Source organism: Sphingomonas sp. BRN-1R (assembly GCF_057748035.1).
The window spans coordinates 465,172-693,166 of sequence record NZ_CM173236.1 but is presented as its reverse complement, the minus strand read 5'-3'; the positions used below and the strand labels follow the sequence as shown (position 1 = coordinate 693,166).

Sequence of the window (227,995 nt, the reverse complement as noted above, 5' to 3'; positions counted from 1 at the left end):
CAACGTGCTGATCGCCGATCACCCCGCAATCGCCGACCATCTCGCCACGCGCGCGCCGCGTTCAAAGACGGTGGTGATCCCCTATGGCGGCGACCGGCTGGTGAACGTGCCGACCGCGCCGCTCGCGCCGCTCGGCGTCGAGCCGGACCGCTATTTCACACTGATCGCGCGGCCGGAGCCCGAGAACTCGGTGCTGGAGATCGTGCGCGCCTTCTCGCGCAAACCCCGCGGCGTGAAGCTGATGCTGCTCGGCAAATACGATCCCGATAATGCGTATCATGCCGCCGTGCTGGAAGCGGCTGGGCCTGAGGTCATCATGCCGGGCGCGATCTACGAGCGGCGTACGGTCGACGCCTTGCGGGCGCACAGCATCGCCTATCTGCACGGCCATCAGGTCGGCGGCACCAACCCGTCTTTGGTCGAGGCGCTTGGCGCTGGCAACGCGATCATCGCGCACGACAACCGCTTCAACCGCTGGGTGGCGGGTGCGTCCGGGCTGTATTTCGCCAGCGAGGACCAGATTTCGGAGCATCTCGACCGGCTGACGGACTCGCCCGCGCTGCGCACGGAGTTGCGCGCGGCGGCGGTGGCGCGCTGGCAGGAGGAGTTCACCTGGGAAATGATCCTGTCGAAATACGAAGCGCTGATCGCGGAGTGGTCGCGCTAGCACCATCCCTACCCGTTCGTGCCGAGTAGGCGCATAGCGCCGTATCGAGAGCCCGTATCCAAGCGCGTCGCGTCCTTCGTTACGCTACCTCGATACGCCGTAAGCGGCTACTCGGCAGCTACTCGGGACGAACGGCGTGTTCTGAACCGGCGATAGGGACGGCGGAACCGCTCAGTCCAGCGCCACGCCCGCGACCTGCGCCACCAGCGCGATCTGGCTGGCGATGCCGACGTCGCCGAACAGCCGCCGCACCTCGGCGCGACCCGCCGGTGGGCGCAGATCGGCGAGCGCGGCGATCACCGCGTCGGCGAACCCGGCGGCATCGTCCTGCACCGCGAACTGCCCGGCAATCTCGGGCCCGAAACCCTGCGCGCCGATGCTGGTGGTGACGATCGGCGCATCGTACCGCAGCATATCGATCGACTTCACGTTGACGCCGCTGCCCGACAGGATCGGATTGATCAGCACGCGCCCGTTGGCGAGAATTTCATCGGCGGTCGGCGCATTGGGCACCAGCTCGATATCGGGCGCGTGCGCGAACATCGCGCGCGCTTCCTCGCTCGGGTTCGCACCGGCGAACACCGCGCGAAGGCCCGGGCGAGCGGCGCGCAGCAGCGGCATCACCTCGTCGATGAACCACGCTATCCCGCGCAGATTGTTGGGCAGGCGCAGATTGCCGATGTAGGCGATGTCCCAGCGCTTCTCCGCCGGGGACAGCAACGTCACCGCGCCCGCCTCGGGGAACACGGTCGGCGCCCACGAGATCCGCTCGACACCGCGCGTCCGCCAGAAGGCGACATCATCGGCGGAGATGTCGAAGGTCCATGCCGCGCGGCGGATCAGGCCCTCCTCATAGCGTTCGAGGCCGAACCGCGCGATGTTCCACGCCACCTTGGAACGCAGATCGGTGGTCGCCGCTGCCTGCTGCGCGAAGTAGCGATGCTCGATATTGTGGCCGCGCACGATCGCCGGCACGCCGCACGCGGTCGCGAGCGCCTCGCCGAGCACGCCGCCATAGATGTTGTCGATGATGATCGCGGCCGGCCCGAACGCCTGCGCGTCGGCGGTGAGCCGCGCCAGCGTCGCGGCATCGGGGATGCGCGAGGCGACGTGGCTCGGGTAGCGCCCCAGCCGCAGCATCCGCACCGCGAGCGCGCGCGGGCTGTGCGGGATTTCCAGACGGTCGATCGTCTCGAACGTGTCGCGCAAAGCGCCCTGATCGGCGGCGGAGACCGGCGGGTCCTTGGGCGAGTGCCAGTAGATCAGCCGCAGCCGCCAGCCTGCCGCCGCGAAGGCACGCCAGCGGTGATATTGATCGACCTTGTGCCCGTGGTTGGGCGGGAACGGCAGATCGTTGGTGAGGACGATCAGGCGCTTCTCCGCGGCCATCTCAGTTCGTTTCCTTTGCAAGTGGCGCAGGTGCACGGCCAGCCAGCATCGTCGCGGCGACGTCGGCGATCTTGCGCATGTAGATGCGCTCGTCGAAACATTCGGCGAAGCGCGCCTCGCCCGCCTGCCCCTGCACAACCGCGCGGCGCGGATCGGCGAGATAGCCCCGGATCGCCGCAGCAAGCGCGGGTGCATCGCCCGGCGTCACCTGACTGCCGGTCACGCCGTCGACCACGATCTCGGCGAGCCCGCCATGCCCCGCCGCGATCACCGCGCAGCCGGCCGCCATCGCCTCGATCGCGACGAGGCCGAACGGCTCGGGCTCGATCGAGGGCACCGCGACCACATCGGCCCAGCGGTAGTGTTCGGTCGGATCGGGGGTGAAGGGCATCACCGTCACGCACTCGTGCAGCTTGAGCCGGTCGATCCGCTCGGCGATTGCCTCGGCAAAATGCTCCTGCCCCTCATATACGCTGCCGACCAGCCGGACGGCCAGCCGCGCGCGTTCGTCAGTCGTCAGCAACGCCAGCGCGTCGAGCAGGACGGGCTGCCCCTTCCATGCATTGAAGCGCCCGATCAGCAGCAGATGCAGCGGCCGGCCGCCGATCGCCTTGAGCACCGCCGGCATCGCGCGGGTGCCGTTCCACACGATCACCGCCGGCTTGGCGCCCAGCCAGCGATAGCCGCGCCGCGTCGCCTCGGAGATATAAACGAGCACACCTCGGGCCATCCACAGCAGCGCCGAAAACGCGACGCGCGTCACGCCCGTCGGCAGTTCGTGGACGTGGGTGAAGACGCGCTTGCGCTGCAACCGGCTCGCCAGCAGGTAATCGAGCACCACCACCGTGTTGATATAGGTGAGATCGTGCGCGACGATTGCGCGGCGCGCGCGCCGCACCGCCTTGAACAGCGCCGGCAGCCGCAGCAGGAATTGCGGACCGAACTCGCTCCGCCGCAGCACGAAGATATCCTCATAGCGGATATCCTCGACGATTCGGCCCATATGTTCGGAGAGCGGCCCCGGCCCCGGCAACACCACCGTGATCCGCGCCGCCGGCCAGCGCTCGCGCAAGGCGCGCACCGACTGGAGGAAGGTGCGGTCCGAACCGTAGAGTTCGCGATTGGGGTGGACGCACAGGATCGCCGGTGCGTCCGGGGCCGTGGCGCTCACAGCTTGGCGCGGTCGAGCAGCGGCCGCCACCAGTCCTCGCGCGCGAGATACCAGGCGAGCGTCTCGGCGAAGCCTTGCGGGAAGTCGCGCTTGGGTTCGTAGCCGAGTTCGCCGCGGATCTTGGTCTCGTCGATCGCGTAGCGGCGGTCATGCCCCTTGCGATCGGTGACATAGGTCTTGAGCTCGAGGCTCGATCCGCCGTTGGCAGCGGGGGCATTGGGGAAGCGCTTCGCCAGATCTGGGTTCGCCGCGAACGCCGCGTCGACACCCCGGCAGATCTCCTCGATCACCGCGACATTGGGCAGTTCCTGCCCGCCGCCGACGTTATACACCTCGCCGACGCGGCCTTTGCGCAGGATCAGCTCGATGCCGTAGCAATGATCCTCGACATGCAGCCAGTCGCGCACGTTCATGCCGTCGCCGTAGATCGGCAGGTTCCTGCCCGACAGTGCGTTGAGCGTGAACAGCGGGATCAGCTTTTCGGGAAACTGGAACGGCCCGTAATTGTTCGAACAGTTCGAGGTGGTCGTCTCCAGCCCATAGGTGTGGTGGTAGGCGCGCACGAGATGGTCCGAGCCGGCCTTGGACGCCGAATAGGGGGAGTTGGGCGCGTACGCCGTCGCCTCGCTGAACGCCGCGTCGTCGGGGCCGAGCGAGCCGTACACCTCGTCGGTCGAGACGTGGTGGAAGCGGTGCGGGCGGCCGCTGCCCTTGTCGAGCCACGCGGTCTTGGCGGCCTTGAGCAGGCTGTGCGTGCCGACCACGTTGGTGGTGACGAACGCATCCGGCCCCGTGATCGAGCGGTCGACATGGCTTTCGGCGGCGAAGTGGACGATCGTGTCGATCTCGCGCTCGGCGAGCAGTTTGCCGACCAGTTCGGTGTCGCAGATATCGCCCTCGACCAATTCGACCTGATCGAGCCCGTCGAGATTGGCGCGGTTGCCCGCATAGGTGAGCGCATCGAGCACGACGATGCTGTCGTCGGGGCTGACCTTGCGCCAATGGTGCACGAAGTTCGCGCCGATGAAGCCGGCGCCGCCGGTGACGATCAGATTAGCCATTGCGGTGAAGTTCTCCTTGGGTCGGCATGGCGCGCACGCGATCGAACGTGGCGCGGAAATCGGGGTAGAGCAGATCGTTCGCGTAACCGCTGAGATGGTGCGCGTCGAAATAGAGCGGCTTGCCGTCGCGGTAGCCGGTGCAGCGCGCAGGCCCGCACAACAGCGGCGTGGGATCCCAGATCGTCACGCCGGGTTCAGCCGCCGCGACCTTGCGCAAAGCGGCGAGCGGCGCGGCACGGCGCGCCTCCATGTCGGCGCGGCTGACGTCGGTGCCGGCGCGGCAATAGCCGCTATCGCGGTTGTACCAGTCGGCGCAGCGGAACAGCGCGGCGGGCAGCGTCGGCTTGGGCGCTTCGAGGATCACCTTCAGCCCGTGCGCGCGGATGCGGGCGAGCGTCGCCTCGGCCGCCGCGAACTGCTCGGGCCGCTCCACCGTGGCCGGATTGCGCAAGCCCGCATTGGCGGCGATGCGCGCGTCCCACAGGTTACGGTATAGCGGCACGGTGAGGCCGGGCAGGAACAGCACGTCGCCCGGCCTTGCATCGGCGAGCACCTGCGAGAGCGCAGCTTCGCGGAAAGCGGGGCAGCTTGCCGGTTCGTCGTCGTCATCGAGCGGCAGCAGATGACAACTGCCCATCCAGTAGAGCCGCGCCTCGGTGCGCTCGCCCGCCGCGATCCGATGGGTCATGCGCTGGTACGCGCCGGCGTGCGAATCGCCGATCACGAACAGCCGCGACGCGGCGGGTGCTTCCGCGCATTTGGGCATGAAGTCGATACGAATGCCCGCGCCGACGGGGGTATTGCTCTCCGCCACTGCGCAGGTGCCGGGTGCATCGTCAGGCGTAAAGTAGGGGCTCCACACCACCGGATCGTTCGAAGCGGCGAGCCCGATGCGCGGTTTCTCGTGCAGCAGTGCAAGACAGGCGACCGCGATCGCCACGCCTGCCACCGCATAGGCTGCGAAGAAGCCCGGCGTCTCCAGCGCGAGCAGGCGTGGGCTGTAGCGCAGCGGCTTCTCGAACGTGTAATAGCTCGCCGCCGACAGCGCGAGCATCAGCGCGAGCGCGAGCAGTTGCAGCGGCAGCGTGTCGAGCCCGATCGTCCAGCGCATCAACACGACGACGCCCCAATGCCACAGGTACAGCGAATAGCTGATCGTGCCGAAGAAGTGCAGCACGCGGACTTGCAGCAACCGATCGACCCAACCGCCCGGCCGCAACCACACGATCCCGATCAACACCGCCGTCGCGAGGCACGGCAGCAGCGCGCCGGGGAAGGGAAAGCGATCGGCCGGCGTCACCACGAAGCTCAGCGTGAGCAGCCCGAGCGCGAGCGCGGACAGCACCGCGATCGCCGCGCCGCGCGCCGCCGGAAACCGCCGCGCGAGCCCCTCGCCCTGCACGCGCAGCAGGAAGCCGATGCCGAGTTCCCACAGCCGCGTCGGCAGCATGTAGAAAGCGAACGCGCGCCAATGTTCGGTCGCATAGGCGGCGCAGGCGAGCGACAGCAGGCACGCCAGCCACGCCGCGCGCAGCCCCCAGCGCCGCACCGCCGGCGTCTGCCACTCGCGCACGATGAGCAGGTAGGAAAAGAACGGGAAAAGCAGATAATATTGCTCCTCCACCGCCAGCGACCAGGTGTGCGTGAAGGTGTTGTATTCGCTCGACGCGGCGAAATAGTCGCCAGCCTTCCACAGCAGAGTGAAATTGCTCATACCCAGCATGGCCGAGATGCCGGTAGTCTCGATATAATAGGTCGCCTCGGTGATCGGCAGCAGCACGATACCGATCGCGGCGACCACCAGCACATAGAGGAAGATCGCCGGCAGGATGCGCAGGAAACGCCGGCGGTAGAACCACAGGAAATATTGGCTGAGGCTCTTGCCGCGGACGTGCCACACCGAATGGGCGACGACGAAGCCCGAGATCACGAAGAACACGTCGACGCCGACGAAGCCGCCCGGCAGCCACGCGGCGTTGATGTGGAACAGCACCACCGACAGCACCGCGAGCGCGCGCAAGCCCCCGATGCCATTGATGAAATGTTCGCCCGGTGCCTTCGCGGCCACGGGGCTGACGCCCTCGACAGGCCGCGTCGACACGCGCGTTTCAGCCATGCGCGACGATAGACGCCATCATCGTGCGCAGGTTCGCCCGCCAGTGCGGGGTCGGGCCGCCGAGCGCGGCGAAGGTCGAGGCCTTGTCGAGCACCGAGTAGCTCGGCCGCTTGGCCGGCGTCGGGAAGTCGGCGGTCGCGATCGGGATCACCGGCACCTGCGCCGAGAGCAGCCCGGCGGCGAGTGCCTCCTCCTGGATCGCGACGGCGAAGTCGTACCAGCTCGCCGCGCCCGCGTCGGTGTAGTGGTGCGTGCCGGTGACGCGCTTGTCCGCCATCGTCCACAAAGCGGCGGCGAGGCCGGGCGCATAGGTCGGCGTACCGATCTGGTCGGCGACGACGCGCACTTCGGGGCGCTCGCCCATCAGCCGGATCATCGTACGCACGAAATTGCCCCCGGTCGGCGCATAGACCCACGCGGTGCGCACAATCAGCGCATCCTTGCCCGCGAGGTGCTCGCCGGCGAGCTTGGTGCGGCCGTATGCGCCGAGCGGGTTGGTCGCGGCATCAGGCGCGTAAGGCGTGCCCGCGTGCCCGTCGAACACGAAGTCGGTCGAGACGTGCACCAGCCGCGCATTGTGCCTGGCGGCCGCGTCGGCGAGCAGCCCGACCGCGGTCGCGTTGACAGCATAAGCCGCGTCCTCGTCGCTCTCCGCCTTGTCGACCGCCGTGTAAGCAGCGGCGTTAAGGATCAGGTCGGGCTTCTCCGCCGCGACCGCTGCATCGACGCTGGCGGCATCGGTGATGTCGAGCGTGTCGATATCATGCCCGACGATCTCGACGCCCTCGGGCGCGGTCGCGGCGAGGCCGCGACCGAGCTGGCCGCCCGCACCGACGATCAGCGCCTTCATGCGAACGTCTCGATCTCGGCGAGCGGCTTGGCGACCGCGTCCTTGCCCGACAGCTTCGGCTCGATGCCCTCCAGCGGCCAATCGATGCCGAGCGCAGGGTCGTTCCACAGCAGCGAATGCTCGCTGGCGGGCTCGTACAACTCGGTGCATTTGTAGAGAAAGTCGGTGCCGTCCTCGAGCGTGACGAAGCCGTGCGCGAAGCCCGGCGGCACCCAGAACATCCGCTTGTTCGCCGCCGACAGCTCGAACCCGACCCACTTGCCGAAATGCGGCGACGAACGGCGGATATCGACCGCGACATCCCACACCGCACCCGCCGTCACGCGCACCAGCTTGCCTTGGGGCCTGGGGTTCTGGAAGTGCAGGCCCCGCAACACACCTTTGGCCGAGCGGCTGTGGTTGTCCTGCACGAACGTCAGGTCGAGCCCGCCGTCGCGGAACTTGGCGGCGTTCCAGCTTTCCAGGAAGAAGCCGCGCTCGTCGCCGAACACCGCCGGCTCGATGATGATCGGCCCCGGGATCCCAGTCTCGATGAAGTTCATGCGAAAATCTTCCCTTCGAGCAGATCGAGCAGATACTGGCCGTAGCCGCTTTTGCGTAAGGGACCCGCGATGCGCTCGAGCTGGGCATCGTCGATGAAGCCCTGCCGCCAGGCGATCTCCTCGGGGCAGGCGATCTTGAGGCCCTGCCGCTCCTCGGTGATGCGCACGTACAGCGCCGCATCGAGCAGCGAGCCGTGCGTGCCGGTGTCGAGCCAGGCATAGCCGCGCCCCATGATCTCGACCGAGAGCTTGCCCGCTTCGAGATAGAGGCGATTGAGATCGGTGATCTCGAGTTCGCCGCGCGGGGACGGCTTGAGGTCGCGCGCCAGCGCGACCGCGTCGTTGTCGTAGAAGTAGAGGCCGGTCACCGCATAGTTCGACTTGGGAACGGCGGGCTTCTCCTCGATCGTCTCGGCACGGCCGTGCTTGTCGAACGAGACGACGCCGTAGGCGGTTGCGTCCTTGACGTAATAGCCGAATACGGTTGCACCTTCGTCGCGATCGGATGCGCGGTTCAGCAACTCGGGCAGTCCGTGGCCATAGAAGATGTTGTCGCCCAGCACGAGCGCCGAGGGCTTGTCGCCGACGAAGTCCGCCCCGATGTGATACGCCTGCGCCAGCCCGGCGGGCTCGGGCTGCACGGCATATTCGATCACCATGCCAAGATCGCTGCCGTCGCCGAGCAGCGCCTTGAACGACGCCTGATCGTGCGGGGTGGTGATGATCATCACCTCCCGGATGCCGGCGCTCATCAGTGTCGACAGCGGATAATAGATCATCGGCTTGTCGTACACGGGCATGAGTTGCTTCGACACGCCCTTGGTCAGCGGATAAAGCCGCGTGCCCGAGCCGCCCGCGAGAATGATACCTTTACGCACAGTCGTGACCCCTTTTACCGCCGCGTGTCTAGCCCGGTGCGCCCGACGCTGACAAGCGCCATGCTGCAACGCGGCAAAGACTGACAGCGCAATTTTCGGTGATTAACGCGTTGCTTCCAATGCTTATGGCACCACCGTGACAGCGGGCGGGATGCACGCAGGGCGCTATAGTCAGCTTAACCTTGGGCGAAAAGACCGATTTGGGTCATCTCGTCACCGATTCGGCACCATCCATGTCGGCGGGCCGATCAACCGCCATCCGGTCGGCAGATAGTCGAGCGACATATAGAAATAGAACGCGCAACTACCGTCCTTGCGATAGCTGCCGCCCTTGAGGATGCCGAAGGCGGTGGTGCCGCTGAACACCGGCGCGCCGCTGTCGCCGCCTTTGCAGGTCGGACCCGCCACCGTCACCCAGTTCGGCACGCACGCGCCGCCGCACAGATCGCCGGCCGGCGCGAAGTCGGTCAGTTCGACGGTTGCGCAGCTATAGCCGGTGCGCTCGCCGCGGTGACAGACGAAGTCGCCGCTGCGGGTCGCGGTGCGGGAGCGTTGCGCGCTGACCGGGCGCTCTATCGTGCGCGCCGCATCGGTGAAGAACAGCGCGCCGAGCGGCTGCGCGCTGAGGTTGATCTGCACATCCTGATACCCCCAGCCCCATTGGCCGAGAAAATCGAGCGGCACCGTGCCGCCCCGCGGATCATGATAGCGCAGCGTGTCGGGGCAATGCGCCGCGGTGGTGACGCCGGAGCGCGCGCCATCGGTAACGGTGAAGCCGGTCGTGCAATAGTAACGCCGGCCATCGGCAGGATCGATCCCGTCGACCCGCCCGCCGCCTTCGGCGACAAGATCCACATCGCGGTCCTCGATCGCGCGGATCCGCACCGGCACCCCGGCGATCGCCGCGACGCGCGCGCGGATCGCGGCGCGCTCGGCGCGCGCGGCGTTGCCGATCGTCACCACCAGTTCGCCGGTGCGCGGATCAAGCCCCATGCTTGGGGGCGAGGGCAGAGCGGCGCGGATCGCCGCCTGATGGTTGGTCATCGCCCACAGCACCTGCTCGCGCGTCGCCGCCGCGCGGGTGCGGAACACGACCGGCACGCGCATTCCGCCCACGTCGACGACGTGGGCCGCGACGGGAGCGGTGCCGGTCAGCGCGACGACGATGCGATATGCGGGCCGGTGTTCGATGGCGATGCCGGCGAGACGCGCACGATAGCGCTCGGCCAGCGTATCGGTGAACGGTACGCTCGCTGCCTGCGCGCGCAAGCGTCGGATCGCCTCCTCGACCGGTACGTCATACTGCCGCGCATATTCGGTGCCGTCCTGGAGCAGCGCCTCGCTGTCGGTCTGCGGGCCCGGCGTCGGCAGCATTGCCGGGATCGACGCGACTGGCGGTGGCGCGACCTGCGCCTGCACAGCGGAGATGGTGCCCGACAGGACGAACAGCAAAGCGAGAATCAAGCGGTACACGGTACGACCGCGTTAGCAGACCGTGGCGCGACGCATAGTCTCAACCGCCGCCGCTCGCGTTGCACCGGCGGCGACCGGCGCTTGACCGATCCCGCGCGCTGCGCTCCAACCGGCACGGGGCCGGGGGAGTCAAACGGGATGGATGATCGGGTGCGCGATTCGGCCGGAGCGAAGGCGTTCGCCTTCTCCGGCGACTGGCGCGAGTTCGCGCCGATCGCCTTCACCAACCTGCTGCTCAGCATCGTCACGCTCGGCGTCTATCTGTTCTGGGCGCGCACGCGCGAGCGGCGCTATCTGTGGAGCCGGACGCGATTCATCGACGATCGGCTCGAATGGACCGGCACCGGGCGCGAGCTGATGATCGGCTACGGCCTTGCCGTGCTGATCTTCGCCATGCCGATCGCGGTGTTCAACTTCATCGCCTTCAACGCGGCGCTGCTGCGCGGGCACGAGGGGGTGGCGGGGCTGCTCGGCTTCGCCACCTATCTGCTGTTCTTCTTCCTGTCCGGCGTCGCGATCTTCCGCGCCTTGCGCTACCGGCTCAGCCGCACACTCTGGCACGGCATCCGCGGCGGCAGCGATTCGTTCGGGCTGGCGTTCGGCTGGAGCTATCTGTGGAAGTCGCTGCTCGGCTCGTTCTCGCTCGGGCTGCTCACCCCCTGGGCGATGACGCGGCTGTGGAACGAGCGCTTCGGCGAGATGAGCTTCGGCCCATATCGCTTCCACGCGGATGCTCATGCCGGGCCGATCTTCCTGCGCTTCCTGCTGTTCTATCTGGTGCCGGTGTTCTTCGTTTTTGCGGTGTTGGGCGTGATCGTGCTCGGCGCGATGAGCGGCGCGTTCGCGCGGTTCCCCGCCACGCCGAGCCCGGCCAGTCTGCCGGTGCTGCTGTTCGTGGCGCTCGGGCTGTTCTACCTGCTGTTCTTCGTCGTGCTGGGCGTGATCGCGCTGACCTTCTACGCCGCCTATTTCCGCGAGGCGGTCGGCGCGCTGCGGCTGGGTGAGCTGGAGTTCGCCTTCACCGCGACCACTATCGACTGGATCAAGCTGGTCCTCGGCAACTTCGCGCTGACGATCACCACGCTCGGCATCGGCTATATTTTCGTCGGCTATCGCAACTGGACCTTCTTCATCCGCCACATGCACGCCTTCGGCGAGGTCGATCTCGCCGGCTTCACCCAATCCACCACGCGCCCGCCGGGCCAAGGCGAGGGGCTGCTCGATGCTTTCGACATCGGCGCGATCTGAGCCCGTGCCCGTCTGGCATTACGACGGCGTCAGCGCGCTGCGGCGCACGCCGCTGTTCGTGGCGGAGGGGGGTGCGTTCCGGCTGATCGACGGCGACGTGGTGGAAGGACCCTACCCGCTCGCCGATCTCGTCGCGGGCGACGTGGTGGCGGGGGATGCGAGCTATGGCCTCGCCGGACGCGCCGGTTGGCGGATCGTGTTCCCCGGCGGCGTGCCGGCGGACCTCGCGGCCGTGCTCCCGTCACCGGCGCGCTACGGCAGGCTGATCGACCGGATCGGGTTGTGGCGCGCCGCCGCGCTGTCGGCGGTGGTCGCGGTGGCGGTGGTGACGGTGTTCCTGATGTCGCCCGCCTTGATCGCGCGCGCGGTGCCGCGCTCGGTCGAACGCCAGCTCGGCGACATGATGGCGGGCGATTTCGGCAACCAGATCTGCGCGGGCAAAGGCGGGCCGCAGGCGCTCGCCGCATTGGTGTCGCGGGTCGACCCGGACGATCCCGATATCCGCGTAGGCGTGGTCAACCTGCCGATCGTCAACGCCGTTACGCTGCCGGGGGGGCGCATCGTGCTGTTCGACGGACTTGTCCAGGCAGCGGCGTCACCCGACGAGGTGGCGGGCGTGCTCGCGCACGAGATCGGCCATGTCCGCCACCGCGACGTGCTCGAATCGCTGTTGCGCCAGCTTGGGCTGAGCGTGCTGCTCGGCGGGCTCGACGGGCATGTCGGCGGCTATACCAACGCTTTGCTCGCCTCGGCCTATTCGCGCGGGGCCGAGGCGCGCGCGGACGGCTATGCGATCGACGCGCTTGCCGCCGCGCATATCTCCCCGCTGCCGACCGCGCGCTTCTTCAAGCGGCTGTCTACGCAAGAGGATGGCGGGATCGGCCGTTTCACCGCCTATCTATCGACCCACCCGATGTCGCAGACGCGCGCGGCGCGCTTCATCGCGGCGGCGAAGACGCACGGCGCCGACCGGCCGGTGCTCGACGTGGATCAATGGGGTGCGCTGCGGGGCATCTGCTCGGGCGACACGAAGGCGGCCAAGCCGGGCTTCCGTTTCTGACGGCGGCCTCACGTTGCCGCGCGCGCGGGGCTGGCGTAAAGCCCGCGCCATGACCGATCCCCGTCCCGCGCTCGCTTATCACTTCACTCCCGGCACCGGCCCGGCGATCGTGTTCCTGCCCGGCTATGCGTCCGACATGACGGGGGCCAAGGCGCTCGCCATCGAGGCCTGGGCGAAGGCGCACGGCCGCGCCTGCCTGCGCTTCGACTATGGCGGCTGCGGCGCGAGCGAGGGCGCGTTCGAGGAGCAGACGCTCGCCGGCTGGCGCGACGACGCGCTCGCGCTGCTCGATCAGGTCGTGGCAGGCCCGGCGGTGCTGGTCGGCTCGTCGATGGGCGGTTGGCTGATGCTGCTGATCGCACGCGATCACCCGGAGAAGGTCGCCGCGCTGGTCGGCATCGCCCCCGCGCCCGACTTCACCGACTGGGGCTTCACCATCGAGGAGAAGCTGGCGATCCTGTCCGACGGCCGGTTGGAGCGCGCCTCCGCCTATTCGGATACGCCGACCGTCTTTACCCGCGCCTTCTGGCAATCGGGCGAGGCCAACCGGCTGATGTTCGGACCGATCGCGATCGACGTGCCGGTGCGGCTGATCCAGGGCATGCTCGACCGCGACGTACCGTGGAACCGCAGCCAGCGGCTCGCGGAACTGATCCGTTCACCCGACGTGCAGCTTACCCTGGTCAAGGACGGCGACCACCGATTGTCGCGCGAGTCCGATATCGCCGCGATCCTCGGCATGATCGAACAGGTGACGCCCGCCGCATGATGCTTGCCCTGCTCCTCGCCGCCGCCACGCAAGGCCCGGCCCCCGCCGCGCCGCTGCCCGATATCTCCACCGCGACCCAGCGCTACAACCGCTGCCTCGATCTTGCCGCGCGCGATCCCAAGTCCGCCGAGACCGAGGCGAGCACCTGGCTGCTCGCGGGTGGCACCTTCCTCGCGCATCAATGTCTCGGCATCGCGTACGTCAACGAGACGAAGTGGGCGGCCGGCGCGGCCGAATTCGAGGTCGCCGCGCGCCGCGCCGATGTCGTGCATGACGATCGCGCCGCCTATTTCTGGGCACAGGCGGGCAACGCGTGGCTCGGCGGCAAGGATGCGGTGAAGGCGCGCGCCGCGCTCGATGCCGCGCTGTCCCCGCACACGCTGGTCGGGCTGCAAAGCGGCGAGGCCTATCTCGACCGCGCGCGCGCCTATGTCGCGACCGGCGACGTGAAAGCGGCACGCGCCGATCTCGACCATGCCGTGGTCGAGGCGGAGCGTGACCCGCTGGCATGGCTGCTCTCCGCCACGCTGGCACGGCGGATGGGCGACCTGCCGCGCGCGCAGAAGGACATCGCCGAGGCGCTCAAACGCTCATCCGACGATGCTTCGGTGCAACTCGAAGCGGGCAACATCGCCGCCACCGCGGGCGACGAGGCGGGCGCAAAGGCCGCCTGGGGCCGCGCCGCCGCGCTCCAGCCGGGCAGCGTCGCCAACAAGTCCGCCATCGCCGCACTCGCGCAATTCAACATGCCCGCCAAACCCTGAAGGCTGGCGCGCGGGCCGCTGCGTGCCTATCTGCGGCCGGCACACAACAGGAGCGCCTGCGTGAAGTATCTCCACACCATGATCCGCGTCACCGATCCGCAGGCGACGGTGGCGTTCTTCGAACTGCTCGGCCTCAAGGAAGTCCGCCGCATCGACAGCGAGAAGGGTCGCTTCACGCTGATCTTCCTCGCCCCACCCGGGCAGGAGGGCGTCGCCGAGGTCGAGTTGACCCACAATTGGGACCCGGAGGACTATACCGGCGGGCGCAATTTTGGGCACCTCGCCTATCAGGTCGATAACATCTATGAGACGTGCCAGCGGCTGATGGACGCGGGCGTGACGATCAACCGCCCGCCCCGCGATGGCCACATGGCGTTCGTGCGCACCCCCGACAACATCTCGGTCGAGCTGTTGCAGGACGGGCATCTCGAGCCAGCCGAGCCGTGGGCGTCGATGCCCAACACCGGGGTCTGGTAAAAAGTGTTCGGAGTGCGCGCCTTTCTCGACCTGTCGGGCGCGCGCTTCCCGCTGATCCAGGCGCCGATGGCGGGGTTCGCGGGCGCGGAACTGGCGGGCGCCGCGATCGGGGCGGGCGCGGTCGGCTCGCTCGCCTGCGCGACGCTCTCGCCCGAGGCGGTGATCGAGACCGTCGCGACGATCCGCGCAAGCGCGGCCGGGCCGCTCAACCTCAACGTGTTCTGCCACCGGCTCGGCCCCGTCCCCGACACGACCGCATGGGAAGCGCAACTCGCATCCTGCTACGTCGCCGAAGGTATCTCTCGCCCGACCACCGCGCCCGCGCTGCGCCGACCATTCGACGATGCGATGGCCAAGGCCATCGAGGTGGCGCGGCCCGAGTTCGTCAGCTTCCACTTCGGTCTGCCCGAAGCGCCGCTGCTGGAGCGCATGCGCGCGACCGGGGCGAAACTGATCGGCAACGCCACCACCGTTGCCGAGGCGCGCTTCCTCGCTGATCAGGGCTGCGATGCGATCATCGCGCAAGGGTTCGAGGCGGGTGGCCACGCCGGACATTTCCGCGAAGGCCATCACCCGGTCGGGCTGTTCGCGCTGATCCCGCAAATCGCCGATGCAGTTTCGGTGCCGGTGATCGCGGCGGGCGGCGTCGCCGACGAACGCGGCGTGCGTGCCGCCATCGCGCTTGGCGCGGGCGCGGTGCAGGTCGGCACTGCCTATCTCGCCACGCCCGAAAGCAAGGCGAGCACGCCGCACCGCGCCGCGATGGCGCGAGCCGGCGCGGACGACAGCGTGTTCACCAACCTGTTCTCGGGCGGGCTCGCACGCGGCCTGCGCAACCGGCTGATCGAGGCGATCGGCCCCGTCAGCACCGCCGCGCCGCCCTTCCCATATGCGAGCGCTGCGCTCGCCCCTTTGCGCGCGCATGCCGAGAGCGAGGGGCGCGGCGACTATTCACCGCTATGGGCCGGGCAAGGCGTCGCGCTCGCCCGCAGCGAACCTGCCGCCGCCCTTACCCGCCGGCTCGGCGAAGCGGCGCTTGCGATGGAGTTTGCATGACCGACCTCGAGATCGTCCGCATTCCCGCCTTCACCGACAATTACATCTGGCTGATCCACGATCCCGTCTCCAACGAGACGGTGGTGGTCGATCCCGGCGATGCCGCCCCCGCCCTTGCCGAGGCCGAGCGGCGCGGCTGGACGATCGATCAGGTGTGGAACACGCACTGGCACGCCGATCACACCGGCGGCAACGCCGCGGTGAAGGCCGCCACCGGCGCCACGATCAGCGGCCCCGCCGCCGAAGCCGCGAAGATCCCGACGCTCGACGTGCAGCTTGCCGAGGGCGACACCGTGCGGATCGGCGCGCACGTCGCGCAGGTGATCGCAGCCCCGGGGCACACCGCCGGGCATATCCTGTTCCATCTTGCCGACGATGCGACGATCTTCGTCGGCGATACTTTATTCGCGATGGGCTGCGGCCGGCTGTTCGAAGGCACGCCTGCGCAGATGTTCGCCAATATGCAGCGCCTCGCCACGTTACCGGACGCAACGCAGGTGTTCTGCGCGCACGAATATACGCAAAGCAACGGTCGCTACGCGCTGGTCGCCGAGCCCGATAACGCCGCCATCGTCACCCGCATGGCTACGGTCGATGCCGCGCGCACCGCCGGCGAGGCGACCGTGCCCACCACGATCGCGCTGGAACGCGCCACCAATCCGTTCCTGCGCGCCCGGTCGGCGGACGAACTCGCCGAGCGACGCGCGGCCAAGGATAATTTCAAGGGGTAAGCGCGTTATACCCGCGATCCAGCCGAGGAATCGCGATGTACCGCTTCATCCTGCCCGCCATGCTCCTCCTCGCGGGCACCGCCGCGCTGTCGGCCGATCACGGCCGCGCCGCGCGCGAGGCAGCCAGGCATCAGGCCGAAATCGACAAGGCACTCGCCGGGCTGGTGCCGGGCAAGCCGCAGCAATGCCTCGACAGCCACGACCGCTACGAGACCCAGCGGATCGGCGACACGATCCTCTACAAACAGGGCCGCGGGCTGATCTACCGCGCCGACACCAACGGCGGCTGCCACGGGCTCGACCGCGGCGACGCGATCGTGTCGCAGCAGTTCGGTTCGCAATTGTGCGCTGGCGATCCAATCCGCACGGTCGATCTGACCAGCCACATTCCGAGCGGCGTCTGCACGATCCGGTCGTTCGTGCCGTACCGCGCGCCGAAACGCTGAACCCCCGTTAGCGTGTCGCCGCCGGCAACCCGTGCACCGGCTCCGACGCCGGGGCCGGCTCGGCGAGCAGCGGCGCGATGATGTCGGCATATTCCCTGGCGGTCAGCGCGTTCGCCTTGGCATAGCGCACGATACCCTGCCGATCGATGATGTAGTTGGTCGGGATCGCATTGCCCACCGCCACATAATCACCGCTGATCGAGGCGACGAGCGGATAGTGCAAAACTTTGGCCAGCGGTTTCAGCGCAGACAGCGGCGTCGGATCCATCGCCAGCACCCCGAACACGTGCAGGCCATAGCGCGCGCCGTTCGCCTGAATGCGGTCGAGTTCGGGCATCTCCTGCTTGCATGGGCCACACCATGTCGCCCACAGGTTGAGGATGACCACCTGCCCCCGCAGGTCAGCCAGCGATACCTTTCCGCCACCAGCGAGGCGCAGCTTGAAATCGGGCGCGGGCTGCCCGACGACGATCTTCTTCGCGACCGCTGGTGCCGTCGTCATCGCCCAGCTGGCGATACCGAGCAGCGCCCCCGCTATTAGCCTCCGCATCGTCTGTCCTCCCCCGTGCCCAAGTCTTGGACGCGGGGGCGGAACAGTCAAGCAGCCTGCTTACAAGACGAACCGGCTGAGATCGGTGTTGCGCGCGATGCTCGACAACTGCTTTTCGACATAGCCGGCGTCGACCACGACGGTTTCGCCCTGCCGATCCTCGGCCTCGAAGCTGACTTCCTCCAAGAGCTTCTCCATCACCGTCTGCAACCGGCGTGCGCCGATATTCTCGACCTCGCCGTTCACCTCTGCGGCGATCTTCGCGACCGCGCGGATGCCGTCTTCGGTGAACTCGACGCCGACGCCTTCGGTGCCGATCAGCGCGACATATTGCTGGGTCAGCGACGCCTTGGTGTCGGACAGGATCGCGACGAAATCGTCCTCGGTCAGCGCCTTCAGCTCGACACGGATCGGCAAGCGGCCCTGAAGTTCGGGGAGCAGGTCGCTTGGCTTGGCGACATGGAACGCGCCCGAGGCGATGAACAGCACATGGTCGGTCTTCATCGGTCCATATTTCGTCGCGACCGTGGTGCCCTCGATCAACGGCAGCAGATCGCGCTGCACGCCCTCGCGGCTCACCGAGCCGCCGCGCACATCGCTGACCGCGATCTTGTCGATCTCGTCGAGGAAGACGATGCCATTCTCCTCCGCGTCGGCCAGCGCGATGCGGTTCAGTTCATCCTGGTCGAGACGTTTGTCGGCCTCCTCCTCGACCAGCTTCTCCCAGGCGGCGGGCACGGTGAGCTTGCGGCGCTTCAACTGCTGGCCGCCGAACGCCTTGCCCATCATCTCGGAAATGTTGATCATCTGCGGCGCGCCGCCGGGGATCTCGAACGGCATCTGCGGCGCCTGTTCGAGCTCGATCTCGATCTCGGTGGTGTCGAGATGGCCGTCGCGGAAGCGCTGGCGGAACGCCTCGCGCGTCGCCTCACTCGCACCCTTGCCGGTGAGCGCATCGAGCAGACGGCTGAGCGCGGCCTCCTCGGCTTTGTCCTTGACCGCGATGCGACGGCGTTCCTTCTCGAGCCGGATCGCCTCCTCGACCAAGTCGCGCGCGATCTGCTCGACATCGCGGCCGACATAGCCGACCTCGGTGAACTTGGTCGCCTCGACCTTGATGAACGGGGCGTCCGCGAGCTTGGCAAGGCGGCGGCTGATCTCGGTCTTGCCGCAGCCCGTCGGCCCGATCATCAGGATGTTCTTGGGGCTGACCTCGTCGCGCAGATCCGCGCCGAGCCGCTGACGCCGCCAGCGGTTGCGCAGCGCCACCGCGACCGCCTTCTTGGCGTCGGACTGGCCGATGATGTGCGCGTCGAGCGCGCGGACGATAGCCTTGGGGGTAAGTTGGTCGTTCATGAAACTCTTCTTTGTTCGTCATCCCAGCGAAAGCTGGGATCTTGTGCCGCAGGGGCGCGCTTCGTAACGAGGAGACCCCAGCTTTTGCTGGGGTGACGGATCGGGATCAGGCGTCGGCTGCGCCTTCGATCGCTTCGACGGTCAGTCGTTCGTTGGTATAGACGCACACGTCGGCGGCGATCTTCATCGCCTTGCGGCAGATCGTCTCGGCATCGCCCTCGTACTCGACCAACGCGCGCGCGGCGGCGAGCGCGTAGTTGCCGCCCGACCCGATCGCGGCGATGCCCGCCTCCGGCTCGAGCACGTCGCCGTTGCCGGTGAGGATCAGCGTCACGTCCTTGTCGGCGACGATCATCATCGCTTCGAGATTGCGGAGATATTTGTCGGTGCGCCAGTCCTTGGCGAGTTCGACCGCCGCGCGCAGCAACTGGCCGTGATGCTGTTCGAGCTTGCGTTCGAGCCGCTCGAACAGGGTGAAGGCATCGGCGGTCGCGCCGGCGAAACCGCCGATCACCGATCCGTCACCCAGGCGGCGCACCTTGCGGGCGTTGGGCTTCATCACGGTCTGGCCCTGCGTCACCTGGCCGTCACCAGCGACTACAACGCGACCGTTCTTGCGCACGGAGAGAATCGTGGTGCCGTGCCACACCACTCGATTGGATTGTTCGCTCATGGCGGCGGATATGGGAGGCTCCGCCGCCATGCGCAATCCGGCCGCGAAACGAAGCGGCCGGCGGCGTCAGTGAACCGCTTCGGTATGCCGGTCGGGCGTGCCGCCGATCGGGACGGTGGCGGGGCGGAAGGCGTCGCGCTCGGCGGCGGAGACGGGCGCGGTCGGATCGGGACGGAACGCTTCAGGCGCACGCGCACTGCCGTCGTTGTGCGGCTTGTCCGTCGCGAGATCGGGCACGGCGTGTTCTGCGCCGCTCCCAGTGGCCGCCGCCGCGATCCGGTCGAACACGCCGAAGCGCAGCGCCGCCGCCAAGCCGCCGATCACCGCGAGCGCACCCGCCGCGATGCCGATCGACGCGCCGCGACCCGTCTGCCCCGTTTTGGGACGCTCGGTCGCGCGGGTGGCGGGTTTGGCGGTGCTTTTGGCCTTGGCTGCCATCGTCTCGGTCCTTTGTGTTGAAAGCCTTACCCCTTCAACCGCGCGAGCGGCGGGTCCGTTCCCCATCGCCTGCACGCCGCATTGCCGGAACGGGCCGGCGTGGTAATGGTTAACGCGAGAGACGATGCCCGAGTCTGCCCGCCCGTGCGGCGGGCCGTGTAGCTGAGGAGGTTCGATGATCCGCCTGTCCACCCTGTCCGCCGCCGCGCTTGCCGCCGGCTTTGCGTTGGTCTCCGCCTTGCCCGCCGCCGCGCAGAATTTCGAGCGCGACGACATCGTCGTCTATGGCCACCAGCCGATCCCCGATCATGTCGACTCGGTGTCGCAGCGGGTGAGCTACCGCGACCTCCACCTCGAATATCCCGAAGACCGCCGCGAGCTGCGCCGCCGCGTGAGCGTGACGGCGCAGGAGCTGTGCGACTCGCTCGGCGACCGAGGCTATGCGTCGAGCTACGCCCCCTCCTGCACCGAGACCGCGACGCGCGACGCGATGCGCCAAGTCCGCATCGTCGAGGCACGCTACACCGCGCGGCCGCGCTATTATGCCGACACCGCGCATGTGTGGCTGCCCGAGCGGCAATGGTCGGTGGAGGATGAGTACAACACGGGGCGGTGAGGCGCGGCGGCGACGGGATTAGCGCAAGCTCATCCCGAGCGGACTAGCCGCGCCCGGCCGGCGGCGCTCCAGCGCCGACCGACGGCGTGGGATTCACTCCCACGCCGCGCCCCCGGGAGCGCCACCCTCACCCCATCATCGCAAACATCGCCCACCCAAGCCACGCGCCGCGTCCGCGCGCGCGCCACCAAATCCAACACCGCCCCGCTCAGCCACCGCGCCGCCCGCCACCGACGCCGAGCCCCTCTTCCCACGCCGCGATCCCGGCGAGCGCCTCGGCCGAGAGTGGCTGGGCAGTGCCGATCAACCGCGCATCGACCAGCGCCTCCCACCGCGCGCGCGCCTCGCGCTCGGCACCGGCATAGCTGCCCGCGATCTCGCTACGCCGCGATAGCGGGACCGACTGCGGGTGACGGATGGTGGACATGTGGGTTCCTTTCGGTTGTGGCGCGAAAGGGTAGCGAGATCGGGGTGTGTAGGACAGCCGCCAGTATCCGAAGGGGCATAGTAGCACTTTGCGACGTGCAGCTTGACTCTTCACGCCCCAGCAAAATCTGATGTGGAGCACACCCCGCCGCTACTGAATGAGTGGAATACGACGTTGTAAGCGCCAATTTTTTCAGGCAGAAAGCTCTAGAGCGGTTTTCGATCAGTCTGCATCGTAGCCGCAAGCGGCGAAGTAGTTGGCACATTCCTGGGGCGAGTAGAGATCGAGGATGCGACCGATGGCGTTCCATAGGCCATGGACGGTCCGCTCGGCCGCTTTTCGCAGGTGCGCCTTCAGCTTGGAGAAGGCCTGCTCGATCGGGTTGAAGTCTGGGCTGTAGGGCGGGAGGAAGAGGAGCGTTGCGCCAACGCTTTCGATGGCGGCTCGCACGGCCGGCGCCTTGTGGCTCGACAGGTTGTCCATCACGACCACGTCACCGCGGCCGAGTTCCGGCACGAGCACGCGCGTGACGTAGGTGAGGAACGCATCGGCGTTCATTGGTCCGTCGAGCACCCAGGGTGCTACCATGCCCGTGCGGCGCAGGCCGGCGACGAAGGTCGTGGTCTTCCAATGTCCGAAGGGGATGCCGGCGCGCAAGCGCTGGCCCGCCGGCAGCGACCATGGCGCCGCGCCATGTTGGTAGACGCCCAGGTCTCGTCGATGAAGACCAGCTTGTCGGGGTCGAGATCGAGCTGGCCCTCGAACCACTCCTCGCGACGCTTCAGGACGTCGGGACGATCTTGCTCCGTCGCGTGGCCGGTCTTTTTTTGCGCGTGATCCCGTGGCGGGCGAAGAAGCGCCAGAGCGTGGCGATGCTGACGCTCACGCCACGCTCGGCCAGCATCCCACGAAGCTCTGCCAGCGTCGGATCCGGCTGCTGCTCGATCGCCTCCAGAATGAAGGCGGCATGGTCCTCAATCTTGGGACTTCGGCGATCACCGCCCTGCGGCTTGGCCGCCGGCGTGCCATGAGCGAGCACCAGCTGTCGCCAGCGGATCGCGCTTGCCGCGCTGACGCCGAACCGCTCTGCCGCCTGCCGGCAAGACACCCCGCTTTCGACAGCAGCGATGACACGATCCCGAAGATCACGCGATAACGCTCGGCCCATCCATCCCGGCCTCCTTCGCCAGCACGGATCGTGAATCAGAAAACGGGTGCCGTGTGAATCCCCAACGATTCAGCCCCGACGAAAACCGCTCTAGTGAGGCAGGACTCCCCACTATAAGTCCAAAGGTAGAATTTTCGCCTGAAGGCATTGAAAAAATTGCCGATATGAGAATTGCCGCAGAAGATGCATTTGTTTTACTTAATAGCGTGATGCAATCTTCGGATATTAGAGCTTGGATCACGTTTGATAGGCTTGATGAGGCTTTTCAGGGCCATGCGGAGGTCGAGGTTGTAGCACTGCGCGCCTTGCTAAGAACCTATCTTGACTTGACTGAATTCTCCAACATCAAAATGAAACTATTCCTGAGACGGGACCTATTCCGTCGAATAACATCGTCGGGCTTTGTTAATCTTACTCATATCAATGCAAAGAAGTTAGAAATCATTTGGGACGAGGAAGATCTGTTGAATCTTCTAGCTCGACGGGTCCGCGAGAACAAATATTTTGTTAACGATATTTCAACAGCGGAACTTACCGATCAACAAATGTTCGATAAGATATTTCCAGACCAAGTTGACTTCGGCCTCAGAAAACCACGGACATGAGTGTGGATGATGCGCCGGATCCGCGACGGAAATGATGTAAAACCTCCACGAAACCTTATTGACTTAATTAATTTCACTCGAGAAGCTCAGCTTCGTAAAGAAGATAGAGATCCTCGTGAATATGACAACGTGGCGATCGTAGAACCAGAGGCACTTAGAAAAGGACTTTCGTAACTTAGTAAAAGCCAGGTTAACGAATACTCTCTTGGCGGAAGCAGGATCCCTTTCCCCTATCATTAGTAAATTTAGAAACGGCAAGGCAGAACATAACTTAGATTCTTTAGTGGACGTCTTGCTAATTTCCGTAAATGAAGTTCGTTCGACGATAAAACCGCTTTTAGAACTTGGCTTCTTAGAAGATGTCAAAGGAACCTATAAGATTCCGACGCTTTACCGAGAGGGCCTCGGTATAACTCAAGGAAAAGCGTTCCAATTGACCGGCGACGACGAGGAGGCATAGTACTGCTTCCTCTCACCCCAACAACGGCGCCAGATACCGCCCCGTAAAGCTCCCCTCGGCCTTCGCCACCTTCTCCGGCACGCCTTCCGCCACGATCTCCCCGCCCTTCACGCCGCCCTCCGGCCCGAGGTCGATGATCCAGTCGGCGGTCTTGATGACGTCGAGATTGTGTTCGATCACCACCACGGTATTGCCCTGCTCGACCAGCGCGTGGAGCACTTCGAGCAGTTTGCGCACGTCCTCGAAGTGCAGCCCCGTGGTCGGCTCGTCGAGTATGTACAGCGTCTGCCCCGTCGCGCGGCGCGACAGTTCCTTGGCGAGCTTCACCCGCTGCGCCTCGCCGCCCGATAGCGTCGTCGCCTGCTGGCCGACCTTGACGTAGCCGAGCCCGACTTCGGCGAGCATCGCCATCTTGTCGCGGATCGGCGGCACCGCCTTGAAGAACTCGACCGCATCCTCGACCGTCATGTCGAGCACGTCGGCGATGCTCAGTCCCTTGAACTTCACCTCGAGCGTTTCGCGATTGTAGCGCTGGCCGTGGCAGACGTCGCACGTCACGTACACGTCGGGGAGGAAGTGCATCTCGATCTTGAGCAGGCCGTCACCCTGGCATGCCTCGCAGCGGCCGCCCTTGACGTTGAAGCTGAACCGCCCGGCCTTGTAGCCGCGCGCCTGCGCTTCGGGCAGCCCGGCGAACCAGTCGCGGATCTGGGTGAAGGCGCCGGTATAGGTGGCCGGGTTCGAGCGCGGGGTGCGGCCGATCGGCGACTGGTCGATGTCGATCACCTTGTCGAGATATTGCAGGCCGGTGATCTTGTCGTGCTTGCCCTGCACGATGCGCGCGCCGTTGAGCGACCGCGCCGCCGCCGCATAGAGCGTGTCGATGGTGAAGCTCGACTTGCCCGAGCCGGACACGCCGGTGATGCAGGTGAAGGTGCCGAGCGGGATGCTCGCCGTCACGCCGCGCAGATTGTTGGCGGTGGCGTTGTGGACGGTGAGCTTCTTGCCGTTGCCCTTGCGGCGCTTGTCCGGCACCGGCACCTTGCGGCGGCCGGCGAGGTAATCGGCGGTGATGCTGCCTTCAGTGGCGAGCACTTCCTCGAACGTGCCCTGCGCGATCACGCTGCCGCCGTGGACGCCGGCGCCCGGCCCCATGTCGATCACGTAATCGGCGGTGCGGATCGCATCCTCGTCATGCTCGACCACCAGCACGGTGTTGCCGAGGTCGCGCAGGCGGCGCAGCGTCGCCAGCAGCATGTCGTTGTCGCGCTGGTGCAGGCCGATCGAGGGTTCGTCGAGCACGTAGAGCACGCCCGACAGCCCCGAGCCGATCTGCGAGGCGAGGCGGATGCGCTGGCTCTCGCCGCCCGACAGCGTGCCCGAGGTGCGATCGAGGTTGAGGTAATCGAGCCCGACGTTGTTGAGGAAGCCGAGCCGTTCGAGGATTTCCTTGAGGATCCGCTCGGCGATGGCGTTCTGCTGTGGCGTCAGGTCGTTCGGGATGGCGGTGAACCACGCGAGCGCATCGACCACCGACAATCGCGTGATCGACGAGACGTCGCGCATGCCGATCTTGACCGCGAGCGCCTCGGGCTTGAGGCGCGCGCCGCCGCACACTTCGCAGGGGGCGGAGGATTGGTATTTGGACAGTTCCTCACGCATCCACGCGCTTTCGGTGGAGAGCATGCGGCGGTTGAGGTTGCCGATCACGCCCTCGAACGGCTTCTTCACGTCGTAGCTCTTGCGGCCATCGATGAAGGTGAGCGTGACCGGCTTGCCCTCGGTGCCGTGGAGGATGACGCGCTGCACCTCGGGCGGCAGTTCCTGCCACGCCGTGTCGAGGTTGAAATCGTATTCGCGCGCGAGGCTGCCGAGCACCTGCATGTAATAGGGCGACGGCGGGTTGGACTTGGCCCAGGGCACGACCGCGCCCTTCTTGATCGACAGCGCGTGGTTGGGGACGACGAGGTCTTCGTCGAACAGCAGTTTCTCGCCGAGGCCGTCGCAGGCCGGGCACGCGCCCTGGGGTGCGTTGAACGAGAACAGCCGCGGCTCGATCTCGGCAATGGTGAAGCCGCTGACCGGGCAGGCGAATTTTTCGGAGAAGACGATGCGGTTGTCCGGGATGCCGGTGCCCTTCATCTTCTTGGCGGTCTTGCCCTTGGCGATCGTCTCGCCTTCGGCTTGGCCCTGGCCGACCGGCATCGGCGCGTCACCGGCCAGGCCCGCGACGGTCGCGTCGACCAGATCGACATAGGCGAGCCCCTCGGCCAGTTTGAGCGCGGTCTCGAAACTCTCGGCGAGGCGGGTAGCGCTGTCGGGGTTCACGACGAGGCGGTCGACCACCACTTCGATGTCGTGCTTGAGCTTCTTGTCGAGCGCGGGCGCTTCCTCGATCTCATGGAGTTCGCCGTCGATGCGCACGCGGGTGAAGCCCGCCTTCTGCCATTCGAGCATCTCCTTCTTGTATTCGCCCTTGCGGCCGCGGATGACCGGCGCGAGCAGGTACAGCCGCGTGCCCTCGGGCAGCGCCATCACGCGATCGACCATCTGCGACACGGTCTGCGCGGCGATCGGCAGGCCGGTGGCGGACGAATAGGGGATGCCGACGCGCGCCCACAGCAGGCGCATATAGTCGTAGATCTCGGTGACGGTCGCCACCGTCGAGCGGGGGTTGCGCGAGGTGGTCTTCTGCTCAATCGAGATGGCGGGGGACAGGCCCTCGATGTGATCGACATCGGGCTTCTGCATCATTTCGAGGAACTGGCGCGCATAGGCGCTCAGCGACTCGACGTAGCGGCGCTGCCCCTCGGCATAGATCGTATCGAACGCGAGGCTCGACTTGCCCGAGCCCGACAGGCCGGTGATGACCGTCAGCGTGTCGCGCGGGATGTCGACCGAGACGTTCTTGAGGTTGTGCTCACGCGCGCCGCGCACGGAAATGGTGGTAAGGGCCATGCCGATGGTTCTAGCTTTGTTCTAAAGGGGTTTCCAGAGCCGAGATAGGAACGCGTATCGCTGCGTGCGAGAGGCGATATTCGGTTCGCGGGCGGAACAGAATTGTGTACCGGCGATTATGCGGTCAACCGCGCCTGCGCTTCGCAGCTTTCGCGCCCAAGGATTTGATTCGATTATGATCGCCAAGACGACCCGCCGCCTCGCCCCGCTGCTGGGCGCGGCCTGGTTGCTGACCGGCGCGAGCGCGTTCGCGCAGGTCGCCCCCGCCGATGCCGACAAGGCGGGCGCAGCGGGACCGGACGCCAAGAAGCCCGACCCCGCCCCCGCCCAGCCGGTCGATATCGGCGCCCCCGCGCCCGAGGCGGCGAAGGACACCTCCGCCACCAACACGCAGAAGCCGACCAACGACGCGCCGCCGACCGCCGCCACGCCCGCCGCGCGGCGCCGCTTCACCCATGCCGCGCACCCGTACGACACCTCGCCCAATGCGCCGATCGGCGACACGCGCTATCAGGCGCCGCCCGGGTTGTTCGGCGACTGGCGCAAGACGCGGACATATCTTGGCCAACGTGGCATCGAAGTGTCGGCGCGCTATGCTTCGGAAAGCGGCTGGAATTTCACCGGCGGCAAGAAGGAGAAAGTCACCGAGACCGGCCAGTTCGATTTCGGCGCGAAGTTCGATCTCGACAAACTCGCCGGGATCGACGGCGGCACCTTCCAGGCGACGGTGACGTGGCGGCGCGGACGCAATCTGTCCGACGATGCGGGCTTGGGCACGCTGCAACAGGTGCAGGAAGTCTATGGCCGCGGCCAGACCGTGCGCGTGACGGAGCTATGGTATCAGCAGAAGCTCGGCGATCAGGTCGAGGTGAAGCTTGGCCGCACCAATCCCGGTGCGGATTTCGCGGTGTTCTCCTGCCATTTCGAAAACCTCAGCTTCTGCGGCGCGCAGCCGGGCAACCTCGTCGGCGATTATTGGTACAACTGGCCGATCGCCGAGTGGGCGGGCGTGCTCCATGTCGATGTGGCGAAGGGCGTGTACGTGCAGGCCGGCGCCTATGTCGAAAACCCCAACGAGCTGAAGAACAATTTCTTCATCGCGCGCTTCGGCGGTGCGACCGGAGTGCTGGTGCCGTTCGAGGCGGGCTGGACGCGCGGCCTCGATGGCGGGCATGTCGGATCGTACAAGGTCGGCGGCTGGTATTCGACCACAAACGGCGACGACGTGCTGCTCGACATCGATCGCCGGCCGATCGTGGTGACGGGGCTCGCCCCGCTCCAGCATTCGGGGCGCTACGGCGTGTTCGCCAGCGTGCAGCAGCAGATCACCGGCGCGTCGAAAGACGGCAAGGCGCTGACCGGGCTCGGCGTGTTCGCCAACGTCACGCAGGCCGATCGCGCGACCAGCGTGACCGACAATCAGGTCGCGCTCGGGCTGTTCTACAAGGGGCTGGTGCCGGGGCTGAAGGGCGACGTACTCGGCCTGGCGGTCGGGCGCACCAACGTCAACGGGCGGGCGGCGCAGGCCGACACGCTGATCCCCGGCACGCCGGTGCGCGATGCGGAATATGCCGCCGAACTCTATTACAGCCTGACGCCGGTGTCGTGGCTCGAGCTGCAACCCAATGTGCAGCTCATCCACCATCCCGGCGGGGTGAAGACGCTCAGCGATGTCGGCGTGCTGGGGCTGAAGGCGGCGATCACGCTATAGCGAAGCGATCGTCGCCTTCCGAATTCAAAAGCCCCGCGACATGCTAGCGTCATGCCGGACTTGTTCCGGCATTCACGGTTCCGCGAATGCTTCAGCCGTTGATATCGTCGAGACGTGGATCCCGGAACAAGTCCGGGATGACGGCGCTGCTGGTAATGCCCCTCCGCGCCGCGAAGCGCGAAGGGGCTCGCCCTCACTCGCTGTTGCGTACCGCCGTGTCGCCGGCTTCGGCGGTCTGGCTCATCGGCAGGCGCAGCACGCCGATCAGCCCGCCGGTGATCGTGCCGAGGCCAAACGCCTCGATCTTGCCGATGACGTGCTCGCTCGCCATCCCGGCGAGGATCGCGACGGTGAAGATCAGCGCCAGCGTGGCAAGCGTGGCGAGATAGGCGATGAGATGGTCGTGCTGGCGCATGGCCCCTCCCCCTATTGGCCGGCGAGCGGCTGCATCAGCGCGCCCGCGTTGATGCCGCTCGCTGACAGGATCGCGCCGCGCGTGCCGGGATGCACGCCGTTCCAGCCCGGTGCATCGCTGATTCGGTAGGTACTGGTCGCGTCAGGCACCGTCACCCACGGGTCGGCGATCAACAACTGCGTCGCACCGTTGCCACCGATGCCGCGATACTGGCCGGCCCCGGTGCCGCTGACGATCTGCAACTCCGCACCGCGATACTGGCCCGCCGTCCACGCCTTGGCGGTATCGTTGAAGGTGTTGCTGGCGTTGCTGCCCGAGGAGGTGCCGGTCGCGTACACCGTCGTCGCAGTGGGCGCATAGCCGCCGTCGAGCGTCGGTACCCCCGCTGCATTCACCTCGATGCCGATGCACGGATCGACCACGCGCGCTTGCCCCGCGTTTGCGACGCCCGCCACCTGCGCATTGGCCTGCGCGACGAAGCCGCCGGGGCCGGGATCGCGCAGCCACTGGTTGAACAGCACACGTCCGCCCTCGAACACGTCCTTGCTCTCGCCCGCGAGTGTCATGAAGCCGTCGTTCGAACTCGGCGCGGGCAGGATGGTCGCGGCGAGGAACACCTGCCCCGGCGCGCCGTTGCCGCGCGGCATCATGTACGTCCTGGCGGCGACCAGCCGGTTGGCCTTCATCGTGGCGACCGCCTGCGCCGCGCTCTGCCCCGCCGTGCCCATGTAGTAGCTGAGGTCGTTGCGGCCATAGGCCCACAGCACGTGCGTGGCGTATTGGCTGGCGGCGAAGCGGCTGGCGATGTTCCACGGCACCACCGCGTCGAGCTCGCGTTCGCCCGGCAAGCTCAGCAGCATGTGCGGGTACGCGGCGAACGCGCGCAATGCCCAGCCGCCGGTCATATAGCCATAGCCGGCATCGTCGACCTTGGTGACGATGCTGTCGCCCATGATCGCGACCGAGGGCGCGACCGTCCCGTCCGCGCAGGTGCCGAGCACCGCCGTCGCCGACCAGCCCGGCACGAACTGGCCCGAGCCGACGCCCACGTCCGCACTCGGGTTGCCGTCCCAGATCCGCTCCACCGCCGAACCGAGCGTGAAGCCCTCGCCCGTGTCCGCGCCGAAGCCGGCGGTGCCGCCGCGCAGCGACAGCGCCGAATAGAAGCGCTGGCCGTCGGCGGGAACGAGCACCGCCGAGCGTTCGTAGAACACGCCCCCCGGTGCGACGCTGCCCGACACCGGATCGGATAGCAGCAGGTTGGGAAAGGCGAACACCGCACTCGACGGGGTGAGCGTGCCGCTCGCCTGACCGTTCCACAGCACCGGGGTGCGCGGCTGGCTCTGGTCGGTCTTGCCACCGGTGAACTCGATCGAGGCGTGGACGGTGATCGCATTGCCGTTCTGCCGCTCCTTGGACGCGGGCGTGGCATTGGCAGGCAGGCTGCCGTTGTTGGTGGTGGCGTTGGCGTAATTGGCGGCGAGCAGCCGCAGCCCGGTCGCGGTGCAGGGCGCGAGGTTGCGATGGAGCACGCGCACCGCCGGCTGGAGCGACGCGGTCGGCACGACGGTAGCGACCCCGCTCCACTGCTCGGCGCCGGAGATGATCGACAGGCGCGGCGTGCGTGCCGTGGCGGTGGCGCGCGCCTTCAAAGCGAGGCTGCGCGCGGCGGGATCGCCCTGCGCGAAGGCGGGCGTGGCGAGCAGCGTGAGCGCCGCGAAGGTGAGACGCGCGCTCATTGCGCCACCACATAGTTGAGCGTGCCCGAGGTGACGGTACACAGCAGATAGACTTGCGAGGCGGCGATGCTCTCGCTGGTGATGACGCTGTTGACCGGCACGTTGTACGGCCCGCCGATCGCGGTGTCGAAGACCGTCAGCGGCAGCTTGGTCGCGCCGCCGTCGATGCTGTCGAGCATCTGGCACGAGAAAGCCGCATTGTTGGCGCTCCACAGCTTGAGGCCGATGTCGCGGCCGAGCTGCGGCGTCATCGGGCCGACCGTGGCGGTGCCGGCGGCGAAGCTCGCCGCGCCCGAGCTTGGCGTGACGGCGGCGTTGGTGATGGTGCCGGCGAGTGGGGTCGAGATGGCGGCGGCGAGCGGGCCTTGCGTGGTCGGCAGCGGCGCGGTCGGGCTGATCGGCACGCAACTGCTGTCGCTCTGCCGCACGCACGGTGCCTGCATCGGCGCATAGCCGGCGGGTGCGCGCACCGATGCGGCCGATTGCGCCGACGCGGCGGCCGGCGTGAAAGCGAGCGCGGCCGCGAGGAGGAGAAGTCTCATATCAGTCGAATCCTTCTGTGCCAGAGGTGCCGGCTCGCTACAGCGATCGGTTCGCTGTAGGACAGAGGTTTTTACCGATATGGTTCGCTAGCGAGCGCCGGGCTTCAGGCGGAGATGTCGATCGTGGCGTGGATACCGGTCGCGGTGTTCACCACCGAGACGTGGGCACCGTACGTAAGGCCGGCGATCTGCTGAACGACCTGCCGCACCGCATGAACTTTGGTGGCGGCGTCGAAGCGGGGATCGCGTGCCGCATCGGCGATCGCGATCGGCTGCCCGCGTGTCGGCTGCCCCGCCGCGGGCGCCGTCGGCGGCCGGTCGACGGGCGCGACCGGCGCGATCGCGGATCGCGACAGCTTCGTCCCGGTCGCGGAGGTGATGCTTGCGATTGGTGACATGACACGGCTCCCTGCCATGCCATGTCAGCATGCGGTGGTTTAAGGCGCAGCCTACGGGTGTGGTTTAAGCACCCGCAACCACATCAATCCGCCACCGGGCCGTGATCCGCCGGCGCAGGGCGCTTGGCCAGCCATACCACGCCGATCAGCACGATCGAGATCCAGCCGCAGAGCCAGAAGATCTCCAGCGACGACAGCAGATACGCCTGCCCGACGATCTGCCGCATCACCGCACCCACCGCCTGCCCCTGGGTCGCGCCGACCGCCTGAAGCTGTTCGAGCGCCTGACGATAGACCGGCGACCAGTCGTTGCCCGCCTCGGTCAGCCGCGCCTGGTGGAGCGCTTCACGCCGATCCCAGACGGTGGTGGTGAGCGAGGCCGCGAACCCGCCCGCTGTAATGCGCGCGAAGTTGGAGATGCCCGAGGCCGACGGCACCTTTTCAGCCGGCACCCCGTCGAGCAGGATGGTGATGAGCGGCACGAAGAACGCCGCCATCGCCACGCCCTGCAACAGGAGCGGCGTCGCCAGCACGAGGAAGCTCGCATCGGGCGTGTACCACGACCGCATGAAGAACGAGAGCGCATAGCAGACGAACGAGAACGACGCGATCCAGCGCACATCGATCTTCAGACGCTGGATGATCGGCGTCATGATGACCGCCATGATCCCCGCCGGTGCGGCGACGAGCCCGGCCCAGGTCGCGGTATATCCCATCTGTTCCTGCAACCAGAGCGGGAGCAGCAGGTTGTTGGCGAACAGCACCGCATAGCCGAGGCAGATCGCCAGCGTGCCGAGCGCGAAGTTGCGCCGCGCGAACAGCGTCAGGTCGACAGCGGGCTGGCCCTCCGTCAATTCCCAGATGACCCACGCGACGAAGCCGACCACCGCGCAGATCGTCAGCACCACGATGAGCGGATTGTTGAACCAGTCGCGGTCCTTGCCGAGATCGAGCATCGTCTGGAGGCTGAACACCCAGAAGGCGAGCAGGACCAGACCGACCGTGTCGATCCGCACCTTCCGCGTCGGCGTCTCGCGCGACTTGAGCGACTGCCAGGCGACGAACCCCGCGCCCAGACCGATCGGCACGTTGATGAGGAAGATCCAGCTCCAGTGGTAATTGTCGGAGATGTAGCCCCCCAGCACCGGCCCCAGCACGGGTGCGGCGAGCGTCGTCATCGACCAGATGCTGAGCGCGGTGCCACGCTTGTGCGCCGGAAAGATCGCGATCAGCAGCGCCTGACTGCCGGGAATCATCGGCCCGGACACGCCGCCTTGCAGAATGCGGAAGACGATCAGCGACGGCAGGCTCCACGCGATGCCGCACAGGAGCGACGCGACCGAGAAGGCCAGCACCGATACGGTGAAGGTCTTCACCACGCCGAAACGCTGCATGAACCAGCCGGTCAGCGGCACCGTCACCCCGTTCGCCACCGCAAACGAGGTGATGACCCAGGTGCCGTTGTCCGAACTGACGCCGAGGCTGCCCGCGATCGTCGGCAGCGAGACGTTGGCGATGGTGGTGTCGAGCACCTGCATGAAGGTGCCGAGCGCCAGCGCGACCGCGGTGACCGCAAGCGCGATCCCCGCCAGCGGCGGCGGCCCGGCGGCCGCTCCGGGCTGGTTGCTCACCGCGCGCGTCCAAGGTTCTGGTTGATGATCTGGCGGACGCGCGCATCCACCTCAGCGCCGCCATCGAGGCTCTGTTGCGTGCCGCCGGCGGGCGGTGCGGCGGAGGCGACGAGCGGCTTGGACTGATCGGCGGTATCCACCGTCACGTTCGCCGACAGGCCGACGCGCAAGGGGTGCTGGCGAAGCTCATTGGGATCAAGCGCGATGCGCACCGGCACGCGCTGAACGATCTTGATCCAGTTGCCCGAGGCGTTCTGCGCCGGCAACAGCGAGAAGGCGCTGCCGCTCCCCGCGCCGAGGCCGAGCACGCGACCGTGATAGACGATCTTGCCGCCATAGACGTCGGCGGTGATCTTCGCCGGCTGGCCGACGCGGATCTGGCCGAGCTGCGTCTCGCGGAAATTGGCGTCGAGCCACAAACTGTCCAGCGGCACCACCGCCATCAGCGGCGTGCCGGGCGCTATGCGCTGGCCGAGCTGGACGGTGCGCTGCGCGACCACGCCGTCCATCGGCGCGACGATGTGCATGTGGCTCGAATTGATCGCCGCCTGCCGCACGTTGGCGATCGCCGCCAGCACGCGCGGATTCGAATAGACGTCGGTGCCCGCCACCGCGCTCGCCGCCTGCGCGCGCTTGGCGAGCGCGAGGTTGAGCGTGGCGTTGGCGGTCGTCACCGCATCGGCGGCGTGGCTAACCTCCTCGCCCGAGACAGCACCATCGGCGGCCGCGCCCTTGCGGCGGGCGAGATCGCTCCGCGCCTTGGCGAGATCGGCACGCGCCTGCGCGATCTCCGCGCCCGCCTCGTCGACCGAGGCGGTGTCGGCGCGCACGGCGCGCACCGCTTGGCCGAGCGCGGCCTCGGCGGCTTGCAGCGACACATCGGTGGTGGCGGGATCGAGGTCGATCAGCGGCTGGCCACGCTTCACACCCTGCGTGTTGTCGGCGTGGATGGCGAGCACGGTGCCACCGTCGCGCGCGGTCACGCTCACCACGTTGCCGCCGACATAGGCGTCGTCGGTCTCCTCGGTCGGCGGCGCGGTGAACACGCGAATCGCATAGACGATCGCGACGATCAGCAGGATCGCCCCGAAGATCATGAAGGCGATGCGCCGCGCGCGCGGCTTGCCCGCCGGGGTTGCCGGGGGCGCGGGCGGCGGCGGAGGCGCGGTGGCGGCGACGGGCGCGGGCGTGTCGTCGTACGATTCGTTATGGACGTCACGGTCACGGTCGATGCGGATGGATTCTTCGGTCATAGTCCAGACCCCCTGGTGTTGGCTGCCATCGCGGTGCGGGCGTCGAAGCCCCCGCCCAGCGCGGCCATAAGTTTGATTCGCTGGCTGATCGCATTGGCCTGCGCGTCGATGCGCTGCTGCTCGGCTTCGAGCAGGCGGAAGCCCGAGTCGACCGCATCGAGCCGCGAGCCCAATCCGGTCGAGGTGCGCACCGCATCGAGCCGCACCGTCTCACGCAAGCCGCCGACCACCTTCTCCTGCTGGACGAGCGAGGCGTCGGCAGCCCGCACGTTGGTGATCGCGTCCGCCGTGTCGCGCACCGCCGTCACCACGCTGCCGTTGTAATCGGCGACCGCACGGTCGAGATCGGCGGTGACGACGCGATATTGCGCGCGCAACCGGCCGCCTTCGAAGATCGGCAGGTGCAACGCAGCACCACCCGCCACCTGCGCCGAACCGGCGGTGAAGAACGAGCCGAGCCCCAGCGAGGTCAGCCCGGCCAACGCCGAGATGTTGACGTTGGGCAGGAAATCGGTGCGCGCGACCTTCTGACCCGACACCGCCGCGTCGATCCGCGCTTGGCCCGCGAGCAGATCGGGCCGCCGGCCGAGCAGATCGGCGGGCAGCACCGCCGGAACCTCGGGCGGATGGTCGAGCGACAGCGTCGGCGTGGCGATCTGCGGGTAGAAGTCCGCACCCCGCCCGACCAGCGCCGCGATCGCGTGGATCGCCAACTCGCGTTGCTGGGCGGCGCGGACCTTGGCCTGTTGCGCCTCGGCCAGCAACGTCTCGGCGGTGCGCGCCTCGAACTGCGTGGCGAGCTGATGCCGGATGCGCGACTGGACATAGCCGACCGCCTGCTGGCGGGTCGTCACGAAGCGATCGGCGATCTCGATCTGGCGCTCGGCTTGGACGAGGCTCGCGTAGCTCTGCGCGACGGCGGTGGCGATCATCAGCCGTGCGGCGGCCGCGTCGAGCCCTGCGGCGCGTTCGTTCGAGCGTGCCTGCGCGACCAGCGCGCGCTGGCGCCCGAACAGGTCGAGATCCCAAGCGAGATTGCCCTGAAGCGTCGGCGCCGAATAGACCGCGCCACCGAAGGGCGGCGGGTAGATGTAATTGTTGCTGAAGCGCTGGACCTGAAGCCCGGCGTCCGCGCTGATCTGCGGCAACTGGCCGGCATGCTGCACCTCGACCGTGGCCTGTGCCGCCCGCACGCGGGCGAGCGCGCTTTCGAGGTCGGGGTTGCCGGTGAGCGCAAGATCGACCAACCGGCCAAGCTGCGCATCGCCGAACGCATCCCACCAGCGATCCGGCACCACCGGCGCGGCGGCGTCGAGGCCGAGCGCGGCCGGCTGGATCTGCGCCACCTGCGCGCCATCATGCGGGATGCTTGCGCAGCCTGCGAGCAGCAGCGCCGCCGCCGCCGCCAGTCCCTTGCGGATCATGCTTCTTCCCCTGCGAACATCGGACTGTCCTTGCCGAGCATCCGTTCGGCCGAGACGAGCAGCCGCTTGAGCATCGACGAAAATTGCGTCACCTCGTCATCGTCGAAATCGGCGATCAGCTCGTTCCAGCCCGCCACCACCATCGGCGCGACCGCCTGCACCATCGCCTCGCCCGCATCGGTGACGTGCAGGCCCACCACGCGCCGATCCTCCGCGCTGCGGTCCCGCGCCATCAGCCCGCGCTCCTCGAGCGTGTCGATCAGCCGCGTGGTCGCACCGCTGGTGATGTTGAGTTCGCGCGCGAGTTCGCCGGGATTGGACACCGCGCCATCGCGCACGACCTTGAGCGCCACCCATTGTGTGAACGTCACGTCCTCCGCCGCGAAGCGCCGTTCGAGCAGCGTCTTCACATCCTGTTCGAGCCGCCGGAGCATGCGCCCGGGTGACCGTTGCGTTCCGCAATCCTCGATAGTGAGTCGCGCCAAGATGCTGCCTCCGAAATAACTGCATGCGCAGATAGTGCATGCGCACGAACATGCAAGTGCAAATGCTGCGGTGCGGCGAACGCATGGCGGAGTTGCGAGAACATCACCCGGGATGCGACGGCGACTTGCGGCGGGGAAAAATCGCGCTAAGACGCGTTTTCCCGCGCGGGGGCGATTAGCTCAGTTGGTAGAGCGTCTCGTTTACACCGAGAATGTCGGCGGTTCGAGCCCGTCATCGCCCACCAGCGCAGGTTTCAAGACGGCGGAGGCAGGACCCGAATCGCGCCACTGACGGCGCGTCCTCCAGCACGCAGCCGCCCGCGCACAGTCCTGAAACCAAAGGTGTGTGGAAGATCTTGGTCGGGGCGACAGGATTCGAACCTGCGACCCCCACACCCCCAGTGTGATGCGCTACCAGGCTGCGCTACGCCCCGACCGAGGGACGCGCCTGTAAGCGCAGCCGCGCCGCGATGCAAGCGCCATCGCTATCCGCGCCGTCACAAAGCGGCGCACCCGCCACATTCGGCAGACTTGCCTAACGCCGAAGCGCTTATATGATGCCGCATGATTTCCGCACCCACCGCGCGCGCCGCGCTCCGCGACGCGACGGCGGCGTACCATGATCGCGTCGACGCCGCGTTCTCGCACGTCGACCTCTCCACCCCCGACGGATACGCCCGGTTCCTGCAAGCGCAGGCGGGCGCGTACCTTCCGGTCGAGGCCGCGCTGGATGGCGCCGGCGCCGGGCGGATCGTGCCGGACTGGGATGCGCGCCGCCGCGCGCCCGCACTCGCCGCAGACCTCGCCGCGCTCGGCCTCACCGCCCCTCCCGCCACGGCGGAGATCGCTTTCGAAGACGATGCCGCCGTGCTGGGCGGCATCTACGTGCTGGAAGGATCGCGGCTCGGCGGGGCCTTGCTGGGGCGCGACGTACCGGCGGATCTGCCCCGGACATTTCTTGCTCCAGGTGATTCCGCACGGTGGCGCAGCCTGCTAGGAATTCTCGAACATAGGTTAATTTCGGCTGGCGAACGAGCGTCGGCGATCGAATCGGCGCTTCGCGTGTTCATGCTCTTTGAAAGCAGCGGGCGCCGGTATCTGAGGGCAGAGTGAGTGGAAGAATTCGAAAAGGTCGATCTGACCAATTGCGATCGTGAGCCTATTCACATCCTGGGCGCGATCCAGCCGATCGGCTTCCTGCTCGCGCTGACAGCGGACTGGATGGTCGCCCGCGCATCGACCAACACCGCCGATTTCATCGGCTTCACGCCCGACTTTCTGATCGGCAAGCCGCTCGCCGAGATTTTCGACGCCGAGGTCATCCACGGTCTGCGCAACCGCACCGCGATGCTGCGCGGCGTCGACTCGGTCGAGCGGATGTTCGATTGCGAGATCATCAAGGGCGGCAAATGCTTCGACGTCGCCATCCATCTGTCGGGCGGCCAGATCGTGATCGAGGCCGAACCCGCCTCCAGCGAGCATGGCGACGCCACCGGCATGGTCCGGTCGATGATTACCCGGCTCGACCAGTGCGCCGACATGGCCACCTTTTTCCGCGAAGGCGCGCGCCAGATCCGCGCGCTGATCGGCTTCGACCGGGTGATGGTGTACCGCTTCGCCGCCGACGGATCGGGCGAGGTCGTGGCGGAAGCGGTGCGCGCGGGGATCGGCAAGTTCCTCGGGCTGCACTATCCCGCCAGCGACATTCCGCAGCAGGCGCGCGAACTCTACAAGCGCAACCTGCTGCGCATCATCACCGATGTGAACGCGACGCCCGTGCCGATCGTGCCGCAACGTGACGAGACGGGCAAGCCGCTCGACCTGTCGCTGTCGGTGCTGCGCTCGGTCTCGCCGATCCATATCGAATATCTCAAGAACATGGGCGTCGAGGCGTCCATGTCGATCTCGATCATCGTCGAGGGCCGGTTGTGGGGGCTGTTCGCCTGTCACCATTATGCGCCGCGCTGCCCCTCGTTCGAGCGGCGTTCGGTGAGCGAACTATTCGCGCAGATGTTCTCGATGCGGCTCGAAAGCCGCGAGCGTCAGGCCACCGTCGATTTCGAACGCCGCGCGCGCGACATCTCGGACCAGTTGCTCGGCGCGGTCGCGTCCGACGAGACCTTGCTCAAGGATCCGGACTGGCTCGGCGACATCCTGACGCATGCGATTCCCGCCGACGGGGTCGGCGTGTGGATCGCGGGCAACCACGCCTTTTCGGGCACGACGCCCTCCACCGACGAATTCCGCAAGATCATCCGCGCGCTCAACGGCACCGCCGCCGGCAAGGTGTTCGCGACCGATCACATCGCCGGGCTGGTGCCGGGTGCGGAGTCGTTCGCCTCGCAGGCGGCGGGGCTGCTCGCCATCCCGATCTCGCGCGCGCCGCGCGACTATGTGGTGCTGTTCCGCTCGGAACTGGTCCATTCGGTGCGCTGGGGCGGCGATCCGCACAAGCCCGTCGAATACGGCCCCAACGGCCCGCGCCTGACCCCGCGCGAGAGTTTCCAGGAATGGAAGGAACTGGTCGAGGGCCGCTCGCGCCCCTTCACCTCGTCGGAACTGCGCGTCGCCGAGACGCTGCGCGCGACGCTGATCGAGGTGGTGCTGCGGCTCGCCGACGAAGCGTCCGCCGAACGCCAGCAGGCGAGCGCGCGGCAGGAACTGCTGATCGCCGAGCTCAACCACCGCGTCCGCAACATCCTCGGCGTGATCCGCGGGCTGATCCGCCAGTCGCAACCGTCCGAGGATGCGGTGCGCGATTTCGTGCAGGTGGTCGACGGGCGCATCCATGCGCTGGCGCGCGCGCACAACCAGATCACCGACGATCATTGGGGGCCTGCGCCGATGCAGGCGCTGATCGACGCGGAGGCCGCCGCCTTCGTGGACGAGCGCGAACGCGTGGTGTCCGAAGGCATGCCGGTGCTGCTCAATCCGCAGGCCTATTCGACCATGGCGCTGGTGATCCACGAACTCGTCACCAACTCGACCAAATACGGCAGTCTGTCGGTGCCCGAAGGGCGGGTGCGGATCAGCTGGAAGCGCAACGAGAGCGAAGACCTCGTCATCAGTTGGTGCGAAAGCGGCGGCCCCAGGGTGCAGAAGCCCACGCGCCGGGGGTTCGGCACGACCATTATCGACCGCTCCGTGCCCTATGATCTCGGCGGGGCGGCGCAGATCGATTATCATCCGACCGGTGTCGAAGCGCACTTCCGCATCCCCGCGCGCCACGTCTCCGAGGCCAAGAGCGTGGCGGGGCCGGCGATCCGCTATCCGCGCGCCTCGCTCGGCCATCCGCAGGCCGCGCCGCACAAGATGCTCGCCGGGCTCGACGTGCTGCTGGTCGAGGACAGCCTCATCATCGCGCTCGATGCGGAGGATATCGCGACGCGGCTCGGCGCGAACACCGTCACCACCGCCGCCACGGTCGAGGGTGCGCTCGATGCGATCGACGCGCATCGGCCGGACGTCGCGATGCTCGACATCAACCTGGGCGACCGCAACAGCTTCCCGATCGCGGACCGGCTGATGGACCTGAAGGTGCCGTTCGTGTTCGCCACCGGCTACGGCGAGCAGGCGCTGCTGCCGATGGACCATCGTGGCCGCACGGTGGTGCAGAAGCCGTACACGCTGGAGAACATCGCGCGGGCGATGGACGACGTGCTCGGCCAGCATCGCGGGGTCGACGCCTAGCCGCCGCTTCGCGATGCACGCTTCGCGGATCACGCCCGGTGCGGCTTGCCGACACCGGGCCGCATCCCCACCTGTGCCCCACGTCGACGGGCGAACCCTGCGGCGGGACCAGAAAAGGAAATGCTCTTGCCCAGCCTCTATGCCGTCACCGTGCCTGTCTTCGTGCGCGGGCTGAAGAACCTCGATCATCTGCTCGCCAAGGCGATCGACTGCGGCATAGACGAGCAATCCCTGGTCGAGGCGCGACTGATCGAGGATATGCTGCCGCTCACCCGGCAGGTGCAGATCGCCTGCGACACCGCCAAGTTCGCCGCGATCCGCGTCGGCCAGACCGCACCACTGTCGGTCCCCGACGAAGAGAAGACGCTTGCCGAGCTGCGCGCGCGCATCACCACCACCGTCGGGTATCTTGAGGCGGCGGACCCGGCCGGTTTCGACAATCGCGAAGATGCCGAGGTCATCCTCAAACTGCCCAAGGGCGACCTCACCTTCACCGGCGCGCGCTACGTCACCGACTTCGCGCTGCCGAACTTCTTCTTTCATCTCACCATCGCCTATGCGCTGCTGCGCATGAAGGGCGTCGGCATCGGCAAGATGGACTTCCTCGCCGGCTCGGGGGGCGTCGCCTGACGCGTCAGCCTTCGGGCGCGCGCTGATAGGCGGGGAGCGCGATCCGCCAGTGGATCGCGGCGGCGCGAAGCGCGAAACCTGCCGCTGCCGCGATCGGCGCGGCAAGGTTCGGCGGCATGCCCGCCGCCGTCAGCGCGACATGCGATCCCGCCGCCAGCGCCGCCGCCGTTACGTACAGCTCGGGGCGCATCAGGATCGACGGCTCCCCCGCCAGCACGTCGCGGATGATGCCGCCGACGCAGGCGGTGACGACCCCCATCAGCGCCGCCGGGATCGGCGGTATGCCGAAGGCGAGCGCCTTGGCCGCGCCGAATACCGCATAGGCGGCGAGGCCCACCGCATCGAGCCACGCAAGCTGGCTGCCGCGCCACCACCGCGCCGGCGTCCACCACACCAGCGCGGCGACGCCGAGGCACACGCCCGCGACGAGCGGATCGTGGACCCAGAACACCGGCGCCCCGATCAACAGGTCACGCACCGATCCGCCCCCGACCCCCGTCACCAGCGCGAAAAACGCGGCAGTGACGAACGTCTGCCCGCGTCGCGTCGCCGCCAGCGCGCCGGTGCAGGCGAACACGGCGATGCCGAACAGGTCGAGCCACGGGAGGATCGTCCCGAACTGCCAGAGGAGGGTCGCGTGCATCGCCCGGGTGTAGCGCGGGCGGGCGCGGAAATGAACGGGTGGAAGATGGGGGTGCCCATCCGCTTGCGCGCCCTGTTGCCCGGCGAAGACCGGGGTCGAGGTAGGGACGGAAGGTATAGCGGGCGACGCTTCGTTACGCCGCTCTCGGTGACTGAACTGCTGCCTTCGCTGGAGAGGGCAAGGGAGCCGCTCCTGTCGGGCCGACAAGCAAATGGCGGGCGTGAGATAGCCTCACACCCGCCACCGATCTTCTTACCAGCCCGACATGGGCGGAGCCCATGTCGTCGGACGGCGCTGGAGCGCCGCCGGCCGGGCAAGCCCTCCGGATCACATCTAGCCGGCGGCTAGATGTGAATGGGCTTGCCTTGCACCGCCATCGCAGCTTCCTTGATCGCTTCCGAATGCGTCGGATGCGCATGGCAGGTGTAGGCGATGTCCTCGCTGGTCGCGCCGAACTCCATCGCCTGCGCAGCCTGCGCGATCATCGTGCCCGCCACGCTCGCGATGCACCACACGCCGAGCACGCGGTCGCTCTTGGCGTCGGCGATGATCTTCACGAAGCCATCGGGCTCGTGATTGGTCTTGGCGCGGCTGTTGCCGAGCATCGGGAACTTGCCGACCTTCACCTCGCCACGTTCCTTGGCGGCTTCCTCGGTCAGGCCGACACCGGCGATCTCGGGCCAAGTGTAAACGACCGAAGGGATCACGTCGTGGTTCACGATGCCGGTCTGCCCGGCGATATTCTCGGCAACCGCAATCCCCTCGTCCTCGGCCTTGTGCGCGAGCATCGGGCCGGGCACCACGTCGCCGATCGCCCAGATGCCCGCGACCGAGGTCTTGAAGCTATGGTCGATCTCGATCTGGCCACGCTGGTTGGTGGCGAGACCCGCCTTCTCGAGCGCGAGGCCATCGGTGTTGGGCCGGCGGCCGATCGACACCAGCACCACATCCGCCTCGATCGTCTCGGGCGTACCACCGGCAGCCGGCTCGACCGTTAATGTCGCCTTGCCGCCGTTCACCGCGACCGCCGTCACCTTGGTCGACAGCTTGAACTCGAGACCCTGCTTCTTGAAGATCTTGTTGGCTTCCTTGCGCACGTCGCCATCGAAGCCGGGCAGGATTTGATCGAGATACTCGACCACCGTCACCTTCGCGCCGAGCCGCCGCCACACCGAGCCCAATTCGAGTCCGATGACGCCGCCGCCGATCACGACGAGATGCTCGGGCACCTTGGCGAGTTCGAGCGCGCCGGTCGAATCGACGACCACCTGCTGGTCGATCGTCACGCCGGGCAGCGCCGTCACCGACGAGCCGGTTGCGATCACCACGTCCTTGGCGGTGACGGTCTGCTCGCCGACCTGAACGGTGTGCGCGTCGACAAACGCGCCGCGCCCCTTCAGCCACGTCACCTTGTTCTTCTTGAACAGATATTCGATGCCGCCGGTCAGTTGCTTGACCGCATCGACGCGCTGCGCGTGCATCGCGGGCAGATCGAGTTCGGGCGTCACCTTGATGCCCATCTTCGCCATCGCGCCGTTCGCGGCCGCATCGAAATATTCCGACGCGTGCAGCATCGCCTTCGAGGGAATGCAGCCGACGTTGAGGCAGGTGCCGCCCAACGTCTCGCGGCTCTCGACGCAAGCGGTGCGAAGCCCGAGCTGCGCCGCGCGGATCGCCGCGACGTACCCGCCCGGGCCGGAGCCGATCACCAGAACGTCATAGTCGTATTCAGCCATTTCAATCTCCGCTCCCGGGCGTCTCCGGGGCTCAGTTGTCAGGCAATATCTGGTGATCGCCCGGTCGAATTACACCCGCCGCGTCGCGTCCTCGCGACGTGGCGGCGATGTTGGTCAGAGGTCGATCAGGATGCGCGTCGGATCCTCGATCGCGTTCTTGAGCGCAACGAGGAAGGTGACCGCCTCGCGGCCGTCGATCAGGCGGTGATCGTAGCTGAGCGCGAGATACATCATCGGGCGCACCACGACCTGACCGTCGCGCACCACCGGACGCTCCTCGATACGGTGCAGGCCAAGCACGGCCGACTGCGGCGGGTTAATGATCGGGGTCGACATCAGCGAACCGAACACGCCGCCGTTCGAGATGGTGAAGGTGCCGCCCTTCATCTCGTCCATCTTGAGCGTGCCGTCCTTGGCGCGCTTGCCGAAATCGCCGATCGTCTTCTCGATCTGCGCGACCGACATCTGGTCGGCATCGCGGATCACCGGCACGACGAGGCCACCCGGACCCGACACCGCCACCGAAATGTCGGCGTAGTCGTGATAGACGATCTCGTCGCCCTCGATCGACGCATTGACCGAAGGAATGTCCTTCAGCGCCATCGTCGCGGCCTTGGTGAAGAAGCCCATGAAGCCCAGGCGGACGCCGTGCTTCTTCTCGAACAGATCCTTGTACTTGGCGCGCGCCTCGATCACCGCCGTCATGTCGACGTCGTTGAAGGTGGTGAGCATCGCCGCGGTGTTCTGCGCATCCTTGAGGCGCTTGGCGATGGTCTGGCGCAGGCGCGTCATGCGCACGCGCTCCTCCTTGCGGCCGGTGGCGGCGGCGACGGAAGGCGCAACCGGCAGCGGCGCGGCGGCAGCAGCCGGCGCAGGCTTGGCGGCAAGCACGTCGTCCTTGGTCAGGCGACCGTCCTTGCCGGTGCCCTGCACGGTCGAGGGATCGACCCCGGTCTCCAGCACCGCCCGGCGCACCGACGGCGACAGCGCGGCGGGCGCATTGTTCGAAGCGGGGCTGGGCTGAGCAGGCGCCTGCTGGCCGGCGGTCGCAGCGGGCGACGCCGCAGCGGGCTTCGGGGCAGCGGCGGCGCCGTCACCGGCTTCGATTGTCGCAATCATCGCGCCGACTTCCACCGTGTCGCCGACCTTGACCGCCCACTCGCCCATCACGCCCGCGACGGGTGCGGGCACTTCGACCGAGACCTTGTCGGTTTCGAGGCTGGCGATCGGCTCGTCGGCCTTGACCGCCTCGCCCGGCTTCTTGAGCCACTCGCCCAGCGTCGCCTCGGTGATCGATTCGCCCAGAACGGGAACTTTGACTTCGGTTGCCATGCTATCTTCCTCGTTCCCGGCGCCGCCGGGGATATCGTGCATCAAACGTCCGCCGCGCGATCGGGCGCGGCGGATCGGGTCAGTTCTTGCGGGTGCGACGGATCTCGTCACGCACGTTGTGGCCGAGCGCCTCGGCGACCAGCGCGCCCTGTTCGACCAGGTGGCGCTTCATCAGCCCGGTCGCGGGCGATGCGGCGGCGGCGCGGCCGGCATAACGCGGACGCTGCGCCTTGCTGCCCGCCTCGATCAGGCACTGCTCGATGAACGGCTCGACGAAGAACCATGCGCCGTTGTTCTTCGGCTCCTCCTGCGCCCACACCACCGTTTCGAGGTTCGGCATCGCCTTCAGCCGCGCGGTCAGCGGCTCGCTCGGGAACGGATAGATCTGCTCGACGCGGACGATCGCGGTGGTCTTGTCACCGGCGGCGTCGCGCGCCTCGATCAGGTCATAGGCGACCTTACCGGTGCACAGCACCAGCCGCGTCACGTCCGTATCCGCCGGCGCCGACGGATCGGACAACAGCCGGTGGAAATGGCTGTCGCCGAGGAAGTCCGCGGTCTGCGACACCGCCATCTTGTGGCGCAGCAGCGACTTGGGCGTAAACACCACCAGCGGTTTGCGGAACGGACGGTGCATCTGCCGGCGCAGCAGGTGGTAGTAATTGGCCGGCGTGGTGCAGTTGGCGACCTGGATATTGTCCTGCGCGCAAAGCTGGAGGAACCGCTCCATGCGCGCCGAGCTATGCTCCGGCCCCTGCCCTTCGTAACCGTGCGGCAGCAGCATGACGAGACCGTTGGCGCGCAGCCACTTGCTCTCGCCCGAAGCAATGAACTGGTCGATCATGATCTGCGCGCCGTTGGCGAAATCGCCGAACTGCGCTTCCCACAGCACCAGCGTCTTCGGGTCGGCGAGCGCATAGCCATATTCGAAGCCGAGCACGCCATATTCGCTAAGCGGCGAGTCGAGCACTTCGAAGCGGCCATGCGGGATCGTTTCGAGCGGGCGGTACTTATGCTCGTCGGTTTGGTCGGTCCACACCGCGTGACGCTGGCTGAACGTGCCGCGGCCTGAGTCCTGACCCGACAGACGCACGCCATAGCCTTCGGACAGCAGCGAGCCGAACGCGAGCGCTTCGCCGGTCGCCCAGTCGAAGCCGGCGCCGTTCCTGAACATCTCGCGCTTGGCATCGAGCACGCGCGCGAGCGTCTTGTGGACGGTGAGATCCTCGGGGATCGTCGTCAGCGTGCGGCCGAGCGAGTCGAACAGTTTCTGCTCGATGCCGGTCTCGACGCTGCGGCGCGCGGTCTCCGCATCGGCCGGCGCGTGCAGGCCCGACCAGCGACCGGCGAACCAGTCCGCCTTGTTAGGCTTGTACGAGGCGCCCGCCTCGAACTCGCCTTCGAGCAGCGTGGTGAACTCGCTCACCGCGCCGTCGATCCAGGCGCGGTCGATCACCTTCTGCCCGATCAGCTTCTCGCCGTAGATCTCGCTGACCGGCGGGTGCTGGCGGATCTTGGCGTACATCAAAGGCTGGGTGAAGCCCGGCTCGTCGCCTTCGTTGTGGCCGAAGCGGCGATAACACCACATGTCGATCACCACGTCGCGGTGGAAGCGCTGGCGGAACTCGATCGCCATCTTGGTGGCGAAGGTCACCGCCTCGGGATCGTCACCGTTGACGTGGAAGATCGGTGCCTGCACGCCCTTGGCGACGTCGCTCGGGTAGGGCGACGACCGCGCGAACTGCGGGCTGGTGGTGAAGCCGATCTGGTTGTTGATGATGAAGTGCAGGCAACCGCCGGTGTTGTAGCCGCGAATGCCGGAGAAGCCGAGCGTCTCCCACACGATGCCCTGCCCGGCGAACGCCGCGTCGCCGTGGATCAGCACGGGCAGCGAGGCGGTGTGCGTCTCGAGATCGTTGGCGATCGTCTGGATCGCGCGGGTCTTGCCGAGCACGACCGGGTCTTCCGCCTCGAGATGCGAGGGGTTGGCGACCAGCGACATGTGGACGCTGATCCCGTCGAACTCGCGGTCCGTCGAGGTGCCGAGGTGATACTTCACGTCGCCCGAGCCGGCCACGTCGTCGGGATTATCCGAACCGCCGCCGAATTCATGGAAGATGATGCGGAACGGCTTGGCCATCACGTTGGACAGCACGTTGAGCCGGCCGCGATGCGCCATGCCGAACACGATCTCGCGCACGCCGAGCGCGCCGCCGTATTTAATGACGCTTTCGAGCGCCGGGATCATGCTCTCGCCGCCATCGAGCCCGAAGCGCTTGGTGCCGACGTATTTCTTGCCGCAGAAGCGTTCCCACTGCTCGGCTTCGATCACCTTGTTGAGGATCGCCTTCTTGCCGGCGTCGGTGAACTCGATCGCCTTGTCCTGGCCTTCCATGCGCTCCTGCAAGAAGCGGCGCTCCTCGACATCGGCGATGTGCATATACTCGAGGCCGACGTTGCCGCAGTAGTTCGCGCGCAGCGTAGTGACGATTTCGCGCACCGTCGCCCATTCGAGCCCGAGCGTGCCGCCCATATAGACCTTGCGGTCGAGATCAGCGCCCGAGAAGCCGTGGTATTCGGGCGTCAGATCGGCGGGCAGTTCGCGCGACGACAGGCCGAGCGGATCGAGCGTCGCGGCGAGGTGACCGCGCACGCGGTATGTGCGCACCAGCAGCATCGCGCGGATCGAATCGGCGGCGGCGCGGACGATATCGGCTTCGGAGGCAGGTGCGGCGGCGGGGGCCGGCGCGGGCTTGCCACCCTTGGCGGGCTTGGGCGCGGGCTCCATCTGCGTCGGGTCGAGCGCGGCGGTGAGATCGTCGGTGTTGGTCAGCGGCCAGCTCGACCGCTCCCAGCTCGGGCTCTGCGCGACACCGTCGAGGCCGTCGAACAGAGTGCGCCACGCGGGCTCGACACTGTCGGGAGACGTCTTGTAGCGCGCATAGAGCGTCTCGATGAATGCCGGGCTCACCCCGGCTGCGATGTCACCGAAATCCTGGCCTTCGAAGCCCATCGGACCTGTCCTTCATTCACCCGGCGACTCTGCCGGGACCGTCAGCAGAAATACTCGAACGCCCTGCCACGCCCCGCACCGCAGCAGCCCCGGCGTTCCCGCCGGGGCGACGTCTTCAACCCTTCAGCACCGAAACCAGCGTCTCGCCGAGCAGCGAAGGGCTGTCGGCGACCTTGATGCCGGCCGCTTCCATCGCCGCGATCTTGTCCTCGGCGCCGCCCTGGCCGCCCGAGACGATCGCGCCGGCATGGCCCATGCGGCGGCCCGGAGGCGCGGTGCGGCCCGCGATGAAGCCGGCCATCGGCTTCTTGCGGCCACGCTTGGCCTCGTCACGCAGGAACTGCGCGGCCTCTTCTTCCGCCGAACCGCCGATCTCGCCGATCATGATGATCGACTGGGTGGCATCGTCGGCGAGGAACAGCTCGAGCACGTCGATGAAGTTGGTGCCGTTGACGGGATCGCCGCCGATGCCGACTGCGGTGGTCTGGCCGAGGCCCGCGTTGGTGGTCTGGAACACCGCCTCATAGGTGAGCGTGCCCGAACGCGAGACGACGCCGACCGAACCCTTGGAGAAGATGTTGCCCGGCATGATGCCGATCTTGCACTCGTTCGGGGTCAGCACGCCGGGGCAGTTCGGCCCGATCAGCCGCGACTTCGAACCCGACAGCGCGCGCTTCACCTTGACCATGTCGAGCACCGGAATGCCTTCCGTGATGCAGACGATCAGCGGGATCTCCGCATCGATCGCCTCGAGGATCGAATCGGCCGCGAAGGGGGGCGGCACGTAGATGACCGAGGCGTCGGCGCCAGTCTTGGTCTTCGCCTCGAGAACGGTGTTGAACACCGGCAGGTCGAGGTGGGTGGTGCCGCCCTTGCCCGGCGTCACGCCGCCGACCATCTGCGTGCCGTAGGCAAGCGCGGTCTGCGTGTGGAAGCTGCCGGTCTCACCGGTCATGCCTTGGGTGATGACCTTGGTATTCTTGTCGACGAGAATGCTCATGCGGCACGGTTCCTTGAATCGAGGCAGGCGCGGGCGTCACCGCCCGCGTGCGGAAATCAGTTCAGCGAGGAGTCGATGCCCTTGCACGCGACCAACAGCTCCTTGACCGCGTCGACCGACACGTCGAGGTTCTTCTTGGCTTCGTCGCTGAGCGCGATCTCGACCACCTGCTCGACACCGCCCGCGCCGATCACGCAGGGCACGCCGACATAGAGGTTGTCGATGCCGTACTGGCCGGTGAGGTGCACCGCCGCCGGCAGCACGCGCTTCTGGTCGTAGAGGTAGCTCTCCGCCATCGAGATCGCGCTGGTCGCGGGCGCATAGAAAGCCGAACCGGTCTTCAGGAGCGCGACGATCTCGCCGCCGCCGCCGCGCGTGCGCTTGACGATCGCGTCGATCTTCTCCTGCGTCGAGCGGCCCATCTTGATGAGATCGGGGATCGGGATGCCCGACACGGTCGAATATTCGATCACCGGCACCATCGTGTCGCCGTGGCCGCCGAGCACGAAGCTGGTCACATCCTTGATCGAGACCTGGAATTCCTCGGCGAGGAATGCCGAGAAACGCGACGAGTCGAGCACGCCGGCCATGCCGACCACCTTCTCGTGCGGCAGCCCCGAGAACTCGCGCAGCGCCCACACCATCGCGTCAAGCGGGTTGGTGATGCAGATCACGAACGCGTCGGGCGCGTTGGCCTTGATGCCCTCGCCCACGGCCTTCATCACCTTGAGGTTGATGCCGAGCAGATCGTCACGGCTCATGCCCGGCTTGCGCGCGACACCGGCGGTGACGATGATGACGTCCGCGCCCGCGATGTCGGCATAATCGTTGGTGCCGGTGATCTTGGCGTCGAAACCCTCGACCGGCGCGCACTGGGTAAGATCGAGCGCCTTGCCCTGCGGAACGCCCTCGACCACATCGAACAGCACGATATCCCCGAGAGCCTTCAGCGCGGCGAGGTGAGCGAGCGTGCCACCGATATTGCCTGCGCCGATAAGCGCGATCTTCTTGCGAGCCATTCTCATCCTTTCCGGATCGGCCGCGCGCGCGGCCTGCTACTATGACGGGCGCGGCTTAGGCCCGTTTGCGGATGAGGGCAACACCTAAAGGCTTGCTCAAATAGCTTATTATTGCAATTCATTCGCAGGATCAATAACGCGTTTGTCCGCATCGACGTAGCGCCGCGCACCGGTCGCCGGGTCGTACCACACCACCATCGTGCGTCCGGTCACGTCGTCGATGAAGCGTTCCGGCGTCTCCTGCCATGTGCCGCCAAGCGGCCGTGCCTGCGCCGCGCCATAACGGGCGCGTTCGAACAGGATGCCGGCGAGCGGCACGCCGGCCCAGATCAGCAGCGGCCATTGCAACGGCACCAGCATCACCACGATCAGCGCTGCGGTGAACGCCACCATCGCCGCGACCAGCACCAGGACGCGCAGCACGGCGTGTTCACTCCGGCGCGGGATCGAGGATGACGGCGGTGCCATAGGCGACCACCTCGTTCATCGACTGCGCGATCTCGCCCGAGTCGAAACGCATCATCACCACCGCATTCGCGCCCATCAGCGCGGCGTTCTGCACCATCCGGTCGATCGCGTGGCGGCGGGTATCCTCGATCAGCCGGGTATATTCGGGGATCTCGCCACCGACGATCGAGCGCAGGCTCGCGGTGATGTTGCCACCCAGCCCCCGGCTGCGCACGACGACGCCAAACACCGGCCCGAGCGTAGCGCGAACGGTGTGGCCGGGGACGTTTTCCGTCGTGGCGACGAGCATGCTGACCTCTCCTTAGCGTCGAGCGAACGTAGCATCGCAGTCCGGTCGCGCCAATCCGATCCGGCGGGCGTCGATATTTCCACGGGCGGCGTCAGATCGCGCCCGCCGAGCCATGCCCCTGCGCGAGATAGTCGTCGGACTGCATTTCCTCGAGCCGGCTCACCGTGCGCTCGAACTCGAAGCGGCCATCGCCCTTCTCGTAAAGCTGATCGGGCGCGGCATCGGCGGCGGCGAGCAGCTTGACCTTATGCTCGTACAACGCGTCGATCAGCGCGACGAAGCGCGCCGCCTCGTTGCGGTTCTCCGGCCCGAGCTTTGGGATGCCGACGAGGATGACGGTATGGTAGCGCCGCGCGATCGCGAGGTAATCGGCCGCCCCCCGCGCCTCGCCGCACAGCCGCTTGAACGAGAACACCGCGACGCCCTTGATGCTCTTGGGCACATGCAGCGTGCGGCCACCCTCGACGGGGATATCCTCGGCGGGCACGTGCGCGCGATCCTCGACCGGGAAGTCGGTGAGGCGGAAGAAATCGCCCGACAGCAATTCGGTCGCACGCGCGCCGTTTGGCACCAGCCAGGCGTCGATCGCGCCGAGCCGGTCGCGGCGGTAATCGACCGGGCCGTTGAGCGTCAGCACGTCCATCTGCGTTTCGATCAGATCGATGAACGGCAGGAAATGCTCGCGGTTGAGCCCGTCCTTGTAGAGATCGCTCGGGCGCCGGTTCGAGGTCGTCACCACCGTGACGCCTTCGGCAAGCAACTGCGTGAACAGCCGCGACAGGATCATCGCGTCGGGACTGTTCGTCACCATGATCTCGTCAAAGGCAAGCACGCGCGTCTCTTCCGCGATCGCGCGCGCGGCGGGGACGATCGGATCGCCGACCTCCTTCCTGCGCTCGGCGGCGATGCGCTGGTGGACCTCCAGCATGAACTCGGAGAAGTGGACGCGCCGTTTGCGCCGAATGTCGAGCGTGTTGAAGAACAGGTCCATCAACATCGACTTGCCGCGCCCGACGCCGCCCCAAATGTAGAGGCCCCGCACCGGATCGGGTTTGCGCCCCAACAGCTTCCACAGGGTCGAGCCCTTGCGCGGCACCGCCTCCAGTGCGGTCGCGAGCGTATCGAGCCGCGCCGCCACCGCCGCCTGTTCGGCATCGACGCGCAACTCGCCCGAGGCGACCAGCGCGTTATAACGGGCAAGGACGCCGGTCATTCGCGCGTCTTACAGGACGCGCTCGGCTTCCATCTTCTTGATCTCGGCGATCGCCTTGGCGGGGTTGAGCCCCTTGGGGCAGACGTTCGCGCAGTTCATGATCGTGTGGCAGCGATACAGGCGGAACGGATCCTCCAGTTCATCGAGCCGCTCGCCCGTCATCTCGTCACGGCTGTCGGCGAGCCAGCGATAGGCCTGCAACAGGATCGCCGGGCCGAGGAACTTGTCGCTGTTCCACCAGTAGCTCGGGCACGAGGTCGAGCAGCAGGCGCACAGGATGCATTCGTACAGGCCGTCGAGCTTCTCGCGATCCTCCGGGCTCTGGAGCCGCTCCTTGCCGGCGGGCGGCGGCGTGACGGTTTGCAGCCACGGCTTGATCGACGAATATTGCGCGTAGAAGTGCGTGAAATCGGGGACGAGATCCTTGATGACCTCCATGTGCGGCAGCGGCGTGATGCGGATGTCGCCGCGAATGTCCTCGATCGCGGTGGTGCAGGCGAGGCCGTTCTTGCCGTCCATGTTCATCGCGCACGAACCGCAGATGCCCTCGCGGCACGAGCGGCGGAAGGTGAGCGACGAATCCTGCTCCGACTTCATCTTGATGAGCGCGTCGAGCACCATCGGCCCGCACGAATCGAGATCGATCTCGAACGTGTCGTAGCGCGGGTTCTCGCCCGTATCCGGATCGTAGCGGTAGATCTTGAATTTCTTGACGCGTTTCGCCTCCGCGCCCGCCTTGTGAACATGGCCGTTCGCCTTGGGCTTGCTGTTCGCGGGGAGGAAGAATTCGGCCATTGCTGTCGGTGTCCCGTGGCTGGTGGGCGACGGATCGCCCGGTCTTTGCAGATGCCGTTACACAAGCGCGGGCGCTGTCGCAAACATTCCCTGCCCCGTCGCGCCGCGCCTGCGATGACAAAGCGATTTTGTTTCGGATGCGGTAGAGATTCTTGCCCCCTGCCTCAACCACCTGATTTCGCGGGCCATTGCGCCCGGATGGCCGCCGCGGCTGCGGGTCGGGCCGCTTGACCGTCCCGCCGCCACGCCCATCTTCGCCGCAGCGCGGAAAGGCCCGCTTCAATCGAGCCTGCGCCGGGAATTGCGACATGAGCACGAGATTCGAAGGCAAGAAGGCGATCGTCACAGGCGGTTCGCGCGGTATCGGCGCGGCGATCGCCAAACGGCTGGCGGCCGAAGGCGCGGATGTCGCCATCACCTACGGCGGCAATCAGGAGGCGGCCAACGTCGTCGTCGGCGCAATCATCGCCGCCGGGCGCAAGGGCCATGCGATCCGAGCGAACGCCGCCGACGCCGCCGCACAGGCGACAGCGATCGGCGCGGCGATCGACACGCTCGGCGGGCTCGACATCCTCGTCCACAATGCCGGCGTGTTCGAGATGGCACCGGTCGACCAGACCGACAATGCCGCCTATGATCGGATCTTCGCGGTCAACGTGGGCGGCGTGCAGGCCGGCACCGCCGCCGCCGCGCCGCGCATCGCCGACGGCGGGCGGATCATCATCATCGGCAGCATCAACGCGCACCATTCCTTCGCGCCCGGCCTCGCGCCTTATGGTGCCTCCAAGGCGGCGGTGGCGGGGCTGGCGCGCGGCTGGGCGCGCGATCTCGCCGCCCGCAGGATCCTCGTCAACGTGGTGCAGCCCGGTCCGATCGACACCGACATGAACCCCGCCGACGGCGCGATCGCGGACATGTTCAAGCCGCTGATCCCGCTCGGCCGCTATGGCCGGCCCGAGGAGATCGCCGCGCTCACCGCCTTCCTCGCCAGCGACGAAGCGGCGTTCATCACCGGCACGACCATCGATATCGACGGCGGCCTTTCGAGCTGACGTCGCCACCGTTCGTACCGCGCGCCACGCGCGCGCGCGGTACGGACGACCCGTCAGATCACGTCGAGCACCAGCCCGAGATCGCGCGCCTCCTCCGCCTCGATATACCAGTTGGAGGGCGCCTTCTCGCGCAGGTCCTCGAAATCGACGCGGCTGCCGCGCACCAGATCGCGGAAGCCCTCCTCCTCGATCAGGATCGAATGCTCGATCTCGTGCAGCGTCGCCTTGATCGAGGCGATGCACATGCGCAGCGGGCCGTTGATGTTGAGTTGCTTGCTGATGCTGCGCTCGTGGATCATCAGCCGGGTATGGCGGGTGAGGAAGCGCCGCTCGACCGGGAACGCCGACATGAAGGTCGCGCCCGCCGAATAGACCGCCACCTTGCCGAGGAACAGGATCTCGCGGCCGGTATGCTCCTCGAGCAGGCGGATATCGTCCGCCATCGTGCGCGCCACTTCGGGATCGCCGCCCAGCGTCGTCATCGCGATGACGATCGTGCCCTCAGCCGGGCACGCGTCGAGCATCTGGCGGAAGTTCGCATACATCACCTGATCCACCACGCCGGACAGGCGGATGTGCGGGCGGGCGAGCAAAGGATAGCGGACATCAGGCATGCCGCGCCAAATGCCCGGCACCCCGCGCTTGTTCCCGCGACGGCGCATGTCGCGCGGCACCGGCATGGCCGATGCACAGCGCACCCAATGCCACTACCGCGCACGCGCCGAGGCGATAGGCGCTCAACCGCTCATGCAGGAAGATCCGGCCGATCAGCGCGGCGAACACCACGCTCGTCTCGCGCAGCGCCGACACCGGCCCCAGCGGCCCGAGCGCCATCGCGAAGATGACGATGCCGTAGGCGGCAAGCGAGACCAGCCCGCCCGCCGCCGGCACCCACATCTCGCGCATCGGCCGCACGAGGCTGCGCGCGTCCCGCATCACGACATAGGTGACCGGCATCAGCACGCCCCACATCGCGCACATCCACACCGTGTACGACACCGGCGCGCCCGACAGCCGCGCGCCGATCCCGTCGGTCACGCTATATGCGCCGATGAAGCAACCGGTGCCGATCGCATACGGCAGGCTGTCGGACGCGATGCCGCGCCCCTGGAACGCCAGCGCGATGATCCCGCCCGACACCAGCAGCACGCCGGCGAGGCTGATCGCATCGGGCAGCTCGCCCGCGAACACCGCCGCGCCGAGCGCCACCAGCAGCGGCGAGGAGCCGCGCGCGATCGGATAGGTCTGGCCGAGATCGCCGCTGCGATAGGTGCGCACCAGAAACAGATTGTAGCCGACGTGGAGCACCGCCGACAGGATCGCGCAGCCCCAACTCGCCCGCGCCGGTGCGGGCAGCGCCAGCGCGATCGCTCCACTGGCGAGCGCGACCGCGACGCACATGATCGTCATCGACCACAAGCGGTCCGCGCCCGCGCGCAACAGCGCGTTCCAACTCGCGTGCAGCACCGCCGCGACCAGGACGAGAAGCACGATGCCGATCGACATGCGTCGCGTCAGCCGGCCTTGCGTGCGAACAGGCTGGTCGCGGGGCGGCCGACCGGCTGGGTCGCCGCCCTCGGGCTGCGGCGTTCGAGCGCCGCCAGCCAGCGATCCGCCCGCGCGCCGATCGCGAGTTGCGGGTTGGAGGCGCGCAATTTGCCCTGCGCTTCCCATTTGGCGATCAGTCCGGTCGCCTCCTTCGCGGCGGCGGCGAACGGCTGGTCCTTGCGCAGGGCGTGGTTGACGAGCGCGTCGCCGAAGAACGTCCAGTCGCTGTCCGCCTCACACCCGAACGAGGAACGGTCCGCCGCCGCCGCCGTCATCACCACGCCGTCGGGCTCGCTGAGCGCGGGCACGAACACGCCTGCGAAGCACGCGCTGACGATCACCAGCCGCCGCCTCAGCTCCAACCCGTCGAGCATCGCCGCCAGCCGCGCCGGCGCGACCGTGCCGACACCCGCGTCGCCGTCCTGATAGACGATGCCATAGGATGCGCCGTGGCTGGTGGTGTAGAGGACCAGCACGTCCTCCTTCCTGTCCATTACCTCGGCGATCCGCGCGAGCGCTGTGGCGATATTGTCGGGCGATCCACGCGGCAGCGTATCCGCGCCACGTCCGTCGGGGCCGGCCAGCACGATCGTCCGCCCGGCGGCGTCGTAACGGCGCGACAGCACCTTGCCCGCCTCGCGCGCCTCGCGCCCGAACACCGCATCGCTGTCGAGCCCGACCGCGAGCACATAGGCATCGACCACGCCCTTGCGCTGCGGCGCGAGTCCCGCCAGCGCGCGGTCGAGCCGGCGATGCTCGGCGAGTTGCCAGCCGGGATCGCGGCCATGTTCGAACTGGAAGCCCTGCGCTGCATAGTCGGCGAACTGATCGTCTTCCTTCGGCGCGGGCGGCGCCGGGGGCGCGGGCGGGCGCGTCTTTGCGGAAGCCGCGACCGACAGCAGCAGCGCCACCGCCAGGAGCGACCGGATCGAACGCAGCACACGCATCGCAAATATCCCGTCGAGAGGTGCGGCGATGCTCACCCGCAGACCGCCGCCAAGTCAATCCCGCACGCCAGCGCATGATGACGGGATGATCGCACTTGAAACCAACCGGTCGCGCGCTCTACGCCTGCGCATCCGAAACTCCCGAAAGGTCGCCCCGTCCGATGCGCGCAAAGTCGCTCCTGCTGCTCGCCACCGCTCTCGCCATCAGCCCCGCGCATGCGCAGGACGACAAGGCTTCCGCACCGCGCAACCCGGCCGTCTCGCCGGCGCAACCCGCCGCCGGCGGCGACATCCCGGCCAAGTTCACCCAGCCCGAGGCGTCGCGCGATTACGTCAAGCGCGAGGTGATGATCCCGATGCGCGACGGCACCAAGCTCTACACCGTCATCGTCTATGCCAAGGGGCTGACTAACGCGCCGATCGTGCTGACCCGCACGCCGTACAACGCCAAGGGTCGCGCCAACCGGATGGACAGCCCGAACGAACTCTCCACGCTGCCGCTCGCCGACGAGATGTTCGTGAAGGCGGGCTATATCCGCGTTTATCAGGACATTCGTGGAAAGTACGGCTCGGAGGGCGACTACATCGTCACGCGCCCGCCGATCGGCCCGCTCAACCCGACCAAGGTCGATCACACGACGGACGCCTACGACACGATCGACTGGCTGGTGAACAAGGCGAACCTGCCGCAGTCGAACGGCAAAGTCGGCATGATCGGCTCGTCCTACGAAGGCTTCACCGTGGTCATGGCGCTGCTTCACCCGCACCCCGCGCTCAAGGTCGCCGCGCCCCAGAGCCCGATGGTCGACGGCTGGATGGGCGACGACTGGTTCCACTACGGCGCGTTCCGGCTCGCCAACATCGGCTGGATCGGCTCGCAGACCGGCTACAAGGGCGAGGGCAAGGTGCCGCGCTCGGGCGGGTACGACGATTACGAGAATTTCCGCAATGTCTCTGCCGGGGACTGGGCGAAGATGTCGGGTTACGACCAGTTGCCCGCGTGGCAGCGGATGGTGTCGCACCCCGCCTATGATGCGTTCTGGCAGGGTCAGGCGCTCGACAAGCTGCTGGCGCAAAGCCCCTCCGACGTGCCGACCTTGTGGGAACAGGGGCTGTGGGATCAGGAGGATATGTGGGGCGCGATCCACAGCTACGAATCGCTGGTGAAGGCGGGCAAGAGCGCGAACAATTATATCGTGATGGGGCCGTGGCGGCACAGCCAGGTCAACCGCGAGGGCCGCAGCCTCGGCGCGTTCCAGTGGAACGGCGACACCGCGCAGCAGTACCGCGAGGATATGGTGCTGCCGTTCTTCGACCAGTATCTCAAGGACGGCCCGGCGGTGACGCTGCCGGCGGCGGCGATCTACAATACGGCTGAGAACCACTGGGACAGGTTCTCGCGCTGGCCGCTGTCGTGCGACAAGGATTGCGCGACGCCGCTGACGCCGATGTACCTTCAGGCCGACAAGGGGCTGGGCTTCGAAAAGGCGGCCTCGGGCGGCGACTCCTACGTGTCCGATCCGTCGAACCCGGTGCCGCACCTGCCGCGCCCGGTGAACTTCAAGGACGGCCGCTGGGGCGACTGGCTGGTGTCCGACCAGCGCTCGGTCGACGGCCGCACCGACGTGATGACCTACACCACGCCCGCGCTAACGCAGACGGTGCGGGTGTCGGGGGTGCCATGGGCGGACATCTTCGCCAGGACGACCGGCACCGATGGCGATTTCGTGGTGAAAATCATCGACGTCTTCCCGGAGGAGAATGCGAGCGACCCATCCAAGGGCGGCTACGAACTGCCGATCAGCCTCGACATCTTCCGCGGCCGCTACCGCGACAGCTTCGCGCACCCGACCGCGATTCCCGCCGGCAAGGTGCAGGAATACAAGTTCCGCCTGCCCGCCGTGAACCACGAGTTCCTGCCGGGCCACAAGATCATGGTGCAGGTTCAGTCCTCGCTGTTCCCGCTCTACGATCGCAACCCGCAGACCTTCGTGCCCAACATCTTCCTCGCCAAGCCCGGCGACTACAAGAAGGCGACCGTGACGATCGAGCATGGTGCGGCAGGGGCGAGCGCGGTACTGCTTCCGGTGGTGCCAGTCGATCAGTCGGCGGCGATGGCGAAGTAAAGGATCGGCAGCGGAGGCGGCTTGATGCCTCCGCTGCCGCGACTGTGCTAATCCGCTGCCTCAGTTGACATGCGAGTCGTGCAGACTTCACCATCTGGTCTTGGGGGAGAATGCTATGCGCGCACGTTTCGTAATGATCTTACTGGCCGCCGTGGCCACGCCGTTCGGCCCGGCCATCGCCGAAAATCGCGGCGTCGTTTACGACTGCGACACGGCCGCCAATCACTTTTCGGATCTCGCGCTGCCTGCCCCCGGCAAGACCTTCACCGTCACCGGCAAAGTCGCGTTGAAAACCGCAGCCGATAGCAAGCAATACGTGCCACTCACGCGGCTTTCGATCAGCGAAGCACAAACCAAACCCGGGCTTCCCGACATCGGCTGGGCAGGATTTGAATATTCCGTCGTCCCGAAAATGAAGGGCAGTCCCGCACCCCTGCCAATACTGGCGTTCAGCGCTCGCGATATCGGCAAAGACAATCACATCGACGTTGCTGGAAAACCAAACGCGAGCGAGGTTGCCTTTTCCCTGAGCTATGACGGTTCGGTCGTGGTCGTGAATATCGATGGACACGAGCAACGTCTTCCCTTCGTTACGGCGGATCCCGTCGTCAGGATCACCTGCTCGACCGGCGAGTTTCTCTATAAGGACCTGTCGATCACTGCCCGTTGAGCGGCGGGCGGATCAACGGCCGTTCTTGCCGCTTGCCCTTGGTGCGGCTCGTCAGGTGAAACTGCCCGCAGCGATCGCAAACGTAGGGCAGCAGCAGGAACGGCGCGCGCGCCGCCGCCAGCTCGGCATCGGCGCGCGAGGCGAAGCGCGCCTTGCGGCGGCAGATGCTCAGCCGGGTTCGCATCGCGCGACCCTGCGCCGCCAGACTTGCAAGCGCAACGCCGATCAGCGGCGCTGGGCGACCCGGACTGCGAGCGCATCGATCAGGGCGTCGAACCCGCCACCCATCACGCTTTCCGTGATGGCGAGTTTGCCGCCAACGTGGCGGATGTGCAGCGTGCGATGTCGTTTGACCGTGACGATACGCAGATCGGTGATGGTCGCATAACCCACGCGCGCCGTCTCGGTCGTGAAGATGGTGCGGGGTGCGCTGAGGCCGGTCGCATCAAGGATCACCATGCGCGGCGGGCTGACCGCGAGCACCAGCGAGTAGAGCGCGAACAGAAACGCGCCACCGGCCAGCAGCGCCATTGCCCACCAGAACACCGTCGCCTGACCGGTATCGAGCCGAATGACATGGTCGATGAGCAGCCCGCGATCGTTATCGCGCGCGGTATACGCGGCGAACACCGCGAATCCACCCATCAGGATGGTGAGCAGCAGCGACTTCATCGCGTTTGGCCGGTATTCGAACTCCTGTGCGGGTTCGCGCTCGATGACCGGTGCGCTCGCGCGCGCCGTCGCGCCGGGATGCGGCGCGCCGAAGCCGGCGGTGCGTTTGCCGAAGGTACCCGCCATTCACGATGCTCCCGTTCTTCGCGGGCGTGAGGCTAAGCGGCGCGGGTTAACGAAAGGTCAGCGGCGTCGCATTGCTGACGTGACGGTCTGGGACGTGTCATGGCGCTTGGACGTGAGAGACGCGCCGCTCTCGTCGTCTCGCTAGGGTGCGACGGCATTGCGTTTAGGGCGTGGGCAAAGCCCGCGCTGTCGGTCGCGGCTATAGCCGCGCCGGCCAAGCGCGCCGCGAACCGCGCGCCGGAGCTTCGCTCCGGCTTGCGCGGCGCGCCTTAGTACACCCGCTTCTTCGGCTTGATGTACTCCGCATCGTCGGTCAGCGTATAGTCGTGCACGGGGCGGTAGCCGATCTCGACCTTGCCGCCGATGCCGCCCCAGCCGGTAAAGGTCGCGGTGGTGTGCTTCATCCACTCGGCGTCATTGCGGTCTGGAAAGTCCTCGTTGACGTGGGCGCCGCGCGATTCCTTGCGGTTGGCGGCGCTCTCCATCGTGACCACCGCCTGCGCGATGAGGTTGTCGAGTTCGAGCGTCTCGACCAGATCGGTGTTCCAGATCAGCGAGCGATCGGTGACGTGGACGTCCTGCATCCGCTTGTACGTTTCCGCGATCTTCTGCTGGCCTTCGCCGAGCAGCGCGTTGTCGCGGAACACCGCGCAATGCTTCTGCATGGTGCGCTGCATCTCGGTGCGGATCTGCGCGGTCGGCGAACCGCCGCTGGCGTTGCGGAACTTGTCCAGACGCGTGAGAGCCATCTCCTCCGAGCCCTTGGGCAGCGGATTGTGCGGCGTGTTGGGCTTCAAGGTCTCCTTGAGCCGCAGGCCCGTCGCGCGGCCGAACACCACGAGATCGATCAGCGAGTTCGAGCCCAGGCGGTTCGCGCCGTGCACCGAAACGCATGCCGCCTCGCCGACTGCGAACAGGCCGGGCACGACCGCATCGGGGTTGCCGTCGCGCAGGTGGACGACTTCGCCGTGATAGTTGGTGGGGATGCCGCCCATGTTATAGTGGACGGTCGGCGTCACCGGCAGCGGCTGGCGCGTCAGATCGACGTTGGCGAAGATCTTACCGGTCTCGGTGATGCCGGGCAGCCGCTCGGCCAGCACCTTGGGGTCGATATGGTCGAGGTGCAGGAAGATGTGGTCCTTGTGCTCGCCGACACCGCGACCTTCACGCATCTCCATCGCCATCGAGCGCGACACGACGTCACGCGAGGCGAGATCCTTCGCCGAGGGCGCATAACGCTCCATGAAGCGCTCGCCCTCGGAGTTGGTGAGGTAACCGCCCTCGCCGCGCGCGCCCTCGGTGATGAGCACGCCGGCACCATAGATGCCGGTCGGGTGGAACTGGACGAACTCCATGTCCTGGAGCGGCAGGCCGGCGCGCAGAACCATTGCGTTGCCGTCGCCGGTGCAGGTGTGCGCCGAAGTGGCGGAGAAGTAGGTGCGGCCGTAGCCGCCGGTCGCCAGCACCACGTTGTGCGCGCGGAAACGGTGGATCGCACCGGTTTCCATGCACAAGGCGATCACGCCCCGGCACGCCCCGTTTTCCATGATGAGATCGAGCGCGAAATATTCGATGTAGAAGTCCGCGTCATACTTCAGGCTCTGCTGGTAGAGCGCGTGGAGCATGGCGTGGCCGGTGCGGTCGGCGGCGGCGCAGGTGCGCTGCACCGGCGGGCCGTCGCCCATGTTCTGCATGTGGCCGCCGAACGGACGCTGGTAGATCGTGCCGTTCTCGTTGCGGCTGAACGGCACGCCGGCATGCTCGAGCTCGTACACGGCGGCAGGCGCCTCGCGCACCATATATTCGATCGCATCCTGGTCGCCGAGCCAGTCGGAGCCCTTGACGGTATCGTACATGTGCCACGACCAATGGTCGGGCGTGTTGTTGCCGAGACTCGCCGCGATGCCGCCCTGCGCCGCGACCGTGTGGCTGCGCGTCGGGAACACCTTGGTGATGCACGCGGTCTTCAGACCCGTCTCGGCGATGCCCATCGTCGCGCGCAGGCCCGAACCACCCGCGCCCACGACGACGGCGTCATAGGTGTGGTCGATGATCTTATAGGCTTCGGCCATCAGAGCGGCATCCCGGCGGTAAAGGCGATCTTGAGGATCGAGAAGATCGCGATCGAAGCGACCACGACCACGAAGAAGTTGAGCGCGAACATCAGCGCGACGCGCGTCTCGGCATGGACGTAATCCTCGATCACGACCTGAAGCCCCAGACGAAAATGCCAGAACACCGAGATGACGAGCAGGATCATCGGCACCGCCACCCAGGCGGAGGACAGCCACGGCCGCACCGTCGCATAGTCATAACCCGGCAGCCGCGCGACCGCGATGACGAACCACAGCATCAGGAACAGGTTGGAGGCGGCGGTCAGCCGCTGGTTCCACCAGTGGTGCGCGCCATGCTTGGCGCTACCGAGGCCGCGAACCCGGCCCAATTCAGTCCCGCGACCCATTATTTGGCCCCCAACAGAAATGCCCAGAAGATGATCGTCGCGAGGATCGAGAAGACGAAGGTCGCCATCGCGCCCTTCTTGTTGCCCTTCAGCTCGTAGCCGGCGCCGGTATCGAGGATGAAGTGGCGCACGCCGCTCGCCATATGCTGGAAGAAAGACAGCGTCAGCCCGACGCCGAAGATGTAGCCGAGCGCGCCGCCCAGCGCCTCGCCGAACACGAAGTGGAACAGCGCGTAGCTGTCGCGCCCGCCCGCGATCGCCGCGAGCCACCACACCAGCAGCACCGAGCCGACGGTCGCCATGCCGCTGCCGGTCACGCGGTGGAGGATCGAGACCGTCATGTGCGGCCCCCATTTCCAGATGCTGAGGTGCGGGCTTAACGGGCGGGCGGCGGGGCGTTGGCTGGCCAAGGGCGGAATCCTCTTGCGGGCTGTCGGCGTCGTATTAGTCCGCATGAGGCGCGATGCAAGCGCTGCGACGCAATATGCCGGGCGGCGGCGTCGATCCGCCGGGCGCGTTGCCGTCCTAACCCCGCCTTAACCAGCCTCACGTAGAGAGGGGCGACAAGGACCGCGCCGTGGCGGTCTGCCCGATGCACGACCCCGGAGGCGTACTTGAACCTTGACACCCTGCCCGCACCCGGCACGCTCGCGGCGGCGTTCGATATCGGCGCGCGGCTGCGCGCGTTCGATATGGACGCGGCGATGCTGGCGACCTGCCGCGAGCTGTGGACGATCCTGGAACCGGACGCCCGTGCGATCTCGCAGGGCTATTGGGACCAATGGCTGCGCGCCTTCTCCGACGAGCGCGTGTGGGCGGCCGGCGAAACCGAGCGGATGATCGACATCGGCTGCACGTTCCTGCGCAACCGCTTCCTCGATCCCGCCGGCCGCGCGTGGCTCGAATCGATCGAGCGTTCGGCCGCCGCCGCGTTCAGGGGCGATCTTCAGCCGATGGCGCTGCGCTCGATGATCTGCGCGAGCGATCAGGTCGCGCTCAATATCCTGCTCAGCCGAGTCGCGGGTGACAATCCGCGCTTGCCAGCACTGCTCAACGCGCTGATGCGGCTATCGGCGCTGGAGGCCGACATCACCGGCGCGCTGTTCCGCGCGCATGGCGAACATGCCGCGATGGTCGCGCGCGACCGGCTCGCCGCGCAGTTCCGCGAAGGGATCGCGCGCGTCGTCGAAGGCGCGACCGAGGACAGCGCGACCCTGCGCGCCAATTCGGTCCGCACCTCCGCCGCGACGCGCGGCATGCTCGGCAAGACCAGCGAAGTCGCCGCCGCTGCCGAACAGTCGGCGATGGCGATGCGCGAGGCCGCGCACACCGCCGCCGGGCTGATCCGCGCGATCGAGGATGCCCGCACCGAAGTCGAGGCCGCAGCCGAGATCGCCACGCGCGCCTCCGGGCAGGCCAGCCAGGCGGTCGGCATGTCCGAGACGCTGAGCGACCATGCGAAGTCGATCGAGTCGATCCTAGGCCTCATTCGCGACATTGCCGGGCAGACCAATCTGCTTGCGCTCAACGCCACGATCGAAGCGGCACGCGCGGGCGATGCCGGGCGCGGCTTCGCGGTGGTCGCGCAGGAGGTGAAATCTCTGGCCAGCCAGACCGCGCGCGCGACCGACGACATCGCCGCCAAGATCGCCGCGATCCAGTCCGCCACCCGCTCCACGGTCGACACCAACGCCAACATCAAGGCGACCGTGGCCGAAGTGCAGGAAAGCGCCAATCGCATTCGTTACGCGATGGAGGCGCAGGCGCAGACCGTCACCGCCATCACCGCCGCCGTCGACGAGACCGCGCTTGCCGCCGATTCGATGTCGCACACCATCGCCACCATCCGCGAGGATACCGAGAACGTCGCCTCCGAGATCGATCATGTCGGGCGCGGGTTCGACACGCTCGACGGCAAGCTCGGCAGCCTGAAGACCAGCGCCGCCGATTTCGTCGCGCGCGTCGCCGCCTAGACCGGCCAAGGGAGGAGGATGTCTGATGGAAATATCCGCAGATCCCCGCGATGCCCGGCCGAACCCGGCCGATCGCCTGCGCGATTATGACTGGGACGGCGCGATCTCCGATGGAGCCGCGCCGCTCGCGGCAGTTTTCGATGGCGCCTATCCGCGTCTCGCCGCGGCGTTCTGGGATCACTACATGCGCCTCCCCGCGCTCCGGCCGCACCGCGACACGTTCGTCGGCGCGCGCCTCGCCGAGGTGGTCGATGCCACCGCCCGGTATTTCGAACTGAAGTTCGCGCACGCGCCCGATGGCCGTTGGCTGAGGTCCGCGGCAACCCACGCCGACGTCACCTACCGCTCCGGCATCCCGCTGCGCGCGGTGCTGGCCGCACTCGCCTACGCGCAGAGCGTAGCGCTCGAGATCATCGACACCAGGCATGGCAACAACGCGGCGGAGCGGCGCAGGCTGAGCGACGTGGTGATGCGGCTTGGGCTGATCGAGGCGGACGTAATGGCCGAACACCTCGGCGTTCTCGAGGCGGAGCGCGCGCGTACCCGCCGGCAGGAACGGTCGCGCGCGTTCGGCGACACGATCGGCCGCGAAATCGAGCAGGCCGTCGTGCTGGGCGACGCCATCCGCCACCAGGCGAACGGCGCATCGTCCGCCGCGCGCGGCATGCTCGGCAAGACCAGCGAAGTCGCCGCCGCCGCCGAACAGTCGGCGATGGCGATGCGCGAGGCCGCGCACACCGCCGCCGGGCTGATCCGCGCGATCGAGGACGCCCGCACCGAGGTCGAGGCCGCAGCCGAGATCGCCACGCGCGCCTCCGGGCAGGCCAGCCAGGCGGTTGGCATGTCCGAGACGCTGAGCGACCATGCCAAGTCGATCGAATCGATCCTCGGCCTGATTCGCGATATCGCCGGACAGACCAATCTGCTCGCGCTCAACGCCACGATCGAGGCGGCACGCGCGGGCGATGCGGGGCGCGGCTTCGCGGTGGTCGCGCAGGAGGTGAAATCTCTGGCCAGCCAGACCGCGCGCGCGACCGACGATATCGCCGCCAAGATCGCCGCAATCCAGTCCGCCACCCGCTCGACGGTCGACACCAACGCCAACATCAAGGCGACCGTCGCCGAAGTGCAGGAAAGCGCCAACCGCATCCGTTACGCGATGGAGGCACAGGCGCAGACCGTCACCGCCATCACCGCCGCTGTCGATGAAACCGCGCTCGCCGCCGATTCGATGTCACACACCATCGCCACCATCCGCGAAGATACCGAAAACGTCGCTTCCGAGATCGACCGGCTCGAAGGGGAGATGGGCGCGATCGACAAGCGACTGACCGGGTTCAAGGTCGCGGCGGGCAGCTTTTCGGCCAGCATGGCTGCCTGACGGTCGCCCCGGCGCAGGCCGGCGCGCTGTGCTTCGCGCGATCGGCTCGCACGATCACGCGACGGGTCCGGTCTGCACCGGGCGACATTGTGGCTGGTCTCTCGACTTGGGCGCGATCGGCTCTAAAAAGCCGCATGACCAACATCCTCCTCACCGGATCGTCGCGCGGCATCGGCGCGGCGATCGTCACCGCGCTCGACCAGCCGGGCATCGCGCTTGCCAAGCAGGCGACGCGCGGCGACGCCGATACGCTCGCCGCCGACTTCGCCGATCCGCGCGCCCCGCAGGCGCTGTGGGACGCAGCGCTCGCGCGGCTCGGCACGATCGACGTGCTCATCAACAATGCCGGCGTGTTCGAGGCCAATCCGCTCGGGCATGACGACTGGAGCGCCGAATGGGAGCGCACCATGCGCATCAACCTCACCGCCTCGGCCGAACTGTCTCGGCTGGCGGTGCTGCACTGGCAGGCGCGCGGGGGCGGCGGCCGCATCGTCAACGTCGCCAGCCGCGCCGCCTATCGCGGCGACAGCCCCGCGCACTGGCATTACGCCGCCTCCAAGGCCGGCATGGTCGCGATGACCAAGACGATCGCGCGCGGCTATGCGCGCGAGGACATCCTCGCCTTCGCGGTGTGCCCGGGCTTCACCATGACCGGCATGGCGGAGGACTATCTGGCGAGCCGGGGCGGCGACAAACTGCTCGCCGACATTCCGCTCGGCCGCGTCGCCGATCCGCAGGAGGTGGCGACGACGGTGAGGTTCCTCGCGCTCGATGCGCCGCCGTCGATGACCGGCGCGGTGATCGACGTGAACGGGGCCAGCTATGTCCGTTGATCCCACCGAAAGCTGGAAGCTGTCGATCCCCTGCACCCGCGAAGAGGCCGAGGCGATCGATATGGGCGAGGGGCTGGAGGGCTTCGACCCCTCACCCGTCATCCTCACCAGCGAGGAGATCGAGGACGATCCGAAGAGCTGGCGACTGGACGCGTTCTTCAGCGGCAAGCCCGACCGCGCGGTGATCGCGGCGGTACGCGCGCTCGCGCCCAGTTCGGCGAGCGTCAAGGCCAAGGCCGAGCGCGTGCCCGACGAGGACTGGATCACGCTCAGCCAGGCAGGGATCGAGCCGGTGCAGGCGGCGCGCTTCTACGTCCACACCAGCGCCAACAAGGGCGACGTGCCAGAGGGCGCGCACGCCTTCCACATCGAGGCGAGCCGCGCGTTCGGCACTGGCCACCACCAGACGACCACCGGCTGCCTGCTCGCGCTCGATGCGATGAAGGTGGCGGGCAAGCGCTTCCGCAACGTGCTCGATATCGGCACCGGCACCGGGCTGCTCGCCTTCGCGGCGTTGCATCTGTGGCCGCGCGCCTACGCCACCGCCTCGGATATCGACGCCGCAGCCGTCGCCATCACCGAGGAGAACGCCGCCGTGAACGGCATCGCGCTCGGCACCGGGCCGGGCGCGCTCGCGCTGGCGACCGCGCCGGGGCTCGAACATCCGCTGCTGATCGCGCGCGCGCCCTATGACCTGATCGTTGCAAATATCCTCGCCGGGCCGCTGATCGGCCTTGCCCCGACGATCGCGATGGCGCTGGCCGAAGGTGGTACGCTGGTGCTGGCCGGGCTGCTCGACTGGCAGGCCGCGCCCGTCACCGCCGCGTACCGCCGGCAGGGGCTGATGCCGGTTTCCGCCAACGCGATCGGCGACTGGCCGACGCTCACCTTGCGCAAGCGCGCGCGCTACGGCGCGTCGCGGGTGACGCGGCTCGGGCCGGGCGGCGCCAACGATGCGCCGGGGTTCGGGAGCTGGTAGCTCAGTCGACCCAGTCGAGCCCCATGTCGCGATAGACCTCGCGCTCGTCGTCCCAGCCGGGACGAACCTTGACGTGTAGGTACAGGTGGACCGGGCGGCCCATGATCCCGCTCAATTCGGCGCGCGCCCGCGCGCCGATCTCCTTGATGCGTGCGCCGCCCTTGCCGAGCACGATCGCCCTTTGCGTCGGCCGCTCGACCATGATCTGCTGGTGGATCTCGACCGAACCGTCCTCGCGCTCGTTATACTGCTCGGTCTCGATCGCGCTCGCATAAGGCAGCTCGGCGTGGAGCTGGAGATAGAGCTGCTCGCGCGTCACTTCGGCGGCAAGCGCGCGCTCGGTTGCGTCCGACACCTGATCTTCCGGATAGTGCCACGGGCCGGCGGGCATTGCCTTCGCCAGATGTGCCTTCAGCTCGGGCAGGCCGTCGCCGGTCGATGCGCTGACGAAGAACGTCTCCGCGAACGGGGCGAGGCCGTTGAGGCGCTCGGCATGGAGCAGCAGCTTGGCCTTGTCGGCGAGATCGACCTTGTTGAGGATCAGGTACTTAGGCTCCGGCCGGCCGGCGATCGCCTCGGCGATCTCGGTCACCTTGTCCTTGAGCCCGCCCTTGGCATCGACCACCAAAGCGAGGATGTCCGCGCCCTCGGTGCCGCCCCATGCCGCCTGCACCATCGCGCGATCGAGCCGGCGCTTGGGCTCGAAGATGCCGGGCGTGTCGACCAGCAGGATCTGCGCATCGCCCTCGATCGCCACGCCCATCAGCCGGGTGCGCGTGGTCTGCGCCTTGGGGCTGACGATCGCGACCTTCTGCCCGACCAGCGCATTGACGAGCGTGGACTTGCCCGCATTGGGCGCGCCGAGCACGGCGACGAGGCCGCAGGTTTGATTGGTCATGATGTTGGCTTTCTGAACATTACCGCCCTGACCCATCTACGCCGAGCGTGTTTAAGTAGGCAGCGGTCCTAACCCACTCCGTTCGTCCTGAGTAGCTGCCGAGTAGGGCCGCAGGCCCGTATCGAGGTAGCGTATCGAAGGACAGGCCGCGCGCGGCAACCTGTGCTTCGATACGGGTTCTCGATACGCCTTCGGCTACTCGATCCCTACTCAGCACGAACGGTGGTGGAGGGTTCCGCCTGCTACAGTGCGCCCCACATCCGTTCGTGTCGAGCGAAGTCGAGACACCTGCGCGCCGGGTGCATGTCCCTCGACTTCGCTCGGGACGAACGGGGTTACGGCAACGCGCGTTACTTCGGCGACGCCAGCGTCACGATCGAAACCCCCGGCGACAGCGGCACGCGTCCGACGAGGTGGCGTTCCCAGCGGAAGATCGTCTCGAACACCGCGTTGACCAGCTTGGGCGGCGGCGAATCGTCGCTGTCGTCCTTGCCGCGCAGCCGCCCGGCGATGCGCGAGGCGGCGGCGAGCGGGAACAGCAAGGAGTTGAAATAGCCGAGCTTGGCGGGCTTTAACCCCGCCGCAGCGATCGCCTTGGCCAGCGTCGCCTTCGAATAGCGGCGGTGGTGGTGGTTGACGGTATCGTGCGCGCTCCACATCCATTGATGCGCTGGCACGGTGATGAGGATCTTGCCGCCGGGCTTGAGGCACTCGGCCATCGCCTTCAGTGCAGCCACATCGTCCTCGATATGCTCGACCACGTCGAGCACCGCGATCAGATCATAGGCGCCGCGCTCCACCCCGGTCAGCGCGGGCAGTGGTGCGCTGCCGACCGGCTTGCCCAGTCGCGCGCTCGCGATCTCACGCGCGGCGGGGTCGATCTCGATCGCCTCGACGGTGCCGAACTTGGCGAGCATCGGCAGGTTGTGCCCGGTGCCGCAGCCGATCTCAAGGATGCGCGCGCCTGCCGGCAGATGCCCCTCGCGCGCGAGGAAATCGGCGAGGATGTCGCGGCGCGCGCGATACCACCAATGGGTGGAATCATGTGCCGCCATGCGGTCGTAAACGATGCGGTCCATTATCCGAATACCAGCCAGCGATTGAGGATGAAGGTAAAGATCGTAGCGCAGGCCACCGCAGGCAGCAGCGGCACCCACGCAGGAAAGCCGAGCACCGCCGTGCCGATCCACGTGATGAGCGCGTTGAGCAGCACGCCCGAGCCCTGCACCATCACGAACTTGACCTGCTGCGCGCCGCCGCTTTCGCGCGTGCCATGGCCCTTGAAGCTCCAGCGGCTGTGGAGGAAATAGCCCGCCGTCACCGCCACCGCGAAGGCGAACGGCACCGCGTACACGGCATGCTGGCGCGCGAACACGAAGATGGTCAGCGGCAGGTACACCGCCGAATAGAGCAACGTCGACAGTCCCCCGGCGATGCCGAAGCGGATGAGCTGCCCGAACATCGGGTTCGCCCGCACGCTATCCACCCGTTGCATCAATGCCATCACGTCGCCTTGCCCTTTGCGAAACGTCCGATAGAGCGCGTCCATGCACGTGGAAAGCTTTTTGCATGGTTAGCGCCCGCACCGAAAACCCGATCGACCGCTATTGGGTGCGGCTCACGCTGATCGCGTGGGTGATGGTCGCGGTCTATTTCCTGCACGATCGCTGGGCGCAGATGCACTTCCTGTCGCTGCCCGACACCGATGACAACATGCGGCTGATGCAGGTGCGCGCTCTGCTGAACGGGCAAGGCTGGTACGATCTGCGCCAATACCGGATGAACCCGCCCGAGGGATTCAACATCCACTGGAGCCGCATCGTCGATCTGCCGATCGCGGGGATGATCCTGCTGTTCCGCCAGTTCACCAGCCCCGCCTGGGCCGAGCGGCTGGCGTGCGGAATCGCGCCGCTGCTGCCGCTGTCGATCGCGATGCTGGGGCTTGCCGCGACGGTGCGGCGACTGGTGAGCCCGCTCGCGTGGCCGCTCGCGATCGTGTTCCTGCTGTGCTGCACCGCGACGATGCTGATGTTCATGCCCGAGCGGATCGACCATCACGGCTGGCAGCTTGCTATGCTGAGCCTGACGGTGGCGGGACTGTCCGACCCCAAGGGGCCGCGCGGCGGGCTGATCGTCGGGCTCGCCAGCGCGGTGTCGCTGACGATCGGGCTGGAAATGCTGCCGTTCTGCGCGGGCGCGGGCGGGATCATTGCGCTACGCTGGGTGTGGGAGCGCAGCGAGGCGCCGCGGCTTGCCACCTATGCCTTGTGCCTCGCGGGTGGGTCGGCGGGGGGCTACGCCGGATTCGCCTCCTACGCCAACAGCGTGCTGCGCTGCGACGCGCTGACGCCGGTGTGGCTGAGTGTGATGATCGCCGCGGGCGCGCTGCTGTTCGGGCTTGCGTGGATCAACCCTCGGGCTCGCGCGCTGCGGCTGGCGCTGGCGGTGATTGCTGGCGTAGCGATCGTGGTCGGCTTCGCGCTCGTCTTCCCGCAATGCCTCGGGCGGCCCGAACAGGTCTCCCCCGAACTCGCGCGCACCTGGCTCGCCAACGTGCGCGAGGCCAAGCCGATCTACCAGCATCCCTTCCGCAATGCGATCACCGTCGTCACGCTGCCGATCATCGGCGTGATCGGCGCCGCTATCGCGACGTGGCGCGCCCGGCGGGACCGCCGCTTCGTCCATTGGGTGACGGTGCTGTTGTTCACCACCATCGCCGCGCTGCTGCTGCTGTGGCAGGCGCGCGCCGGACCGGGCGCGCAGTTGCTCGCGGTGCCGGGCGCGGTGGCGCTCGGCTGGCTGGTGTTCCCGCATCTGCTCGGCAGCCGCTGGGTGCTGGTGCGCGTGCTCGGTACGGTAGCGGCGTTCCTGATCGTATCGGGGTTGTTCGCAGGCTACGCCATTCAATATCTGCCGATCGACCGGCCGAGCGCGCGGGTGAAGACGGTGATGCACGCCAGCGGATCGTGCAACACCAACTCCGCGCTCCGCCCGCTCGACCGATATCCGGCGCAGACGATCTTCACCTTCGTCGATCTGGGGCCGCGCCTCATTACCTTGACCCACCATGATGCCATCGCCGGGCCGTACCACCGTAACGGCGATGCGATCCTCGACGTGCAGCACGCCTTCTCGCGCAGCCCCGCCGAGTTCCGAGCGATCGCGAAGCGGCATGGCGCGACGCTGCTGCTGGTGTGCCCGAACATGGCCGAATCGACCGTGTACCGCGCGCAGCATCCCGGCGGCTTCTACGACCAGCTTGCCCACAACAAGGTCCCGGATTGGCTCGAGCAACTGCCGCTGCCGGCCAAATCGCCGCTGCGGCTGTGGCGGATCAAGGACTGAGCCCGTGCCCTGCCTCAACCCGTTCGTCCTGAGCGAAGTCGAAGGACGTGCCCGATGCGAAAGCGCCTGCGGCGCGGGCTTCGACTACGCTCAGCCCGAACGGGAGTTGTGGTGAGCGTTGCACCTTTTCCGACCGTTCGTGTCGAGCGAAGTCGAGACACCTGCGCTCTTGGTCGTCCCTCGACTTCGCTCGGGACGAACGGGTCCAGGCGCTTCGTTCAACCTCAGCGGGTAACGCGTAACCACTAAGTTTCGCCGCTAACCGCGCTCCCTTCGACACGGTGAGAGCGTCAAGCGCCCCTCACCCCAGGCTGATCTTCACTCCGTCGATCACGAACTGCACCGCCAGCGCCGCCAGCAGCACGCCGAGGATACGCGTCACCACCGCCTCGATCTTCGCGCCGAGCACGCGCATCAGCGGCCCCGCCGCCAGCAGCGCGGCCAGCGTCAGCAGCAGGATCGTGCCGAGTGCGGCGAGGATCACCAGCGTGCGCTCGATCCCCTCGTTGCGGCTCATCAGCAGCATCACCGATGCGATCGAGCCCGGCCCCGCGATCATCGGCATCGCCATCGGGAAGATCGACACGTCTTCCACCTCGGGCGTCGCGGCGACCTTGGCGGCGCGATCCTCGCGGCGCTCGGTGCGCTTTTCGAACACCATTTCCAGCGCGATCAGGAACAGCATGATACCGCCGGCGATGCGGAACGAAGCTAGGCTGATGCCCAGTCCGCGCAGCAGATCCTCACCGAACAGCGCGAAGGTGACGAGGATCGCCGCCGCCACCAGCACCGCGCGGATCGCCATCGCGCGGGCATGCTCCGCCGTCGCATTGGCGGTGAGGCCGGCGTAGATCGGCGCGCAGCCGGGCGGATCGATCACCACGAACAGCGTGATGAGTGTGGAGACGAACAGCTCGATCATCGCGGCGCCGCCACGATATCGTTGATGACCTGATTGTAGCGTACGCCGTCCCACAGCTCGACCACCAGCGTGCGGTCGTTGTCGGGGGTAACGTGCCAGCGCCAGCGCAGAGTCGCATCGCCCGACACTCCAGAGCCGCCGTTCGCGTCCTTGCCGAAATTGTTGCCCTGCTTGCCCCCGCAGGCGGCATGCTGCACGCGCGGCGTCTTGGGGACGATGCGTGGCGCGAGCAACGTGTCGCCGTGGTCGAACAGCCATTGCCAGCCGCGCCCGTCGCGCCGCCAGATCGTGGTGAAATACCCCGTGCGCCCATCCGCGCCCTGCCACGCGCCGGTGTTGACCGCCCATTTGCCGTCGCACGCGACATAGCTGACGGCCGGCTGCCAGTGCATCGTCTTGGGCGGATCCTCGCGCACGCGCAGCCAGTCGAGCGCGTTGACCGGGTGCGGCGTGAACATCACCGCATCGGGCGCGGCATAGCGGCGGAATGCGGTCCACTGCCCGGCGGTCTGCGCGGCGCGGGCGAAGGTGCGCTCGGCATCGATCGCCGTCTGCGGCCCCGGCGCGGCGAGCAGCAGCGCCAGGATCACAGCGCCGCCTCGTCGATCGCGACGCCCTCACGCCGCGCTGCGGAGACGAGCGTGTTGCGGAGCAGCACCGCGATCGTCATCGGCCCAACGCCACCGGGCACCGGCGTGATCGCGCCCGCCACGCTCGCCGCGCCGGCGAAGTCGACATCGCCGACCAGGCCGCCCTCGGTACGGTTGATGCCGACGTCGATCACGGTCGCGCCGGGCTTGATCCACGCGCCCTTGACCATCTCCGCGCGCCCCACCGCCGCCACGACGACGTCGGCGCGCTTGACCACGCTCGACAGATCACGCGTGCGCGAATGCGCAATGGTGACGGTGCAGCTTTCCTTGAGCAGCAGTTGCGCCATCGGCTTGCCGACGATGTTCGACCGGCCGATAACCACCGCGTCGAGCCCGCTAAGATCGCCGAGCTGATCCTTGAGCAGCATCACGCAGCCGAGCGGCGTGCACGGCACGAACCCCGCCAGCCCGGTGGCGAGCCGTCCGGCGTTGACGGGATGGAAGCCATCGACGTCCTTGTCGGGGTCGATCCGCGTCGTCACCGCCAGTTCGTTGAGATGGCTCGGCAGCGGCAATTGCACGAGGATGCCGTCGATCGCCGGATCGGCGTTGAGTTGATCGACCAGCGCCAGCAATGCGTCCTGCGACACGTCCGCCGCGAGCCGGTGCTCGAAGCTCGCCATCCCCGCCGCGACCGTCGCCTTGCCCTTGGACCGGACATAGACCGCCGAGGCCGGGTCTTCGCCGACCAGCACCACCGCGAGACCCGGCTTGCGCCCGGCGGTTGCCACGAAATCCGCCACCTGCACCGCGATCCGCTCGCGTAGGGCAAGCGCGAAGGCTTTGCCGTCGATGATGTTCGCGCTCATGGCCTTACCTCACTCGCTACCGTCAGCCCGCCTGCGCCGCGAGCTGGTACAGCCACGGCAGCACCGCCAGATCGAGAATGCGGATGATGACCAGCACCACCAGCGGTGCGAAGTCGATCGCGCCGGTGTTGGGCAGCATCCGGCGGATCGGGCGATACATCGGCTCGGTGACGACGGTCAGCCCGCGATCGAGCGAGCGCACGAACTCGTTATGCGTGTTGACCACGTTGAACGAGATCAGGATCGACAGGATGAACTGCACGACGATGATGAAGCTCGCCACGTCCAGCAGAATCTGGACGATGTTGAGCAGCATGATGAAAAACGAGGCCAAGGAAATCTCCCGATGCTGATCGCGCGATACTAGCTCAGCCTGCGTGCGTGCGCGAGCCGGCTTATGCGTGGACGAGCGTGCCCGCGCCGCGCTTGGTAAAGATTTCGAGCAGCATCGCATGCGGCACACGCCCGTCGAGGATCACAGCCGCTTCCACGCCCTGTTCCACCGCCATCACGCAGGTTTCGAGCTTGGGGATCATGCCGCCGGTGATCGTGCCGTCGGCGCGCAAGGCGGCGACCCCGGCGGGATCGAGATCGGTGACGAGTTCCTTGTTCTTGTCGAGCACGCCGGGCACGTCGGTCAGCAGGAAGAAGCGTTCCGCGCCGAGCGCGGCGGCGATCGCGCCGGCCATCGTGTCGGCGTTGATGTTGTAGGTCTGCCCGTCCGTGCCGTGCGCGATCGGCGCGATCACCGGGATCACGCCCGCGTCCGACAGCGTGTCGATGATGCGCCGGTCGACCGCGACGGGCTCGCCGACGAAGCCAAGATCGACGTGCCGCTCGATGCCCTGCAATTTGTCCGGCTGCGAGCGGCCGACCTTCTCGGCCGTGACGAAGTTGGCGTCACGCCCCGAAATGCCGACCGCGCGGCCGCCGGCCTGATCGATCCAGCCGACGATTTCCTTGTTGATCGATCCCGCCAGCACCATTTCCGCGATCCGCGCGGTCTCGGCATCGGTGACGCGCAGGCCATCGACGAAGCGCGATTCGACGCCGAGCCGCTTGAGCATCGCACCGATCTGCGGGCCGCCGCCGTGGACGACGACCGGATTGATGCCGACCGCCTTCATCAGCACCACGTCCTCGGCGAAATCGCGCGCCGCCTCGGGATCGCCCATCGCGTGGCCGCCGTATTTCACGACAAAGGTCGCGCCGGCGTGAAGCTGCATATAGGGCAGCGCCTCGACAAGCGTTTCAGCCTTGGCGAGCAGCGCGGCGATGGGCGAAGTGTCGGTCATGCGCGCCGCTTAGCGCCTAACGCGGGCGGGCGGTAGTCTTTCGCGTTCAGGAAGTGCGCACCGTGCGTAGGCGCGCAAGGCGCGGCTGCTGGCGCAGGAAGGCGGCGGCGCGCACCCCGGCATTCTCGCGCAGGTTCATGTACGCAAGGTTGTAGTCGACCTTATGGTAGTTGCCGACCGGAATCATCATGTCGACGAACGGCTTGCTGGGCGGGGTGACGTATAGCGCGCCATCGTCGCAGCGTGCCGCGACCAGCCCCGGCTCGATCGCGCGCGGCAGCGCGGCCGTGCCGTGCAACCACCCGCCCCGGTTGAGCCGCGCCGGCGCCCACGCCGCGCCGGTCGACCAGTCGAGCGGGTTGATGCAATATTGCGGGCGGCGCAGGGCCTCGATCGGCAAGCCGGACTGTTCCGCGACATACACGCGCTGGCGAGTGGCGTTGCGCCCCTCGGCATAGCTCGACCAGGCGACCACGCAGCCGGTATCGTCGGCGCGCTGGCAGGCACGGGTGGTGCGCAGGGTCCGGAACCAGTCGCGCTCGATCCACGCGCCGATCAGATAGGCCGCGATCATCTGCCGCGCCGCGGGCCGCCCGTCGATCTCGCGCTCGATCAGCAGCCGCCCCTGTCGCGACCCCTGGCTGTGCCCGGCGAGGATGAACGGCCGCCCCCGGTTCCACACCAGGAACTGGCGGAACGCGCGCGCCACGTCCGAATAGGCGACTTCGGTCGCGCGCACGCTGCTCTCGCTCCACTTCACATAGCCGCCGAGCGTCATCTGACGGTAGCGCGGCGCGAAGATCGCACAGCAGCCGTTGAACACGCTCGCCTGATCGCGGATCGAGGTGCCCGCCACGCGCGCGTTGAGATCCGCGTCGCGCGTGTCGGCGTTCCACTGTTCGCCGCTGGTGAACGAGGTGGGGTAGAGGAAGAACACCGCGATCTTGGCCTGCCGCTGGTCGATCGTGCGCACGCCGGGCGGCGCATCGTCCGCGGGATCGCGCATGTCGGGCAGCGACACCCATTCGGAGCGCTCGCCATAATCGGGCGCGGGCGGGGTGCGCTGCGGGTCGAACGGCACGCTCGGCGGCTGGCTGTCGGTCGAACTGCCGAAAGCGCGGAAGAATTGCGGGCGCGCCTCGCTCGTAGCCAGCAGCGCGGCGGTGATCGCCGCCAATCCGAGTCCCAGCCTCACCCGCATCCGCACCCCGTTCGCCTGCCCATCCCAATCACCGTTCGGGCCGAGCGAAGTCGAGGCCTCAAGCGCAACGCTTGCCCCTCGACTTCGCTCGGGGCGAACGGGCGGTGTGGCCCGTGAACACTCTAGCATGCCACGCCGCCCGCATGGAACCTCGCAATATGCGGGGGTAGCGCTCCCGGCCGTCCGGCCATAGAGAGCGGCGATGGAACGGCATCACGGCATGGACTGGCTGCGGATCGGCGCATTCGCGCTGCTGATCCTCTACCATATCGGCATGGTGTTCGTGCCGTGGGACTTCCACGTGAAGACCGCGCACCCGCTTCCTTGGGTAGCAATCCCGATGATGGCGGCGAACAGTTGGCGGCTGATGCTGCTGTTCGTGATCTCCGGCTATGCCAGCCGCGCCCTGTTGTCGAAGGGCGCGCCGCTCGGCAGCTTCATCGCGCAGAGGAGCACGCGGCTGTTGATCCCGCTGCTGTTCGGGGTGATCGCGGTGGTTCCGGTGCAGCCGTGGATCGAGCTGGCCGTCAAATACCATTACCCTCATGATTTCGGCTGGTTCTGGCTGCACGACTATTTCCGCTTTCACCGGCTGCACGGCATCGCGCTGCCGACGTGGCAGCATCTGTGGTTCGTCGGTTATCTGTGGTTCTATACGCTCGCGCTGACGGTGTTGATCGCGCTGTTCGGGCGGCTGAACGGGCAGACGGCGTTCGACCGGCTGTTCGGCACGGCGTTGGTGGTGATCGTGCCGATCGTCTGGCTGCTCGCCGCCGATACGTTGCTGCCCGGCGCGCGCGAGACGCACGATCCGCTCCACGACGAGATCGCGCACCTCCATTATTTCCCGGGCTTCCTGTTCGGCTTCGCGCTTGCCCGTTCGGAGCCGGCGATGGTGGCGATCGCGCGGTGGTGGAAGGCGGCGGGAGTGGTGGCGCTGCTTGCCTACGCGGTGGTCGCCGGGATCGAATGGCAATGGCCGGGCAACACCATGCCCGCGCACCCGTGGGGCGTCACCTTCGCGACCGCGCGCGTCGTGCAGGGCTGGTGCTCGGTGGTCGCGCTGATCGGGCTGGCCGACCGCTATTGGAACGCCGACACGCGCTGGCGCCGCACGCTGACCGAGGCGGTGTTCCCCTTCTACATCGTCCATCAGACCGTGATCGTGCTGGTGGAATACTGGCTGCTGCCGCTGCACGGCACCCCGCTGGTCGAGTTCGCTGTGCTGCTGCCGGCGACGGTCGGCGGGTGCTGGGCCTTTTATCTGATCGGGCGTGAGATTGGCTGGCTGCGCCCGTTGATCGGATTGAAGCGACGGACGGCGCGGCCACAGCCGTTGACGGAGGTTCCGGTATGACCTGGGCATTGGCGATCCACGGTGGCGCAGGCGGCATGACGCGCACACGCCTCTCCCCCGCCGCCGATGCCGGCGCGCGCGCGGCTCTGCGCCAAGCGCTCTCGGCGGGCGAAGCGGTGCTGTCGGGCGGCGGCGCAGCGCTCGATGCGGTCGAGGCGGCGGTCAAGGTGCTGGAGGACGATCCCCACTTCAACGCCGGGCGCGGCGCGGCGCTGAGCTACGAGGGCGTCGCCGAACTCGACGCCGCGATCATGGACGGCGTGGACCGCAAGGCCGGCGCGGTCGCGGGGGTCACGTCGGTGCGTCACCCTGTCAGCCTCGCACGCGCGGTGATGGCGGAGAGCCCGCACGTCCTGCTCGGCGGCGCGGGCGCTGAGGCGTTCGCGAGCGAACACGGCGTGGAGGCCGCCACGCAGGACTGGCTGATCCTGCCCGAACGGCGTGAGCAACTCGCGATCATGCGCGCGCAGAAGGGCGGCGCGTTCGACGTCGAGATGAAGTTCGGCACGGTCGGGGCGGTCGCGCGCGATACCGCCGGCCACCTTGCCGCCGCGACCTCGACCGGCGGCGTGACGGGCAAACGCTGGGGCCGGATCGGCGATTCGCCGCTGATCGGTGCCGGCACCTATGCCGACGACCGCGCCTGCGCGGTCTCCGCGACCGGATCGGGCGAATTCTTCATCCGCACGGCTTGCGCACACGAGATCGCCGCGCGCATCCGGCTGGCGGGCGAAGATGCGCGCGGCGCAACGGAGCGCGTGCTCGCGGAGATCGTCGCGATGGGCGGGACCGGCGGCGTGATCGTGATGCCGCTGGACGGGGTGCCGTTCTGGCACTTCGCCACGCGGGGCATGTACCGGGGCCGGGTCGCGCCGGGGCTGGCGGCGGACGTGGCGATCTACGACGACGAGTGAACCACTCGGCCCGTCACCCCAGCGAAAGCTGGGGTCTTTATGGGGCGGGTGTTACGCTTCACCACGGGGAGACCCCAGCTTTCGCTGGGGTGACGATCGTGGCGAGGGGACAGACGGCTCTGCAAACGAAACGCATCGCTCGCCCCATAGCGGCCCCGGCCTCCTCCCGGGGCGACGGGGGACACGCCAGGCGCGCGCTTTCGCAGGCGAGCGCCAGGCTCTATGGGAACGGCATGATTCGTCCTCTCGCGTTCCTCGCCGCCGCCGCGCTCGTCAGCGCCGCCGCTCCTGCCAGTGCCTATTGGGAGTTCGGCCACGAGACGATCGCGAAGATCGGCTATGCCAACGCGTCCCCACGCGCCCGCGCCGCCGTGCGCCGGCTGCTCGCGCACGCCGATCTGCTCGATACGCCCGAGTGCAAGGCCTCGACGATCGAGGGCGCCAGCACCTGGCCCGATTGCGTCAAGCCGCTGAAGGATGCGAGCGGCAAACCGCGCTTCGGTTATGCCTATACCTGGCACTTCCAGGACGTGAACGTCTGCGAACCGTTCACTCTCACGGTCGCCTGCAAGGACGGCAATTGCGTGTCCGCGCAGATCGAGCGCGACGTGAAGGCGCTGCGTGATCGCCATACGCCGCTCAAGGACAAGGTGCAGGCGCTGGTGTTCCTGATCCACTTCACCGGCGATCTCCACCAGCCGCTCCATGCCGGCGAGAAGAACGACAAGGGCGGCAACGACGTGCACGCGACCTACGGCACGCTCGACAGCGCGCGGCTCAACCTTCATTCGATCTGGGACGGCTATCTGGCCGAGCGTGCGATCACCACCGGCCCGTCGCTGGTGCGCCGCTACCTCGCCGCCGTGCGTGCGAAGATCGCGGCGGGCACCGTCACCGACTGGAGCCGCGAAAGCTGGCAGGTCGCGCACGACACGGTCTATGCCAGCGCCCTGCACGGCGACGCCTGCGCGCCGACGCCCGAGCGTGTCACGCTGAGCGAGGGCGATATCGAGCAACTCGTGCCGGTTGCACGGCTCCAGGTAGAGCGTGGCGGATTGCGGCTCGCGAAGCTGCTCGACCGGGCGTTCGGCTGAGCCGCGCTACCGCCTGCCCCATCGCCAGCCAAGTCGCCCATCGGTCTTGTGCGCCGCCAGCGCGCAAAAGCCGAGCGTCAACACGATCACGGCAGCGACGCGCTCGCCGCCCGGCGGCAACAGCCGCATCGCCGCGGCAACCACGCCGACGAATACGGCCGTCACCGCCCAACCCTGCCATGTCGCCGGAGTCACGCCCCAGCCGAAGCGCCTGGGCCTAAACCAATAGCCTTCGCGCACCCGGAACCTCGCGTCGTCGCCGCGCATCACCGCCTCCGCATCGAACACCTGCCGGCGCGATCCCACGACGCTACGGCTGACACGAGATAAGCATGGCTCTCCGCGATTGCATCTGCCGGTTTGTCGGCCACAAAAAAGGCGCGGGGATCGCTCCCCGCGCCTTTCGCTCAGCCGTCAGCGGCGATCAGTTGAGGACGATCGTCACCGCGCGGCGGTTCTGCGCCCAGCTCGACTCGTCCGAACCGAGCGCGATCGGGCGTTCCTTGCCGTAGCTGATCGTCGAGATGCGCGACGGATTCACCCCGCGCGACGCCAGATAGTTCTTGGCCGAATTGGCGCGACGATCGCCGAGCGCGAGGTTGTACTCGCGCGTGCCGCGCTCGTCGCAATGCCCTTCGAGGCTGATCGGCACGTTGGGGTACTTGGTCAGCCACGCCGCCTGGCTGTCGAGCGTCGCGCGTGCCTCGCCGTTGATGTCGTATTTGTCGAGATCGAAGTGGATCGTGTTGCTCGTCACCGACCGTTCGAAATCGGCACGCGAGCCGGGCACGACGTTGCCGCCTTCGCCACCCTGCGACATCGGGCCGGTCTCGCCCGGCGGCGGCGGCAACTGGGCGGGCGGCTTCTTCGCGCAACCGGCGATCGTCATCATCGAAGCGGCGATCAGCAGCGTCGTCATGGATTTTTTCATATGGCGTCTCCCAGTCGTATAATCGAGGCGGGCTCGGTTCAGGGGCGTAACGAACCCCAGGCCGGATCGGATCCATCGAGCGGCGTCGGCAGGCGGCGTTCGTTGACGCCGGTGAGATCGACCGACCACAGATCGGCGGTGCCGCCGCCGCCACGCCCGGAGCGGAAGAACATCAGCACGCGGCCGTTGGGCGACCAGGTCGGCCCTTCGTCCTGCCAGTCGTTGGTGAGCAGCTTCTCGTCGCCGCCAGCCGGACTCATCACGCCGATGCGGAAATTGCCCGCCATGCGCGTGAAGGCGATCAGATTGCCGCGCGGGCTCCACACCGGCGTCGCGTAGCGGCCACCGCCGAAGCTGATGCGGCGCGGGTTCGATCCGTCCGCGTTCATCACATAGAGCTGCTGCGATCCCGAACGGTCGCTTTCGAACACGATGCGGCTGCCGTCGGGCGAATAGCTGCCGCCGGTGTCGATGCCGGGCGTATCGGTCAGCCGCTGCGCCTGTCCGCCGCTGATCGGCACGCGGTAGATGTTGGTGCTGCCCGCGACCGCCTTGGAGAACAACACCCAATGGCCATCGGGCGAGACCCTCGGCGCGAACGTCAGGTTGCTGGCGGGCACCAGCAGGCGCTGCGTGGCGTTGGCGATGTTATAGACGTAGATCGCCGGCTTGTCGCCGATGTAGCTCATATACACGATCGAGCGCTGATCGGGCGTGAAGCGCGGCGTCAGCACGATCGACTGGCCGTTGGTGAGGAAGCGGTGGCTCTGCCCGTCCTGATCCATGATCGCGAGCCGCTTGATGCGCCGCCCCTTGGGACCGCTTTCCGCGACATAGACGACGCGGCTGTCGAAATACGGGCCTTCGCCGGTCAGCTTCGAATAAACCATGTCGGCGCATTTATGCCCGGCGCGCCGCCATTCCCCCGGCGAGACGACGAAGCCCTGCCGCGCCAGTTCGGTGCGCGCGAACACGTCGTACAGGTAGCAGCCGACCGTCAGCGTGCCGTCGCCATTGGCGCGCACGAAGCCCTGCACCAGCGCCGAAGCCCCTGCCCCGCCCCAGTAATCGAACGTCGGTGCGGTCACTTCCGGGTAGGCGACGCTTTTCAGCGCATTGGCGGGGGCGGGCTTGAACAGCCCGGAGTTCCTGAGATCGTTCGTGACGATCTGCGAGAGCTGCTGGCCGAGCACGTCGGTGCGCCCGGCCGCCGTGTCGACCGACTGCGCGGTCGGCATGACGGGGATGGCGATGCCGAGCGGCGCACCCTGCCCGCCGGTCACATCGACCACCAGCTCGCCCGAGGGCTGACCCGCCGGCTGGCCCGGCGCCTGCGACGCAGGCGCGGGCGCGGGCGCGGGCGGCGTCTGTGCAACCGCGCCGGCACCAATCAGGCCGGCCGCCAACGTCAGGATGGTCTTGTGAAACATGGTCCTGTCCTCAACCGGGAAGATGAAAACGCAGTGTAAAGCTCTTCCACCCGCGTGGCACGTCGTAAAGCTCAGGCGGCAGCCCGCGCAGCGGCGAACACCCCTTGAACGAGGCGATTGCGGCGCGGTCGACCGCGTCGACATAGCGTTCGTTCTCGCCATCGACACCGCCATGATCTTCGTCGATCACCGGCGTTCCGGCAAGCGAACCGTCGCGGTTCATCTGGAGCCGCACCTTGACGATGATCCGCGACACGCCGGGGCCGCTGACATGCTGCTGCGCCGCGCACGGCTGCACCTGCCGCTGGATCGCGGAGCCGATATCGGCGGCGGCCTGCGCGTTCATCACCGCGCCCGGTGCGGCCGCCGAGGGTTTTGCGGTCGACGGGCTCTGGGTTAGCCCTTTGCGGAAATCATCGTCGAGCAGCGAGCCGCGCGGGCGCTTGAGCGTCGACTTGGCATCTCCGCCGGTGCCCGTCGCCTTGGCGGGCGGGGCCTTCGCCTTAGCAGGCGCTGCGGCGGCGTGCTTTGGCTCGGCCTTGGCGGTGCTCGGCTTCGCCTCGCTCTTCTTCGTGTCGGCTTTGCTTTGCGTCTTCGTCGCCGCCGGCTTGGCCTCGGCCTTCGATTCCTTGGCCTCGACCGGCTTCTTTTCGGGCTTGGGCTTCTCGGGCTTGGGCACCGGTTTGGGTTTGGGCGCGGGCGCGGGTTCGGGCTTGGGTTCCGGCTTCGGCTTTGGTTTCGGCGCGGGCGCGGGTTCCGGCTTGGGCGCCGGCTTCGGCTTGGGCGCGGGGGCAGGTTCGGGCGCGGGCTTGGGCGGCGCAGGCGCTTTCTCGGGCTGCGGCTCGGGTTCGGGCTGCGGCGCGGGCGGCGCGGCATCCTCGGGCTTACCCTCGTCGGGTGCCTTCGACTGTGCGGGCGGCTCGACCGCCTTGGGCGCCTGCGCCTCGAGCGCGACGTCCTCCGCAAGCGACACGTCGATCGGCTTGGGCTTGTACAGGTCCGGATCGACCGGCGGGTGGAAGCCGACCGACAGGATCGCGAACAGCAGGATGTGTCCGGCGACGGCGATGCCGAGGCCGATCTTCTCCGTGCGCTGCATCAGCGTGCGCCTGCCACGTCGGCGACTGCCCTCACCGCCAGTGTCACCGATCGTCCTGCGGAGTCGTCAGCAGCGCGACGCGGTTGAGCCCGGCGCGGTTGAGCTCGCCCATCACCCGCATCACCTTGCCGTAATCGAGCGCGCGGTCGGCGCGCAGGAAGATCTGCGGCGGCTTGCCGGTGGCATCGGTCTTCTGCGCGACCTGCGCGAGCACGTCGGGCAGCAGATCGTCGGTGACGAGCGCCTTGTCGACATGCAGCGTGCCGTCGCGCTCGACCGAGATCTCGACCGGCTGCTGCTCCTGTTCGAGCGCCTTCGCGCGGCTGTCGGGCAGATCGACCGGCACGCCCGCCGTCATCAGCGGCGCGGTCACCATGAAGATGATGAGCAGCACCAGCATCACGTCGACCATCGGCGTGACGTTGATCTCCGCCATCGGCGCGCGCCGGCCGCGCCCGGCTCGCGAGGGAAGGTTCATCGACACGGGTCAGCGCTTCCCTTCGGCTTCCAACTGCCGACTGAGCGTAGCGTGGAACCCGTCGGCGAAGCGGTTGAGCCGCGCCTCGATCTTGTTGATGCCGTGGCCGAAGCGGTTGTACGCGATGACGGCGGGAATCGCGGCGAACAGACCGATCGCGGTCGCGAACAGCGCCTCGGCGATGCCGGGGCCGACAGCGGCGAGCGAGGAGTTCTGCTTGGCGGCAATCTCGGTGAAGCTGTGCATGATGCCCCACACCGTACCGAACAGCCCGACGAACGGAGCGACCGAGCCGACCGTCGCCAGCACGTTCAATCCGTCCGAAAGCTCGTCGATCTCGCCCGCCGCCGCCGCGCCCATCGCCGTCGCCAGCCGCTCGCGCGTGCCGCCCCGGTCGATCACTCCGCCCACCGTCGAACGCCGCCATTCCTTGACGCCCGCCGCGAACACGCGCGCGGTCGGCAGCTTGCTCTCGCTTTCGGTGCGGTAGAAGGCGTCGATATCCTCGGCCTTCCAGAAGTCGCGCTCGAACCGCTTCATGCCCTTGCGGATCTTGCCGAGCCGCATGAGGAAGCCGATGATGATCGCCCAGGTCCAGACGCTGGCGAGCAGCAGCCCCGCCATCACGATCTTCACGATCCAGTCCGCTTGCAGGAACAGCGCGATCGGCGACAGGCTGGTCGCGTCGGTGTTGAAGAACAGGTTCACGCGGGTAAGTCCCCCTGAGTTACGTCTGGTGCCGCTGCGCGTTCGGGCACGAACCGCCCGAACGCCTCGATCCATGCCGCCGGCTGCCGCCGCGCCCGGCCCGAAGGCGCGATGAAGGCGACCGTCACATCGGCGTCGGCGAGTACAACCGCGCCGCGCCTGACTCGTTGCTGAATGAACAGCCGCGCCGGCCCCAATCGGCCGAGCCGCGTCGCCACCGTGAGCGCATCGCCAAGCCGCGCGGGCGCACGGTAGCGGATGGCGAGTTCGGTGACGGCGTAATTGCCCTCGCCCGCCTCATGCGCGGCCTGCTGGTCGATGCCGAGCACGCGCAGCATGTCCGAACGGCCGCGCTCCATGAACTTCAGGTAATTGGCGTGATAGACCATGCCGGACAGATCGGTATCCTCGAAATAGACGCGCACCGGCAGGTGGTGCTCGTCCCCGACGATACGGCCCTCGGTCGGCAGATCTGTTTCGCGCGGCGGCATTGTCCACCGGCTGTACCGAAGCGGGACGAACTCGCAAAGCCGTCTTGGCTGATTGTCCGTCAAATCCTCGTCGCCCCGGCGCAGGTCCGGGCGGTCGCCTGTTCTCGGACGACGCGCCCCTCACGGAACGAGACCGGTCTGCGCCGGAGCGGTGTCAGGCGGCGCGCTTCGCCAGCGCCACTTCCGCCTCGCCGACCAGCGCGGCGATGATCTCCGCGACCGGCTCCTCTTTGGTCACCATGCCGACCGACTGGCCTGCCATCACGCTGCCATGCTCGACATCGCCGTCGATCACCGCGCGGCGGAGAGCGCCCGCCCAGTAATGCTCGATCTGCAACTGCGCCTCGGCCATCGCGACCTTGCCCTCGTCGAGCGAGGACGCGACTTCGCGCTGCTTGGCGGTGAACAGTTCGCCGCCCGCGTTCTTCAAGGCGCGCACCGGGATGACCGGCAAGCGCGGGTCGATCTGCACGCTCGCCACCGCATCGCGGGCGGACGCGCGCAGGAACGCCTTCTTGAAGTTCGGGTGCGCGATCGATTCGGTCGCGCAGACGAACCGCGTGCCGAGTTGCACGCCGGCCGCGCCCATCTCCAGATAGGCCGCGATCGCCTCGCCGCGACCGATGCCGCCCGCCACGAACACCGGCACCTTGTCGGCGACCTCGGGCAGGATCTCCTGCGCGAGCACGCTGGTCGAGACCGGGCCGATATGCCCGCCCGCTTCCATGCCCTCGACCACCAGCGCATCGACACCCGAGCGGATCAGCTTCTTGGCGAGGGAGAGCGCGGGCGCGAAGCAGATCAGCTTGGCGCCGCCCGCCTTGATCGCCTCCAGGCTGCCCGCCGGCGGCAGCCCGCCTGCGAGCACGACGTGGGTGACCTGATGGCGCGTGCAGACCGCGATCAGGTCCATCAACTGCGGGTGCATGGTGATGAGGTTCACGCCGAACGGCCGCCCTGTCAGCGCCTTGGTGCCCGCGATCTCGGCGTCGAGCAGCTCGGGCGACATCGCCCCGCATGCGATCAGCCCGAAGCCGCCCGCGTTCGACATCGCCGCGACGAGGTTGCGCTCGGACACCCACGACATTGCGCCGCACAGAATCGCGACCTCGCTGCCGAGAAATTCGGCGCCGCGCGCCATGAGGCTGGTGAGGCGCGCCGCGCCGGTGCTGCTGGTCATCGTTGCCCCTTAAAGTCTCGCGCGCGAAAAGAAAGCATGGCCGTCGCCTCGCGCATGCCTATCTTCGCATCATGCTCCGCCAGTCCCTCGCCGAAATCATCGTCTCCACGCGGGGACAGGGTCTGCACGAAGCCACCGACGCCGTAGCGGGCTGGGTGGCGGGCAGCGGCATCGCGACAGGACTGCTAACCCTGCTGCTACGCCACACCTCCGCCTCGCTGCTGGTGCAGGAGAATGCCGCTCCCGCCGCCGCGCGCGATCTGGAGCGGTATTTCGCCCGCATCGCGCCCGAGAGCGGGACTTACGAGCACGACGACGAAGGACCGGACGACATGCCCGCGCACCTGCGCGCCGCACTCACCGCGACCAGCCTGTCGATCCCGGTGATGGACGGGCGGATGATGCTCGGCACCTGGCAGGGCATCTATGTGTTCGAACACCGCCGTGCGCCCCACCGCCGCCGCATCGCGCTGCACCTGATCGGAGAGGACGGCTGATCGAACGCCGGACTTCCCGTCGCATCACGCGCACGGCATGATCGGCGCTTTCGACAGGGGGACGGACATGACCATCGGCCGCATCGCCGCAGCTTTCGCACTCGCCGCCACCGCCGGGGCAGCCACCGCCGCGCAGACGCCCGCCGCGGTCTTCACCGATCCGCCGCACGATGCCGCCGCCCCCGCGCGAATGGAGGTGCTGCACATCCCGAGCCACGGCGTCGAGATCAACGGTGTCGCCTATCTCGCCAGCGGCAAGGGGCCGCACCCGACCTTGGTGCTGCTCCACGGCCTGCCCGGTAACGAGAAGAACCTCGATCTCGCGCAGGCGGTGCGGCGCGCCGGGTGGAACGTCGTCACCTTCAACTATCGCGGGTCGTGGGGCAGCCCCGGCGACTATCGCTTCGCGCATTGTCTGGAGGATGCCGATGCGGTGCTCGATTTCGTCAGGCAGCCGGCGGTCGCCGCCAGATACGGGATCGACACCATGCGGCTGGTGCTCGGCGGGCACAGCCTCGGCGGCTGGACGACCGCGCTGGTCGCCGCGCACCGCCATGACCTGCGGGGTGCGATCCTGATCTCAGCGGCGGACATGGCCAAATCGGCGAGCCTGCCGCGCGCCGAGCGGATCGCCTTCCTCGCCGACAATCACGAGACGCTCGCCGCCACCAACGAAGCGCTCGCCGACGAGATCGCCGCCAATGCCGCCGCCTTCCGGCTCGACACCGCCGCGCCGGGGCTGGCCCGCACGCCGCTGCTGGTGATCACCTCCGACGACGGGCTCGCACCGGTCGACGATGCGCTGGTCGCGAAGGTGCGCAGCGGCGGCAACACGCGGGTCGAGACGCAGCACCGTGCCACGGATCACAGCTATTCCGACGCGCGCATCTGGCTGGAAAGCGCGGTGATCGCGTGGCTGGCGAAGCTAGGATAGTCCTGCCCCCGTTCGCCCTGAGCCCTTCGGCTGGCTGGCAAGCCAGCCGCTCAGGATAAACTTCGGCCTTACAGGCCGAAGTCGAAGGGCGTGCCACGCACGTTCCGCTTGGGCACGTGCTTCGACAAGCTCAGCACGAACGGCTGGGAGTGGTTGCACGGTGAGCGCCGGTGATCGCGCGGTTCGCGAACTTGGCGCGATCCTGATCCCCGGCGAAGGCCGGGGTCAAGTTGGAAAGATCGCCGTAACGAAGTGCGACGCCAGTTTACGCCCGCTCCGTAGCTGGACCCCGGCCTTCTCGCCGGGGATCAGTTCAGGCCGCAGCATCCTCCGCGTCGAGCCCGTAAGCGGTGTGCAGCACGCGCACAGCCAGTTCGGTCTCGTCCTCGTGGATCAGCACGCTCACCTTGATCTCGCTGGTCGAAATCGCAAGGATGTTGATGCCGCGCGCGCCCAGCGTCGTAAACATCGTGCTGGCGACGCCCGCATGGCTGCGCATGCCCACGCCCACCACCGAGATCTTCGCGACCCGCGTATCGTGGATCAGATCGCCGAAACCGATCTTCTCCTTCGCAGCGCCCAGCGCCTCGATCGCGCGGGCGAGATCGGCGGCGGGGACGGTGAAGGTCACATCGGTCGCGCTCGCGCTCGCGACCGAACGGTGCGCGATGTTCTGGATGATCATGTCGACGTTGATGTTCGACGCCGCCAGCGGCTCGAAGATCGACGCCACCGCACCGGGCTTGTCGGGCACGGAGGTGATGGTGATCTTGGCTTCGTTCTTGTCGTGCGCGATGCCGGTGATGAGCTGGCGTTCCACGTCTGTAATCTCCTCTTCCCCGACGATCATCGTGCCGGGCAGTGTATCCGCCATCGGCGCGTCCGGCCCCGTGAAAGACGAGAGCACCTGGACGCGCACCTGTTCCTTCATCGCCAGCCCCACCGAGCGCGTCTGCAACACCTTGGCGCCGACGCTGGCGAGTTCGAGCATTTCCTCATACGTCACGCGCTTCAGCTTGCGCGCGCGGGGGACGATGCGGGGGTCGGTGGTATAGACGCCGTCGACATCGGTGTAGATGTCGCAGCGATCCGCCTTCATCGCCGCCGCCATCGCCACCGCCGACGTGTCCGATCCGCCGCGCCCGAGCGTGGTGATGCGGTCGTCGTCGCTCACGCCCTGAAACCCGGGGATCACCGCGACCTCGCCGCGCGCGAGGCTGGCATCGAGCGCCTCGGTATCGATCGTGCCGATCCGCGCCGAGGCGTGCGCATCCGAGGTGTGGATGGGAAGCTGCCAGCCGAGCCAGCTCCGCGCCGGCACGCCCGCCGCCTGAAGCGCGATCGCGAGCAGCCCGCTCGTCACCTGTTCGCCGCTTGAGACGACGACGTCATATTCTTTGGGGTCGTACAGCGACGACGCCTCGCGGCAGAAGCCGACCAGCCGGTCGGTCTCGCCCGCCATCGCGGAGACGACCACCGCGACCTGGTTGCCCGCCTCAACCTCGCGTTTCACCCGTGCCGCGACGCTCCGGATGCGTTCCATGCCGGCCATCGAGGTGCCGCCGAATTTCATCACGATGCGGGCCATTGGGGTGTCGCAAAATCCTTGGGTTGGGAGGGGCGTCCTGATAGGAACCGCGCATGACGATGGCAAGCGAGACGAATTTTTTGTCGCCTAAAGTACAGCTACGGCATCATTGCGTCGCAAAGCGGGCAGGCCAAGCACGATGACGATCACGATCGACCCGCAGGAAGCGGCACATTTCGGCACACTGGCGGCGGACTGGTGGGACCCGAAGGGTTCCTCGGCGATGCTCCACCGGCTCAACCCGCCGCGGCTGCGCTACCTGCGCGAGCAGATCGACGCGCATTGGAACGGCGATGCCGCTGGTTTCAACCCGCTGGCGGGCAAGCGCGCGCTCGACGTGGGTTGCGGCGCGGGGCTGCTGTGCGAGCCGCTCGCCCGGCTCGGCGCGGCCGTGACCGGGCTCGACGCCGCGCCCGAGAATATCGGCGTCGCGCGCGCGCATGCCACGCTGTCGGGGCTGACGATCGACTATCGCGCCGGCAGCGTCGAGGATCTCGGCGACGAGCGCTTCGATCTCGTCACTTCGATGGAGGTGATCGAGCATGTCACCGATCCCGCCGCGTTCGTGGCCGGGCTCGCGGGGGCGCTGACCGAGGGCGGGCTGCTGGTGGTCTCGACACCCAACCGCACGCCTGTCTCGCGACTGGCGATGATCACGCTCGGCGAAGGCTCGGGCCGCATCCCCAAGGGCACGCACGATTGGGACAAGTTCCTGACCCCCGACGAACTGGAGGCGCTGCTGACGCGCGCGGGGATGCGCGTGATCGACCGACGCGGGCTGGGTTTTTCGCCCGCACGCGGCTTCGTGCTGTCGGACGACCTCAGCCTCGACTACTTCCTGACGGCGGTGCGAGCCTGAGGCGTCCCGTCGTACCGGCGCAAGGCTGATGCCCTGCGCTGCCCTGACGTGATGTAAGGTCCGCTTCCGCCCACTAGCAGTTGTCCGTGATTTGATCGATCATCAGCGCATGATAAAGTCGGGAATCATCGCGACGATCTTCATGTTGATCATATTGGCTGGCTGTAGAAACAGCGACAGTCTGGTCGCAAGAAAAGCGGTCAGCATTAGCATGATCGACAGAGATACTGTTACAATTGGTTTTAGCGTTAATCGTTTAGCCATCGAGAAGATGCCATCCAGCACGTCCGGCGTGTTTTTTGCAGAAATAGCCATATCACCGGATGGGCAAGTTCAGGAACAAGTTGTAGAACCAGTATACTATCGTGGACACGCTAATGTTCAGGTCGTGCGCCGTCTAAAACGACGAATTGGTTCGACTGATCGCAACAGGGTCGTTGCAGCAGTCTCTCGCCTCGTATTGCCTCCTCTAGGCAGCAAAGCAATGCCGCTAGGCTGCTCCGCTTTTGTGTTCGACGCTCCAGGGTATGGCCGTATAGATGTTAAGACGAGCAACGGCGCGATGCGTAGCTTTTTGCTCCAGTCTAGTTGTGAGTCTGATTCTGGGAGAGAGGCGCGAAAAACCCTTCAATCGATTGTTCGAATTGCGAGCAAGTCTGACTTCGGTCATTCGCCGCTCTTTATGGATTGAGAATGGTTTGCATGTCCGCTTTCCACCACCTTCAGCCACATCCCCGGCACCGCCGCCCCTACAACCCCACTCGCTTCTCCAGCCAGCGCGCCGCCGCCTCCGGCGTCGCCTTGTCGCTGTCGCGATCGACCAGATAGTTCGCCTGCCGCATCGCCGCGACCGGCACGCGCCCGATCAGCGGCCTGAGCGCCGCCTGAAAGCGGGCGTCGCGCGCATGGCGGGGCGACAGCAGCAGGATCGCGTCATAGCCGGGGATCGCGCCCTTGGGGTCGCTCAGCACCGTCAACCTGTCCGCCGCGATCCGCCCGTCCGAGGAAAAGGCCGGGATCACGTCGGCCGCGCCGCTCTCCAGCGCGCGGTACATGAAGGTCGGCTGGTACGGATGCGCCGAGGCGAATTCGAGCCCGTAAGCGCGCTTCACCGCCGCCCATTCGGGCCGGTCGAGGAACTCGATATCGGTCGCCAGCCGCAGTTTGGGCGCGATGTCCACCAGATCGGCGATCGACTTCACCCCGCGCCGCGCCGCATCATCCCCACGCATCGCAAAGGCATAGGCATTCTCGAACCCGAGCTTGCCGAGCAGCGTCAGCCCACGTGTCTTCGCCGCCCAGTCGCGCACGCCCGCCAGGATCGTCTCGCGCGGCGGCACGTCGGTGCGCTTCATCGTGTCGGCCCAGATCGTGCCGGTATAGTCGACATAGACGTCGATCGCCCCGCTCGACAGCGCGTTCAGCGCCACGCCCGAGCCGAGCCCCTCGCGATATTCCACGCGGTAGCCCGCCGCCTCGAGCCGGTGGCCGATCACGCGCGAGAGGATGTACTGCTCGGAGAAGCTCTTGGCGCCGATCACCACCCGGCCCGGCCCTCCGGTCGGCCACATCGGCGCGAGCGCGAGCGCGGCGCCCACCACCAGCACGACGAGCGCGCCCCAGGCCTGCCCGCGCTTGCGCCGGGCGATGCCGTGTTCGACCAGCCCGAGCAGCGCGTCCACCGCCAGCGCGAGCGCCGCCGCGCTGAAGCAGCCGGCCAGCACCAGCGCCCAGTTCTGCGTCTGGAGCCCGGCGAAGATCATGTCGCCAAGGCTCGGCTGGCCGACCGTGGTGGAGAGCGTCGCCGCGCCGATCGTCCATACGGCAGCGGTGCGGATGCCCGCCATCACCACCGGCGCGGCGAGCGGCGCCTCGACCAGCCGCAGCTTCTGCCACGCGGTCATGCCGACCCCGTCCGCCGCCTCGACCACCGCCGGATCGAGCCCGGTCAGCCCGGTGACGGCGTTGCGCAGGATCGGCAGCAATGCGTAGAGCGTCAGCGCCAGCAGCGACGGCACGAAGCCGAGCGCGGGGATGCCGCCCCCCACCAGCGCCGACAGCGACAGCAGCAGCGGGTAGAACAGCGCCAGCAGCGCCAGCGTCGGGATCGTCTGGATGAGGCTCGCGAACACCAGCGCCACGCGCGCCACCTGCGGCCGCCGCGCCGAGACGATCGCGAGCGGCAGGCTGACAAGGATGCCGAGCAGCAATGCGACGAAGGCGAGCAGCAGGTGTTGCGCGAGCAGCGGCGGCACGCGGTGCAGCGCGTCGAGGAAGGCGCTCATGTCCACGCGCTCCCGTTCCCCCGCGAAGGCGGGGGTCCAGAGCCGCAAGCGCGGCGCTGTGTGGCTCTGGACCCCCGCCTTCGCGGGGGAACCGTGAGGGCAGGAACGCTCACGCCCCGCCCCCGATCTCTTGCAGCCGCCGCGCCTGCTCGCGCGGCACCGCGACCAGCGCATCGGCTTCCGCACCGCCCGCGCCCGCCAGCAGCGCAGCGGGCGTGGCATCGGCGACGAGCCGCCCGCCCGCCATCACCAGCACGCGATCGGCGAGGATCAGCGCCTCGGCCATGTCGTGCGTCACCATGATCGTGGTGAGGCCAAGCCGGTCGTGCAGCGCCCGAATCGCGCGGCCGAGCTGATCGCGCGTCACCGGGTCGAGCGCGCCGAACGGCTCGTCCATCAGCATCAGTCCGGGCTCAAGCGCGAGCGCGCGCGCCACGCCGACGCGCTGGCGCTGCCCGCCCGACAGCGCATCGGGCAGACGCTGTGAAAATTCCTGCGGCAGATCGACCAGATCGAGCAGTTCGGCGATGCGGCCGTGCCGGTCCTTTTTGCCCGTGAGGCGCAGGCCGATCGCGATGTTCTCGGCGACGGTCATGTGCGGGAACAGGCCGATGTTCTGGAAGACGTAACCGATCCGGCGGCGCAGCGCGTGGGGTGCTTCCGCCGTCACCTCCGCCCCTGCGATGCGGATGCTGCCCGCGCTCGGCTCGATCAGGCGATTGACCATCTTGAGCAGCGTCGACTTGCCCGATCCCGACGCGCCGACCAGCGCGACGAAGCTGCCGCCGGCGATCTCGATCGACACGTCCTTCACCGCGACCGCGCCGCCCGGATAGTGTTTCGACACGCCGGCAAGGGCGACCGAGGGGCCGGTTTCGCGGGGGGCTGGCATGGCTGGGGTTGTGCGGGAGCGGGGCGGGTGCGTCAAACCCGAAACGGCTCCGCCAACCGTTCCCCCGCGAAGGCGGGGGTCCAGAGCCAAGCAGCGCAGCGTTTGTGGCTCTGGACCTCCGCTTTCGCGGGGGAACGGATGTTGCTCAGGGACCGACGGGCGTCCTACGGAGACGATATGCCCAAAACCATCTTCATCACCGGCGCGGCGTCGGGCATCGGCCGGGCGACCGCGCTGCTGTTCGCCGGGCGCGGCTGGCACGTCGGGCTCGCCGACATCGACGCGGCCGGGCTGGCCGCGACGCAGGCGCTGCTCCCCGCCGGCATGAGCGAGCGCTATGTGATGGACGTGCGCGACCGCGCCGCATGGGTGGCGGCGCTCGATGCGTTCACTGCCCCTGCCGGCGGCGCGCTCGACGTGCTGTTCAACAATGCCGGGATCGGCACTGGCGGCGCGCTTGCCGATACCAGTTTCGACGCGATCGACCGCACGATCGCGATCAACTTCACGGGCGTGCTCAACGGCGCGAAGCTCGGCCATGCCTATCTCGCGCGGGCGCAGGGTTGCCTGCTCAACATCGCCTCGGCCTCGGCGATCTACGGCAGTGCCGGGCTCGCGACCTATTCGGCCACCAAGTTCGCGGTGCGCGGTCTCAGCGAGGCGCTAGACGGCGAATGGGCGGGCGACGGCATCCGCGTGCGTGCGCTCGTCCCCGCCTTCATCGATACGCCGCTGCTCGACGGCGCGGTTCCGGGCGGCACGATCCGCTGGACGGTCGCGGCGGCGGGGCTGGAGGTCACGCCGGTGGCGGCGGTCGCGCAGGCGGCGTGGGACGCGGTGCACGGCACGCGGCTCCACACCTATGTCGGACGAACCGCGCACGTCATGGCGGCCGCCGCCCGCTGGATGCCCGCGCTGCTGCGAAGGCGCATGCGGCGCGGGCGGTGATGTTCCGGGTGTCCGGGCGCCCCGCAAGCGTGGCCGGATTGTCACGCATTTCGGCAAAAAGCGCGCAGCCGTGGAAACACACGGAGCCAATTGTGCAGCGCGGCGTTTCGCGGCAGTAACAAACAGGGAGTTGTCAGTGTCGAAGTTCCTCCGTCGCGGTATCGCCGCCGCCCTTCCGCTCGTCGCCGTGCTGAGCGCCGCCCCGGCCTTCGCGCAGAGCGATGCGGCAGCCGGTAACGCCGATCTCGCAGCGAAGATGAGCGGCGACAATGTCACGGTCGGCGTCGCGGGGGTTTATATCCCCGATTACGAAGGCTCGGACCATTATCGCTTCACCCCGGCGCCCGCGATCATCGGCCAGTTCAAGGGCTTCAACTTCTCGGTGATCGGCAACCGCGCCACGCTCGACCTGATCCCCAATCGCCCCGGCCAGACGATCGATCTCCAGTTCGGCCCGATCGGCGTGGTCAATTTCGATCGCGGCACGCGCAAGAACATCGACGACGTCCGCGTGCGCAACCTCGGCAAGATCGACAATGCGATCGAGCTCGGCGGCTACGTCGGCATCGGCAAGACCGGCATCATCACCAGCCCGTACGACAAGCTGTCGGTGTCGGTCAGCTACCGCCACGACGTGTCGAACGTGCATGACAGCGGCATCTGGCAGCCCTCGATCAACTATCTGACCCCGCTCAGCCGCAAGGCCGCGGTCGGCCTCACCGCCACCGCGTCGCACGTCGAGACCGGCTATGCGCGCACCTATTTCAGCATCACCCCCGGCCAGAGCGTCGCGAGCGGCCTGCCGGTGTATAATGCCCGCGCCGGCTGGAAAAACTATCAGCTCGGCGGCTATTTCACCTATGCGCTGACCGGCGACCTGCTGCACGGCGTGAAATTGATCGCAGGCGGGGCCTATTCGCGCCTGCTCGGCAGCTATTCGTACAGCCCGATCGTGCGCACCGCCGGCAACCCGAACCAGTGGCTCGGCGCGGCCGGGCTTGCGTACACCTTCTAAAGCGTCTCTACGGGGCGCATGTGTGCGTTCCGCAGCGACTCCGGCCGTTCCTGCCCTTCCCGGGCGGGGGCGGCCGTGTCGCATCGGGCTTCCGGCGGTGCGTACACCCTGGCTCAAGGTGACACGCCGGAAGGACGAGAATGACTGCCCTACACGAGGACGCCCCCGAGGCGCGCACTGACACGCGCAACGAGCGCCGCGAATTTTTCCGCACCGCGCTCGGCGCCGCCGCGATCACCGCGACCGGCGCGGCCGCCATCACGGTCAGCTCGATCGCGCGCGCCGATACCGTGACCGATTCGTCGCTCGTCAACTTCGCGCTCAATCTCGAATATCTGCTCGCGCAATTCTACGGCGTCGCCGCCAACGGCACCGGCCTCACCGCCGACCAGCTGACCGGCGCGGGCACCGCCGGCAGCGTGACCGGTGGCCGTCAGGTGAGCTTCACCGATCCCGTCGTCGCGCAGATCGCCAGCGAGTTCGCCGCGGAAGCCGCAGCCCGCGTCGCCTTCCTGCGGACCACCGCCGGTGCCGACGTGATCGCGCAGCCCAAGATCGACCTCGACGTGACCGCGACGAGCGCGTTCAGCACCGCGATGCGCGCCGCCGGCCTCGTCGCCTCGGGCGTTGGCTTCGACGTTTATGCGAACGACAGCAACTTCCTGCTCGCCGCGTTCCTGCTCGAAGACGTGGTGGCGACCAGCTACAAGACGCTCGTCACCAGCGTTACCGATGCGACCAACCGCGATTCGATCGTCGGGCTGCTCGGTGCGACCGCCTATCACGCAGGCACCGTGCGCACCCTGCTCTACGCCAAGGGCGCGGCGAGCGGATCGACGCTGCGCGCCAACGCCGATGCGATCTCGAACGCGCGTGACGGGCTCGACGGCGGCACCAGCGACGACGACCAGGGCATTTCGCCGACCACGGATGCGAACAGCAACCTGGTCTCGAACATCACCCCGGCCGGCGACGACGGCATTATATATGGTCGCGCGTCCACGGCGGTGCTCAACATCGTCTATCTCAACAGCCTGTCGCTCTCGCTCGGGGGCTTCTTCCCCGCCGGCGTGAACGGCACGACCGTCACCAGCGGCGCGAACTGATCGCCCGAGTGACCCAGACTTCCCGCCCGGAGAGCTTCCCCGTGACCGATACCGACACGATTTCGATCGAAAGCGATCGCCGCACCCTCGCCCGCCGCCAGTTCCTCCGCTCGACCGGGCGCGTCGGGATCGCCGCCGGCGGCCTCGCGCTGCTCAGCGCGTGCGGCGGCAGCGACGATACCACCGACACGGCGACGCCCACGCCGACGTCGAGCAGCACGAGCGCCATCATCGACGCCGACGCGCTCAACCTGATGCTCAACCTCCAGTATCTTCAGGGGCAGTTCTTCCGCTTCGCGACGACGGGTGCGAACATCTCGGCGATCGCGGACACCTCCACCAGTTCCACGACGAGCACCAGCGGGCAGTTTCCGGGCGGCGGCGCGGCGCTGCTGACCGGCACCGGCACGCAAGGGTCGGTGACGGGCGGGCGCGCGGTGAGCTTCGCGAGCGCGACGGTGGCGCAATATGCGCGCGAGATCGCGGCGGACGATCTCGCCCATCTGCGCTTCCTGCGCTCGGCGCTCGGCAGCTCGGCGGTGGCGATGCCGTCGCTCAACATCGACGGCGGCACGAGCGGCGCGTTCACCAAGATTGCCCAGCTCGGCGGCTATGCGGCGACCGGCGTCACCTTCGATCCGTATGCGAGCGACCTCAACTTCCTGCTCGCCGCTTTCGTGCTGAAGGATCTGGCGGTCACGGCATACAAGGGCGCCTGCACGCTGCTGACCAGCACGCTCTATCTCGATGCGCTGGCGGGCATCCTCGCCACGCAGGCCTATCACGCCGCACTGATCCGCACGACGCTCTACACGATGGGCCAGGGTGCCGCCGCGCTCCAGTTCAGCAACGCACGCGACAGCCTCGACGGATCGGCCGACATCGACCAAGGCATCACCGGTACGTCGACCACCGCCAACATCGCGCCGGTCGACGCCCAAGGCCGCGTTTACACGCGCACCGCCGGGCAGATGCTCAACGTGCTGTACCTCAACAGCGCCGCGGTTTCCTCGGGCGGGTTCTTCCCGAACGGCACCAACGGCGACATCAAGACCAGCGCGGCCAGCAACGCCTGACCGTATATCGGCCGCGCGGGGTGCCTCCCGCGCGGCCAAGCTATAGTACCACCCGACCGTTACGCGCGTGTCCCTGCCGCGACCGCGCGCTCCCCTGCGGCTTGCCGTTCATACACCGCGATTTACGGGCCGGGGTGGTCGCCTCCCAGTCGATGACGCCGACCCGCGCGCGCCGCTGCGGCTGTCAGTCTGATCGCGCGTCCGGCGGGGCTGGACGGCGGCGCGGCGGCGCTCTATCGTCATGACATTCCCCGGGGAGCCACAAGGCTGAGAGGGACGGTGAAACTCCGTCCGACCCGTCGAACCTGATCCGGCCCCGACAAGGGCTTACCGGCGTAGGGAGGGTGAGTCCGCAGCCAGTCGCCAAGACCGGTGAGGCCCAAGCCCGGCCTGCCCGAGCTTGGAGACTGAACGATGGCCGACCTGCCCACGCGTACCGAAATCGGCGTCACCACCGGAGCGATCCGGGGGTCGCGCAAGATCCATGTGCCCTCCCCCAACATCCCCGGCGCGGGTGTGGCGATGCGCGAGATCCACCTCGAACCGGGCTCGGGCGAACCGCCGCTGCGCGTGTACGACACCTCCGGCCCGTACACCGATCCGCAGGCGCTGATCGATATCAACACCGGTCTCGCCGAACTGCGGCGAAGCTGGATCGAAGGGCGCGGTGACGTCGAACGCTATGCCGCGCGCGCGGTGCGGCCCGAGGACAACGGCCTGTCCGGCCCCGACCGCTCCGCCGGCGTGCCGCAATATCCAAACGTCGTGACGCAACCGCTGCGGGCGAAGCCGGGCATGAACGTCAGCCAGATGCACTATGCGCGGCGCGGCATCGTCACGCCCGAGATGGAATATGTCGCGATCCGCGAGAACCTCGGCCGTGCGGAAGCGAAGGAGAAGCTGCTGCGCGACGGGCAGGATTGGGGCGCGTCGATCCCCGACTACGTCACCCCCGAATTCGTCCGCGACGAGGTCGCGCGCGGGCGGGCGATCATCCCGTCGAACATCAACCACCCCGAGAGCGAGCCGATGGCGATCGGGCGCAACTTCCTCGTCAAGATCAACGCCAATATCGGCAACAGCGCGGTCGCCTCGAACGTGGCGAGCGAGGTCGACAAGATGGTCTGGTCGATCCGCTGGGGCGCGGACACGGTGATGGACCTTTCGACCGGTCGCAACATCCACGACACGCGCGAATGGATCCTCCGCAACGCGCCCGTGCCGATCGGCACCGTGCCAATCTATCAGGCGCTGGAGAAGGTCGGCGGCGTGGCCGAAGACCTGACGTGGGAGGTGTTCCGCGACACGTTGATCGAACAGGCCGAACAGGGCGTCGATTACTTCACCATCCACGCCGGCGTGCGCCTGCCCTACATCCCAATGACGGCGAAGCGCGTCACCGGCATCGTCTCGCGCGGCGGCTCGATCATGGCGAAATGGTGCCTGGCGCACCACAAGGAGAGCTTCCTCTACGAACGCTTCGACGAGATCACCGAGATCATGAAAGCGTATGACATCGCCTATTCGCTCGGTGACGGTCTGCGCCCGGGCTCGAACGCCGACGCCAACGACGAGGCGCAGTTCGCGGAGCTTTATACCTTGGGCGAGCTCACCAAGCGGGCGTGGGCTGAGGACGTGCAGGTGATGATCGAAGGCCCCGGCCATGTGCCGATGCACAAGATCAAGCAGAACATGGACAAGCAGCTCGAGGCGTGCGGCGAGGCGCCGTTCTACACGCTCGGGCCGCTCGTGACCGATATCGCGCCCGGCTACGACCACATCACCAGCGGTATCGGCGCGGCGATGATCGGGTGGTTCGGCACGGCGATGCTCTGCTACGTCACGCCCAAGGAGCATCTGGGACTGCCCGATCGCGACGACGTCAAGGTCGGCGTGGTGACGTACAAGCTGGCGGCGCATGCGGCCGATCTTGCCAAAGGCCACCCCGCCGCGCGGCTGCGCGACGATGCGCTGTCCCGCGCGCGCTTCGACTTCCGCTGGCGCGACCAGTTCAACCTGTCGCTCGATCCCGACACGGCCGAACAGTATCACGACCAGACGCTGCCGGCGGAGGGTGCGAAGACCGCGCATTTCTGTTCAATGTGCGGCCCGAAATTCTGCTCGATGAAGATCACTCAAGAAGTGAGGGAGTTCGCGGCCAAGCAGAATGCCCCGGTCGAGAGCTTCGTCGCGGCCGAGGATGCCGAGGCGGGCATGGCGGAGATGAGCAAGGTGTTCCGCGATACCGGCGGCGAATTGTACATGGGTGCGGGCGGGCGCGAGCACGACTGACGCTAGAGGTGCCGCAGCGGGTCCATCGCCTTGTGCAGAACGCGCACGATCAGGACCCGCTCGGCATCGACGCGGTAGTAGAGCCGGTGTTCGCCGGTGGGTACGCTGCGTAAGCCGGCGGCGAGGTCTGATCGCTGCGTGCCGCTTTCAGGGAATGCCAGGATACGCCGGAACGTCTGTTCCAGCGTGTCGATGTAGCGCGCGGCGCGCTGCGGACCGTATTGCTCCACGCTGTAGTCGCGAATGTCGGCAAGATCGGCCTGCGCGCGCCGGCCGAGTTCAAGCCGCATCCGCCTCGCCCGACCGCGCGCGCAATCCGGCTCGCAACTCATCGAGATATGCGAAGGGATCACGCTCGCTCACGCCCGATGCGAGCCCTTCGTCGATCGCGGCGCGCAGGCGATGGAGTTGCTCCACCGCCTCCCGATCGCGCCGCACGAGATCGCGGACGTAATCGCTGGTGCTGCTGTAATCGCCCTCGGCGACACGGTGCTCCGCCCAGCTCTTGAGCTTGTCGGGAATCGAGATGTTCATCTGCGCCATAGGCGCGCTTATACGATTCCGCGCTAACTTTGCCAACCGGTGCGCGTCAGGCGCCCCGCGTCAGGCGACTGCCGCCTTCCACGCCGCCGTCAGCGCCGCCGCCCGCTCGCCGACCTGTGCGGCGCTGTCGCCGGGCTTGAACAGCGCGCCGCCCACGCCGATGCCCTCGCAGCCGCACGCCAGCCAGTCCTTGAACGTCTCGGCATTGGTGCCGCCGACCGCCCAGACCTTGACGTCGCGCGGCAGCACGTCGCGCACCGCCTTGAGGTAGGACGGACCGAGGCTCGCGCCGGGGAACAGCTTCAGCCGGCGCGCGCCCGCCGCGATCGCCTGGAACGCCTCGGTCGGCGTCATGAAACCGGGCAGCGCCTCCAGCCCAAGCGCGACGCCGCGCGCGATCACCGCAGGGTTGGTGTTGGGCGTCACCAGCAGCCGCCCGCCCGCGCCGGCGAGCGCCTCGACCGCCTCGACGGTCAGCACGGTGCCGCCGCCGATCAGCGCACGGTCAGCGAACTTTTCGGTGATCGCGGCGATGCTCACCAGCGGGTCGGGCGAGTTGAACGGCACTTCGAGGATGCGCACACCGTTGTCGATCAGCGCGGCGGCGACATCGAGCGCCTCGTCGGGGCGGAGCCCGCGCAGGATCGCGGTGACCGGGGGCACGCCTTCGGCCAGCAGTTCGTCGAGCGTCATGGGGAAACCTCCTAAAGTAAACCGGCGAGCACGCAGGCATCGCCGTCGAGCCGCTGCACCGCCACATCGGCGCGCGCGAAAGCCTTTGCGTAGCGTTCCGCGAGTTGCGGATCGCCGATGATCGTCACGCCGGTGGCGTCCGCCAACGTGGCGCGCATCTCGGCGATCTCGCCGCCGATGACGAGGCCGGACAGATAGCCGAGCGCCCAATCGGGTGTCTTACCGGCACGCAATTGCATCGCGCGCGCACCGAACAGATTGCTCAGCACGCCACGTTCGGCGCGATCGAGACCGGCAGCAAAGCCTTCCGCCTCCACGCCCGGATCGCCGGCCGCGAGCCCGCGTGCGAGCGTCGAATGCTGGCGCAGCAGCGCGAACATCTCGCCCGTCAGGATTGTCCGGAAGCCGGTGATCGCACCGTCCTCGATCACCGCCCATTTGCTGTGCGTGCCGGGCAGGATGACGATGTGCCGCGCCCGCGCCAGCTCCGGCACCAGTGCCAGCGCGCCGTAGAGTTGCGTCTCCTCGCCGCGCATCACGTCGGGCACGCCCTCGCCATCGACGCAGGCAAGCCCGGCCATGATCTCGACGGGCACGTCATCGAGCGTGAGCCGGGTCGCCGCCGCCAGCCATGCCTCGCGCGTGGCCGGGCAATCGGCATAGGGTGCCTCGCGCCAGCCGTCGCGCGCGCCGACCATGCCGCACAGCCGGATCGACGCCGGCGCGCCGTCCGATGCCCAGCCGGCGAGGCCCCCGCGCAGCACCGCCTCGGGCACGATGCCCGGCGTACCGATGCCGTCACCATAGGCGCGGTCGACCACCGCGCCATCTTCCACCCGGAACAGGCGCAGCCGCGTCGTGCCCCAGTCGCCGAGAACGCTGTACCCGCTCACGCCGGCAAACGCATCTCGGGCAACGCGACCCCCGGAGCGGGCGCGTCGAACGCGAACAGCCCGCCCGCGAGCGGCTGCCCGTTGAGGTCCGCCTCCGACAGACCGGCACGCGCGGTCGTGACGTAGCCGGTGCGCAGGTCCGGCCCGCCGAACGCCACCTTGGTGACGTTGGCGCACGGCAGCGCGACCACCGCGAGCAACGTGCCGTCGGGCGCATAGCGGCGCGCCTGCCAGCCGCCCCACAGGCCGACCCACAGGCAGCCTTCCGAATCGAGCGTCACGCCGTCGGGCGAACCGTCCTTCTCGGCGATGGTGACGAACACCTCGCCGTGCGCGAGGCTGGGGCCGCCGGAGATGTCGCAGCGGTAGATCGTGCGGCCGAGCGTATCGACATGGTAGATCGTGCCGCCATCGGCCGAGATCGCCGGCCCGTTGGTGATGACGCAGTCGCCCCCGACCGGGCGCAGATCGACCGCGTCGAACAGGTGGATCGCGCCGGTGACGGCTTCCTCCTCATTGTCCATCGTGCCGAACCACAGCCGGCCGGACGCATCCACCGTCGCATCGTTGGTGCGGTTGTGCGCGGGCATGTCGATCTTCGCTACCGGCCCGGTGAGCTTGCCGTCTTCGAGGAGATACAGGCCGTCGAGCGACCCGACCAGCAGACGGTCGCCCTCCGCCGGCACGAGGAAGCTCGGCATGCCGCCGACCTCGAACGACTGTCGATCGTCGCTCGCCGGATCATAGCGGTGGACCTTGCCGCTTTTGATATCGACGAACCACAGCGCGTTCTCGCGCCCGATCCACGCCGGCCCTTCGCCAAGCGTCGCCTTCACGTCCCAGACGAGGCGCGATTCGATCGCGGCGCTCATTTCGCGTCTTCCACCGCCACGCGGCATCCCCACAGCGCGTAGAGCAGGGTGACGACCTCACACGCGGCGGTCAGCATGAACGACGCCTGCAAGCCGAACTTGTCGGCGAGGATGCCCTGCACGAACACCAAGGCGCCGCCGGCGATCGCCATGATCATCAGCCCCGAGCCTTCCTCGGTCAGCGGGCCGAGTCCGCGGATCGCGAGCGTGAAGATCGTCGGGAACATGATCGAGTGGAACAGCCCGACCGAGATCAGCGCCCACATCGCGACATGGCCGGTGGTGGTCAGCACCGCGATCATCACCAGCAGCGCGAGGCCGGCGAACACCGCCAGCACGTCCTCGGCGCGGAACTTCTGCATGATCGCGGAGCCGGCGAAGCGGCCGACCATCATGCCGCCCCACAGCAGGGTCAGATACTGGCCGGCCTGCTCGTGCGTCAGGTCCGCGATCGTGGGCTGGCTGACGAAGTTGACGAACAGGTTTGCCACGCCGATCTCGGCAAGAAGATAGGCGATCATCGTCGGGATGCCGAACACCAGCGCGCGGTGCGACCACAGCGACAGGTGCTTGCGCTCCTCCTTGGCAACGCGCGTGGTGGCGTTCTGGCCGATCGCGGGCAGCGGGAAGCGTGCGATCACCACCGCGAGCACCACCAGCACGACCGCGACGAGCAGATAGGGCAGCAGCACCGAATGCGCGTCGGCCAGCCGCTCCGCCGGGGTCAGCACATGGCCCGCCTTGGCGGTGCCGCTGACCGATCGACCGAGGATGAGATACGCGCCGAACGCCGGGGCAAGCATCGTGCCCGCCGAGTTCATCGCCTGCACCAGATTGAGCCGCGACGACGCGGTCTCGGGCGAGCCGATCACCGCGACATACGGGTTGGCCGCGACCTGGAGCAAGGTGATGCCGCTGGCGATCACGAACAGCATGACGAGGGTGACGCCGTAGGACGGGATCGACGCGGCGAGGATCATGCCCAGCGCGCCCAGCGCCATCACCGCGAGACCGACGACGAGCGATTTCTGATAGCCGATCCGCTCGATCAGCTTGGCCGAGGGGATCGACATGATTCCATAGGCGATGAACCACACCGATTCTATCAAGGTGGTCTGGAGATAGCTCAGGTCGAACACGGCGCGCAGATGCGGCAGCAGCGTGTTGTTGATGACGGTGATGAAGCCCCACATGAAGAACAACGTGGCGAGCAACGTCAGCGCCGGGCCGTAGGACCGCGTGCTACCCGAGGCACCGGCCGGAGCCGCACCTCCCGAATTCATGATTGGACCTGCCACACACCCTCACGTGCTGATTGATTCTGCAATTGTATGAGTATATCCCGCGCTGACAGCCGTCAATGCGATCGGCGCCAACGCCCACGGGAAACGTCTATGAGCCACACGCCCCCCAAACTCCGCAGCCGCGCCTGGTTCGACAACCCGGACAACATCGACATGACCGCGCTGTATCTCGAGCGGTATCTGAACTTCGGGCTGAGTCTGGAGGAGCTGCAATCGGGCAAGCCGATCATCGGTATCGCGCAGACCGGCTCGGACCTGTCCCCGTGCAACCGCCACCACCTCGTCCTTGCCGAGCGCGTGCGCGAGGGCATCCGCGAGATGGGCGGCATCGCCATCGAATTCCCGGTCCATCCGATCCAAGAGACCGGCAAGCGCCCGACCGCCGGGCTCGATCGCAACCTGTCATATCTCGGGCTGGTCGAACTGCTGTACGGCTATCCGCTCGACGGCGTGGTGCTGACGGTCGGTTGCGACAAGACCACCCCGGCCTGCCTGATGGCGGCGGCGACGGTGAACATCCCGGCGATCGCGCTGTCGGTCGGGCCGATGCTCAACGGCTGGCACAAGGGCGAGCGCACCGGCTCGGGCACGATCGTATGGAAGGCGCGCCAGATGCTCGCCGCCGGCGAGATCGACGCGGGCGAGTTCATCAAGCTCGTCGCTTCGTCCGCGCCGTCGACCGGCTATTGCAACACGATGGGCACGGCGACGACGATGAACTCGCTCACCGAGGCGCTCGGCATGTCGCTGCCCGGCTCGGCGGCGATCCCCGCGCCGTACCGCGACCGTCAGGAAGTCGCCTATCACACCGGCAAGCGCATCGTGGAAATGGTGGCGGAGGATCTCAAGCCGTCCGACATCCTGACGCGCGAGTCGTTCGAAAATGCGATCGTGGTCAATTCCGCGATCGGCGGCTCGACCAACGCGCCGATCCACCTCGCCGCGCTGGCTCGCCACGTCGGCGTCGACCTGCCGATCCAGACCTGGCAGGAGAAGGGGCACAAGGTGCCGCTGCTGGTCAACCTTCAGCCGGCCGGCGAGTATCTCGGCGAGGATTATTACCATGCCGGCGGCGTCCCCGCCGTCACCGCGCAGCTCATCAAGCAAGGGCTGATCCACGAGGGCGCAAAGACCGTCAACGGCAAGACGATCGGCGACAATTGCCGCGACGCGAAAATCGAGGACGAGCGGGTGATCCGTCCGTTCGAGACGCCGCTGGTCGAGGAAGCGGGCTTCATCGTGCTGACCGGCAACCTGTTCAACTCGGCGATCATGAAGACCAGCGTGATCTCGCCCGAGTTCCGCGCGCGCTATCTGTCGAACCCACAAGATCCCGAGGCGTTCGAAGGCCCGGCCGTGGTGTTCGACGGGCCGGAGGACTACCACCACCGTATCGACGATCCCGCCACCGGCATCACGCCCGAGACGTTGCTGTTCATGCGCGGCGCCGGCCCGATCGGCTATCCCGGCGCGGCCGAGGTGGTCAACATGCGGCCGCCGGCCTATCTCATCACCGAGGGTGTGCACGCGCTGCCGTGCATCGGCGACGGTCGCCAGTCGGGGACGAGCGGCTCGCCTTCGATCCTCAACGCCTCGCCCGAAGCGGCGGCGATGGGCGGCCTCGCGCTGATCCGCACCGGCGATCGCGTCCGCATCGATCTCGGCAAGGGCACCGCCGATATCCTGATTTCCGATGAGGAACTCGAACAGCGCCGCGCCGCGCTGACGGCGGAGGGCGGCTACAAGTTCCCCGCTTCGCAGACGCCGTGGCAGGAGATCCAGCGCTCGGTGGTCGGCCAGATGGAGACCGGCGCGATCCTCGAAGGGGCCGAAAAGTATCAGCGCATCGCGCAATCTATGGGGCTGCCGCGCGACAATCATTGATGACGTCACCCTCACCCTTCCCACCCGGCTGCGCCGGGCGGGCCCCTTCCCTCTCCCGGCGGGAGAGGGAGGGAGGCGCGAAGCGCCGGAAGGGTGAGGGCGAACCACAGACCTTGAACCTCGACACTTCATCCGGAGACACACGATGTACAACGGAGCCATCCTGATCGGCGCGAGCGAGACGCGCACCGACGACACCTTCAGCGCGATCAACCCGACCACCGGCGAGAGCGGCGACGTCGCCTTCGCCAACGCCGGGCCGAACGAGGTGGCGAAGGCCACCACCCTCGCCGCCGCAGCCTTCGAAGCCTTCTCGGCGACCACGCCCGAGGCGCGCGCGACCTTCATCGAGACGGTCGCCGACAACATCCTCGCGCTGAAGGACGATCTCGTCGCGACCGCCAATGCCGAGACCGCGCTGCCGGTCGCCCGGCTTCAGGGCGAGACCGGGCGCACCATCGGTCAACTCCGCATGTTCGCCGCCGAAGTGCGCGCAGGGCTCTGGCTCGACGCCACGATCGACCCGGCGATGCCCGACCGCCAGCCGCTGCCGCGTGCCGATCTGCGCCGGCTCAACGTCGCGCTCGGGCCGGTCGCGGTGTTCGGCGCGTCGAACTTCCCGCTCGCCTTCTCGGTCGCCGGTGGCGATACCGCTGCGGCGTTCGCGGCGGGTTGCCCGGTGGTGGTGAAGGGCCATCCCGCGCACCCCGGCACCGGCGAGCTGGTCGCGCGCGCGATCCAGCAGGCGGTCGCTGCGTGCGGTCTGCCCGAGGGTGTGTTCTCCTACCTGCCCGGCACGTCGAACGACCTCGGCGGCGCGCTCGTCTCCGATCCCAACGTCAAGGCGGTCGGCTTCACCGGCTCGCGCGGCGGCGGCATCGCGCTGATGAAGATCGCCGCTGAGCGTGCCGAGCCGATCCCGGTCTATGCCGAGATGTCGAGCATCAACCCGGTCGTGCTGCTGCCCGGCGCGCTCGCCGCGCGCGCCGAGGCGATGGGCCCGGCGTTCGTCGGCTCGCTGACGATGGGCGCGGGTCAGTTCTGCACCAACCCCGGCCTCGTCATCGCGATCGACGGCCCCGACCTCGACGCCTTCGTCGCCTCGGCCGCCAAGGCGCTGACCGCGAGCCAGCCCGCGGTGATGCTCACCCCCGGCATCCACGCCAGCTACGCGAAGGGGGTGGATGCACTCGCCGGCCACGCCGCCGTCACCACCGTCGCGCGCGGCTGTGTCGGCGATGGCGTCAACCAGGCGGTCGGCGCGCTGTTCACCACCGAGGCGACGCAGTTCACCGCCGACGCGGCGCTGAGCCACGAGGTGTTCGGCTCGTCGTCGATCCTGGTGCGCTGCAAGGACGTCGCCGAGATCAAGACGGTGATCGCGCAGCTCGAAGGCCAGCTCACCGCCACGATCCAGAGCGGTGACGGTGACGAGGCAGCGGCCGCCGAGCTGCTGCCGGTGCTCCAGCAGAAGGTCGGCCGCATCCTGTTCAACGGCTGGCCGACCGGCGTCGAGGTCAGCCATGCGATGGTGCACGGCGGCCCCTTCCCGGCCACCTCTGACGGGCGCAGCACGTCGGTCGGCACGCTGGCGATGGCGCGCTTCCTGCGCCCGGTCTGCTATCAGGACACGCCCGACGCGCTGCTGCCGCCGGCGCTTCAGGCGGCCAACCCTTGGAACATCACACGCCGCACCAACGGCGTATTGGAGGTGGCGAAATGATCCGCTCGCTCGTTCAGTTCGATGATGGTGCGCGCGGTGTCGCCGCGCTCGACGACAGCGGCGCGGCACGGCGCGTGACGGGGGTGGCGACCACGCTCGACCTCGCCGCCAAGGCGATTGCGGCGGGCACCACCCTCGCCGCAGCCGCCGAGGCGGCGCTCGGCGATGCGATCGACCTCGCCGGCGTGCGGCTGCTCTCGCCGGTCGACCATGCCGATCCCGCCCACACGCTGGTCAGCGGCACTGGCCTGACCCACCTCGGTTCGGCCGAGGGGCGCGACAAGATGCACGCCAAGGCCACCGCCGAGCAGACCGATTCGATGAAGATGTTCCTGATGGGCGTCGAAGGCGGCAAGCCTGCCGATGGCGGCATCGGCGCGCAGCCCGAATGGTTCTACAAGGGCGACGGCGGCATCCTGGTCGATCCCGGCGCGCCGCTGACCATGCCCGACTTCGCCGAAGATGGCGGCGAGGAGCCGGAAATCGCCGGCATCTACCTGATCGACACGGACGGCACGCCGATCCGGCTCGGCTTCGCGCTCGGCAATGAATTCTCCGATCACGTGACGGAGCGCGGCAATTATCTGTGGCTCGCCCACTCCAAGCTGCGTCAGGCGGCACTCGGCCCCGAGCTGCGGCTCGGCGACCTCCCCGAGGACGTGCGCGGCACCAGCCGCATCGTGCGGGGCGGCGACGTGCTGTGGGAGAAGCCGTTCGTGTCGGGCGAGGCGAACATGTCGCACAGCCTCGCCAACCTCGAACATCACCACTTCAAGTACGACGGCTTCCTGCGCCCCGGCGATCTGCACGTCCATTTCTTCGGCACCGCGACCTTGTCCTTCTCGGACGGGGTGCGGACGCAAGTCGGCGATGTGTTCGAGGTCGAGGCGGACGCGTTCCTGCTGCCCGTGCGCAACCCGCTCGCGCGTGCCGGCGGCACCGGCATGGCCAGGGTGCGCAGTCTGTGAGCGGGATCAAGCTCGGCCTCGTCGGGCTCGGCAAGATCGCGCGCGACCAGCATCTGCCCGCGATCGCGAAGACCGACGGCATCGACCTCGTCGCTGTCGCCAGCCGCAACGCGCGGGGAGAAGGCGTCGCCAACTACGCCGATCTCGACGCGATGCTGGCGGGTTCGCCCGAGCTGACCGCGATCGTGCTGTGCCAGCCGCCGCAGGCGCGCTTCGAGGCGGCGGTGGCGGCGATCACCGCCGGCAAGCACGTCTTCCTCGAAAAGCCGCCCGGCGCGACCGTCTCCGAAGTCGAGGCGCTGATCGAACTCGCCCGCAAGCAGGGCGTCAGCCTGTTTGCGAGCTGGCATTCGCGCTACGCCGCCGCCGTGGCCTCCGCGCACGACTGGATCGCCAAGACGACGATCCGCCACATCGAGATCGCGTGGAAGGAAGACGTCCGCCACTGGCATCCCGGCCAGCCGTGGATCTGGGAAGCCGGTGGCTTCGGCGTGTTCGATCCCGGCATCAACGCGCTGTCGATCCTTACCGAGATCGTGCCCGATCGCGTGTCGCTGCTCAGCGCCGCGCTCGAAGTGCCGTCCAACTGCGATGCCCCGATCGGCGCGACGCTGACGATGCGCACCGGCGCGGGTGCGGCGATCGACACGGTGTTCGACTGGCGCCAGACCGGCCCGCAGACCTGGGATATCGTGGTCGAGACCGACGCCGGCACGCTGCGGCTGGCGGAAGGCGGCAACCGCTGGTTCGTCGGCGATGCCGAGCAGCCGGCGGGCGCGGAGGAGGAATATCCTGCGATGTACCGCCGCTTCGTCGATATCGTCGGGCGTGGTGAGATCGACGTCGATCTCGCGCCGCTGCAACTCGTCGCCGATGCCTTCCTGTGCGGTCGCCACACCGCGACGGAGGCGTTTCACGACTGATACGGCGGAGGCGGAGGCGCGCGTGGATCGACATATTGATGGCGCGCCGAAATCGGCCCTCCGCATTCACCAGACGATCGCGCGCGATCTCGGCATCGCGATCCTCAGCGGCCGCCACTTGCCCGGCGCGCTGTTCGAGGGCGAGATCGAGAGCGCCGGGCGGCTCGGCGTATCGCGCACCGCCTATCGCGAAGCGGTGCGCATCCTCGCCGCCAAGGGACTGATCGAGAGCCGCCCCAAAGCCGGCACGCGCGTGACGCCGCGCGCGCGCTGGAACCTGCTCGATCCCGAACTGCTCGCCTGGATGTTCAGCGGCGAGCCTGACCCCACCTTCGTCAACGACCTGTTCGAACTGCGCGGCATCATCGAACCCGCCGCCGCCGAGCTGGCCGCGCTGCGCCGCACCGACGCGCAAATGGCCGACCTGTCCGAGGCGCTGGCGCAGATGCGCGCATACGGCCTGTCGACGGCGGAGGGGCGCGCGGCGGACCAGCGCTTCCACCATGCGCTGCTCGCCGCCGCGCACAATGCCGCGCTGGCGAGCCTCGCCAGTTCGGTGGGTGCGGCGGTAAGCTGGACGACGACCTTCAAGCATCGCAAGCAACGCCTGCCGCGCGATCCGGTGGCGGATCACGAGCGGGTCATGGACGCGATCGCCGCGCGCGACGATGCACGCGCGCGAGCGACCATGCGCGAGCTTCTCGACCATGCGCTTGCCGATATGGATCTTGCGCTGTCGGCTTGAGCCTTTCCTGCCACCCTGCGCGCACGCCTCACCCAACTGAGTTCCCGCATCTCGTCGTATGCACGGCGCGGCTCATCGAATCATTGTCGGCGACGTGATTCCGCGATAAATCCGGATCGGAACAATGTGAAGCGAGGCCGCTGCGCATCTCCCTGTCCTTGAGTATCGCCATAAAAGATTGAGGGGTCTTAGGTGATCTTGCTGCTGACAGTGGTCGCGATCTTCGTCGTCGCGTTCTTCTCCTATGCGATCTTCCTGCGCCACCGGGACGCGGCGGCACGGCGTGCGTGGGAAAGCTATTGCAACGAACAGGCGCTCGCCAACGATGCTGCGCGCGCGGCGCGGCGCGCCGGGCTTCGCACCGACTGAGCCCGCGCGCGGCGCCGCCACCTCACAGCGGCAGCGCGATCGACACCTGCAACCCGCCGTCCGGGTGGTTGCGCAGGCTCACCTCGCCGCCGTGCAGGTGGACGACCGCGCTGACGCTGGCGAGGCCGAGCCCGATCCCGCCGGTATCGCGGTTGCGCGACTGTTCGGCACGGAAGAACGGTTCGAACGCCCGCGCGAGATCGGCGTCGGCAAGACCCGGCCCGTGATCGCGCACCACGATCATCGCCGAGCCGCCATCGCGCGACACGCTCACCTCGGCATCGCCCGCGTAGCGCAGCGCGTTGGTGAGCAGGTTGTCGAACACCGCGCGCAGGCCCACCGGATCGCCCTCGATCACGACATGCTCGCCCGGGAGCAGCAGCACCGCCGCGCCGGTATCGTGAAGATCGTCCACCGCGCTTTCGGCGAGTGCGCGCAGGTCGAGCCGCCGGCGGTTGGCGGAGGCGGTCGCGCCGCGCACGTAATCGGTCGCGCCCGCGATCATCGCCTGCATATCGGCGATATCGCGCGTGACGCCGCGGCGCAGGTCGTCGGGCGCGCGCTCCAGCCGGAGTGCCAGCCGCATCAGCGGGGTGCGCAGATCGTGCGCGATCGCGCCGATCATCACCGTGCGATCGTCGACATAGCGGTTGAGCCGCTGCTGCATCTCGTTCATCGCGCGTGCCGCGTCGGCAATCTCGGCCGGCCCACCGACGACGAGCGGCGCGGTGCGCGGATCGCGGCCGATCCGCTCGGCCGCATCAGCGAACAGCGCGACCGGGCGCGTCACCCAGCGCGCGAGCAGCCACGCGAACGGCGCCACCGTCACGATCGAGGCGAGCAGGAACAGCAGCAGCCGCAGCCGCCACACGTCGCCGCTGCGCACCGGCTCCACCGCGATCCACCGCCCGTCGGGGCGGCGCAGCGCGGCATTGAAATCGCCGACCAGCAGCGCGTAGCGGCCCCCTTCGAGGCCGCGCGTGTGCCGGAATTCGCGCGGCAGCCAGTGCATCGGCGGCTCGTCGAAACCGAGGCGGACCGCCTCGGGCGGTACGCGCAATTCGCTGGCGAGCGCCGCCGCCAGCACCGTCGCGCGGCCGGGCTGGGTCGGCGCGGGCGCGGCGGGGGAGCTCAGCCGGAACACCTGATCGGGGCCGCGGCCGTCACGCAGCACCGCCGCGACCTGCGCGACGGTGAAGACCGGCGGACGCGGGCGCGGCGTGAACTGGAGCAGCACGAAATTGGCGAGCTGCACCGCCAGCACGCTTGCCAGCATGACCGCCAGCACGCGCGTCAGCATTCCCCAGCTTGCGCCACCGCGCAGCATCACCGCCGCGTCACGGCAGGCACGAACATATAGCCTTCGTTTCGCACGGTGCGGATCATCTCGTCGCCGGGCGCGCGCAGCTTGCGCCGCAGCCGGCTGATCTGGACGTCGACCGCGCGATCGAACGATTCGGTGTTGCGGCCGCGCGTGCCCTCCAGCAACTGCTCGCGCGTGAGCACCCGGCGCGAGCGTTCGGCGAACAGGCGCAGCACCGCGAATTCGCCGTCGGTCAGATCAACCAGCACGCCGTCGGCATCGGTGAGTTCCCAGGCGGCAAGGTCCATCCGCCAGCCGTTGAAGACCAGCACGCGTCCGCCGTCGCCTTCGCCGGGCTGGCGCGCGCGCAAGGCGGCACGCACCGTCGCCAGCACCTCGCGCGGGCTGCACGGCTTGGGCAGGTAGTGGCTCGCGCCGATCTCCAGCCCGAGGATACGGTCGGTCTCGGACCCGCGTGCGCTGAGGAAGATCACCGGCGGCCCGCCAGTGGCGCACAGCCGCCGGCACGCGGCGATGCCGTCCTCGCCCGGCATCATTACATCGAGGATGACGAGATCGGCCGGGCCGGCGCGCAGCACCTGATCGAGCTCGCGCGTGCCCGCCGCCATGCTGACGGCATAGCCGTGCGACATGAGGCTGCCGGCGAGCAGCTCGCGGATTTCGCGATCATCGTCGACGACGACGATGTGCACGGGCGCGGCATCCTCCCCGCCGGCGTCGGACATCACGATTGATCCTTCATAGCGCGTCTCTAGCATCATGCGGCGGCCGCAACCAGACGCCGGGCGTCGGGTTCCTCCTCCAGCGCGGCGATCAGCGCGCGGGTGGCGAGCAACGCCGAGAGCGTGCGGTGCGCCGCTTCGGCCGCCTCGCTGCGCGCGTTGATCGCGGCGACCTGCTCCTGCTGCGCACGACGGGAATAATAGGAGAACAGGGTTCCGACACCGTATATCATTTGGCACTCCGCTTGGTTCCCCTTTCTGCGGGCGATGTCGCGGGTGCATGTTTCGGGCGAATTTCCGACAGGGGTGGCGATCCGCCTTTCGTGCGATACAGGTGCGAACGGCATTCGATCGGGCACGGAGCGGGCATGGCGGACAGGATCGCGATCATCGGCGGCGGGTTTTCGGGCACGCTCGCCGCCATCAACCTGCTGCGCCATGGCGATTCGCGGCTGGTGCTGATCGAACGCCAGCCTGCCGCCGGCGAGGGCCTCGCTTACGGCGCGGCGCACCCCGCGCACCTGCTCAACGTGCGCGCCGCCAACATGAGCGCGTTTCCCGACGACCCCGAGCATTTCCGCCGCTGGCTCGCCGAACGCGACGTCTCGGCCGATCCCAACCCGTTCGTGCCGCGCCTGCGTTACGGCGACTATCTGCGCTCGATGCTCAATGAGGCGCGGGTGAAGGCCGCGGATCGTATCGAGATCGTCCACGGCAACGCCACCGACGTGGTACGAGACGGCGGCGGCACGCGGGTGCTGCTCGATGACGGGCGCGACGTTCGGGTCGACGTGGCGATGCTCGCGGTCGGCAACCTGCCGCCGCATTCGCCGCCCGGCATCGGCGCCTTGCCCGCGCCGCTTTACGCGAGCGATCCGTGGGCGCCCGGCGCGCTCGACGGACTGGGGGAGGACGATACCGTGCTCGCGCTCGGCACCGGTCTGACGATGGTCGACGTCGCGCTGGCGTTGCGCGCGCGCGGCTTCGGCGGACAGATCGTCGCCATGTCGCGGCGCGGGCTGCTGCCGCATCCGCATGCCGCCGCCGCGCCGCCCGCCGATCCGCTGAACGAACGCCCGCGCGAGACCGGCTCCGACCTGCTGCGCCGGGTGCGGGCGCGCGCGGAGGCGATCGGCTGGCGCCCGGCGATCGACGAGCTGCGCCGCTTCACGCAGGACATGTGGCGCGCCGCCGACGACCGCGCGCGGGCGCGGTTCCTGCGGCACCTGCGGCCGTGGTGGGACATCCACCGCCACCGCCTCGCCCCGAGCGTCGCCGATGCGGTGGCGGAGCTGCGTGCGAGCGGCGCGCTGACGGTGTGCGGCGGGCGCATCCTCGGCACCGAACGCGACGGCGATACGCTGGCGGTATCGTGGCGGCCGCGCTCCGAAGACGAAGCCCGCACGCTGCGTGTCGCGCGGATCATCAACTGCACCGGGCCGCAGGGCGATCTGGTGCGCGCCGACGAGCCGCTGCTGCGCAACCTCGTCGCGCGCAGCACGATCCGGCCCGACGCGCTGCGGATCGGCATCGACGTCGACGCGCAGAGCCGCACAATCGCGGCGGACGGCGCGAGCAACGACTGGCTCTACGCGCTCGGCCCGATGACGCGCGGCGAATTCTGGGAGATCGTCGCGGTGCCCGATATCCGCGTGCAGAGCTGGTCGGTCGCGCGCCGGCTCGCCAACGCGCAATGGGTCGGCGGCGAAGGGTTGTAGAAACAAGCTGAGCTTTTCCGCGCGCAACTTCGGCAGGCGTTGCAATTCCCATCCTGCGAGTAGAGTTTCTTCCCGGAGACTCGCGAGAGGAGTGGCGATGAGCAGCGCGACGGCATCATGGCAGGAAGACGCGGTCGCGGCGCTGCGCACCGCGCGCACCGCCTATCGCACCGATCAGCGCGGCGGACGTACCCCTGCCCCGTTGTTCCCGTCGTTCGAGCGGCTGTCGGTGGCGATCGACCACCTCTCCGCCGCGCTGTACCCGCGCCGGCTCGGCGATTATGCCGGGCCGGATGTGGGCGAGGACGCGTTCGTCGCGGCGCGGCTCGCGCACGGGCTCGACCTGCTGCGCGGTGAGATCGCCAAGGAATTCGCCTATTGGCAGGACGAAGCCGCCACCCCGTTCGATGTCGATCAGCCCGACACGGTGGCGCGGCTGTTCGCCGCCACCCTGGGCGAGATCCGCACGCTGATCGACGCCGATGTCGAGGCGGCGTTCCTCGGCGATCCGGCCGCGCGCAGCGTGGACGAGATCCTGATCTGCTATCCGGGCGCGATCGCGGTGCGCCACCACCGCATCGCGCACCAGTTGCACGGGCTCGGCGCACCGATCGCCGCGCGGATCGTGTCGGAGATCGCCAACAGCCGCACCGGCATCGACATCCACCCCGGCGCGACGATCGGGCCGAGCTTCTTCATCGACCACGGCACCGGCGTGGTGATCGGCGAGACCGCGATCATCGGCGCGCGCGCCAAACTCTACCAGCACGTCACTCTGGGTGCGCGCAGCCCGCTCGGCCTCACCCACGTGACGCCGCGCGACCGTTATGCACGCCATCCGGTGCTGGAGGACGATGTGACGATCTATGCCGGCGCGACCATCCTCGGCCGCGTCACGATCGGGCGCGGCGCGACGATCGGCGGCAACGTCTGGCTGCTCGAGGACGTACCGCCGGGCAGCGTGGTGACCCAGCCCGCCGCCGCCATCGCCGACCGCGCCACCGCCGAGGATCTGCGCCTCGCGCTGTCGGGGCGCAGCCATTGAGCGCGTGGTCCAACCCGTGGCCGCGCCAGTCGGCGTGCGCGCGCCGCCCGGTGATCGGCGTGCTGTGCTGCAACGAATTCGCGCAGCGCCCGGTGCAGGCGGTGGCGACGCGCTTCGTCCAGCCGCTCGCCGATCTGGCGGGGGCGGCGGTGGTGCTGATCCCGGCGGTGTCCGACGCGTGCGACGCGCTCGCACTAGTCGACCGGCTCGACGGGCTGCTGCTGACCGGCTCGCGCTCGAACGTCGCCGCTACCCGCTATGGCGCCGAGCGTGCGGACAACGGTCCGGTAGACGAGCAGCGCGACGAGGTGGCTTTGCGGCTCGCCGCGCACATGATCGAGGGCGCGCGGCCGGTGTTCGGCATCTGCCGGGGCTTGCAGGAGCTGAACGTGCTGTTCGGCGGCACGCTGACCGACGGGCTCGACGCGGTGCATCACTGCGGCCTCGCCGACGATCAGCTTTACGACCGGCATTTCGACCACCGCCACGCTATTGCACTCGCCGAGGGCGGAACTTTGCGCGCGCAGGCCGGCGTGGCGGGCGAGACGGTCAATTCGGTACATCATCAGGGCATCGACCGGCTCGGGCGCGGGCTGACGATCGAGGCGACCGCTGCGGACGACGGGCTGGTCGAGGCATTCTCCGCGCGACCGTGTGGGGCGGACGTGCTGGCGGTGCAATGGCATCCCGAATGGGACGTGGCGACGAGCCGCGCGAGCGTGGCGTTCTTCGACCGGATCGGCGCGGCGCTGGTGGCGTCGCGGGGTTAGCGCCCGCCCCCGCTCGGCACGAACGGGAGGAGTCAGCCTCCCCTCCCCGTCACCCCAGCGCACGCTGGGGTCTCTTTGGGGCGGGCGTCACCTTTCAACACGAGGAGACCCCAGCTTTCGCTGGGGTGACGGTCAGCGCCAGCCCAGCGCCGGCGCGACGTGGGTCAGGATGGCGTCGAGCACATGCGCGTTATACTCCACGCCGAGCTGGTTCGGCACGGTCAGCAACACAGTATCCGCCTCGGCGATGCCCTCATCCTCGCGCAACTGCTTGACCAGCGCGTCGGGCTCGGCGGCGTAGGAGCGGCCGAACACCGCGCGCATCGAATCGATGATGCCGATCTGGTCGCTGCTATCGCCGCGCCCGAAATAGGCGCGGTCGCGGTGGTTCATTAGCGCGAAGATCGAGCGCGACACCGACACGCGCGGCTGCCAGTCGTGCCCGGCCTCCGCCCACGCCGCGCGATAGGCGCGGATTTGCTTCGCCTGCTGGACATGGAACGGCTCGCCGCTCTCGTCCGCCTTCAGCGTCGAGCTTTGCAGGTTCATGCCCTTCTGCGCCGCCCACACCGCCGTCGCGTTCGAGGCCGAGCCCCACCAGATCCGCCGCCGTAACCCCGGCGCGTGCGGTTCGAGCCGGAGCAGGCCGGGCGGGTTGGGGAACATCGGGCGCGGGTTGGGTTTGGCGAAACCGCGCCCGTCGAGCAGATCAAGGAACACCTCGCCGTGGCGACGGCCCATGTCGCTCTCGGTCTCGCCCTCGGCGGGGGCATAGCCGAAATGCCGCCACCCCTCGATCACCTGTTCGGGCGAGCCACGACTGATGCCCAGTTGCAGCCGCCCGCCGCTGATGAGATCGGCAGCACCCGCATCCTCGACCATGTAGAGCGGGTTTTCGTAGCGCATGTCGATCACGCCGGTGCCGATCTCGATGCGGCTGGTCTTCGCCCCCACCGCCGCGAGCAGCGGGAACGGCGAGGCGAGTTGCTGCGCGAAATGGTGGACGCGGAAATAGGCGCCGTCGAGCCCGATTTCCTCGGCAGCGACCGCGAGGTCGATCGATTGCAGCAGCACGTCCGCAGCGGAGCGGGTGGCGGAATGGGGCGTATCGGACCAGTGGCCGAACGACAGGAAGCCGATGTTCTTCATCGGCCCTATGTGGTGCGTCACGCGCCCGTGTCGATGGCGGCGATTTGGAAACGCAGCGTAAACGCAGCGCCACCGCCGTGCGCGTTGGCGGCGCTGATCGTCACCCCCATCGCATCGGCAAAGGCGCGCGCGATGGCGAGGCCAAGCCCGCTGCCGCCGTGGCGATCGCTGCCGGTCCCGTGCGCGAAGCTGTTGAAGATCGCCTGTTCGCTGCCCGGTATCAGCCCGGGGCCGTGATCGCGCACGGTCAGCGTCACGGTGTCGCCGGCGTGCGCGCCGCTCAGCACGATCGTGCCGTCGCCGCCGTGCTGGGCTGCATTGGCGAGCAGATTGAGCAGGATGTGGTGGAGCAGGGTCGCATCGGCGCGCACCAGCGGCAGATCGGCCGGTACGCGCAGATCGATCGCGCAGCCGCTGAGCAGATCGCGCAGATCGTCGGTCGCGCTCGCCACCGCATCGGTCAGGTCGGTCGCCTCGATATCGATCTTGAGCGCTTCCGAATCGATCCGCACCATATCGACGAGGTTGTCGAGGAAGCGCCGCAGCCGCGCCACCTGGGTGCGCGCCATCGCCGAAGCGGCGGCATCGGGCTGGGCGGCGGCGAGCACGTCGATCGCGGCCGACACGCCGGTCAGCGGGGTGCGCAGATCATGCCCGATCGAGGACAGCAGCGCGACACGCAGCCGGTCGCGCTCGCGCAGCACCGACACGTCGCGGAGCTGTCCCTCCAGCCGCAGCCGCTCACGCGCGAGCGCCGCCTGGCCGAGCAGGGTCGCGAGCAGCACCGCGCGGTTTGCGCCGACCGGATCGCCGCCGTCCGCCGCCGCCAGTCCGACCACGCCGAGCACGCCGAGCGAGGTCTTGAGCGGCTGGAACTGCCAGTCCGCCGCGACGAGCGTGGCGGTGCCGACCCCGGTCGGCTCGCCCCGGCTCCACGCCCAGTCCGCCGCCGCGCGGTCGACCGCGCCGAGCAGCGGCGGCACCTCCTGCGACGCGGCGGCGATCTCGATGCTACCACCCTGCCCGTCGAGCAGGATCACCGCGACGCCCAGCATCCGAGCGATCTCTATGCAGATCGTGCGCGCGGTGCCGTCCTCGTCAGCGGCGCGGGCGAGCGCCTGACCGAACGCCGCCACCGCCGCATTCTCCTGCGCGCTACGTGCCCCGATCGTGGCGCGCACGCGCAGCCGCCCGGTGAGGTTGGCGGTGAAGCTGGCGATCGCCACCAGCACGAACACGGTCAGCACGCTTTGCGGGTCGGCGATGGTGAAGGTGTAGATCGGCGGCAGGAAGAAGAAGTTATACGCGAGCCCCGACAGCACGCCGGTCAGCACCCCCGGCCAAAGCCCAAGCCGCGCCGAGGCGAGGATGACGGGGAGCAGGTAGATCAGATCGACTCCGCCGGCGCCGATCCACGGCTCGACCGCCTTCGCCAGCACCGTCGTCACCGCCACCAGCGCGACGACGGCGAGCGCGCCGAGCGCGAGGCTCCAGTCGCCCCAGGCGAAGGCGGCACGGCGCGGCGCGGGCACGGCACCGGCGGGCAGGACGTGGACGGCGAGATCCTCCGCCCCACCGAGCATGCCGTCGACCACCGATCCGTGGCGGAGCGCGAACCACCAGCTCCGCTGCGACTTGCCGATGACGAGCTGAGTGATGCGCCGCTCGGCAATTTGTGCGCGCAACCCCGCCGCGACGCCCTCCGCCGGCACCGTGGCGATCGACGCGCCGAGGCTGGCGGCGAGGCCGAGCGTCTCCGCCACCTGCCGCTGCTGATCGGGGGTGAATCGTGCCGCGCGTGGCGTCTCGATGAACACCGCGTGCCACGGGGCCTTCAGCGCATCGGCGAGGCGCTTGGCGGCGCGCACCAATGTCGCCGCGCCGGGCAGTTCGCTCACCGCCACCAACACGCGCTCGCCGCCGGCATAGGCCCCGCCGAGCGCGCTCGCGTCGAGATGGTCGAGCATCGCGCGATCGACGCTCTGCGCGGCGCGGCGCAGCGCCATCTCGCGTAGCGCCGAAAGGTTGGCCTTGGAGAAGAAGCGGTCGAGCGCGCGGCTCGCCTCGGCGGGGACATAGACTTTGCCGGCGCGCAGCCGCTCGATCAACTCGTCGGGGGGCAGATCGACCAGCTCGATCTCGGCACCGTCGAATACGCTGTCGGGCACCGTCTCGCGCACCCGCACCTGCGTGAAGCTGGCGACGATGTCGCGCAGGCTCTCGATATGCTGGACGTTGAGCGTGGTGTGGACGTGGATGCCTGCGTCGAGCAGCTCCACCACATCCTGCCAGCGTTTCGGGTGGCGGCTGCCGGGCGCGTTGGAGTGCGCGAACTCGTCGACCAGCACCAGCGCGGGGGCGCGGGCGAGGATCGCGTCGAGGTCCATCTCGTCGAGCGTATGGCCCCGATACGTGACGCTGCGACGCGGCACCACCGGCAGCGGCGCGACCAGCGCCTCGGTCTCGGCGCGGCCATGCGTCTCGACCACGCCGATCACTACGTCCGCACCCGCACGCAGGCGCTCCGCGCCTTCGCTGAGCATCTCGAAGGTCTTGCCGACGCCGGGGGCCGCGCCGAGGAAGATCTTCAGCCGCCCGCGATGCTCGCGATTGACCGCGCGCAGCAGCGCGTCGGGGGATGGGCGGTTGTCATTCATGCCGGTTGGCGCCTCGTAAGCTCTTTCGTTAGCTAGGCCGCCGCGCAGGCCAGCGAAATCCCACGCTCCCGATTCCTATGGAATCTTAATGCCGGGCACCGCCATTCGCCCGCGCGCCTTAATGCCCCGCGCGCCTATCTCGCCGGCCGATCGCCGCTGTGGCGAGACGGAAAGGCACCTCAATGGCCGATTTGCTTTGGCTCGCCATCCTTGGCGGGCTGTTCCTCGCGACGCTCGCCTTCGTGCGGCTGTGCGACGCGGCATGACGCTGCATCTCATGCTCGCCGGGCTGACCGCGCTCGGCCTCCTCGTCTATCTCGTCGCCGTCCTCGTGCGGCCGGAGAAATTCTGATGACCCTCGCAGGATGGGCGCTGATCGCGCTGTTCGTCGGCATCCTCGCCGCGCTCGCCAAGCCGATGGGGCTGTGGCTGTTCGCGCTGTACGAAGGCCGCCGCACCCCGCTCCACTCCGTACTCGGCCCGGTCGAGCGGGCTTTCTACAAGCTGTCGGGGATCGACCCGGCGCAGGAGCAGGGCTGGCGCCGCTATGCCATGCACATGCTGCTGTTCCAGCTTTTCACCGTGATCCTCACCTACGCGCTGCTGCGCGGGCAGGCGATGCTGCCACTCAACCCGCGCGGCTATGGCGCGGTGGGCGCGGACGGCGCGATGAACACGGCGATCTCCTTCGTCGCGAACACCAACTGGCAGTGGTACGCGGGCGAAAGCACGATGTCGAACCTCAGCCAGATGCTCGCGCTGACGATCCACAACTTCCTGAGCGCCGCGACCGGCATCGCCGTCGCCTTCGCGCTGTTCCGCGGTTTCGCGCGGCGTGAGAGCAAGACGCTCGGCAATTTTTGGGCCGATCTCACCCGCGTTACGCTCTACCTGCTGCTGCCGATCTGCGTGCTCTACACCATCTATCTGATGCTGAGCGGCGTGCCGCAGACGCTCGCCGCCTCGGTCGATGCGACCACGCTGGAGGGCGCCAAGCAGACGATCATGCTCGGGCCGGTCGCCAGCCAGGAATCGATCAAGATGCTCGGCACCAACGGTGGCGGCTTCTTCAACGCCAACTCGGCGCATCCCTTCGAGAACCCCTCGGCGGTGACCAACCTCGTGCAGATGCTGTCGATCTTCCTGATCGGCGTCGGGCTGACGTGGACGTTCGGCAAGGCGGTCGGCAATACCCGGCAGGGCTGGTCGATCCTGGGTGCGATGGCGATCCTGTTCCTCGCTGGCGTCACCATCTGCTACTGGCAGGAAGCGGCCGGCAATCCGGTGCTGCACCACCTCGGCGTGGCCGGCGGCAACATGGAGGGCAAGGAGGTCCGCTTCGGCGTGGTCGCGTCCGCGCTGTTCGCCACCGTCACCACCGCCGCCTCCTGCGGCGCGGTCAACGCGATGCATGACAGCTTCACAGCCCTCGGCGGCTTGATTCCGCTGTTCAACATGCAGTTGGGCGAGATCGTGATCGGCGGCGTCGGCGCGGGCATCTACGGCTTCCTGCTGTTCGCGCTGCTCGCGGTGTTCGTGGCGGGGCTGATGGTCGGGCGCACGCCCGAATATGTCGGCAAGAAGATCGAGGCGCGCGAAGTGAAGCTGGCGCTGCTGGCGATCGCGGTGCTGCCGCTGTGCATCCTCGGGCTGACCGCGATCAGCGCGGTGATGCCCGCCGGGCTTGCGGGTCCGCTCAACAAGGGGCCGCACGGCTTCAGCGAAATCCTCTACGCGTTCAGCTCGGCGACCGGCAACAACGGCTCCGCCTTCGCCGGGCTCACCGCCGGCACGCCGTTCTACAACGGGCTGCTCGGTATCGCGATGTGGGTGGGGCGGTTCTTCATCATCGTGCCGGTGCTCGCCATCGCGGGCAGCCTCGCCGCCAAGAAGCACACGCCGGCCGGCGCGGGCTCGTTCCCGACCACCGGCGGGCTGTGGATCGGCCTGCTCGTCGGGATCATCCTGATCCTGGGCGGCCTCACCTTCCTGCCCGGCCTCGCCCTTGGTCCGATCGCCGATCATCTCGCGATGATCCACGGCCAGCTTTCCTGAGGACTATCCGATGACAACCGCAACTTCCATGTTCTCGGCGAAGCTGGTCGTTCCCGCGATCGGCGACTCCTTCAAGAAACTCGATCCCCGCCAGCTCGTTAAGAACCCGGTGTTGTTCACCACCGCGATCGTCGCGTTGCTGCTCACCGTGCTGCTGGCGATCGGCGGAGAGCCGCTGCCCGCCGGCTTCCAGCTCCAGCTCATCGTCTGGCTGTGGCTGACCGTGCTGTTCGGTACCTTTGCCGAGGCACTCGCAGAAGGCCGGGGCCGCGCGCAGGCGGCAAGCTTGCGCAACACCAAGGCCGATCTTCAGGCCAAGCGCCTCGTCGGCGTGGGTGATGCCTGGTCGATGGTCGAGGCGTGGCGGCTCGACAAGGGCGATCTGGTGCTGGTCGAGACCGGCGACCTGATCCCTGCCGACGGCGAAGTGATCGAAGGCGTCGCCTCGGTCAACGAAGCCGCGATCACCGGCGAAAGCGCGCCGGTGATCCGCGAGGCGGGCGGCGACCGTTCGGCGGTGACGGCGGGCACCCGCGTCATCTCGGACCGGGTCAAGGTCCGCGTCACGCAGGAGCCGGGCCAGGGCTTCCTCGATCGCATGATCGCGCTGGTCGAAGGCGCCGAGCGCCAGAAGACCCCCAATGAAATCGCGCTGACCATCCTGCTCGTCGGGCTGACCATCATCTTCCTGATCGCGGTCGGCACGATCCCCGGCTTCGCGAGCTTCGCCGGCGGCAGCATTCCGGTCGCGGTGCTGGCGGCGCTGCTCATCACGCTGATCCCCACCACCATCGCCGCCCTGCTGTCGGCGATCGGTATCGCGGGCATGGACCGGCTGGTGCGCTTCAACGTGCTGGCGAAATCGGGCCGCGCGGTCGAGGCGGCGGGTGACATCGACGTACTGCTGCTCGACAAGACCGGCACGATCACCATCGGCGACCGTCAGGCGAGCGAGTTCCGCCCGCTGACCGGCGTCGAGGTGGGCACGCTCGCGCAAGCCGCGATGCTGGCAAGCCTTGCCGACGAAACGCCCGAGGGCCGCTCGATCGTCGTGCTCGCGCGCGAAAAGTTCAACCAGTCGGCGACGCTACCGGGTGATGCCGAGGTGATCCCCTTCACCGCGCAGACCCGCGCGTCGGGCGTGCAGGCGAACGGCGTCACCACGCTGAAGGGCGCGGTCGCCTCGATCCTGAAGCAGCAGACGGGCGCCACCAACGGCGACGAGCTGCGCCGCATTACCGAGGAGATCGCCCGCGCCGGCATGACCCCGCTCGCGGTGTCGCAGGACGGCCGCCTGCTCGGCGCGATCGCGCTCAAGGACGTGGTCAAGGCGGGCGTGCGCGAACGCTTCTCGGAGCTGCGCCGGATGGGCATCCGCACGGTAATGATCACCGGCGACAACCCGCTCACCGCCGCCGCGATCGCCGCCGAGGCCGGTGTCGACGATTTCCTCGCCGAAGCCACGCCCGAGGACAAGCTCGCGCTGATCCGCAAGGAACAGCAGGGCGGCAAGCTCGTCGCGATGTGCGGTGACGGCACCAACGACGCGCCCGCGCTCGCGCAGGCCGACGTCGGCGTCGCGATGAACACCGGCACGCAGGCTGCGCGCGAAGCGGGCAACATGGTCGATCTCGACAGCGATCCGACCAAGCTGATCGAGATCGTGGGCTTGGGCAAACAGTTGCTGATGACGCGTGGTGCGCTCACCACCTTCTCGGTCGCGAACGATGTGGCGAAATATTTCGCTATCATCCCGGCGATGTTCATCGCGCTGTATCCCGGCCTCGGCGTGCTCAACATCATGGGCCTGTCGAGCCCGCAGAGCGCGATCCTGTCGGCGATCATCTTCAACGCGCTCATCATCCCGCTGCTCGTGCCGCTCGCGCTCAAGGGCGTGACGTACAAGCCGATGGGGGCCGGGCCGCTGCTGGCGCGCAACCTCGCGGTCTATGGCCTCGGCGGTCTGGTCGCGCCGTTCATCGGCATCAAGCTGATCGATCTCGCCGTCGCCGGGCTGCACCTCGCCTGACCCTTTCCCAGCCCCTTTCGCCCGCGCGGAAGGGGAAAAGGACGCACAATATGCTCACCGATTTCAAGACCGCGCTTCGCCCCGCCTTCGTCCTCACCATCCTGTTCGCAGTGCTGCTCGGCATCGTCTATCCGCTCGCCATGACGCTGGTCGGCTGGGTGGTCGCCCCCGCCGCCGCCAACGGCAGCCTCGTGCGCGATGCGCGTGGACAGGTGATCGGCTCCACGCTGATCGGCCAGTCCTTCGCGGCGCCCAAATATTTCCACGGCCGGCCGTCCGCCGCCGGCAAGGGCTATGACGCGACCGCCTCGTCGGGCTCGAACCTCGGCCCCGCCGCACAGGCGCTTACCGACCGGGTCAAGACCGATCTTTCCGCCCTTCACGCTTCCGCACCAGGGACGACCCCCGTCCCCGCCGATCTGGTGACGGCCTCCGCCTCGGGACTGGATCCCGATCTCAGCCCCGAGGCGGCTTTGTATCAGGTGCCGCGCGTCGCCGCCGCACGCCATGTCGACGCCGCCAAGCTGCGCGCGCTGGTCGAGGCGCAGACGCGGTGGCCGCTGTTCGGCTTCATCGGCGAGCGCCACGTCAACGTGCTCGCACTCAATCTCGCGCTCGACCGGATGGCCGCGCGGCCGTAACACGCGCCATGACCAAGGTGCTGATCGTCGAGGATGACGCGCATATCCGCCGCCTGCTGCGCGTCGCCCTCGAACGCGCAGGGCATGACGTGGCCGAGGCGGCGACCGCGCGCGCCGGCCTCTCGCTGGTCGAGATCGAGCGGCCCGATGCGGTGCTGCTCGATCTCGGCCTGCCCGACCGCGACGGGCTCGAACTGATCCAGCTCGTCATGGCACGCGGGGCGGCGACGGTGATCGTCGTCTCCGCGCGCGGCGAGACCGCCGAGAAAGTGGCGGCGCTCGATCTCGGCGCGGACGATTACCTCACCAAGCCGTTCGACACCGAGGAACTGCTCGCCCGGCTGCGCACCGCTCTCCGCCACCGGCTCGCCGCGCAGGCCGAAAGCAGCGTGGTCACGGCGGGGCCGGTCGAGGTCGATCTCGAACACCGCCGCGTGCGCCGGGGCGGCGAGATCGTCCACCTCACCCCCAAGGAATATGACGTGCTGGCCGAACTCGCCAAGCGCCCCGACCGGGTGATCGGCCACGCGCAATTGCTGCGCACCGTGTGGGGGCCGGCGCAGGAGAGCCACGTCGATTACCTGCGCATCGTCGTACGCGGGCTCCGCCGGAAGCTGGAGGCGGAGCCTGCCCGCCCGCGCCTCATCGTGAACGAACCCGGCGTCGGCTATCGGCTGGTGACGGCGCCATAAGTCGCATGTGAGAGGTTGACGCGCGCGGGCTCCGGGGCCACATGCCCAATCGGAACGATCTTGTCGGATTTGAGAACCGCTCGCAAACATGCGCCTTTCCAGCCTCGCCGATTATGCCGTCGTGATGATGTCGGCCGCCGCGCGTCGCTGTGGCGGGGCGGGCCGGCTCAACGCGACCGTATTGGCGGATGAGACCGGGCTGCCGCTGCCGACCGTGCAGAAGCTGGTCAGCAAGCTCTCGGCCGCGGGGCTGATCGAATCGGCGCGTGGCACCGGCGGCGGCTTCCGCCTGTCGCGCCCCCCTTCCGCTATCACGCTCGCCGAGATCGTCGAGGCGATCGAAGGGCCGATCGCGATGACCGCGTGTGTCGAAGCGCGGTCGCACGACTGCCAGATCGACGACTCCTGCAAGATGAAGCCGCACTGGAACGTCGTGAACGGCGCGGTGCGCGGGGCTTTGGCGGGCGTGTCGCTCGCCAGCCTCGCGCAGCCGCCGGCCGACACGAACGCTGTTAGGATTGACGCATAATGGCCACCCGCAACGCAGACGCCTTCGCCGCCGCGAACAAGACCTATGAATGGGGCTTTTCGTCGGACATCGAACAGGATTTCGCCCCCAAGGGGCTGAGCGAGGATACGGTCCGCTTCATCTCCGCGAAGAAGCGCGAACCCGAGTGGATGCTCGACTGGCGGCTCAAGGCCTATCGCCACTGGCTGACCATGCCCTCGCCCGACTGGGCCAAGCTCGACATTGCGCCGATCGACTATCAGGACGCCTATTATTACGCCGAGCCCAAGGCCAAGCCCAAGCTTGGCTCGCTCGACGAGGTCGATCCCGAAATCCTCAAGGTCTATGAGAAGCTCGGCATCCCGATCGAGGAGCAGAAGCTGCTCGCCGGGGTCGAGGGCGGCACGCCGCCTCGGAAAGTCGCGGTCGATGCGGTGTTCGATTCGGTTTCGGTCGCCACCACCTTCCGCAAGGAGCTTGAGGCGGCGGGCGTGATCTTCCGCTCGATCAGCGAGGCGATTCGCGAATATCCCGAGCTGGTGAAGAAGTGGCTCGGACGGGTCGTGCCGATGCACGACAATTACTTCGCGGCCTTGAACTGCGCGGTCTTTTCGGACGGGACGTTCGTGTACATCCCCGAAGGCGTGCGCTGCCCGATGGAACTGTCGACCTATTTCCGCATCAACGCGGAGAATACCGGCCAGTTCGAACGCACGCTGATCGTCGCCGACAAGGGCGCGTACGTCTCGTACCTCGAAGGCTGCACCGCGCCGATGCGCGACGAGAACCAGTTGCACGCGGCGGTGGTGGAGCTGGTCGCGCTCGACGATGCCGAGATCAAATACTCGACCGTGCAGAACTGGTATCCCGGCGACGAGAACGGAAAGGGCGGCATCTACAATTTCGTCACCAAGCGCGCTCTGTGTCAGGGCGCGCGCAGCAAGGTATCGTGGACGCAGGTCGAGACCGGCAGTGCGGTGACGTGGAAATATCCGTCGTGCGTGCTCAACGGCGAGAATTCGGTCGGCGAATTCTATTCGGTGGCGGTGACCAATAACCGCCAGCAGGCCGACACCGGCACCAAGATGATCCACAACGGCAAGGGCTCGCGCTCGACGATCGTTTCGAAGGGCATCTCGGCCGGCCGCTCGGACAACACCTATCGCGGGCTGGTGCGCGTCGCCGCCGGCGCGGAGGGCGTGCGCAACTTCACCCAGTGCGATTCGCTGCTGCTCGGTGACCAGTGCGGCGCGCACACTGTGCCCTATATCGAGGTGCGCAACCCCTCGGCGCAGATCGAGCATGAGGCGACCACCTCGAAGATTTCGGACGACCAGTTGTTCTACACGATGCAGCGCGGGCTCGACCAGGAAGCGGCGGTGGCGCTGATCGTCAACGGTTTCGCCAAGGAAGTGCTCCAGCAACTGCCGATGGAATTCGCGGTCGAGGCGCAGAAGCTGCTCGGCATCAGCCTCGAAGGCTCGGTGGGGTGATCGTGCCCGCCGCGACCATGATCGCCATGCAGACCACCGACGCGCCCGACATCGTGGTGACGGGCGAGCGGCTGCGCCGTCTGCGCATCAGCGCCAATATCGACCGTCGCGGTCAGGTGCGCCGCTGCGAAGTCACCGTTTCGAGCGGCGACGCCACCATCGACCGCCAAGCGTGCCTGAGTACGCGGGTGTGCGTGACAAACGGCTATCGCGGCGGCGAACCGCTCGCGAATTGCGTGGACACCGCGCTGATCGCTTTCGTCCGCGCGGGGCGCGGCGACCAAGGGAATGACAATGCTCAAAATCACTGACCTCCACGCCGAAATCGACGGCAAGGAAATCCTCAAGGGCCTGACCCTCACCGTCAACGCGGGCGAGGTGCATGCCATCATGGGGCCGAACGGCGCTGGCAAGTCGACGCTCGGCTATGTGCTGGGCGGGCGGCCCGGCTATGAGGTGACCGGCGGGTCGGTCGAGTTCGACGGCGTCGATCTGCTTGAACTGGCGCCGCACGAGCGCGCCGCTGCGGGACTGTTCCTCGGCTTCCAATACCCGGTCGAGATCCCCGGCGTCTCCAACGTGCAATTCCTGCGCGAGGCGCTCAACGCGCAGCGCAAGGGCCGCAGCGAGGCGCCGCTGTCGGGCGCGGAGTTCCTCAAGGTCGCGCGCGCGCAGGCGGCCGGGCTCGGCATGGATGCCGAGATGCTCAAGCGCCCGGTCAACGTCGGCTTCTCGGGCGGCGAGAAGAAGCGCAACGAGATGGTGCAGATGGGCATCCTTTCGCCGAAGTTCGCGATCCTCGACGAAACCGACAGCGGGCTCGACATCGACGCGCTGCGTGCGGTCGGCGACGGCATCAACCGCATCATGCGCGCGCCCGACAAGGCGGTGCTGCTCATCACCCACTATCAGCGGCTGCTCGATTACGTGAAGCCCGACGTGGTGCACGTCCTCGCCGGCGGCCGCATCGTCAAGACCGGGGGCCCCGAGCTGGCGCTCGAACTCGAAGCCGCCGGCTATGCCGAGGTTGCGGCATAGTGGACGCGCTCGCCCTCCCCACCCGCCGCGACGAAGCGTGGCGGTACAGCGATCTCGAAGCCGTCGCCTTGGTCTGGCCGGTTCCCGCGCCTGAGGTGATCGAGGTGCCGGCCGGCGAGAGCCTCGCGCGCGTGATCGTGCAGGATGCCGCTACCGATGCCGCCGCGATCCGCGACTATCGCGTGATCGTGCGTGCCGGCGCGACCGCGACGTTCCATGTGCTCAACACCGGCGGCAGGCTCGGCCGGGTGACGATCGACGTGACGTGCCACGAGGGCTCGCATTTCGAACTGGGCGCGGCGATGCTCGGCGCCGGCGACCAGACGCTCGAGATCGTCACCACGCTCAACCATATCGAGCCGAATGCGACCTCCAACCAGGTGGTGCGTTCGGTGCTGGGTGGGCGGGCGACCGGCAGTTATCTTGGCAAGGTCGCGGTGGCGCGGCATGCGCAGAAGACCGACGCCTCGCAGAGCGTGAAGGCGATGCTGCTCGCGCGCACCGCCACCGCCAACGCCAAGCCCGAGCTTGAGATTTTCGCCGACGACGTGAAGTGCGCGCACGGAGCAACCGTGGGCGAACTCGACAAGACCGCTTTGTTCTACCTCGAAAGCCGGGGCCTACCCCCGGCGGAGGCGCAGGCGCTGCTGCTGCGCGCGTTCATCGGATCGGTGTTCGACGGCATCGCCGACGACGCCGAGCGCGAGCGCGTCGAAGCCGCCGCTCAGGCCGCGCTGGAGCGGATGCTGTGAGCACCCTCACCGCCACCCGCCCGCTCGACGTGGTCGCCGATTTCCCGGCGATCCCCGAAGGCTGGGCCTATCTCGACACCGCCGCGACCTCGCAGAAGCCGCAGGCGGTGATCGACGCGATCGCGCGCGGCTACGACACCACGTACGCCACCGTGCATCGCGGCGTGTACCAGCGCAGCGCCGACATGACGCTCGCCTATGAGGCGGCGCGGCGGCGGGTGGCGCGCTTCATCGGCGGTGCGGAAAACGAGATCGTGTTCGTGCGCGGCGCGACCGAAGCGATCAACCTCGTCGCGGCCTGCTGGGCGCGCGAGCAGTTGAAGCCGGGCGACCGCATCCTGCTGTCGATGCTCGAACATCACAGCAATATCGTGCCCTGGCAGATGGCCGCCGAGAAGGTCGGGGCGGCGATCGACGTGATCCCGCTCACCGCCGATCACCGCATCGACCTAGACGCGATGGCGGCGATGATCCGGCCCGAGCACAAGCTGGTTGCGCTCGCGCATGTCTCGAACGTGCTCGGATCCGTGCTCGACGCCCGCCGCGCGACCGAGATCGCCCATTCGGCCGGCGCGAAGATCCTGATCGATGGCTGCCAGGCCGTGCCACGCCTCGCCGTCGACGTCGCAGCGATCGGCTGCGACTTCTACGTCTTTTCCGGTCACAAACTCTACGGCCCCACCGGGATCGGCGTGCTGTGGGGTCGCGCCGAGTTGCTCGATGCGATGCCCCCCTATCAGGGTGGCGGCTCGATGATCGACCGCGTGTCGTTCGAGCGCACCACCTATGCGCCGCCGCCGACCCGGTTCGAGGCGGGCACGCCGCACATCGTCGGCGCGCTCGGGCTGCATGCCGCGATCGACTATGTCGAGGCGCTCGGGCTCGAGGCGATCCACGCGCACGAGACCGCCTTGGTCCGCCAGACCCGCGACGCTCTGCGCGGCATCAACTCGGTGACGCTGTTCGGCCCGGAGGATGCGGCGGGAATCGTCTCGTTCAACATCGAGGGGGTGCATCCGCACGACATCGGCACCATCTTGGACGAGAGCCGGGTGGCGATCCGCGCAGGTCACCACTGTGCGCAGCCGCTGATGGACATGCTCGGCGTGCCGGCGACGGCACGGGCGAGCTTCGGGGTCTATAACGGCGCGCGCGATATCGACGCGCTGGTAAAGGGTATCGAACGTGTTGCGCGGATTTTTGGGTAAGGTTTTCGGCATGAACGAGCAGAGCAGGATTGCGGTGGAACAGGTCGACGCGGTCGAGACCCCGCCGCGCGCGCGCGTCGAGGATGCGGCCGCGCCGGCCCCGGCGCCACGCGAGCGCGACTATCTCGACGGGTTCCTCGCGCAGAAGCCGCAGAGCGATGTGCCGGGCGAACCGGGCGGCGCACTCTACGAAGGCGTGATCGAGGCGCTCAAGGAAATCTACGATCCCGAAATCCCGGTCAACATCTATGATCTCGGGCTGATCTACGGCGTCGAGGTGACCGAGGCGGGTCATGCCGTGGTGACGATGACGCTGACGACGCCGCATTGCCCGGTCGCCGAATCGATGCCGGGTGAGGTCGAGATGCGCGTCGGCGCGGTGCCGGGGATCGGCTCCGCCGAGGTCAATCTGGTGTGGGATCCAGCGTGGGATCCGCAGAAGATGAGCGACGACGCCAAGCTCGAACTGGGGATGTTGTAATGGCCACGATCGCCCGCCCCCGCCCCGCCGCGCTCAACCTCACGCCCTCGGCGGAAGCGCGCATCGCCGAACTGATGAGCAAGGCGCCTGAAGGCGCGATCGGCGTCAAGCTGTCGACGCCCAAGCGCGGCTGTTCGGGCCTTGCTTATTCGGTCGATTACGTGACGGAAGCCAAACCGTTCGACGAGCGGATCGATACGCCCGGCGGCACCCTGTTCGTCGATGGCGGCTCGATCCTGTACCTGATCGGCAGTCGGATGGACTGGGTCGAGGACGATTTCGCCGCCGGTTTCGTGTTCCAGAACCCCAATGCCAAGGGCGCGTGCGGCTGCGGCGAGAGCTTCACGGTCTGACCTCGGGAGCCTCAGCATGAGCGATCTTTTCCAGCCCGGCGCGGTCGCCGTCGTCACCGGCGCGGCGAGCGGGATCGGCGCCGCCGCCGCGCGCCGCTTCGCCGCTTTGGGCATGAAGCTGGTGCTGTTCGATCGCGATGCCGCTGCGCTCGACGCGCTGGCGGCGACGCTGCCGGGGGACGTGCGCACGCTGGCCGGGGACGTCGGCGCGCTTGCCGATGTCGAGGCCTTGCGCGATCTCGCGGTTGAAGCGTTCGGGCGGATCGACGTGCTGATGAACAATGCCGCGATCGGCGGCAGCGACGACGACAATTGGTCGGGGCTCGACGCGTGGCGGCAGATCCTCGACATCAACCTTTGGGGTGTGATCCACGGCGTGCACACCTTCGCGCCGACGATGCTGGCGCAAGGCACGCGCGCCGCGATCATCAACACCGGATCGAAACAGGGCATCACCAACCCGCCGGGCCATCCGGCCTATGCGGTGTCCAAGGCGGGGGTGCGCACGCTGACCGAACAGCTCGCGCATGGCCTTCGTGAGGCGGGCGGCACCGTGAGTGCGCATCTGCTCGTGCCCGGCTGGACCTTCACCGGCATGAGCCGCGATCCGCACGGTCCCAAGCCCGAGGGGGCGTGGACCGCCGATCAGGTCATCGACCTGATGCTCGCGCGCGTCGGTGCGGGCGACTTCTATATTCTCTGCCCCGACAATGCCGTTTCGGCTGAGGTCGACGCCGCGCGCATCCGCTGGAGCGCGGGCGATCTGGCGGAGAACCGCCCGGCGCTGTCGCGCTGGCACCCCCAGTGGGAGGGCGCGTTCGCCGCCTATCTCGCGGCGGAGACTTCGGCGGACTGACCGCCCGGCGTGGCGATCCGCCACGCCTGCCCGCGTGCTTCTGGGCGGCTGCGTAGGCACCCAAAACCATCGTTCCCGCACGTGCGATTCCGCGCGCTGTGTCCGCGCGGCCACAGTAGCGGATTCGTGTCCTCGCGCCCGTAAAAATCCGTTTGATATTTATATGGGGACAACTTATTCATATATGGACAACGAGGTTGAGGAGAGCAAATCAGAATCGCGTGCGTCAGCGCCGCCATCCGTGTGAGCCGATACTTGCCTCACCACCCTGGCCGTCGGGCATGAGCGATCTCGGTTTCGGCCTTCGCCGCCACCCCTTTTTCCGACCACCTTCCAGCAACGGGTACGAATGCCACGTCGCTGATTCCGTTACGTTTTCGCATAAAAAGAACATCTAGGAGGGCTTACCGAATGCGTTCGCTGTATTTCTTGACGAGCACCGCCATCGCCTCGCTGGTCGCGGTCCCCGCCTTCGCGCAACAGGCGGCACCGGCTGATGCGCCCATCGCGTCCGAGACCGGCCCTGCGTCGCAGGCCGAGCAGGACATCGTGGTCACCGGCGTGCGCGCGAGCCTTCAGTCCGCTGCGAACGTGAAGCGCAATGCCGGCACGATCGTCGACTCGATCGTCGCGGAGGATATCGGCAAGCTCCCCGACAACAACGCGACCGAGGCGCTCCAGCGCGTGACCGGCGTGCAGGTGTCGCGCGATCTCGGCGAAGGCGGGTCGATCGCGATCCGCGGCCTCCCACAGGTCGAGACGACGCTCAACGGGCGTGAGACCTTCACCGCCGGTGGTGGCCGCACCTTCAACCTTCAGGATTTTCCGGCCGAACTGATTTCGCGGATCGACGTGTACAAGGCGTCCACCGCCGATCTGATCGAAGGCGGGCTTGGCGGTCTGGTCGATCTGCGCACCCGCCAGCCGCTCGATCTGCCCGGCCTCACCGTCGGCGGATCGGTGCGCGGCACCTACGCGGACTCGGTCAAGAAGGCGACGCCGAGCGGATCGGTGTTCGCATCGGACAAGTGGAACACCGGCATCGGCGAGATCGGCCTGCTCGGCAGCTTCTCCTATCAGGACCGCAAGTACCGGCAGGATATCGACGGCACCGGCGCGCCCACCCCGCGCAACGATCTCATCCCCGGCCAGACCGTGTTCGCCCCCAACGGCAACAACCAGGTCGTCGTCGTGGGCGAGCGTAAGCGGATCGGGGCCAACGCAGCGCTGCAATGGCGCCCTGCCCCCAATCTCGAGTTCACGCTGGAGGGGCAGTACCAGCGCTTCAAGACCACGCAGAACCAGTATAACGCGCTGATCGCGACGGCCGGCGTCACGCCGGTCGCGGGCAGCGCCACCGTGTTCTCGGGCACGCAGGACATCTCGCAGGCCACCTATGCGAGGCAGCGCGTGACGGCCGGCGGCACCGCGCGCGACACGCTGGACGAGAACAAGTCGATCAGCCTCAACGCGAAGTGGAACGTCAAGGGCGTCACCGTCACCGGCGACGTGACCTACACCAAGTCGAAGAACGACCTGTACTATACCGAGCTCGATCTCGTCACCACCGCGCCGACGTTCACGCAGATCCTCAGCAGCAATCCCCCCTCGTCCTCGACAGGGTCGTACGATCTCGCCAATCTCAGCAACTATACCGTCGGCGGCCTGACGCGGAACGAGAACCATTTCCGCGGCGACGAGATCGCGGGCCGGCTCGACATGCAGTACGACTTCGACGACAGCCCGATCCTGAGGTCGCTGCAAGGCGGGTTCCGCTATGCCGACCGCAACATCGCGCAGGTCAACCCGGTCCGCTATACCGGGCAGACCGCCACGACTAATCCGGTCGCCTATTCGGATCTATTCGGGGCGAACGCCTATAACGATTTCTACACCGCCAGTGGCGCCGACGTCGATTTCCAGCGCACCTATCCGTATGCGAACATCTCGCGGCTGCGGAACGACTTCGGCGGCGTGCTGTCCGAACTCAACCTCGCCGGGCCGGCTGGTACGGCGAGCGCGATCCAGAACGGCTTGCTCGCCGCCTTCACGGCGCAGGAAAAAACCACCGCTTTCTACGGCATGGCCAAGTTCGACTTCGACGCGGGCATCCGCATCGACGGCAACATCGGCGTGCGGTATGTGATGACCGACGATTACATCACGGGCAACCAGCGCCGCACCGCACTGGTCGGCGGCGTGTTCCAGCCTGTCACGCCGACCGTGATCGACCCGGTGCAGGTGAAGAACAGCTATCACAACTGGCTGCCGAGCCTGAACGTCCGCGCGCATCTGACCGACAATCTGCAGTTCCGCGTCGCATTGTCGAAGACGCTGACGCGCCCGGATTTCAGCCAGCTTTCACCCGCATTGACGGTGGTGCCCGGCCAGCTCGCCGCAAGCCAGGGCAATCCGAACCTTCAGCCGATCACGTCGAAGAACGTCGATCTGTCGCTCGAATGGTACGTCAACAAGTCGACCTCGATCTATCTCGCCGGCTTCTACAAGAGCGTGAACGGCTTCATCTTCACGCGTTCGACGCCCAATGTCACGATCGGCGGTCTGTCGGGCTATACGCTGTCGCAGCCGCTCAACTCGGGTAAGGGCGAGGTGAAGGGCGCGGAGATCGGCTACCAGCAGTTCTTCGATTTCCTGCCCGGTGCGCTGTCGGGCTTCGGCGTGCAGGCGAACGCGACCTATACGGACAGCAACGCGCCGACCTCGCTGGTCGGGTTCAGTGCGCCGCTGTCGCAATTGTCGAAGTTCAGCTACAACGTGGCGGGCATCTACGAGAAATACGGCGTCTCGGCGCGGGTGGCGTATAACTACCGGTCGAAGTTCCTGTCCTCGATCCTCGCCGGTGCGTACACGCCGCCGGGCGGCACCACCACCTCCTACACCTTCCCGGTCTATACGGCGGGTTATGGCTGGCTGGATGCGTCGCTCAGCTACGATATCGGCAAGCACTTCACCATCACGATCGACGGGCAGAACCTGCTGCGCACGCAGATCAAGCAATATTACGCGGTGGCGACGCGGCCCGGCCAGTACACCATCGACGACCGCCAGTTCATGGCCGGCGTACGGGTGAAGTTCTGAGGTGACGCGCGCGAGGGGCCTGGCTCGCCTGTCCCTCGCGCTCGCGCTCGGTACGCTGTCTTCGCAGCGTGCCGATGCGTCATGGGCGGCGGCCTGGACCGCCGCCGCCTTCCCGGCGACGCCGGTGCTGAGCGCACAGGACGTGCGCGACTATGCCGGGGCGCGGGTGCGGCAGGAGATGGTGCTGGGCACCGGCGGCACGCGGCTGCGCGTGCGGATGACCAACGCGCTCGGCACCGCGCCGCTGGCCTTTGCCGGTGCGACCCTCGACATCGCCGGCCGCACCGTGCCGCTCCGCTTCGGCGGCGCGCCGGGCGCGACGTTGCCGCCGGGTGCCGCATTGACGAGCGATCCGTTGCCGATCGCGACGCGGCGGTCCCAGCGTATCGCCGTCACCGTCCTATATACCACCGCCGCCACCCCCGCCGCGCATCTGCTGACGGTCGCGGTGCGCTACCCCGACGGCCACAGCCGCACCGGGCGTGGTCCGGCGCTGGCGGCGGCGGTGGAGGTCGATCGCCCGGACGCGCGCGTGCTGGTGGCGCTCGGCGACTCGATCACCGAAGGCGCTCGCGCGCAGCCGCAGAGCTTCACCGGCTGGCCCGAAGCCTTCGCCGCGCGGCTGGCGACGCGGCGCAGGTTCGGCGACTGGAGCGTGGTCAACGCCGGCATCCACGGCAACCGCCTGCTGCGCGACGGTGCGGGCCCAAACGCACTCGCGCGGTTCGACCGCGACGTGCTGTCGGTAGCGGGGGTGCGCGAGGTCATCCTGCTCGAGGGGATCAACGATCTCGGCTGGGGCAATGCCAAGCCGGCGAGCGACGGTCCGGTCGGCGCGGCCGACGTGATCGCCGCCTATCGCCAGATCATCGCGCGGGCACATGCCGCAGGCGTGCGCATCATCGGCGCGACCTTGCTGCCGTATCGCGGCTCGATCTATTTCACGCCGCAGGGCGAGGCGGCGCGGCAGGCGGTGAACCGCTGGATCCGCACCGCAGGCGCGTTCGATACGGTGGTGGATTTCGACCGCGCGCTGGCCGACCCGCACGATCCCGCCCGGCTCGCCCCGGACAAGGATTGCGGCGACCATCTCCACCCAAGCGATGCCGGCTATGCGGCGATGGCGGCGGCGATCGACCCCGCGCTGTTGAACGAATGATGAGGACCAGGACCATGACGCGATGGAAAACGGCGCTGGCGACCGGCGCGATGGCGCTCGTGCTCACGGCAGCAGCGGCGCAGCCCGAGCGTCACTGGATCGGTGCCTATGGCAACGTGCCGATCGGGTACGAACCCACCATCCGCGATGCGCTCGGCGCGCCGCTTCACGATCAGACCGTGCGGCAGATCGTCCGCGTGACGGCGGCGAGCGACACGGTGCAGATCCGCTTCACGAACGAACTCGGCACCGCGCCCTTGCGGATCGGCGCGGCGAGCATCGCCCGGCTCGACGCCTCGGGCCGGGCGATCGCCGCCACGCTGCGCCCGCTCGTCTTCGCCGGACAGCCGGGCGCGACCATCGCGCCGGGTGCGCCGCTGCTCGCTGATCCGCTCGCGCTGCCGGTCGCGCCCGGCACCGACTATGCCGTGTCGGTCTATCTGCCCGACACCAGCATGCCGCCCGCGCATGCCCAGATGGAGGACGTCGCCCCCGGCGACCAGACCGCCGCCCCAGCCCTCACCGGCAGCGTCCGCAAGCGCGTGCCGGCGATCGTCTCGCGAATCGACGTCGCCGCCGCGCCCGCCGCACGCACGCTGCTGGCATTCGGCGATTCGATCACCGAAGGCGCCGCCTCGACGCCGGGCGCCTACATGAGCTGGCCCGACCAGCTCGCGCGTCTGCTCGCCGCCGCGCCAGGCGGGCGCTGCTGGTCGGTGGTCAACGCCGGGATCAGCGGCAACCGGCTGCTCCACGACGGGCGCGGACCCAACGCACTCGCGCGGTTCGATCGCGACGTGCTGTCGGTGCCGGGGGTGCGCACGATGGTGCTGCTCGAAGGGATCAACGATATCGGCGCGAGCGCGCAGCGCGAACATGCCGATCAGGCGGTATCGGCCGAGGCGATCATCGGAGCGTATCGCGAGATGATCGCGCGGGCGCACGCGCGCGGTATCCGCGTGATCGGCGGGACGTTGCTGCCCTATGAAGGCGCGGTCTATTTCACGCCCGAGGGCGAGGCCAAGCGCCAGACCGTCAATACATGGATCCGCACGTCGGGCGCGTTCGACGCGGTGATCGACTTCGACGCAGCGATGCGCGACCCCGCGCACCCCACGCACATGACACCGGCGGCGGGCAGCACCGACAGCCTGCACCCGCATGATGCCGGCTATACGATCATGGCCAGAGCCGCCGCCGCGACGCTCGCCCGCGACGCCTGCCGCTGATCAGGCCTCCGCGTCGATCCGCGACAGGCCGAGCGTAAGTCCGGCGGCGTGCGAGATCGCTTCCGCCGCGCGGCGCAACGGTTCGAGCAGGCGTTCGTGGCGCGCATCGCCATCCGCGCCGATCAGCGTGGCGATGGTGAGCGCGGCGTTGAGCGGCGCGCCCGGGCTGCCGACCAGCACGCCCATGTCGGCGCTGCCGAGGAACCGCTCGCCGACCGACTCGGCATAGCCGTCGCGGCGGATCGCGGCGATCCGCTCGAGCTTCTGCTTGCGCGCGGCGGCAGTGCCGGAGCGCCATTCGGGCAGCCGATCGAGCAGCGCCTCGAACGCCGGCTCCTGCATCCCGGCGAGGAGCAGTCGGCCCGAATTGGTGTGGATCGCCGAATGCATCGAGCCGACCTCGACCGACAGGCGGAACGCATTGGGGCTCTCCTCCTGCGCGAGCACCAGCACCTGGTCGCTTTGCAGCACGGTGAGGTGACAACTCTCGCGCACCTCGTCCGCCAGCGCGCGCATGAACGGGCGCGCGGTCGCCACCAGCCGCTCGTAAGGCGAATGGATGCGGGCGAGCTGGAACAGCTTGAGCGTCAGCGAATAGCCGCCGCTGGTCGCCTCGCGCGCGATGAAGCCGCGCCCTTCGAGACAGGCGAGCATGCGGAACAGCTCGTTGGGCTGCCGGTCGAGCGCGCGCGCCAGTTGCGACTGGGTGAGCGCCACCGCCTGATCGGCAAGATATTCGATGATATCGAGCCCCTTCTCGAGCGCCGGCACCGCATATTTGCGGCGGCGCTCGTCGGTCGACAGAGCCTTGTCGGACATCGTGTTCCCTGAATTCCAAACCTCCGGGCTGATGTATCTCAATATGTGGCAATGCCACAACGGCTCGCTGCACATCGTCGCATGTCGATTGATAATTCATATGGACATTGTATGTTCATATATGAACTACGCGGGAGTGGATACGTGAAGAAGCCGTGCGATGAACGCTGACGCCTCCCGCCTGACGCGAAGCGCGCTCGACGCGCCGCTCGACGGGCTGGTGGTGCTCGACATGGCGCAGTTCCTTGCAGGACCAGCGGCGGCGCTCCAGCTCGGCGATCTCGGTGCGCGCGTCATCAAGATCGAGCGGCCCGACGGCGGCGACCTGTGCCGGCGCATGTACCTGAGCGACACCGATATCGACGACGATTCGACGCTGTTTCACGCGATCAACCGCAACAAGGAAAGCATCACGCTCGATCTCAAGAACCCCCGCCACATCGCGGCGGTGCGCCGGCTGATTGCGCAGGCCGATGTGGTGATCCAGAACTTCCGCCCCGGCGTGATCGAACGTCTCGGCCTCGGCTACGAGGCGGTGCGCGCGATCAACCCGGGCATCGTCTATGCCAGCGTGTCGGGCTACGGGCATGGCGGTCCGTGGGCGACGCTGCCCGGGCAGGATCTGCTCGCACAGGCGCGCTCCGGGGTGATGTGGCTCAACGGCACCGCCGAAAGCGGGCCGCTGCCGGTCGGCCTGTCGGTCGCCGATATGTTGGCGGGGCATGTGCTCGCGAAGGGCATCATGGCGCTGCTGGTGCGGCGTGGGCGCACCGGCGTCGGCGGGCAGGTCGAGACGAGCCTGCTCGAAGTGCTGGTCGATTTCCAGTTCGAGCTGCTCACCACCTATCTCAACGACGGCGGCCGCCCGCCGCAGCGCGCCGCCGCGCACGGCGCCAACGCCTATCTCGCCGCGCCTTATGGTGTGTACGCGACCCGCGACAGCCACCTTGCGCTGGCGATGACCCCGCTTGCGCGGCTGGAGGAGCTGCTCGATCTGCCCGGCCTCGTCGGCGATGGCTTCACCGATCGCGACGCATTGCTCGCCCGTATCGCCGGGCGGATCGCCGAGCGGACCACCGACGACTGGCTGGCCGTGCTCGAACCCGCCGGCATCTGGTGCGCGCCGGTGCTCGACTGGCCTGCGCTGCTGGAGGCGGAGAGTTTTCGCGCGCTGGCGATGTTGCAGCGGATCGGCACGCGATCAGGCACGATCGAGACCACCGCGAGCCCGCTTAGGATCGACGGCACGCGCCCGCTCAGCGCCAACGGCGCGCCGGGGATCGGCCAGCACAGCGCGGCGATCGCGGCGGAGTTCGGGCTCGATCTCGACTAGACAAAACACAACATCAGGAGACGGATTCGATGACTTCCCCCACGCGCCGCGATCTGCTCGCCGGCGGGGCCGCGCTGGCAGGCGCGGCGATCGCTCCGCCGGCGTTGGCCAAGCGTGATCCCGCCGCCGGGCTGCGCACGCCGTACAAATACGGCAAATTGGTGCTCGGCGGGTCGGGCGTTGCGGGCACGTTCGATGAAAAAGCGGTCGATTGCCCGTTCGTCTTCTCGCACGAGGGCCGCTTCTACCTGACCTATGTCGGGTTCGACGGCACCGGCTACCAGACCGGCATCGCCGTGTCGGACGATCTCGTCCACTGGCAGCGGCAGGGCGTGATGCTCGCGCGCGATCCTGCCGATCCGGTGACGCGCTACAACGTCGCCTCCGCCTCGATCCTGCGTGAGAACGAGCTCACCTCGCCCGGTCGGCTGGTGCAGGTGAACGGGGAATATGTCTGCGCGTGGCACGCCTATCCGAGCGCGGGGTATGAATCCGGCCCGGCGGTGATCGGCCTCGCCTTCAGCCGCGATCTCAAGTCGTGGCGGCGCGACAAGCCGATCCTGTTTCCGGAAGGTGGCGCGGCATGGGAGCGCGGCGGGCTCTACAAGCCGTATCTGGTCAAGCAGGGCGACACTTTCTACCTGTTCTACAACGCCAAGACCGAGGAGAAGCGCTGGCACGAACAGACCGGCGTGGCGATCTCCAAGGATCTGAAGACGTGGACGCGCTATGCGGGCAATCCGCTGCTCCGGAACGGCGCTGCCGGCGCGCATGACGACCGCTTCGCAAGCGATCCGTTCGTGGTGACGCATCGGGGTGAATGGGCGATGTTCTATTTCGGCCTGTCGACCGACGGCAAGGCACGCGAGCTGGTCGCGACCGGGCACGACCCGCTGCACTTCACCAAGCTCGACACCGTGCTGGTCGATGCGGGTGCGCCGGGGTCGATCGACGATGACTATGCGCACAAGCCCGCGCTTATCTCCCACAAGGGCGATCTGTACCATTTCTACTGCGCGGTGGGCGGGAAATGGCCGAACGACGTGCGCGGCATATCGGTGGCGCGCTCACGCGCCTGGTGAAACGTCGCCCCGGCGCAGGCCGGGGCCGCTGGGTGTCACACGCGACGCTCGCTGCGTAGGCAGCGAACGCGAGCCCCAGCCGTTCTCCCGCGAAAGCGGGAGTCCAGAGCCACGAACGCAGGCGCGTGTCGCTCTGGGCTCCCGCCTTCGCGGGAGCATGGGTGAGGGTCGGACATCGCTTTATCACGCAGCGGCCCCGGCCTGCGCCGGGGCGACGGGTGGGGAGCGCTCCCGCCCTCCCCACCCCGCGATCATTGCACGTCGATCGTATCCGCGAACACCAGCCGCACCGGGCCGAGCAGCCCGGAATCGAGCAGCGGCTCATCCTTCTGGAAGAACGTCCAGGTCGAGAACGCGACGCGGCCGTCCGCCGGTTTCGCCTGGCCCGCGCGATACCACTCCGGCAGCGTCACCAACTTCTTGGCCATCACGTCGGTCTTGCTGCCATCGGCGGCGAAGCGCTCGCCAATCGGCCATTCGGAATCGACGCGGGGGTAAGGATCGGGCGCCTGCGCGTCGCCGATCATGCGGTTCGGCCACAGATCGGTCACCGCGATCGACACATGGTTCGCGCCGACGTGCATCGCATCGGTGATGTCGACCCGGAACGGCGCCTTCCAGACGGTGCCGAGATCGTGGCCGTTGACGGTGACATGCGCGAGGTTCTCGACCCGGCCAAGATCGAGGAAGGTGCGCCGCCCCGCCCGGATCGCCTCGGCCGGCACCGTGATCTGCCGGGCGTAGGTGGCGGTGCCGGAGAAATAGCGGATGCCCGGCACCGCATTGTGGCTGAGCGATTCGAGTCTGGGCAGCACCGCCGTCGCGGGTGCGCCGCGCCCGGCCTCGAGCGCGACGGCCCAGCCGCCCGCCACCGTCACCGGCGCGGGCACGGCGGCGGTGAACGCCTCGCCGCTGCCGAGCGTGTAGCGCCCGCTCTCGAACGCGAGCGCGCGGATGCCGGTGGCGGTCCGCTCGATCCGCGCCGGCTCGGCCGCGATCGGCGGCGCGGGCGGCCCTTTGGCGGCGAGCGCGGCGATCTCCGCCGCCGACAGCGCGCGCGCGGTCGTCGTCAGCGGCGCGTTGTCGCCCTCGAAGAAGTAGGTGACGCCGCTCGGCGAGGGCGCGTCGCTGCCGCCCGCGAAGACGGTGCGCCCGCTTTTCAGCCCGGTCCGCGCGAGCTTGCCGTCGATGTAGAGGCGCGGCGTGCCGTGATCGTACACCAAGGCGAAATGCGTCCAGCCCGCGATCGGCTGATGCGACACCAGCACTGCCGGCGCGACCTCGCCCGACACACGCTCGATTACATAGGCACCGTTGCGGCCCACCGCGAGCCCGGCGACCGCGGTGCCAGGGCCGTGCAGGTCCGCGCCCGATCGCGCATTGACGACGTAGAACTTGCCCGTTTCGTTGATCCGTCCGTCAGTCTTTTCGGACGGCATCAGCCGCAGGTCGATATCGGGTTTCGCCCAGACCGACAGCGTAAACGTATCGGCGGGCGCGGGCACGGGCTTTGGCGTGGCGGCGAGATCGGCGAACCGCACGCCGTCGCGCGCCGCCCAGCTCGCCCCGGCAGCGGCGGGCTTGCGGAGCATCACGAAGGTCGATCCCGCCGGATCGAGCGCGAACGACACGCGCGTACGCCCGCCTTGCGCATCGTACACCGCCGGTGCGCCGACCGAGCCATCCTCCGGGTTCCACAGTTCGGGCGCCTTGCCGCCGACGCGGAAGCTGCACGTCACCGTTTCCGCACGGCGCTGGCGGTTGGCGACGAAATACATGTCGCCATCGCTGAGCGAGCGGTGCTGCCACACCACCTGACCATCGGGCGTGGCGGTGCGGCAATCGGCATCCGCGCCGACGCCGAGATCTCCCAGCACCCCCGCGATCGTGCCGCTGGTATAGACCCGCCCCTTGCCGACGCTGCGCGGCGTGGGAGCATCGCCCCACAGCGCGGCGACATCGGCGCGGAACGCCGCCTCAGCCGCTGCGCCGCCCGCGAGCGACAGCGACGCCTTGGGCCGCTCGCCGAGCATCACCAGCCCTTGCGAGACGAGATCATGCAGCCGGTCGGCGAGTTCGGGCGTCATGCCCTTGAGGCCATCGGGCAGCACCAGCATCCGGTAGGCGGCGCCGTTGGGCAGCACGATGCGACCGTCCTTCACCGTAACCGACTTCAGCACCTCGGCATTGACGAAATCATATTGGTAACCCGCCGGCATCGCCGGGGTGAAGTGCGTGCCGATGCGCGGATTGCTGTCGGGCGAGATATCGGGACGCATATATTCGGCCTGATTGGGGCTATCCTCGCCAACGAAATACAGCACGTCGGCGGCATGATGGCCAAGGCCGAGCAGATACTGGCTGCGCGCCAGCGTATCGAGCCACGGTTTCGCCGATTTGAACCAGGTGTTGCTCGCGTCGAGGTTGATGCCCCACGGCCCCATCGTCATGCCCGGCGCGGCCTTGGGATTGGGCTGCATCGCGTAACGGTGGAAGTAGAGGCGGTTGACGCCTTGCGCGAACATCAGATCGCCGAGCGCCTTCATCGCGTAAGGATAATCCTCCCAGCGGCTCGTCTCGGCCTCGCCGGTAAAGGCTTCGGCGGCGACGAGATCCTTACCGTACACATGCGCGGCGCTGCTCACCATCTTGACGCTGCGATTGTCGGTCCACGGCGTGCGCGTCCAGAATTCGGTCATCGGATATTGCACGCGGCCCGACACCTGCAACTCGTCGAACGGGCCGGGGCCATAGCCTTCGACCGTGAACTCAAGGCCCGCACCGCGCACGCGCTGCTCCATCCGGCCATAGTAATTGTCCGCCATCAGATCGGCGAGCGTGCGGCGGAAATCGAACAGGAAGCGATCGGAGGTGTCGACGCTGCCGACCACCCGACCCGCCAGCGCGGGCGCGAACGCGGTCAGCGCATAGCCGTTGCGCTTGGCAAAGGCGGCGGGCACGCCGTCGCTCCAGTTCTGCAAGCCCGCCTCGTAGCTGTCGATCTCGACCCGCTTGAACGCGGCGCGCGCTTGTCCGTCGGCGGCGGCGATCACGCGGGCTAGGCTGCTGTCGAACTGGTGATCGACCGCTTTCGTGTCAAACTTGTCGACTTCGAGCCCGCGGCCCGAGTCGGAGGCGGCGACGTTGAGCTTGCCCGTCGGCGTGTGGCCGAGCCGCAGGATCGTCCACCGGCCCTTGGGCGCGCGCCAGTCGAGCGTGCCGTCGGCGGCGACCCTGGCGGTAAGGTCAATCACCGTGGCCGGGTCGATCGCGGGCGACGTGGCAGCGGCGGCATCCTTGCCCGCGCCGTTCGCGGGCAGCGCGCGGAAAGCATGCTCGGCCTTGATGTCCCAGTCGGCGAGGCGCGGCGTCGCGTAGAACAACGCTTCGGCCAACTTCGCCTTGGCGGTGGGCGTGATGCGGAAGAAGCGCGCGGAGACGGCCGCGATATTGGCGGTGCCGGGCGTTTCGATGCCACGCTCCGCGCCGATCGCGACGCGCGTGACCGGGCGCCATGCTTTGCCGTCGTCCGACGCTTCGATCGCGGCGGAGAAGGCTGGCTGTTCCTTGTCGGCGTAGAGCGTCACCGCCTGCGCGGTGAAGCCGGCTTTGGTTTCGATCACCAGCGGCGCGTCGGGCGCGATCTCGACCGTGGAGTGGAGGTCGCGGTCGGTCAGCGTCGCGGCCGTCACCGCACGGCCGCCGACCGTCATCGCCGCCACCGCGTCGCGCCACACATGCTCGTCACTGGTCGAGGCCGGATAGGCGACGACGATCGCGTCGCGGTAGAAGCCGAGCTTGGTGTAGGGCTGCGACAATTTGGTGACGACGCGCCGCCCGCCGTCGAGCGTCGTCTCGGTCCAGACGATCTGCTGCATCGCCTGCGCCGGGCTGATCCACGGCCCGCCGCTCGACGACCAGCCGGGTGCGTTCTGCATCGCCACGCTTAGCCCGAGGTCGCCGCCGCGCTTCATCATGTGCGTCATCAGGTCGAGCCACTGCGGGCTGAGATAATCGACCGGCCCCTTGGGGATGTCGCTGCTGCCGTCGAAGGCGAGCACGCCGCCCAGCCCGGCGTCGCGCATCGCGGCGAGATCGGCGTCGATGCCCTCGCGCGTGACGTTGCCGTTCATCCAGAAATACAGCGTCTGGGGGCGCGCCTCGGCGGGCGGGTTACGGAAGTCGGTGGGATTGGGCACTGTATCGGCGGACGCGACCGAAGTGCCGAGGGCGGCGAGCGCAACGCCGGCCGAAAGCGCGCTGAGGCGGCGGATCATGACAGGTCTCCGGGGGAAAGGGTCAGCGGCGGGCGGCATAGAGGCGGTTGAGCGCGGCGATCGCCGCCTCCGCATCCTCGTGCGCTTGCAGCGCGACGTTCAGCCGCTCCGAGGCGACATGCTGGAAGTCCATATAGCCGTGGTGGCGCGGGCGCAGCCACGCCGCGTCGAGCGTGGCGCGGGTGGCGCGGTAGAAATCGTGGGTGGCGGCGTTGGCGCTGTCCGCGTCCCAGGCGACCGCGTGCGCGGGCTGGCCGCCGTGCGCGGCGACGATATCGCGCTGCGCAGCCCCGCCCGCGATCCATGCGGCGAAGCGCGCCGCGCCGGCGGGATCGCTGCCATAGGCCGACACCGCGACGCCGGTGCCGCCCAGCGCCGAACCGCGCGGGCCATGATCCAGCACGGGCACGTCGGCGAAGCGGATCGTCTCCGTGCGAAAACCGTCGGCGGCGTAGCTGACGTACCCGTAGATCAGCGGCGCGACTGCCAGCGACGAGTCCGGCCGCGCCATCGCCTCGAACACCGCGATCGGGTCCATGCCGTACATCCCCGGATCGAGCGGCGCGGCGAGCGCATCGAGCAGCGCGAACGCGCCTGCCGCCTCAGGTGGGAACAGCGTATCTACATGCGTATCGAGCGTGATGCCGAGCAGCCCGCACACTGTGAACAGGCTCATCAGGCTGTGCGGCGGGCGCAGCGGCAGCGCCAGCCGCCCGGCGGCGGCAAGCGCGGCGAGATCGTCCCACCGCGCCACCGGCCCGCCGATCCGGCCCGGCACCCACGCCTGCACCTGCGCCGCAGCATCGACCGGCAGCGCCCATTGCCGCCCCGCCCAGCGATAGCTCTCATACGAACCGCCCACCGAGCCGCTGGCGATCTCCGCCAGCACGCTCGCATCGACCATGGTGTCGAGCGCGACCAGACAGCCCGAATCGGCGACTTGCCCGACATGCGGATGGTCGATCACGATCAGATCGTAGCTGCGCGCGAGGTCCTCGACCGGGTAGGTCTCGAAATCCTGGAGCGAGCGCCGATCCCAGGTGATCGCCACCCCCGTCTCGCGTTTCCAGAGGTCCGATGCGGCGGCGAGAGGGTCGTATCCTCGGGGATGGTCCCACGTCATGCCGCGCATCATCTTATTCCTCTGCAAATATCCGGTTCATATATAAAATCCGGTTGACACCCCATAGCCCCAACAATAGCGTGTGGGAATATCCCTCGATAAACATAAACGACGTTAGGATAGCCGCTTGGAGACGGAGTACCGGGCCGATCTGGCACCCCCTGACGGGCTGCCGCTTTCGGGCCTGACCATCCTCGATTTCAGCCAGTTCCTCGCCGGGCCGTCGTGCGCGTTGCGGCTCGCCGATCTCGGCGCGCGCGTCATCAAGGTCGAGCGGCGCCAAGGCGGCGATGCCAGCCGTGGGCTCGCACTCGCGGGGATGATGTTCGACGAGGCGAGCGCGCTGTTCCACGCGATCAACCGCGGCAAGGAAAGCTATGTCGCCGACCTGAAGGATGCCGCCGATCTGGCCGCGGTGAAGCGGCTGGTCGAACGCGCCGACGTGCTGATCCACAACTTCCGCCCCGGCATCATGGATCGGCTCGGGCTCGGCTGGGATGCGGTGCAGGCGCTCAACCCGCGCCTCGTCTATGCCGGGGTGAGCGGCTATGGCCCGGACGGGCCGTGGCGCGACCGGCCGGGGCAGGATCTGCTCGTCCAGTCGCTGTCGGGCATGGCGTGGCTGTCGGGCGACGCGGGCGATCCGCCGGTGCCGGCGGGCCTGTCGATCACCGACATGATGGCGGGCGCGCAGCTCTGCCAGGGCATCCTCGCGCTGCTGATCCGGCGCGGCATGAGCGGGCGCGGCGGGCGGGTCGACGTGAGTTTGATGGAGGCCGCGCTCGATCTCCAGTTCGAGCATCTCTCGGTCCATCTCAACCGCGACGACGCCCGATCCGAACCAATGCCGGTGCGCGGCGCGGTCGCCAGCGCCAACGTCTATCTGGCCGCGCCTTATGGCCTCTATGCCACCGCCGAGGGGCATCTCGCGCTGGCGATGGCACCGGTCGACCGGCTCGGCGCGCTGCTCGACCTGCCCGAACTCGCCGACTTCCCGGCCGATAGCTGGTATGTCGAACGCGATGCGATCAAGGCGCTGTTGCGCGATCATCTGCTGACGCGGCGTGCGGCCGAGTGGCTGGCGATCCTCGAACCCGCCGGTATCTGGTGCGCGCCGGTGCTCGACTGGCCCGCGCTGATCGCCGAGCCGGCGTTCGCCGCGCTCGCCGCCACGCAATCGATCGCCGCACCGGACGGTGCGACCATGACCACCACGCGCTGCCCGATCCGCATCGACGGCGCCATCCTGCGCTCCGCCGCCGCAGCGCCCCGGCTCGGCGCGGACCAGCGCAAGATCGACGAGGAACTGACCGCATGATCGTCCCCCAGCATTTCGAGGATATCGAGGTCGGATCGGAGCGCACCAGCTTCGGGCGCACCATCACCGAAACCGATTTCGTCGTCCACGCCGGCCACACCGGCGATTTCTTCCCGCATCACATGGATGCAGCGTGGTGCGCGACGCAGCCGATCGGCCAGCGTATCGCGCACGGCACGATGGTGTTTGCGATCGGCATCGGGCTGACCGCGACGACGATCAACCCGCACGCCATGTCCTATGGCTACGACCGGCTGCGCTTCATCCGCCCCGTGCATATCGGCGACACGCTGACGACGGTCACCCGCATCGCCGACAAGCGCGATCACCCCAAGCGCGCGCATCAGGGCGTCGTCACCGAGAGCGTCGATATCCGCAACCAGCATGGCGACACCGTGCTGGCGTGCGAGCATCTCTACCTCGTCGATCGCCGCCCGGCCGCCTGACGCGATGCGGCTGCGCCCCTTGTCCCTGCTGCTGATGCTGGTGGTCGCGATCGTCGCGATCGCCTCGCTGGTCGGCGTGCGCGGTGCGGCGCAGGCGGGCGGCACGATCGCGGCGGGCGTCACGGGCGGACCGCGCTACGGCCTGTCGACGGTGGGCCTGAGCTTCCCGTTCGCGGCGGCGATCGCCAAGGGCTTCAGCGAGGCGGCGGCGCAAGCGGGCGCGACCGCGATCGTGCTCGACGCCAAGGGCGAGGTGCAGAAACAGGCCAACGACATCGACGATCTGATCGCGCAGCACGTCGCGGGCATCGCGGTGATGCCGCTCGATTCGGTGGTGGCGCAAGGCTGGGTGCGGCGCGCGCAAAAAGGTGGCGTGCCGATCGCGGCGGTGGCGGCGCTGGTCGGCGATCCGCGCACGCGGAACGTCGCGGACGTTTACCCCGGCCTCGTCGCGCTCGCCTCGCAGGACGAAGTGGCGGCCGGGCGTGCGGCGGGGGGCCTCGCCGCGCGGCTGCTGCCGGCGGGGCGCATCGCGCGCGTCGCGATCATCGAGGGCGCGGCGGGCTTCCCCGAGGTTGAGCAGCGCGCACGCGGGTTCCGCGAGGCGCTCGATGCGGCGCACGCGCGCTACAGCGTCGTCGCCGCGCAGCCGGGCAACTGGACGAGCGAGGGCGGCGAGGCGGCGTGCCAGAATATCCTCGCCGCGCAGCCGCACGTCGACCTGTTCTACAACGAGGCGGACGACATGGTGATCGGCTGCGCGCGCGCGGTGCGCGCGGCGGGATCGCACGCGCGGCTGATCGGCGTCGGCGGATCGAAGCTGGCGATCGCCTCGATCAAGGCGGGCGCGGTCGACGGCACGGTCTGCTTCAAGCCCGAGGCGCTCGGCGCGCTGGCGTTCCGCGCGCTCGCCGGCGAGCGGGGCGCACGTTTCCGCACCTACCCGATCCCCGCCGTCACCCGCGCCACCGTCCGCGAATGCGTCGGCCAGTGGTGAGCGCGCCGCTGCTCGAACTCGCCGGGGTGGCGAAGACCTGGCCCAACGGCACCGTCGCGCTGCGCGGGGTTGATCTGGCGGTGGTGCCGGGGCGCGTCCACGGACTGCTCGGTGCGAACGGCGCGGGCAAGTCGACACTCATCAAGATCCTCGCGGGCGCGATTCCCGCCAGCGGCGGCAGCGTCCACTGGCGCGGCGAGCCGATGCGCTGGGCCTCGCCGCGCGCCGCGCGCACCGCTGGCATCGCGACGTTGTACCAGCATATCCCGCTCGTCCCCACGCTCAGCGCCGCCGACAACATCCTGCTCGAAGAACGCGGCGGCTGGCGGCATGCGCGCGCCGCCCGTGCGCGCGCGGCGGACGTCGTCGCGATGCTCGGCGAACCGTTCGGATTGGACGAGATCGTCGGCGATCTGCCGATCGGCGCGCGGCAGATGGTCGCGATCGCGCAAGCCCTGGTCGGCGACCCCGCGCTCGTCATCATGGACGAACCGACCGCCGCGCTTGCCGGCCATGAGCGCGAAACCGTGTACCGCACGATCCGGCACCTTGCCGACACCGGCCGCGCGGTGTTGTTCGTGTCGCACTTCCTCGACGAGATCGTCGCGCTCACCGACGAAGTGACGGTGCTGCGCGACGGCCGCGCGGTGCTGCATGCCGAGACCGCCACGCTCGACGAGGCCGCCATCGCCGCCGCCATCGCCGGCCGTTCGGTGAACGCACTCGCCCGTACCGCGCGCAGCCGCCCGATCGGCGACGCCCTGCTCGCCGTGCGCGGCCTGCGCGTGCCGGGCAAGCTCGCGCCGGTCGACCTCGACGTCGCGGCGGGCGAGATCGTCGGCATCGCCGGGGTGCTCGGCTCGGGCCGCAGCGAGTTGCTTCACGCGATCTACGGCGCCGATCCCGCCGCGCGCGGCACGGTGTCGCTCGCAGGTGCTGCCGTGGGTCGCTTCACCGACGAGACCACCGCCGCCGGCATCGCGCTGGTGCCGGAGGACCGTGCGCGGCAAGGCTTCGCGCCGACCATGACGATCGCCGAGAACATCGCCCTGCCCGCGCGCGGCCACCTGATCGACCGTGCCGCCGAGGCGCGCGCCGCGCGCGCCGCGATCGCCCGGCTGGCGATCAAGGCGGACGGGCCCGACGCGATGGTGCGCGAGCTGTCCGGCGGCAACGCGCAGAAGGTGGTGCTTGCCAAATGGCTGACCCCGCATACGCGCGTGCTGTTGCTCGACGAGCCCACCGCGGGCATCGACATCGGCGCGCGCACCGACATCCTGCGCACCGTGCGCGCGCTTGCCGACGATGGCCTCGCGGTGATGCTGGTCAGTTCGGAGTTCGAGGAGTTGCTCGCCATCGCCGACCGTATCCTCGTGCTGCGCGACGGCGCGGTGGTGAGCGAGATCACCGACCCGGCCGCACTCAACGAAGCCGATCTGATCCGCCTCGCCGGCGGCACGCGTACCGAACCCGGAGTGGCCGCATGACCTCGATCGACTGGCGGCGCCATTTCGGCCTGCGCGAAGCCGGCGTGTTCTACGCGCTGCTGATCCTGCTCGGCGTGCTTGCCGCCATCGCGCAGGCGCGCGGGTTGCCGCCGTATCTCGCCGCACAGAACCTCGGCAACATCGCCTATCAGGCTTCGCTGGTCGGCATTATGGGCGTGGCGATGACGGTGATGCTCATCACCGGCGCGTTCGATCTGTCGGTCGCCTCGGTCGCCGCGCTGGCGGCAGCGGTGCTGGTCGGCCTTGCGCCACAGATCGGCTTCCCGCTCGCGGCGGTCGCCGCGCTGGTGACGGCGGCGGCGGTCGGGCTCATCAACGGCGCAATCGTGCAGTTCGTCGGCATCAACGCCTTCATCGTCACGCTCGGCACGCTGACGGCGGTGCGCGGGCTGGTGCTGGTGCTGACCGACGGCCGCTCGCTGATGGTCGAGCGCGCCGACACTTTGGCCGAGATGCTCGCGTTTGAAAGCACGCGCGTGGCGGTGTTCTGGCCGGTGCTGGCGATTGCGGTGGCGTTGCTCGTGTTGGGCGTGGTGCGACGTTCGGCGCTCCAGATCGCGGGCGCGTTGGGGATCGCGGTGCTGGCGTTGCTCGCCGGGACGAGCTTCGCGGTGGCGATGCCGGTGCTGTATCTGGCGGCGTTCACGCTCGTTGTGTGGGCGGTGCTGCGCTTCACCGTCGTCGGGCGGCGCATCTATGCGGTGGGCGGCAATGCCGAGGCGGCGCGGCTGTCGGGCATCAACGTCCATGCATACAAGCTCGGCGCGTTCGTGCTGTCGAGCGTGGCGGCGGGGTTCGCGGGCGTGCTGTTCGGCTGCCGGCTCGGCGCGATCAACCCGACCGCCTTGCAAGGCGCTGAGCTGACCGTGATCGCCGCCGCGATCCTCGGCGGCACCTCGTTGTTCGGCGGTGCGGGCAGCGTGGTGAAGACCGTGGTCGGCGCGCTGCTGCTGTTCACGCTCACCAACGGGTTCAACGTGCTCAACCTCGGCGCGAGCTATCAGGGGCTGATCGAGGGCGTGGTGGTGATCGCGGCGGCGGCGATCTACACCGTCGGCGGCGAGCGTCGACGCGCGCGCCGACCGGCCGCCGAGAGCAAAGGGACGACCGCATGACCCGCCTGCGCATCGCGGTCCGCCGCTTCGATCCGTTCGCGCGCGCGATCGCCGCGCAATTCGCCGATTTCGTGGCGCTCACCGGCATGGACGCGACGCTCGACGCGGTCGAGATGGACCTCAACCCGCTGCATGAGACGCTGATCGCCGGGCGTGGGCTCGCGTCGGGCGATTGGGACATCGCCTTCCTCAACACCGATTGGCTGGCGGAATGCGTGACCGGCGGGCTGCTCGAAAACCTCGAACCGCATCTCGCCGCCGCGCCGATCGCCGACTTTCCCGAGGCGTGGAGCCCCTCGCTCACCGGGCTGCAACGCTTCGGCGGCGGCTTCTGGGGGATGCCGTATCACGACGGCCCCGAGTGCCTGATCTACCGCAAGGATCTGATCGCGGAGCCGCCGACGACGTGGGACGATTTCCACGCACTCGCCCGTGCGCATCATGCGCCCGATCAGGGTCGCTACGGCACCGTGCTGGCGCTGTACCCGGACGGACATAACGGGCTGTACGACTTCTGCATCCAGATCTGGTCGCGCCGCGGCGAGCCGTTCGATGCGGACGGGCGGCCCGATTTCACCTCCTCAGAAGCGCACGAGGCGCTCGACTTCCTGCGCACCCTCGCCCGCGATACCGACGCCATCGCGCCGGATTGCGCGAACCTCGACAGCGTCGCGTCGGGCATGGCGTTCGCGGCCGGCAAGGTCGCGCTGATGGCGAACTGGTTCGGGTTCGCCGCCTATTGCGACACCGCGCCCGACGGCGCGGTGAAGGGGCTGGTCGACGTCGCGCCGCTGCCCGCCGGGCCGGGCGGGCGCAGCGTGTCGCTCAACGTGTTCTGGGTGCTGGCGATCGCGGCGGGGTCGCGCAACAAAGCGCTTGCGTGGGACTTCCTGCGGCATTGCGCCACCGCGCCGATGGACCGGATCACCACCACCGAGGGTGCGATCGGCACGCGGCGCTCGACGTGGGACGATGCCGGGATCAACGCGAGCGTCCCCTATTACCACCGGCTCGGCTGGCTGCACGAACACGCTCGGCAAATGCCGGTCACGCCCGATCTCGCGCGGATCAGCCATATCGTCGACCGGCTGGTCAGCGCTGCGGTGACGAGCGACCGCGCCACCGCTGATCTGCTGGCGGATGCGCAAGCGGAGGCGATGCGATGAGCGATCTGCAACAGGCATGGCCGATACCCTCGGCACCGCGCCCGATCGTCATCATCGGCACCGGCGGCATCGTCAAGGATGCGCACCTCCCCGCCTACGCCAAGGCCGGGTTCACCGTGGCCGGGCTGTACGATCCCGATATCGTGCGCGCCGATACGCTCGCGCGCGAATGGGGCGGTTTACGCGTGTTCGGCTCGCTCGCCGAAGCGGCCGCCGCCGATGCGGTGTTCGACGTGGCCGCGCCGCCGGTCGCGCACCACGCCATCCTCTCGGCGCTGCCCGAGGGCGCGACGGTGCTGCTCCAGAAGCCGATGGGGCTCGACCTTGCCGGGGCGAGCGCGATCCGTGACGTGTGCCGTGCGCGGCGGCTCACCGCCTCGGTCAACTTCCAGCTCCGCTATTCGGCGATGATGCTCGCCATTGCCGACGCGATCCGGACGGGCCGGCTCGGCGCGCTGACCGAGATCGAGGTCCACATCAACCTCGTCACGCCGTGGCACCTGTTCCCGCACCTCAAGCCCAACCCGCGCGTCGAGATCGTCAGCCATTCGATCCACTATCTCGACGCGATCCGCGCGCTGGTCGGCGATCCTAAGAGCGTGTTCGCGCGCAGCTTCGGCCATCCGACCAGCGCGCTTGCCGATACGCGCACCTCGATGATCCTCGATTACGGCGACACCCTGCGCGTGCTGCTGTCGATCAACCATCACCACGATTTCGGCCGCCGCTTTCAGGACGCGAGCTTCCGCGTCGAGGGCGTCGAGGGTGCGGCGGTCGCCAAGCTCGGCGCGCTGCTCGACTATCCCAAGGGCGAAGGCGACGAACTGTGGATCGCGCCGCGCGGCGGACCGGCCGCGCCGGTGCCGCTCACCGGCGCGTGGTTCCCCGATGCGTTCATCGGCCCGATGGCCAATCTCCAGCGCTTCGCCGCCGGCGAGGATGCGACCCTCGCCACCGCCGTCGACGATGCGTGGCGGACGATGGCGCTGGTCGAGGCGCTGTACCGTTCCAACGACCAACCCGGCACGCCGCTGCCGACGTATGAGGACATGACCCCGTGACCGACCTGACCGGAAAGACCGCCCTCGTCACCGCCGCCGCGCAGGGCATCGGCCGCGCCTCGGTGCTGGCGCTCGCCGCCGCCGGTGCGCGCGTGATCGCGACCGATATCAACGCTGGCGCGCTGGAGGGCCTCGCGAACGAGCGGATCGAAACGCGCACGCTCGACGTGCTCGATCCGGCGGCGGTCGCCGCGCTCTCGGCCGATCCGATCGACGTGCTGTTCAACTGCGCGGGCGTCGTCCACGGCGGCACGGTGCTGACCACCAGCGACGAAGATCTCGATTTCGCCTGGGCGCTCAACGTCAAGGCGATGTCGCGGACGTGCCGCGCGGTGCTGCCCGGCATGGTCGCGCGCGGCGGCGGCGCGATCATCAACATGGCCTCGGTCGCGTCGAGCGTGAAGGGCGTGGCCGATCGCTACGCCTATGGCGTCACCAAGGCGGCGGTGATCGGGCTGACCAAAGCGATCGCAGCCGATTTCGTCGGCCACAACATCCGCGTCACCGCGATCTGCCCCGGCACGGTCGAGACGCCGTCGCTCAACCAGCGGCTCGGTGCCGGCGGCGATTACGAGGCGACGCGCGCAGCGTTCATCGCGCGCCAGCCGATCGGGCGGATCGGCAAGGCGGAGGAGATCGCCGATCTGGTCGTGTACCTAGCCGGCGCGACTTACACGACGGGGCAAGTCCAGATCATCGACGGCGGCTGGACGATATGAAGCGGCTGCTCGCGCTGCTGCTCGCCTGCGTCGCCACTCCGGCGCTCGCGCAGGCGCCCGCCCCCAAGGCCGCGTCGGAGCGGCTGTGGCTCGGCTCGGCCTGGTATCCCGAACAATGGCCCGAGGCGCGCTGGGCCGAGGATCTGCGGCTGATGAAGGCGCAAGGGGCCAACGTCGTGCGGATCGGCGAATATGCGTGGAGCCGGATGGAGCCGTCCGAGGGGGTGTACGATCTCGGTTGGCTCCAGCGCGCGGTGCGGCTGGCGGCGAAATACGACATCAAGGTGGTGGTCGGCACCCCGACCGACACGCCGCCCGCCTGGTTGACCGGCAAATATCCCGACACTTTGCGCATCGACACCAACGGCGTGCAGATCGGCCACGGCGGGCGGCGGCAGTTCTCGATCTCCTCGCCGCGCTACCGGGCGTTCGCGCGCGAGATCGTCGGCAGGATGGCCGATGCCGTGGGCAACGAGCCCAATGTGATCGGCTGGCAGATCGGCAACGAACATACCGAGGAAAGCTACGATCCCGCCGCGCGTGCCGCCTGGCATGACTGGCTGAAGGCGAAATACGGCACGCTCGACCGGCTGAACGATCTGTGGGCGACATCCTATTGGTCGCAAACGTATAGCGACTGGGATCAGGTGCCGTTCAACGCCGGCATCAACAATCCCGGGCTGATGCTCGATCTCAAGCGCTTCATCACCGATCAGTGGGTGGCGTTTCAGGGCAATCAGGCCGACGTGCTGCGCACCAAGGTGCCCGCACGCGAGTTCGTCACCACCAATCTCGGCGGGCTCGGCTGGGCCAACCGCTTCGATCGCTATGCGATCAACCGCGGGCTCGATGTGGCGTCGTGGGACGATTATGTCGGCACCGGCCATCTCGACGCCTATCGCAACGGCGCGGTCAACGATCTGGTGCGCGGCTGGAAGCGCCAGAACTTCTGGGTGATGGAGACGCAGCCCGGCTTCGTGAACTGGGCGCCGGTCAGCAACATGCTCTACCCGGGCGAGACGCGCGCGTTGGCCTGGCAGACGGTCGGCCACGGCGCGGATGCGGTGCTGTTCTGGCAGTGGCGCAACGCGCTCAACGGGCAGGAGACCTTGCACGGATCGTTGGTCGGCGCGGATGGCAAGCCGCTGCCGATCTACGACGAGGCGGCGCGGATTGGGGCGGATTTCGCGCACGCGTCGGCCGCGCTGGCGGGCACGTCGCCCGATGCGCAGGTCGCGATCCTGCAAGATTACGACAGCCGCTGGGCAGTGGATTTCCAGCCGCTTACCAAGGAGTACGACCAGATCGGCGTGCTGCTCGACTATTATCGGCCGCTCAAGGATGCGCTCGGCGCGGTCGATGTGGTTGCCGCAGCCGCGCCGCTGGAGCGCTACAAGGCGGTGTTCGCGCCGAGCCTCAACGTCATTCCCGATACGCTCGCCAAGCACCTTGCCGATTATGTGCGCGGCGGCGGGCATCTCATCCTCGGGCCGCGATCGGGGTTGAAGGACGAATACAACCGGCTCGACACGACGCGCCAGCCGGGGCCGCTTGGCGGTCTGCTGGGGGCGCAGGTCGAGCAATTCTACGCGCTCGACGAGACGGTGGCGGTCGATGGCGGCACCGCGAGCGTTTGGGCCGAAGACCTCACGCCCAAGGCGGCCGATGCGAAGGTGCTGCTGCGCTACGGCAAGGCGAACGGCTGGCTCGACGGCCATGCGGCAGTGGTGACGCGCCGCGTCGGCAAGGGCAGCATCACCTATTACGGCGCGCTGTTCGACAAGAACGTCACGGCGAAGCTGGTCGATCAGGCGCTCGCCGATGCGAAGGTGACGCGCGACTTCGCCACCCCGCCCGACGTCGAGCTGATGACGCGCGAGGGGCATGGCCGCCGCATCGTCATCCTCATCAATCACAGCCGAACGCCGCAGCGCGTCGCCCTGCCCGCCGCAATGGCCGACGTGCTGAACGGCGGCACCACGCAAGCCGTCGACCTTGCCGCCGAGGGCGTCGCGGTGCTGCAAACCGGAGGATCGAAATGACCCGCCTGCTCAAGACCCTGCTGCTCGGCACCGCCCTTGCCGCGACCGCCCCCGCGCTGGCGCAGACGCCGATCGAACAGCTTTATCCGATGGACTTCAAGGCGGAGCCGGTCGCGCGCCAGCTCGCCAAGGTTGATCGCGGCGACGTGAGCGGTCCGTACCGTCCGAACTGGGAGTCGCTGAAAGCCATCCGCGTGCCCGAATGGTTCCGCGACGCCAAGTTCGGGATCTTCATCCACTGGGGTCCGTATGCGGTGCCGGGGTTCCTGACCGAATGGTATTCGCACACCATGTACGATCCGGCGAACGTGGCGTTCACCTACCACAAGAACGTGTACGGGCCGCAATCGAAGTTCGGCTACAAGGACTTCATCCCCAAGTTCACCGCCGAGAAGTTCGATGCGGCCCAGTGGATCGCGCTGTTTCAGGAAGCGGGCGCGAAATATGTGATGCCGGTTGCCGAGCATTGCGACGGCTTCGCGATGTACGACACCGCGATGAGCGATTGGAACGAGGTCAAGATGGGCCCTAAGCGCGACACTGCGCTTGCGCTCGAAAAGGCTGCGCGTGGGGCCGGTCTGCACTTCGGCCTGTCCTCGCACCGCGCCGAACATTGGTGGTGGTACGGCATCGGGCGCGGCTACGACAGCGACGTCAACGATCCGCGCTATGCCGGCCTGTACGGCCCGGCCGCGCCGGTGCGGCTGCCGGGCGATTCCGCCGCCGGCCAGCCGCATCCGTCGCACCTTGAAAACTGGTATCCGCCCAACAAGCAGTTCCTCGACGATTGGCTGGCGCGCACCACCGAGTTCATCGACAAATACAATCCCGAGATCGTCTATCTCGACTGGTGGACGAGCGCGCCCGCGTTCGAGCCGTATCTCCAGCGCATGGCGGCCTATTACTACAACGCCGCCAAGAAGAAGGGCTATAGCCCCGCGATCGCCTACAAGGGCGCGCAGTTCGCGCCAGGCACCGCGCTGTTCGACGTCGAGCGCGGCAAGCTCGACGAGTTGCGGCTGGAGCCGTGGCAGACCGACACGTCGATCTCTACCAAGAGCTGGGGCTATATTCAGGACGACGATTACAAATCGCCCAAGGCGCTGGTGCAGGATCTGAGCGACATCGTCTCCAAGAACGGCAATCTGATGCTCAACGTCGGCCCGCGCGCCGACGGCACCATCCCGGAGGGCGCGCAGGCGGTGCTGCGCGGCATCGGCGCGTGGCTGAAGGTCAATGGCGAGGCGATCTACGGCACGCGGCCGTGGAAATATTTCGGCGAGGGCTCGACCGCGATCGTCGCGGGCGAGAAGTCGGAAGCGGCCAATCGCGGCTGGAAGAGTGACGATATCCGCTTCACCACCAGGGGGACCACGCTCTACGCGATCTCGCTCGAACGGCCGGCGGACGGCGTGGTGCGGATCAAGACGCTTTATGCGGGCACGCCGTACCTCGACCACAAGATTGCGGGCGTGAGCGTGCTAGGCGGTGGCGAGGTCCAGTGGCGGCAGACTGAGAAGGGGCTGGAGGCGACGCTTCCTGCCGCCAGCGGCCCCGATATGCCGAGCGTGCTGCGCATCCGGTTCGCGGCGTGATCCGCCGCCTCGCCCTCGCTGTCGCCCTGCTCGCCACCGCGTCGCCGGCCTTGCCGCAGGCGACGCCGGTCGGCGCAACCAATTTCCCGGACAAGCCGCCGCTCGCGGTGGGCGTGGCCTGGTATCCCGAGCAATGGCCCGAGGAGCGCTGGGCGACCGACCTCGCGCTGATGCGCACGGCCGGCTTCAACACCGTGCGCGTCAGCGAGTTCGCATGGAGCCGGATGGAGCCGCAGGAGGGCACGTTCGACTTCGCCTGGCTCGACCGCGCGATCGCAGCGGCGGCGAAGCAGGGCCTGATGGTGGTGCTCGGCACGCCGACGGCCGCCCCGCCCGCCTGGCTGACGCAGAAATATCCGGACACGCTGCGGGTCGATGAGGACGGCAAGCAGGCGACCCACGGCGGCCGCCGCCACTTCTCGTTCGCAAGCGCACGCTACCGCACGTTCGCGCGCACCATCGCCGCCGAACTGGCCAAACGCTACGGGCACAATCCCAACGTGGTCGGCTGGCAGATCGACAACGAGATCGGCCCGCCCTCGTTCGACACGGAAGCGGTGGCGCGCTGGCACGCGTTCCTGAAGCAGCGCTACGGCAGCATCGACACGCTCAACCAGCGCTGGGCGACCGAATATTGGAGCCAGCATTACGACAGCTTCGATCAGGTGCCGCTACACGCCACCGGGCAGCAGAACCCGGCGTTGCTGCTCGACTTCAAGCATTTCACCACCGCGACCTGGACCGATTACATCGCCAATCAGGCGCAGGCGATCCGCGCGGTCGCTGATCCGCGCCAGTTCGTCACCACCAATACGATGTTCTGGAATGGCGGGTTCGATCATTTCGCGCTGCACCGCGATCTCGATCTCGCCGCGTGGGACAATTACATCCAGACCGGCCATGCCGATTGGGTCGCGAACGGCGCCAACCACGATCTGGTGCGCGGCTACAAGCAGCGCAATTTCTGGCTGATGGAAACGCAGCCCGGCCGCACCGACTGGGCACCGGTCAACCGCGCGCTCGATCCGGGGCAGGTGCGCGAGATGGCGTGGCAGGCGATCGGCCACGGCGCGGATGCGGTGCTGTATTGGCAGTGGCGACCCAACCGCAACGGGCAGGAGACGTATCACGGCGCGCTGCTCGGGCAGGACGGCCTGCCCAACCCGATCCTCGCCGAGGTGACGCAGACCGCGCGCGAGATCGCCGCCGCCGCGCCCGCGCTCGCCGGTACCGCGCCGGTCGCCAAGGTGGCGATGCTGTTCTCCTACGACAGCCGCTGGGCGATCGACTTGCAGCCGCTCAACAAGAATTTCGATCCGGTGCGCGAGTTCACCGACTTCTACCGCCCGCTCCGCATCGCGTCGCAGGGTGTAGCGGTGGTCTCGCCCGACGCCGACCTCGCGCGTTACCGCCTCGTCGTCGCGCCCGCGCTCAATGTGCTGACGGCAGAAACGGCACAGCGGCTCGAAGCCTATGTCCGCGCCGGCGGCCACCTCGTGCTCGGCCCGCGGTCAGGGATGAAGGACGATGCCGATGCGCTGTGGCCGGAGCGTCAGCCGGGGCCGCTTGCCAAGCTGCTCGGCGCGCATGTCGACCAATATTATGCGCTAGATGCGCCGACGACGTTGACCGGCGGCGTGGGCGGTTCGGCCTCCAACTGGGCGGAGACGCTGGTGGCCGATGCCGCCGATGTGCAGGTGGTCGCGCGCTATGCCGACCCGGGTGGCTGGCTCGACGGCAAGCCGGCGATCGTCACCCGCCATGTCGGCAAAGGCAGCATCACCTATGTCGGCGCATGGCTCGATACGGCGGCGATGCGGGCGCTCGCCACGGATGTGCTAGACGGCGCCGGCGTCCATCCGCTGATCGCCTCGGCCAGCCCCGATGTCGAGATCAGCGTGCGCGGCGGATCAGGGCGGTGCGTGTTGGTGGCGATCAACCACGGGACCAGCGCGCAGCCGCTCGCCCTGCCCGCCGGCGCGCGCCACCTCGCCGGTTCGGCTATGGGTGTGCCACTACAGCCGCATGCGGTCGGCGTGTTCAGCCTCGCGCGCAATGCCTGCCGCTGACCGCGGCAGGCATCGCCTCACGCGAGCTTAAAGCCTTCCTTGTTGGCCTGCGCCGTCACCCGCGCATTGCCCTCGGCACCCAGCGCGGCGTGGAGCGGCGGGAACACCGCATCCTCCTCCTCGCGGATATGCGCCTCGAGATCGGCGCGGAACGCAGCGACCTTCTCGAGAAACGCCGGCGACTGATTGTCCATGTTCTCGAGATCGTAGAGATACTGCTTCACATAGCCGTGGTCGTGGTTGAGCTTGTCCGCGTCGGCCTTGTCGCCCCAGTCGCGGAGCGCGGCATAAACGACGTTCTCCTCGGTAAAGGCATGTTTGCCGAGCGCATGCTTCAACTGGATCAGCAACACGCTGCGGCGGTGGCTGGCGCTGTTCTCGGTCGCCTGAAGCTGGTCGAACAATGCGAGCGCGAGTTTGTGCTCGGTCTTGAGCGCTTCGAACCAGTCGCCCGCCGCCGCGCTGGGCGCCTGCACGATCGCCTTGCGGCCGAGGTTCATCGCAAGCCCCGTGACTACTCCGGCTGCGGCGATGCCGACCAGCGAGGCGGTTCGGCTCGTCACCGCCGCCCTGGCGCTCTCGACCGCGGCGCTCGCGCGCTTCGCTGCGGTCTTGGGAGCGGCCGCAGTAGCCTTGCGTGCGGCGGCGGTGCCGCGCCGGGCCGCGCTGTCGACGCTGCGCCGCGCCGCCGTGGCGCGCCGTGCCACCGGGGCCGCCGCCCGCTTGACCGGCTCAACGACTGCGGCGGCAACGGTCTCGGCCTGCCCCGCGAGCGTGGCGGCCGCGGTCGCGGTGTCGACAACCGGCTTCGCACGTCCCCGCGGCTTCGCTTTGGTAGCGCTCGTGTCGGACGCGGGCGCACGGCGCTGGCGTTTGGCCGGCCGTTCCGCCACGGCGGCATCGAGCGCCGCGCGCGAGTTGCCGACGCGTTCGATCAGCGCGCGCGTTTCTTTCTGGGTGATGCCGTGCTTCTTGGCGAAATAGGCGACTTCGTAGGTTTCGTTCTCCGAAACCGTAGCGCGATCGCGCGCGCCGCGCTGTTCGGTATCGTCGGCCATGGGAATCTCCTCAGAATCGCCGATACAAAGCACGAGTGCGCGGCAGGGTTCCGCCGCGCCCTTGTCCGGCCGGGAACGCACGGTCCCGGCCGGGGTGCGGATCAGACCGTCGTGCGGCGGTAGTTGGCGCGATCCGCGGCGATTTCATCCGCCGTATAGGGTGCGGCGGTCTCATCGAAGCCGGTCCAGCCCGACTGGCGATAGGCCGCACCGCGCGTCGTCGCGGTCACGCCGCGATTGCCGTCCAGCGTGGCTTCGGCCTGACCGACCATATCGTCGGGCACGCGCGCGCTGACCAGCGTACCGCCGCGCCGCACGCCTTCGGAATAGACGTGCGCATCCTCCTCGCTGTGCCCGGCGTTCTTGAGCGCACCGACGATGCTGCCGGTCGCCGCGCCGCCCGCGCCGCCGATCGCCGCGCCCGCCGCGGTCGAGGCGAGCCAGCCTGCCGCCACGATCGGGCCGAGACCCGGAATCGCCAGCAGGCCGAGGCCCGCCAGCAGCCCGCCAACGCCGCCGAGCACCGCGCCCGTCGATGCGCCACGGCTGACGTCGCCATGTTCGTTCACGTCGCTGACGTCATGATCGCCATGCGCATTGTTGGCGACGATGCTGAGATCGCTGTGGGGAATGCCGATGCGCTCAAGCTCTGCGACGGCGGTCTTCGCGTCCGAATACTCGTCGAACAGGCGTGTGATGGTTCTGCTCATTCTCTGTCTCCTGCTTGGCCGTCGATCAACGCGACGTGACGTTGCCCTTGTAGTCCAGCGTGACGGTGACGTGCTTGCCGCGCTTGATGGCCATGCCCTGCCATGCGCCGGCGTCGGTCTTGGTCAGATCGCCGACGTTGGTGTAGCCGGCCTTGGCGATGCGTCCCTTGGCCTGGCTCTGGGTGAAGGAGCTGTGTCCCTTGGCGGGCGCGGCGACCGTGTGAACCGAGCTGTCCTTGACGACTGGGTTGTGCGAGCCGGACTGGCCGGCCTGCGCGAACGCTCCGGTCGCGAGCAGCCCTGCGGCGGCCGCTGCGAAGATGTAGCGCTTCATCGTGTTTCCTCTCTCGTCGTTTCTGCGAAAAGCGTGCCTGGCTCGAAGCGCAGGAGCGTCTTGAACGCAGCAGCACGCGCTTCGGGCGCACGACGCTTTTTTAGAGAGGAGGAGGATCAGGGTTGCGCGGCCGGGCCGCCAGGATGTTCGCCGGAAAGCGGCGCGAGGCTGCCGGGCGTCGCCCCGCCGACCGCAAGGCGGCGCAGCGCGGCGAGGTCGTCGATGCGGACGATCCCGCGCACGATGCTCAGCACCGAGGCGGCGCGCAGATGGCCGAGGATCTTGTTCACCTGCACCGCGCTCAGCGCGAGCGCCTGCGCCAGCACGCGCTGGCCGACCGGAATCTCCAGCCGGTCATCGCCGCAGCGCCCGGTCGCGCCGAGCCGCGCGTGCAGTTCGAGCAGCAGCCGCGCGAGGTTGCGCGTGCCGCTGCCGTCGCCGAGCCAGCTGAGATGATCGAGCAGATAGGTGCGATAGTCGCCATCGGTACGCTCGATCAGCGCGCGGGCGTGCGGCGCCGCCCACGCCCCGTGAGGATCGGCACGGGCGAGCTCGGCGGCGTCGACCGTGCGCACCCGCGTCAGCGCGACCACGCCATACTCGCCCGCCGCCGCGATCGCGGGCGTGATGAAGTCGCCGGGCAGCAGGAACAGGAAGATCACCTTGCCCCCGCCCTCGATGCGCCGGCACCATGCCGCCCAGCCCGAGGTGATCAGACGCGGCGCGCCTTCCGTCAGGATCGCACCGTTGCTGCGATGCTCCGCGCCGGTTCGCCACAGCGCACGGATCGTGCCGATCTCGGCGGCATCGCGGACGAGGTGGAGATTGAGCCGCGCGATCAGGCACTCGAGGTTGCCGCGCTCCCGACGTTGTTCGCGCAGATCCACTCCGACGACCCTCTCGATGATCCACCGGCATTGAGGCAACCGAGGACGTTTCCGCAAATACGTCCGGCGCGGGCCGGCGGATGCACGGGTTCGAGATTTCATCCACCGTCACGCCCGGCCACCACCGGGTTCGGCCGATCATAAGAGGATACAGGCGCGCGTAACGCCCTTCTGCCGATCGGGTTCCGGCGCGGATTGCCATCCACAACAATAATGTGAAGATGTTTAACCGCTTTAACGCTGCGACATCTTTGATCTTCGCAAGGTCTCCGCACGCTACACATACCCGTCATTATGTGAATATTGGGTGATCGACAGGAGATATGTCGCGTGTCACCCCCTTTCTCCACGAACGACTTCGCGGCCGCCGCATCGAGCATCGGCGCCGATGTCGGTATCTCCGTTCGGTCCCCGGTCGCGGCACCGGCGGCTGGCTCGCTCGGGGCGGCGCATCGCTCGATCGCGGTGCCGCTCGGCGCGGGGCAATTCTGGAAGAAACTGTGCGCGTTCGCCGGGCCGGGCTATCTGGTCGCGGTCGGCTATATGGACCCCGGCAACTGGGCGACCGACACCGCCGGCGGATCGGCCTATGGCTATGCGCTGCTGTCGGTGGTGCTGTTCGCCAACATCCTCGCGATGTTCCTCCAGGCGCTCGCCGCCAAGCTCGGCATCGCCTCGGGCCGCGATCTCGCGCAGGCGTGCCGCGAGACCTATTCGCCGCGCGTCAACATCGCTTTGTGGGTGCTGTGCGAACTGGCGATCATCGCCTGCGATCTCGCCGAGGTGCTCGGCACCGCGATCGCGCTGCAACTGCTGTTCGGCCTGCCGCTCGCATGGGGCGTGGTGCTGACCGGGTTCGACGTGCTGCTGATCCTCGGTTTGCAGGGTAAGGGCTTCCGCAAGCTGGAGGCGATCATAATCGCTTTGCTCGTCGTGATCGGCGGCTGCTTCGCGTTCGAACTGATGATGTCGCGCCCCGATCTGGCGGCGGTGGCCAAAGGCTTCGTGCCGACAATGGCGATCGTGCGCGATCCGGCGATGCTCTACGTCGCGATCGGCATCCTCGGCGCGACGGTGATGCCGCACAACCTCTACCTCCACTCCTCGATCGTGCAAACGCGCCGGTTCGAGCGGACCGACAGTGGCAAGCGCGAAGCGTTCCGCATGGCGACGATCGACAGCACGATGGCGCTGACGCTCGCGCTGTTCATCAACGCCGCGATCCTGATCCTCGCCGCCTCGACCTTCCATGTCGCCGGGCGCTTCGACGTTGCCGATCTGGGGCAGGCCTATCACCTGCTGTCGCCGATGCTTGGCGCAGGCGTGGCAAGCGTGCTGTTCGCGGTGGCGCTGCTCGCGGCCGGGCAGAACTCGACCGTAACCGGCACGCTCGCCGGGCAGATCGTCGCGGAAGGCTTCGGCGGGGTCAGCCTGCCGGTATGGGCGCGGCGCTCGGCGACGCGGCTGCTGGCGATCGTACCCGCTGCGATCGTCATCATCTGCGTGGGCGACAGCGGTGCTACCAAGCTGCTGATCGCCAGCCAGGTGCTGCTCAGCCTGCAACTGCCCTTCGCGGTGGTGCCGCTGGTGCGGATGACGAACGACCGCAAGCTGATGGGCGATCTCGTCAATTCGCGCGGGGTCGCGGCGATCGCCTGGGGCATCGCCGCGATCCTCATCACCCTCAACGGCGTGCTCCTGTGGAGCATGATCTGACCCGTTCCCCGTTCAACACAGAGAGGACCGTCATGACCGACGACACGAAAGACCTGATCGAGGTGTTCGACCGAAGGGTGGAGCGGCGCAACGAGCGGCGTGAGTTCTTCAAGTCCGCGATGGGCGCCATCGCGGTCGCCGGTGCGGGCGCGGCGGCGGTCTCGCTGTCGAGCGGGGCGCAGGCGGCGACCGTCACCGATGCGGACGTGCTCAACTTCGCGCTCAACCTCGAATATCTAGAAGCGCAATTCTACAATTACGCGGTGTTCGGCACCGGCCTGCCCGCCAACCAGTTGACCGGCACCGGCACGCAGGGCGCGGTGACGGGCGGGCGCAAGGTGACGTTCACCGATCCGATCGTCGCCGCTTATGCCAAGGAAATCGCGCAGGACGAGACGCAGCACGTCGCTTTTCTGCGCACCCAGCTCGGCGCATCGGCGGTCGCGCAGCCCGCGATCGACATCGGGGCGACCCCGACCAGCGCCTTCAGCAACGCCGCGCGTGCAGCCGGCCTCGTCGGCGCTGGCGTGGCGTTCGACCCGTATGCCAACGACGAGAACTTCCTGCTCGGCGCGTTCATCTTCGAAGACGTCGGCGTGACCGCATACAAGGGCGCGGCCCCGCTCATCACCAACAAGACCTATCTCGAAGCGGCCGCAGGCATCCTCGCGGTCGAGGCGTATCACGCTTCGCTGGTCCGCACCGTGCTCTACGCCAAGGGCGTGCAGACCCCGTCGCTGCGCACCTCGGCCGATGCGATCTCCAACGCGCGCGACAGCCTCGATGGCAAGGACGATCTCGATCAGGGCATCTCACCGATGACGATCGGCGACGGGCTCGCGTCGAACATCGCCCCGCTCGACAGCAACGGCATCGCCTTCAGCCGCTCGACCGGACAGGTGCTCAACATCGTCTATCTCAACAATGCAGCGGTCGCGATGGGCGGGTTCTTCCCGGCCGGCGTGAACGGCACGCTCAACACGAGCGCCGCCAACTGACCCGCCAACGCCTCCAGGAGCAGACATCATGAGTGACCACGACGAGATGATCAAGATCCTCCGCGCCGGCGATCAGCGCCGCGCGGAACGCCGCCGCTTCATGCGCACCGCCGCGTCCGCCACGCTGGCCGCCGGCGGTCTGTCGCTGCTCTCCGCGTGCGGGGACGACGACAACGGCTCGACCTCCACGCCGCCTTCCACGGCAACGCCCACCCCCACGCCGAGCAGCGCGGGCCTGACCGATGCCGACATCTTCAACTTCGCACTCAATCTCGAATATCTCGAATCGCAATTCTACGTTCAGGCCGTGTACGGCTCCTACCTGTCGCCCGCGCAGACCGGCGGCGTCGGTACGCAGGGCACGGTGACGGGTGGCCGCAAGGTGACCTTCACCGATCCGGTCGTCGCGCAATATGCGCGCGAGATCGCCGCCGACGAATCGCAGCACGTCAACTTCCTGCGCGGCGTGCTCGGCAGCGCGGCGGTGGCGCAGCCGGCGATCAACATCGACGGCGGCCCGACCGGCGCCTTCACCGCCGCCGCGCGCGCGGCCGGGCTGATCGGCGCGAACGACACGTTCGATCCGTATGCGAGCGACGAGAACTTCCTGCTCGCCGCGTTCATCTTCGAGGATGTCGGCGTGACCGCATACAAGGGCGCGGCCCCGCTCATCGCCAACAAGACCTATCTGGAGGCCGCCGCCGGCATCCTCGCGGCGGAGGCGTATCACGCCGGCCTGTTGCGCACCGCGCTGTACAGCAAGGGGTTGCAGACGCCCTCGCTGCGCACCTCCGCCGACAAGATCTCCGACGCCCGCGACAGCCTCGACGGGTCGAGCGATGACGATCAGGGCATCACCGGCGATGCCACGACCTCGAACATCGTGCCGGCCGATGCGAACGGCATCGCCTTCAGCCGCACGACGGGGCAGGTGCTCAACATCGTCTATCTGTCGAAAGCGTCGCTCGCGGCGGGCGGGTTCTTCCCGAACGGCGTGAACGGCAACATCCGCACCAGCGCCGCCAGCGGCTGATGCGCCACCATGGCCATGCGGGACGTCGCCGTCCCGCATGGCCGTGATGCACGTTTCGGCGGAACGCGGACCCGGCGTGCGACGTTCTGCCCCACGTCCCCTGTCACGGCACGCACGCCCTGGTTGCGGACGAGGACGTTCGGTCCGGACGCCGCAACGACAGGGAAGATGACAGCATGGATGACGCAACACGCAGGCAGGTGATGACGGCCGCGACGATCGGCGCGGCGGCGGCAGCGGTGGCGGGCCCGGCGGCTGCGCAGACCGCGCCGGGCGGTGGTGCACGCGGCGGCAAGCAGGACCCCCGCAGCAAATATCCCAAGCCGCCGTTCAAGTCGCAATCGCAGCCCTGGCCGGGCCTCGCCAGCAAGATGGAGCCTCGGCCCGATCACGGCGAGACCAGCTATGTCGGCAGCGGGCGACTGCGCGGTCGCAAGGCGCTCATCACCGGCGGCGATTCCGGCATGGGTCGCGCCGCCGCGATCGCTTTCGCGCGTGAAGGCGCCGATGTCGCGATCAACTATCTCCCTGAGGAGGAGCCCGACGCGCGCGAGGTCGTCGACCTGATCCGCAAGGCCGGACAGAAGGCGGTCGCGATCCCCGGCGATATCCGCACCGTCGGCTTCTGCCGCCAGTTGGTCGACAAGGCGGTCGCTGGCCTCAGCGGGCTCGACATCCTCGTGTGCAACGCCGCGCGTCAGCAATCCATTCCTTCGATCCTCGACGTGACCGACGAGGAGTTCGACCGGACGATGAAGACCAACATCTACGCGCCGTTCTGGATCATCCGCGCGGCGCTGCCGCATCTCGATCCGGGCTCGGCGATCATCGGCACCACGTCCGAACAGGCGTATAATCCCGATCCCGATCTCTACGCCTATGCGCAGACCAAGGCGGCGACGATGAACTACGTCAAGTCGCTCGCCAAGCAGCTCGGCCCCAAGGGCATCCGCGTCAACGGCGTGGCACCGGGACCGATCTGGACGCCGCTTCAGGTGTCGGGCGGCGCGTCGCAGGGCAAGCTCGTCACCTTCGGCGCGACCGCACCGCTGGGCCGGCCGGGGCAGCCGGCGGAGCTTGCCGGCATCTTCGTCCGCCTCGCCGAGGACGACGGCAGCTATACCACCGGCAACATCTACGGGGCCGGCGGCGGTCAGGGGCAGCCGTGATGGCGCGGCTCTCCTTCAGCCTCACGGCGGCGGTCGCGGCTGCGGTGGCGATCCCGGCCGCCGCGCAGGAGCCGGGTTCGCGCCAGACGCGCGAGTTCGTTCAGGCGGCGGCGCAATCGGACCAGTTCGAGATTATGGAGGCGACGACCGCGCTTGCACAGAGCCAGGACGAACACGTCCGCGCCTTTGCGCAGACGATGCTCCAGGTGCACCAGCAGACCAGCGCGAACCTGCTTCAGGCCGTGCAGAAGGCAGGGCTCCAGCCGCCCAAGCCCGGCCTCGGCGGCGACCAATCGCAGTTCCTCGCCGCGTTGCAGAGCCAGCGTGGGCCGGACTTCGACCGGACCTACATCCGCCAGCAGGCGCTCGCCCATGCCGCCGCGCTCGCGGTCGAGCAGGGCTATGCGGCCTCGGGTGACGATGCGATGATCCGCCAAGTCGCCACCGCGAGCGTGCCGATCATCACCGCGCACCTGCGTATGGCCGAACAGATGCAGGGCGCGACGCCCACCCCCTGACCGACGCTCACACGCCGTCCGCGTCGGACAGGGCGAGGTGGAAGATCAGCCCGCCGCCCATCCGCCGCTCGATGGTGAGCGTGCCGCCGTGCGCCCGCGCGATGCGGTCGACGATCGACAGGCCGATCCCTGAACCTTCGGTTCCCATCGCATCGCCGCGCCACAGCCGGTCCTTGAGGCGGCGCAGTTCCGCCTCCGCCACGCCCGGCCCATCGTCAGCGACGCTCAGCCGCGCGCCCGGCCCCACCGCCACGACGATCGCGGTGCCGGGCGGGGTGTATTTCACCGCATTGTCGATCAGATTGTGGAGCGCGAGGACGATCGCCTCGCGGTAGCCGAGCACGGGCGGTGCGCCGGGCGTGGCCTCCAGCGCGATCGTCCGTCCGCCCGCGAAGATCGCGGGCGCGCGATCCGCGACGATCTCCTCGGCGAGTGCATCGAGCGCGATCGGCACCGCGCCCGAGGCGAGCGGCTGTTCGAGATCGGCGAGCGCGAGCAACTGCGCGATCACCCGGGCGGCGCGATCGACCGCCGCCATCATCTCGCCGCGCACGCTTTGCTCCGCGACCGCGTCGGCGCGCAGGCGGATCACGGCGAGCGGGGTGCGCAGTTCGTGCGCGACATCGGCAGCGAACGCGGCCTGGACGTGAAGCGCCTCGGCCAGCCGGTCGAGCGCGGCGTTGGTCGCCTCCGCCAGCGGCTCGGCCTCGGCCGGCAGCACGCCGAGCGGGAGGCGGGTGCGCGCCGAACGCGGGCCGATCGTCGCCGCGATTGCGGACACGCGGCGCATCCGCAGCGTCAGCCGGCGCATCAGCAGCACCCCGATCAGCGGGACCAGCGCGACGATCGGCAGGCTCACCAACGCAAACCGCTTTAGGAAGGCACGGACGATATCGTCGGTGACGACCTCCGGGTCGCCACCATCCTGCGAGGCGACGATCCAGCCGCCACGGTCGGGTCGGCTGTACCCCTCGATCGCGCCGCGCCGGAAGAAGCGTGCGGTGTTGGCGAGCGGCGCGACGGCGAGAATGTCGGCGCGCGGCGGCCCGCTCCGGCTCACCACGCGGCGGTCGCGGTCGATCACCGCCACCGCCATGCCCGCGCCGAGCGGCACCGGCGCGACCATGCCGCCGCCTCCCGCGCGCGCAGCGGCGACGATGCCGGCCTGACGGCGCAGCAGGTCGCGTTGGAAATGGTCGGCAGTCTGGTGGAGCAGGGCGTTGGCGCTCCACCCGAGCACGATCGCCGCCACCAGCGCCACCGCGACGTTGAGCACGATGAACTGCGCGAGCAGCGAGCGCGGCGCGGCGATCCTCACCCGGCCGCGACGATCATATACCCGACGCCGCGCACCGTCTCGACGCGCGTGCCGGTCGCCGCCTCCTCCAGCCGCTTGCGCAGGCGGTGGACATAGACCTCGATCGCGTTCGAGCCGAGATCGGCGTCGAGCCCGAACAGATGATCCTCGACGATCCGCTTGGGCACCACCCGCCCGGCGCGGCGCAGCAGCAGTTCGAGCAGCTCGGTCTCGCGCACCGACAACGCAAGCGGCCGCTCGCCGACATAGGCCACGCGCGTGTCGACCGCAAAGCGCAAGCCCCCGCAAGCGAGCGCGCGCCCGACATAGCCGTCGCGCCGGCGCAGCACCGCGAGCAACCGCGCGTACAGCTCATCGACGTCGAACGGCTTCGCCATATATTCGTCGGCGCCCTCGTTGAGCCCGAGGATGCGCGCCTCGATTGCGCCGCGCGCGCTCAGCACCAGCACGGGCCGCGTGTCGCCGCGTGCGCGCATCCGCACCAGCACGTCCATGCCGTCGCCGTCGGGCAGGCCCAGATCGAGCAGCACGGCGGCATAGTCGATCGCCGCCAGATATGCCTCGCCCTCCGCGCCGTCACGCGCGCGATCGACCGCGAGGCCGCGCCGCGTGAGGGCCGCTGCCAGCGCGGCCGCCACCGCATCTTCGTCTTCGATCAGGAGGATACGCATTTGGCGGGCTTCGCAGTGCAACATGGACTGTAAGCGTGCTGTAAGCCACTCGGCCTAGCGGCGCGAGTCCAACCCGAACAGGGCAGATGATGCACGCTTCGCCACCACACCAGACTCTCCCCGAAGCCAAGTCGCTCAGCCGCGCGCAGCAACTGCGCTGGCTGGGCATCGTCGCGGGCGGGGCGATCGCGATCTGCCTCGTGTGGATGGCGGTCTCGGCGCTGACGCGCACAACGCCGCCCGTGCCCGCCGTCACGCCCCCGGGCACCTTCCGTCCGACGCGCGAGCAGATGGCGGGCATGACGACGGTGCGCGTCGGCTATCAGAACTCGGACCAGCGCCTGCTGGCGAGCGGCGCGATCAGCGTCGACGGCGATCGCAGCACGCCGGTGCTGCTGCCCTATTCGGGGCAGGTGGTGCGCGTGCTTGCCGACGCCGGGCAATATGTGAAGCAGGGCCAGCCGCTGCTGCTCGTCAAGACCAGCGATTTCGTCGATGCGCGCAGCGGGCTGTTCTCGGCGCGCGCCGCCTTGCAGAACGCGCAGGCGCAGCTCGCCACCGCGACGCGCAATGCCGAGCGCCAGCGCCAGATCTTCCAGACCGCCGGCGGCGCGCAGAAGGACTATCAGCAGGCGCAGACCGACCTGATCGCCGCGCAGGCGACCGCGCGCACCGCCGAGGCGGCGCTGGGCGCGGCGCGCGACAAGCTGTCGATCCTCGGCAAGTCGGCAGGAGAGATCGGCAAGCTCGAAGGCGCCGGCGAAGTCTCCGGCATCCACGACCAGACTACGCTGCACGCGCCGATCGCCGGGCTGATCGCCACGCGCGACGTGGCGGCGGGCCAATATGTCTCGCAGGGCGGGGACAAGCCGGTGATGACGATCACCGATCCCTCGCGCGTGTGGCTGATCGCGCAGGTCGCCGAGGGCGACGCAAGCGCCGTGCATCTCGGCGATGCGGTGACGGTGACGACGCCCGCGCTGCCCGGCCGCAGCTTCCACGCGACGATCGACCTGATCGGCGCCGCGCTCGACCCGCAGACGCACCGCCTGCCGGTGCGCGCGACCATCGCCAACCCCGGCGGCGCGCTCAAGCCCGAGATGTTCGCGAGCTTCTCGATCCAGCGCCCGCAGACCGGCCAGGCGCTGCGCGTGCCCGCCGCGGCGGTGATCCATGAAGGCGATTCGGCGCGGGTGTGGGTGGTGCGCCCCGACGGGCTGCTCCAGGCGCGCAGCGTCGTCGCGGGCGACGCGCAGGACGGGCAGGTCGTCATCTCGAGCGGGCTGATGCCGGGCGAGCGGATCGTCACCTCGGGCGCGCTGTTCGTGAACGAGGCAGGGCTCGGCGCGTGAACCGCATCGTAGAGTTCGCGCTGCGCTCACGCGTGCTGATCGTCGGCATCTTCGTCGCGATGCTCGCGGCGGGGGGCATCGGCTTCTGGAACCTCAATATCGAAGCCTATCCCGATCCGGTGCCGCCGATGGTCGAGATCATCACGCAGACGCGCGGGCTGTCGGCCGAGGAGATGGAGCGCAACGTCACCATCCCGATCGAGGTCGGCATGGCGGGCATCCCGCACCTCACCGCCATCCGTGCGATCTCGCTGTTCGGCCTGTCCGACATCAAGATCCAGTTCAGCTACGATCTCACCAACGACGAGGCCAAGCAGCAGGTCATCAACCGTCTGTCGCAGCTCCCGCCGCTGCAAGGCGGCGCACAGCCGACGCTGTCGCCGACCAGCCCCGTCGGCGAGATCTACCGCTACAAACTGACTGCGCCCGCCGGCTATTCGGTGATGGACCTCAAGACGCTTCAGGACTGGGTGCTCGAACGCCGCTTCAAGCGCATTCCCGGCGTGATCGACGTGACCGGCTGGGGCGGCAAGCTGCGCACCTATGACGTGGTGATCGACAACGACCGGCTCGCCGCGCACGGCGTGACGGTCGCGCAGGTGCTCGCCTCGCTCGCCAAGAGCGACGGCAACGTCGGCGGACAGACGATCAACTTCGGCGCGCAGGCGGCGATCGTGCGCGGCGTCGGGCTGATCCAGTCAGTGGCGGGGATCGAGAACGCGCTGGTCGGCACCGCCGACGGCCAGCCGATTCTGGTCAAGGACGTCGCCCACGTCCAGATTGGCAACGCCCCCCGGCTCGGCATCGCCGGCTACAACACCGAAGACGATATCGTGCAGGGCATCGTGCTGATGCAGCGCGGCGCGCAGTCGATGCCGACGATACGGGCGGTGCAGAAGGAAGTCGCCGACATCAACGACTCGGGCATCCTGCCGCCGGGCGTGCATCTCGACCGGGTGTACGATCGGTCGGACCTGATCCAGCTCACCATCCATACCGTGCTGGAGAACCTCGTCGCGGGCATCGCGCTGATCTTCTTCCTGCAATGGGCGTTCCTCGGCAATCTGCGCAGCGCGATCATCGTCGCGGCGACGATCCCGTTCGCGCTCGCCTTTGCGATCCTGATCCTCGTGCTTCAGGGCGAGAGCGCGAACCTGCTGTCGGTCGGCGCGCTCGATTTCGGGCTGGTGGTCGACGCCAGCGTCATCATGGTGGAGAACATCTTCCGCCACATGGTCGAACGCAGCGCCCATGTCGAAAGCGGGCGCGGCCATTATACGATGGCGAGCCGCTTCTCGGCGGTGCTCGGCGCAAGCCACGAGGTGAGCCGCGGCATCTTCTTTGCAGCGGCGATCATCATCGCGAGCTTCCTGCCGTTGTTCACGCTGACCGGCGTCGAGGGCCATATCTTCGGCCCGATGGCGAAGACCTATGCCTATGCGATCTCGGGCGGGCTGATCGCGACCTTCACCGTCGCGCCGGTGCTGGCGACGATGCTGCTGCCTGATGCGCTGTCCGAGGTCGAGACCAAGGTCGTCGCCGCGCTGCGCCGCGTTTACGAGCCCGCCGCCGCCTTCGCGCTCGGCAACCGCGTGCTGGCGATCGGCGGCGCGCTGCTGCTGCTCGCCGCCGCGATGGTGGGGATGCGCACGCTCGGCATCGAGTTCCTGCCGCACCTCGAAGAAGGCAATATGTACATCCGCGCGAGCCTGCCGCCCTCGATCAGCCTCGAGGCGGGGCAGCCGGTCGTCAACGGTGTGCGCCGGATCATCGCCAGCTACCCGGAAGTCGAGTCGGTGCTGTCCGCGCACGGCCGCCCCGATGACGGCACCGATTCGACCGGCTTCTTCAACGCCGAGTTCTTCGTGCCCCTCAAACCGTTCGGCACCTGGCCCGCCGGCGTCACCAAGGAGACGCTCACCGCCGAACTGTCCAAGCGGTTGCAGGCCAAATACCCCGGCGTCGACTTTTCCTTCTCGCAATATATCGAGGATAACGTCGAGGAAGCGGCCTCGGGCGTGAAGGGCGCCAATTCGATCAAGCTGTTCGGCCCTGATCTGCCGACGCTCGAGAAATATGCCGACCAGATCAAGGATCGCGTGGCCAAGGTGCCCGGCATCGCCGATCTCGGCGTGTTCCAGTCGCTCGGCCAGCCGACCGTGCGGATCGACGTGGATCGCGCACGCGCCTCACGCTACGGCCTGACCCCCGACGACGTGAACGCGACCGTCACCGCCGCGATCGGCGGCCAGTCCAACGCCGACCTATACGAACAGGGCACCGACCGCCACTTCCCGATCGTTGTGCGGCTGCGCCCCGAACAGCGCGACGGCATCGACGCGATCCGCCGCATCACGATCGGCGCGCCCGCGCCGAGCGGGACGGGCACGGTGCAGGTGCCGCTCTCCGAAGTCGCCGACGTGCGGCTGACCTCGGGCGCGTCGTTCATCTACCGCGAGCATCAGGAACGCTATATCCCGATCAAATTCTCGGTGCGGGGGCGCGATCTCGGCAGCGCGGTGGAACAGGCGCGCGCGGACATCACGCGCAACGTCCATCTGCCCTCGGGCTATCACCTCGAATGGGCGGGCGAACTCGACAATCTCAACAACGCGGTCGCGCGGCTCGAAGTGGTGGTGCCGATCAGCCTGTTGCTGATCCTGCTGCTGCTCTACGGCAATTTCGGCTCGATCCGTGACAGCCTGCTGGCGTTCTCGGCGATCCCGATGGCGATCATCGGCGGGGTGCTGGCGCTGGCGATCACCGGCACCGCGTTCAGCATCTCCTCGGCGATCGGCTTCGTCGCGCTGTTCGGCATCGCGGTGATGGACGGCATCCTCGTCGTCACCACCTATAACCATGCCATCGACGAGGGCGACAGCCGCGAAAGCGCGCTGGCGACGACCGTCAAGCACAGCCTGCGCCCGGTGGTGATGACCTGTCTGGTCGCGGCGATCGGGCTGCTGCCCGCCGCTCTGTCGAACGGCATCGGCAGCCAGGTGCAAAAGCCGCTCGCGCTGGTCGTGGTCGGCGGGATGACGCTCGCGCCGATCCTGATCCTGCTCGTGCTGCCGGTGCTGATCGAGGTGTTTTCGCGCCGCGTCCCCCCGCACGATCGCGGCGCGCACGGCCGCGATGTCGGGCATCATCCCCACGGCGACGCCGGCACCGGGGAGACGCTGGCATGAAGCGCTTGGCCGTGACCCTGCTCGCCCTCTCGGCGACCGCCTGCACGCTTGGGCCGCACGCCGCCGTGCCTGACGTCGCCTTGCCGCCCGTGACGCCGCCGCAGGCGTTCGCGCCGGTGCGCGGGAGCGCACAGGTCGCGCGGCTCGCCACCGTGCCGAGCGAATGGTGGCGCGGCTTCGGCAGCGCCGATCTCGACGCGCTGGTTGCCGAGGCGCTCGCGCATGCCACCGACATCGCGGTCGCCGATGCGACGCTGCGTCAGGCCAGCCAACAGGCCGCCGGCACCGCCGGCAGCGCGCTGCCGCAGGTCGACGCGAGCTATCAGGCGCAGCGCGACCGCATCTCGCATTCGCTCTCCCCGGCGGTGGTCGACGGCAACCAGTTCCTGTATTCGCTCCACACCGCGCAGGTAACGGTCAGCTACAATCCCGATCTGTTCGGGGGCACGCGCGCGCGCATCCGCTCGGCGCGCGCCGCCGCCGCCGTGGCAGGGCACAAGCTCGACGCGGCACGCACCACGGTGATCGCCAATCTCGTGCAGGCGGTGATCCAGCGTGCGGCGTTGGCCGACCAGATCGTCGCCGCGCAGACCAGCGTCTCGGTCAATCGCGACATCCTCGCGGCGCAGCTACGCCGCCAGCAACTCGGCGACATCGGCGCGGCGGATATCGCCACCCAACAGGCGGCACTCGCCACCGCCGAAAGCGCATTGCCGGCGCTGGTGCGTGCCGAAGCGCATCAGCGGGTGGTGATCGGCACGCTGATCGGCCGTGCGGCGGGCACGGCGCTCCCCACCCTGCCGTCGCTGTCGGCGCTGACGCTGCCGCGCGACCTGCCGCTGTTGCTGCCCTCCGATCTGGTCGCGCGCCGCCCCGACGTGCGCGCCGCGCGTGCGCAACTGGAGGGTGCCGCCGCCGATGTGGGGGTGGCGATCGCCGCGCGGCTGCCGGCAATCCAGTTGAGCGCCAACGCCGGCGGCACCGCGCAGACCTTCACGGACATGTTCGCGAGCGGCAATCCGTTTTGGGCGCTGCTCGGCGGCGTGACCCAGCCGATCTTCCACGCCGGCACCCTGCTCCACCAGCAGCACGCCGCCGAGGCCGCGCTCGATGGTGCCAAGGCGCAATATCGCGCCACCGTGTTGCAGGCGTTCGGCGACGTGGCCGACGCGCTCACCGGGCTTCATGCCGATGCCGACGCGTTCGACGCTGCGTCGCGCGCGGGTGACGCATCGGCACGCGCGCTGACCTTCATCCGCCGCCAGCTCGAACTCGGCGACGTCGGCACGCTCGCGCTGCTCAACGCGACCGCCACCGATGCGCAGGCGCGCTCGCAACTCATTCAGGCCCGCGCCGCGCGGCTGACCGACACGGTGGCGCTGTTTCAGGCGGCAGGCGGCGGCGTGACCGGGGGCTGATTACCCGGCCGCGCCGCACCCCCGCTACCAGTCGGCGCGATCGTCGCCGTCGTCATCACCATAATTGTTGATGACGACATTCTCCTCGGGCGCGCCCATGAAGCCCTGCCCGCCACCGCCGAATATGCCGCCACGGTGCCCACCGAACAGGTCGGACAGGCCGCTGAACAGCATCTCGCCGCCCGCCACGCCCGCCGCGGTGGTGCCGGCGGTTCGCAGGAAGCTGCCGAGCCCGCCGCCGCCCGACAGGATTCCGGGCCGCTCCTCGGGCGGGGGCGGCGCATAGGATTGCTGCGCGCTGCCACCCCACGGGCCGGACGCGGGCGGCAGGAAGCTGTTCGACGTCGGCTGCGCCTGCTGCTGGGCGACCTGCCGCTCAAGATCGGCGATGCGCGCCTGCGCGGCGTGGAGCGACTGATCCGCCACGATCGCATGCTGCACCAGCACGTAGCTCGCATCGGGATTGGCGGCGAGCGCCTGCCGGATCATGCCGTCCGCCTCGCCGTCCTTGGCGACGCCGCGCGCGGCGACCAGTTCGTTCAGGAAATTGGTGAGAAGTGCGCGTTCCTCAGGGTTCATGTCCATTCCTCGCATTGGAGGCGGCAGAGATCGTTGGGCGCAAGCCCGCCTTCAACCATGTCGCGCAATCGTGACGGCGAATTCATCTCAGGCGCGCCGCAAGGTGATCCGCGTCAGTTCGGAGCGCTTGCCGAGCCGCAGCGCGAAGCCCGGCCAGATGCCGGTGCCGTTGTTGACGTACAGCGTCATGCCGTCGACCGCATACCGCCCCGACACGAACCCGCCGTTGCCGCGCGCGACGAGCCGGTCGAGGCCGACGATCATGCCGCCATGCGTGTGTCCGGACAGTTGCAACGCGACGCCACGCTGCGCCGCCGCGCGTGCGCCGCCCGGTTCATGGTCGAGCAGCACGACCGGCGCACCGTCCGGCTTACCGGCAAGCGCCGCATCGAGATCGGGCAGCGGCTTGCCCGCGCCCCGCGCCGAGCGGTCGGTCACACCCGCGAGCACGAGCTTGGCCCCGTCGCGCGTGATGACCGCATGCGCATTGGCGAGCACCCGCATGCCGAGCCCGGCGAGGTGCGCCATCCACGCGTCATAGCCGGAAAGATATTCGTGGTTGCCGGGGATCAGATACACGCCGTCAGGTGCGCGCAGATCGCGCAGCGGCGCGACGCCCGCGCGCCGGGCGGCGACGCTGCCGTCGATCACGTCGCCCGTCACCACGATCAGATCGACGCCGAGCCGGTTGGTGGCGTCGACCACCGCGCGCGTCCACCGTTCGGGGAACAGGCGGCTGATGTGCAGATCGGTAAGCTGGACCAGCGTATAGCCCTCGAACGCGGCGGGCAGATCGGGAATCGCGACCGTCACGTCCTCAAGCGGCGGCACCCGCGCCGCCTGCGCCACGCCGAGCGCCGCCAGCGCGAACGCGGCGAACGCGGCGGCATAGCGCGGCGCCACCCATACGCCCGTGCCCGCTCCGGCAACCATCGCGACCAGCCCCGCCAGATCGAGCGCGATCTGAAACACCGCGAGCAGCGTGATCGCGCCGAACGCCCAGTTGAACAGCACCACCACTGCCCTTGGAAACTCGGGCGCGAACACCGATCCCGACGACAGCCGGCTCCACAGGTGGAATTGCGCAGCCGCCAGCAGCACGAGCGCCACCACGATCTTGACCGCGCCGTCCCACGGCAGCGGCAGCAGCCAGCGCAGGACGACGTACAGCCAGGGCAGCGCAAACATTATGTGGAACATCGTGCCTCTTCTTGCCGTCGTGCGACGTGGAGCCGCAAGCGCCGCCGACGGTCAGGCAGATGTGGCGGCGGGGGCACGAACGCAACCCGCCGCCGGCACCCGGCGGATCAGAACTTGTAGAGGAAGCCGAAGTTGATCTGCCGCCCGGTGTGGACATCATTGCTCGGGCTGTCGCGGCTCGAATCGACATATTGATCGGTAAACACGTCGGTGAGATTGAGCCCTTCGAGCTTCAGCTTGAGGTGGCTCGTCACCGCATAGGACGCCGCCGCGTCGACGGTGGTGATCGGGTGCGTGCCGCTCACGTCGTTGCCGACGTTGGCACCGGGGATCGCGGTGAGGAAGCCGCTGCGATACGCGACCGATCCGCGCACGCTCACCTTGCCGATGTCGAAATAGAGCGTTGCGTTGGCCGCGTTCTTCGACAGACCGACCAGATCCGCCGTCACCGACGCGCCCGTAGTCGGGTTGAGGATGTAGGTAATCTTAGAGGTGACGTGCGTGTAGTTGGTACCGTTGATGCGCCGCGGGGACAGACGATACGGGCTGGCGACTTGCTACGAACGCACGCGACGACCGTCAGGCCGGCGAGACGAACGGCGCAGGCAAGCGAGCATGCGTTTCAGATCGCCCGAAACGCATAGGGCGCGCGCGGCTTGCGCACGGGATTGAACTCCATCGAGCGCGTGATCGGCGGCAGCGACCGGTCGGTGCAGTCGATCCGCTCGCACAGGTGGCAGGCAGGTCCGATCGGCGTCGGGGCACCCGCGTGGTCGCCGTAAAGCACCCGGGCCGCCTGCCGGGCTTCGCAACCGAGCACGATCATCGTCGGCTCGCGGTCTCCGCTACGCACCAGCGCGCGAGCCCAGCTGAGGTAGGTCGCGCCGTCGGGCATCGCGACGCGATCGACCACGGTTTCGCCGACGCGGCGAAAGGCGCGGTGGATGCGCCAGCGCGGGCAGCCACCGCCGAAGCGGGCGAGCGGCATCGCGTCTCCCGAAAAACGCTTCGCGACATTGCCGGCGACGTCGAGTTTAAGCAGGAACAGCGGCACGCCCCGCGCGCCCGGCCGGTCGAGCGTGGTCAGGCGGTGCGCGGCCTGTTCGTACGACACGCCGAAGCGCGCGGCGAGCAGGTCCATGTCGTACCGGCTCGCCTCCGCGGCGGCGTGGAACCGGGCATAGGGCATCACGATCGCAGCCGCGGCGTAGTTGACGAGCGCCTGCTGCGCGAGCGCGCGCGCTTCCGCATCGGGCGGCGCGGCGGCGGTGATCGCGGCGGAGAGCGGCGCGCTCAACTGTTCGCTCGCCAATCGCGCCGCGATCTCGAACAGCCGGCTTGCTGCGGGCAGCGTCTCGGCGAGCATCAGACGCCGCCGGTGGTAATCGTAATGCCGCACCGCATCGGCCAGCACCTCGCGCCCGACGATCCGCACGCCGATACCATGATCGTCGCGCAAACGCCGCACCATCGCCTCGCGCAGCGTATCGGGATCGTCGCCGAGCCCCACCGCCAGCGCCTCCGCCGCCGTGTCGAGGTCGGCGAAGTGGTTGCGCCGCGTATCCAGCCAGTCGCGCAGCCACGCCAGCGGCGACGCCACCCGCGCGCCGAGCGCGCCCGCCGTCTCCACCCGCTCCGGCACCTGCCGCAAGTCGGTGAGCGCACGGTACAGCCGCGTCAACGCCTCGACCATGTTCGGATAGTTTTCGGCGATCTCAAGGACGTCCTGACGCGGCACGCCGATGTCGCGGACCAAGGCATCGGCGAAAATCTCGTGGAGATTGCTCGACGAGGCTTCGTTCGCCGCTGCGACGAAGCCGCGCATGTCGACGTCGTAGGTGTCGGCGAGGCGCAGCAGCATCTGCGCGGTGAACGGCCGCTGGTTGCGTTCGAGATGGTTGAGGTAGCTCGGCGAGACGCCCAACTCCTCCGCCATCTGCGTCTGGTTGAGCCCGAGTTCGCGGCGCAGCAGCCGCAGGCGGGGGCCAAGATAGAGCTTGCGGTCGGCTTGCGGCGTCATGGCAATCAGGCTGTCATAGTGTGACAAGCAATACAAGTCGCATCATGTCCGAACGTCAATGATCGTCCTTACGCGGAGCGCCGACGCTAGCCATGCAAGCGACAGACGCAATCAACGAGGGACCGCATGACCTACCAGAGCCTTGTCACCGACACGCGCGACATCATCGCCGCGAACGGCCCGAGCTGGAACGGCATTTCGGGCGAAGCGGTCGCACGCATGCGTCTCCAGAACCGCTTTCGAACCGGACTCGATATCGCGCGCTACACCGCGCGGATCATGCGCAGCGACATGGCCGACTATGATGCCGATCCCGCGCGCTACACGCAGTCGCTGGGGTGCTGGCACGGCTTCATCGGGCAGCAGAAGCTCATCTCGATCAAGAAGCACTTCGGCTCTACGCGCGGCAAGTATCTGTATCTGTCGGGCTGGATGGTCGCTGCGCTGCGGTCCGGCTTCGGCCCCCTGCCCGATCAGTCGATGCACGAGAAGACCAGCGTGCCCGCGCTGATCGAGGAGCTGTACACCTTCCTCAAACAGGCGGATGCGCGCGAACTCGGGCTGCTGTTCCACGATCTCGACGCCGCGCGCGATGCCAGCGATGCCGCGCGGGAGGCGGAGATCACGGCGAAGATCGACGGCTTCCAGACGCATGTCGTGCCGATCATCGCCGATATCGACGCGGGGTTCGGCAACGCCGAGGCGACCTACCTGCTCGCCCGCAAGATGATCGAGGCGGGTGCGTGCGCGCTCCAGATCGAGAACCAGGTGTCGGACGAGAAGCAGTGCGGTCATCAGGACGGCAAGGTGACGGTCCCGCACGAGGACTTCCTCGCCAAGATCCGTGCCTGCCGCTACGCGTTCCTCGAACTCGGCGTGGAGGACGGCATCATCGTTGCCCGCACCGACTCGCTCGGCGCCGGCCTGACCAAGCAGATCGCCTTTTCGAAGGAAGCCGGCGATATCGGCGACCAGTATAACAGCTTCCTTGATTGCGAGCCGGTCACTGACCTGTCGAGCCTGCGCGGCGACGTCGTGATCGAGCGTGACGGTGCGCTGATGCGCCCGAAGCGCCTGCCCTCCAACCTGTTCCAGTTCCGCGCCGGCACCGGTGAGGATCGCTGCGTGCTCGACTGCATCACCAGCCTCCAGAACGGTGCCGACCTGTTGTGGATCGAGACCGAGAAGCCGCATATCGAGCAAATCGCAGCCATGGTCGACCGCATCCGCGCGGTCGTTCCCGACGCGAAGCTGGTCTATAACAACTCGCCTTCGTTCAACTGGACGCTCAACTTCCGCCAGCAGGTGTATGACGGCTGGGTCGAGAGGGGCCGCGACGTCTCCGGCTATGAGCGCGGTGCGCTGATGAGCGTGATCTACGACGGCACCGATCTGGCGCAGGAGGCGGACGACCGCATCCGCACCTTTCAGAAGGACGCGAGCGCGCGCGCCGGCATCTTCCACCACCTCATCACGTTGCCGACCTATCACACCGCGGCGCTGTCGACAGACATGCTCGCGCGCGAGTATTTCGGCGATGCGGGCATGCTCGGCTATGTCGCGGGCGTGCAGCGCAAGGAGATTCGCGAAGGCATCGCCTGCGTCAAGCACCAGAACATGTCGGGCTCGGACATCGGCGACGATCACAAGGAGTATTTTGCGGGCGAGGCCGCGCTGAAGGCCGGCGGCGCACACAACACGATGAACCAGTTCGCGGCGTGACCGACACGCCCAGCACAGGAGCCAGACCATGACCACCGACACGCAAAGCTCGCAGCCCACCGCCGTCCGCGCCGTCTTCTCGACCGAGGATTTCAAGCTGCTCAAGGCGGCGGTGATGACGCATCTGCAACGCCCCGAGGTTCAGGACAGCCCGGATTCGGTCAAGTACAGCAACCTCTATCACCGGCTTGGGCGGCTTTGATGCTGGCGCACCTGTGGGATCGGGCGGGACTGTCGGTCGATCCGCGCCTCGCGGCCTTTATCGAGGATCAGGTGCTGCCCGGCACCGGCATCGCGGCGGATGCGTTCTGGGCCGGCGCGGCAGAGGTGTTCGCCCGCTTCACGCCCGAGAACCGCGCGCTGCTGGCAAGGCGCGACGAACTCCAGGCGGCGATCGACGCGCGGTACGATACCGGCGATCCCGCCGACGAGGCGTTCCTGCGCGCGATCGGCTATCTCCAGCCGGAACCGGCGCCGTTCACCATCGCGCCCGGCCCAATCGATGCGGAAGTGATCGCCGCCGGGCCGCAACTCGTCGTGCCGGTGCTGAACGCACGCTTCCTGCTCAACGCCGCCAATGCGCGCTGGGGCAGCCTGTACGACGCGCTTTACGGCACCGACGCGCTGGGCGAACCGCCCGCCCCCGGCCCGTACGACACGCTGCGCGGCGCGAAGGTGGTCGTCTGGGCCAAGGCGTTGCTCGACGCGGCGGTGCCGCTCGCCCAAGGCAGCTGGGCGGAGTGGCGTGGCGGCGACCCGGTGCTGGCCGATCCCGCGCAGTGGATCGGCCGCAGCGGCGAGACCCTGCTGTTCCGCCACCACGGCCTGCACATCGAGGTGGCGATCGACCGCGCCCATCCGATCGGCGCGACCGACCCCGCCGGCATCGCCGATGTGCTGCTCGAATCCGCGCTCACCACGATCTGCGATTTCGAGGATTCGATCGCTGCGGTCGACGCCGAGGACAAGGTCGCCGCCTATGCCAACTGGCTCGGCCTGATGCGCGGCGATCTCGAGGCCAGCTTCGCCAAGGGCGACCGCACGGTCACGCGGCGGCTGGCGGCGGACCGTCGCTACACCACGCCGGCCGGCGACGAGATCGTGCTGCCCGGCCGCAGCCTGCTGTTCGTGCGCAACGTCGGCCATCTGATGACGACGCCGGCGGTGCGCCTGCGCGATGGCAGCGACGCGCCCGAGGGGCTTCTCGACGCGATCGTCACCAGCCTGATCGCGCTGCACGATCTGCGGCGGCCGGGCGGCGCGCGCAACAGCCGGGCGGGATCGATCTACATCGTCAAACCCAAGATGCACGGCCCCGACGAGGCGGCGTTCACAAACCGGCTGTTCGACGCGGTCGAGGATCTGCTCGGCCTCGCGCGCCACACCATCAAGGTCGGCGTAATGGACGAGGAGCGCCGCACCAGCGCGAACCTCGCCGCGTGCATCCACGCGGTCAAGGATCGCGTGGTGTTCATCAACACCGGCTTCCTCGATCGCACCGGCGACGAGATCCACACCGCGATGCGTGCTGGCCCGATGCTGCGCAAGGGCGAGATGAAGACCAGCGAGTGGATCATCGCGTACGAGAACCGTAACGTGCAGATCGGCCTCGCCTGCGGCTTCGCCGGCCGCGCGCAGATCGGCAAGGGTATGTGGGCCGCGCCCGATCGCATGGCCGACATGCTCGCGCAGAAGGTCGCGCATCCGATGAGCGGCGCCAACACCGCCTGGGTGCCGAGCCCGGCCGCGGCGACGCTGCACGCGACCCACTATCACCGCATCGACGTTGCCGCGCGACAGGCGGCGCGCGCGGAAGAACCCGTCGCCGCGCTGTCCGCGCTGCTCACGCCGCCGGTCGCGCTCGGCCGCAACTGGAACCCCGACGAGGTGCGCGAGGAGCTCGACAACAATGCGCAAGGCATTCTCGGCTATGTGGTGCGCTGGGTCGATCAGGGCGTGGGCTGTTCCAAGGTTCCCGACATCCACGACGTGGGGTTGATGGAGGATCGTGCCACCTTGCGCATCTCCGCGCAGCACATGGCCAACTGGCTGCTCCACGGCATCGCCGCGCCCGAAGAGGTCGAACAGGCGCTGGTCCGCATGGCGGGCAAGGTCGACGTTCAGAACGCCGGTGATCCGTCGTATCGCCCGATGCGCGCGGGAGACATCGCTACGCCCGCGTTCGAAGCCGCGCGCGCGCTGGTGCTGGACGGGCGCGGCCAGCCGAACGGCTATACCGAGCCGCTGCTCCACGCCTGGCGCGCGCGGGTGAAGGCAGACGCTTAGGCGCGACCGGATATGCCTCTTCAGGTGGCCGATGCCGCTCCGATGGCTCACGGCTTCCACGGCACAGGCGAACATCGCCGTTCAGCGCCGACGTCAGCCGCGAACCGGGGTTGCGCGCGCGCCCCAACGCCTCGCTATCTACCGTCCGAACATCGGGCCTCAGCCAGCCCGCATGATCGAGCCGGTTGCTAGGAGGCGATCTGAGCGATCCCCGATGCCAGCTCATCCTTGCGGAACGGCTTGGTCAATCGCGGAAGATCGGGGTCGAGCCCCTCGTGCTCGGCGTAGCCGGATACCAGGAGCACAGGCAGCCGGGGTCTGGCTTCCCGCACCTCGCGCGCGAGATCCGTTCCGTTGAGACCGGGCATCAGATGATCGGTCACGAGCAAGTCAAAGTGGGTGCCATCGTTCATGAGACGGAGCGCGTCCTCGCCCGATGCGGCTTCGATGACGGAATAGCCGAGGTCGTGCAGCATATCGGCTGTGCTCATCCTCACGAGTTCCTCGTCGTCGACGAGCAGCACCGTTCCGCACCGGTCCGGAAGCTGTAGCGGCGTCACAGCCTGAGTCGCGGCGTCCGCCGCCGCCAGGCTACGGGGTAGCCATAGCTCGATATTGGTGCCGAGGCCCAACCGACTCTGTATTGTAAGCGCGCCGCCGAGTTGCAGGGAGAGTCCGTGTACCATCGATAGGCCGAGACCGGTTCCCTTGCCGATGCCCTTGGTCGAGAAGAAAGGCTCGACCGCGCGCGCGATCGTCGCATCGTCCATGCCTGCGCCAGTGTCGGCGACCGACAGGTACAGGTATGTGCCGGGTGTCAGCTTGGTCCGATGGCCCGTGTCCACAGTCTCCACCCCGGTCGAGATGCGCAGCGTACCGCCACCGTCCCCCATGGCGTCGCGCGCGTTCACGGCGAGGTTCAGAAGTGCCATCTCAAGCTGGTTCGGATCGGCCTTGGCCGGCGGCAGGCCGTCCGGTGCGTCGACCAGAACCTTGATCTGCGGGCCTGTCGTGCTGGCGATCAGGTCGCCCATCCCGTTCACGAGCGTCGCAAGATCGACCGGCATCGGTTGAAGCGGCTGACGGCGCGCGAAGGCGAGCAGCCGCTGCACCAGCGTCTTCGCCCGCTCCGCCGACTGCATCGCCCCCGCGATCAGGCGCTGCTCCCGCTCGCCGCCCAGTTGCTTGCGTAGCAGCATGTCGAGCGAGCCGACGATCGGCGTCAGCAGATTGTTGAAATCGTGCGCGACGCCACCGGTGAGCTGCCCCATCGCTTCCATCTTCTGCGCCTGCCGAAGCGCTTCCTGCGCAACAGCGAGTTCGGCCTGGTGCTCTCGCTCCGAGGTTACGTCGCGACCATAGGCGTAGATCAAGTCGCTCTCGGGTGCGGCGACCCACGCGATCGTCCTTACGCCGCCGCCCCGGGTGCGATACCGGTTCTCGAACGTCGGCAGCACGTCGCCTCTGGCATGCTCCAGCGCACGCGTGGTTGCAGGCACGTCGTCCGGGTAAACGAAATCGAAGACGTTCCGCCCGATCATCTCGGCCTCAGGCCAGCCGAGGATCGCCGTTGCAGCCGGATTGACGCGCCGGAACGCACCGTCCCGATCAATGACGACGAAGATGTCGGTCGCGTTGCGCCACACCCGGTCGAGATCTGCCGATGTCTCGGCCACGCGCCGCTCAAGCGTCTCGTTAAGTTCCCGGAGCTGGTCCTCCCCGCGGGCGCGTTCGATGGCGGCCCTCACCCGCTCGCCTACCTCGCGGAACACCCCTTCCTCAGAGACGGTCCACGTGCGTGGCGTGGCGCTCTGCAAGGCGAGGAGACTGACCCACTGATCCTCCTCGAACAACACCACATCGAGGTAGGACCGCACCTGCCGGACCTGGAGCCCCGCGCGGGCTTCGTCGCTGAACCTGGGGTCCGTGCGAACATCGTCGACCTTCACGACGGGGCATTCGTGATAGGCCCCCAGCAGTTCCGGGCCGAACGCCTCGAGATCGTGTTCGCCTGCGATCGATTCGACGCCGTGGGCAAAGTCGCGTTCGACTTTCATTAGGCTGCCGAAGAATTCCGCGTAGAACACGCGGTTGAGGCCGAAACGCCGACCGAGCTGCTCGGCTGCCACCGACGCGATTTCCGTCGGGCTCTTCAGAGCACGAAGCGCGTCGGACAAGGAAAGCAGGAACGCCTGCCGGCCCTCGCTTTCGCGAAGCTCCGCCTGCGCCGCCGTTCGCTCGATCGCATCGGCAGCCTGGCGGGCCAGCACGTCGAACAGCTTATGGTCGCGACGGGATGGCGTATGCGGGCGCTTCCAATGAGTCGACAACATGCCGAGCGGCTTGCCGGAGCGTGACAGCAGCGGCGTCGTTTGCACCGCGCGCATACCCGTCCAGCGGTAGGACTGAAGGTCGCCGCTGTCCGCGACAAGACCGCTGTCTTCGACGTCATGTACGACAACGCGTTCGCCGGTGTTCAGCGCGATGCCACAGGTGCTCTGCGAGCTGGCGTCGACCGTCTGCCAATACGCTGCCGATCGCGGATCGTAGCCCCGATGCGCCAGAAGTTGCAGATCGCCTGCGGCATCCAGCATTTGGATGCTGGCGCATTCGGACCCCATCACATCGGTCGCAGCCGTGAGGATCGCATCGTAGATCGCCTGCGGAGTCTCATCGCCGACCAGCCGCGTGCTGACGTCCTGCAAACGGCCGAGAGCCTCGACTTCGATGACGAGCGCGGCCTCGCTCTCGCGCAAGGCCGCCTCGGCACGCGCGCGCTCGACCGCCGCCCAGGTTCGCGCGCCGGCATCCTCGACGAGGCGCACCTCGAGTTCGGACCACGACCGGGGTGCCGCCGAATGCGCGTAAAGGATCGCGACCAACCGGCCGGCACTCAGCAGCGGCGCGACGATGAGCGCGCGCGTGCCGATCCCCTCCCAGGTAACCAGATACTCAGGGTGCGATGTTCGCGGGTCTTCCCGGCAGTCGTCGACGACGAGCGTGCGCCCGGCGCGAAGCTCGCCGATGACCTCGGGACCGAATGCGTCGAGCACCCGCGCCTCGCCCGCGAGCGAGGCCATCGCGCCATCCGTCCAGTCTCGGGCGACCGACACGACCTCGCCCGACCCGTCGATCTCGCCATAGCCCGCGCGCCCGACCTCAAGATGCTGCCCGAGGAGCCCTGCCGCGGCGATCATCAGCGCCAGCGGATCGGAAAGCTTCGCCAGCGTATCGCCCAGCGAGACGGTGAAAGTTTGTCGTCTTTCGGCAAGCACCTTGCCGGTCGTTTCGGCCACCGCGCAGAACATGCCTGCAACGCCGCCGTGTTCATCGTACACGGGTGAGTAGGAGAAGGTGAACCAGGTCTGCTCGTCATAGCCGCGCCGGTTCATGACGAGCGGCAGATCCTCCCGGTAGGTCGCCTCGCCTGCGAGCGCCGCATCGATCAGCGGTGAGATCTCGGGCCAGATTTCCGACCAGATGTCCTGGAAGCGTGCGCCCAGCGCGGCCGGGTGCTTGGCACCCAGGATTTCAGCATAGGCATCGTTGTAGAGGAACCCGAGTTCGACACCCCATGCAACAAACATCGGGAACTTGGAGCCGAGCAGCAATCCCGCCACTGCGCGCAGCGATTGTGGCCAGCTATCCGGCGCACCGAGCGGCGACGCAGACCAGTCCCGCTCCGCCATGATGCGCCCGACATCGCCGCCCATCGTATGTAGGCGGTCGTAGAAAGTTGGGACCGGAACAGAAGCCAACGTGGTCCTTTCTGCAGGTTAGCCCAAGCAGATAATCGTGAACTGTCGCGTTAACTAGCGCGGATCGATCGTGCCGTCATGCCTGATCGTCCGCATGTCCGAGCGCGATACCATCGGCGTGCGCGACGCGCTTCGCGGACACCGCATCGGCCAAGCCGGTCGGGTCCGGCCCCAAAAGGACATCCGCTCCTCCTTAGATTTGCGCGCGCAGTCGCTCGCGTCGCATCAGGTCAGCGCGCCGAAGATGCGCTCGATCTTCTCCCGCAATGCCGCCGGAGCAAAAGGCTTGACCAGATAGTTGTTGACGCCAAGCGCTGCGGCACGTTGCACGACCTCCCGGTCCGACGATCCCGTCAGCATGATGAAGACCGTCTTGCCGATGACCGTGTCCTTGCGGACCTCCTCAAGGAATTGAAGCCCGTCCATATCCGGCATGTTGTAATCCGATATGATGAGGTGAACACGGTCGGCGCGCACCGCGCCAAGAGCGTCGGTGGCCGAAGATTTGTCACGAACGTCCCTGAACCCAAGGTCCTGAAGATTGCTGCGGAGCATGATGCGCATGCTCTGCTGATCGTCCACGATCATGACCTTAATCGCAGAAGCGGCGGGCATGTATTTTCTCCAGATTACTTGCGGTCAGCGCGAAGGATCGCGTCCGCCATGGCCGAGAGGCCGACTTCTTTTTGGACCGCACCGCGTTCGAACGCGCTGCGCGGCATCCCATAGACAACGCAGCTTGCAGCGGATTGGCCAAGGGTCCGCGCGCCGGCGGACCGCAAGGCCAGCAGGCCTTCGGCACCGTCGCTTCCCATGCCCGTCAAGATCACGCCGACGGCAGCCTCGCCCACGCTAACGACTGAATTGAACAAGACGTCGATCGAGGGTCGATGGCCGGCAACCGCGCTGCCGCGACGTAATTTGATCCGCCCTCGCAACCCTCCTGCCAGCTCCATGTGGCGCTCGCCTCCCGGTGCGATATAGACGGTGCCGCGCTGAATTGGCTGGCCGTCGGTCGCTTCCACGACATTGACCTTGCAGTCCCGGTTCAGCCGGGCGGCGAAACTCCCCGTGAACGCCGCCGGCATATGCTGGACGACGAGAACGGGCGGGCAGTCGATCGGGAGCGCGGACAGGATCGTGAACAGCGCTTCCACGCCCCCCGTCGACGCGCCGATCGCGATGACGCAGTCCCGCTGCGCCTCGCCCGGCTTCACCTGTGGCGTGACGGTCTGCGGACGCGACGCACGCGGCCGAACCGACGAGCGTGCGGCAGCCTTCACGGTCTGACACAGCAAGGCGGCGTGCTGGGCGATTTCGAGCGGATCGCCCGCCGGTTTGCCGATGCAATCGACCGCGCCCAACCGAAGCGCCTCGATCGTGACATCCGCCCCACGCGCGGTCAGCGTGGAGCACATGACCACCGGCATCGGCCGGAGACGCATGACCTTCTCCAGAAAGGAAAGACCGTCCATCCCCGGCATCTCGATGTCGAGCATCATGACGTCCGGATTGAGCGCCTTGACCATCTCGCGCGCGGCGTGCGGTTCGGGCGCGAGGCCGACCACCTCGATTTCGGGATCCGCCGACAGGATCCGGTTGAGTACCGCCCGCATCGATGCACTGTCATCGACCACGAGCGTGCGAACGCGCGCGCTCATGTGTCGGACGTCTGTTTGACGTACGCTGTCTGCCCGCATGGGCGCATGGCGTACGAGGCGGGGCCGATCAGGCGCTCCGAGTGGCCGATGTAAAGATAGCCTCCGGGCGCGAGCAGATCGACGAAGCGGGCTTCCAACTCCGCTTTCGCAGCGTCATCGAAGTAGATCATGACGTTGCGACAGAAGATGACGTCGTAGCGCTGGCGCATCGGCCACGGCCCGAACAGGTTCAGCACCTTCGCCGTGACGAGTTCGCGGGCATCGTCCGCCATGTGCCAGCTATCGCCGACCTGCCGCATCCATGCGGCACGGTATGCGGGCGGCACCGCATCGACCGCCGCCGAAGGGTAAACCCCGAGGCTGGCCGCCTCGACCACATGCGGCGCGAGATCGGTGGCGAGCAGCTTCACGGTGCCGCGACGCAGCCATGTCGCCTGCGCACGGTCCTCGCCGAGCAGGCACATCGCGATCGTATAGACCTCCTCGCCGCTCGAGCAGCCCGCCGACCAGATTCGCACAGGCTGGTGCAGCGCGCGTTTTTCAAGCCAGGGTTTGACGACCCGGCGCAAGTGGTCGAAATGGTGGTTCTCGCGGAAGAAATGCGTGTGATTGGTGGTCAGCGCGACGACCATCGCCGCACGCTCCGCCGCGTCGGACTGGACGACTCGGACATATTCGCGAAAGTCCGCACAGCCCCGCTCCCGCAAGCGCCGCGCCAGCCGGGAATGCACAAGCGTAATCTTGCCTTCGCTCAGGTGAATGCGCGCGTCGCTCTGCATCACGGCAGCGATGGCGGCGAATTCCCGCGCCTCCAGCCGCGGCGCGGCGATGCCGACCATTCCGTCGGTTCTGAGGCTCATATCAGGCTGCCAGAGGCATGGAAGACGACAGGCTGAGCGTCTCCAGGTTGAGCAGCAGAACCATCGTACCGTCCTTCACACCGGCCTTGCCGTTCGCGGCGCGGGCGGTGATTTGAACGAGACCGGCGATGACGCCCGGCTCGTCGATGTCGGTATCGGGGGCGGGCTGAACATCCTCCTTCTTCACCGGCACGATGTCAGCGACCTCATCGACCAGAAATCCGGCTTGTTTGCCGGCGATGTCCACGACGAGAACGCAGGACCGCGAATGGATGACGCTCGCGGTCCAGCCCAGCCGCTCCGCCAATCCCACCACAGGAATGACAGTACCGCGCAGGTTGGTGACGCCTTTGACGTAGCTCGGGACGCCGGGCAGCGGCGTCGGCGCCTCCCACTCCCGGATTTCGACGACCGACGTCATGTCGATGCCGAAGGTCTGCTCCGCAAGCGAGAAGGTGATGATCTTGCTTTCGCTGGAGGAAGCGACGCTGTTCATGCTGCAAGTCCTTTCGCAGGGTGACGGGTAACTGCGGGCGTGCTGGCGACCAGCGCTTCCACGTCGAGGATAAGCGCGATCGAGCCGTCACCGAGGATGGTGGCGCCGCTCAACCCACGGATCGGATGGAGATTCTGGTCGAGGCTTTTGATGACCACCTCACGGCGACCGTCGATCGTGTCGACCAGCAGGCCGACGTGCCCGGCACCCTCGCTCTCGACGATGATGACCAGACTGTCTTCGGGGGAACGCCGGTCGTTCGCTCCCGGGCAGAACGTCTCGGCGAGACGGCGTACCGGGAGGTAGTTGCCCCGGATATCGATGACTTCGGTCGTCGGTGTCATGGGACGGACCTGACCCAGTTCAGGCCGCACGGCCTCTATGACGTTGACGAGCGGCAGGACGAAGCGCTGTCCGGCCAGGCGCACGATCATCCCGTCCAGGATGGCGAGCGTCAGCGGCAGGATCATCGTGAACGTCGTACCCGATCCGGGCGTGGAGCTGATCTCGACACGGCCACCAAGCGCCTCGACGTTGGAGCGGACGACGTCCATGCCGACGCCGCGCCCCGAGATGTTGGAGATCGTGTCGGCGGTGGAGAATCCCGGCGCGCAGATAAGCTGATCGATCTCCTCATCCGACAGCTGCGCATCGCCCGCGATGATGCCCTTCTCGATCGCCTTGGCGCGCACGCGCTCACGGTCGATGCCACGGCCGTCGTCCGAGACGCGCACGAAAATGCGCGCACCTTTCTGTTCGGCGGAAAGGTGGATCGTGCCCTCGCGCGGCTTGCCTCGGGCGACGCGCTCGTCCGGTGGTTCGATGCCATGATCCGCCGCATTGCGGATCATGTGGGTGAGAGGATCGCCGATCTTCTCGATGACGCCCTTGTCGACTTCCGTCCCTTCACCGCTCGTCTCAAGCAGGATCTGCTTGCCGGTCTCGGCGCAGAGATCCCGCAGCATGCGCGGCACGCGGCTGAACGCCTGACGGATCGGCTGCGCGCGCAGCGACATGACGTTGTCCTGAATCTGGCGGGTGAGCCGCGCCAGTTCCGGAAGCTCGACACGTTCCTGATCTTTCGGCGCAAGTCGATCGGCCAGGATCGAGTTTCGGATGACCAGTTCGCCGACGAGGTTCAGCAAAAGATCGAGCTTGCTGAGATCCACGCGGATCGTCTGCGACGACGGCGCGGCGTCGGCGGCTTTCCCCGCAGCGGGCGCGGCGACCACCGCCGGCGCTGTTACGGGTGCCTGTATGGCCTGCGCCTCGATCGCTGCACAGTCGGGTTCGATCGGCGCGGCCTCTTCGACCTCGCGGACGATCTCGACGGTCGAGTCAGGCGCGACGAAGTCGAAACATTCGTCAAGATCCGCCTTGGAGACGGTGCCGGGCACGCTCATCGTCCAGCCAAGATGCGCCGCCTCGGGATCGAGATCGCGCAAGCTTGGAACCGTGTCGTAATCGACCGCCACGATGCTGCCGCCGAGCCCCTCGACTTCGCGGATCACGAGCAGCGGCTCGGCCCCGTTCGCCATCGCCGCGCGCGACGGCGTGAAACGGATACGCCACGGCGATGGCGCGGCAAGGTCGTCGAGGACGACCTGCACCGGCGTGAAGTCGAACATATCCAGATCGTCGAAAGCAGCCGCGACGGGCACGAAGCCGAAATCGTCAGCCTCCGCAGCGCTGACTGCCGCTAGGGGCGGGGTCGTGGCTGGAGCCGCATCGCCAGCCAGCACCCGGTCGAGCGCCGCCAGTACGGCCGCGTCATCGGGTACGCTGCCCAACCCCTGAGCACAGCCGACGTGATCCGAGAGGATGTCGAACGCGGCCAGCATCACCTGGGTGACGTCTGCCGAGGGCTGAACACGCCCGGCGCGAACCTCGTCCAGGACGTTTTCGAAGCGGTGCGAAAAAGCGAGGAGCGCCGAATGGCCGAATGCGCCCGATCCACCCTTGATCGAGTGCACGGCGCGAAAGACGCGGGCGATCACATCGGGCGACGTATCCCCGGCCGCCATCTGCGAGAGGCCCTGTTCAGCGGTGGCCAGTCCCTCGGCGCATTCTTCGAAGAAGATCGCCTGAATTTCGTCGAGTTCGTCACTCACGGGCAGACGCGGCGGATCGCCGCCCCCAGCTTGGCGGCTTCGAACGGCTTGGTGATCCAGCCCGTCGCCCCAGCCGAGCGCGCGCGTCCCTTCTTCTCATCCGAAAACTCGGTCGACAGGACGAGGATCGGCGTACCGCGGAACTGTGGGAGCGAACGGACCGCCTCGATCAGCTCGAAGCCATCCATGACCGGCATGTTGATGTCGGTGATGAGCAGGTCGGGATTGACCTCGCGCATACGTTCGAGCCCGTGCGCGCCGTCATTGGCGGCCTCGATGCGATATCCTTGCGCGTTGAGCGAGGCCTTCAGCAGCATTCTCATGCTCGATGAATCGTCAACGGTCAGAATCAACTTGCTCAACGGAAGTCCCCCCTTTCAAGGTTGAGGCCAATCGCCTTGGACAGATGGCATTTCGTCACCCGCTCGATGAACGCCTCGCTTGGGTTTATGTACATGAATTCTCTGCCATGGCTCTCCGCCTCCGCGTATGCTGCGATCAGGACCTGAAGAACGGCTTGCCCGACAGTCTCGACCCCGCTGGCGTCGATCTCGATGCTCTCTGCCGTGTCGGCAGCGATGACGAACCGGACCTGTAGGTCTTCAGCATCCACTGTCTTGCCGTTGACGGGAAGGTGTACTCTGGCAATGTCGCCGGCAGATGAGTTCAGATCCATTTCAAACCTCATACACGTCACCGAATACCTTGCTTTTCAAGGATGACGCGCCTGTCTGTTGATTAAAGTGCTTACCGGGCATGTTCCCGTCAGAACTGGCTCCAGTCGCCCTCGCTCGGTTCGACGGGCCGGGTGAGCGCGGCGACGGCGGCCTTGGGGAGCGGCTTGACCGGTGAGGTATAGCCTTGCGCCCGCGCGGGCGTGCGGCTGCGACCGGCGTCGACGCGGAAGCGTGCGGCCTGTTCGGTCAGCGCCTGCACCTCGCTGGTCAGGTTGCGCGCAGCGGCCGAGGTTTCCTCCACCATCGCCGCATTCTGCTGGGTCGACTGGTCCATCGTCGACACCGCCACCGAGATCTGCGTCACCGCCGCCGACTGCGCGATATTGTCCGCCGCCATCGTGTTGAGCAGCGCGTGAACCTGCGCGACATCGCCCGAGATCGCCGACAGCGCGCTGTCCACCTTCGTCACCGCCGCCACCGCGGTGACGATGTCGCCCTGCGTGACGGTGAGCTGGTCGCGCGCGCGCTTGGCCTCTTCCTCGGCGCGCATCGCCAGCGCCGAGACGAGATCGGCGACCACCGCGAAGCCGCGCCCCGCATCGCCCGCCCGGCCCGCCTCGACGGCGGCGTTCATGGCGAGAACGCGCGTCTGGAACGCGATCTTGTCGAGCCCCTCGATCACGTCGTCGATGCCCTTGGCGCTTTCGGACACACGGCCCATCGCGTCGACCGCTTCCTCCGCCACCGCGCGCCCACCCCCGACCGTCTCGATCGCCTTGTCGGCGCGTTCGACCGTGCGCGCAGCGGCGCTCGCGGTCGCCTTAAGCCGCGTGTCGATCTGCGTCAGCGAGGCGGAGGTCTCCTCCAGGCTCGCCGCATTGCCCTCGGTACGGCGCGCCAGATCCTCCGACGCCTGCGCGATCTCGCTCGAACCCGTGCGGATCTGCGCGGTGCTGTCCGACACCGCGCCGATCAGCTCGCGCAGCGCATCGAGCGCTTCGTTGAAATTGACCTTGAGCGCCGCGTACGCAGCGGGGAAGTCCGCCGTCACCCGCGCGGTCAGATCGCCTTGCGCCAGGTTGGACAGGCCCTGCTGAAGCGCGGTCACGGCAACCTCGAGCTCGCGCATCCGCTCCGCGCGTTCCTCGGCGACCTCTGCCTGCAAACGCTCCTGTTCCGTGGCCTGCTGCGCCACCGCGTCGAGCAGACAGGTGAGTTTGTGGACGATCCACATCAGCGTTCCCGCCTCCGCCGACAGGATCGCCGCGTGCAGCAGTACCCGCAACATCGAGCTGCCGCCTTCGAACACCCAGGCCGGCACGACCAGGCCGAACAGCAGATGGTGGACCGCGACCACCCCGGTCGCGACCGCAATGGCTTTCCAGTCGCACAGGATCGCGACCATCGCGACCGCCGCGAAGAACAGGAGATGAAGATCGGTCTGCCACAGGCTCCCTCGTGCCGTGTAGAGCAGCAGGGCGGGAACGGCGACGACCGTCATGCTCATCACCAGCCGCGCTTCCGGTCCGGTGCGGGCGGTGAGGGCGAGATTGGCCGGCGCGACGAGCATCGCCAGCGCCAGCAGCGTCGGCACCCCCGGCATCCCCGTGTTCGCCACGTCCGCGATCGCGACGGTAGCGCACAACAGGACCGTGGTGGCGAACAGAAGGCGCATTCCGGTCTGGCGGAGCGAGTTCAACGAGAAAAGCGGCATTGTCATTCTACTCCGACCGTGGCGAACAGCTTGCATTGGCTGCCGCGATCATCAGGGTGCGATGCGCCCAGGACGGCGCAGCAAGCGCCGCGCGCGAACCCTGGACGATGAAGGAACCCGGCAAAGGCCCGGCACGCTGAACCAGCGCGCCCGCCGGGATCGCCCAGCCGAAGCAAGCACGTCGGCTATGGGACGGTTGCAACGAAGCGGTATCGCCAATCATCGTCGTTCCGCCGCCTCATCTGCTTCTGCTCACCTATTGTATGAAAACATCCGGGCACCCCGGAGACAGCCCCCCCTGCTTTGACCCGAAACGGGTATGGTGCCGACATGCCCTGAGGATGTGCGACGCTCAAAAAGCGGCGGCGATTTCCACATATCCGTAGTGTGTATCGCCGGTGCGAGGCGCGTTCGGCGCATCCCGCAAAAACCGGCCCTTCATCAGCACGTCTCCGCCCACTTCGAGTTTCAGGCGGTTCGCGATGAGAGAGCGACGCGCCCGTATCTCCACCTGCGTACCCGCATGGTCGCCCGAGCGGCCACTCCTGTCGCGCACCCCGGTCGCGCCGAAACTGTCGGTCCGCTCGGCCAGCCACAGGCCGCGAATGGTGGTGGAAAGATCGAACCGCTTGGAAGGTTTGACCTCGACCCGCAGCGCCGGCGAGATGAGGTTGGACCGGCTCGCCGCGCCGTACAGGCCGCTGGGGCTGATATCGAACCTGCGTGCGCCGTACAGGCTGTCGAACCGGCCGTACCGCCCCGCGACGGCGCCGTCGCCGCTGCCGTAATCCCATTGCAGGGACGCACGCGGCGTCCATCGCGCCTGCTGCGTCCAGCCGATTTCGGCGTGAACGTAGCTCGCGCGCACGCTCAGATCATGCGTGTCGCCCGCGGCGGCCGAGGCGCGCGCTAAGCCACGTTGCAGGATGCCCTCCAGTTCCCCGTCCACGTTTGATGGCCGCGGCGCCCGGCGCAATCGTACCCCGAAGCTGGTGATACGGCGATCACGGGTCGCCTGGCCGCTCACGTCCCGCTCGATCAGGCGGTAGAGATAGGCCTCGCCGCTGACCCCTCGGAGCATGTTCGCCTTCGTCGCGCTGGCGCCGAAAAACTGAAGCCCGCGCGCTGCCCGGTCGAGTTCGATGCGGTTCGCGCGAATGTCCCGGCCATCATTGGGCAAGGTGACGAACGGGCGAACCCAGAACGCGACGATGCGATCCTTCGCCTTGCTCCGCCAGTCGAGCATCCCGCCCAGGAAGCTCTGGTGCACGTTGCCATAGTCCGTGCGCGCGATGAGCCGCTCCGAGCCGATGTCCATGGTGAAGCGCCCGGCGGTCAACGACGCCGTGTCGTTCTTCTGCGCCACATCCTTGAGGTCCAGGGCCACATACGCCTGTAACGGTTCGAGCGCGTCTTCGTCCTTGGTATCAAGCGATGATCGCGCGTCTTCAGCGTAAGCACGCGTGTCGAGGATTTCGCCGCCGATGCGCAGGGCGTTCCATCGATACGAGGCCGCAAGCGTGCTACGGATCGTCACCAGCGCATCGGACCGCACCACATTCGGCCTGAACTGCCCATCGAGCGCCTCCACGCGAACGCGCACCGCGCCGTCGACCGTCAGACCCTCCGCAGCTTGCGCGGACGCGGGGCTCGCCCACGCACAGACGACGAGCGCGGTAAATGCAGCCGGCCATTTACCCGGTGAGTTGAGGTGTATCGGCATCGCATATTCCTGAAATTCAGGATCATTATAGGATGCGGTACGAAGACTGGTGTTCGGAACGAGCGGCACGCCACATGCCGACCGGTCGCCGACCCACCGGAATGTCCTTCGTCGGCCTTTATGTTCGAGAGAAAAGCGCCGGATTGCCCGGAACGGCAGCATCCCTCCTAAAATGAGCGGTGTACGGTCTCGTGCTGACGCTGGCATCCGCGTGCGCATGCCCTGACCGCTTTGCGTTTCTAAGGAGGTTTTCTGTGGCTTCGATCGACGACTGGCAGCTTTCGAAAAAGATGATGGTCGCCTTTTCCGTCATCGGCGTGATGACGATGGCCCTCGGCGTAACCGGTGTCGTTTCGAACGAGGCACTTTCGAAGATCGCCAACACGCATGTTCAGCGCGGGATCGCCGGCACCGAAGCGCTCGGCCGACTTATGTCGGACTTGCGCGAGCACCGCATCATCGTGTTCTCGCAGCTCAATGCCGCGACGCCGGACGAGCGCGAGAAGATGAACGAGCGGTTCGCGAAGAACAAGCTCGAGCTCGACAAGGCGCTAGCCGACTATACGCCCCTGGCTGGGCAGTTCGCGCCCGATCTCGTCGCACTAAGAGGCAAGATCACCGAACTGAACACGATCGACGATCGTATCTTCGAGCTTACCAAGGATCGGAACGACGCGGAAGCACTGGCCTTGGTCAAGGGGGCCGGCAAGTCGGTCTCGCAGACGGCCCTCAAGGATACGGGCGCGCTGCTCGATCTGCACATGAAGCGTTCTGCCGAAAGCAACCAGGCCGGCATCGCCACGACGCGCGGCGCGTTGTTCTTCACGCTCGCGCTGCTGATAATCGCGATGGGATCGCTGTTCGGGATCTGGTTGCTCATCATGAAGACGGTGTCCACACCGCTCGGCCGCCTATCCTCGGTTACGAAGACGCTGGCCGAGGGCGGCAAGGCCGATGTCCCGTTCCTCGGCCGCAAGGATGAGCTTGGTGCGGTGGCGGAAGCGGTCGAGATGTTCCGGCAGGCTGCGGCAACCCGCGCCGAAGCCGACGCGCGGATGGCAGCGGAACAGCAGATCGTCACGACGTCGCTTCGCGACGGTCTCACCCAACTGGCGGGGGGCGATCTCACCACGCGCATCACCACCGAATTCCCCGCTGCGTATGCGGCGCTCAAGATCAACTTCAACGAAGCGCTCGATGCGCTGCGTGAGCTGATCGGCGCGGTGTCGGACAGCACCGCGCAGATCCGCACGGGTTCGAGCGAGATCGCGCAGGCGTCGGAGGATCTGGCGCGCCGTACCGAGGGCAATGCGGCGAGCCTGGAGGAGACCTCCGCCTCGCTGACGCAGATCGACACGCGGCTTAAGGCGACCGCGAGCGCCGCTGCGCGCACGGTCGAACGCGCCGACAAGGCGATCGAGACGGTCGGGGGTGGGCGCGCGGTGGCGGAGGAAGCGGTCGACGCGATGGGCCGTGTGTCCGAAAGCGCCAAGGGCATCGACGACGTGATCGAGGGGCTCGACAAGATCGCGTTCCAGACGCGCGTTCTCGCCATGAACGCCGCCGTCGAGGCGGGCCGGGCGGGCGATGCGGGGCGCGGCTTCGCGGTGGTCGCCGATCTCGTCTCGGCGCTGGCGATGCGCGCCGAGGAAGAGGCCAAGCGCGCGCGCGACCAGCTCACCGTCACGCAGGGCGACATCGTCACCGCGGTGGCGGCGGTGACGAAGGTGGACAGCGCGCTGTCGGCGATCTCGGGCGATGTCGCGCAGGTTCACGCGCTGCTCAACACGATGGCGGCGGACAATATCGCGCAGTCGGCGGCGGTGACGCAGATCTCGGTGGCGGTGTCGACGATGGACCAGTCGACCCAGCAGAATGCGGCGATGGTGGAGGAAACCTCGGCCGCTGCGCGCAACCTGACCAGCGAGGTGCAGGCGCTGACCGAACAGGCCGCACGCTTCCGCGTCGACGCCGGTCGCAGCCGCACGCCCGCGCGGGCGCAAGGCTATACCTCACCGGTCAAGCCGCTCCCCAAGGCCGCCGTCGCCGCGCTCACCCGGCCCGTCGAACCGAGCGAGGGCGACTGGAGCCAGTTCTGACGGGAACGCCCGCACTATGAGCGCCAAACCGCGCAATAGCTGCGCCTCAACAAGAGCACCTCTCAAGCGGGCGGGCTGCAATCCAGCAGGAGGCAGCTCGTCCGCAGAAGATCATACATGGCCGTTACGGAGTGGGTTCCGCCCCCTTCGTATCGGCCATTCGTTCATGTCGACCGCAAAGGCGGCCCGGCAGGCGGTCCACCGCCCCCGATCGGCCGATTACGCGGGAAGTACGAGGTTTTTTCGAGAACCCCTCGATTGCTTTCCTGGCCGACCTCATCCTCCTATGCCCGTCCAATGGACGTAGCTGGATTCGACCTCAATCTGCTGAAGGCATTCGACGCCCTCTACGCAGAGCGCCATGTCACCCGTGCCGGTCAGCGTATCGGTCTCAGTCAGTCCGCGATGAGCGGTGCGCTCACTCGACTGCGCGAGGTGTTCAACGACGAATTGTTCGTGCGGTCGCCAACCGGGATGCAACCGACGCCCCGCGCCGATGATCTGTCCGGCCCGATCTCGTCCGCGCTCCGGCTCATGCGATCCGTCCTGGGAGACGATGGCTTCGATCCGGCGTCGGCCGATCACATCGTCACCATCGCGATGACCGACTACGCCGCGTTCGTCTTGCTGCCCCCATTACTGGCGCGGCTCGCGGTTGAAGCCCCTCGCCTCGATGTGCGGGTCCGCGGCATTTTCGGCAAAGATGAAGTCGTCGATCTCCTCGACAGCGGCGAGGCAAGTCTTGCCCTCAGCGTTCCCGTCGACGCCTCGGCACGCATCCTTTCACGCCCGCTGCTTCGCGAAGGTTTCGCCTGCATCGTGCGGCCCGGCCACCCAGCCTTTGCGGAAGGGGCCGGCATCGAGGCGTTCGCGGCGGCGTCCCATCTGCTGATATCGCCCGAGGGAGATCGCACGGGACTGGTCGACCGCAAGCTTGCCGCGCTTGGGCTGGCACGCCGCGTCATGGTGAGCTTACCGCAGTTCCTGGTCGCGCCGTTCGTCGTGGCCGAGACCGACTTGATCGCGACGCTCGCCTCGCGGGTCGCCCGGCGGTTCGCTACGGCCAATCCGGGCATGGTCGTGCACGAACCGCCGATCGCGTTGTCCGATTGGACGTTGGCGATGATGTGGCATCGCCGAGTGGATGATCACCCCGCCACGGCCTGGCTGCGCGATTGCATTGCCGGAATCGCCGCGTCGGCCTGACGCCATCGGCCAAACCGATCACCCGATATCATGTCTCGCGATTTCACGCCGGGTGGCTGTTCCGCTTTACGTCGCAGCGTAGAGGCGATGAGGTGCTGACATGCGTATATTGGTAACGGGGGCCACGGGATTGATCGGCAGTGCGGTCGCACGTCGATTGGCGGCGGCGGGGCATGAGATAGTCGGGCTTGCACGTTCGGAGGCGAGCGCGGGCAAGCTGACCGACATGGGCTATCACGCGGCCCGTGGTGATCTGGAAGATGCGGACAGCATCGCCAACGCCGTTCGAGGCGCCGACGCGGTCGTTCACGCCGCCTCGCCGAATGACCAGGACAGCGCGGCTTATGACGAAGTCGCGACGCGCGCGATCATCGGTGCACTGCGCGGAACGTCCAAGCGCTTTCTCTACACGAGCGGCTGCTTCCTGTACGGTGCCACCGGCGACACGCCCGCAACCGAAGACAGCCCGCTCGATCCGCTGGAACTCGTGCGATTTCGCCAGGCCCTCGAAGCGGACATTGTCGGCGCCAACGCCGATGGCGTCCACGGGATCATCATCCGTCCCGCCTGGGTTTACGGCAACCACGCCTGGACTACGATGATGATGTACGGCTCGGCGCAAGAACATGGCGCTGCGCGGTATGTCGGCGACGGGCAGAACCGCTGGACGTGCGTACATGTCGAGGATCTCGCCGACCTGTATCTGCTCGCGCTCGACAAGGCGCCGGCAGCCTCGATCTACAACGGCGCTCACGGTGCCGCCATCCCGCTGATCGACATCGCACGCGCCGCCAGCGAGGGCGCGGGCGCCGAGGGCCGGGTGGCGGAATGGCCGCTGGAGGAGGCGCGGCAGGCGCTCGGGAGCTTCGCTGACGCGATCGCGTGCGATCAGGTCGTCTCGGGCGAACGCGCCGAACGCGAGCTTGGCTGGCGCCCCTCGCGGCGTTCGATCCTGGATGAACTGCGCTCCTACGCTGCGTCGACAGCCTGACCGCAAGCGGTCTTGATGATCGGAATGCAAGTCCGCTGAACGCGGGGTCGCGTTTTCGAGGGGCGGTGTAGCTGGGGGGGGGGGAGTGAAGATCCTGGCCAGGTTTGGGTTGCGCGACTCAACCTACGGAGGCCCGGCGAGCGACGATAGGATCAACCTGCAAGCGCCGGTGAGAAGAGCGCGGGTGCAGAGTCCCCGCGCGAATGATCGGCTCTGCCAACAGCGCTTGATCGACCTGAGGTCGGCTGCCCGGCCGGCGCTGGCCACCGCGAACGAGCGGCGACCCGCGCCCCAGCGCAACAGTTACCGCGAGCGCGACCGGAGACAGGCCTCGGAACGGTTGAGCTACGTATTCTAAAGCTGAGGACCGGCGGCTGTTTCCCGCCGCAAATGACAACGCCCCCGGCTCTTGCGAGGGGGGGGGCGTTTGAGGTGTCGTGGTGTTGGTTGCGGGGACAGGACCAAACTCTCTTCTTCAGCCCATCTATCCTCATGATCTCAAAGCAAATTTAGAGATATCGTCCGAAGAATACCCCCACCAATACCCCCGGGGCTGCGAGAAGCGATGAGACGATAGCTTTCTGTGGCAAATTGATTAAAGCGCCTACTTTGACATCGTAAGATGATCCCCCTTCTTCCTCCCGTAGAAGTCACCAGGATTAAGCCAGAAACCTCATTATTATGCTTTTCCACGCGATGATTGGAGCGGAGCCCACATTTTGTCTCACACAATTTGCAAGCATCGATGGCAGCTTTGATGCGCCGTTAGAACCTCAACGGAGATTTTTTGCTTTCAGCGACTACGCCGATGGTCTGATACCACTTCTTGCAGGATCTCACTCACGTTGCTCATTGTCACGCCGACCCGTTGACCCCAACCAGCCTGCAGGCACGACGCTCGAAAGTCGCCATCAGCCATCAGCTTCTCCACCGCAGCGTAGCGATCCACAGCCCGGGTCAGTTTTTTTCTCCAGCAGATCCTTCAGCGCCGACACGTCCAACATCGACTCCGCCAGCAGCTTCTTCAGCCGCCGGTTCTCGCCCTCGAGCGTGCGCAACCGCGCCGCCTCCGACAATATCATGCCGCCGTGACTTCGCCTTCCAATGGTACAAGGTCGCATCGCTGATGCCGTGCTTCCGCAGAGTTCGGCGGTCTTTACGCCAGTCCCATGCGCGTGCAGTACCCCAATAATCTGATCCCCGTTGAATCGGCCTCGCCGCATCGCTTGCCTTGGTTGCCCCCGTTTCTTGGATAGATTTGCGCCTTACACTGAGGCTTAGGGATAGCTCCTCAGCATAGACTTATGACTTGTATAAGATCATCACGGATGGCCCTCGGTGCCGTCACTGGAGCGCTGCGGAAAAGCTGAGGATCGTCGAGGAGACGGGCGCGAGAGCATCTCGATTGTCGCCCGGCGAAACGGCGTCGCGCCCAATCTCCTGTACCGCTAGAGCGGTTTTCGATCAGTCTGCATCGTAGCCGCAAGCGGCGAAGTAGTTGGCACATTCCTGGGGCGAGTAGAGATCGAGGATGCGACCGATGGCGTTCCATAGGCCATGGACGGTCCGCTCGGCCGCTTTTCGCAGGTGCGCCTTCAGCTTGGAGAAGGCCTGCTCGATCGGGTTGAAGTCTGGGCTGTAGGGCGGGAGGAAGAGGAGCGTTGCGCCAACGCTTTCGATGGCGGCTCGCACGGCCGGCGCCTTGTGGCTCGACAGGTTGTCCATCACGACCACGTCACCGCGGCCGAGTTCCGGCACGAGCACGCGCGTGACGTAGGTGAGGAACGCATCGGCGTTCATTGGTCCGTCGAGCACCCAGGGTGCTACCATGCCCGTGCGGCGCAGGCCGGCGACGAAGGTCGTGGTCTTCCAATGTCCGAAGGGGATGCCGGCGCGCAAGCGCTGGCCCCGCCGGCAGCGACCATGGCGCCGCGCCATGTTGGTAGACGCCCAGGTCTCGTCGATGAAGACCAGCTTGTCGGGGTCGAGATCGAGCTGGCCCTCGAACCACTCCTCGCGACGCTTCAGGACGTCGGGACGATCTTGCTCCGTCGCGTGGCCGGTCTTTTTTTGCGCGTGATCCCGTGGCGGGCGAAGAAGCGCCAGAGCGTGGCGATGCTGACGCTCACGCCACGCTCGGCCAGCATCCCACGAAGCTCTGCCAGCGTCGGATCCGGCTGCTGCTCGATCGCCTCCAGAATGAAGGCGGCATGGTCCTCAATCTTGGGACTTCGGCGATCACCGCCCTGCGGCTTGGCCGCCGGCGTGCCATGAGCGAGCACCAGCTGTCGCCAGCGGATCGCGCTTGCCGCGCTGACGCCGAACCGCTCTGCCGCCTGCCGGCAAGACACCCCGCTTTCGACAGCAGCGATGACACGATCCCGAAGATCACGCGATAACGCTCGGCCCATCCATCCCGGCCTCCTTCGCCAGCACGGATCGTGAATCAGAAAACGGGTGCCGTGTGAATCCCCAACGATTCAACCCCGACGAAAACCGCTCTAGCGCCCGCTGATGCTCGAAGGCGGAAGTGTCGCGGTCACCCGCGACGATGACGTGACCAGCAACCGCGAATTGCGTGAGATGGAGAGCCGCATCCGCGAGCTTGAGCGCCAGCTCGGCCGGAAGACGCTGGAGGTCGAGATCCTCAAGGAAGCGCTCGATCGTTCGCGCCCAAAAAAGCGACCTTGCTCATGCGATCGCCGCTACGGCAAGATTTTCGGTGAGCCTTGTGGCGAGCACGGTCGGCGTATGACGCTCGACGGCGTACGAGCGCGTCACCGGCAGCATCGCGACCCGCAGACGCTATACCAAGGCCAACGACGCGCAACTGCCACCGCTCATCCAGCACATCGCCGCGAAGCGGCCAACAGATGGCTACCGCCGCACTGCGGCGGTCCTCAACCGTCAGCTCCCCGCGGACGGAGCGGAACCGGTCAACCACAAGCGCATCTACCGAATCAACGCGGTCAACCGCCTGCTACTGGCACGGCGCTATACCGAACGGCCCGATTACGGCACGACGAGGTTGTCGTGACCATACGGCCAAACCTGTGCTGGTGCTCAGACGGTCTCGAGTTCACGTGCTGGAACGGCCAGGTCGTCGAGCCGCCTTCATCATCGATGCGCACCACCGCAAGGTGAGAGCCTGGCGCGGGGTCGCCAACGCCGGCATCAGCGGTTCCGATGTGCGCGACATCATGCTGAAAGCCGTAGAGGTCCGCTTCGGTGGCCCGCGCGATGTCGCTGGTCGAAATGCTGATCGACAATCGCTCCGCTTATACCGCTCGCGAAACTCGTATCTTTGCACGGCAGCTGGGCTGAAGCCGTGCTTCACGCCTGCCCTAAGCCCGCAGTCAACGGCATCTCGCAAGCATTCGTACACACCCTCAAACGCGTATACGTCCGCGTCTCACCGCTGCCCGACGCACATACCGCCTTGACATCACTCGCCGGCTGGTTCGAGGACGACAACGAACACCACCCGCACTCGGGTCTGGAAATGCGTTCGCCGCGCGAGCACCGCGTATTAGGTTCAACAACCGCTTGAACCTGTCTGGCGAAATAGGAGCAAGAACACGTCTCCATCTGACGAGCTGACTTACCATGACGTGGTTCGTGGGAAGCAGGTCAAGCTCGACTCCGCGGACGCGGAGCCGATCATTTCCGCATCGCCACAGATCTTGCCACTCTTAATAGCGGTAGCGCGGCAATGTTGCGAAAGCGCCGATGACGAGCAGCAGAGCGACGGCGAAGATCGGCCCCATCATGCGATAGCTGCCGGTGGCGTCGTGCAGCAATCCCATGGAGAGCAGCCCACTGGCGATCCCCAGATTAGCGAAACCATAGAGTCGTCCGTAGATCGCGCCGTAGTGCGCCAACCCGAAATAGCGCGTAGCGAGATAGGACAGGATGCTCATCTCCGCACCTTGCCCCAGTCCGAGCGCAACCGCCCCCGGCAGTAACAAGCTCTGAATCCGCAGGATGTGCAATAGCACCACACCGCCTAGCGCTCCGACGAAGAACGGCAGCACGACGCGCGGGTGCGAGACGCGATCGAGCAGATAGCCCACGCTCAATTGGCCAATCATCCCGCCGACATAGATGCAAGACAGCGTCGTCGCCGCATACTCCGGCGCAACGCCCCGTTCGGTCAGCATCGGAAAAAGATGTGCAACCGTTCCAACGATCGCAAACGGTGCGAGGTACATGGCGATCGCAATCGTCCAGAACACGCGCGTGCGGATTGCCTCGGCACGAGTCATGCCGTCCTTCGCTCCGGTTGTGTTCCGGTCCGCCGCCGCGATCACGGGCCGCTCGCGCAGGAACAGGAACAGCACCGGAAAGGCCCAGAGCAGTACAATTCCAGCGATGCCGACATAAGCGAAACGCCAGCCGTGTTCGGCGATCCAAGGCTGGACGAGCTTGGGAATGACGGCAGCACCCAGACCCGACCCGCACGCTATGGCAAGCCCGGTCACGAAGCCGCGCTTGGCCGCAAACCACTGCGCAAGCACCTTGGTGTAGGAGGAGTAGCAGTGCACGGCGACGCACGCCGACACCCCCAAAGCGAGCAGAACATATTGCCAGAGCTGCGTCACCAGCCACATCGCCGCGTTCACGCCTGCAAAGGCGAGCACCACCGGCAGCAACAGGCGGCGCACGCCGTACAGGTCGAGCATGCGGCCGCCAAGCGGCGCGAAGACCGCGACCCCCAACGGCGATAGCAGCAGGATCGCCGAAATGGCGGTGCGGCTCAGCCCGAATTCGGCCGCGAGCGGCTTCATGAACAGCCCGGCGACCGCTGACACCATCGGCGTCGGACCGGCCGACATGCCCACCGCGCAGGCAATCGCGGTGAGGATCGCCGGGCGCGTAAACTCCGAGGAGTTCCGTGTCGCCATTGTTACTGCGGCGGCTGCTGGATGACGCGCTCGCGCGTAATCACGACGCCGACAAGCTCACCGGCTGCAGCAAGCGCAGTCTGGAAAGCGCCTGCCGCCACAACGGCCGCATCGACATCGGTCGCCCAAAGCTCAACCACGCGGTCGATTGGCGGCACCTCGAAACCGGGCAAATTGGTCGATCCGGTCACGACAGCGACGCGCGAGCGGACAAGCCCACCGCTGGTCGGCGCGGCAGCATCGATTGCTGTGTCGAGGCTTTCCCCACCGGCTACGAAACACAATGCCTTGTATGGCAAGCGGGCTTCGCCGCTGCCTGGCGAAACGGTGACGTGCTCCTCGACCACGAAGCCCGTGCGCAACCCGACGAAGTTGGGGCCGTCGCCGAACCAATCCTGAACCTTGGGCGCTTCCGCCATGCGGGCGATGCCGTCCTCCGTCTCGAAGTGCAGTTGCGCAACGCCATCGAGCGTCGCGCCGAAATCGGGGTGCGTTACCGCAAGTCCGATCGCCGGCCCGGCCAGCACCACTTCATTGGAAACATACCCGCACAGCCCCTCGACACCGACGCTCATAGGTGCGTGCACATTAAGCCAATGATCGACATATTGCTCGTGGGTAAGCCCGTCCTTGCGAACCTGAAGACCAGTCGTCTTGAACATCACGAAACCGCCTGTGCTTCGGCCGGGATCGCCGCTGCGGTTTCTTTCGCACCAAACGCCTTTATGAGCCCGAAGGTGATCGCACCATGGGCGAACCACACCTTTGCTTCCGGCGTCTGGATCATCAGCAACTCTTCCTCAGGCGTGTCGAAGTACGCCTGCGCGATACCCTCGACCGCATCCATTTCCAGCTCGGGCACGTCCTGCTGCGCCAGCGTATCCGTAACGACGCAAGGCACAAAACCCTTGAGGTACGGGATCGTCAGGCACATGTCGCCGTGGCCGATCAGCCACTCGTCGAGGAAATCCTGCGTTGTCGGGAAGCGCGCGTTGCGGGTTAGAAAGGCGTTGTTGCGCGCCGGCGGGCGATCCCCTGGCACCGCAATGATCGGACGCTCGTCGAGGACCAGCGTCCGCGCGGAACCAACCACCTCCCTGCGGCGCGCGCGCCAGGCCCTGCCGGCTTCGCTCTCCATCGCGTCTCGATAGGCATCGAGGTCGTCCGCCCAAATCTCGACAAAGGCATCGACGTCGGCGGGGATCGAAAGCTGGACGATGTCCTTGCGTGCAGGCAGCGGGAGCGCCTCCTGAACAGTGAAGCCGCGCACGCCGGGCACCTGGCCCAGCCCCTGTGCAGCCGATGTCAGCGCCGTGACGAACGCTGCGTGGTCGTCACCGTCGTTGCGACGCAGCAGGTCGAAGATCTTGATCATTGCTCAATTCTCCTGATCAGATTTTGCCGGTGAGGCGCACGCCAAAGGTCCGCGGCGGGTCGAGAGTGGCCGAGCGTTCGTTGGTCGGATCGCTGCTGGGGCGGAAGAAAGTGCCGAGCGCGGTCTGCCCGCTCGCACCGACACCGACCACGGCCTTGTTGGTCACATTCTGCACGAACGCCTGGATCGAGAAACGGTCATTTGGAGTGTGATAGGTAAGATCGAGATCGAGCTTGGCGTAAGGATTGCGGATATCGCCCGGCGTCAGCAGCGCCGGGTCGATGATCCGCAACACCGCGCGACTCTCATAATGGGTGTGCGCGGCGGCGACGACGCGAGCACCATTGCCGAATTCGAAGGTATGATCGTAGTTGGCGCTGATCGTCCATTCGGGCAGGTTGTTGCGCGGCAGATTGTACTGCGGCGTCAAGGTCGTCGTGTTGAGCGTCGCGACGGGCGGCGTCTTGTCGTACTTGCCCTTCGCCCACAGCACATCGACGCCCAGATGATCGCGCGGCGTGACGAGCGCCTGAATCTCGGCTTCGGCACCATATAGATTTCCGTCGAAATTGGACGGGTAGCTCGTCTGCCCGATGGCGACGCCGTTAAGATAGTAAAGCTGGATCTGGCTGATCTGTTGATCGTGATACTGCCAGTAGAAGCCTGACACGTTCACCTGCAACTTGCCGTTCAGGAAACGGTTCTTGGACCCGACCTCGTACGCTGTCAGCTTCTCGGGCTTGTAATTGTTCTGCGTGCCGACCGTGAAACCGCCAGAGCGATAGCCGGTGCGCGCGTTCGCGTAGAGCAGCGAACCGGCCCGGGGATCAATTTCGACGCCTGCTTTCCAACTGACGTCGTTAGCCCTGTAGTTGCCGCCATTGGGAACCACGCAGAAGTTGGATGGGAAGTAGAGCCCCTGATACAGCAGCGGGTTGGCGGGCGTCCCGCCGGTATAGCAGGTGCTGCCGGTACTGCGGATCGTCGCGACGTCCGCATCCGACAGACCTGGTGCGGTACTGTAACCGTCCTGGCTTTTGCTGTCGTGCGTATAGCGGATACCGCCGTTCAGCCGCAGCCCCGGCAGCACCGTATAGGTCGCATCCCCGAACACCGCGATGCTGCGGCTGCGCATGTTCGGCGTGTTGAGGATGTTGTAACCGTTGGACTGGAGGTTGTTCAGGAAGGCATCCTGGTGCTCGTCATAATAGAAACCGCCAAGCGTCCAGCGCAACGGTCCGCCGCCGTTCGACGCCAGCCGCCCTTCCAGTGAATATTGGTCGGCATAGGTCAGGTTGCTGAAGCGCAGGCCATTGGAGTACGTCAGAAAATCGATCTTCGTATGGACGTAGGACGGCTGCACCGTCAGCGTCGCCCAAGGCATCGAGTAGTTGATCTCCGTGGTTAGGATCACCTGATCGGCGTTGTTATGTCCATCCTGTCCGTAAACGGATACGCTGCCGTAGCCGGTCGGGCCGGTATTGGTGAAGCCGAGTGGATTGCCAACGGCATTGACCCCGCCGGCCGACGTCGCGGCGAAAGACGGGCAGAGCAGCTGGTTCGAGCAGGTGCCCGCGGCGCCGAGGCCGAACCACGGATTGCTTGGATCGATCCATTCCTGACTGGGGCTCAGATAATAGCGAAAGGTGCTGTAGGGCCCTTTGGCACGGTTGAAATAGACGTCGCCCATGAACAGGATCGAGAGGTCTGACGTCGGCTTGAACAGCACGCTGGCGCGCCCGCCGTAATTGTTCGCGTCATCCAGCCCGTTGCTGAAATACCCGTCGTGGCGCGTGGTCTGGAAGGCGACGCGGCTGGACACGGTATCGGATAGCGGCACGTTCAGATAGCCGGTGCTCGCCACGGTGCCGTAGTTGCCGAGCGTCAGGGTGGCACCGCCTTCGAAGATGTCCTTGGGACGCGCCGGGATAAGATTGATCGCGCCAACGGTCGCGTTGCGGCCATAGAGCGTACCCTGCGGCCCCTTCAAGACTTCGACGCGCTCCAGATCGTAATAGGAGCTGTTCGCTGATGTCTGGCGAGCGAGCGGCACGCCGCCATAGTTGAACGCCATGATCGCATCGGAGTATTGCGTGCCAGCGCCGCTCGCGAGACCGTAGAGACCGATATAGGCGTTGGGGTTCGAAACGGTCAGCTTCAAGCCCGGCACGGAATCGAGCAATGTCCGACTGTCACGAATTCCGCCCTGGGCGAGCTGCGCACCGGCGATCGCGGTGATATTGAGTGCGGTCTTTTGGGTGCTGTTGGCACGACGCTCCGCGGTGACGATGATGTCCTTGATGCCGTCCTGCTCGGCTGGTGCTGCCGGACCTTCCTGCGCGGCGGGCGCGCTGGCGGCCTGACCGTCCGCGAAGGCAGGCGTGGCGGAGACCGCGAGGATCGTGGTCGTCAGCAGTTGAATGAACCGTGTGGTCATATCCCCTCCATTGGCGCGCCCGTTACGGGTCGTTGAACACTGGTATGACGCCAGCCGGAGGACGGGACTACTTACGCACAATGCATATCAGACGTTACGACACACGCGATTTGGCCACGCACGCCGCCCTCCGGTAACGCGGCTATTCTGCGGTCCACCCGCCATCGACGACGAGGCTGGAGCCGGTCATCAGCGCCGAAGCGTCCGAGGCAAGAAACACCACCGCGCCCATCAGGTCCTCGACGGTGCCGATGCGTCCGAGCTTGATCTTCGCGAGCACGCTTGTCCTAAAAGCTTCGTCTTCAAAAAACGGCCGGGTCATCGGCGTCTCGATGAAGGTCGGAGCGATGGTGTTGGAGCGGATACGGTACTTGGCCAGATCAAGCGCGAACGCTTTGTTCATACCCTCCAGCGCCCACTTCGACGCGCAGTAGAGCGAGCGATTGGGGCCGCCGACATGCCCCATTTGCGACCCCATGTGGACCAGCGATCCACCAGTGTCGTCGCGGATCATCGCTCTGGCGACGGCTTGCGCCACGAAGAAGGCGCTCTTCACGTTGAGGTCGAGCACGGCATCGTAATCGGCCTCGCTCACCTCCTGCATCGGCTTGGGGCGGTTGGTCCCGGCGTTGTTTACGAGAATGTGGAACGCCGGGCGCGTATCGAAGAACGACGCGACCGCCGACAGGTTTGATACGTCGAGCACCGCCGCCTCGGCGGTGCCGCCGCGGTCGCGGATCGCCGCCGCGCCGCTCTCGATCTCACCCGAGGAGCGCGCGACCAGCGTAACCGCCGCTCCCGCTTCGGCAAGCGCGGCGGCAGCAGCAAGGCCGATGCCGCGCCCCGCTCCCGTCACGACGGCGCGACGCCCGTCGAGACGAAAGCTCGGCCCTACAGGTAGCGGATCAGGCATCGACGCGGGTGCGATCGGATGGCGCGGCAGCACCGCCATAGGGAACGTCGCGCCCGCCGAACCGGCGCACTCGGATATTGGCCTGCTCACCGTGCCCGGCAAAGCCTTCGAGTGCGCACAACCTGCTGCAATATTCGCCGATCAGCGCCGACGCCTCATCGGTCAGCACCCTCTGATAGGTGCAAGTCTTGATGAACTTGCCGACCCACAGTCCGCCCGTGTAGCGCGCCGCCTTCTTCGTGGGCAGCGTGTGATTGGTGCCGATCACCTTGTCGCCAAAGGAGACGTTGGTACGCTTGCCGAGGAAGAGCGCGCCGTAATTGGTCATGTTTTTGAGAAAATAGTCAGGATCGGCCGTCATCACCTGAACATGCTCCGAGGCGATATCGTCGGCGATGCGGACCATCTCCGCATCGTCTTCGGCGACGATCACTTCGCCGAACGCCTCCCAGCTCTTGCGCGCGACGTCGCGGGTCGGAAGAATTTCCAGCAGCCGCTCGATCTCTGCCATCGTCTCGCGCGCGAGCTTCTCGGAGGTGGTGAGCAGTACCGCAGGGCTGTCGGGCCCGTGCTCCGCCTGACCAAGCAAATCGGTCGCGGCGATCTCGGCATCGCAGCCGATCTCGTCGGCGATCACAAGGGTCTCGGTCGGACCCGCGAACAGGTCGATGCCGACCCGGCCGAACAGCTGGCGCTTGGCCTCCGCGACAAAGGCGTTACCGGGCCCGACCAGGATGTCGACCGGTGCGATCGATTGGGTGCCCAGCCCCATGGCAGCCACTGCCTGAATGCCGCCCAGGCAGTAGATTTCGTCCGCGCCCGCCATCGCTTGCGCCGCCACGATCGCCGGCGCTGGTTTGCCCTGGAAGGGAGGTGCGCAGGTCACCACGCGGGGCACGCCCGCCACCTTGGCAGTGATGACGCTCATATGCGCCGATGCGAGCAGCGGATATTTGCCGCCCGGCACGTAACAGCCGGCCGCGTTGAGCGGCAGATTCTTGTGGCCGAGGATGACGCCCGGGAGCGTCTCGACCTCCACGTCTTTCATGCTGTCGCGCTGAATCTGCGCGAAGTTGCGGACCTGGGTCTGAGCGAATTCGATGTCCTTGATGTTCTGCGGGGTCAGCGTGTCGATGCACGCCTGGATTTCATCCTTGGTGAGCCGGTAATCGTCGCGATCCCATGCGTCGAAGCGCACGGACAGTTCGCGTACCGCCGCGTCGCCGCGCGTCTCGATGTCGGCGAGAATGCCCTCTACAGTGTCGCGAACCTGGCGGTTCGTTTCGGCCTTCGCCTCTGCGGTTGCGCCACGCTTCAGATAGTTTGCCATGAAATCCTCCGTCCTAATGGACCGCAAGCGCGGTCTTCATTCTCAATAGATGCAGTCGTTCCCCGGCCCCTTGCCGAAGTCGCGATACTGTTCGAGCGAGGCTTCGTTCGGGTCCATGGCAACGTCCCACGTGATCGCGCGATCTCCGAAAAAGCCGGGGGACTCGAGTTGCCAAAGCGCGCCGCCGAACATCATTTCCCACACGCGGGGGATCCAGCCGTCGTCGAGATAGTCGGTGTCGGCATGATATTCGGCGTCGCCGCCTGCGGGACACGGGAAATAGTAATACATCGCCGATGAGATGCGGTGCCGATTGAGCGCTTCCGCGAACGGCCGCTCGCGCGACCAGCCCTTGTCCTGCATGTAGTTGGCGCCAACCATCACCTCGTCGATGTCTTCGAGGCCGAATGCGATGTGCGCGTAGCCGCGCTTGCCCTTCGTGCCCTTATGCTGGGTGGTCAGCCAGAAGATCGTGTGATGTTCATACGTGCCGTCTGCGCGCGCGAAGATACCGTTCGCCTTGCTGTGATCGCTCATACGGAAGCCCAGCCGGTCGCGGTAGAACTCATACGTCGCGACGTAATCGTCCGAGAAATAGACGATATGGTTTATCGTTCGGGGGCGTGCCCGCGCGCGCCACTTGCGATGCTGATTAAGCCGCTGAATGAAGTCGGGTGCGTTGACGGGATCGGGGCGGCACATCACGGGCCGCTTGTTCCAGACGCGCAAGCCCATCGGATTACCGTCGGGATCGATAAAATGCGCGGTGCCGTCGGCGTCGCGGCGCACGTCACGATCGCTCGACACTTTCAGCACAAGCCGCTCGAGTTCCTCGGCCGTATCGACGCCGAGAAAGCATTCGCGAACGCCGGAACCGGGGAAGTAGGCGGGCGGAAGATCGGGATCGTCGATCGGCCGCATAATAAGCCGGGATCCGCTCGGGAAGGTCCAGACGCTGGCGTCCCCCTCCCCACCTGCATCACTGCGCGTCAATCCGTAATCCGCCCAGAAGCGGTTGCAGAGCGCCATATCCTCAACGCCGTACACGACGCTTTCAATACCTAGAATAGCCATGAGCCTCTCCCTCCCGCACATGCTGGCAATGAGCCGGCGGCAACTGATGTCGGACGTTTGCGGCCGCGCGTTGCAGATCTCAAGATTTATTCGCGCACAGAAGAATTAATCAGCTATACGCTTTCTCTGCTAGGCGCGGGCGGCTGGGGCTGGCAGCACTGGCGGCAGGTGGAAGAGCCGCGCTTGAGAATGCGTCCAGCCAAAGGGCTTAACGATTAGGGGAGCAGAGCGTGCACGCAGTGGTCAGCAAAAGCGAGTTTACGCGAGCATCGGTGCTTGCCGCAGTCGGTGCCTGGTTCGGATTTCTTACGGGGCCCAACGTGATGGTGGCCGCCACCAACAGCAATTTTCTGCGCATCCTGCCAGACGCGCTGCACACCAACCGCACCATGATCTCGACGGCACTTGCCGTATCGCTTTGGCTGAACGCCATCCTGGTGCCGATCGGCGGGCGGATGATGGACCGCTATGGCCTGCGCGCGGTGATCCTGCCGGGAATCGTGTTGTTCGCCGGCACCTTCTTGTTGATGAGCCAGATGCAGGTGGCGTGGCACTTCCTCGCCTTACAGATGCTGATGGCGATACCCGTGTCGATGCACGCGTCTCCAGCCTATGCGAAGCTGATTTCCTTGTGGTTCGATCGCAATCGGGGCTTCGTATTAGGGATCTGCGTCGCGCTCGGCGCCGGGATCGGGCAGACGATCATGCCCAAGCTGACTCAAGCGCTGATGGTCTCCTACGGGTGGCGCGGCGGCTATATCGGTATCGGCCTCATCATCCTGGTGCTTGGCCTGCCGGCGGTCGCCCTGCTGGCGCGCACGCCCAAGAGCGTCGCCGCCGCGAGCGGCAACGAAGATCCAGCCGAGGCCGCGCAAAGCAACGCGCGCGCCCGGCTCGGTCAGGTCGGCGCAACACGCGGCGAGGCGCTGCGCCAGCGCGTCTTCTACCAGCTTTTCGCCGCGATCGCCTTCGGATCGATGGCGCTGCTCGCGACGATGCAGCACGCCGTGCCGATGCTGACCGAGCATGGCCTGTCGATCAATACCGCGACAACCGTGATGAGTTGCGCCTTTGCGGGCGTCATCATCGGACAATTCTCATCGGGCTTCCTGGTCGATCGCGTGAACTCGCCACGGATCATCCTACCCTATTTCGTGTCGGCGCTGGCCGGCGTCATCATCGTTTATAGTGCGACCAGTCCCGCGATCCTGCTGCCCGGCGCGGTGTTGATGGGCCTTGGCTTGGGCGGTGAGATCAGCCAGAACGCCTATCTGGTCTCACGCTATTTCGGCCTCAAGGCTTTCGGCGCGATCTATGGCCTGACCTTTGCGGCGAGTGCAGCCGGCAACGGCACCGGGGTCATCCTCCTCGGCTACATTCGCGATCATTATGACAGCTACCGGCCGGGCGTGTATCTGGTCGGCACCGCGATGACGCTGTCGGTGTTGTGCATCGCATTGCTGCCGAGGTTCGTTTACGAAAGCCCCAACGCGCGGCGGTGACGCCGTCAGACCTTCGGCTTGGGCGTCGTATAGGCGTCCATGCCGATGAACATGTACGAGAAACGCCAGGCGCCTGCCACCTTGCGCAGGTTGGCGGTATAGGCGACAGCCGCACCGAGGATGAGAGACCCCTTCGCCGCTACCGAAACGAGCGCGTAGGCCAACGCCCGTGCTTCTGCGCCATGCACCTCCTCGACCAGCACATTGCTGAAGCAGTGCCGGCGCTGATCGCCCTGCTGCGCGAACGTGCTGGCGAAGTTCGCGACGACGGCGGCACGACCCGTCACTGTCTGAAACGGCGTGCCGCTCGCCTCGGCGACCTCGACCACCGCATCCTCGGTGAACAGCGAAGCGAGCACCGCCCCCTGCCCCTCGTCATGCGCCATGCCATAGCGCCCGAACGCCTGTTGGATCATCAGCATGTCGATCGCTGAAGTAACCGGCGCGGCGTTGGCGCCGATGCGGATCTTGCCATCCCGCGTCGCCCAGGCCTGACGCGGTCCAACGGTCGCTGCCTGCGCCTGCGCCGGATTTACGGCCGCAAGGCCGAGCCCTGCCACACCCGCGACCGCGCCGAGGATCAGCCGCCGGTCCATCTCATGTTCGTTCATCTTTCCACTCCCATCAGACGAAGCGCATTACCGCCGAGCAAGGCCGCGCGATCAGCGTTACTGAGACCGGGGATCGCCGCGATAAGGCCATGCACGTCGTAATGTCCCATATCGAAGGGATAATCGGTGCCGATCACGACGTTGCCGATCCCGGCCCGCTCGATCAACAAGGCAACGTCGCGCGGATCGAACACCAGACTGTCGAAGTGCAGCCGCCTGAGATAGCTCGATGGCGGGTGCAAGCAGGTATGCGCGTCGTCGCGCTGCGCCCAGGCGTGATCACAGCGGCCGAGGTGCGCGGGCAGATAGCCACCCCCATGTGCGGCGACGATCTTGAGACCCTGATAGCGATCGAGCACGCCACCGAAGATCAGATGGCTGAGCGCGACCGCATGCTCGACCGGCTGGCCGACGCTGTTGGACAGGTAAGATGGCGCCAATCGCTCGTCGAGCGAGCAGCCCATCGGGTGGATGAACACGAGTGCGCCGAGATCCTCGGCTGCCGCCCAAACCGGATCGAACCGACGATCGGACAGATCCGCGCCGTCGATCGTCGAGCTGATCTCGACGCCCTTGAAGCCGAGCGTCCGGATCGCATGCGTTAACTGCTCGACCGCGAGCGCGGGATGCTGCATCGCGATCGCGCCGAGCGCCAGCAGCCGCTCCGGCGCCTCGCCGCACAACTCGGCCAGCGCCTCGTTCTGGATGCGGACGAGATGCTCGGCGAGATCTTCGGGCGCCCAGTAATGATATTGGTTGGGCGACGGGCTCACCACCTGCACGTCGACCCCCATCGCATCCATATCGGCGAGCCGCCGGTCGAGGTGAGTCAGCCGGGGGAAGCAATCGGGGATCATCACGTCGCGATTGTAGTCGACGGTCGCCTGACCCATCGTGCGGACGCGAAATTCCGCCTCACCGGCACGTTCGGGCCGACCGGCGGTCAACTTCTCGACCGCCGGAAACATCGCGTGTGCATGCAGATCGACGGTGAACAACGGCCTGCCGTCGCCGCCGACCAGCTGCGGATGCGGCAGCGATGCGGGAACATCCCCCGGCCCCGGCATCAGTCGAGCCGGTAGGTGTCGTCACCGGACGCGCCGCCGACCATGTCGAACAGATATGCGCCGCGCGATTCGAGGATCGGGAAGGAGGCGAAGCCGTTGACGACGGTGTATTGCGTCGGCAGTTGCTCGAACGTGGGCCGCGCCCACTCTACGCCGCCGGTGCCCGACAGATAGCGCGTGGTCTTGACGCCGCTCCAGGCCGGGGGCGTCAGCGTTGCGTAGTTGGCGTCCGCGTCCTCGCCCCATTTGCGGCCGGGGCGCGGCGTGGCGGGAATGTATTTCCACGAAAGCAGCCCGCGATTTTCCGGGTTGCCCTTGGGTGCTTCGCCCTCGACCAGATCCTCCGCCCAGAGCTTGGCGAACGGGAAGCCGCGCCAGCTCATGCTGGTGTGACGACGGCCGTTAAAATCGCTCACCTCGGGGATGTCGCAGAACAGCTTGTTATGGCCAAGTTCCTCGCGTCCCGTCGTGATCGGGTCCGACAGGCTTTCCCAACGCGCCATCAGCAGCGTGCCCGGCACATCGCCCTCGGTTTTGGAGGCATAGACCGCCGGGATCTTGACGTCGAACATGTTGTAGCCGCCGCCAGCCAGCCAGGAAAAGCCGGTCATATAGATCGCCTCGACCGTGACGATCGGCTCGCCCCAGACCGAAAATCCCGCGGGGAGCACCGCCTCGAGCGCCGCCTTGTCGGTCAGGTAGCGCGTGCCGAGGGTCGAACGCACCGGCTCGCGCGCGAAATCCTGCGGCACACCCTCGGGCGTCCAGCGCGGGCACGGATTGGGTCCGAAGAAGATCGGCATGCGGTAGAATTTACCGGGCTCGCGTGGGAAGGACATCAGCGGTTCCTTTCAGGATCAGGACTTGGAAGCGTCGTTGAACACGGCGCCGGTGCGTATCTCGAGATGTTCGGGCAAGGTCGCGCGCAGTTCCTCGCTGAATTCGCCCGAGACGAGGATGAAGGCCATGCGGCAGACGCTGTTCGAGCGGTTCTCCCATGCGTGGTCGGTGCCGCGTTGCACGACGACGGTGCCCTGCGTCAGCAGCACTTCGCTGTCGTCAAGGATCATCCAGATTTCGCCCTCCAGCACGATGCCGTAATCGACCGACTTGGTCCGGTGCATCATCTTGTGGCGACCGTCCGCACGCGGCGGCAGCTTGTCGATGTGGCCGGGGAAGAAGTCATTGAAGCGGATCTTGGTGCCACCGGGCGGCGGCGGGGTGACATATGGCGGGTCCGTCGGCTCGGCTTCTTGAGCGGTGAGGATCGCGGGCACCGAAGTGGTGTTCCAGATCTCGATGAAGTCGACGCCGGTGCCGCGATCGAAGATATTGGGTGGCGTGCCGTCCGACAGCACGATCGAGGTGCCGTTGGCGTCGTGACCGGTGACGACGCGGCGGGCCGGGCGACGGGTGGGATGGGTCATTGTTCGTTCCTCAGGCAAAGTCGTAGAGACGAGCCGGGTTGGCCACGAGGATCGCCTCGCGCGCGGCGGCCTCGGGCACTGCGGCGGCAAGCAAGTCGATCAGGTCGCCGTCGTCCGGCATCCAGCGGACGTTGGGGTGCGGCCAGTCGGTGCCCCACAACGTGCGTTCCGGTGCGGTGGCAGCAAGAGCGGTCATGAAAGGCAGCGCGGCATCCAGCCTTCCTGCGTGCACCATGCGGTCGGCCGCCGAGATCTTGACCCAGCAATGGGGCAGTCGCGCGAGGTCCAGCAGGCTTCGGAACGCCGGCTGATCGATGCCCTGCGCCACGTCGAGCCGCGCCATATGATCGATCACGAAGCGGCAGGGCAGATCAGCGAACGTCTGCGCCTCATCGAGCAGCGCCGCCGCATCGACATGGAAGACGAGGTGCCAGCCGAATGGCGCTACCCGTGCGATCACGCGCGCGATCGCCGTGCGCGAGGGCCGCGCGCCGAGGTGGCCGACGAAGTTGAAACGCGCGCCGCGGATACCTGCCGCGTGCATCCGGTGCAGCCCTACGTCGTCGAGCTGATCGTCGACGATGCCGACACCCGCATAGCGCCCCTGCCCACGTTCCAGCGCGTCGATCATCGCCGAATGGTCGACGCCGTAAACGGCCGGCTGCACGAACACCGCCCGCGTGAGCCCCAGCCGCTCGGCGAGTATCTGATAGCGCTCGAGCGGTGTGTCTGCGGGCTCATATGTCCGCTCCGGCCGATAGGGAAAACGATCCGGCGGCCCGAATATGTGGCAATGCGCGTCGCAGGCGTCGGCCGGCACGATGAACCGTGTCGGCGGATGAGGATCGGGATGCGGGGGCGGCAGCGGTTCCATCACCTCAGGCAGCGGTGACGCCGCCGTCCACCGCAAAGTTCGCACCGGTCACCCAGGTCGATTCATCCGATGCGAGGAACAAGGCGGCGTAAGCGATGTCGTCGGGTACGCCGAGCCGCTTGATCACCAGTCGCTGAAGGATCCGCTCGGCGATTGCGCCGCTGCTGGTCCCCGCCGCTGCGGTGGCGGCGGTCTGCACCATACCGGGCGCGATCGTGTTGCAGCGGATGCCATGCGCCCCCCCTTCGATCGCGATCTGGCGGCTCATCGCCTCGACAGCGGCCTTGCCCGCGCAATGCGCCACCATCCCGGTATTGACCGAGCCGCGCTTCGCATTGACCGAGGAGAAGTTGATGATCGAGCCGCCGCCCTGCTTCGTCATCCACGGCCACGCCGCCTTGACCGCGAGGAAGACGAGGTCGACCTCGCCCGCCATCGTCGTCACCCACGCCTTCTCGTAATCCATCGTCGCGACCGGAGCCATGTGCGGCGCGATCGCGGCCGCGTTGACGAGGATGTCGATACGTCCGTGCTTCTCGCCGGCATAATCGACGTAGCGCTGCACGTCAGCAGGCTTGGTGAGGTCGACCGGATGAACGCTTTCGAACGTAAGGCCTTCCGCCTGCGCCGCAGCTACGGTGGCGCTTGCCCATTTTTCGGAAATGTCGCAGCCCACCACCGTCGCGCCCTCGCGGGCGAAGCGTAACGCGATGCCTTGGCCGATACCTGCGCCGATGCCCGTCACGAGCGCGATTTTGCCGTCGAGACGACCCGCCATAAACTTAACTCCCCCGGTCGTGGGTTTCTACAGGTCCATCATCGTCATGAAACGAGTCTGAAGATAAGGCTCGATCGCTTCGGAACCGCCTTCGAACCCGTAGCCTGAGTCCTTCATGCCACCGAACGGGGTCTCGGGATGACCGAGGCCGAAATGGTTGAACGAGATCATCGCACTCTCGACCTTGGCGATCACCTCCTTCGCCGTCTGCGAGGACGTGGTGAAGGCGTAAGCGGACAGGCCATAGGGGAGCCGGTTGGCCTCCTTGTACGCGTCCTCGCGACGGTCGAAGCGGTTGATCATCGCGATCGGACCGAACGGCTCCTCGTTCATGAGCTGCGCATCGAGCGGTACGTCAGTGAACACGGTCGGTTCGAAGAAGAAGCCGGCATTGCCGATACGCTTGCCGCCGGTCCTGAGCGTCGCGCCCTTGGCGAGCGCGTCTGCGGTCAGCCGCTCCATCGCTTCGACCCTGCGGATATTGGCGAGCGGACCGGTGGTGGTGGCGGGGTCGAGACCCGGCCCCGGCTTCAGCGCGGAGGCGGCCGCTACAAAACTCTCGACGAACGGTTCGTAGCCTTCGCCCTCGATCAGGAAGCGCGTCGGGTTGACGCAGCTCTGCCCTGCGTTGCGGAACTTGTTGCCCGCGAGCGCTTTGGCGGCAGCCACCGGATCGGCATCGTTGAACACCAGCACAGGGGCGTGACCGCCAAGCTCCATCGTGGTGAGCTTCATGTGCTGTCCGGCCAGCGCCGCAAGGTGCTTGCCGACGACGGTCGAACCGGTGAAGCTGATCTTGCGCACTAGCGGATGCGGCACAAGATATTCACTGATTTCGGCCGGCACGCCGTACACGAGGTTGACCGAGCCTGCCGGCGCCCCCGCATCGACGAAGGCGCGGACCAGTTCGGCGCAGGAGCCCGGCGCTTCCTCCGGCCCTTTGACCACGAGCGCACAGCCCGCAGCGAGCGCGCCCGCCACCTTGCGGACGATCTGGTTGACCGGAAAGTTCCACGGCGTGAAGGCCGCGACGATCCCGACCGGCTCGCGCAACACCAGGTTGGTGATGTTGGCGGCGCGGCCTTCAAGCACGCGACCATAGATGCGTTGCGTCTCGCCGGCCATCCAGTCGCATGCCTCCGCCGCGCGCTCGACCTCGCCGCGCGCCTCGCCGATCATCTTGCCCTGTTCGAGCACCATCTGCGTCGCAATGTCCTCGGCGCGCTCGCGCAGCAACCGGGCCGCGCCGGTCAGCACCTTGGCGCGCGCAAGCGGCGGAGTTGCACGCCATGTCGCAAAGCCGCGCTCCGCCGCGGCAAGCGCGCGGTCGAGATCCGCAATCGACGCGTGCGCTACGGTGCCGATCGGCTCGCCCGTGGCAGGATTGACGACCGGGATGGTCCGCCCGTCGACAGCGGCGCTCCAGGCGCCGTCGATAAGAAGCTCTACGCTGCGGTAGGTCGGGGCCTCGGCCATATCACTCTCCATCACGGAAGCCGGGCGTCGCGGCCGGCGTTTTTCGGCGGATATTAGCGCGTATGTGAATTGTCAATTCGACCCTTCAGCCGCCAATCGGTAATTCTCTTATGCATTTGGCGGGGGAGGTGCAGAGCGACGGCAGAGCGTAGAACCGACCGCCAAACCAGGGGAGGAAACCTTGAAGCTCGTGCTCTTCACCGCCGCCGGGGGCACCCCGCACGCAGGCATCCTGACGAACGCCGGAGTCATCGACGCATCTGCTGTCGCGCCCGACGGCGCTTCGCCGCAGCAAACGATGACCGCACTGATCGACGCCTATGATGCGATCAAGCCCGAGCTACAGGCGCTCGCCGCGTCCGGGAAGGCGATCCCGCTCGATCAGGTGCGCCTGCTTGCGCCGCTCCCGCGCCCTGGCAAGATTGTCAATTGTCTCGCCAATTACTGGGAGCATGCTCAGCGCGAAGCCCGCCCGCTTAACATGTTCATGAAAAATCACGACGCCGTCATCGGCCCTGACGACACGGTGCACCTGCCGGACTTTACCGAGCCTTACGCCTTCATGCACGAGGCCGAACTTGCGCTCGTCTTCAAGGGGCCGGCCAAGAAGGTCGCGCAGGACGACTGGCGCTCCGCCGTCTTCGGCTACACATGCTTCATGGACATCACCGCGCGCGAAAGCGGCCGGCGGACGTGGCGCAACAACAGCTGGATGGGCAAGAGTTTCGATACTTTCGCGCCGCTCGGGCCATGCATCGTCACCGCAGACGAAATTACCGATCCCAACGATCTGTGGGTGCAGTTCTGGAACGATGGCCAGCTTCGTCACGATTATTCGACGGACGACATGGAGCATCAGGTCCCCGAAATCGTCGAGTTCATCACCCGGATCATGACGATGAACTCGGGCGACGTGGTGGCTTGCGGCACCAATCATGAGGGGCTCGGCTTTATCCAGGACGGCGAGACGCTGCGGATCGAGATCCACGGGATCGGCGCGATGGAGGTCAAGGTGGCCGATCCGCTCAAGCGCACGTGGGAGCGCGGCGTGTATCTGGGTGAGGGCTCGACCAATCACGAGGCGGTCCGTCGCAATCGCCCGGACGCGGTGCAGGCCTGATGGCGCTGGCGACCTTCACCCGCTGGCCGCTCGCCGCGAACGCGACCGATGTCGATGCACGGGGGTTGCTCGGCGCCGCTGCTGGCCATGCGCTGCGTGCCACGACCGCGCCATCCGAAGCCTGTAGCTACGTTCCGCCGGAAAGTGGCCCGATGGAGGTCGCACCGCCGCATGGCGCTGCGCACTACGTCCTCGATCTTGCCAGCGACACCGGGCCGGTCGCGCAGCCTTTCGGCATCATCATGCTGGTCGCCTTCGACGTGCCCGAAGGCCTCACCACCGAGGTCGACCGCTGGTATGACGAGGAACATATCGCCATGCTGATGCGCGCGCCCGGGTGGCTGCGGGCGCGTCGCTACCGTGTACGAAGCCACGCCGGCGGGCCACGCTGGACAAGCATGGCGTTCCACGAACTGGCCGACATTTCCGTGATGGACTCGCCGGAACGCGCCGCCGCACGCGCTACGCCGTGGCGCGCCGAACTGGAGAAAGGCGCGTGGTTCCGCGCCGCCGGGCGTGGCGTGTTCCGCCCGCTGGCGTGAGATCAGGGCCGGTTGCGCACGCCGTTCAGCACAAGGTCGCAGACGAAGGCCTTATACACTTGGCGCAATTCCTCCTCGTCGATCGGGTTGCCCTGTGCGATCTCGAGCTGACGTTTGGCCGAAAGGAAGAATTCGCTCATGCCGACGATGGCGACATAGAGCAGGCCGGGGTCCATGCCGCGAAAGCTTTCGTCGACCAATCCGGCGCGCAGGATCGTGCCATAGGCGCCGGTGCCGCGATTGGTGAACTGCGTGACCATGGCGCGCGCGATCGGATCCTCGGACGCGGCGATTTCGGACACGAAGAGTTGGTGAAAGAAGGGGTAGGTCGCGTTGAGGTCGATCAGCGCGCCGATGCGCGCGCACAGCCGGGCCGTCGGCGATCCGCCCGCCTGCGACGACGCTTCGAACTGCGCGGCGAACCGTTCAGTGAGCTTCTCGGCGACGGCTACCAGCAACGTCGCGCGATTGCTGAAATAGTAGCGGATCAGGGATGGGTGCACGCCAGTCGCGCGCGCCACGACGGCGGGCGTGATTGCGGCGGGCGGACGGATCTTGAGCAGGTCGATCGTCGCCTCGATCAGCGCGTCGCGACCAACCGCTGCATCCCCGTCGGTGGCGGTGACCTTGGGCCGGCCGCGACTGCGCGGTGGCTTGACGATTGCCTCAGGCCGGGTGGGCGGCGCAGCGGCTTTGCTCTTGTTGGCCATGCCCGAGCCTATCGCCGCGACGGGCGAAACTGCAAGCCGAATTCGCTTTATCCAGAATATTAAAGGATTACCATGACCACGCTTTTTCCGCCGCTCGTTCCGGTCGGGCCAGACCGGCTCCCCAAGCAGGACCCCGACGAGTACACACCCGCACAGCGGGCCGCCGCCGAAGCACTGGTCGCCTCCCCGCGAGGAGAAGTGCGGGGCCCCTTCGTGCCGCTGATGCGCAGCCCGGAGCTGATGGATCGTGCGCAGAAGCTCGGCGAGTTCCTCCGCTATCGCTGTTCGGTGCCCGAGCGGCTGCGCGAGTTCGCGATCTGCGTCATCGCCCGCATCTGGGCCCAGCCCTATGAATGGCACGCCCACGCCCGCCTGGCATATGCGGCGGGTGTCGCCCGCGAGACGCTGGCCGGCCTGGTGGCTGGCGAAGACCCGCCGATGGCCGAGGACGAGGCGGTTGTGTGGCGCTTCATCACCAGCTTGCAGGCTACGCGCTTCGTTGCCGACGAGGATTACGCCGCATGCGTGACGCTGCTCGGCGAAAGCGGCACAGTCGAACTGACCGGGATTTGCGGGTACTACACTCTACTCGCGATGACGCTCAACGTCGCGCGCACGCCGGTCCCGGGTATCGCCTTCGCGATACCCGACTAGGCGATCTCGGCGCATGGCTCCGAGACCTTCGGCCATTGAACGAATTCGATGAGGTTGCCTTCATTGTCGCGGATGAAGGCCGCTGCGCGGCCGTCCGGGAACGCCTTCATCCAGACCAGATCGACGCCCTTCTCCTGTAACCGCGCGACCAGCGCGCGTACGTCGCTGGTCGAAAAAGCGACATGCTTGTTGCCGCAGGTCTTCACGTCGTCGTCGGGGATGTGGCGCTCGGCCTCGGCCGGTTTGGGATCGGGCACCTGAAACAGCTCGACGTGCAGCGCGCCGTTCGACAGGATGGCGATCTCGGCCGGGATGCTCGCCAACGGATAGCGTCGTTCCAGCCTAAAGCCGAGCATCGCCTGCCACCAGCCGATCGCGGCATCGAGGTCTGCGACGCTCACGCCGACGTGGTGAAACCAGAATTCCTGCGCCACTGTTTGCCCCTTCAGATCGGTTCGCGGATTATAGCGCTCAGCCGCGCGCTAAGCTGGCGCTGCTCCGCCACCGGCGCTTCCGCCATTTCGAGATCGCCGATCGCGACCGATCCTTCAAGGATGATCCGGCATCGTTCGTACCGCCGGGCGGTGAACGCCTCGAACAGCGCTTCCGCATCGGGGTAGTCGTTCACCATCCGCCCGAGCACGACAGCATCCTCGATCGCCATGCCGGCGCCATAGCCGACATGCGGCGTCGTCGCGTGGGCGGCATCGCCGATGAACAACACCCGCCCCTTGTGCCAGGGCGGCGGCATCAGAACGACCTCCAGCGGGCGGTAATTGACCAGCGCATCATCGTCGAGTTCGGCGACGATCTTGCGGAAATGACCGCCGAAGCGCGACAGCCGCTGCTTTAGCAGCGGAACCCAATCGGCCTGGTCGATCCACGGATTGCCCGGCGCGGACTCAAGCAGATAGACGTACATCAGTTCCTGCGAGATCGGGTTGAAGCCGGCCTTGCAGCCGCTCGTCGAATACACCCAGGTCGCCGTCACATCCGATGGACGGGGCACGACCGCGCGCCAGCACCCCTGGCCGGTAAAGCGTGGCGTCGCCTCCGGGAAGAGCAACGCGCGCGTGCGCGAAAAAAGGCCGTCGGCCGCGATCGCAAAGCGATGGGCGCGTGACTCGCCGTCGCTGGTACGGACCACGACCTGATCGTCCGCCATCTCGAAGCCCTGCGCCAGCACGCCGGTTCGGACCGGAATGCCGGCCTTCTCGATCTCGGCGCGCAACACTTCGTGCAGGCGCGGGCGCAGGATGCCGCCCATGTTCGGGATGCCCTCCCCGAACATCGGCGTCGATGGCCCCTCGGACAGGATGTTACCGTCGACGTCGCAGGCGCGCACCGGGCCGACCGAGGCATAACCCGCCTGCGTCACGGCATCGAGCAGACCGAGATCGGCAAAAGCCCGCAACGCTCCGCCATTAAGCGTCAGCCCGGCGCCGAGCGCGTTCCACGCCGGGTCGCTCTCGACCATTTCGACCGGCTGGCCTGCACGGCGAAGCGCCAGCGCCGCCGCCATCCCGCCGATCCCGCCCCCGATGATGAGGATGGATTGCCCCTGTTGCATCGCTCGCCTGCTTCCTGCTTGCCGTCGCGGCTTTTTCGCACCGGCAGGATGCCGGCTCAGCGACAAATCCTAACGTGCGGCCCAAGCGGGGTTAGTATGGCACGGCGTATATCAGGTTTAGGATGCTGCGATCGGAAGATAGGCAGGTGATGTATCGTTGGCATGAACCTCCGGCAGGCGGCGGACCAGCTCGGCAAGCAGGCGCGCTATCTTGCGGATCGCGAGCGTTGCCGGACGTTGGTTCGAGCGGACCAGAACCAGCATCAGTTCGAGCGGGGGACTCACGATGTCGGCGGCAGAGAGCTTGCCCGCTTCGACTTCCTCTCGAACCGCCATCCGCGTCGTGACGGTATAGCCCATGCCAGCGGCGATGAGCTGGCGCTGTGTCGCGAGCGGATCGACCTGTGGCCCATAGCTGAGCGTCACACCGGAGCGCCGCGCCGCCTGTTCGACGTGCATCCGCAGTGCGTTCGGCGGCTTGGCGAGGATGAGCGGCAGTCCCTCGACCGCCTTCATCGTCACCTGCCCGGCCGCCGTCGCCGCATCGCTCGGAGGGCCTACCAGACACATCGGCAGAGTCAGCAGCGCCTCGTCGGCGGCCGAAACCGTGCCGGGCTCACGCAACACCAGCGCGAGATCGATGCGGCCGGTCGCCACCTGCTCGGCGAGCTGCCCCCCGGTCGCTTCTGTGAGGTGCAGCGAAACCTGCGGAAACTTTTCCGCGACGCTGCGCAGGAACTCACTGGCGATTTGCACGGAAGGCAATAGGCCGACCGAGACATTACCCACCGGCACGCCCGCCTGCCCCTTGATGTCGAGCATCAACTGCTCCGATTCCTGCACCATCGCGCGCACGCGCGGCAGGATCGCCTCACCAACCTCAGTCAGCGCGACCCCCCGGCCGGTACGATAGAACAGGCTGCATCCGCATTGCGTCTCCAGCGCGTTGATATGGCGGCTGATGACTGGCTGCGGCCGGTTGAGAATCACCGCAACCTTGGACAGGCTGCCGAGCTCCGCGACCATGATGAACAGCTTCCAGCGCTCGAAATCCACGTGCGATCCCTCTCCGGCCGCAAGTGCGGCGCGATATTGTTGCTTGCGCGAATATGCGTTGCTCCGCACCGGTCGGCAAGCTGATATGCACGCAGGCTCATATCAGCTTGCGGACCGGCCCGTTAAACGGGCGCGACAGACCCGCAAGCGAGCGGGCGGCAGAGGGGAGGCAGCTTGGCAAGGCCCTTGGACTATCCGCGCTACACCCGCGTCGCCGCGGCGCTGCACTGGATCATCGCAGCGCTGATCGTTGCCAACGTGCTGATCGGGTGGACTTTTCCTCATGCCACGCACGGCCAGCGCTATGCACCCAAGCCGTTGCTGGCGCTGCATGTTTCGCTCGGATTGCTGGTGCTGCTCTTGAGCATCACGCGATTGCTGTGGCGGCTGGGCCATCGCCCACCGCCCTTCGCGGCCACGATGCCGGCATGGGAGCGCCGCCTCGCGCATGTCGGGCACGGCGCTTTTTACCTGCTGATCGTGGCAATGCCGTTCACGGGATGGCTCGTGCTGTCGGCGCACAAGGTCCAGAAAGGACAACTCAACATCTTCGGTATCATGCCGTGGCCCCACTTTCCAATCTTCCCCAGTCTGCCTGAGGCGACCGTAGATCGTCTGCACGGTCAGTTGGTGGAGACACACAGCATTCTCAGCCTCTGGCTGCTGCCGATACTGCTTGCGCTGCACGTCGCTGCAGCCGCGAAGCATCACTTCCTGGATCACGATCCCGTGCTGCTGCGGATGGTTCCGCGCTGGCGCCATAAGGAGACTCGCCGATGACAACCGTTCTTTCCCGTCGCGCGCTGCTCGCTGGTGGCGCGGCCGCCGCCGGTGGCGCTGCCACGGTCGGCCTGACGCCGACGGTCTCCGCCGAAACGGTGCCGGCCGATCCGGAGAGCGTCTGCTTCCTGCACCCCGACACGGTCGACGGCCCGTATTACGAAGACAAGCCGATCGTCCGCTCCGACATCACGGAGGGCAAGCGCGGCATCCCGCTGGAAGTGCGCGTGCGGCTGGTCGACGCCGCATGCCGACCGCTCGCCGGCGCGCGGGTGGATTGCTGGCAGGCCGATGCGCTCGGCATCTATTCGGATTTCGCCAATCAGGGCGATGCGCTTGATATCGCGACCCCGGGCAAGACCTATCTTCGAGGAACGCAGACCACCGACTCGCAAGGCCGCGTCGTGTTCCGCACCATCTATCCGGGCTGGTATCGCGGACGCACCGCCCATGTTCACTTCAAGATCTGGACCGACGGACGTACGCGCCTGACAACCCAGATGTTCTTCCCCGACGCGCTCAACGAATGGATCTACCGCAATGCGCCGGACTATGTCCGCTCGGCGAAACGCGATACGATCAACCTGACCGACTGGATCATGGCAGACGCGACCCGCGCGGCGATGGGCCGGATTCGCGAAGAGGCGGATCGCTATGTCGCAGAGATCACCTATGGCGTGAACCCGGTCGCGAGCCCCGCACCGTCCGAGAAGATGCCCTGCCCACCCGCGCCGGAAAAGTGCGTTCCCGCACCGGGTGTCCCGCCGCAGGGCGCGGAGTTGATCGCCGCATTGCTGCCCTCGCCCGACAATGCGCGTCGTCCGCGCGCGCAGAAGCCGCCGCTGCCGCCGGGCTGGAAGCCGCTCTGATTAAAAGCTGCGGCTGACGAACCAGTAGGTTCCTACGCCGACCAGCCCCGACGCCATCACATCCACTACGATCGGCCGGGGCAGTGCCAGCTTCACGCGGCGCAGCAGCACCGCGCAACCGACGATCACCGACACCACGGTGATCTGCCCGATCTCCACACCGAGATTGAAGCCGACCAGCAAACGCGCGAGTTTGGCCGCCGGAATGCGGCTCTCCAGCAGATCGGCTGCGAAGCCGAAGCCGTGGATCAGCCCGAACACCAATGTCACCACCAGCCGCAGCCGACCCGCATCGCGGACATGGCCTGACACCATGATGTAATTGGCGGTGAACAAAGCCGCCCCGAGCAAAAGTGCGACCGGCAGCGTGCCGATGCCGAAGATGCGCAATGCCGTCATCGCCAGCAACGCGCCGCCGGCGCCGAGCGCGATCGCGCCCGGTCGCTTC

211 protein-coding genes, 2 tRNA genes, 3 pseudogenes and 1 riboswitch (2 of these 217 running past the window's edge) are annotated in these 227,995 nt (G+C 67.5%); of the genes and pseudogenes, 99 read left to right on the top strand and 117 right to left on the bottom strand.

The features are described from left to right. Window positions 1-667 carry the 3' portion of a DUF1972 domain-containing protein gene (locus AC3ANX_RS03250; RefSeq protein WP_488335598.1) on the top strand. The gene continues 434 nt to the left of window position 1, outside the view, so only the last 667 of its 1,101 coding nucleotides appear in the window; the start codon falls outside the window, past its left edge; the stop codon is at window positions 665-667. 171 nt (window positions 668-838) lie between these two features. On the opposite strand, the gene AC3ANX_RS03245 is transcribed toward AC3ANX_RS03250, so the two are convergent. The 8 genes from AC3ANX_RS03245 to AC3ANX_RS03210 form a co-directional block, all read right to left on the bottom strand. Next, a complete protein-coding gene (locus AC3ANX_RS03245; protein ID WP_488335597.1) occupies window positions 839-2,056 on the bottom strand; it encodes a glycosyltransferase in 1,218 nt (405 codons plus the stop codon). A 1-nt stretch (window position 2,057) separates the two neighbouring features. Further along, window positions 2,058-3,227, bottom strand: a complete 1,170-nt coding sequence (locus tag AC3ANX_RS03240) for a glycosyltransferase family 4 protein (protein WP_488335596.1) — start codon at window positions 3,225-3,227, stop codon at window positions 2,058-2,060. Beyond that, window positions 3,224-4,288, bottom strand: a complete 1,065-nt coding sequence (gene rfbB / locus AC3ANX_RS03235) for a dTDP-glucose 4,6-dehydratase (RefSeq protein ID WP_488335595.1) — start codon at window positions 4,286-4,288, stop codon at window positions 3,224-3,226. The genes AC3ANX_RS03240 and rfbB overlap by 4 nt, the downstream gene beginning before the upstream one ends. Continuing rightward, complete coding sequence (locus tag AC3ANX_RS03230) at window positions 4,281-6,389, bottom strand: acyltransferase family protein (protein ID WP_488335594.1); 2,109 nt, start codon at window positions 6,387-6,389, stop codon at window positions 4,281-4,283. Before AC3ANX_RS03230 ends, rfbB begins: the two co-directional genes overlap by 8 nt. A gap of 7 nt (window positions 6,390-6,396) precedes the next feature. Continuing rightward, the gene (gene rfbD, locus AC3ANX_RS03225) at window positions 6,397-7,254 is read right to left on the bottom strand and encodes a dTDP-4-dehydrorhamnose reductase (RefSeq protein WP_488335593.1); all 858 of its coding nucleotides are present in this window, start codon (window positions 7,252-7,254) and stop codon (window positions 6,397-6,399) included. Then, complete coding sequence (gene rfbC, locus AC3ANX_RS03220; RefSeq protein WP_488335592.1) at window positions 7,251-7,796, bottom strand: dTDP-4-dehydrorhamnose 3,5-epimerase; 546 nt, start codon at window positions 7,794-7,796, stop codon at window positions 7,251-7,253. Before rfbC ends, rfbD begins: the two co-directional genes overlap by 4 nt. Continuing rightward, window positions 7,793-8,674, bottom strand: a complete 882-nt coding sequence (rfbA, locus tag AC3ANX_RS03215) for a glucose-1-phosphate thymidylyltransferase RfbA (RefSeq protein ID WP_488335591.1) — start codon at window positions 8,672-8,674, stop codon at window positions 7,793-7,795. Before rfbA ends, rfbC begins: the two co-directional genes overlap by 4 nt. Window positions 8,675-8,887: 213 nt before the next feature. Continuing rightward, window positions 8,888-10,147 (bottom strand): chymotrypsin family serine protease, encoded by a 1,260-nt coding sequence (locus AC3ANX_RS03210; RefSeq protein ID WP_488335590.1) that lies wholly within the window; start codon window positions 10,145-10,147, stop codon window positions 8,888-8,890. Between the two features lie 138 nt (window positions 10,148-10,285). On the opposite strand from AC3ANX_RS03210, the gene AC3ANX_RS03205 reads away from it, so the two are divergent. From AC3ANX_RS03205 to AC3ANX_RS03170, 8 genes are all read left to right on the top strand, one after another. After that, window positions 10,286-11,395, top strand: coding sequence for a YjgN family protein (locus tag AC3ANX_RS03205; protein ID WP_488335589.1), 1,110 nt, complete (start codon window positions 10,286-10,288; stop codon window positions 11,393-11,395). Between the two features lie 4 nt (window positions 11,396-11,399). Next, complete coding sequence (locus AC3ANX_RS03200) at window positions 11,400-12,455, top strand: M48 family metallopeptidase (RefSeq protein ID WP_488335588.1); 1,056 nt, start codon at window positions 11,400-11,402, stop codon at window positions 12,453-12,455. Between the two features lie 49 nt (window positions 12,456-12,504). Continuing rightward, entirely contained in the window at window positions 12,505-13,224 is a 720-nt protein-coding gene (locus AC3ANX_RS03195; protein WP_488335587.1) for an alpha/beta fold hydrolase, read from the top strand. Beyond that, window positions 13,221-13,988, top strand: coding sequence for a tetratricopeptide repeat protein (locus AC3ANX_RS03190; protein WP_488335586.1), 768 nt, complete (start codon window positions 13,221-13,223; stop codon window positions 13,986-13,988). The genes AC3ANX_RS03195 and AC3ANX_RS03190 overlap by 4 nt, the downstream gene beginning before the upstream one ends. Before the next feature lie 78 nt (window positions 13,989-14,066). Beyond that, window positions 14,067-14,465, top strand: a complete 399-nt coding sequence (locus AC3ANX_RS03185; protein ID WP_488336873.1) for a VOC family protein — start codon at window positions 14,067-14,069, stop codon at window positions 14,463-14,465. A 12-nt stretch (window positions 14,466-14,477) separates the two neighbouring features. Next, on the top strand, window positions 14,478-15,521 hold the full coding sequence (locus AC3ANX_RS03180; RefSeq protein WP_488335585.1) for an NAD(P)H-dependent flavin oxidoreductase: 1,044 nt from the start codon (window positions 14,478-14,480) through the stop codon (window positions 15,519-15,521). Beyond that, on the top strand, window positions 15,518-16,252 hold the full coding sequence (gene gloB, locus AC3ANX_RS03175; RefSeq protein WP_488335584.1) for a hydroxyacylglutathione hydrolase: 735 nt from the start codon (window positions 15,518-15,520) through the stop codon (window positions 16,250-16,252). The genes AC3ANX_RS03180 and gloB overlap by 4 nt, the downstream gene beginning before the upstream one ends. Before the next feature lie 35 nt (window positions 16,253-16,287). Further along, window positions 16,288-16,698 (top strand): hypothetical protein, encoded by a 411-nt coding sequence (locus AC3ANX_RS03170; RefSeq protein WP_488335583.1) that lies wholly within the window; start codon window positions 16,288-16,290, stop codon window positions 16,696-16,698. Window positions 16,699-16,705: 7 nt separating this feature from the next. Here the strand turns inward: AC3ANX_RS03170 and AC3ANX_RS03165 are convergent, their stop codons facing one another. The 4 genes from AC3ANX_RS03165 to AC3ANX_RS03150 all read right to left on the bottom strand — a co-directional run bounded on the left by AC3ANX_RS03165 (window position 16,706) and on the right by AC3ANX_RS03150 (window position 19,715). After that, window positions 16,706-17,248 (bottom strand): TlpA family protein disulfide reductase, encoded by a 543-nt coding sequence (locus AC3ANX_RS03165; RefSeq protein WP_488335582.1) that lies wholly within the window; start codon window positions 17,246-17,248, stop codon window positions 16,706-16,708. 60 nt (window positions 17,249-17,308) lie between these two features. Beyond that, window positions 17,309-18,604 carry an ATP-dependent protease ATPase subunit HslU gene (gene hslU / locus AC3ANX_RS03160; protein ID WP_488335581.1) on the bottom strand — a complete coding sequence of 432 codons (1,296 nt, stop codon included), beginning with the start codon at window positions 18,602-18,604 and terminating at the stop codon, window positions 17,309-17,311. Window positions 18,605-18,710: 106 nt separating this feature from the next. Further along, window positions 18,711-19,277, bottom strand: coding sequence for an ATP-dependent protease subunit HslV (gene hslV / locus AC3ANX_RS03155; RefSeq protein ID WP_488335580.1), 567 nt, complete (start codon window positions 19,275-19,277; stop codon window positions 18,711-18,713). A gap of 66 nt (window positions 19,278-19,343) precedes the next feature. Then, on the bottom strand, window positions 19,344-19,715 hold the full coding sequence (locus AC3ANX_RS03150) for a hypothetical protein (RefSeq protein WP_488335579.1): 372 nt from the start codon (window positions 19,713-19,715) through the stop codon (window positions 19,344-19,346). A gap of 175 nt (window positions 19,716-19,890) precedes the next feature. Between AC3ANX_RS03150 and AC3ANX_RS03145 the strand changes: the two genes are divergently transcribed. Then, window positions 19,891-20,331 (top strand): UrcA family protein, encoded by a 441-nt coding sequence (locus tag AC3ANX_RS03145; protein WP_488335578.1) that lies wholly within the window; start codon window positions 19,891-19,893, stop codon window positions 20,329-20,331. A 208-nt stretch (window positions 20,332-20,539) separates the two neighbouring features. Here the strand turns inward: AC3ANX_RS03145 and AC3ANX_RS03140 are convergent, their stop codons facing one another. Together AC3ANX_RS03140 and AC3ANX_RS03135 are read right to left on the bottom strand one after the other, a co-directional pair. Then, window positions 20,540-20,758: a hypothetical protein gene (locus AC3ANX_RS03140; RefSeq protein ID WP_488335577.1), complete on the bottom strand. Its 219-nt coding sequence runs from the start codon at window positions 20,756-20,758 to the stop codon at window positions 20,540-20,542. Window positions 20,759-20,980: 222 nt separating this feature from the next. Then, window positions 20,981-21,926 (bottom strand): annotated as a pseudogene (locus AC3ANX_RS03135) (IS630 family transposase). A gap of 53 nt (window positions 21,927-21,979) precedes the next feature. Here AC3ANX_RS03135 and AC3ANX_RS03130 point away from each other — a divergent pair. Then, on the top strand, window positions 21,980-22,531 hold the full coding sequence (locus AC3ANX_RS03130; RefSeq protein WP_488335576.1) for a hypothetical protein: 552 nt from the start codon (window positions 21,980-21,982) through the stop codon (window positions 22,529-22,531). Window positions 22,532-22,736: 205 nt separating this feature from the next. Next, complete coding sequence (locus tag AC3ANX_RS03125; RefSeq protein ID WP_488335575.1) at window positions 22,737-22,991, top strand: hypothetical protein; 255 nt, start codon at window positions 22,737-22,739, stop codon at window positions 22,989-22,991. A 12-nt stretch (window positions 22,992-23,003) separates the two neighbouring features. Here AC3ANX_RS03125 and uvrA read toward each other — a convergent pair whose 3' ends face one another. Then, window positions 23,004-25,949: an excinuclease ABC subunit UvrA gene (gene uvrA, locus AC3ANX_RS03120; RefSeq protein ID WP_488335574.1), complete on the bottom strand. Its 2,946-nt coding sequence runs from the start codon at window positions 25,947-25,949 to the stop codon at window positions 23,004-23,006. A gap of 175 nt (window positions 25,950-26,124) precedes the next feature. Between uvrA and AC3ANX_RS03115 the strand changes: the two genes are divergently transcribed. Continuing rightward, the gene (locus AC3ANX_RS03115) at window positions 26,125-27,660 is read left to right on the top strand and encodes a carbohydrate porin (RefSeq protein WP_488335573.1); all 1,536 of its coding nucleotides are present in this window, start codon (window positions 26,125-26,127) and stop codon (window positions 27,658-27,660) included. 193 nt (window positions 27,661-27,853) lie between these two features. Here AC3ANX_RS03115 and AC3ANX_RS03110 read toward each other — a convergent pair whose 3' ends face one another. The 8 genes from AC3ANX_RS03110 to AC3ANX_RS03075 all read right to left on the bottom strand — a co-directional run bounded on the left by AC3ANX_RS03110 (window position 27,854) and on the right by AC3ANX_RS03075 (window position 35,547). Further along, entirely contained in the window at window positions 27,854-28,075 is a 222-nt protein-coding gene (locus AC3ANX_RS03110; protein WP_488335572.1) for a hypothetical protein, read from the bottom strand. Between the two features lie 11 nt (window positions 28,076-28,086). Then, window positions 28,087-29,814 carry a hypothetical protein gene (locus AC3ANX_RS03105; RefSeq protein ID WP_488335571.1) on the bottom strand — a complete coding sequence of 576 codons (1,728 nt, stop codon included), beginning with the start codon at window positions 29,812-29,814 and terminating at the stop codon, window positions 28,087-28,089. Beyond that, window positions 29,811-30,356, bottom strand: a complete 546-nt coding sequence (locus AC3ANX_RS03100; RefSeq protein WP_488335570.1) for a hypothetical protein — start codon at window positions 30,354-30,356, stop codon at window positions 29,811-29,813. The genes AC3ANX_RS03105 and AC3ANX_RS03100 overlap by 4 nt, the downstream gene beginning before the upstream one ends. Window positions 30,357-30,460: 104 nt before the next feature. Next, window positions 30,461-30,754, bottom strand: a complete 294-nt coding sequence (locus AC3ANX_RS03095) for a hypothetical protein (protein WP_488335569.1) — start codon at window positions 30,752-30,754, stop codon at window positions 30,461-30,463. An 83-nt stretch (window positions 30,755-30,837) separates the two neighbouring features. Next, the gene (locus AC3ANX_RS03090; protein WP_488335568.1) at window positions 30,838-32,385 is read right to left on the bottom strand and encodes a DHA2 family efflux MFS transporter permease subunit; all 1,548 of its coding nucleotides are present in this window, start codon (window positions 32,383-32,385) and stop codon (window positions 30,838-30,840) included. Continuing rightward, window positions 32,382-33,638, bottom strand: coding sequence for an EmrA/EmrK family multidrug efflux transporter periplasmic adaptor subunit (locus tag AC3ANX_RS03085; protein ID WP_488335567.1), 1,257 nt, complete (start codon window positions 33,636-33,638; stop codon window positions 32,382-32,384). Before AC3ANX_RS03085 ends, AC3ANX_RS03090 begins: the two co-directional genes overlap by 4 nt. Then, a complete protein-coding gene (locus AC3ANX_RS03080) occupies window positions 33,635-35,062 on the bottom strand; it encodes an efflux transporter outer membrane subunit (protein WP_488335566.1) in 1,428 nt (475 codons plus the stop codon). The genes AC3ANX_RS03085 and AC3ANX_RS03080 overlap by 4 nt, the downstream gene beginning before the upstream one ends. After that, entirely contained in the window at window positions 35,059-35,547 is a 489-nt protein-coding gene (locus AC3ANX_RS03075; RefSeq protein ID WP_488335565.1) for a MarR family winged helix-turn-helix transcriptional regulator, read from the bottom strand. The genes AC3ANX_RS03080 and AC3ANX_RS03075 overlap by 4 nt, the downstream gene beginning before the upstream one ends. Window positions 35,548-35,716: 169 nt before the next feature. On the opposite strand from AC3ANX_RS03075, the gene AC3ANX_RS03070 reads away from it, so the two are divergent. After that, window positions 35,717-35,792, top strand: a tRNA-Val gene (locus AC3ANX_RS03070). Window positions 35,793-35,904: 112 nt separating this feature from the next. Here the strand turns inward: AC3ANX_RS03070 and AC3ANX_RS03065 are convergent. After that, window positions 35,905-35,981: transfer RNA gene (locus AC3ANX_RS03065), tRNA-Pro, on the bottom strand. Between the two features lie 130 nt (window positions 35,982-36,111). On the opposite strand from AC3ANX_RS03065, the gene AC3ANX_RS03060 reads away from it, so the two are divergent. The 3 genes from AC3ANX_RS03060 (at window position 36,112) to AC3ANX_RS03050 (ending at window position 39,867) form a co-directional block, all read left to right on the top strand. Beyond that, window positions 36,112-36,660: a biliverdin-producing heme oxygenase gene (locus AC3ANX_RS03060; RefSeq protein WP_488335564.1), complete on the top strand. Its 549-nt coding sequence runs from the start codon at window positions 36,112-36,114 to the stop codon at window positions 36,658-36,660. Next, entirely contained in the window at window positions 36,661-39,237 is a 2,577-nt protein-coding gene (locus tag AC3ANX_RS03055; protein ID WP_488335563.1) for an HWE histidine kinase domain-containing protein, read from the top strand. It begins immediately after the preceding gene. Between the two features lie 120 nt (window positions 39,238-39,357). Beyond that, a complete protein-coding gene (locus tag AC3ANX_RS03050) occupies window positions 39,358-39,867 on the top strand; it encodes a DUF1993 domain-containing protein (protein ID WP_488335562.1) in 510 nt (169 codons plus the stop codon). A 4-nt stretch (window positions 39,868-39,871) separates the two neighbouring features. Here AC3ANX_RS03050 and AC3ANX_RS03045 read toward each other — a convergent pair whose 3' ends face one another. The 10 genes from AC3ANX_RS03045 to AC3ANX_RS03000 all read right to left on the bottom strand — a co-directional run bounded on the left by AC3ANX_RS03045 (window position 39,872) and on the right by AC3ANX_RS03000 (window position 51,375). Continuing rightward, window positions 39,872-40,510 carry a trimeric intracellular cation channel family protein gene (locus AC3ANX_RS03045; protein ID WP_488335561.1) on the bottom strand — a complete coding sequence of 213 codons (639 nt, stop codon included), beginning with the start codon at window positions 40,508-40,510 and terminating at the stop codon, window positions 39,872-39,874. 344 nt (window positions 40,511-40,854) lie between these two features. Continuing rightward, complete coding sequence (gene lpdA / locus AC3ANX_RS03040) at window positions 40,855-42,246, bottom strand: dihydrolipoyl dehydrogenase (protein ID WP_488335560.1); 1,392 nt, start codon at window positions 42,244-42,246, stop codon at window positions 40,855-40,857. A 114-nt stretch (window positions 42,247-42,360) separates the two neighbouring features. Further along, a complete protein-coding gene (gene odhB, locus AC3ANX_RS03035; protein WP_488335559.1) occupies window positions 42,361-43,578 on the bottom strand; it encodes a 2-oxoglutarate dehydrogenase complex dihydrolipoyllysine-residue succinyltransferase in 1,218 nt (405 codons plus the stop codon). Between the two features lie 79 nt (window positions 43,579-43,657). Continuing rightward, window positions 43,658-46,591: a 2-oxoglutarate dehydrogenase E1 component gene (locus AC3ANX_RS03030; RefSeq protein ID WP_488335558.1), complete on the bottom strand. Its 2,934-nt coding sequence runs from the start codon at window positions 46,589-46,591 to the stop codon at window positions 43,658-43,660. Between the two features lie 115 nt (window positions 46,592-46,706). Next, entirely contained in the window at window positions 46,707-47,591 is an 885-nt protein-coding gene (gene sucD / locus AC3ANX_RS03025; protein ID WP_242147693.1) for a succinate--CoA ligase subunit alpha, read from the bottom strand. Between the two features lie 56 nt (window positions 47,592-47,647). Further along, the gene (mdh, locus tag AC3ANX_RS03020) at window positions 47,648-48,610 is read right to left on the bottom strand and encodes a malate dehydrogenase (protein WP_488335557.1); all 963 of its coding nucleotides are present in this window, start codon (window positions 48,608-48,610) and stop codon (window positions 47,648-47,650) included. Window positions 48,611-48,718: 108 nt separating this feature from the next. After that, the gene (locus AC3ANX_RS03015; protein WP_488335556.1) at window positions 48,719-49,033 is read right to left on the bottom strand and encodes a hypothetical protein; all 315 of its coding nucleotides are present in this window, start codon (window positions 49,031-49,033) and stop codon (window positions 48,719-48,721) included. A gap of 7 nt (window positions 49,034-49,040) precedes the next feature. After that, the gene (locus tag AC3ANX_RS03010) at window positions 49,041-49,367 is read right to left on the bottom strand and encodes a YbjQ family protein (RefSeq protein WP_488335555.1); all 327 of its coding nucleotides are present in this window, start codon (window positions 49,365-49,367) and stop codon (window positions 49,041-49,043) included. Between the two features lie 91 nt (window positions 49,368-49,458). Next, window positions 49,459-50,580, bottom strand: a complete 1,122-nt coding sequence (gene zapE, locus AC3ANX_RS03005) for a cell division protein ZapE (protein WP_488335554.1) — start codon at window positions 50,578-50,580, stop codon at window positions 49,459-49,461. Window positions 50,581-50,589: 9 nt separating this feature from the next. Continuing rightward, the gene (locus AC3ANX_RS03000) at window positions 50,590-51,375 is read right to left on the bottom strand and encodes a succinate dehydrogenase iron-sulfur subunit (protein WP_488335553.1); all 786 of its coding nucleotides are present in this window, start codon (window positions 51,373-51,375) and stop codon (window positions 50,590-50,592) included. Between the two features lie 308 nt (window positions 51,376-51,683). Between AC3ANX_RS03000 and AC3ANX_RS02995 the strand changes: the two genes are divergently transcribed. Further along, window positions 51,684-52,427: an SDR family NAD(P)-dependent oxidoreductase gene (locus tag AC3ANX_RS02995; protein ID WP_488335552.1), complete on the top strand. Its 744-nt coding sequence runs from the start codon at window positions 51,684-51,686 to the stop codon at window positions 52,425-52,427. A gap of 53 nt (window positions 52,428-52,480) precedes the next feature. Here AC3ANX_RS02995 and AC3ANX_RS02990 read toward each other — a convergent pair whose 3' ends face one another. From AC3ANX_RS02990 to AC3ANX_RS02980, 3 genes are read right to left on the bottom strand one after another with little or no spacing between them, the layout of a single operon-like run. Further along, window positions 52,481-53,041: an ATP-dependent Clp protease proteolytic subunit gene (locus AC3ANX_RS02990; protein WP_488335551.1), complete on the bottom strand. Its 561-nt coding sequence runs from the start codon at window positions 53,039-53,041 to the stop codon at window positions 52,481-52,483. Then, on the bottom strand, window positions 53,034-53,933 hold the full coding sequence (locus AC3ANX_RS02985) for an EamA family transporter (RefSeq protein ID WP_488335550.1): 900 nt from the start codon (window positions 53,931-53,933) through the stop codon (window positions 53,034-53,036). Before AC3ANX_RS02985 ends, AC3ANX_RS02990 begins: the two co-directional genes overlap by 8 nt. An 8-nt stretch (window positions 53,934-53,941) precedes the next feature. Then, window positions 53,942-54,922, bottom strand: coding sequence for a C13 family peptidase (locus AC3ANX_RS02980; RefSeq protein ID WP_488335549.1), 981 nt, complete (start codon window positions 54,920-54,922; stop codon window positions 53,942-53,944). Window positions 54,923-55,083: 161 nt separating this feature from the next. Between AC3ANX_RS02980 and AC3ANX_RS02975 the strand changes: the two genes are divergently transcribed. Both AC3ANX_RS02975 and AC3ANX_RS02970 read left to right on the top strand, forming a co-directional pair. Next, window positions 55,084-57,048: a CocE/NonD family hydrolase gene (locus AC3ANX_RS02975; RefSeq protein ID WP_488335548.1), complete on the top strand. Its 1,965-nt coding sequence runs from the start codon at window positions 55,084-55,086 to the stop codon at window positions 57,046-57,048. A 115-nt stretch (window positions 57,049-57,163) separates the two neighbouring features. Further along, complete coding sequence (locus AC3ANX_RS02970) at window positions 57,164-57,718, top strand: hypothetical protein (protein WP_488335547.1); 555 nt, start codon at window positions 57,164-57,166, stop codon at window positions 57,716-57,718. On the opposite strand, the gene AC3ANX_RS02965 is transcribed toward AC3ANX_RS02970, so the two are convergent. The 5 genes from AC3ANX_RS02965 to sdhC form a co-directional block, all read right to left on the bottom strand. After that, a complete protein-coding gene (locus tag AC3ANX_RS02965; protein WP_488335546.1) occupies window positions 57,705-57,902 on the bottom strand; it encodes a hypothetical protein in 198 nt (65 codons plus the stop codon). The genes AC3ANX_RS02970 and AC3ANX_RS02965 overlap by 14 nt on opposite strands. Before the next feature lie 41 nt (window positions 57,903-57,943). Further along, a complete protein-coding gene (locus AC3ANX_RS02960) occupies window positions 57,944-58,516 on the bottom strand; it encodes a hypothetical protein (RefSeq protein WP_488335545.1) in 573 nt (190 codons plus the stop codon). A 269-nt stretch (window positions 58,517-58,785) separates the two neighbouring features. Beyond that, window positions 58,786-60,588 (bottom strand): succinate dehydrogenase flavoprotein subunit, encoded by a 1,803-nt coding sequence (gene sdhA / locus AC3ANX_RS02955; protein ID WP_488335544.1) that lies wholly within the window; start codon window positions 60,586-60,588, stop codon window positions 58,786-58,788. Continuing rightward, window positions 60,588-60,977 (bottom strand): succinate dehydrogenase, hydrophobic membrane anchor protein, encoded by a 390-nt coding sequence (gene sdhD, locus AC3ANX_RS02950; RefSeq protein WP_488335543.1) that lies wholly within the window; start codon window positions 60,975-60,977, stop codon window positions 60,588-60,590. The genes sdhA and sdhD overlap by 1 nt, the downstream gene beginning before the upstream one ends. After that, the gene (sdhC, locus tag AC3ANX_RS02945) at window positions 60,977-61,387 is read right to left on the bottom strand and encodes a succinate dehydrogenase, cytochrome b556 subunit (protein ID WP_488335542.1); all 411 of its coding nucleotides are present in this window, start codon (window positions 61,385-61,387) and stop codon (window positions 60,977-60,979) included. Before sdhC ends, sdhD begins: the two co-directional genes overlap by 1 nt. Window positions 61,388-61,606: 219 nt before the next feature. Here sdhC and AC3ANX_RS02940 point away from each other — a divergent pair, with 219 nt between their 5' ends. The 4 genes from AC3ANX_RS02940 (at window position 61,607) to AC3ANX_RS02925 (ending at window position 66,143) form a co-directional block, all read left to right on the top strand. After that, window positions 61,607-62,950: a methyl-accepting chemotaxis protein gene (locus AC3ANX_RS02940; RefSeq protein WP_488336872.1), complete on the top strand. Its 1,344-nt coding sequence runs from the start codon at window positions 61,607-61,609 to the stop codon at window positions 62,948-62,950. Window positions 62,951-62,975: 25 nt separating this feature from the next. Further along, on the top strand, window positions 62,976-64,331 hold the full coding sequence (locus AC3ANX_RS02935; RefSeq protein ID WP_488335541.1) for a methyl-accepting chemotaxis protein: 1,356 nt from the start codon (window positions 62,976-62,978) through the stop codon (window positions 64,329-64,331). Window positions 64,332-64,465: 134 nt separating this feature from the next. After that, window positions 64,466-65,164, top strand: coding sequence for an SDR family NAD(P)-dependent oxidoreductase (locus AC3ANX_RS02930; RefSeq protein ID WP_488335540.1), 699 nt, complete (start codon window positions 64,466-64,468; stop codon window positions 65,162-65,164). Then, the gene (locus AC3ANX_RS02925) at window positions 65,154-66,143 is read left to right on the top strand and encodes a 50S ribosomal protein L11 methyltransferase (RefSeq protein WP_488335539.1); all 990 of its coding nucleotides are present in this window, start codon (window positions 65,154-65,156) and stop codon (window positions 66,141-66,143) included. The genes AC3ANX_RS02930 and AC3ANX_RS02925 overlap by 11 nt, the downstream gene beginning before the upstream one ends. A 1-nt stretch (window position 66,144) precedes the next feature. Here AC3ANX_RS02925 and era read toward each other — a convergent pair whose 3' ends face one another. The 3 genes from era to AC3ANX_RS02910 form a co-directional block, all read right to left on the bottom strand. Next, entirely contained in the window at window positions 66,145-67,041 is an 897-nt protein-coding gene (gene era, locus AC3ANX_RS02920) for a GTPase Era (RefSeq protein WP_488335538.1), read from the bottom strand. 350 nt (window positions 67,042-67,391) lie between these two features. After that, complete coding sequence (locus AC3ANX_RS02915; RefSeq protein WP_488335537.1) at window positions 67,392-68,120, bottom strand: class I SAM-dependent methyltransferase; 729 nt, start codon at window positions 68,118-68,120, stop codon at window positions 67,392-67,394. Then, a complete protein-coding gene (locus AC3ANX_RS02910) occupies window positions 68,120-68,545 on the bottom strand; it encodes a GtrA family protein (protein ID WP_488335536.1) in 426 nt (141 codons plus the stop codon). Before AC3ANX_RS02910 ends, AC3ANX_RS02915 begins: the two co-directional genes overlap by 1 nt. A 65-nt stretch (window positions 68,546-68,610) precedes the next feature. Between AC3ANX_RS02910 and AC3ANX_RS02905 the strand changes: the two genes are divergently transcribed. Then, window positions 68,611-70,386: an AcrB/AcrD/AcrF family protein gene (locus AC3ANX_RS02905; RefSeq protein WP_488335535.1), complete on the top strand. Its 1,776-nt coding sequence runs from the start codon at window positions 68,611-68,613 to the stop codon at window positions 70,384-70,386. A gap of 301 nt (window positions 70,387-70,687) precedes the next feature. On the opposite strand, the gene AC3ANX_RS02900 is transcribed toward AC3ANX_RS02905, so the two are convergent. The 6 genes from AC3ANX_RS02900 to AC3ANX_RS02875 all read right to left on the bottom strand — a co-directional run bounded on the left by AC3ANX_RS02900 (window position 70,688) and on the right by AC3ANX_RS02875 (window position 75,266). Beyond that, window positions 70,688-71,308 carry a MarC family protein gene (locus AC3ANX_RS02900; protein WP_488335534.1) on the bottom strand — a complete coding sequence of 207 codons (621 nt, stop codon included), beginning with the start codon at window positions 71,306-71,308 and terminating at the stop codon, window positions 70,688-70,690. Further along, window positions 71,305-71,898, bottom strand: a complete 594-nt coding sequence (locus AC3ANX_RS02895) for a Cif family virulence factor (RefSeq protein ID WP_488335533.1) — start codon at window positions 71,896-71,898, stop codon at window positions 71,305-71,307. Before AC3ANX_RS02895 ends, AC3ANX_RS02900 begins: the two co-directional genes overlap by 4 nt. Next, the gene (folD, locus tag AC3ANX_RS02890; RefSeq protein WP_488335532.1) at window positions 71,895-72,770 is read right to left on the bottom strand and encodes a bifunctional methylenetetrahydrofolate dehydrogenase/methenyltetrahydrofolate cyclohydrolase FolD; all 876 of its coding nucleotides are present in this window, start codon (window positions 72,768-72,770) and stop codon (window positions 71,895-71,897) included. The genes AC3ANX_RS02895 and folD overlap by 4 nt, the downstream gene beginning before the upstream one ends. A gap of 22 nt (window positions 72,771-72,792) precedes the next feature. Next, window positions 72,793-73,104, bottom strand: a complete 312-nt coding sequence (locus tag AC3ANX_RS02885) for a YggT family protein (protein ID WP_488335531.1) — start codon at window positions 73,102-73,104, stop codon at window positions 72,793-72,795. Window positions 73,105-73,165: 61 nt separating this feature from the next. Beyond that, window positions 73,166-74,065, bottom strand: coding sequence for an acetylglutamate kinase (gene argB, locus AC3ANX_RS02880; protein WP_488335530.1), 900 nt, complete (start codon window positions 74,063-74,065; stop codon window positions 73,166-73,168). Between the two features lie 46 nt (window positions 74,066-74,111). Beyond that, window positions 74,112-75,266, bottom strand: coding sequence for a DUF3089 domain-containing protein (locus tag AC3ANX_RS02875; RefSeq protein ID WP_488335529.1), 1,155 nt, complete (start codon window positions 75,264-75,266; stop codon window positions 74,112-74,114). Window positions 75,267-75,468: 202 nt separating this feature from the next. On the opposite strand from AC3ANX_RS02875, the gene AC3ANX_RS02870 reads away from it, so the two are divergent. The 3 genes from AC3ANX_RS02870 (at window position 75,469) to AC3ANX_RS02860 (ending at window position 78,631) form a co-directional block, all read left to right on the top strand. Further along, entirely contained in the window at window positions 75,469-76,623 is a 1,155-nt protein-coding gene (locus AC3ANX_RS02870) for an acyltransferase family protein (RefSeq protein ID WP_488335528.1), read from the top strand. Further along, window positions 76,620-77,537: an isoaspartyl peptidase/L-asparaginase family protein gene (locus tag AC3ANX_RS02865; RefSeq protein ID WP_488335527.1), complete on the top strand. Its 918-nt coding sequence runs from the start codon at window positions 76,620-76,622 to the stop codon at window positions 77,535-77,537. The genes AC3ANX_RS02870 and AC3ANX_RS02865 overlap by 4 nt, the downstream gene beginning before the upstream one ends. Before the next feature lie 233 nt (window positions 77,538-77,770). Next, window positions 77,771-78,631: a S1/P1 nuclease gene (locus AC3ANX_RS02860; protein WP_488335526.1), complete on the top strand. Its 861-nt coding sequence runs from the start codon at window positions 77,771-77,773 to the stop codon at window positions 78,629-78,631. A 6-nt stretch (window positions 78,632-78,637) separates the two neighbouring features. Here the strand turns inward: AC3ANX_RS02860 and AC3ANX_RS02855 are convergent, their stop codons facing one another. The 8 genes from AC3ANX_RS02855 to AC3ANX_RS02820 all read right to left on the bottom strand — a co-directional run bounded on the left by AC3ANX_RS02855 (window position 78,638) and on the right by AC3ANX_RS02820 (window position 84,909). After that, window positions 78,638-78,937 carry a hypothetical protein gene (locus AC3ANX_RS02855; RefSeq protein ID WP_488335525.1) on the bottom strand — a complete coding sequence of 100 codons (300 nt, stop codon included), beginning with the start codon at window positions 78,935-78,937 and terminating at the stop codon, window positions 78,638-78,640. Window positions 78,938-79,055: 118 nt separating this feature from the next. Then, a complete protein-coding gene (pal, locus tag AC3ANX_RS02850; RefSeq protein ID WP_488335524.1) occupies window positions 79,056-79,562 on the bottom strand; it encodes a peptidoglycan-associated lipoprotein Pal in 507 nt (168 codons plus the stop codon). A gap of 38 nt (window positions 79,563-79,600) precedes the next feature. Next, window positions 79,601-80,992, bottom strand: a complete 1,392-nt coding sequence (tolB, locus tag AC3ANX_RS02845; protein WP_488335523.1) for a Tol-Pal system beta propeller repeat protein TolB — start codon at window positions 80,990-80,992, stop codon at window positions 79,601-79,603. 10 nt (window positions 80,993-81,002) lie between these two features. Beyond that, a complete protein-coding gene (locus tag AC3ANX_RS02840; RefSeq protein WP_488335522.1) occupies window positions 81,003-82,091 on the bottom strand; it encodes a cell envelope biogenesis protein TolA in 1,089 nt (362 codons plus the stop codon). A gap of 43 nt (window positions 82,092-82,134) precedes the next feature. After that, window positions 82,135-82,575, bottom strand: coding sequence for a protein TolR (tolR, locus tag AC3ANX_RS02835; protein WP_488335521.1), 441 nt, complete (start codon window positions 82,573-82,575; stop codon window positions 82,135-82,137). Between the two features lie 3 nt (window positions 82,576-82,578). Beyond that, on the bottom strand, window positions 82,579-83,277 hold the full coding sequence (gene tolQ, locus AC3ANX_RS02830; RefSeq protein ID WP_488335520.1) for a protein TolQ: 699 nt from the start codon (window positions 83,275-83,277) through the stop codon (window positions 82,579-82,581). Beyond that, on the bottom strand, window positions 83,274-83,768 hold the full coding sequence (locus tag AC3ANX_RS02825) for a YbgC/FadM family acyl-CoA thioesterase (RefSeq protein WP_488335519.1): 495 nt from the start codon (window positions 83,766-83,768) through the stop codon (window positions 83,274-83,276). The genes tolQ and AC3ANX_RS02825 overlap by 4 nt, the downstream gene beginning before the upstream one ends. 154 nt (window positions 83,769-83,922) lie before the next feature. After that, window positions 83,923-84,909 carry an NAD(P)H-dependent flavin oxidoreductase gene (locus tag AC3ANX_RS02820; protein ID WP_488336871.1) on the bottom strand — a complete coding sequence of 329 codons (987 nt, stop codon included), beginning with the start codon at window positions 84,907-84,909 and terminating at the stop codon, window positions 83,923-83,925. Between the two features lie 110 nt (window positions 84,910-85,019). Between AC3ANX_RS02820 and AC3ANX_RS02815 the strand changes: the two genes are divergently transcribed. Together AC3ANX_RS02815 and AC3ANX_RS02810 are read left to right on the top strand one after the other, a co-directional pair. Continuing rightward, a complete protein-coding gene (locus tag AC3ANX_RS02815; RefSeq protein WP_488335518.1) occupies window positions 85,020-85,445 on the top strand; it encodes a secondary thiamine-phosphate synthase enzyme YjbQ in 426 nt (141 codons plus the stop codon). Window positions 85,446-85,512: 67 nt separating this feature from the next. Beyond that, on the top strand, window positions 85,513-86,379 hold the full coding sequence (locus AC3ANX_RS02810) for an alpha/beta hydrolase family protein (RefSeq protein ID WP_488335517.1): 867 nt from the start codon (window positions 85,513-85,515) through the stop codon (window positions 86,377-86,379). A gap of 313 nt (window positions 86,380-86,692) precedes the next feature. On the opposite strand, the gene AC3ANX_RS02805 is transcribed toward AC3ANX_RS02810, so the two are convergent. Further along, the gene (locus AC3ANX_RS02805) at window positions 86,693-87,967 is read right to left on the bottom strand and encodes an aspartate kinase (protein WP_488335516.1); all 1,275 of its coding nucleotides are present in this window, start codon (window positions 87,965-87,967) and stop codon (window positions 86,693-86,695) included. A 139-nt stretch (window positions 87,968-88,106) separates the two neighbouring features. On the opposite strand from AC3ANX_RS02805, the gene ubiG reads away from it, so the two are divergent. Then, window positions 88,107-88,826 carry a bifunctional 2-polyprenyl-6-hydroxyphenol methylase/3-demethylubiquinol 3-O-methyltransferase UbiG gene (gene ubiG, locus AC3ANX_RS02800; RefSeq protein WP_488335515.1) on the top strand — a complete coding sequence of 240 codons (720 nt, stop codon included), beginning with the start codon at window positions 88,107-88,109 and terminating at the stop codon, window positions 88,824-88,826. Between the two features lie 91 nt (window positions 88,827-88,917). Then, complete coding sequence (locus AC3ANX_RS02795) at window positions 88,918-89,517, top strand: hypothetical protein (protein ID WP_488335514.1); 600 nt, start codon at window positions 88,918-88,920, stop codon at window positions 89,515-89,517. 58 nt (window positions 89,518-89,575) lie between these two features. Here AC3ANX_RS02795 and AC3ANX_RS02790 read toward each other — a convergent pair whose 3' ends face one another. Beyond that, the gene (locus AC3ANX_RS02790; protein WP_488335513.1) at window positions 89,576-91,111 is read right to left on the bottom strand and encodes an ABC transporter permease/substrate-binding protein; all 1,536 of its coding nucleotides are present in this window, start codon (window positions 91,109-91,111) and stop codon (window positions 89,576-89,578) included. A 109-nt stretch (window positions 91,112-91,220) separates the two neighbouring features. After that, entirely contained in the window at window positions 91,221-92,003 is a 783-nt protein-coding gene (locus tag AC3ANX_RS02785; protein ID WP_488335512.1) for an ATP-binding cassette domain-containing protein, read from the bottom strand. Window positions 92,004-92,180: 177 nt separating this feature from the next. Here AC3ANX_RS02785 and AC3ANX_RS02780 point away from each other — a divergent pair, with 177 nt between their 5' ends. The 5 genes from AC3ANX_RS02780 to thiC all read left to right on the top strand — a co-directional run bounded on the left by AC3ANX_RS02780 (window position 92,181) and on the right by thiC (window position 98,440). Continuing rightward, on the top strand, window positions 92,181-92,951 hold the full coding sequence (locus AC3ANX_RS02780) for an SDR family oxidoreductase (RefSeq protein WP_488335511.1): 771 nt from the start codon (window positions 92,181-92,183) through the stop codon (window positions 92,949-92,951). Window positions 92,952-93,087: 136 nt separating this feature from the next. Next, on the top strand, window positions 93,088-93,966 hold the full coding sequence (locus tag AC3ANX_RS02775; RefSeq protein WP_488335510.1) for a MipA/OmpV family protein: 879 nt from the start codon (window positions 93,088-93,090) through the stop codon (window positions 93,964-93,966). A 140-nt stretch (window positions 93,967-94,106) separates the two neighbouring features. After that, window positions 94,107-95,072, top strand: coding sequence for a ferritin-like domain-containing protein (locus tag AC3ANX_RS02770; protein ID WP_488335509.1), 966 nt, complete (start codon window positions 94,107-94,109; stop codon window positions 95,070-95,072). A gap of 41 nt (window positions 95,073-95,113) precedes the next feature. Beyond that, on the top strand, window positions 95,114-96,148 hold the full coding sequence (locus AC3ANX_RS02765; protein WP_488336870.1) for a ferritin-like domain-containing protein: 1,035 nt from the start codon (window positions 95,114-95,116) through the stop codon (window positions 96,146-96,148). 242 nt (window positions 96,149-96,390) lie between these two features. Continuing rightward, a riboswitch (TPP riboswitch) is annotated at window positions 96,391-96,507 on the top strand. A gap of 55 nt (window positions 96,508-96,562) precedes the next feature. Further along, window positions 96,563-98,440 (top strand): phosphomethylpyrimidine synthase ThiC, encoded by a 1,878-nt coding sequence (gene thiC, locus AC3ANX_RS02760; RefSeq protein WP_488335508.1) that lies wholly within the window; start codon window positions 96,563-96,565, stop codon window positions 98,438-98,440. Between the two features lie 2 nt (window positions 98,441-98,442). On the opposite strand, the gene AC3ANX_RS02755 is transcribed toward thiC, so the two are convergent. The 6 genes from AC3ANX_RS02755 to AC3ANX_RS02730 are packed head-to-tail and all read right to left on the bottom strand — an operon-like array spanning window position 98,443 to window position 102,724. Then, window positions 98,443-98,730 carry a type II toxin-antitoxin system RelE/ParE family toxin gene (locus tag AC3ANX_RS02755; protein ID WP_488335507.1) on the bottom strand — a complete coding sequence of 96 codons (288 nt, stop codon included), beginning with the start codon at window positions 98,728-98,730 and terminating at the stop codon, window positions 98,443-98,445. After that, on the bottom strand, window positions 98,720-98,983 hold the full coding sequence (locus AC3ANX_RS02750; protein ID WP_488335506.1) for a type II toxin-antitoxin system ParD family antitoxin: 264 nt from the start codon (window positions 98,981-98,983) through the stop codon (window positions 98,720-98,722). The genes AC3ANX_RS02755 and AC3ANX_RS02750 overlap by 11 nt, the downstream gene beginning before the upstream one ends. Before the next feature lie 60 nt (window positions 98,984-99,043). Then, window positions 99,044-99,676 carry a 2-dehydro-3-deoxy-6-phosphogalactonate aldolase gene (locus AC3ANX_RS02745; protein WP_488335505.1) on the bottom strand — a complete coding sequence of 211 codons (633 nt, stop codon included), beginning with the start codon at window positions 99,674-99,676 and terminating at the stop codon, window positions 99,044-99,046. 11 nt (window positions 99,677-99,687) lie between these two features. After that, window positions 99,688-100,569 carry a 2-dehydro-3-deoxygalactonokinase gene (locus tag AC3ANX_RS02740; protein ID WP_488335504.1) on the bottom strand — a complete coding sequence of 294 codons (882 nt, stop codon included), beginning with the start codon at window positions 100,567-100,569 and terminating at the stop codon, window positions 99,688-99,690. Next, window positions 100,566-101,441, bottom strand: a complete 876-nt coding sequence (locus AC3ANX_RS02735) for an SMP-30/gluconolactonase/LRE family protein (protein ID WP_488335503.1) — start codon at window positions 101,439-101,441, stop codon at window positions 100,566-100,568. The genes AC3ANX_RS02740 and AC3ANX_RS02735 overlap by 4 nt, the downstream gene beginning before the upstream one ends. Further along, window positions 101,438-102,724: a sugar MFS transporter gene (locus AC3ANX_RS02730; RefSeq protein WP_488335502.1), complete on the bottom strand. Its 1,287-nt coding sequence runs from the start codon at window positions 102,722-102,724 to the stop codon at window positions 101,438-101,440. The genes AC3ANX_RS02735 and AC3ANX_RS02730 overlap by 4 nt, the downstream gene beginning before the upstream one ends. Window positions 102,725-102,835: 111 nt before the next feature. Between AC3ANX_RS02730 and AC3ANX_RS02725 the strand changes: the two genes are divergently transcribed. From AC3ANX_RS02725 to AC3ANX_RS02700, 6 genes are all read left to right on the top strand, one after another. Continuing rightward, window positions 102,836-104,629, top strand: a complete 1,794-nt coding sequence (locus tag AC3ANX_RS02725) for an IlvD/Edd family dehydratase (RefSeq protein WP_488335501.1) — start codon at window positions 102,836-102,838, stop codon at window positions 104,627-104,629. 145 nt (window positions 104,630-104,774) lie between these two features. After that, entirely contained in the window at window positions 104,775-106,352 is a 1,578-nt protein-coding gene (locus AC3ANX_RS02720) for an aldehyde dehydrogenase (NADP(+)) (RefSeq protein ID WP_488335500.1), read from the top strand. After that, window positions 106,349-107,320 (top strand): AraD1 family protein, encoded by a 972-nt coding sequence (araD1, locus tag AC3ANX_RS02715; RefSeq protein ID WP_488335499.1) that lies wholly within the window; start codon window positions 106,349-106,351, stop codon window positions 107,318-107,320. Before AC3ANX_RS02720 ends, araD1 begins: the two co-directional genes overlap by 4 nt. Then, on the top strand, window positions 107,317-108,243 hold the full coding sequence (locus AC3ANX_RS02710; RefSeq protein ID WP_488335498.1) for a Gfo/Idh/MocA family protein: 927 nt from the start codon (window positions 107,317-107,319) through the stop codon (window positions 108,241-108,243). Before araD1 ends, AC3ANX_RS02710 begins: the two co-directional genes overlap by 4 nt. A 22-nt stretch (window positions 108,244-108,265) precedes the next feature. Continuing rightward, window positions 108,266-108,988 carry a FadR/GntR family transcriptional regulator gene (locus AC3ANX_RS02705; protein ID WP_488335497.1) on the top strand — a complete coding sequence of 241 codons (723 nt, stop codon included), beginning with the start codon at window positions 108,266-108,268 and terminating at the stop codon, window positions 108,986-108,988. Window positions 108,989-109,180: 192 nt separating this feature from the next. Further along, complete coding sequence (locus AC3ANX_RS02700; RefSeq protein WP_488335496.1) at window positions 109,181-109,357, top strand: hypothetical protein; 177 nt, start codon at window positions 109,181-109,183, stop codon at window positions 109,355-109,357. A gap of 22 nt (window positions 109,358-109,379) precedes the next feature. Here the strand turns inward: AC3ANX_RS02700 and AC3ANX_RS02695 are convergent, their stop codons facing one another. The 3 genes from AC3ANX_RS02695 to AC3ANX_RS02685 are packed head-to-tail and all read right to left on the bottom strand — an operon-like array spanning window position 109,380 to window position 111,636. After that, window positions 109,380-110,684 carry an ATP-binding protein gene (locus tag AC3ANX_RS02695; RefSeq protein ID WP_488335495.1) on the bottom strand — a complete coding sequence of 435 codons (1,305 nt, stop codon included), beginning with the start codon at window positions 110,682-110,684 and terminating at the stop codon, window positions 109,380-109,382. Next, window positions 110,684-111,406 (bottom strand): response regulator, encoded by a 723-nt coding sequence (locus AC3ANX_RS02690; protein ID WP_488335494.1) that lies wholly within the window; start codon window positions 111,404-111,406, stop codon window positions 110,684-110,686. The genes AC3ANX_RS02695 and AC3ANX_RS02690 overlap by 1 nt, the downstream gene beginning before the upstream one ends. A gap of 32 nt (window positions 111,407-111,438) precedes the next feature. Continuing rightward, window positions 111,439-111,636: a hypothetical protein gene (locus AC3ANX_RS02685; RefSeq protein WP_488335493.1), complete on the bottom strand. Its 198-nt coding sequence runs from the start codon at window positions 111,634-111,636 to the stop codon at window positions 111,439-111,441. Between the two features lie 135 nt (window positions 111,637-111,771). On the opposite strand from AC3ANX_RS02685, the gene AC3ANX_RS02680 reads away from it, so the two are divergent. The 3 genes from AC3ANX_RS02680 (at window position 111,772) to AC3ANX_RS02670 (ending at window position 114,936) form a co-directional block, all read left to right on the top strand. Continuing rightward, window positions 111,772-113,121: an FAD/NAD(P)-binding protein gene (locus AC3ANX_RS02680; protein WP_488335492.1), complete on the top strand. Its 1,350-nt coding sequence runs from the start codon at window positions 111,772-111,774 to the stop codon at window positions 113,119-113,121. 97 nt (window positions 113,122-113,218) lie between these two features. Next, window positions 113,219-114,166: a serine O-acetyltransferase EpsC gene (epsC, locus tag AC3ANX_RS02675; RefSeq protein WP_488335491.1), complete on the top strand. Its 948-nt coding sequence runs from the start codon at window positions 113,219-113,221 to the stop codon at window positions 114,164-114,166. Further along, window positions 114,163-114,936 (top strand): gamma-glutamyl-gamma-aminobutyrate hydrolase family protein, encoded by a 774-nt coding sequence (locus tag AC3ANX_RS02670; protein WP_488335490.1) that lies wholly within the window; start codon window positions 114,163-114,165, stop codon window positions 114,934-114,936. Before epsC ends, AC3ANX_RS02670 begins: the two co-directional genes overlap by 4 nt. A 132-nt stretch (window positions 114,937-115,068) precedes the next feature. Here the strand turns inward: AC3ANX_RS02670 and AC3ANX_RS02665 are convergent, their stop codons facing one another. Next, window positions 115,069-116,085 carry an LLM class flavin-dependent oxidoreductase gene (locus AC3ANX_RS02665; RefSeq protein ID WP_488335489.1) on the bottom strand — a complete coding sequence of 339 codons (1,017 nt, stop codon included), beginning with the start codon at window positions 116,083-116,085 and terminating at the stop codon, window positions 115,069-115,071. Between the two features lie 17 nt (window positions 116,086-116,102). After that, on the bottom strand, window positions 116,103-118,742 hold the full coding sequence (locus tag AC3ANX_RS02660) for a DUF4118 domain-containing protein (protein ID WP_488335488.1): 2,640 nt from the start codon (window positions 118,740-118,742) through the stop codon (window positions 116,103-116,105). 262 nt (window positions 118,743-119,004) lie between these two features. Here AC3ANX_RS02660 and kdpF point away from each other — a divergent pair, with 262 nt between their 5' ends. The 17 genes from kdpF (at window position 119,005) to AC3ANX_RS02575 (ending at window position 136,335) form a co-directional block, all read left to right on the top strand. Then, window positions 119,005-119,094, top strand: coding sequence for a K(+)-transporting ATPase subunit F (kdpF, locus tag AC3ANX_RS02655; protein WP_488335487.1), 90 nt, complete (start codon window positions 119,005-119,007; stop codon window positions 119,092-119,094). After that, window positions 119,094-120,797 carry a potassium-transporting ATPase subunit KdpA gene (gene kdpA, locus AC3ANX_RS02650; protein ID WP_488335486.1) on the top strand — a complete coding sequence of 568 codons (1,704 nt, stop codon included), beginning with the start codon at window positions 119,094-119,096 and terminating at the stop codon, window positions 120,795-120,797. Before kdpF ends, kdpA begins: the two co-directional genes overlap by 1 nt. 10 nt (window positions 120,798-120,807) lie before the next feature. Next, window positions 120,808-122,826, top strand: coding sequence for a potassium-transporting ATPase subunit KdpB (gene kdpB / locus AC3ANX_RS02645; protein WP_488335485.1), 2,019 nt, complete (start codon window positions 120,808-120,810; stop codon window positions 122,824-122,826). Between the two features lie 50 nt (window positions 122,827-122,876). After that, window positions 122,877-123,467, top strand: coding sequence for a potassium-transporting ATPase subunit KdpC (kdpC, locus tag AC3ANX_RS02640; protein ID WP_488335484.1), 591 nt, complete (start codon window positions 122,877-122,879; stop codon window positions 123,465-123,467). Window positions 123,468-123,475: 8 nt separating this feature from the next. Then, entirely contained in the window at window positions 123,476-124,159 is a 684-nt protein-coding gene (locus AC3ANX_RS02635; protein WP_488335483.1) for a response regulator, read from the top strand. 88 nt (window positions 124,160-124,247) lie between these two features. Next, window positions 124,248-124,688, top strand: coding sequence for an SUF system Fe-S cluster assembly regulator (locus AC3ANX_RS02630; protein WP_488335482.1), 441 nt, complete (start codon window positions 124,248-124,250; stop codon window positions 124,686-124,688). Beyond that, window positions 124,688-126,160 carry a Fe-S cluster assembly protein SufB gene (sufB, locus tag AC3ANX_RS02625; RefSeq protein WP_488335481.1) on the top strand — a complete coding sequence of 491 codons (1,473 nt, stop codon included), beginning with the start codon at window positions 124,688-124,690 and terminating at the stop codon, window positions 126,158-126,160. The genes AC3ANX_RS02630 and sufB overlap by 1 nt, the downstream gene beginning before the upstream one ends. Further along, window positions 126,157-126,471, top strand: a complete 315-nt coding sequence (locus tag AC3ANX_RS02620; RefSeq protein ID WP_488335480.1) for a hypothetical protein — start codon at window positions 126,157-126,159, stop codon at window positions 126,469-126,471. The genes sufB and AC3ANX_RS02620 overlap by 4 nt, the downstream gene beginning before the upstream one ends. Then, window positions 126,455-127,198: a Fe-S cluster assembly ATPase SufC gene (sufC, locus tag AC3ANX_RS02615; protein WP_488335479.1), complete on the top strand. Its 744-nt coding sequence runs from the start codon at window positions 126,455-126,457 to the stop codon at window positions 127,196-127,198. Before AC3ANX_RS02620 ends, sufC begins: the two co-directional genes overlap by 17 nt. Further along, the gene (locus AC3ANX_RS02610; protein WP_488335478.1) at window positions 127,198-127,950 is read left to right on the top strand and encodes a SufD family Fe-S cluster assembly protein; all 753 of its coding nucleotides are present in this window, start codon (window positions 127,198-127,200) and stop codon (window positions 127,948-127,950) included. The genes sufC and AC3ANX_RS02610 overlap by 1 nt, the downstream gene beginning before the upstream one ends. Then, the gene (locus AC3ANX_RS02605; protein ID WP_488335477.1) at window positions 127,947-129,158 is read left to right on the top strand and encodes a cysteine desulfurase; all 1,212 of its coding nucleotides are present in this window, start codon (window positions 127,947-127,949) and stop codon (window positions 129,156-129,158) included. The genes AC3ANX_RS02610 and AC3ANX_RS02605 overlap by 4 nt, the downstream gene beginning before the upstream one ends. 10 nt (window positions 129,159-129,168) lie before the next feature. After that, window positions 129,169-129,639 (top strand): SUF system Fe-S cluster assembly protein, encoded by a 471-nt coding sequence (locus AC3ANX_RS02600; protein ID WP_488335476.1) that lies wholly within the window; start codon window positions 129,169-129,171, stop codon window positions 129,637-129,639. Next, window positions 129,639-129,992 carry a HesB/IscA family protein gene (locus AC3ANX_RS02595; RefSeq protein ID WP_488335475.1) on the top strand — a complete coding sequence of 118 codons (354 nt, stop codon included), beginning with the start codon at window positions 129,639-129,641 and terminating at the stop codon, window positions 129,990-129,992. Before AC3ANX_RS02600 ends, AC3ANX_RS02595 begins: the two co-directional genes overlap by 1 nt. A 16-nt stretch (window positions 129,993-130,008) precedes the next feature. Next, the gene (locus tag AC3ANX_RS02590; protein WP_488335474.1) at window positions 130,009-130,848 is read left to right on the top strand and encodes an SDR family NAD(P)-dependent oxidoreductase; all 840 of its coding nucleotides are present in this window, start codon (window positions 130,009-130,011) and stop codon (window positions 130,846-130,848) included. A gap of 411 nt (window positions 130,849-131,259) precedes the next feature. After that, entirely contained in the window at window positions 131,260-133,947 is a 2,688-nt protein-coding gene (locus tag AC3ANX_RS02585) for a TonB-dependent receptor (RefSeq protein ID WP_488335473.1), read from the top strand. A 1-nt stretch (window position 133,948) separates the two neighbouring features. Further along, complete coding sequence (locus tag AC3ANX_RS02580) at window positions 133,949-135,106, top strand: SGNH/GDSL hydrolase family protein (protein WP_488335472.1); 1,158 nt, start codon at window positions 133,949-133,951, stop codon at window positions 135,104-135,106. Window positions 135,107-135,120: 14 nt separating this feature from the next. Continuing rightward, complete coding sequence (locus tag AC3ANX_RS02575; RefSeq protein WP_488335471.1) at window positions 135,121-136,335, top strand: SGNH/GDSL hydrolase family protein; 1,215 nt, start codon at window positions 135,121-135,123, stop codon at window positions 136,333-136,335. On the opposite strand, the gene AC3ANX_RS02570 is transcribed toward AC3ANX_RS02575, so the two are convergent. Continuing rightward, window positions 136,336-137,154: an IclR family transcriptional regulator gene (locus AC3ANX_RS02570; protein ID WP_488335470.1), complete on the bottom strand. Its 819-nt coding sequence runs from the start codon at window positions 137,152-137,154 to the stop codon at window positions 136,336-136,338. A 160-nt stretch (window positions 137,155-137,314) separates the two neighbouring features. Here AC3ANX_RS02570 and AC3ANX_RS02565 point away from each other — a divergent pair, with 160 nt between their 5' ends. Next, entirely contained in the window at window positions 137,315-138,487 is a 1,173-nt protein-coding gene (locus AC3ANX_RS02565) for a CaiB/BaiF CoA transferase family protein (protein WP_488335469.1), read from the top strand. 29 nt (window positions 138,488-138,516) lie between these two features. Next, window positions 138,517-139,569, top strand: coding sequence for a hypothetical protein (locus AC3ANX_RS02560; RefSeq protein WP_488335468.1), 1,053 nt, complete (start codon window positions 138,517-138,519; stop codon window positions 139,567-139,569). A gap of 251 nt (window positions 139,570-139,820) precedes the next feature. Here the strand turns inward: AC3ANX_RS02560 and AC3ANX_RS02555 are convergent, their stop codons facing one another. Then, on the bottom strand, window positions 139,821-143,846 hold the full coding sequence (locus AC3ANX_RS02555; protein ID WP_488335467.1) for a glycosyl hydrolase: 4,026 nt from the start codon (window positions 143,844-143,846) through the stop codon (window positions 139,821-139,823). Between the two features lie 22 nt (window positions 143,847-143,868). Then, the gene (locus tag AC3ANX_RS02550) at window positions 143,869-144,969 is read right to left on the bottom strand and encodes an extracellular solute-binding protein (protein WP_488335466.1); all 1,101 of its coding nucleotides are present in this window, start codon (window positions 144,967-144,969) and stop codon (window positions 143,869-143,871) included. Window positions 144,970-145,096: 127 nt separating this feature from the next. Between AC3ANX_RS02550 and AC3ANX_RS02545 the strand changes: the two genes are divergently transcribed. The 11 genes from AC3ANX_RS02545 to AC3ANX_RS02495 are packed head-to-tail and all read left to right on the top strand — an operon-like array spanning window position 145,097 to window position 159,005. Further along, window positions 145,097-146,287, top strand: a complete 1,191-nt coding sequence (locus AC3ANX_RS02545) for a CaiB/BaiF CoA transferase family protein (RefSeq protein WP_488335465.1) — start codon at window positions 145,097-145,099, stop codon at window positions 146,285-146,287. After that, window positions 146,284-146,733: a MaoC family dehydratase gene (locus AC3ANX_RS02540; RefSeq protein ID WP_488335464.1), complete on the top strand. Its 450-nt coding sequence runs from the start codon at window positions 146,284-146,286 to the stop codon at window positions 146,731-146,733. Before AC3ANX_RS02545 ends, AC3ANX_RS02540 begins: the two co-directional genes overlap by 4 nt. Continuing rightward, window positions 146,672-147,730 carry a sugar ABC transporter substrate-binding protein gene (locus tag AC3ANX_RS02535; protein ID WP_488335463.1) on the top strand — a complete coding sequence of 353 codons (1,059 nt, stop codon included), beginning with the start codon at window positions 146,672-146,674 and terminating at the stop codon, window positions 147,728-147,730. The genes AC3ANX_RS02540 and AC3ANX_RS02535 overlap by 62 nt, the downstream gene beginning before the upstream one ends. Continuing rightward, complete coding sequence (locus AC3ANX_RS02530; protein WP_488335462.1) at window positions 147,727-149,217, top strand: sugar ABC transporter ATP-binding protein; 1,491 nt, start codon at window positions 147,727-147,729, stop codon at window positions 149,215-149,217. The genes AC3ANX_RS02535 and AC3ANX_RS02530 overlap by 4 nt, the downstream gene beginning before the upstream one ends. Next, entirely contained in the window at window positions 149,214-150,353 is a 1,140-nt protein-coding gene (locus AC3ANX_RS02525) for an ABC transporter permease (protein WP_488335461.1), read from the top strand. The genes AC3ANX_RS02530 and AC3ANX_RS02525 overlap by 4 nt, the downstream gene beginning before the upstream one ends. Beyond that, complete coding sequence (locus tag AC3ANX_RS02520; protein ID WP_488335460.1) at window positions 150,350-151,519, top strand: extracellular solute-binding protein; 1,170 nt, start codon at window positions 150,350-150,352, stop codon at window positions 151,517-151,519. Before AC3ANX_RS02525 ends, AC3ANX_RS02520 begins: the two co-directional genes overlap by 4 nt. Further along, the gene (locus AC3ANX_RS02515) at window positions 151,516-152,580 is read left to right on the top strand and encodes a Gfo/Idh/MocA family protein (protein ID WP_488335459.1); all 1,065 of its coding nucleotides are present in this window, start codon (window positions 151,516-151,518) and stop codon (window positions 152,578-152,580) included. The genes AC3ANX_RS02520 and AC3ANX_RS02515 overlap by 4 nt, the downstream gene beginning before the upstream one ends. After that, a complete protein-coding gene (locus AC3ANX_RS02510) occupies window positions 152,577-153,299 on the top strand; it encodes an SDR family oxidoreductase (RefSeq protein WP_488335458.1) in 723 nt (240 codons plus the stop codon). Before AC3ANX_RS02515 ends, AC3ANX_RS02510 begins: the two co-directional genes overlap by 4 nt. Continuing rightward, window positions 153,296-155,341 (top strand): beta-galactosidase, encoded by a 2,046-nt coding sequence (locus tag AC3ANX_RS02505; protein ID WP_488335457.1) that lies wholly within the window; start codon window positions 153,296-153,298, stop codon window positions 155,339-155,341. The genes AC3ANX_RS02510 and AC3ANX_RS02505 overlap by 4 nt, the downstream gene beginning before the upstream one ends. Continuing rightward, window positions 155,338-156,936, top strand: a complete 1,599-nt coding sequence (locus AC3ANX_RS02500) for an alpha-L-fucosidase (protein WP_488335456.1) — start codon at window positions 155,338-155,340, stop codon at window positions 156,934-156,936. Before AC3ANX_RS02505 ends, AC3ANX_RS02500 begins: the two co-directional genes overlap by 4 nt. Next, window positions 156,933-159,005, top strand: coding sequence for a beta-galactosidase (locus AC3ANX_RS02495; protein WP_488335455.1), 2,073 nt, complete (start codon window positions 156,933-156,935; stop codon window positions 159,003-159,005). Before AC3ANX_RS02500 ends, AC3ANX_RS02495 begins: the two co-directional genes overlap by 4 nt. Before the next feature lie 17 nt (window positions 159,006-159,022). Here the strand turns inward: AC3ANX_RS02495 and AC3ANX_RS02490 are convergent, their stop codons facing one another. The 4 genes from AC3ANX_RS02490 to AC3ANX_RS02475 all read right to left on the bottom strand — a co-directional run bounded on the left by AC3ANX_RS02490 (window position 159,023) and on the right by AC3ANX_RS02475 (window position 161,994). Next, the gene (locus AC3ANX_RS02490; protein WP_488335454.1) at window positions 159,023-160,144 is read right to left on the bottom strand and encodes a hemerythrin domain-containing protein; all 1,122 of its coding nucleotides are present in this window, start codon (window positions 160,142-160,144) and stop codon (window positions 159,023-159,025) included. A 20-nt stretch (window positions 160,145-160,164) separates the two neighbouring features. Further along, window positions 160,165-160,773, bottom strand: coding sequence for a general stress protein (locus AC3ANX_RS02485; RefSeq protein ID WP_488335453.1), 609 nt, complete (start codon window positions 160,771-160,773; stop codon window positions 160,165-160,167). A gap of 25 nt (window positions 160,774-160,798) precedes the next feature. Further along, window positions 160,799-161,107 (bottom strand): hypothetical protein, encoded by a 309-nt coding sequence (locus AC3ANX_RS02480; RefSeq protein ID WP_488335452.1) that lies wholly within the window; start codon window positions 161,105-161,107, stop codon window positions 160,799-160,801. A gap of 116 nt (window positions 161,108-161,223) precedes the next feature. Then, a complete protein-coding gene (locus AC3ANX_RS02475; RefSeq protein WP_488335451.1) occupies window positions 161,224-161,994 on the bottom strand; it encodes a Crp/Fnr family transcriptional regulator in 771 nt (256 codons plus the stop codon). A 330-nt stretch (window positions 161,995-162,324) separates the two neighbouring features. On the opposite strand from AC3ANX_RS02475, the gene AC3ANX_RS02470 reads away from it, so the two are divergent. From AC3ANX_RS02470 to AC3ANX_RS02450, 5 genes are all read left to right on the top strand, one after another. Then, a complete protein-coding gene (locus tag AC3ANX_RS02470) occupies window positions 162,325-163,710 on the top strand; it encodes an Nramp family divalent metal transporter (protein ID WP_488335450.1) in 1,386 nt (461 codons plus the stop codon). 32 nt (window positions 163,711-163,742) lie between these two features. Next, complete coding sequence (locus tag AC3ANX_RS02465; protein WP_488335449.1) at window positions 163,743-164,708, top strand: ferritin-like domain-containing protein; 966 nt, start codon at window positions 163,743-163,745, stop codon at window positions 164,706-164,708. Window positions 164,709-164,736: 28 nt separating this feature from the next. Continuing rightward, on the top strand, window positions 164,737-165,741 hold the full coding sequence (locus tag AC3ANX_RS02460; protein WP_488335448.1) for a ferritin-like domain-containing protein: 1,005 nt from the start codon (window positions 164,737-164,739) through the stop codon (window positions 165,739-165,741). Window positions 165,742-165,917: 176 nt separating this feature from the next. Then, window positions 165,918-166,910 (top strand): SDR family oxidoreductase, encoded by a 993-nt coding sequence (locus AC3ANX_RS02455; protein ID WP_488335447.1) that lies wholly within the window; start codon window positions 165,918-165,920, stop codon window positions 166,908-166,910. Then, on the top strand, window positions 166,910-167,428 hold the full coding sequence (locus AC3ANX_RS02450) for a DUF4142 domain-containing protein (protein ID WP_488335446.1): 519 nt from the start codon (window positions 166,910-166,912) through the stop codon (window positions 167,426-167,428). The genes AC3ANX_RS02455 and AC3ANX_RS02450 overlap by 1 nt, the downstream gene beginning before the upstream one ends. A gap of 7 nt (window positions 167,429-167,435) precedes the next feature. On the opposite strand, the gene AC3ANX_RS02445 is transcribed toward AC3ANX_RS02450, so the two are convergent. Together AC3ANX_RS02445 and AC3ANX_RS02440 are read right to left on the bottom strand one after the other, a co-directional pair. Further along, entirely contained in the window at window positions 167,436-168,746 is a 1,311-nt protein-coding gene (locus AC3ANX_RS02445; protein WP_488335445.1) for a sensor histidine kinase, read from the bottom strand. After that, window positions 168,743-169,417: a response regulator gene (locus AC3ANX_RS02440; RefSeq protein WP_488335444.1), complete on the bottom strand. Its 675-nt coding sequence runs from the start codon at window positions 169,415-169,417 to the stop codon at window positions 168,743-168,745. Before AC3ANX_RS02440 ends, AC3ANX_RS02445 begins: the two co-directional genes overlap by 4 nt. Before the next feature lie 89 nt (window positions 169,418-169,506). On the opposite strand from AC3ANX_RS02440, the gene AC3ANX_RS02435 reads away from it, so the two are divergent. The 3 genes from AC3ANX_RS02435 to AC3ANX_RS02425 are packed head-to-tail and all read left to right on the top strand — an operon-like array spanning window position 169,507 to window position 175,375. Further along, window positions 169,507-170,769 carry an efflux RND transporter periplasmic adaptor subunit gene (locus AC3ANX_RS02435; RefSeq protein WP_488336869.1) on the top strand — a complete coding sequence of 421 codons (1,263 nt, stop codon included), beginning with the start codon at window positions 169,507-169,509 and terminating at the stop codon, window positions 170,767-170,769. Beyond that, entirely contained in the window at window positions 170,766-173,957 is a 3,192-nt protein-coding gene (locus AC3ANX_RS02430) for an efflux RND transporter permease subunit (protein WP_488335443.1), read from the top strand. The genes AC3ANX_RS02435 and AC3ANX_RS02430 overlap by 4 nt, the downstream gene beginning before the upstream one ends. Then, on the top strand, window positions 173,954-175,375 hold the full coding sequence (locus tag AC3ANX_RS02425; protein ID WP_488335442.1) for an efflux transporter outer membrane subunit: 1,422 nt from the start codon (window positions 173,954-173,956) through the stop codon (window positions 175,373-175,375). The genes AC3ANX_RS02430 and AC3ANX_RS02425 overlap by 4 nt, the downstream gene beginning before the upstream one ends. Before the next feature lie 24 nt (window positions 175,376-175,399). Here AC3ANX_RS02425 and AC3ANX_RS02420 read toward each other — a convergent pair whose 3' ends face one another. The 4 genes from AC3ANX_RS02420 to AC3ANX_RS02405 all read right to left on the bottom strand — a co-directional run bounded on the left by AC3ANX_RS02420 (window position 175,400) and on the right by AC3ANX_RS02405 (window position 179,174). Further along, on the bottom strand, window positions 175,400-175,954 hold the full coding sequence (locus tag AC3ANX_RS02420) for a DUF2076 domain-containing protein (protein ID WP_488335441.1): 555 nt from the start codon (window positions 175,952-175,954) through the stop codon (window positions 175,400-175,402). 87 nt (window positions 175,955-176,041) lie between these two features. After that, the gene (locus AC3ANX_RS02415) at window positions 176,042-177,154 is read right to left on the bottom strand and encodes a metallophosphoesterase (protein WP_488335440.1); all 1,113 of its coding nucleotides are present in this window, start codon (window positions 177,152-177,154) and stop codon (window positions 176,042-176,044) included. 107 nt (window positions 177,155-177,261) lie between these two features. Further along, complete coding sequence (locus AC3ANX_RS02410) at window positions 177,262-177,603, bottom strand: hypothetical protein (RefSeq protein ID WP_488335439.1); 342 nt, start codon at window positions 177,601-177,603, stop codon at window positions 177,262-177,264. Between the two features lie 173 nt (window positions 177,604-177,776). Then, window positions 177,777-179,174 (bottom strand): helix-turn-helix domain-containing protein, encoded by a 1,398-nt coding sequence (locus AC3ANX_RS02405; protein ID WP_488335438.1) that lies wholly within the window; start codon window positions 179,172-179,174, stop codon window positions 177,777-177,779. A 126-nt stretch (window positions 179,175-179,300) separates the two neighbouring features. On the opposite strand from AC3ANX_RS02405, the gene AC3ANX_RS02400 reads away from it, so the two are divergent. The 3 genes from AC3ANX_RS02400 to AC3ANX_RS02390 are packed head-to-tail and all read left to right on the top strand — an operon-like array spanning window position 179,301 to window position 183,182. Continuing rightward, a complete protein-coding gene (locus AC3ANX_RS02400; protein ID WP_488335437.1) occupies window positions 179,301-180,896 on the top strand; it encodes an isocitrate lyase in 1,596 nt (531 codons plus the stop codon). A gap of 28 nt (window positions 180,897-180,924) precedes the next feature. Beyond that, window positions 180,925-181,098: a hypothetical protein gene (locus AC3ANX_RS02395; protein ID WP_488335436.1), complete on the top strand. Its 174-nt coding sequence runs from the start codon at window positions 180,925-180,927 to the stop codon at window positions 181,096-181,098. Next, window positions 181,098-183,182 carry a malate synthase G gene (locus AC3ANX_RS02390; RefSeq protein WP_488335435.1) on the top strand — a complete coding sequence of 695 codons (2,085 nt, stop codon included), beginning with the start codon at window positions 181,098-181,100 and terminating at the stop codon, window positions 183,180-183,182. The genes AC3ANX_RS02395 and AC3ANX_RS02390 overlap by 1 nt, the downstream gene beginning before the upstream one ends. Before the next feature lie 188 nt (window positions 183,183-183,370). Here AC3ANX_RS02390 and AC3ANX_RS02385 read toward each other — a convergent pair whose 3' ends face one another. From AC3ANX_RS02385 to AC3ANX_RS02340, 10 genes are all read right to left on the bottom strand, one after another. Next, window positions 183,371-186,895: a GAF domain-containing protein gene (locus AC3ANX_RS02385; protein ID WP_488335434.1), complete on the bottom strand. Its 3,525-nt coding sequence runs from the start codon at window positions 186,893-186,895 to the stop codon at window positions 183,371-183,373. A 270-nt stretch (window positions 186,896-187,165) separates the two neighbouring features. Beyond that, window positions 187,166-187,555, bottom strand: a complete 390-nt coding sequence (locus AC3ANX_RS02380; protein ID WP_488335433.1) for a response regulator — start codon at window positions 187,553-187,555, stop codon at window positions 187,166-187,168. A gap of 14 nt (window positions 187,556-187,569) precedes the next feature. Beyond that, window positions 187,570-188,601: a protein-glutamate methylesterase/protein-glutamine glutaminase gene (locus tag AC3ANX_RS02375; RefSeq protein WP_488335432.1), complete on the bottom strand. Its 1,032-nt coding sequence runs from the start codon at window positions 188,599-188,601 to the stop codon at window positions 187,570-187,572. Then, window positions 188,598-189,461: a CheR family methyltransferase gene (locus AC3ANX_RS02370; RefSeq protein WP_488335431.1), complete on the bottom strand. Its 864-nt coding sequence runs from the start codon at window positions 189,459-189,461 to the stop codon at window positions 188,598-188,600. The genes AC3ANX_RS02375 and AC3ANX_RS02370 overlap by 4 nt, the downstream gene beginning before the upstream one ends. A gap of 1 nt (window position 189,462) precedes the next feature. Continuing rightward, on the bottom strand, window positions 189,463-189,957 hold the full coding sequence (locus AC3ANX_RS02365; protein ID WP_488335430.1) for a chemotaxis protein CheW: 495 nt from the start codon (window positions 189,955-189,957) through the stop codon (window positions 189,463-189,465). Continuing rightward, a complete protein-coding gene (locus AC3ANX_RS02360; RefSeq protein WP_488335429.1) occupies window positions 189,954-192,068 on the bottom strand; it encodes a chemotaxis protein CheA in 2,115 nt (704 codons plus the stop codon). Before AC3ANX_RS02360 ends, AC3ANX_RS02365 begins: the two co-directional genes overlap by 4 nt. After that, entirely contained in the window at window positions 192,065-192,430 is a 366-nt protein-coding gene (locus tag AC3ANX_RS02355) for a response regulator (protein WP_488335428.1), read from the bottom strand. The genes AC3ANX_RS02360 and AC3ANX_RS02355 overlap by 4 nt, the downstream gene beginning before the upstream one ends. Further along, the gene (locus AC3ANX_RS02350) at window positions 192,427-192,744 is read right to left on the bottom strand and encodes an STAS domain-containing protein (RefSeq protein ID WP_488335427.1); all 318 of its coding nucleotides are present in this window, start codon (window positions 192,742-192,744) and stop codon (window positions 192,427-192,429) included. Before AC3ANX_RS02350 ends, AC3ANX_RS02355 begins: the two co-directional genes overlap by 4 nt. Before the next feature lie 89 nt (window positions 192,745-192,833). Further along, on the bottom strand, window positions 192,834-194,465 hold the full coding sequence (locus tag AC3ANX_RS02345; RefSeq protein WP_488335426.1) for a methyl-accepting chemotaxis protein: 1,632 nt from the start codon (window positions 194,463-194,465) through the stop codon (window positions 192,834-192,836). A gap of 346 nt (window positions 194,466-194,811) precedes the next feature. After that, entirely contained in the window at window positions 194,812-196,182 is a 1,371-nt protein-coding gene (locus tag AC3ANX_RS02340; RefSeq protein WP_488335425.1) for an alginate export family protein, read from the bottom strand. A gap of 290 nt (window positions 196,183-196,472) precedes the next feature. Between AC3ANX_RS02340 and AC3ANX_RS02335 the strand changes: the two genes are divergently transcribed. The 3 genes from AC3ANX_RS02335 to AC3ANX_RS02325 all read left to right on the top strand — a co-directional run bounded on the left by AC3ANX_RS02335 (window position 196,473) and on the right by AC3ANX_RS02325 (window position 200,478). Beyond that, window positions 196,473-198,281 carry a methyl-accepting chemotaxis protein gene (locus AC3ANX_RS02335; protein WP_488336868.1) on the top strand — a complete coding sequence of 603 codons (1,809 nt, stop codon included), beginning with the start codon at window positions 196,473-196,475 and terminating at the stop codon, window positions 198,279-198,281. A 297-nt stretch (window positions 198,282-198,578) separates the two neighbouring features. Beyond that, a complete protein-coding gene (locus AC3ANX_RS02330; RefSeq protein WP_488335424.1) occupies window positions 198,579-199,487 on the top strand; it encodes a LysR substrate-binding domain-containing protein in 909 nt (302 codons plus the stop codon). Between the two features lie 100 nt (window positions 199,488-199,587). Next, on the top strand, window positions 199,588-200,478 hold the full coding sequence (locus AC3ANX_RS02325; RefSeq protein ID WP_488335423.1) for an NAD-dependent epimerase/dehydratase family protein: 891 nt from the start codon (window positions 199,588-199,590) through the stop codon (window positions 200,476-200,478). A gap of 911 nt (window positions 200,479-201,389) precedes the next feature. Here the strand turns inward: AC3ANX_RS02325 and AC3ANX_RS02320 are convergent. Further along, window positions 201,390-201,536 (bottom strand): hypothetical protein, encoded by a 147-nt coding sequence (locus AC3ANX_RS02320; protein WP_488335422.1) that lies wholly within the window; start codon window positions 201,534-201,536, stop codon window positions 201,390-201,392. Window positions 201,537-201,782: 246 nt separating this feature from the next. On the opposite strand from AC3ANX_RS02320, the pseudogene AC3ANX_RS02315 reads away from it, so the two are divergent. Beyond that, a pseudogene (locus AC3ANX_RS02315) lies at window positions 201,783-201,927 on the top strand (transposase); the annotation flags it as partial. Window positions 201,928-201,942: 15 nt separating this feature from the next. Here the strand turns inward: AC3ANX_RS02315 and AC3ANX_RS02310 are convergent. Further along, a protein-coding gene (locus tag AC3ANX_RS02310; RefSeq protein WP_488334225.1) for an IS630 family transposase occupies window positions 201,943-202,889 on the bottom strand; the annotation gives its coding sequence in 2 pieces (ribosomal slippage) (window positions 201,943-202,553 and window positions 202,553-202,889; 948 coding nt in all). 94 nt (window positions 202,890-202,983) lie between these two features. Here AC3ANX_RS02310 and AC3ANX_RS02305 point away from each other — a divergent pair. Then, window positions 202,984-204,028, top strand: a pseudogene (locus AC3ANX_RS02305) (IS3 family transposase); the annotation flags it as partial. Between the two features lie 142 nt (window positions 204,029-204,170). Here AC3ANX_RS02305 and AC3ANX_RS02300 read toward each other — a convergent pair. Next, window positions 204,171-205,265: an MFS transporter gene (locus tag AC3ANX_RS02300; RefSeq protein ID WP_488336867.1), complete on the bottom strand. Its 1,095-nt coding sequence runs from the start codon at window positions 205,263-205,265 to the stop codon at window positions 204,171-204,173. Here AC3ANX_RS02300 and AC3ANX_RS02295 point away from each other — a divergent pair. Next, window positions 205,222-205,407, top strand: a complete 186-nt coding sequence (locus AC3ANX_RS02295) for a hypothetical protein (protein WP_488337027.1) — start codon at window positions 205,222-205,224, stop codon at window positions 205,405-205,407. The genes AC3ANX_RS02300 and AC3ANX_RS02295 overlap by 44 nt on opposite strands. On the opposite strand, the gene AC3ANX_RS02290 is transcribed toward AC3ANX_RS02295, so the two are convergent. The 6 genes from AC3ANX_RS02290 to AC3ANX_RS02265 all read right to left on the bottom strand — a co-directional run bounded on the left by AC3ANX_RS02290 (window position 205,385) and on the right by AC3ANX_RS02265 (window position 212,511). After that, window positions 205,385-206,044 (bottom strand): EthD domain-containing protein, encoded by a 660-nt coding sequence (locus AC3ANX_RS02290; protein WP_488335421.1) that lies wholly within the window; start codon window positions 206,042-206,044, stop codon window positions 205,385-205,387. The genes AC3ANX_RS02295 and AC3ANX_RS02290 overlap by 23 nt on opposite strands. Beyond that, window positions 206,044-206,757 carry a hypothetical protein gene (locus AC3ANX_RS02285; protein ID WP_488335420.1) on the bottom strand — a complete coding sequence of 238 codons (714 nt, stop codon included), beginning with the start codon at window positions 206,755-206,757 and terminating at the stop codon, window positions 206,044-206,046. Before AC3ANX_RS02285 ends, AC3ANX_RS02290 begins: the two co-directional genes overlap by 1 nt. Before the next feature lie 16 nt (window positions 206,758-206,773). Next, window positions 206,774-209,194: a TonB-dependent receptor gene (locus tag AC3ANX_RS02280; RefSeq protein WP_488335419.1), complete on the bottom strand. Its 2,421-nt coding sequence runs from the start codon at window positions 209,192-209,194 to the stop codon at window positions 206,774-206,776. Between the two features lie 142 nt (window positions 209,195-209,336). Continuing rightward, a complete protein-coding gene (locus tag AC3ANX_RS02275) occupies window positions 209,337-210,107 on the bottom strand; it encodes an SDR family NAD(P)-dependent oxidoreductase (protein ID WP_488335418.1) in 771 nt (256 codons plus the stop codon). Continuing rightward, window positions 210,100-211,437 carry a histidinol dehydrogenase gene (gene hisD / locus AC3ANX_RS02270; RefSeq protein WP_488335417.1) on the bottom strand — a complete coding sequence of 446 codons (1,338 nt, stop codon included), beginning with the start codon at window positions 211,435-211,437 and terminating at the stop codon, window positions 210,100-210,102. The genes AC3ANX_RS02275 and hisD overlap by 8 nt, the downstream gene beginning before the upstream one ends. Window positions 211,438-211,479: 42 nt before the next feature. Then, window positions 211,480-212,511 (bottom strand): VOC family protein, encoded by a 1,032-nt coding sequence (locus AC3ANX_RS02265; RefSeq protein WP_488335416.1) that lies wholly within the window; start codon window positions 212,509-212,511, stop codon window positions 211,480-211,482. A gap of 323 nt (window positions 212,512-212,834) precedes the next feature. Here AC3ANX_RS02265 and AC3ANX_RS02260 point away from each other — a divergent pair, with 323 nt between their 5' ends. Continuing rightward, complete coding sequence (locus tag AC3ANX_RS02260; RefSeq protein ID WP_488336866.1) at window positions 212,835-214,013, top strand: MFS transporter; 1,179 nt, start codon at window positions 212,835-212,837, stop codon at window positions 214,011-214,013. A gap of 5 nt (window positions 214,014-214,018) precedes the next feature. Here AC3ANX_RS02260 and AC3ANX_RS02255 read toward each other — a convergent pair whose 3' ends face one another. From AC3ANX_RS02255 to AC3ANX_RS02225, 7 genes are read right to left on the bottom strand one after another with little or no spacing between them, the layout of a single operon-like run. Continuing rightward, window positions 214,019-214,624: a nuclear transport factor 2 family protein gene (locus AC3ANX_RS02255; protein WP_488335415.1), complete on the bottom strand. Its 606-nt coding sequence runs from the start codon at window positions 214,622-214,624 to the stop codon at window positions 214,019-214,021. Next, window positions 214,621-215,691, bottom strand: coding sequence for an amidohydrolase family protein (locus AC3ANX_RS02250; protein WP_488335414.1), 1,071 nt, complete (start codon window positions 215,689-215,691; stop codon window positions 214,621-214,623). Before AC3ANX_RS02250 ends, AC3ANX_RS02255 begins: the two co-directional genes overlap by 4 nt. Continuing rightward, window positions 215,691-216,530 (bottom strand): acetoacetate decarboxylase family protein, encoded by an 840-nt coding sequence (locus AC3ANX_RS02245; RefSeq protein ID WP_488335413.1) that lies wholly within the window; start codon window positions 216,528-216,530, stop codon window positions 215,691-215,693. Before AC3ANX_RS02245 ends, AC3ANX_RS02250 begins: the two co-directional genes overlap by 1 nt. Before the next feature lie 18 nt (window positions 216,531-216,548). Then, complete coding sequence (locus AC3ANX_RS02240) at window positions 216,549-217,118, bottom strand: cupin domain-containing protein (protein ID WP_488335412.1); 570 nt, start codon at window positions 217,116-217,118, stop codon at window positions 216,549-216,551. Window positions 217,119-217,128: 10 nt separating this feature from the next. Continuing rightward, complete coding sequence (locus AC3ANX_RS02235) at window positions 217,129-217,938, bottom strand: amidohydrolase family protein (protein ID WP_488335411.1); 810 nt, start codon at window positions 217,936-217,938, stop codon at window positions 217,129-217,131. Between the two features lie 58 nt (window positions 217,939-217,996). Beyond that, entirely contained in the window at window positions 217,997-218,770 is a 774-nt protein-coding gene (locus AC3ANX_RS02230; protein ID WP_488335410.1) for an SDR family NAD(P)-dependent oxidoreductase, read from the bottom strand. 27 nt (window positions 218,771-218,797) lie between these two features. Next, complete coding sequence (locus tag AC3ANX_RS02225; protein WP_488335409.1) at window positions 218,798-220,246, bottom strand: NAD-dependent succinate-semialdehyde dehydrogenase; 1,449 nt, start codon at window positions 220,244-220,246, stop codon at window positions 218,798-218,800. A 190-nt stretch (window positions 220,247-220,436) separates the two neighbouring features. Between AC3ANX_RS02225 and AC3ANX_RS02220 the strand changes: the two genes are divergently transcribed. Together AC3ANX_RS02220 and AC3ANX_RS02215 are read left to right on the top strand one after the other, a co-directional pair. Further along, on the top strand, window positions 220,437-221,366 hold the full coding sequence (locus AC3ANX_RS02220) for a fumarylacetoacetate hydrolase family protein (RefSeq protein WP_488336865.1): 930 nt from the start codon (window positions 220,437-220,439) through the stop codon (window positions 221,364-221,366). Further along, entirely contained in the window at window positions 221,366-221,908 is a 543-nt protein-coding gene (locus AC3ANX_RS02215; RefSeq protein WP_488335408.1) for a hypothetical protein, read from the top strand. Before AC3ANX_RS02220 ends, AC3ANX_RS02215 begins: the two co-directional genes overlap by 1 nt. 2 nt (window positions 221,909-221,910) lie before the next feature. Here AC3ANX_RS02215 and AC3ANX_RS02210 read toward each other — a convergent pair whose 3' ends face one another. Then, the gene (locus AC3ANX_RS02210) at window positions 221,911-222,618 is read right to left on the bottom strand and encodes a TetR/AcrR family transcriptional regulator (protein ID WP_488335407.1); all 708 of its coding nucleotides are present in this window, start codon (window positions 222,616-222,618) and stop codon (window positions 221,911-221,913) included. 72 nt (window positions 222,619-222,690) lie between these two features. Between AC3ANX_RS02210 and AC3ANX_RS02205 the strand changes: the two genes are divergently transcribed. Next, window positions 222,691-223,272 carry a carboxymuconolactone decarboxylase family protein gene (locus tag AC3ANX_RS02205; protein WP_488335406.1) on the top strand — a complete coding sequence of 194 codons (582 nt, stop codon included), beginning with the start codon at window positions 222,691-222,693 and terminating at the stop codon, window positions 223,270-223,272. Here the strand turns inward: AC3ANX_RS02205 and AC3ANX_RS02200 are convergent. The 3 genes from AC3ANX_RS02200 to AC3ANX_RS02190 all read right to left on the bottom strand — a co-directional run bounded on the left by AC3ANX_RS02200 (window position 223,269) and on the right by AC3ANX_RS02190 (window position 225,898). Continuing rightward, the gene (locus AC3ANX_RS02200; RefSeq protein WP_488335405.1) at window positions 223,269-223,706 is read right to left on the bottom strand and encodes a VOC family protein; all 438 of its coding nucleotides are present in this window, start codon (window positions 223,704-223,706) and stop codon (window positions 223,269-223,271) included. The two genes, AC3ANX_RS02205 and AC3ANX_RS02200, sit on opposite strands and share 4 nt — an antisense overlap. A gap of 11 nt (window positions 223,707-223,717) precedes the next feature. After that, on the bottom strand, window positions 223,718-224,842 hold the full coding sequence (locus AC3ANX_RS02195) for an FAD-dependent monooxygenase (protein WP_488335404.1): 1,125 nt from the start codon (window positions 224,840-224,842) through the stop codon (window positions 223,718-223,720). 117 nt (window positions 224,843-224,959) lie between these two features. Beyond that, a complete protein-coding gene (locus AC3ANX_RS02190; protein ID WP_488335403.1) occupies window positions 224,960-225,898 on the bottom strand; it encodes a LysR family transcriptional regulator in 939 nt (312 codons plus the stop codon). A gap of 186 nt (window positions 225,899-226,084) precedes the next feature. On the opposite strand from AC3ANX_RS02190, the gene AC3ANX_RS02185 reads away from it, so the two are divergent. Further along, window positions 226,085-226,678 carry a cytochrome b gene (locus AC3ANX_RS02185; RefSeq protein WP_488335402.1) on the top strand — a complete coding sequence of 198 codons (594 nt, stop codon included), beginning with the start codon at window positions 226,085-226,087 and terminating at the stop codon, window positions 226,676-226,678. After that, window positions 226,675-227,547 (top strand): dioxygenase family protein, encoded by an 873-nt coding sequence (locus tag AC3ANX_RS02180; RefSeq protein ID WP_488335401.1) that lies wholly within the window; start codon window positions 226,675-226,677, stop codon window positions 227,545-227,547. Before AC3ANX_RS02185 ends, AC3ANX_RS02180 begins: the two co-directional genes overlap by 4 nt. Here the strand turns inward: AC3ANX_RS02180 and AC3ANX_RS02175 are convergent, their stop codons facing one another. Next, window positions 227,548-227,995, bottom strand: the 3' portion of a protein-coding gene (locus AC3ANX_RS02175) for a HupE/UreJ family protein (RefSeq protein WP_488335400.1). 749 nt of this gene lie beyond the right edge of the window; only the last 448 of its 1,197 coding nucleotides appear in the window; the start codon falls outside the window, past its right edge; the stop codon is at window positions 227,548-227,550.

Bases quoted from the DNA above. Each gene is read 5' to 3' on its own strand.
- AC3ANX_RS03245 (WP_488335597.1), bottom strand. From the start codon at position 2,056: ATGGCCGCGGAGAAGCGCCTGATCGTCCTCACCAACGATCTGCCGTTC.
- rfbB (WP_488335595.1), bottom strand. From the start codon at position 4,288: ATGGCTAATCTGATCGTCACCGGCGGCGCCGGCTTCATCGGCGCGAAC.
- rfbD (WP_488335593.1), bottom strand. From the start codon at position 7,254: ATGAAGGCGCTGATCGTCGGTGCGGGCGGCCAGCTCGGTCGCGGCCTC.
- rfbC (WP_488335592.1), bottom strand. From the start codon at position 7,796: ATGAACTTCATCGAGACTGGGATCCCGGGGCCGATCATCATCGAGCCG.
- AC3ANX_RS03205 (WP_488335589.1), top strand. From the start codon at position 10,286: ATGGATGATCGGGTGCGCGATTCGGCCGGAGCGAAGGCGTTCGCCTTC.
- AC3ANX_RS03195 (WP_488335587.1), top strand. From the start codon at position 12,505: ATGACCGATCCCCGTCCCGCGCTCGCTTATCACTTCACTCCCGGCACC.
- AC3ANX_RS03190 (WP_488335586.1), top strand. From the start codon at position 13,221: ATGATGCTTGCCCTGCTCCTCGCCGCCGCCACGCAAGGCCCGGCCCCC.
- AC3ANX_RS03185 (WP_488336873.1), top strand. From the start codon at position 14,067: ATGATCCGCGTCACCGATCCGCAGGCGACGGTGGCGTTCTTCGAACTG.
- gloB (WP_488335584.1), top strand. From the start codon at position 15,518: ATGACCGACCTCGAGATCGTCCGCATTCCCGCCTTCACCGACAATTAC.
- AC3ANX_RS03170 (WP_488335583.1), top strand. From the start codon at position 16,288: ATGTACCGCTTCATCCTGCCCGCCATGCTCCTCCTCGCGGGCACCGCC.
- AC3ANX_RS03165 (WP_488335582.1), bottom strand. From the start codon at position 17,248: ATGCGGAGGCTAATAGCGGGGGCGCTGCTCGGTATCGCCAGCTGGGCG.
- hslU (WP_488335581.1), bottom strand. From the start codon at position 18,604: ATGAACGACCAACTTACCCCCAAGGCTATCGTCCGCGCGCTCGACGCG.
- hslV (WP_488335580.1), bottom strand. From the start codon at position 19,277: ATGAGCGAACAATCCAATCGAGTGGTGTGGCACGGCACCACGATTCTC.
- AC3ANX_RS03150 (WP_488335579.1), bottom strand. From the start codon at position 19,715: ATGGCAGCCAAGGCCAAAAGCACCGCCAAACCCGCCACCCGCGCGACC.
- AC3ANX_RS03145 (WP_488335578.1), top strand. From the start codon at position 19,891: ATGATCCGCCTGTCCACCCTGTCCGCCGCCGCGCTTGCCGCCGGCTTT.
- AC3ANX_RS03140 (WP_488335577.1), bottom strand. From the start codon at position 20,758: ATGTCCACCATCCGTCACCCGCAGTCGGTCCCGCTATCGCGGCGTAGC.
- uvrA (WP_488335574.1), bottom strand. From the start codon at position 25,949: ATGGCCCTTACCACCATTTCCGTGCGCGGCGCGCGTGAGCACAACCTC.
- AC3ANX_RS03115 (WP_488335573.1), top strand. From the start codon at position 26,125: ATGATCGCCAAGACGACCCGCCGCCTCGCCCCGCTGCTGGGCGCGGCC.
- AC3ANX_RS03110 (WP_488335572.1), bottom strand. From the start codon at position 28,075: ATGCGCCAGCACGACCATCTCATCGCCTATCTCGCCACGCTTGCCACG.
- AC3ANX_RS03105 (WP_488335571.1), bottom strand. From the start codon at position 29,814: ATGAGCGCGCGTCTCACCTTCGCGGCGCTCACGCTGCTCGCCACGCCC.
- AC3ANX_RS03100 (WP_488335570.1), bottom strand. From the start codon at position 30,356: ATGAGACTTCTCCTCCTCGCGGCCGCGCTCGCTTTCACGCCGGCCGCC.
- AC3ANX_RS03095 (WP_488335569.1), bottom strand. From the start codon at position 30,754: ATGTCACCAATCGCAAGCATCACCTCCGCGACCGGGACGAAGCTGTCG.
- AC3ANX_RS03085 (WP_488335567.1), bottom strand. From the start codon at position 33,638: ATGACCGAAGAATCCATCCGCATCGACCGTGACCGTGACGTCCATAAC.
- AC3ANX_RS03080 (WP_488335566.1), bottom strand. From the start codon at position 35,062: ATGATCCGCAAGGGACTGGCGGCGGCGGCGGCGCTGCTGCTCGCAGGC.
- AC3ANX_RS03060 (WP_488335564.1), top strand. From the start codon at position 36,112: ATGATTTCCGCACCCACCGCGCGCGCCGCGCTCCGCGACGCGACGGCG.
- AC3ANX_RS03050 (WP_488335562.1), top strand. From the start codon at position 39,358: ATGCTCTTGCCCAGCCTCTATGCCGTCACCGTGCCTGTCTTCGTGCGC.
- AC3ANX_RS03045 (WP_488335561.1), bottom strand. From the start codon at position 40,510: ATGCACGCGACCCTCCTCTGGCAGTTCGGGACGATCCTCCCGTGGCTC.
- lpdA (WP_488335560.1), bottom strand. From the start codon at position 42,246: ATGGCTGAATACGACTATGACGTTCTGGTGATCGGCTCCGGCCCGGGC.
- odhB (WP_488335559.1), bottom strand. From the start codon at position 43,578: ATGGCAACCGAAGTCAAAGTTCCCGTTCTGGGCGAATCGATCACCGAG.
- AC3ANX_RS03030 (WP_488335558.1), bottom strand. From the start codon at position 46,591: ATGGGCTTCGAAGGCCAGGATTTCGGTGACATCGCAGCCGGGGTGAGC.
- sucD (WP_242147693.1), bottom strand. From the start codon at position 47,591: ATGAGCATTCTCGTCGACAAGAATACCAAGGTCATCACCCAAGGCATG.
- mdh (WP_488335557.1), bottom strand. From the start codon at position 48,610: ATGGCTCGCAAGAAGATCGCGCTTATCGGCGCAGGCAATATCGGTGGC.
- AC3ANX_RS03010 (WP_488335555.1), bottom strand. From the start codon at position 49,367: ATGCTCGTCGCCACGACGGAAAACGTCCCCGGCCACACCGTTCGCGCT.
- zapE (WP_488335554.1), bottom strand. From the start codon at position 50,580: ATGACCGGCGTCCTTGCCCGTTATAACGCGCTGGTCGCCTCGGGCGAG.
- AC3ANX_RS03000 (WP_488335553.1), bottom strand. From the start codon at position 51,375: ATGGCCGAATTCTTCCTCCCCGCGAACAGCAAGCCCAAGGCGAACGGC.
- AC3ANX_RS02995 (WP_488335552.1), top strand. From the start codon at position 51,684: ATGAGCACGAGATTCGAAGGCAAGAAGGCGATCGTCACAGGCGGTTCG.
- AC3ANX_RS02990 (WP_488335551.1), bottom strand. From the start codon at position 53,041: ATGCCTGATGTCCGCTATCCTTTGCTCGCCCGCCCGCACATCCGCCTG.
- AC3ANX_RS02985 (WP_488335550.1), bottom strand. From the start codon at position 53,933: ATGTCGATCGGCATCGTGCTTCTCGTCCTGGTCGCGGCGGTGCTGCAC.
- AC3ANX_RS02980 (WP_488335549.1), bottom strand. From the start codon at position 54,922: ATGCGTGTGCTGCGTTCGATCCGGTCGCTCCTGGCGGTGGCGCTGCTG.
- AC3ANX_RS02975 (WP_488335548.1), top strand. From the start codon at position 55,084: ATGCGCGCAAAGTCGCTCCTGCTGCTCGCCACCGCTCTCGCCATCAGC.
- AC3ANX_RS02970 (WP_488335547.1), top strand. From the start codon at position 57,164: ATGCGCGCACGTTTCGTAATGATCTTACTGGCCGCCGTGGCCACGCCG.
- AC3ANX_RS02965 (WP_488335546.1), bottom strand. From the start codon at position 57,902: ATGCGAACCCGGCTGAGCATCTGCCGCCGCAAGGCGCGCTTCGCCTCG.
- AC3ANX_RS02960 (WP_488335545.1), bottom strand. From the start codon at position 58,516: ATGGCGGGTACCTTCGGCAAACGCACCGCCGGCTTCGGCGCGCCGCAT.
- sdhA (WP_488335544.1), bottom strand. From the start codon at position 60,588: ATGGCCGAAGCCTATAAGATCATCGACCACACCTATGACGCCGTCGTC.
- sdhD (WP_488335543.1), bottom strand. From the start codon at position 60,977: ATGGGTCGCGGGACTGAATTGGGCCGGGTTCGCGGCCTCGGTAGCGCC.
- AC3ANX_RS02935 (WP_488335541.1), top strand. From the start codon at position 62,976: ATGGAAATATCCGCAGATCCCCGCGATGCCCGGCCGAACCCGGCCGAT.
- AC3ANX_RS02930 (WP_488335540.1), top strand. From the start codon at position 64,466: ATGACCAACATCCTCCTCACCGGATCGTCGCGCGGCATCGGCGCGGCG.
- AC3ANX_RS02925 (WP_488335539.1), top strand. From the start codon at position 65,154: ATGTCCGTTGATCCCACCGAAAGCTGGAAGCTGTCGATCCCCTGCACC.
- era (WP_488335538.1), bottom strand. From the start codon at position 67,041: ATGACCAATCAAACCTGCGGCCTCGTCGCCGTGCTCGGCGCGCCCAAT.
- AC3ANX_RS02915 (WP_488335537.1), bottom strand. From the start codon at position 68,120: ATGGACCGCATCGTTTACGACCGCATGGCGGCACATGATTCCACCCAT.
- AC3ANX_RS02910 (WP_488335536.1), bottom strand. From the start codon at position 68,545: ATGGCATTGATGCAACGGGTGGATAGCGTGCGGGCGAACCCGATGTTC.
- AC3ANX_RS02905 (WP_488335535.1), top strand. From the start codon at position 68,611: ATGGTTAGCGCCCGCACCGAAAACCCGATCGACCGCTATTGGGTGCGG.
- AC3ANX_RS02900 (WP_488335534.1), bottom strand. From the start codon at position 71,308: ATGATCGAGCTGTTCGTCTCCACACTCATCACGCTGTTCGTGGTGATC.
- folD (WP_488335532.1), bottom strand. From the start codon at position 72,770: ATGAGCGCGAACATCATCGACGGCAAAGCCTTCGCGCTTGCCCTACGC.
- argB (WP_488335530.1), bottom strand. From the start codon at position 74,065: ATGACCGACACTTCGCCCATCGCCGCGCTGCTCGCCAAGGCTGAAACG.
- AC3ANX_RS02875 (WP_488335529.1), bottom strand. From the start codon at position 75,266: ATGCGGGTGAGGCTGGGACTCGGATTGGCGGCGATCACCGCCGCGCTG.
- AC3ANX_RS02870 (WP_488335528.1), top strand. From the start codon at position 75,469: ATGGAACGGCATCACGGCATGGACTGGCTGCGGATCGGCGCATTCGCG.
- AC3ANX_RS02865 (WP_488335527.1), top strand. From the start codon at position 76,620: ATGACCTGGGCATTGGCGATCCACGGTGGCGCAGGCGGCATGACGCGC.
- AC3ANX_RS02860 (WP_488335526.1), top strand. From the start codon at position 77,771: ATGATTCGTCCTCTCGCGTTCCTCGCCGCCGCCGCGCTCGTCAGCGCC.
- pal (WP_488335524.1), bottom strand. From the start codon at position 79,562: ATGAAAAAATCCATGACGACGCTGCTGATCGCCGCTTCGATGATGACG.
- tolB (WP_488335523.1), bottom strand. From the start codon at position 80,992: ATGTTTCACAAGACCATCCTGACGTTGGCGGCCGGCCTGATTGGTGCC.
- AC3ANX_RS02840 (WP_488335522.1), bottom strand. From the start codon at position 82,091: ATGCAGCGCACGGAGAAGATCGGCCTCGGCATCGCCGTCGCCGGACAC.
- AC3ANX_RS02825 (WP_488335519.1), bottom strand. From the start codon at position 83,768: ATGCCGCCGCGCGAAACAGATCTGCCGACCGAGGGCCGTATCGTCGGG.
- AC3ANX_RS02820 (WP_488336871.1), bottom strand. From the start codon at position 84,909: ATGGCGCGCGGCGCCGAATTTCTCGGCAGCGAGGTCGCGATTCTGTGC.
- AC3ANX_RS02815 (WP_488335518.1), top strand. From the start codon at position 85,020: ATGCTCCGCCAGTCCCTCGCCGAAATCATCGTCTCCACGCGGGGACAG.
- AC3ANX_RS02810 (WP_488335517.1), top strand. From the start codon at position 85,513: ATGACCATCGGCCGCATCGCCGCAGCTTTCGCACTCGCCGCCACCGCC.
- AC3ANX_RS02805 (WP_488335516.1), bottom strand. From the start codon at position 87,967: ATGGCCCGCATCGTGATGAAATTCGGCGGCACCTCGATGGCCGGCATG.
- ubiG (WP_488335515.1), top strand. From the start codon at position 88,107: ATGACGATCACGATCGACCCGCAGGAAGCGGCACATTTCGGCACACTG.
- AC3ANX_RS02790 (WP_488335513.1), bottom strand. From the start codon at position 91,111: ATGAGCGCCTTCCTCGACGCGCTGCACCGCGTGCCGCCGCTGCTCGCG.
- AC3ANX_RS02785 (WP_488335512.1), bottom strand. From the start codon at position 92,003: ATGCCAGCCCCCCGCGAAACCGGCCCCTCGGTCGCCCTTGCCGGCGTG.
- AC3ANX_RS02780 (WP_488335511.1), top strand. From the start codon at position 92,181: ATGCCCAAAACCATCTTCATCACCGGCGCGGCGTCGGGCATCGGCCGG.
- AC3ANX_RS02770 (WP_488335509.1), top strand. From the start codon at position 94,107: ATGACTGCCCTACACGAGGACGCCCCCGAGGCGCGCACTGACACGCGC.
- thiC (WP_488335508.1), top strand. From the start codon at position 96,563: ATGGCCGACCTGCCCACGCGTACCGAAATCGGCGTCACCACCGGAGCG.
- AC3ANX_RS02755 (WP_488335507.1), bottom strand. From the start codon at position 98,730: ATGCGGCTTGAACTCGGCCGGCGCGCGCAGGCCGATCTTGCCGACATT.
- AC3ANX_RS02750 (WP_488335506.1), bottom strand. From the start codon at position 98,983: ATGGCGCAGATGAACATCTCGATTCCCGACAAGCTCAAGAGCTGGGCG.
- AC3ANX_RS02745 (WP_488335505.1), bottom strand. From the start codon at position 99,676: ATGACGCTCGACGAACTGCTGGCCGAAGGCGTGCCCCCGGTCACCGCG.
- AC3ANX_RS02735 (WP_488335503.1), bottom strand. From the start codon at position 101,441: ATGAGCGCCGCGATCGAATCGCGCCTCGTCTGGGACGTGAAGGCGACG.
- AC3ANX_RS02730 (WP_488335502.1), bottom strand. From the start codon at position 102,724: ATGAATTCGGGAGGTGCGGCTCCGGCCGGTGCCTCGGGTAGCACGCGG.
- AC3ANX_RS02725 (WP_488335501.1), top strand. From the start codon at position 102,836: ATGAGCCACACGCCCCCCAAACTCCGCAGCCGCGCCTGGTTCGACAAC.
- AC3ANX_RS02720 (WP_488335500.1), top strand. From the start codon at position 104,775: ATGTACAACGGAGCCATCCTGATCGGCGCGAGCGAGACGCGCACCGAC.
- araD1 (WP_488335499.1), top strand. From the start codon at position 106,349: ATGATCCGCTCGCTCGTTCAGTTCGATGATGGTGCGCGCGGTGTCGCC.
- AC3ANX_RS02695 (WP_488335495.1), bottom strand. From the start codon at position 110,684: ATGCTGCGCGGTGGCGCAAGCTGGGGAATGCTGACGCGCGTGCTGGCG.
- AC3ANX_RS02690 (WP_488335494.1), bottom strand. From the start codon at position 111,406: ATGTCCGACGCCGGCGGGGAGGATGCCGCGCCCGTGCACATCGTCGTC.
- AC3ANX_RS02685 (WP_488335493.1), bottom strand. From the start codon at position 111,636: ATGATATACGGTGTCGGAACCCTGTTCTCCTATTATTCCCGTCGTGCG.
- AC3ANX_RS02680 (WP_488335492.1), top strand. From the start codon at position 111,772: ATGGCGGACAGGATCGCGATCATCGGCGGCGGGTTTTCGGGCACGCTC.
- epsC (WP_488335491.1), top strand. From the start codon at position 113,219: ATGAGCAGCGCGACGGCATCATGGCAGGAAGACGCGGTCGCGGCGCTG.
- AC3ANX_RS02665 (WP_488335489.1), bottom strand. From the start codon at position 116,085: ATGAAGAACATCGGCTTCCTGTCGTTCGGCCACTGGTCCGATACGCCC.
- AC3ANX_RS02660 (WP_488335488.1), bottom strand. From the start codon at position 118,742: ATGAATGACAACCGCCCATCCCCCGACGCGCTGCTGCGCGCGGTCAAT.
- kdpF (WP_488335487.1), top strand. From the start codon at position 119,005: ATGACGCTGCATCTCATGCTCGCCGGGCTGACCGCGCTCGGCCTCCTC.
- kdpA (WP_488335486.1), top strand. From the start codon at position 119,094: ATGACCCTCGCAGGATGGGCGCTGATCGCGCTGTTCGTCGGCATCCTC.
- kdpB (WP_488335485.1), top strand. From the start codon at position 120,808: ATGACAACCGCAACTTCCATGTTCTCGGCGAAGCTGGTCGTTCCCGCG.
- kdpC (WP_488335484.1), top strand. From the start codon at position 122,877: ATGCTCACCGATTTCAAGACCGCGCTTCGCCCCGCCTTCGTCCTCACC.
- AC3ANX_RS02635 (WP_488335483.1), top strand. From the start codon at position 123,476: ATGACCAAGGTGCTGATCGTCGAGGATGACGCGCATATCCGCCGCCTG.
- AC3ANX_RS02630 (WP_488335482.1), top strand. From the start codon at position 124,248: ATGCGCCTTTCCAGCCTCGCCGATTATGCCGTCGTGATGATGTCGGCC.
- sufB (WP_488335481.1), top strand. From the start codon at position 124,688: ATGGCCACCCGCAACGCAGACGCCTTCGCCGCCGCGAACAAGACCTAT.
- sufC (WP_488335479.1), top strand. From the start codon at position 126,455: ATGCTCAAAATCACTGACCTCCACGCCGAAATCGACGGCAAGGAAATC.
- AC3ANX_RS02600 (WP_488335476.1), top strand. From the start codon at position 129,169: ATGAACGAGCAGAGCAGGATTGCGGTGGAACAGGTCGACGCGGTCGAG.
- AC3ANX_RS02595 (WP_488335475.1), top strand. From the start codon at position 129,639: ATGGCCACGATCGCCCGCCCCCGCCCCGCCGCGCTCAACCTCACGCCC.
- AC3ANX_RS02590 (WP_488335474.1), top strand. From the start codon at position 130,009: ATGAGCGATCTTTTCCAGCCCGGCGCGGTCGCCGTCGTCACCGGCGCG.
- AC3ANX_RS02585 (WP_488335473.1), top strand. From the start codon at position 131,260: ATGCGTTCGCTGTATTTCTTGACGAGCACCGCCATCGCCTCGCTGGTC.
- AC3ANX_RS02575 (WP_488335471.1), top strand. From the start codon at position 135,121: ATGACGCGATGGAAAACGGCGCTGGCGACCGGCGCGATGGCGCTCGTG.
- AC3ANX_RS02570 (WP_488335470.1), bottom strand. From the start codon at position 137,154: ATGTCCGACAAGGCTCTGTCGACCGACGAGCGCCGCCGCAAATATGCG.
- AC3ANX_RS02565 (WP_488335469.1), top strand. From the start codon at position 137,315: ATGAACGCTGACGCCTCCCGCCTGACGCGAAGCGCGCTCGACGCGCCG.
- AC3ANX_RS02560 (WP_488335468.1), top strand. From the start codon at position 138,517: ATGACTTCCCCCACGCGCCGCGATCTGCTCGCCGGCGGGGCCGCGCTG.
- AC3ANX_RS02555 (WP_488335467.1), bottom strand. From the start codon at position 143,846: ATGATCCGCCGCCTCAGCGCGCTTTCGGCCGGCGTTGCGCTCGCCGCC.
- AC3ANX_RS02550 (WP_488335466.1), bottom strand. From the start codon at position 144,969: ATGACGTGGGACCATCCCCGAGGATACGACCCTCTCGCCGCCGCATCG.
- AC3ANX_RS02540 (WP_488335464.1), top strand. From the start codon at position 146,284: ATGATCGTCCCCCAGCATTTCGAGGATATCGAGGTCGGATCGGAGCGC.
- AC3ANX_RS02535 (WP_488335463.1), top strand. From the start codon at position 146,672: ATGGCGACACCGTGCTGGCGTGCGAGCATCTCTACCTCGTCGATCGCC.
- AC3ANX_RS02525 (WP_488335461.1), top strand. From the start codon at position 149,214: ATGACCTCGATCGACTGGCGGCGCCATTTCGGCCTGCGCGAAGCCGGC.
- AC3ANX_RS02520 (WP_488335460.1), top strand. From the start codon at position 150,350: ATGACCCGCCTGCGCATCGCGGTCCGCCGCTTCGATCCGTTCGCGCGC.
- AC3ANX_RS02515 (WP_488335459.1), top strand. From the start codon at position 151,516: ATGAGCGATCTGCAACAGGCATGGCCGATACCCTCGGCACCGCGCCCG.
- AC3ANX_RS02505 (WP_488335457.1), top strand. From the start codon at position 153,296: ATGAAGCGGCTGCTCGCGCTGCTGCTCGCCTGCGTCGCCACTCCGGCG.
- AC3ANX_RS02500 (WP_488335456.1), top strand. From the start codon at position 155,338: ATGACCCGCCTGCTCAAGACCCTGCTGCTCGGCACCGCCCTTGCCGCG.
- AC3ANX_RS02485 (WP_488335453.1), bottom strand. From the start codon at position 160,773: ATGAGCAGAACCATCACACGCCTGTTCGACGAGTATTCGGACGCGAAG.
- AC3ANX_RS02480 (WP_488335452.1), bottom strand. From the start codon at position 161,107: ATGAAGCGCTACATCTTCGCAGCGGCCGCCGCAGGGCTGCTCGCGACC.
- AC3ANX_RS02465 (WP_488335449.1), top strand. From the start codon at position 163,743: ATGACCGACGACACGAAAGACCTGATCGAGGTGTTCGACCGAAGGGTG.
- AC3ANX_RS02460 (WP_488335448.1), top strand. From the start codon at position 164,737: ATGAGTGACCACGACGAGATGATCAAGATCCTCCGCGCCGGCGATCAG.
- AC3ANX_RS02455 (WP_488335447.1), top strand. From the start codon at position 165,918: ATGGATGACGCAACACGCAGGCAGGTGATGACGGCCGCGACGATCGGC.
- AC3ANX_RS02450 (WP_488335446.1), top strand. From the start codon at position 166,910: ATGGCGCGGCTCTCCTTCAGCCTCACGGCGGCGGTCGCGGCTGCGGTG.
- AC3ANX_RS02440 (WP_488335444.1), bottom strand. From the start codon at position 169,417: ATGCGTATCCTCCTGATCGAAGACGAAGATGCGGTGGCGGCCGCGCTG.
- AC3ANX_RS02435 (WP_488336869.1), top strand. From the start codon at position 169,507: ATGCACGCTTCGCCACCACACCAGACTCTCCCCGAAGCCAAGTCGCTC.
- AC3ANX_RS02425 (WP_488335442.1), top strand. From the start codon at position 173,954: ATGAAGCGCTTGGCCGTGACCCTGCTCGCCCTCTCGGCGACCGCCTGC.
- AC3ANX_RS02420 (WP_488335441.1), bottom strand. From the start codon at position 175,954: ATGAACCCTGAGGAACGCGCACTTCTCACCAATTTCCTGAACGAACTG.
- AC3ANX_RS02415 (WP_488335440.1), bottom strand. From the start codon at position 177,154: ATGTTCCACATAATGTTTGCGCTGCCCTGGCTGTACGTCGTCCTGCGC.
- AC3ANX_RS02405 (WP_488335438.1), bottom strand. From the start codon at position 179,174: ATGACGCCGCAAGCCGACCGCAAGCTCTATCTTGGCCCCCGCCTGCGG.
- AC3ANX_RS02400 (WP_488335437.1), top strand. From the start codon at position 179,301: ATGACCTACCAGAGCCTTGTCACCGACACGCGCGACATCATCGCCGCG.
- AC3ANX_RS02395 (WP_488335436.1), top strand. From the start codon at position 180,925: ATGACCACCGACACGCAAAGCTCGCAGCCCACCGCCGTCCGCGCCGTC.
- AC3ANX_RS02390 (WP_488335435.1), top strand. From the start codon at position 181,098: ATGCTGGCGCACCTGTGGGATCGGGCGGGACTGTCGGTCGATCCGCGC.
- AC3ANX_RS02385 (WP_488335434.1), bottom strand. From the start codon at position 186,895: ATGGGCGGCGATGTCGGGCGCATCATGGCGGAGCGGGACTGGTCTGCG.
- AC3ANX_RS02380 (WP_488335433.1), bottom strand. From the start codon at position 187,555: ATGCCCGCCGCTTCTGCGATTAAGGTCATGATCGTGGACGATCAGCAG.
- AC3ANX_RS02375 (WP_488335432.1), bottom strand. From the start codon at position 188,601: ATGAGCGCGCGCGTTCGCACGCTCGTGGTCGATGACAGTGCATCGATG.
- AC3ANX_RS02370 (WP_488335431.1), bottom strand. From the start codon at position 189,461: ATGAGCCTCAGAACCGACGGAATGGTCGGCATCGCCGCGCCGCGGCTG.
- AC3ANX_RS02365 (WP_488335430.1), bottom strand. From the start codon at position 189,957: ATGAACAGCGTCGCTTCCTCCAGCGAAAGCAAGATCATCACCTTCTCG.
- AC3ANX_RS02350 (WP_488335427.1), bottom strand. From the start codon at position 192,744: ATGGATCTGAACTCATCTGCCGGCGACATTGCCAGAGTACACCTTCCC.
- AC3ANX_RS02345 (WP_488335426.1), bottom strand. From the start codon at position 194,465: ATGACAATGCCGCTTTTCTCGTTGAACTCGCTCCGCCAGACCGGAATG.
- AC3ANX_RS02340 (WP_488335425.1), bottom strand. From the start codon at position 196,182: ATGCCGATACACCTCAACTCACCGGGTAAATGGCCGGCTGCATTTACC.
- AC3ANX_RS02335 (WP_488336868.1), top strand. From the start codon at position 196,473: ATGATGGTCGCCTTTTCCGTCATCGGCGTGATGACGATGGCCCTCGGC.
- AC3ANX_RS02330 (WP_488335424.1), top strand. From the start codon at position 198,579: ATGGACGTAGCTGGATTCGACCTCAATCTGCTGAAGGCATTCGACGCC.
- AC3ANX_RS02325 (WP_488335423.1), top strand. From the start codon at position 199,588: ATGCGTATATTGGTAACGGGGGCCACGGGATTGATCGGCAGTGCGGTC.
- AC3ANX_RS02295 (WP_488337027.1), top strand. From the start codon at position 205,222: ATGGCGGTGCGGCTCAGCCCGAATTCGGCCGCGAGCGGCTTCATGAAC.
- AC3ANX_RS02300 (WP_488336867.1), bottom strand. From the start codon at position 205,265: ATGAAGCCGCTCGCGGCCGAATTCGGGCTGAGCCGCACCGCCATTTCG.
- AC3ANX_RS02290 (WP_488335421.1), bottom strand. From the start codon at position 206,044: ATGTTCAAGACGACTGGTCTTCAGGTTCGCAAGGACGGGCTTACCCAC.
- AC3ANX_RS02285 (WP_488335420.1), bottom strand. From the start codon at position 206,757: ATGATCAAGATCTTCGACCTGCTGCGTCGCAACGACGGTGACGACCAC.
- AC3ANX_RS02280 (WP_488335419.1), bottom strand. From the start codon at position 209,194: ATGACCACACGGTTCATTCAACTGCTGACGACCACGATCCTCGCGGTC.
- AC3ANX_RS02275 (WP_488335418.1), bottom strand. From the start codon at position 210,107: ATGCCTGATCCGCTACCTGTAGGGCCGAGCTTTCGTCTCGACGGGCGT.
- hisD (WP_488335417.1), bottom strand. From the start codon at position 211,437: ATGGCAAACTATCTGAAGCGTGGCGCAACCGCAGAGGCGAAGGCCGAA.
- AC3ANX_RS02265 (WP_488335416.1), bottom strand. From the start codon at position 212,511: ATGGCTATTCTAGGTATTGAAAGCGTCGTGTACGGCGTTGAGGATATG.
- AC3ANX_RS02260 (WP_488336866.1), top strand. From the start codon at position 212,835: ATGGTGGCCGCCACCAACAGCAATTTTCTGCGCATCCTGCCAGACGCG.
- AC3ANX_RS02255 (WP_488335415.1), bottom strand. From the start codon at position 214,624: ATGAACGAACATGAGATGGACCGGCGGCTGATCCTCGGCGCGGTCGCG.
- AC3ANX_RS02250 (WP_488335414.1), bottom strand. From the start codon at position 215,691: ATGCCGGGGCCGGGGGATGTTCCCGCATCGCTGCCGCATCCGCAGCTG.
- AC3ANX_RS02245 (WP_488335413.1), bottom strand. From the start codon at position 216,530: ATGTCCTTCCCACGCGAGCCCGGTAAATTCTACCGCATGCCGATCTTC.
- AC3ANX_RS02240 (WP_488335412.1), bottom strand. From the start codon at position 217,118: ATGACCCATCCCACCCGTCGCCCGGCCCGCCGCGTCGTCACCGGTCAC.
- AC3ANX_RS02230 (WP_488335410.1), bottom strand. From the start codon at position 218,770: ATGGCGGGTCGTCTCGACGGCAAAATCGCGCTCGTGACGGGCATCGGC.
- AC3ANX_RS02225 (WP_488335409.1), bottom strand. From the start codon at position 220,246: ATGGCCGAGGCCCCGACCTACCGCAGCGTAGAGCTTCTTATCGACGGC.
- AC3ANX_RS02215 (WP_488335408.1), top strand. From the start codon at position 221,366: ATGGCGCTGGCGACCTTCACCCGCTGGCCGCTCGCCGCGAACGCGACC.
- AC3ANX_RS02210 (WP_488335407.1), bottom strand. From the start codon at position 222,618: ATGGCCAACAAGAGCAAAGCCGCTGCGCCGCCCACCCGGCCTGAGGCA.
- AC3ANX_RS02205 (WP_488335406.1), top strand. From the start codon at position 222,691: ATGACCACGCTTTTTCCGCCGCTCGTTCCGGTCGGGCCAGACCGGCTC.
- AC3ANX_RS02195 (WP_488335404.1), bottom strand. From the start codon at position 224,842: ATGCAACAGGGGCAATCCATCCTCATCATCGGGGGCGGGATCGGCGGG.
- AC3ANX_RS02180 (WP_488335401.1), top strand. From the start codon at position 226,675: ATGACAACCGTTCTTTCCCGTCGCGCGCTGCTCGCTGGTGGCGCGGCC.